This window comes from Micromonospora ferruginea, from assembly GCF_013694245.2.
Lineage (GTDB): Bacteria > Actinomycetota > Actinomycetes > Mycobacteriales > Micromonosporaceae > Micromonospora > Micromonospora robiginosa.
Genome location: NZ_CP059322.2, coordinates 4,007,131 through 4,236,684, shown reverse-complemented (window position 1 = coordinate 4,236,684; position 229,554 = coordinate 4,007,131). Strand labels below are relative to the sequence as shown.

General features: G+C 72.7%; 199 protein-coding genes, 7 tRNA genes and 2 pseudogenes (2 of these 208 cut by a window edge). 114 read left to right on the top strand and 94 right to left on the bottom strand.

What is annotated here, in order from left to right; genetic code table 11:
- A protein-coding gene (locus H1D33_RS18340; RefSeq protein WP_307755210.1) for an expansin EXLX1 family cellulose-binding protein crosses the window boundary here: on the top strand, positions 1-211 show its 3' end. It extends 806 nt beyond the left edge of the window; the window shows 211 of its 1,017 coding nt (coding positions 807-1,017); its start codon lies beyond the left edge, outside the window; the stop codon is at positions 209-211.
- Here the strand turns inward: H1D33_RS18340 and H1D33_RS18335 are convergent.
- The 4 genes from H1D33_RS18335 to bcp form a co-directional block, all read right to left on the bottom strand.
- Complete coding sequence (locus H1D33_RS18335; RefSeq protein WP_181571982.1) at positions 141-707, bottom strand: GNAT family N-acetyltransferase; 567 nt, start codon at positions 705-707, stop codon at positions 141-143. The genes H1D33_RS18340 and H1D33_RS18335 overlap by 71 nt on opposite strands.
- Before the next feature lie 82 nt (positions 708-789).
- Positions 790-862: transfer RNA gene (locus H1D33_RS18330), tRNA-Leu, on the bottom strand.
- Positions 853-1,449, bottom strand: a complete 597-nt coding sequence (locus H1D33_RS18325; RefSeq protein WP_220138750.1) for an HNH endonuclease signature motif containing protein — start codon at positions 1,447-1,449, stop codon at positions 853-855. Before H1D33_RS18325 ends, H1D33_RS18330 begins: the two co-directional genes overlap by 10 nt.
- Positions 1,450-1,480: 31 nt before the next feature.
- Complete coding sequence (gene bcp, locus H1D33_RS18320) at positions 1,481-1,951, bottom strand: thioredoxin-dependent thiol peroxidase (RefSeq protein WP_181571983.1); 471 nt, start codon at positions 1,949-1,951, stop codon at positions 1,481-1,483.
- A gap of 122 nt (positions 1,952-2,073) precedes the next feature.
- Between bcp and H1D33_RS18315 the strand changes: the two genes are divergently transcribed.
- Genes H1D33_RS18315 through H1D33_RS18300 form a run of 4 tightly spaced genes read left to right on the top strand, consistent with a single transcriptional unit; the run spans position 2,074 to position 4,817 of the window.
- Positions 2,074-2,793, top strand: a complete 720-nt coding sequence (locus H1D33_RS18315) for an energy-coupling factor ABC transporter permease (protein ID WP_181571984.1) — start codon at positions 2,074-2,076, stop codon at positions 2,791-2,793.
- Positions 2,790-3,266, top strand: a complete 477-nt coding sequence (locus H1D33_RS18310) for a PDGLE domain-containing protein (protein ID WP_181571985.1) — start codon at positions 2,790-2,792, stop codon at positions 3,264-3,266. The genes H1D33_RS18315 and H1D33_RS18310 overlap by 4 nt, the downstream gene beginning before the upstream one ends.
- Positions 3,267-3,282: 16 nt before the next feature.
- Complete coding sequence (cbiQ, locus tag H1D33_RS18305) at positions 3,283-4,053, top strand: cobalt ECF transporter T component CbiQ (protein WP_181571986.1); 771 nt, start codon at positions 3,283-3,285, stop codon at positions 4,051-4,053.
- Entirely contained in the window at positions 4,050-4,817 is a 768-nt protein-coding gene (locus tag H1D33_RS18300) for an energy-coupling factor ABC transporter ATP-binding protein (RefSeq protein ID WP_307755209.1), read from the top strand. The genes cbiQ and H1D33_RS18300 overlap by 4 nt, the downstream gene beginning before the upstream one ends.
- 266 nt (positions 4,818-5,083) lie before the next feature.
- On the opposite strand, the gene H1D33_RS18295 is transcribed toward H1D33_RS18300, so the two are convergent.
- The 4 genes from H1D33_RS18295 to H1D33_RS18280 are packed head-to-tail and all read right to left on the bottom strand — an operon-like array spanning position 5,084 to position 8,002.
- A complete protein-coding gene (locus H1D33_RS18295; RefSeq protein WP_246412027.1) occupies positions 5,084-6,157 on the bottom strand; it encodes a hypothetical protein in 1,074 nt (357 codons plus the stop codon).
- Positions 6,154-6,870, bottom strand: coding sequence for a DsbA family protein (locus H1D33_RS18290; protein ID WP_181571987.1), 717 nt, complete (start codon positions 6,868-6,870; stop codon positions 6,154-6,156). The genes H1D33_RS18295 and H1D33_RS18290 overlap by 4 nt, the downstream gene beginning before the upstream one ends.
- On the bottom strand, positions 6,863-7,384 hold the full coding sequence (locus H1D33_RS18285) for a MauE/DoxX family redox-associated membrane protein (protein WP_181571988.1): 522 nt from the start codon (positions 7,382-7,384) through the stop codon (positions 6,863-6,865). The genes H1D33_RS18290 and H1D33_RS18285 overlap by 8 nt, the downstream gene beginning before the upstream one ends.
- A 30-nt stretch (positions 7,385-7,414) precedes the next feature.
- Positions 7,415-8,002 (bottom strand): sigma-70 family RNA polymerase sigma factor, encoded by a 588-nt coding sequence (locus H1D33_RS18280; protein WP_181571989.1) that lies wholly within the window; start codon positions 8,000-8,002, stop codon positions 7,415-7,417.
- Positions 8,003-8,203: 201 nt separating this feature from the next.
- On the opposite strand from H1D33_RS18280, the gene H1D33_RS18275 reads away from it, so the two are divergent.
- From H1D33_RS18275 to H1D33_RS18265, 3 genes are all read left to right on the top strand, one after another.
- Entirely contained in the window at positions 8,204-9,871 is a 1,668-nt protein-coding gene (locus tag H1D33_RS18275; RefSeq protein WP_414685424.1) for a copper resistance CopC/CopD family protein, read from the top strand.
- A 16-nt stretch (positions 9,872-9,887) separates the two neighbouring features.
- Positions 9,888-10,613, top strand: coding sequence for a YcnI family copper-binding membrane protein (locus H1D33_RS18270; RefSeq protein ID WP_181571991.1), 726 nt, complete (start codon positions 9,888-9,890; stop codon positions 10,611-10,613).
- Positions 10,614-10,754: 141 nt separating this feature from the next.
- Positions 10,755-11,204: a hypothetical protein gene (locus tag H1D33_RS18265; RefSeq protein WP_181571992.1), complete on the top strand. Its 450-nt coding sequence runs from the start codon at positions 10,755-10,757 to the stop codon at positions 11,202-11,204.
- A gap of 89 nt (positions 11,205-11,293) precedes the next feature.
- On the opposite strand, the gene H1D33_RS18260 is transcribed toward H1D33_RS18265, so the two are convergent.
- Positions 11,294-12,577, bottom strand: coding sequence for a glycosyltransferase 87 family protein (locus H1D33_RS18260; RefSeq protein WP_181571993.1), 1,284 nt, complete (start codon positions 12,575-12,577; stop codon positions 11,294-11,296).
- Between the two features lie 73 nt (positions 12,578-12,650).
- Here H1D33_RS18260 and orn point away from each other — a divergent pair, with 73 nt between their 5' ends.
- Together orn and H1D33_RS18250 are read left to right on the top strand one after the other, a co-directional pair.
- Positions 12,651-13,241: an oligoribonuclease gene (orn, locus tag H1D33_RS18255; protein WP_091063613.1), complete on the top strand. Its 591-nt coding sequence runs from the start codon at positions 12,651-12,653 to the stop codon at positions 13,239-13,241.
- A gap of 91 nt (positions 13,242-13,332) precedes the next feature.
- A tRNA-His gene (locus H1D33_RS18250) sits at positions 13,333-13,408 on the top strand.
- Between the two features lie 48 nt (positions 13,409-13,456).
- Here the strand turns inward: H1D33_RS18250 and H1D33_RS18245 are convergent.
- Complete coding sequence (locus tag H1D33_RS18245) at positions 13,457-14,731, bottom strand: L,D-transpeptidase (RefSeq protein ID WP_181571994.1); 1,275 nt, start codon at positions 14,729-14,731, stop codon at positions 13,457-13,459.
- Between the two features lie 191 nt (positions 14,732-14,922).
- Positions 14,923-16,194 carry a L,D-transpeptidase gene (locus tag H1D33_RS18240; protein ID WP_181571995.1) on the bottom strand — a complete coding sequence of 424 codons (1,272 nt, stop codon included), beginning with the start codon at positions 16,192-16,194 and terminating at the stop codon, positions 14,923-14,925.
- Between the two features lie 187 nt (positions 16,195-16,381).
- On the opposite strand from H1D33_RS18240, the gene H1D33_RS18235 reads away from it, so the two are divergent.
- The 3 genes from H1D33_RS18235 (at position 16,382) to H1D33_RS18225 (ending at position 18,160) form a co-directional block, all read left to right on the top strand.
- Positions 16,382-16,457 (top strand) — tRNA-Lys (locus tag H1D33_RS18235).
- Between the two features lie 141 nt (positions 16,458-16,598).
- Positions 16,599-17,150 (top strand): RNA polymerase sigma factor, encoded by a 552-nt coding sequence (locus H1D33_RS18230; protein WP_181571996.1) that lies wholly within the window; start codon positions 16,599-16,601, stop codon positions 17,148-17,150.
- The gene (locus H1D33_RS18225; RefSeq protein WP_181571997.1) at positions 17,150-18,160 is read left to right on the top strand and encodes a CU044_5270 family protein; all 1,011 of its coding nucleotides are present in this window, start codon (positions 17,150-17,152) and stop codon (positions 18,158-18,160) included. Before H1D33_RS18230 ends, H1D33_RS18225 begins: the two co-directional genes overlap by 1 nt.
- 84 nt (positions 18,161-18,244) lie before the next feature.
- Here the strand turns inward: H1D33_RS18225 and H1D33_RS18220 are convergent, their stop codons facing one another.
- Entirely contained in the window at positions 18,245-18,952 is a 708-nt protein-coding gene (locus H1D33_RS18220; RefSeq protein WP_181571998.1) for a 5-formyltetrahydrofolate cyclo-ligase, read from the bottom strand.
- Between the two features lie 10 nt (positions 18,953-18,962).
- Positions 18,963-20,162 (bottom strand): helix-turn-helix domain-containing protein, encoded by a 1,200-nt coding sequence (locus H1D33_RS18215; RefSeq protein ID WP_181571999.1) that lies wholly within the window; start codon positions 20,160-20,162, stop codon positions 18,963-18,965.
- 151 nt (positions 20,163-20,313) lie between these two features.
- Here H1D33_RS18215 and H1D33_RS18210 point away from each other — a divergent pair, with 151 nt between their 5' ends.
- A complete protein-coding gene (locus H1D33_RS18210) occupies positions 20,314-20,649 on the top strand; it encodes a hypothetical protein (RefSeq protein ID WP_181572000.1) in 336 nt (111 codons plus the stop codon).
- Positions 20,650-20,831: 182 nt separating this feature from the next.
- On the opposite strand, the gene H1D33_RS18205 is transcribed toward H1D33_RS18210, so the two are convergent.
- From H1D33_RS18205 to H1D33_RS18190, 4 genes are all read right to left on the bottom strand, one after another.
- Positions 20,832-22,391, bottom strand: a complete 1,560-nt coding sequence (locus H1D33_RS18205) for a cellulose binding domain-containing protein (protein WP_181572001.1) — start codon at positions 22,389-22,391, stop codon at positions 20,832-20,834.
- 22 nt (positions 22,392-22,413) lie between these two features.
- A complete protein-coding gene (locus tag H1D33_RS18200; RefSeq protein WP_246412029.1) occupies positions 22,414-23,481 on the bottom strand; it encodes a polysaccharide deacetylase family protein in 1,068 nt (355 codons plus the stop codon).
- Positions 23,482-23,688: 207 nt separating this feature from the next.
- The gene (locus H1D33_RS18195; RefSeq protein WP_181572003.1) at positions 23,689-24,159 is read right to left on the bottom strand and encodes a DUF3291 domain-containing protein; all 471 of its coding nucleotides are present in this window, start codon (positions 24,157-24,159) and stop codon (positions 23,689-23,691) included.
- A gap of 21 nt (positions 24,160-24,180) precedes the next feature.
- Positions 24,181-24,798: a helix-turn-helix transcriptional regulator gene (locus H1D33_RS18190; RefSeq protein WP_181572004.1), complete on the bottom strand. Its 618-nt coding sequence runs from the start codon at positions 24,796-24,798 to the stop codon at positions 24,181-24,183.
- Positions 24,799-24,886: 88 nt separating this feature from the next.
- Here H1D33_RS18190 and H1D33_RS18185 point away from each other — a divergent pair, with 88 nt between their 5' ends.
- From H1D33_RS18185 to H1D33_RS18165, 5 genes are all read left to right on the top strand, one after another.
- On the top strand, positions 24,887-27,961 hold the full coding sequence (locus H1D33_RS18185; RefSeq protein WP_181572005.1) for a VWD domain-containing protein: 3,075 nt from the start codon (positions 24,887-24,889) through the stop codon (positions 27,959-27,961).
- Between the two features lie 62 nt (positions 27,962-28,023).
- A tRNA-Lys gene (locus tag H1D33_RS18180) sits at positions 28,024-28,099 on the top strand.
- Positions 28,100-28,513: 414 nt separating this feature from the next.
- Positions 28,514-29,323: a MarR family transcriptional regulator gene (locus H1D33_RS18175; RefSeq protein WP_246412031.1), complete on the top strand. Its 810-nt coding sequence runs from the start codon at positions 28,514-28,516 to the stop codon at positions 29,321-29,323.
- Positions 29,324-29,435: 112 nt separating this feature from the next.
- Positions 29,436-29,912, top strand: coding sequence for a hypothetical protein (locus tag H1D33_RS18170; RefSeq protein WP_181572007.1), 477 nt, complete (start codon positions 29,436-29,438; stop codon positions 29,910-29,912).
- A gap of 110 nt (positions 29,913-30,022) precedes the next feature.
- The gene (locus H1D33_RS18165) at positions 30,023-30,463 is read left to right on the top strand and encodes an NUDIX hydrolase (protein WP_181572008.1); all 441 of its coding nucleotides are present in this window, start codon (positions 30,023-30,025) and stop codon (positions 30,461-30,463) included.
- Here the strand turns inward: H1D33_RS18165 and H1D33_RS30325 are convergent.
- From H1D33_RS30325 to amcA, 8 genes are all read right to left on the bottom strand, one after another.
- The gene (locus H1D33_RS30325; protein WP_414685547.1) at positions 30,426-31,022 is read right to left on the bottom strand and encodes a histidine phosphatase family protein; all 597 of its coding nucleotides are present in this window, start codon (positions 31,020-31,022) and stop codon (positions 30,426-30,428) included. The genes H1D33_RS18165 and H1D33_RS30325 overlap by 38 nt on opposite strands.
- Positions 31,023-31,039: 17 nt before the next feature.
- Positions 31,040-31,786, bottom strand: a complete 747-nt coding sequence (locus H1D33_RS18160) for an SDR family NAD(P)-dependent oxidoreductase (RefSeq protein ID WP_181572010.1) — start codon at positions 31,784-31,786, stop codon at positions 31,040-31,042.
- Entirely contained in the window at positions 31,776-32,912 is a 1,137-nt protein-coding gene (locus H1D33_RS18155; protein WP_181572011.1) for a hypothetical protein, read from the bottom strand. The genes H1D33_RS18160 and H1D33_RS18155 overlap by 11 nt, the downstream gene beginning before the upstream one ends.
- Entirely contained in the window at positions 32,909-33,850 is a 942-nt protein-coding gene (locus H1D33_RS18150) for a glycosyltransferase family 9 protein (RefSeq protein WP_246412033.1), read from the bottom strand. The genes H1D33_RS18155 and H1D33_RS18150 overlap by 4 nt, the downstream gene beginning before the upstream one ends.
- Positions 33,851-33,984: 134 nt before the next feature.
- The gene (locus H1D33_RS18145; protein WP_181572012.1) at positions 33,985-34,539 is read right to left on the bottom strand and encodes a phosphoribosyltransferase; all 555 of its coding nucleotides are present in this window, start codon (positions 34,537-34,539) and stop codon (positions 33,985-33,987) included.
- On the bottom strand, positions 34,536-36,443 hold the full coding sequence (locus H1D33_RS18140) for a nucleotidyltransferase domain-containing protein (RefSeq protein WP_181572013.1): 1,908 nt from the start codon (positions 36,441-36,443) through the stop codon (positions 34,536-34,538). The genes H1D33_RS18145 and H1D33_RS18140 overlap by 4 nt, the downstream gene beginning before the upstream one ends.
- Positions 36,440-37,042, bottom strand: a complete 603-nt coding sequence (locus H1D33_RS18135) for a DUF4254 domain-containing protein (protein ID WP_181572014.1) — start codon at positions 37,040-37,042, stop codon at positions 36,440-36,442. Before H1D33_RS18135 ends, H1D33_RS18140 begins: the two co-directional genes overlap by 4 nt.
- A 368-nt stretch (positions 37,043-37,410) precedes the next feature.
- On the bottom strand, positions 37,411-37,590 hold the full coding sequence (gene amcA / locus H1D33_RS18130; protein ID WP_307755208.1) for a multiple cyclophane-containing RiPP AmcA: 180 nt from the start codon (positions 37,588-37,590) through the stop codon (positions 37,411-37,413).
- A gap of 442 nt (positions 37,591-38,032) precedes the next feature.
- On the opposite strand from amcA, the gene H1D33_RS18125 reads away from it, so the two are divergent.
- On the top strand, positions 38,033-39,364 hold the full coding sequence (locus H1D33_RS18125; protein ID WP_181572015.1) for a helix-turn-helix domain-containing protein: 1,332 nt from the start codon (positions 38,033-38,035) through the stop codon (positions 39,362-39,364).
- Here the strand turns inward: H1D33_RS18125 and H1D33_RS18120 are convergent.
- Complete coding sequence (locus H1D33_RS18120) at positions 39,361-40,017, bottom strand: HAD family hydrolase (protein ID WP_181572016.1); 657 nt, start codon at positions 40,015-40,017, stop codon at positions 39,361-39,363. The genes H1D33_RS18125 and H1D33_RS18120 overlap by 4 nt on opposite strands.
- Before the next feature lie 119 nt (positions 40,018-40,136).
- Positions 40,137-40,655 carry an NUDIX domain-containing protein gene (locus H1D33_RS18115; protein ID WP_220138751.1) on the bottom strand — a complete coding sequence of 173 codons (519 nt, stop codon included), beginning with the start codon at positions 40,653-40,655 and terminating at the stop codon, positions 40,137-40,139.
- A 1,140-nt stretch (positions 40,656-41,795) separates the two neighbouring features.
- Between H1D33_RS18115 and H1D33_RS18110 the strand changes: the two genes are divergently transcribed.
- The 4 genes from H1D33_RS18110 to H1D33_RS18095 all read left to right on the top strand — a co-directional run bounded on the left by H1D33_RS18110 (position 41,796) and on the right by H1D33_RS18095 (position 45,824).
- Positions 41,796-42,686, top strand: a complete 891-nt coding sequence (locus H1D33_RS18110; RefSeq protein ID WP_181572017.1) for a replication-relaxation family protein — start codon at positions 41,796-41,798, stop codon at positions 42,684-42,686.
- Positions 42,687-43,052: 366 nt separating this feature from the next.
- Entirely contained in the window at positions 43,053-43,973 is a 921-nt protein-coding gene (locus H1D33_RS18105; RefSeq protein ID WP_349255169.1) for a DUF2637 domain-containing protein, read from the top strand.
- Positions 43,948-44,355 carry a helix-turn-helix transcriptional regulator gene (locus tag H1D33_RS18100; protein WP_181572019.1) on the top strand — a complete coding sequence of 136 codons (408 nt, stop codon included), beginning with the start codon at positions 43,948-43,950 and terminating at the stop codon, positions 44,353-44,355. Before H1D33_RS18105 ends, H1D33_RS18100 begins: the two co-directional genes overlap by 26 nt.
- Positions 44,352-45,824 (top strand): tyrosine-type recombinase/integrase, encoded by a 1,473-nt coding sequence (locus tag H1D33_RS18095; RefSeq protein ID WP_181572020.1) that lies wholly within the window; start codon positions 44,352-44,354, stop codon positions 45,822-45,824. Before H1D33_RS18100 ends, H1D33_RS18095 begins: the two co-directional genes overlap by 4 nt.
- Positions 45,825-45,922: 98 nt before the next feature.
- On the opposite strand, the gene H1D33_RS18090 is transcribed toward H1D33_RS18095, so the two are convergent.
- The 6 genes from H1D33_RS18090 to pglW are packed head-to-tail and all read right to left on the bottom strand — an operon-like array spanning position 45,923 to position 63,682.
- On the bottom strand, positions 45,923-48,043 hold the full coding sequence (locus H1D33_RS18090) for a DEAD/DEAH box helicase (protein WP_246412035.1): 2,121 nt from the start codon (positions 48,041-48,043) through the stop codon (positions 45,923-45,925).
- Positions 48,040-49,347 (bottom strand): BREX system ATP-binding protein BrxD, encoded by a 1,308-nt coding sequence (gene brxD, locus H1D33_RS18085; protein WP_181572021.1) that lies wholly within the window; start codon positions 49,345-49,347, stop codon positions 48,040-48,042. Before brxD ends, H1D33_RS18090 begins: the two co-directional genes overlap by 4 nt.
- Positions 49,344-52,139: a BREX-2 system phosphatase PglZ gene (pglZ, locus tag H1D33_RS18080; RefSeq protein ID WP_181572022.1), complete on the bottom strand. Its 2,796-nt coding sequence runs from the start codon at positions 52,137-52,139 to the stop codon at positions 49,344-49,346. The genes brxD and pglZ overlap by 4 nt, the downstream gene beginning before the upstream one ends.
- Complete coding sequence (locus H1D33_RS18075; RefSeq protein WP_181572023.1) at positions 52,136-55,885, bottom strand: BREX-2 system ATPase PglY family protein; 3,750 nt, start codon at positions 55,883-55,885, stop codon at positions 52,136-52,138. Before H1D33_RS18075 ends, pglZ begins: the two co-directional genes overlap by 4 nt.
- A 31-nt stretch (positions 55,886-55,916) precedes the next feature.
- A complete protein-coding gene (pglX, locus tag H1D33_RS18070; RefSeq protein ID WP_181572024.1) occupies positions 55,917-59,468 on the bottom strand; it encodes a BREX-2 system adenine-specific DNA-methyltransferase PglX in 3,552 nt (1,183 codons plus the stop codon).
- A gap of 2 nt (positions 59,469-59,470) precedes the next feature.
- Positions 59,471-63,682 carry a BREX system serine/threonine kinase PglW gene (gene pglW / locus H1D33_RS18065; RefSeq protein ID WP_181572025.1) on the bottom strand — a complete coding sequence of 1,404 codons (4,212 nt, stop codon included), beginning with the start codon at positions 63,680-63,682 and terminating at the stop codon, positions 59,471-59,473.
- Positions 63,683-64,620: 938 nt separating this feature from the next.
- On the opposite strand from pglW, the gene H1D33_RS18060 reads away from it, so the two are divergent.
- Complete coding sequence (locus H1D33_RS18060) at positions 64,621-67,035, top strand: UvrD-helicase domain-containing protein (RefSeq protein ID WP_181572026.1); 2,415 nt, start codon at positions 64,621-64,623, stop codon at positions 67,033-67,035.
- A gap of 99 nt (positions 67,036-67,134) precedes the next feature.
- Here H1D33_RS18060 and H1D33_RS18055 read toward each other — a convergent pair whose 3' ends face one another.
- The 3 genes from H1D33_RS18055 to H1D33_RS18045 form a co-directional block, all read right to left on the bottom strand.
- Positions 67,135-67,890: a DUF429 domain-containing protein gene (locus H1D33_RS18055; protein ID WP_181572027.1), complete on the bottom strand. Its 756-nt coding sequence runs from the start codon at positions 67,888-67,890 to the stop codon at positions 67,135-67,137.
- A gap of 91 nt (positions 67,891-67,981) precedes the next feature.
- Complete coding sequence (locus tag H1D33_RS18050; protein WP_181572028.1) at positions 67,982-69,490, bottom strand: PIN-like domain-containing protein; 1,509 nt, start codon at positions 69,488-69,490, stop codon at positions 67,982-67,984.
- Between the two features lie 101 nt (positions 69,491-69,591).
- Positions 69,592-70,491: a hypothetical protein gene (locus H1D33_RS18045; protein WP_181572029.1), complete on the bottom strand. Its 900-nt coding sequence runs from the start codon at positions 70,489-70,491 to the stop codon at positions 69,592-69,594.
- 440 nt (positions 70,492-70,931) lie between these two features.
- Between H1D33_RS18045 and H1D33_RS18040 the strand changes: the two genes are divergently transcribed.
- Complete coding sequence (locus tag H1D33_RS18040; RefSeq protein WP_181572030.1) at positions 70,932-72,224, top strand: protein NO VEIN domain-containing protein; 1,293 nt, start codon at positions 70,932-70,934, stop codon at positions 72,222-72,224.
- Between the two features lie 444 nt (positions 72,225-72,668).
- Here the strand turns inward: H1D33_RS18040 and H1D33_RS18035 are convergent, their stop codons facing one another.
- A complete protein-coding gene (locus H1D33_RS18035; protein WP_181572031.1) occupies positions 72,669-73,031 on the bottom strand; it encodes a VOC family protein in 363 nt (120 codons plus the stop codon).
- Positions 73,032-73,214: 183 nt separating this feature from the next.
- Positions 73,215-74,891: a Na+/H+ antiporter gene (locus H1D33_RS18030; RefSeq protein ID WP_181572032.1), complete on the bottom strand. Its 1,677-nt coding sequence runs from the start codon at positions 74,889-74,891 to the stop codon at positions 73,215-73,217.
- 280 nt (positions 74,892-75,171) lie between these two features.
- Here H1D33_RS18030 and H1D33_RS18025 point away from each other — a divergent pair, with 280 nt between their 5' ends.
- From H1D33_RS18025 to H1D33_RS18015, 3 genes are all read left to right on the top strand, one after another.
- Positions 75,172-76,515 carry a ricin-type beta-trefoil lectin domain protein gene (locus tag H1D33_RS18025; protein ID WP_181572033.1) on the top strand — a complete coding sequence of 448 codons (1,344 nt, stop codon included), beginning with the start codon at positions 75,172-75,174 and terminating at the stop codon, positions 76,513-76,515.
- Positions 76,516-76,596: 81 nt separating this feature from the next.
- Entirely contained in the window at positions 76,597-79,002 is a 2,406-nt protein-coding gene (locus H1D33_RS18020; protein WP_220138752.1) for a ricin-type beta-trefoil lectin domain protein, read from the top strand.
- 149 nt (positions 79,003-79,151) lie between these two features.
- Positions 79,152-79,889, top strand: coding sequence for a Clp protease N-terminal domain-containing protein (locus H1D33_RS18015; protein ID WP_181572034.1), 738 nt, complete (start codon positions 79,152-79,154; stop codon positions 79,887-79,889).
- A 48-nt stretch (positions 79,890-79,937) separates the two neighbouring features.
- On the opposite strand, the gene H1D33_RS18010 is transcribed toward H1D33_RS18015, so the two are convergent.
- From H1D33_RS18010 to H1D33_RS18000, 3 genes are all read right to left on the bottom strand, one after another.
- A complete protein-coding gene (locus H1D33_RS18010; protein WP_181572035.1) occupies positions 79,938-80,456 on the bottom strand; it encodes a hypothetical protein in 519 nt (172 codons plus the stop codon).
- A gap of 360 nt (positions 80,457-80,816) precedes the next feature.
- Positions 80,817-81,839: a sensor histidine kinase gene (locus tag H1D33_RS18005; RefSeq protein WP_181572036.1), complete on the bottom strand. Its 1,023-nt coding sequence runs from the start codon at positions 81,837-81,839 to the stop codon at positions 80,817-80,819.
- Positions 81,832-82,527, bottom strand: coding sequence for a response regulator transcription factor (locus H1D33_RS18000; protein WP_181572037.1), 696 nt, complete (start codon positions 82,525-82,527; stop codon positions 81,832-81,834). Before H1D33_RS18000 ends, H1D33_RS18005 begins: the two co-directional genes overlap by 8 nt.
- 106 nt (positions 82,528-82,633) lie before the next feature.
- Between H1D33_RS18000 and H1D33_RS17995 the strand changes: the two genes are divergently transcribed.
- Entirely contained in the window at positions 82,634-83,296 is a 663-nt protein-coding gene (locus H1D33_RS17995; protein ID WP_181572038.1) for a GNAT family N-acetyltransferase, read from the top strand.
- Between the two features lie 170 nt (positions 83,297-83,466).
- Here the strand turns inward: H1D33_RS17995 and H1D33_RS17990 are convergent, their stop codons facing one another.
- Both H1D33_RS17990 and H1D33_RS17985 read right to left on the bottom strand, forming a co-directional pair.
- Positions 83,467-84,168 carry a TetR/AcrR family transcriptional regulator gene (locus H1D33_RS17990; protein WP_246412037.1) on the bottom strand — a complete coding sequence of 234 codons (702 nt, stop codon included), beginning with the start codon at positions 84,166-84,168 and terminating at the stop codon, positions 83,467-83,469.
- A gap of 88 nt (positions 84,169-84,256) precedes the next feature.
- Positions 84,257-85,711: a glycoside hydrolase family 3 N-terminal domain-containing protein gene (locus tag H1D33_RS17985; protein ID WP_181572039.1), complete on the bottom strand. Its 1,455-nt coding sequence runs from the start codon at positions 85,709-85,711 to the stop codon at positions 84,257-84,259.
- A 123-nt stretch (positions 85,712-85,834) separates the two neighbouring features.
- Between H1D33_RS17985 and H1D33_RS17980 the strand changes: the two genes are divergently transcribed.
- Positions 85,835-87,040, top strand: a complete 1,206-nt coding sequence (locus tag H1D33_RS17980; RefSeq protein ID WP_181572040.1) for an ROK family transcriptional regulator — start codon at positions 85,835-85,837, stop codon at positions 87,038-87,040.
- A 105-nt stretch (positions 87,041-87,145) separates the two neighbouring features.
- Here H1D33_RS17980 and H1D33_RS17975 read toward each other — a convergent pair whose 3' ends face one another.
- Both H1D33_RS17975 and H1D33_RS17970 read right to left on the bottom strand, forming a co-directional pair.
- Positions 87,146-88,156 (bottom strand): ABC transporter permease subunit, encoded by a 1,011-nt coding sequence (locus tag H1D33_RS17975; RefSeq protein WP_181572041.1) that lies wholly within the window; start codon positions 88,154-88,156, stop codon positions 87,146-87,148.
- A complete protein-coding gene (locus H1D33_RS17970; protein ID WP_181572042.1) occupies positions 88,153-89,157 on the bottom strand; it encodes an ABC transporter ATP-binding protein in 1,005 nt (334 codons plus the stop codon). Before H1D33_RS17970 ends, H1D33_RS17975 begins: the two co-directional genes overlap by 4 nt.
- A 131-nt stretch (positions 89,158-89,288) precedes the next feature.
- On the opposite strand from H1D33_RS17970, the gene H1D33_RS17965 reads away from it, so the two are divergent.
- Together H1D33_RS17965 and H1D33_RS17960 are read left to right on the top strand one after the other, a co-directional pair.
- Complete coding sequence (locus H1D33_RS17965; RefSeq protein ID WP_246412039.1) at positions 89,289-90,128, top strand: ABC transporter ATP-binding protein; 840 nt, start codon at positions 89,289-89,291, stop codon at positions 90,126-90,128.
- 7 nt (positions 90,129-90,135) lie between these two features.
- A pseudogene (locus H1D33_RS17960) lies at positions 90,136-91,037 on the top strand (ribokinase).
- A 75-nt stretch (positions 91,038-91,112) separates the two neighbouring features.
- On the opposite strand, the gene H1D33_RS17955 reads toward H1D33_RS17960, so the two are convergent.
- Positions 91,113-91,871 carry a hypothetical protein gene (locus H1D33_RS17955; RefSeq protein ID WP_181572044.1) on the bottom strand — a complete coding sequence of 253 codons (759 nt, stop codon included), beginning with the start codon at positions 91,869-91,871 and terminating at the stop codon, positions 91,113-91,115.
- A gap of 94 nt (positions 91,872-91,965) precedes the next feature.
- Between H1D33_RS17955 and H1D33_RS17950 the strand changes: the two genes are divergently transcribed.
- Positions 91,966-93,456, top strand: a complete 1,491-nt coding sequence (locus H1D33_RS17950; protein ID WP_181572045.1) for an alpha/beta hydrolase — start codon at positions 91,966-91,968, stop codon at positions 93,454-93,456.
- 32 nt (positions 93,457-93,488) lie between these two features.
- On the opposite strand, the gene H1D33_RS17945 is transcribed toward H1D33_RS17950, so the two are convergent.
- The 3 genes from H1D33_RS17945 to H1D33_RS17935 all read right to left on the bottom strand — a co-directional run bounded on the left by H1D33_RS17945 (position 93,489) and on the right by H1D33_RS17935 (position 95,340).
- A complete protein-coding gene (locus tag H1D33_RS17945) occupies positions 93,489-94,400 on the bottom strand; it encodes an alpha/beta hydrolase family protein (protein WP_181572046.1) in 912 nt (303 codons plus the stop codon).
- A gap of 95 nt (positions 94,401-94,495) precedes the next feature.
- On the bottom strand, positions 94,496-94,861 hold the full coding sequence (locus H1D33_RS17940; protein ID WP_181572047.1) for a DoxX family protein: 366 nt from the start codon (positions 94,859-94,861) through the stop codon (positions 94,496-94,498).
- Entirely contained in the window at positions 94,858-95,340 is a 483-nt protein-coding gene (locus H1D33_RS17935; protein WP_181572048.1) for a DUF6232 family protein, read from the bottom strand. Before H1D33_RS17935 ends, H1D33_RS17940 begins: the two co-directional genes overlap by 4 nt.
- Before the next feature lie 56 nt (positions 95,341-95,396).
- On the opposite strand from H1D33_RS17935, the gene H1D33_RS17930 reads away from it, so the two are divergent.
- Positions 95,397-95,807, top strand: coding sequence for a nuclear transport factor 2 family protein (locus H1D33_RS17930; protein ID WP_181572049.1), 411 nt, complete (start codon positions 95,397-95,399; stop codon positions 95,805-95,807).
- Here H1D33_RS17930 and H1D33_RS17925 read toward each other — a convergent pair.
- Positions 95,753-96,274: a DUF6232 family protein gene (locus tag H1D33_RS17925; RefSeq protein ID WP_181572050.1), complete on the bottom strand. Its 522-nt coding sequence runs from the start codon at positions 96,272-96,274 to the stop codon at positions 95,753-95,755. The genes H1D33_RS17930 and H1D33_RS17925 overlap by 55 nt on opposite strands.
- 97 nt (positions 96,275-96,371) lie before the next feature.
- On the opposite strand from H1D33_RS17925, the gene H1D33_RS17920 reads away from it, so the two are divergent.
- Both H1D33_RS17920 and H1D33_RS17915 read left to right on the top strand, forming a co-directional pair.
- Positions 96,372-97,145 carry an enoyl-CoA hydratase-related protein gene (locus H1D33_RS17920; protein ID WP_181572051.1) on the top strand — a complete coding sequence of 258 codons (774 nt, stop codon included), beginning with the start codon at positions 96,372-96,374 and terminating at the stop codon, positions 97,143-97,145.
- Positions 97,146-97,217: 72 nt separating this feature from the next.
- Positions 97,218-98,840, top strand: a complete 1,623-nt coding sequence (locus tag H1D33_RS17915) for an acetolactate synthase (RefSeq protein ID WP_181572052.1) — start codon at positions 97,218-97,220, stop codon at positions 98,838-98,840.
- A gap of 21 nt (positions 98,841-98,861) precedes the next feature.
- Here H1D33_RS17915 and H1D33_RS17910 read toward each other — a convergent pair whose 3' ends face one another.
- The 3 genes from H1D33_RS17910 to H1D33_RS17900 are packed head-to-tail and all read right to left on the bottom strand — an operon-like array spanning position 98,862 to position 99,969.
- The gene (locus tag H1D33_RS17910; protein WP_181572053.1) at positions 98,862-99,260 is read right to left on the bottom strand and encodes a PLD nuclease N-terminal domain-containing protein; all 399 of its coding nucleotides are present in this window, start codon (positions 99,258-99,260) and stop codon (positions 98,862-98,864) included.
- Positions 99,261-99,286: 26 nt separating this feature from the next.
- Positions 99,287-99,586, bottom strand: coding sequence for a DUF202 domain-containing protein (locus H1D33_RS17905; protein ID WP_181572054.1), 300 nt, complete (start codon positions 99,584-99,586; stop codon positions 99,287-99,289).
- Positions 99,583-99,969, bottom strand: coding sequence for a YidH family protein (locus H1D33_RS17900; RefSeq protein WP_181572055.1), 387 nt, complete (start codon positions 99,967-99,969; stop codon positions 99,583-99,585). Before H1D33_RS17900 ends, H1D33_RS17905 begins: the two co-directional genes overlap by 4 nt.
- A gap of 41 nt (positions 99,970-100,010) precedes the next feature.
- Between H1D33_RS17900 and H1D33_RS17895 the strand changes: the two genes are divergently transcribed.
- The 4 genes from H1D33_RS17895 to H1D33_RS17880 all read left to right on the top strand — a co-directional run bounded on the left by H1D33_RS17895 (position 100,011) and on the right by H1D33_RS17880 (position 103,154).
- Positions 100,011-100,808: a GNAT family N-acetyltransferase gene (locus H1D33_RS17895; protein ID WP_181572056.1), complete on the top strand. Its 798-nt coding sequence runs from the start codon at positions 100,011-100,013 to the stop codon at positions 100,806-100,808.
- Positions 100,809-100,810: 2 nt separating this feature from the next.
- Complete coding sequence (locus tag H1D33_RS17890) at positions 100,811-101,215, top strand: hypothetical protein (RefSeq protein ID WP_181572057.1); 405 nt, start codon at positions 100,811-100,813, stop codon at positions 101,213-101,215.
- 188 nt (positions 101,216-101,403) lie between these two features.
- Positions 101,404-102,183 (top strand): electron transfer flavoprotein subunit beta/FixA family protein, encoded by a 780-nt coding sequence (locus H1D33_RS17885; protein ID WP_181572058.1) that lies wholly within the window; start codon positions 101,404-101,406, stop codon positions 102,181-102,183.
- An 11-nt stretch (positions 102,184-102,194) separates the two neighbouring features.
- Positions 102,195-103,154, top strand: a complete 960-nt coding sequence (locus H1D33_RS17880) for an electron transfer flavoprotein subunit alpha/FixB family protein (RefSeq protein ID WP_181572059.1) — start codon at positions 102,195-102,197, stop codon at positions 103,152-103,154.
- Positions 103,155-103,256: 102 nt separating this feature from the next.
- Here H1D33_RS17880 and H1D33_RS17875 read toward each other — a convergent pair whose 3' ends face one another.
- Together H1D33_RS17875 and H1D33_RS17870 are read right to left on the bottom strand one after the other, a co-directional pair.
- Positions 103,257-104,030, bottom strand: a complete 774-nt coding sequence (locus H1D33_RS17875) for an anti-sigma factor (protein ID WP_181572060.1) — start codon at positions 104,028-104,030, stop codon at positions 103,257-103,259.
- Positions 103,984-104,589, bottom strand: coding sequence for an RNA polymerase sigma factor (locus tag H1D33_RS17870; RefSeq protein ID WP_181572061.1), 606 nt, complete (start codon positions 104,587-104,589; stop codon positions 103,984-103,986). The genes H1D33_RS17875 and H1D33_RS17870 overlap by 47 nt, the downstream gene beginning before the upstream one ends.
- Before the next feature lie 240 nt (positions 104,590-104,829).
- Between H1D33_RS17870 and H1D33_RS17865 the strand changes: the two genes are divergently transcribed.
- From H1D33_RS17865 to H1D33_RS17835, 7 genes are all read left to right on the top strand, one after another.
- Positions 104,830-105,660, top strand: a complete 831-nt coding sequence (locus H1D33_RS17865) for a DUF4397 domain-containing protein (protein WP_181572062.1) — start codon at positions 104,830-104,832, stop codon at positions 105,658-105,660.
- Entirely contained in the window at positions 105,657-106,328 is a 672-nt protein-coding gene (locus H1D33_RS17860) for a class F sortase (RefSeq protein ID WP_181572063.1), read from the top strand. The genes H1D33_RS17865 and H1D33_RS17860 overlap by 4 nt, the downstream gene beginning before the upstream one ends.
- 86 nt (positions 106,329-106,414) lie before the next feature.
- Positions 106,415-107,590 carry a cysteine desulfurase family protein gene (locus tag H1D33_RS17855; protein WP_181572064.1) on the top strand — a complete coding sequence of 392 codons (1,176 nt, stop codon included), beginning with the start codon at positions 106,415-106,417 and terminating at the stop codon, positions 107,588-107,590.
- Positions 107,591-107,630: 40 nt separating this feature from the next.
- Positions 107,631-108,704 (top strand): tRNA 2-thiouridine(34) synthase MnmA, encoded by a 1,074-nt coding sequence (gene mnmA / locus H1D33_RS17850; protein ID WP_181572065.1) that lies wholly within the window; start codon positions 107,631-107,633, stop codon positions 108,702-108,704.
- A gap of 301 nt (positions 108,705-109,005) precedes the next feature.
- Positions 109,006-110,010, top strand: a complete 1,005-nt coding sequence (locus H1D33_RS17845) for a methionine synthase (RefSeq protein ID WP_181572066.1) — start codon at positions 109,006-109,008, stop codon at positions 110,008-110,010.
- A gap of 37 nt (positions 110,011-110,047) precedes the next feature.
- The gene (locus H1D33_RS17840; RefSeq protein WP_181572067.1) at positions 110,048-110,416 is read left to right on the top strand and encodes a VOC family protein; all 369 of its coding nucleotides are present in this window, start codon (positions 110,048-110,050) and stop codon (positions 110,414-110,416) included.
- Between the two features lie 29 nt (positions 110,417-110,445).
- Complete coding sequence (locus tag H1D33_RS17835) at positions 110,446-111,456, top strand: ADP-ribosylglycohydrolase family protein (protein WP_181572689.1); 1,011 nt, start codon at positions 110,446-110,448, stop codon at positions 111,454-111,456.
- Between the two features lie 12 nt (positions 111,457-111,468).
- On the opposite strand, the gene H1D33_RS17830 is transcribed toward H1D33_RS17835, so the two are convergent.
- Complete coding sequence (locus H1D33_RS17830; RefSeq protein WP_181572068.1) at positions 111,469-112,032, bottom strand: type II toxin-antitoxin system PemK/MazF family toxin; 564 nt, start codon at positions 112,030-112,032, stop codon at positions 111,469-111,471.
- Positions 112,033-112,240: 208 nt separating this feature from the next.
- Between H1D33_RS17830 and ligA the strand changes: the two genes are divergently transcribed.
- The 4 genes from ligA to gatA all read left to right on the top strand — a co-directional run bounded on the left by ligA (position 112,241) and on the right by gatA (position 119,061).
- Entirely contained in the window at positions 112,241-114,376 is a 2,136-nt protein-coding gene (gene ligA, locus H1D33_RS17825; RefSeq protein WP_181572069.1) for an NAD-dependent DNA ligase LigA, read from the top strand.
- 139 nt (positions 114,377-114,515) lie between these two features.
- The gene (locus H1D33_RS17820) at positions 114,516-117,179 is read left to right on the top strand and encodes a putative bifunctional diguanylate cyclase/phosphodiesterase (protein WP_181572070.1); all 2,664 of its coding nucleotides are present in this window, start codon (positions 114,516-114,518) and stop codon (positions 117,177-117,179) included.
- Positions 117,180-117,283: 104 nt separating this feature from the next.
- Positions 117,284-117,589: an Asp-tRNA(Asn)/Glu-tRNA(Gln) amidotransferase subunit GatC gene (gene gatC / locus H1D33_RS17815; protein WP_091063838.1), complete on the top strand. Its 306-nt coding sequence runs from the start codon at positions 117,284-117,286 to the stop codon at positions 117,587-117,589.
- Positions 117,586-119,061, top strand: a complete 1,476-nt coding sequence (gene gatA / locus H1D33_RS17810; protein WP_181572071.1) for an Asp-tRNA(Asn)/Glu-tRNA(Gln) amidotransferase subunit GatA — start codon at positions 117,586-117,588, stop codon at positions 119,059-119,061. Before gatC ends, gatA begins: the two co-directional genes overlap by 4 nt.
- Here the strand turns inward: gatA and H1D33_RS17805 are convergent.
- Positions 119,042-119,608, bottom strand: a complete 567-nt coding sequence (locus H1D33_RS17805; protein ID WP_181572072.1) for a hypothetical protein — start codon at positions 119,606-119,608, stop codon at positions 119,042-119,044. The genes gatA and H1D33_RS17805 overlap by 20 nt on opposite strands.
- 232 nt (positions 119,609-119,840) lie before the next feature.
- Here H1D33_RS17805 and gatB point away from each other — a divergent pair, with 232 nt between their 5' ends.
- Both gatB and H1D33_RS17795 read left to right on the top strand, forming a co-directional pair.
- Entirely contained in the window at positions 119,841-121,334 is a 1,494-nt protein-coding gene (gene gatB, locus H1D33_RS17800; RefSeq protein WP_181572073.1) for an Asp-tRNA(Asn)/Glu-tRNA(Gln) amidotransferase subunit GatB, read from the top strand.
- A 106-nt stretch (positions 121,335-121,440) separates the two neighbouring features.
- Positions 121,441-123,789: a transketolase-like TK C-terminal-containing protein gene (locus tag H1D33_RS17795; RefSeq protein ID WP_181572074.1), complete on the top strand. Its 2,349-nt coding sequence runs from the start codon at positions 121,441-121,443 to the stop codon at positions 123,787-123,789.
- A gap of 459 nt (positions 123,790-124,248) precedes the next feature.
- On the opposite strand, the gene H1D33_RS17790 is transcribed toward H1D33_RS17795, so the two are convergent.
- From H1D33_RS17790 to H1D33_RS17780, 3 genes are all read right to left on the bottom strand, one after another.
- Entirely contained in the window at positions 124,249-125,868 is a 1,620-nt protein-coding gene (locus H1D33_RS17790; RefSeq protein WP_181572075.1) for a metallophosphoesterase family protein, read from the bottom strand.
- A 53-nt stretch (positions 125,869-125,921) separates the two neighbouring features.
- Positions 125,922-127,097: a PQQ-dependent sugar dehydrogenase gene (locus H1D33_RS17785; RefSeq protein WP_181572076.1), complete on the bottom strand. Its 1,176-nt coding sequence runs from the start codon at positions 127,095-127,097 to the stop codon at positions 125,922-125,924.
- A gap of 99 nt (positions 127,098-127,196) precedes the next feature.
- Positions 127,197-129,005, bottom strand: coding sequence for a SpoIIE family protein phosphatase (locus H1D33_RS17780; protein WP_181572077.1), 1,809 nt, complete (start codon positions 129,003-129,005; stop codon positions 127,197-127,199).
- 140 nt (positions 129,006-129,145) lie between these two features.
- On the opposite strand from H1D33_RS17780, the gene H1D33_RS17775 reads away from it, so the two are divergent.
- Positions 129,146-130,072 (top strand): 2-hydroxyacid dehydrogenase, encoded by a 927-nt coding sequence (locus tag H1D33_RS17775; protein WP_181572078.1) that lies wholly within the window; start codon positions 129,146-129,148, stop codon positions 130,070-130,072.
- Here the strand turns inward: H1D33_RS17775 and H1D33_RS17770 are convergent.
- A complete protein-coding gene (locus H1D33_RS17770) occupies positions 130,066-130,470 on the bottom strand; it encodes a PH domain-containing protein (protein WP_181572079.1) in 405 nt (134 codons plus the stop codon). The genes H1D33_RS17775 and H1D33_RS17770 overlap by 7 nt on opposite strands.
- A gap of 288 nt (positions 130,471-130,758) precedes the next feature.
- Between H1D33_RS17770 and H1D33_RS17765 the strand changes: the two genes are divergently transcribed.
- Positions 130,759-133,215, top strand: coding sequence for a putative bifunctional diguanylate cyclase/phosphodiesterase (locus H1D33_RS17765; protein WP_307755207.1), 2,457 nt, complete (start codon positions 130,759-130,761; stop codon positions 133,213-133,215).
- Between the two features lie 18 nt (positions 133,216-133,233).
- On the opposite strand, the gene H1D33_RS17760 is transcribed toward H1D33_RS17765, so the two are convergent.
- The gene (locus H1D33_RS17760; RefSeq protein WP_181572080.1) at positions 133,234-134,253 is read right to left on the bottom strand and encodes a LacI family DNA-binding transcriptional regulator; all 1,020 of its coding nucleotides are present in this window, start codon (positions 134,251-134,253) and stop codon (positions 133,234-133,236) included.
- Between the two features lie 372 nt (positions 134,254-134,625).
- Here H1D33_RS17760 and H1D33_RS17755 point away from each other — a divergent pair, with 372 nt between their 5' ends.
- From H1D33_RS17755 to H1D33_RS17735, 5 genes are all read left to right on the top strand, one after another.
- Positions 134,626-135,909: an ABC transporter substrate-binding protein gene (locus H1D33_RS17755; RefSeq protein ID WP_181572081.1), complete on the top strand. Its 1,284-nt coding sequence runs from the start codon at positions 134,626-134,628 to the stop codon at positions 135,907-135,909.
- Positions 135,910-135,991: 82 nt separating this feature from the next.
- Positions 135,992-137,005 carry a carbohydrate ABC transporter permease gene (locus H1D33_RS17750; protein WP_181572082.1) on the top strand — a complete coding sequence of 338 codons (1,014 nt, stop codon included), beginning with the start codon at positions 135,992-135,994 and terminating at the stop codon, positions 137,003-137,005.
- Positions 137,006-137,046: 41 nt separating this feature from the next.
- The gene (locus H1D33_RS17745) at positions 137,047-137,889 is read left to right on the top strand and encodes a carbohydrate ABC transporter permease (protein ID WP_220138775.1); all 843 of its coding nucleotides are present in this window, start codon (positions 137,047-137,049) and stop codon (positions 137,887-137,889) included.
- The gene (locus H1D33_RS17740; RefSeq protein WP_181572084.1) at positions 137,886-140,330 is read left to right on the top strand and encodes a glycoside hydrolase family 2 protein; all 2,445 of its coding nucleotides are present in this window, start codon (positions 137,886-137,888) and stop codon (positions 140,328-140,330) included. Before H1D33_RS17745 ends, H1D33_RS17740 begins: the two co-directional genes overlap by 4 nt.
- Positions 140,331-140,420: 90 nt before the next feature.
- Positions 140,421-140,603, top strand: coding sequence for a hypothetical protein (locus tag H1D33_RS17735; protein WP_181572085.1), 183 nt, complete (start codon positions 140,421-140,423; stop codon positions 140,601-140,603).
- A 56-nt stretch (positions 140,604-140,659) separates the two neighbouring features.
- Here the strand turns inward: H1D33_RS17735 and H1D33_RS17730 are convergent, their stop codons facing one another.
- Positions 140,660-142,057, bottom strand: coding sequence for a stress response protein (locus H1D33_RS17730; protein WP_181572086.1), 1,398 nt, complete (start codon positions 142,055-142,057; stop codon positions 140,660-140,662).
- A 270-nt stretch (positions 142,058-142,327) separates the two neighbouring features.
- Between H1D33_RS17730 and H1D33_RS17725 the strand changes: the two genes are divergently transcribed.
- Entirely contained in the window at positions 142,328-142,609 is a 282-nt protein-coding gene (locus H1D33_RS17725; protein ID WP_181572087.1) for a hypothetical protein, read from the top strand.
- Here the strand turns inward: H1D33_RS17725 and H1D33_RS17720 are convergent.
- Positions 142,603-143,139 (bottom strand): DUF397 domain-containing protein, encoded by a 537-nt coding sequence (locus H1D33_RS17720; protein WP_246412042.1) that lies wholly within the window; start codon positions 143,137-143,139, stop codon positions 142,603-142,605. The genes H1D33_RS17725 and H1D33_RS17720 overlap by 7 nt on opposite strands.
- Positions 143,090-143,272 (bottom strand): hypothetical protein, encoded by a 183-nt coding sequence (locus tag H1D33_RS17715; protein ID WP_307755437.1) that lies wholly within the window; start codon positions 143,270-143,272, stop codon positions 143,090-143,092. The genes H1D33_RS17720 and H1D33_RS17715 overlap by 50 nt, the downstream gene beginning before the upstream one ends.
- 355 nt (positions 143,273-143,627) lie before the next feature.
- On the opposite strand from H1D33_RS17715, the gene H1D33_RS17710 reads away from it, so the two are divergent.
- Complete coding sequence (locus H1D33_RS17710; protein WP_181572088.1) at positions 143,628-144,380, top strand: hypothetical protein; 753 nt, start codon at positions 143,628-143,630, stop codon at positions 144,378-144,380.
- Here the strand turns inward: H1D33_RS17710 and H1D33_RS17705 are convergent.
- Positions 144,369-145,079, bottom strand: coding sequence for a hypothetical protein (locus H1D33_RS17705; protein WP_181572089.1), 711 nt, complete (start codon positions 145,077-145,079; stop codon positions 144,369-144,371). The genes H1D33_RS17710 and H1D33_RS17705 overlap by 12 nt on opposite strands.
- A gap of 225 nt (positions 145,080-145,304) precedes the next feature.
- Here H1D33_RS17705 and H1D33_RS17700 point away from each other — a divergent pair, with 225 nt between their 5' ends.
- Entirely contained in the window at positions 145,305-146,885 is a 1,581-nt protein-coding gene (locus tag H1D33_RS17700) for a right-handed parallel beta-helix repeat-containing protein (protein ID WP_181572090.1), read from the top strand.
- Between the two features lie 66 nt (positions 146,886-146,951).
- On the opposite strand, the gene ilvD is transcribed toward H1D33_RS17700, so the two are convergent.
- Complete coding sequence (gene ilvD, locus H1D33_RS17695; RefSeq protein WP_181572091.1) at positions 146,952-148,799, bottom strand: dihydroxy-acid dehydratase; 1,848 nt, start codon at positions 148,797-148,799, stop codon at positions 146,952-146,954.
- Positions 148,800-148,927: 128 nt separating this feature from the next.
- Between ilvD and H1D33_RS17690 the strand changes: the two genes are divergently transcribed.
- The 5 genes from H1D33_RS17690 (at position 148,928) to serA (ending at position 156,859) form a co-directional block, all read left to right on the top strand.
- Positions 148,928-151,345, top strand: coding sequence for a putative bifunctional diguanylate cyclase/phosphodiesterase (locus H1D33_RS17690; RefSeq protein ID WP_414685546.1), 2,418 nt, complete (start codon positions 148,928-148,930; stop codon positions 151,343-151,345).
- A 144-nt stretch (positions 151,346-151,489) separates the two neighbouring features.
- Positions 151,490-153,403 (top strand): acetolactate synthase large subunit, encoded by a 1,914-nt coding sequence (locus H1D33_RS17685; protein WP_181572093.1) that lies wholly within the window; start codon positions 151,490-151,492, stop codon positions 153,401-153,403.
- Positions 153,404-153,919, top strand: coding sequence for an acetolactate synthase small subunit (ilvN, locus tag H1D33_RS17680; protein ID WP_099162192.1), 516 nt, complete (start codon positions 153,404-153,406; stop codon positions 153,917-153,919). It abuts the gene before it with no gap.
- A 58-nt stretch (positions 153,920-153,977) separates the two neighbouring features.
- A complete protein-coding gene (gene ilvC / locus H1D33_RS17675) occupies positions 153,978-154,991 on the top strand; it encodes a ketol-acid reductoisomerase (protein ID WP_181572094.1) in 1,014 nt (337 codons plus the stop codon).
- A gap of 269 nt (positions 154,992-155,260) precedes the next feature.
- Positions 155,261-156,859 carry a phosphoglycerate dehydrogenase gene (serA, locus tag H1D33_RS17670; RefSeq protein ID WP_181572095.1) on the top strand — a complete coding sequence of 533 codons (1,599 nt, stop codon included), beginning with the start codon at positions 155,261-155,263 and terminating at the stop codon, positions 156,857-156,859.
- Between the two features lie 81 nt (positions 156,860-156,940).
- Here serA and H1D33_RS17665 read toward each other — a convergent pair whose 3' ends face one another.
- Both H1D33_RS17665 and H1D33_RS17660 read right to left on the bottom strand, forming a co-directional pair.
- A complete protein-coding gene (locus tag H1D33_RS17665) occupies positions 156,941-157,297 on the bottom strand; it encodes a hypothetical protein (RefSeq protein WP_181572096.1) in 357 nt (118 codons plus the stop codon).
- Positions 157,298-157,631: 334 nt separating this feature from the next.
- Positions 157,632-158,504 (bottom strand): FAD:protein FMN transferase, encoded by an 873-nt coding sequence (locus H1D33_RS17660; RefSeq protein ID WP_181572097.1) that lies wholly within the window; start codon positions 158,502-158,504, stop codon positions 157,632-157,634.
- A 219-nt stretch (positions 158,505-158,723) separates the two neighbouring features.
- Between H1D33_RS17660 and H1D33_RS17655 the strand changes: the two genes are divergently transcribed.
- Both H1D33_RS17655 and H1D33_RS17650 read left to right on the top strand, forming a co-directional pair.
- Entirely contained in the window at positions 158,724-159,755 is a 1,032-nt protein-coding gene (locus tag H1D33_RS17655; protein WP_181572098.1) for a 3-isopropylmalate dehydrogenase, read from the top strand.
- A gap of 173 nt (positions 159,756-159,928) precedes the next feature.
- Positions 159,929-161,026: a branched-chain amino acid aminotransferase gene (locus tag H1D33_RS17650; RefSeq protein ID WP_181572099.1), complete on the top strand. Its 1,098-nt coding sequence runs from the start codon at positions 159,929-159,931 to the stop codon at positions 161,024-161,026.
- Between the two features lie 47 nt (positions 161,027-161,073).
- Here H1D33_RS17650 and H1D33_RS17645 read toward each other — a convergent pair whose 3' ends face one another.
- Positions 161,074-161,805, bottom strand: a complete 732-nt coding sequence (locus tag H1D33_RS17645) for a tyrosine-protein phosphatase (protein ID WP_414685423.1) — start codon at positions 161,803-161,805, stop codon at positions 161,074-161,076.
- A 65-nt stretch (positions 161,806-161,870) separates the two neighbouring features.
- The gene (locus H1D33_RS17640) at positions 161,871-162,335 is read right to left on the bottom strand and encodes a PRC-barrel domain-containing protein (protein ID WP_181572101.1); all 465 of its coding nucleotides are present in this window, start codon (positions 162,333-162,335) and stop codon (positions 161,871-161,873) included.
- 286 nt (positions 162,336-162,621) lie between these two features.
- Here H1D33_RS17640 and cimA point away from each other — a divergent pair, with 286 nt between their 5' ends.
- Positions 162,622-164,220 (top strand): citramalate synthase, encoded by a 1,599-nt coding sequence (gene cimA / locus H1D33_RS17635; protein WP_181572102.1) that lies wholly within the window; start codon positions 162,622-162,624, stop codon positions 164,218-164,220.
- A gap of 50 nt (positions 164,221-164,270) precedes the next feature.
- Here cimA and H1D33_RS17630 read toward each other — a convergent pair whose 3' ends face one another.
- Positions 164,271-165,254 (bottom strand): endonuclease/exonuclease/phosphatase family protein, encoded by a 984-nt coding sequence (locus tag H1D33_RS17630; protein ID WP_246412189.1) that lies wholly within the window; start codon positions 165,252-165,254, stop codon positions 164,271-164,273.
- A 278-nt stretch (positions 165,255-165,532) separates the two neighbouring features.
- On the opposite strand from H1D33_RS17630, the gene H1D33_RS17625 reads away from it, so the two are divergent.
- The 9 genes from H1D33_RS17625 (at position 165,533) to H1D33_RS17585 (ending at position 172,881) form a co-directional block, all read left to right on the top strand.
- Positions 165,533-166,060: a hypothetical protein gene (locus H1D33_RS17625; protein ID WP_181572104.1), complete on the top strand. Its 528-nt coding sequence runs from the start codon at positions 165,533-165,535 to the stop codon at positions 166,058-166,060.
- Positions 166,061-166,252: 192 nt separating this feature from the next.
- Positions 166,253-167,302 (top strand): AAA family ATPase, encoded by a 1,050-nt coding sequence (locus H1D33_RS17620; protein WP_181572105.1) that lies wholly within the window; start codon positions 166,253-166,255, stop codon positions 167,300-167,302.
- Entirely contained in the window at positions 167,299-168,321 is a 1,023-nt protein-coding gene (locus tag H1D33_RS17615; protein WP_181572106.1) for a DUF58 domain-containing protein, read from the top strand. Before H1D33_RS17620 ends, H1D33_RS17615 begins: the two co-directional genes overlap by 4 nt.
- Entirely contained in the window at positions 168,318-169,277 is a 960-nt protein-coding gene (locus H1D33_RS17610) for a VWA domain-containing protein (RefSeq protein WP_181572107.1), read from the top strand. The genes H1D33_RS17615 and H1D33_RS17610 overlap by 4 nt, the downstream gene beginning before the upstream one ends.
- A gap of 45 nt (positions 169,278-169,322) precedes the next feature.
- A complete protein-coding gene (locus H1D33_RS17605; protein ID WP_181572108.1) occupies positions 169,323-170,189 on the top strand; it encodes a S1C family serine protease in 867 nt (288 codons plus the stop codon).
- An 89-nt stretch (positions 170,190-170,278) separates the two neighbouring features.
- A complete protein-coding gene (locus tag H1D33_RS17600) occupies positions 170,279-170,575 on the top strand; it encodes a hypothetical protein (RefSeq protein ID WP_181572109.1) in 297 nt (98 codons plus the stop codon).
- A gap of 9 nt (positions 170,576-170,584) precedes the next feature.
- On the top strand, positions 170,585-171,010 hold the full coding sequence (arfB, locus tag H1D33_RS17595) for an alternative ribosome rescue aminoacyl-tRNA hydrolase ArfB (RefSeq protein WP_181572110.1): 426 nt from the start codon (positions 170,585-170,587) through the stop codon (positions 171,008-171,010).
- A 49-nt stretch (positions 171,011-171,059) separates the two neighbouring features.
- Positions 171,060-171,635 carry a GNAT family N-acetyltransferase gene (locus tag H1D33_RS17590; protein ID WP_246412044.1) on the top strand — a complete coding sequence of 192 codons (576 nt, stop codon included), beginning with the start codon at positions 171,060-171,062 and terminating at the stop codon, positions 171,633-171,635.
- Between the two features lie 85 nt (positions 171,636-171,720).
- Positions 171,721-172,881, top strand: a complete 1,161-nt coding sequence (locus H1D33_RS17585) for a cellulose binding domain-containing protein (protein WP_181572111.1) — start codon at positions 171,721-171,723, stop codon at positions 172,879-172,881.
- 25 nt (positions 172,882-172,906) lie between these two features.
- Here H1D33_RS17585 and H1D33_RS17580 read toward each other — a convergent pair whose 3' ends face one another.
- Both H1D33_RS17580 and H1D33_RS17575 read right to left on the bottom strand, forming a co-directional pair.
- Positions 172,907-173,797 carry a 3-methyladenine DNA glycosylase gene (locus tag H1D33_RS17580; protein ID WP_181572112.1) on the bottom strand — a complete coding sequence of 297 codons (891 nt, stop codon included), beginning with the start codon at positions 173,795-173,797 and terminating at the stop codon, positions 172,907-172,909.
- Between the two features lie 34 nt (positions 173,798-173,831).
- A complete protein-coding gene (locus tag H1D33_RS17575) occupies positions 173,832-175,238 on the bottom strand; it encodes a hypothetical protein (protein WP_181572113.1) in 1,407 nt (468 codons plus the stop codon).
- 171 nt (positions 175,239-175,409) lie between these two features.
- Between H1D33_RS17575 and H1D33_RS17570 the strand changes: the two genes are divergently transcribed.
- The 4 genes from H1D33_RS17570 to H1D33_RS17555 all read left to right on the top strand — a co-directional run bounded on the left by H1D33_RS17570 (position 175,410) and on the right by H1D33_RS17555 (position 176,764).
- Positions 175,410-176,213: a fumarylacetoacetate hydrolase family protein gene (locus H1D33_RS17570; RefSeq protein ID WP_181572114.1), complete on the top strand. Its 804-nt coding sequence runs from the start codon at positions 175,410-175,412 to the stop codon at positions 176,211-176,213.
- A 108-nt stretch (positions 176,214-176,321) separates the two neighbouring features.
- A tRNA-Gln gene (locus H1D33_RS17565) sits at positions 176,322-176,393 on the top strand.
- A 74-nt stretch (positions 176,394-176,467) separates the two neighbouring features.
- A tRNA-Glu gene (locus H1D33_RS17560) sits at positions 176,468-176,540 on the top strand.
- A gap of 151 nt (positions 176,541-176,691) precedes the next feature.
- Positions 176,692-176,764: transfer RNA gene (locus tag H1D33_RS17555), tRNA-Glu, on the top strand.
- 144 nt (positions 176,765-176,908) lie between these two features.
- Here H1D33_RS17555 and H1D33_RS17550 read toward each other — a convergent pair.
- Positions 176,909-177,595 carry an IclR family transcriptional regulator gene (locus H1D33_RS17550; protein WP_091063967.1) on the bottom strand — a complete coding sequence of 229 codons (687 nt, stop codon included), beginning with the start codon at positions 177,593-177,595 and terminating at the stop codon, positions 176,909-176,911.
- Positions 177,596-177,644: 49 nt separating this feature from the next.
- Between H1D33_RS17550 and leuC the strand changes: the two genes are divergently transcribed.
- From leuC to H1D33_RS17530, 4 genes are all read left to right on the top strand, one after another.
- A complete protein-coding gene (gene leuC / locus H1D33_RS17545; protein WP_181572115.1) occupies positions 177,645-179,087 on the top strand; it encodes a 3-isopropylmalate dehydratase large subunit in 1,443 nt (480 codons plus the stop codon).
- Between the two features lie 16 nt (positions 179,088-179,103).
- Positions 179,104-179,691, top strand: a complete 588-nt coding sequence (gene leuD / locus H1D33_RS17540; RefSeq protein ID WP_181572116.1) for a 3-isopropylmalate dehydratase small subunit — start codon at positions 179,104-179,106, stop codon at positions 179,689-179,691.
- Between the two features lie 160 nt (positions 179,692-179,851).
- Positions 179,852-180,478 (top strand): HU family DNA-binding protein, encoded by a 627-nt coding sequence (locus H1D33_RS17535; protein WP_181572117.1) that lies wholly within the window; start codon positions 179,852-179,854, stop codon positions 180,476-180,478.
- A 134-nt stretch (positions 180,479-180,612) separates the two neighbouring features.
- Complete coding sequence (locus tag H1D33_RS17530) at positions 180,613-182,634, top strand: endonuclease/exonuclease/phosphatase family protein (RefSeq protein WP_181572118.1); 2,022 nt, start codon at positions 180,613-180,615, stop codon at positions 182,632-182,634.
- 74 nt (positions 182,635-182,708) lie between these two features.
- On the opposite strand, the gene H1D33_RS17525 is transcribed toward H1D33_RS17530, so the two are convergent.
- From H1D33_RS17525 to cofC, 3 genes and pseudogenes are all read right to left on the bottom strand, one after another.
- The gene (locus H1D33_RS17525) at positions 182,709-183,623 is read right to left on the bottom strand and encodes an NUDIX hydrolase (RefSeq protein ID WP_181572119.1); all 915 of its coding nucleotides are present in this window, start codon (positions 183,621-183,623) and stop codon (positions 182,709-182,711) included.
- A gap of 7 nt (positions 183,624-183,630) precedes the next feature.
- The gene (locus H1D33_RS17520; RefSeq protein ID WP_414685422.1) at positions 183,631-185,937 is read right to left on the bottom strand and encodes an RNA degradosome polyphosphate kinase; all 2,307 of its coding nucleotides are present in this window, start codon (positions 185,935-185,937) and stop codon (positions 183,631-183,633) included.
- Positions 185,938-186,207: 270 nt separating this feature from the next.
- A pseudogene (gene cofC, locus H1D33_RS17510) lies at positions 186,208-186,837 on the bottom strand (2-phospho-L-lactate guanylyltransferase); the annotation flags it as partial.
- Positions 186,838-186,933: 96 nt separating this feature from the next.
- Here cofC and H1D33_RS17505 point away from each other — a divergent pair.
- From H1D33_RS17505 to H1D33_RS17485, 5 genes are all read left to right on the top strand, one after another.
- The gene (locus H1D33_RS17505) at positions 186,934-187,659 is read left to right on the top strand and encodes a lysophospholipid acyltransferase family protein (RefSeq protein ID WP_181572122.1); all 726 of its coding nucleotides are present in this window, start codon (positions 186,934-186,936) and stop codon (positions 187,657-187,659) included.
- Positions 187,656-188,663, top strand: coding sequence for an NAD(P)H-dependent glycerol-3-phosphate dehydrogenase (locus H1D33_RS17500; RefSeq protein WP_181572123.1), 1,008 nt, complete (start codon positions 187,656-187,658; stop codon positions 188,661-188,663). The genes H1D33_RS17505 and H1D33_RS17500 overlap by 4 nt, the downstream gene beginning before the upstream one ends.
- Complete coding sequence (locus H1D33_RS17495; RefSeq protein ID WP_181572124.1) at positions 188,660-189,778, top strand: cystathionine gamma-lyase; 1,119 nt, start codon at positions 188,660-188,662, stop codon at positions 189,776-189,778. Before H1D33_RS17500 ends, H1D33_RS17495 begins: the two co-directional genes overlap by 4 nt.
- Before the next feature lie 172 nt (positions 189,779-189,950).
- Complete coding sequence (locus H1D33_RS17490) at positions 189,951-190,742, top strand: putative protein N(5)-glutamine methyltransferase (protein WP_181572125.1); 792 nt, start codon at positions 189,951-189,953, stop codon at positions 190,740-190,742.
- A 69-nt stretch (positions 190,743-190,811) separates the two neighbouring features.
- Positions 190,812-191,846: an ROK family protein gene (locus H1D33_RS17485; RefSeq protein ID WP_181572126.1), complete on the top strand. Its 1,035-nt coding sequence runs from the start codon at positions 190,812-190,814 to the stop codon at positions 191,844-191,846.
- Positions 191,847-191,889: 43 nt separating this feature from the next.
- Here the strand turns inward: H1D33_RS17485 and H1D33_RS17480 are convergent, their stop codons facing one another.
- Positions 191,890-192,090 carry a DUF397 domain-containing protein gene (locus tag H1D33_RS17480; protein WP_181572127.1) on the bottom strand — a complete coding sequence of 67 codons (201 nt, stop codon included), beginning with the start codon at positions 192,088-192,090 and terminating at the stop codon, positions 191,890-191,892.
- A 4-nt stretch (positions 192,091-192,094) separates the two neighbouring features.
- Positions 192,095-192,940, bottom strand: coding sequence for a helix-turn-helix domain-containing protein (locus H1D33_RS17475; protein WP_181572128.1), 846 nt, complete (start codon positions 192,938-192,940; stop codon positions 192,095-192,097).
- Between the two features lie 276 nt (positions 192,941-193,216).
- Here H1D33_RS17475 and H1D33_RS17470 point away from each other — a divergent pair, with 276 nt between their 5' ends.
- Complete coding sequence (locus tag H1D33_RS17470) at positions 193,217-193,441, top strand: hypothetical protein (RefSeq protein ID WP_181572129.1); 225 nt, start codon at positions 193,217-193,219, stop codon at positions 193,439-193,441.
- Positions 193,442-193,686: 245 nt separating this feature from the next.
- On the top strand, positions 193,687-194,790 hold the full coding sequence (locus H1D33_RS17465; RefSeq protein ID WP_181572130.1) for a D-alanine--D-alanine ligase family protein: 1,104 nt from the start codon (positions 193,687-193,689) through the stop codon (positions 194,788-194,790).
- Between the two features lie 15 nt (positions 194,791-194,805).
- Here H1D33_RS17465 and H1D33_RS17460 read toward each other — a convergent pair whose 3' ends face one another.
- Both H1D33_RS17460 and H1D33_RS17455 read right to left on the bottom strand, forming a co-directional pair.
- Positions 194,806-195,393: a DUF3515 family protein gene (locus H1D33_RS17460; RefSeq protein ID WP_181572131.1), complete on the bottom strand. Its 588-nt coding sequence runs from the start codon at positions 195,391-195,393 to the stop codon at positions 194,806-194,808.
- A complete protein-coding gene (locus tag H1D33_RS17455; RefSeq protein ID WP_013284547.1) occupies positions 195,394-195,627 on the bottom strand; it encodes an Lrp/AsnC ligand binding domain-containing protein in 234 nt (77 codons plus the stop codon).
- 167 nt (positions 195,628-195,794) lie between these two features.
- Here H1D33_RS17455 and H1D33_RS17450 point away from each other — a divergent pair, with 167 nt between their 5' ends.
- Both H1D33_RS17450 and H1D33_RS17445 read left to right on the top strand, forming a co-directional pair.
- Positions 195,795-196,733, top strand: a complete 939-nt coding sequence (locus tag H1D33_RS17450) for a thiamine-phosphate kinase (RefSeq protein ID WP_181572132.1) — start codon at positions 195,795-195,797, stop codon at positions 196,731-196,733.
- Positions 196,734-196,815: 82 nt separating this feature from the next.
- On the top strand, positions 196,816-197,283 hold the full coding sequence (locus tag H1D33_RS17445; RefSeq protein WP_181572133.1) for a GNAT family N-acetyltransferase: 468 nt from the start codon (positions 196,816-196,818) through the stop codon (positions 197,281-197,283).
- Between the two features lie 2 nt (positions 197,284-197,285).
- On the opposite strand, the gene H1D33_RS17440 is transcribed toward H1D33_RS17445, so the two are convergent.
- Together H1D33_RS17440 and rpmB are read right to left on the bottom strand one after the other, a co-directional pair.
- Positions 197,286-198,542: an ATP-grasp domain-containing protein gene (locus tag H1D33_RS17440; RefSeq protein WP_181572134.1), complete on the bottom strand. Its 1,257-nt coding sequence runs from the start codon at positions 198,540-198,542 to the stop codon at positions 197,286-197,288.
- Between the two features lie 183 nt (positions 198,543-198,725).
- Positions 198,726-198,917, bottom strand: coding sequence for a 50S ribosomal protein L28 (gene rpmB / locus H1D33_RS17435; RefSeq protein WP_046569512.1), 192 nt, complete (start codon positions 198,915-198,917; stop codon positions 198,726-198,728).
- A 207-nt stretch (positions 198,918-199,124) separates the two neighbouring features.
- Here rpmB and H1D33_RS17430 point away from each other — a divergent pair, with 207 nt between their 5' ends.
- Genes H1D33_RS17430 through H1D33_RS17420 form a run of 3 tightly spaced genes read left to right on the top strand, consistent with a single transcriptional unit; the run spans position 199,125 to position 203,888 of the window.
- Entirely contained in the window at positions 199,125-200,726 is a 1,602-nt protein-coding gene (locus tag H1D33_RS17430) for a DAK2 domain-containing protein (RefSeq protein WP_181572135.1), read from the top strand.
- On the top strand, positions 200,723-202,924 hold the full coding sequence (gene recG, locus H1D33_RS17425; protein ID WP_181572136.1) for an ATP-dependent DNA helicase RecG: 2,202 nt from the start codon (positions 200,723-200,725) through the stop codon (positions 202,922-202,924). Before H1D33_RS17430 ends, recG begins: the two co-directional genes overlap by 4 nt.
- 25 nt (positions 202,925-202,949) lie before the next feature.
- Positions 202,950-203,888, top strand: a complete 939-nt coding sequence (locus tag H1D33_RS17420) for a serine hydrolase domain-containing protein (RefSeq protein ID WP_181572137.1) — start codon at positions 202,950-202,952, stop codon at positions 203,886-203,888.
- Between the two features lie 60 nt (positions 203,889-203,948).
- On the opposite strand, the gene H1D33_RS17415 is transcribed toward H1D33_RS17420, so the two are convergent.
- Positions 203,949-204,890 (bottom strand): cell wall anchor protein, encoded by a 942-nt coding sequence (locus tag H1D33_RS17415; RefSeq protein WP_181572138.1) that lies wholly within the window; start codon positions 204,888-204,890, stop codon positions 203,949-203,951.
- Positions 204,891-205,136: 246 nt separating this feature from the next.
- Between H1D33_RS17415 and rsmD the strand changes: the two genes are divergently transcribed.
- The 10 genes from rsmD (at position 205,137) to H1D33_RS17365 (ending at position 214,672) form a co-directional block, all read left to right on the top strand.
- Positions 205,137-205,700, top strand: a complete 564-nt coding sequence (gene rsmD / locus H1D33_RS17410) for a 16S rRNA (guanine(966)-N(2))-methyltransferase RsmD (protein WP_181572139.1) — start codon at positions 205,137-205,139, stop codon at positions 205,698-205,700.
- A complete protein-coding gene (coaD, locus tag H1D33_RS17405; RefSeq protein WP_181572140.1) occupies positions 205,697-206,173 on the top strand; it encodes a pantetheine-phosphate adenylyltransferase in 477 nt (158 codons plus the stop codon). The genes rsmD and coaD overlap by 4 nt, the downstream gene beginning before the upstream one ends.
- Positions 206,174-206,429: 256 nt before the next feature.
- Positions 206,430-206,927, top strand: a complete 498-nt coding sequence (locus H1D33_RS17400; protein WP_091064048.1) for an SPFH domain-containing protein — start codon at positions 206,430-206,432, stop codon at positions 206,925-206,927.
- 127 nt (positions 206,928-207,054) lie between these two features.
- Positions 207,055-207,618, top strand: a complete 564-nt coding sequence (locus tag H1D33_RS17395) for a YceD family protein (protein ID WP_181572141.1) — start codon at positions 207,055-207,057, stop codon at positions 207,616-207,618.
- Between the two features lie 5 nt (positions 207,619-207,623).
- The gene (gene rpmF / locus H1D33_RS17390; RefSeq protein WP_089156974.1) at positions 207,624-207,797 is read left to right on the top strand and encodes a 50S ribosomal protein L32; all 174 of its coding nucleotides are present in this window, start codon (positions 207,624-207,626) and stop codon (positions 207,795-207,797) included.
- A gap of 132 nt (positions 207,798-207,929) precedes the next feature.
- Positions 207,930-208,889 carry a phosphate acyltransferase PlsX gene (locus H1D33_RS17385; RefSeq protein WP_246412195.1) on the top strand — a complete coding sequence of 320 codons (960 nt, stop codon included), beginning with the start codon at positions 207,930-207,932 and terminating at the stop codon, positions 208,887-208,889.
- The gene (gene rnc / locus H1D33_RS17380; protein ID WP_181572143.1) at positions 208,886-209,668 is read left to right on the top strand and encodes a ribonuclease III; all 783 of its coding nucleotides are present in this window, start codon (positions 208,886-208,888) and stop codon (positions 209,666-209,668) included. The genes H1D33_RS17385 and rnc overlap by 4 nt, the downstream gene beginning before the upstream one ends.
- Positions 209,661-210,518, top strand: a complete 858-nt coding sequence (mutM, locus tag H1D33_RS17375) for a bifunctional DNA-formamidopyrimidine glycosylase/DNA-(apurinic or apyrimidinic site) lyase (RefSeq protein WP_181572144.1) — start codon at positions 209,661-209,663, stop codon at positions 210,516-210,518. Before rnc ends, mutM begins: the two co-directional genes overlap by 8 nt.
- Before the next feature lie 236 nt (positions 210,519-210,754).
- On the top strand, positions 210,755-212,965 hold the full coding sequence (locus H1D33_RS17370) for an MMPL family transporter (protein WP_181572145.1): 2,211 nt from the start codon (positions 210,755-210,757) through the stop codon (positions 212,963-212,965).
- A gap of 201 nt (positions 212,966-213,166) precedes the next feature.
- Complete coding sequence (locus H1D33_RS17365) at positions 213,167-214,672, top strand: MFS transporter (protein WP_181572146.1); 1,506 nt, start codon at positions 213,167-213,169, stop codon at positions 214,670-214,672.
- A gap of 53 nt (positions 214,673-214,725) precedes the next feature.
- Here H1D33_RS17365 and H1D33_RS17360 read toward each other — a convergent pair whose 3' ends face one another.
- Together H1D33_RS17360 and H1D33_RS17355 are read right to left on the bottom strand one after the other, a co-directional pair.
- Positions 214,726-215,598 carry an endo alpha-1,4 polygalactosaminidase gene (locus tag H1D33_RS17360; protein ID WP_181572147.1) on the bottom strand — a complete coding sequence of 291 codons (873 nt, stop codon included), beginning with the start codon at positions 215,596-215,598 and terminating at the stop codon, positions 214,726-214,728.
- A 79-nt stretch (positions 215,599-215,677) separates the two neighbouring features.
- Positions 215,678-217,009 carry a CAP domain-containing protein gene (locus tag H1D33_RS17355; protein WP_246412046.1) on the bottom strand — a complete coding sequence of 444 codons (1,332 nt, stop codon included), beginning with the start codon at positions 217,007-217,009 and terminating at the stop codon, positions 215,678-215,680.
- Positions 217,010-217,385: 376 nt separating this feature from the next.
- Between H1D33_RS17355 and H1D33_RS17350 the strand changes: the two genes are divergently transcribed.
- The 3 genes from H1D33_RS17350 (at position 217,386) to H1D33_RS17340 (ending at position 222,111) form a co-directional block, all read left to right on the top strand.
- Entirely contained in the window at positions 217,386-217,580 is a 195-nt protein-coding gene (locus tag H1D33_RS17350) for a hypothetical protein (RefSeq protein ID WP_107156252.1), read from the top strand.
- 314 nt (positions 217,581-217,894) lie between these two features.
- The gene (gene smc, locus H1D33_RS17345; protein WP_181572148.1) at positions 217,895-221,494 is read left to right on the top strand and encodes a chromosome segregation protein SMC; all 3,600 of its coding nucleotides are present in this window, start codon (positions 217,895-217,897) and stop codon (positions 221,492-221,494) included.
- On the top strand, positions 221,491-222,111 hold the full coding sequence (locus H1D33_RS17340) for an HAD family hydrolase (RefSeq protein ID WP_181572149.1): 621 nt from the start codon (positions 221,491-221,493) through the stop codon (positions 222,109-222,111). The genes smc and H1D33_RS17340 overlap by 4 nt, the downstream gene beginning before the upstream one ends.
- Positions 222,112-222,120: 9 nt before the next feature.
- Here the strand turns inward: H1D33_RS17340 and H1D33_RS17335 are convergent, their stop codons facing one another.
- The 7 genes from H1D33_RS17335 to H1D33_RS17305 form a co-directional block, all read right to left on the bottom strand.
- On the bottom strand, positions 222,121-223,464 hold the full coding sequence (locus H1D33_RS17335) for an extracellular solute-binding protein (protein WP_181572150.1): 1,344 nt from the start codon (positions 223,462-223,464) through the stop codon (positions 222,121-222,123).
- Positions 223,464-226,058 (bottom strand): caspase, EACC1-associated type, encoded by a 2,595-nt coding sequence (locus tag H1D33_RS17330; protein ID WP_181572151.1) that lies wholly within the window; start codon positions 226,056-226,058, stop codon positions 223,464-223,466. Before H1D33_RS17330 ends, H1D33_RS17335 begins: the two co-directional genes overlap by 1 nt.
- On the bottom strand, positions 226,055-226,438 hold the full coding sequence (locus H1D33_RS17325) for an effector-associated constant component EACC1 (RefSeq protein WP_181572152.1): 384 nt from the start codon (positions 226,436-226,438) through the stop codon (positions 226,055-226,057). Before H1D33_RS17325 ends, H1D33_RS17330 begins: the two co-directional genes overlap by 4 nt.
- Before the next feature lie 64 nt (positions 226,439-226,502).
- Positions 226,503-227,036 carry a DinB family protein gene (locus tag H1D33_RS17320; RefSeq protein ID WP_181572153.1) on the bottom strand — a complete coding sequence of 178 codons (534 nt, stop codon included), beginning with the start codon at positions 227,034-227,036 and terminating at the stop codon, positions 226,503-226,505.
- A 66-nt stretch (positions 227,037-227,102) separates the two neighbouring features.
- Positions 227,103-227,591, bottom strand: a complete 489-nt coding sequence (locus H1D33_RS17315) for a universal stress protein (protein WP_181572154.1) — start codon at positions 227,589-227,591, stop codon at positions 227,103-227,105.
- A 2-nt stretch (positions 227,592-227,593) separates the two neighbouring features.
- Positions 227,594-229,207 carry an MDR family MFS transporter gene (locus H1D33_RS17310; RefSeq protein WP_181572155.1) on the bottom strand — a complete coding sequence of 538 codons (1,614 nt, stop codon included), beginning with the start codon at positions 229,205-229,207 and terminating at the stop codon, positions 227,594-227,596.
- Positions 229,208-229,318: 111 nt separating this feature from the next.
- Positions 229,319-229,554, bottom strand: partial view of a MarR family winged helix-turn-helix transcriptional regulator gene (locus H1D33_RS17305; RefSeq protein ID WP_181572156.1) — the 3' portion only. 190 nt of this gene lie beyond the right edge of the window; 236 of the gene's 426 nt are visible here — the last part of the coding sequence; its start codon lies off the right edge, out of view; its stop codon occupies positions 229,319-229,321.

Below are 229,554 nucleotides of genomic sequence, written 5' to 3'. Positions count from 1 at the left end.
CACCACCCGCCCGGCGAAGCCCACCCGCTCCCCGTCGACCCGCCCGCGCCCCGCCGCCAGCGCGACCCCGCCCACGTCCCCGTCCCCGTCCCCTCCACCGCACCCGTCGATCTTGGGGTTGTGGCGCCTCGGACGTCCGGTCAGTCGCGAATGTGCGGTGCCACAACTCCTTGATCGACGGTCGAGGTGGCGGGGAGGTCGCGCCACATGAGGACCTCGTCGCGGGAGTCGGTGGGGGAGAGGCGCAGGGCGGCGGGGAGGCGGCCGATCTCCCGGTAGCCGAGGCGCCGGTAGAACTGGTCCAGGCCGAGGCCGTCGCGGATGGTCACGTGCAGCGCCTCCACGCCCCACGTCCGGGCCACCCGCTCGGCCTCGCGCATCAGCGCCGCGCCGTGGCCCCGGCCCTGCGTACCCGGGTGCACCATGACGCGCTGGAGCACCCGCCAGTGCGTCTTGAGGTGGAACCGGTTGTCGGCGACGACCAGGACGGCGACGAGCCGATCCCCCTCGTAACCGGCGAGCAGCCGATCCGGCCCGCCGGCCACCTCGGCGAGGGTCGACACGGCGACCGGCCGGACCTCGGCCGCGGTCACCGGGGCGACGAAGCCCACCGCGCCGCCGGCGTTGGTCACGTCCACCCAGAGGTCGACGAGCTGTTCGCGCAGCTCGGGGGTGAGGTCAGGGTCGAGTACGAAGCGCAGGTCCACGCCCGCCATCCTGCGGGCGGCGACCCGCCGACGCCCCGGTTCGTGATCCTTGCCTCAGGCGCGATGCCTCGTGCGGCGTCAGTAGGGCCGGCGGGATTCGAACCCGCACTGGTGCGGACCTAAACCGCATGCCTCTGCCGTTGGGCTACGGCCCCTTCACGGTGAACACCGTCGTCTTCCACGGCCACTCCGGTCGACGCCGCAGGCGCCGGCCGATCGGAAAGCCGGTCGGTGTCACAGCCTCAGGATCGTAGACCACATCCGGTGCCGCCACAGCCGGCCTGCGGCTGCCGGCGTACGTGGCGGTCTGGCTGTGGCAGTTGGGGCAGAGCAGCCGCAGGTTGCACGGGCGGTTGTCGAGGAAGTCACCGTTGATGTGGTCGACGTGCAGCGTGAGAGGCGCGCCCTGCCACCTCGTGCCGGTGCCGCACGCCTCGCACTCCTCGGGCAGGCCGATCGTGCGGAGCGCCCGCCTGAGCCGGTGTCCGGCCACCCGGCGCTCACCGGCCGGGCGTTTCGTGAGCAGCGCCGTCACCGGTAGGCGGGGCCGACGCCCACCTCTGTTGTGCGCCTGCCCGGTGAAGTGGGACGTGTCGATGCCGAAGCGCTTGAGCTGTCGGCTGATGTGCGCGTGCGACCCGCCGCTGACCCGCACCCCGAGCAGCCGCATGACCTCGGTCACGCTGCGCGCCCGCGCGGCGGTGGCGGCCAGCAGCTCGGGCGGGTATTTGTAACGGACCACGTGCCGACGGTAACCGCGCCCCCCGACAGGTTCAGTCGAGGCCGAGGTCGCGGCGCAGCTTGGCGACGTGTCCGGTGGCCTTGACGTTGTAGAAGGCCCGCTCGATCTTGCCGTCGGGGTCGATGACGAACGTCGAGCGGATCACGCCGGTGACGGTGCGGCCGTACGACTGCTTCTCGCCGTACGCGCCGTACGCGGTCAGCACCGCCTTGTCCTCGTCGGCGACCAGCGGGAACGTGATCGCGTCCCGGTCGCGGAACTTGGCCAGCTTCGCGGGCTTGTCCGGCGAGATGCCGACCACCTCGTAGCCGGCGGCCTGGAGCGAGGCGAGCGAGTCGCGGAAGTCGCACGCCTGCTTCGTGCAGCCGGGCGTCATGGCGGCCGGGTACGCGTACAGGATGACCGTGCGGCCGCGCAGGTCGGCCAGGGACAGCGTGCCGCCGTCGTCGGTGGGGAGGGTGAAGTCGGGGGCGGGGTCGCCGGGGTTCAGGCGGTCGGTCATGCGGGAACGATACCGCCGCGCGCGTGTCGGTGGCCGACGGCGACGCGCGGCCCACGGTGATCAACACCATCCCTTGTTGCAAGGGATTGGCAACAACGCCACGGTGGAAATAGGCTCCCGGTGTGGAAACCCTGGCGATGCACATCTCCAACGGGATCATCGACGGTCCCGTTGCCGCGATCTTCGCGGCCTTCGCGCTCGCCGCGCTCACGTTCTGCGTGCTGCGCGGCCGGGCCGACCTCGACGACCGGCTGGCGCCGATGGCCGGCCTGGTGGCCGCGTTCATCTTCGCCGTGCAGATGCTGAACTTCCCGATCTTCACCGCCGGGGTGAGCGGGCACCTGCTCGGCGGCGCGCTCGCCGCGCTGCTGGTGGGCCCCTGGGTGGGCGCGCTCTGCGTGGCCGTGGTGCTGGTCGTGCAGGCACTGGTCTTCGGTGACGGCGGCGTGGCCATGCTCGGCCTGAACATCACCAACATGGCGATCCTCGGCACCGCCGCCGCGTACCTGCTGATCGCGTTGCTGCTGCGGGTGCTGCCCCGTACCCCGGCCGGGCTGGCGGTCACCGCGTTCGTGTCCGCGCTGGTCAGCGTCGTGGTCGCGTCCCAGGGCTTCGTCCTGCAGTACTGGCTGGGCGGCACCACCGACCTCGGCGGCAACCTCGGCGGGCTGGCCGGCACGATGGCCTTCGCCCACCTGCTGATCGGCATCGGCGAGGGCCTGATCACCGCGACCACCGTGGTCACCGTCGCGAAGGTCCGCCCCGACCTGGTGTACGCGCTGCGCGCCCTCAAGCCGGCCGCGCCGGCTCCCGCCGTCCCGGTCGCCGGAGGTGTCCGATGAGCAAGCGTTCCTGGCCGTTCCTCCTCGGTGGCCTGCTGGTCGCCCTGCTGCTGGCCGGTGTGGTCAGCAACTACGCCTCGTCGCACCCGGACGGGTTGGACTCGTCGCTGCTCAAGGGCTGCACGGTGAACGCCGACGACGAGATCACCGGCGGCAGTTGCCCGGCCCAGCAGGCCAGGGACCACGAGCTGTCGGACAGCCCGCTGGCCGACTACGGCGTGCGGGGCGTCGGCAACGACTTCCTCTCCACCGGCCTGTCCGGGGTGCTCGGCGTGCTGCTCACGTTCGCGGTCGGCGGCGGCCTGTTCTGGCTGGCCCGCCGCCGCACCCCGGCTCGCGCCGACAGCGCCGTCCCGGCGGGCGTCGGCGCGACCGGTCCGGCGGTCGCCGACGAGCCCGACCCGGCGAAGGCCGCCACGACGACCGGCCCCACCGGCGGGACGACCGCGTCCCCGTCGGCCGGCGACCGCTGAGCCGGGGAAGCAGACGATGGGCGCCGGGCACGCGCACGTGCTCTACCGCGAGTCCGGCTCGCCGGTGCACCGCCTCCCGCCGGAGGTGAAGATCGCCGCCATGGTGCTGTTCACCGTGGCGGTGGTCGCCACCCCGCGCGAGGCGTACTGGGCGTTCGGCGGCTACGCGCTGCTCGTCGCCGTGGTCGCGGCGCTGGCCCGGGTGGGTCCGCGCTGGCTGCTCGCCCGGGCGTTGATCGAGCTGCCGTTCGTGCTGTTCGCGTTCGCGCTGCCGTTCCTCGGGGCGGGGGAGCGGGTCGACGTGGCCGGGCTGAGCCTCTCCGTCGACGGGTTGCACGGGGCGTTCAACATCCTGGCCAAGGGCACGCTCGGCGTACTCGCGTCGCTCCTGCTGGCGGCGACCACGACGACGCGTGACCTGATCCTCGGCCTGGACCGGCTGCGGTGCCCGCAGGTGCTCACCCAGATCGCCACGTTCATGCTGCGCTACCTGGACGTGCTGGTCGGCGAGGCCCGGCGGATGCGGGTGGCCCGGGTGTCCCGGGGCGACGACCCACGTTTCCTCTGGCAGTTGCGCGGCTTCGCGGCCGGCGTCGGCGCGCTCTTCCTGCGCGCGTTCGAGCGCGGCGAGCGGGTCTATCTGGCGATGGTCTCCCGTGGCTACACCGGCCGGATGCCGGCGGTGTGGCAGGGGGCCGGCGCGGCCACCGCCGGGCAGTGGGCGGTCGCCGCGACGGTCCCGGTGATCGCGGCCTCCATCGCCGCCGCCGCGCTCGTCCTGCAATGATCGGGTACGTGCAGCAGCCGCCCTCCCTGGACGTCCGTGGCGTCCGGTACGCCTACCCGGACGGTCACGTCGCCCTGCACGGGGTGGACCTGACCGTGCCGCGCGGGGACCGGGTGGCGCTGCTCGGGCCGAACGGCGCCGGCAAGACCACGCTGGTGCTGCACCTCAACGGCATCCTCACCCCGACCGAGGGGACGGTCGAGGTGGGCGGGCTGGCCGTCACCCGCGACCGGAACACGCTCGCCGAGGTGCGCCGCCGGGTCGGCATCGTCTTCCAGGACCCGGACGACCAGCTCTTCCTGCCCACGGTGGCGGAGGACGTCGCGTTCGGCCCGGCGAACCTGGGGCTGCGCGGGGCGGAGCTGGCCGCCCGGGTGGACGAGGCGCTCGCCGCCGTCGGGATGGCCGAGCACCGGGGCCGGGCGCCGCACCACCTGTCGTTCGGGCAGCGCCGGCGGGTGGCGGTGGCCACCGTGCTGGCCATGCGCCCGGAGATCCTGGTGCTGGACGAGCCGTCGTCGAATCTGGACCCGGCGGCCCGGCGGGAGCTGGCGGAGATCCTGCGCGCCCTGCCGGTGACCCTGCTCATGGTCACCCACGACCTGCCGTACGCGGCCGAGCTGTGCCCCCGGTCGGTGATCCTGGACGGCGGCCGAATCGTCGCCGACGCCCCCACCCCCGCCCTGCTCACCGACCCCGAAACCCTGGCGCGCCACCGCCTGGAACTCCCCTACGGCTTCGCCCCACCCCTGCCCCACCCCTGACCCCCACCCCACCCCCGGGCCCCCTCGCCGCCCCCGGGCGCCCCTCGCGGCGACCCCCTCGCGGCGTCGATCTTGCAGTTTCGGCCCCATTGATGCGCCTTATGCACTGTTTTGCCCGGGCCGAAAGTGCAAGATCGACGGGCCGGGCCGGGCCGGGGCGGGCGGGCCGGGGCGGGCCGGGGCGGGCCGGGCGGGCGCGGCCGGGCCGGGGCGGGCGCGGCCGGGCCGGGGCGGGGCGGGGCGGGGGTGCGGGTCAGGGGTTTGGGTTAGGTGGGGGCGGGGGTGGTGCGGGCGGTGGTGCGGAGGCGGAGCAGGCCGGCGGCCACCGCGCCGGCACCCGTCGCCAGCGCCACGGTGACCAGGACGCGCACCAGCCCGGCGGGGCCGGCCGCCGGGGGGACCGAGCGGGACAGCGCGGCGAGGTTGGACACCCCGGCGAACAGGGTCAGGCAGGCGCCGGCCAGCGCCAGCGTGAAGTCGGCGGCGGGGCGGCGGGCCAGCGCGTACGCGCCGGCGGCGAGCGCCCCCAGGCCGGTCAGCAGCGTCCACACCTGACCGGTGACCAGCTCGGCCAGCAGCCCGCCGGCGCCGGGGGAGCCGGTGTCGAGCGCCCGGCCGACGGTGAGCGCCACGGTCGCCGCACCGCCCAGGGCGAGCAGCGCGCCCACCGCGCGCAGCGCGCGCACCCCGGCCGCGGTTCCGCCGGGCACCAGCCCGGCCGCGCCGACCACCAGGAAACCGAGCGTCGCGGCCACCCACCACGGGTACGGGTCGGGCGGCGGCACCCAGTCCAGCGTGCCGCGTACCTCGGTCGCGGTGTCACCGGCGCGCAGCGGCACCACCCAGTCGCGGACCCGCTGCTCGCGGCCGGGGTCGGCGGCGACGGCGGCGGGCGGCGCGTCCTCACGCCACAGCGTGCGCTGGTCGTGCCAGCGGTAGGTGGGTCCGTCGGCGATCCGCCGCCAGGCCGGCGCGGCGGCCGGGTCGGCCTCGGCCGGGAGCCGGGTCTCGCCGGCGATCGTGCGGTTCAGCCAGGTGGCGGGGGAGCGGCTGTTCTCGAACACGCCGGCCGGCCCGATCCGCAGGTACGGCTCGCCGGAGTAGCCGAGCACGGTGACGTCGACGCCGCCGCGGTTGGTCAGCTCCAGCCGCGCGCCGGCCTCCACCATCCGGGCGGTCAGCCCGGACCGCTCCGGGCCGATGCCGGTGACCGCGCCCCGGTAGTCGGTGCCGTCGGGCGCGTCCGCGCCGTGCGCGGCGGCCGGCGCGGCGAGCGCCAGCACGGCGGTGGTCGCGACGGCGACCACCAGCGCGGCCCGGCGCAGCGGTACGGGGATCACCTGCCGGCCGCCGCCACGGCCGCCTTGATCCCGTCCGGGCTCTTGTCCTGCACCTCGGTGCCGTTGACCTTGATGGTGGGGGTGCCGGTCACGCCGGACTTGCTCGCCTCCTCGGTCACGTGTTCGGTCCACGACGTGTAGGTGCCGTCGTTCACGCAGGAGGCGAAGTCGTCCCGGTTCAGCCCGACGCCCGCGCCGATGTCGATCAGCTCGTCGTCGCTGAGCCCGGCGCTGCCCTCGGCCGGCTGCCGGGCGAAGAGCTGGTCGGTGAACTCGCGGAACTTGCCGCCCTTGGCCGCGCAGCCGGAGGCGGCCGAGGAGCGGGTGGAGTACTGCGTGGTGGAGAAGCGGTTGAGGAACGCGACCGGGTGGAAGACCAGCTTCGCCTTGCCCTCGCTGACGAGCTGGTTGAGGGTGGCGCCGTTGGTCTGCTGGAACTGCTTGCAGATCGGGCAGAGGTAGTCCTCGTAGAGGTCGACGGTGACCGGGCCGCTGCCGGAGACGATGCCGGTGCCGGCGTCGTTGGCGCCGGGCGGTGCGGTGAAGCCGTCCGACTTCTGCGAGGAGTAGACGGCCCAGCCGATGCCGCCGGCGATGACCAGCACCAGCACCGCGGCGATCGTGGTCCAGAGGGTGCGCTTGCGGCGCTTCTCCCGGGCGATCTGCTCGCGTACCACCCGGGCCGCGTCCCGGCGTCCCTTGCGACTACTCATCGTCGTCCTCCACGGTGTCGCCGGCCAGCCACCCGTCCACCGAGAACGGGGTGCGGGGCCAGATCAGCAGGAACCCGGCCAGCGCCAGGAACCCCAGGTCCCGGAGGATCTCCGGGAGGTAGCTCGGGGACTCGCCGGCGCCGAGCTGGCCGCCGCTGCCGAAGCACCCGCAGTCGATGGCCAGGCCGCGCGCCCAGGCCGAGGCGATGCCGGCGACGAAGACCACCAGCAGCGCGGCGGAGACGCCGGCGCCGACCCGGGTGGCCAGGCCGACGAGCAGGAGCAGGCCCAGGGCCAGCTCCACGAACGGCAGCGCCGCGCCGATCACGGTGGCCAGGTCGTACGGCATCACCTGGTAGGCGTTCACGGCGCGGCCGGACGCGGCCAGGTCGCCGACCTTGGCGCCGCCGGCGATCAGCCAGACGGCGGCGAGCCCGAGGCGGGCCGCGACGCCGAGCCAGTGCCGCAGCGCCGGCCAGCGCCCGGCCGGGGTGGTGGAGGGGGTCACGGTCATTCGTCGTCCGGCGGCCACGGATGGTTCCCGCTATCCGGCCAGCGTGTCGCCGACGGCGTCGACGAGTTCGTCGCGGGCCCGGGCGACCCGGGAGCGGATGGTGCCCACCGGCACCCCCTCCACGTCGGCGGCCTCGGCGTAGGACAGGCCGAGCAACTGGGTGAGCACGAACGCGGACCGCCGCTCGGCGGGCAGCCGCCGGACCAGGTCGACGGCGCCGAACTGGCCGGCCGGGTCGGGGTGGGGCCGGTCGGTGGCGGCCTGGGCGGCGAGCCGCTCGTCGAGCCGGCGGCGCCGCACCACGGTGCGGAGGTGGTCGGCGCAGGTGCGCCGGGCGATGCCGAGCAGCCAGGTGCGGGCCGAGGACCGGCCCTCGAAGCCGGGCAGCGCCCGCAGCGCCCGCAGGTAGGTCTCCTGGGTCAGGTCGTCCGCGCTGTCCGGGCCGACCAGGGCGGCGACGAAGCGCCAGACCTCGGCCTGGGTGGCCCGGACGAAGGCGGCCTGCGCCTCTCGGTCACCCTGCCGCGCGGCGAGCGCCCAGCCGGTGGCCGCCTCCCGGGCAGCCTGGGCGCCCGCCCGGAGGCGGTCGGCGGCGGTGTCGCGCGGGGCGGGGATCACGTCAGACGAGGTTACGCGGCGTACCTGTGCGGGACAGGGTCCTTCGGCCCATTCCGTGGTCCCGCACACGCCGGGAACTTTTCCCATCCACCCACCGACTACCCGATCATGGCCTTCGAGCGGGTGCGGCGTGGCGTGCGCCCGCGCGCCCGCGGGAGGTCGGCTCGCCGGGCGCCGCGCGGTTCGGGAACCATGGCGGTCATGACTGCTGCCGTACGCCGCCCGCCCGGGGCCCTCGCCGCCCGCTCCGGGACCGTCGCCGGGCTGCTACTCCTCCTGGTCTCGCTGCTGCTCGCCCCGGCCACCCCGGCCAGCGCCCACGCGGTGCTGGTGAGCAGCAGTCCCGCCGCGTCCGCCGTGGTGCCCGAGGCGCCCGCCCAGGTGGTGATCACCTTCAGCGAGAGCGTCCGCAAGGTGCCCGGCAAGGTGCGGGTGATCGCCCCCGACGGCTCCCGGGCCGACCGGGGCGAGCCGACGTTCCGGGGCGGTGAGGTCACCATCGGGGTGGACCCGTCCGCCGGGCGCGGCACCTACCTGGTGAGCTACCGGGTCATCTCGGCGGACAGCCACCCGGTCTCCGGCACCTTCACCTACTCGGTGGGCGCGCCGTCCGAGCCGCCGTCCGACTCCGGCTCGGACAACCGGGCCAACCCGGTGACCGAGAACGCGGTGAAGGTGACGAAGTACGCCGGCTACGTCGGGTTGCTGCTGCTGGTCGGCCCGGCGCTGGTGCTGGCCGCGCTCTGGCCGCGCCGGCTGTCCCGCCGCGGCCCGGGGCGGCTGGTCTGGGCCGGGCTGGGCGTGCTGGTGGTCGCCACGCTCGCCGAGCTGTGGCTCCAGGTGCCCTACACCAACGGCGGTGGCCTGTTCGACGTCACCGGGTCGGGCCTGGGCGACGTGCTGGGCAGCGCGTACGGCACCACCCACCTGGTCCGGCTGGGCCTGATCGCGGCGGCGGCGTTCCTGCTCCGCCCGCTGCTCGCCGGGCCGATCGGCCGCACCGACGGGATCATCCTGGCGGTCCTGGGCGGGGCGACGCTGTTCACCTGGCCGCTGGCCGGCCACCCGGCCGCGTCCCCGGCCCCGGCGGTCTCCGTGGTGGTGGACGCCGTCCACCTCGGCGGCATGGCGGTCTGGCTGGGCGGCCTGGTGATGCTGGCGGCGTTCCTGCTGCCCCGGGCGGACGAGCGGGAGTTGGACGCGATCCTGCCGATCTGGTCCCGTTGGGCCGCGCTGGCGGTGGCCGCGCTGCTGCTCGCCGGCACCGTGCAGGGCCTGATCGAGGTGGCCAGCCCGAAGGCGCTCGTCGACACCACGTACGGGCGGCTGCTGCTCGCCAAGATCGTGCTGTTCGCGCTGGTGATCGGCGTGGCCGCGTACTCCCGGGCGCTGGTGCGGCGGCGGGTCGCGGCCGGCCGGCCGGGCGCGATGCGGCGGGCGGTGGTGGCCGAGCTGGCGATCACCGCGGTGGTGCTGGGCCTGTCCGCGACGCTGGTGCAGACCACCCCGGCGCGCACCGCCGCCGCCGACGTGGCGGGCGCGCCGAGCGGCTACTTCTCCACCACGCTGAGCAGCCCGATCTACTCGCTCCAGGTGGAGCTGGACCCGGCCGAGACCGGCAACAACTCGCTGCACCTCTACGCCTACACCAAGGACAACCGGCCGCAGGCGGTGCAGGAGTGGAAGGTGACCGCCGCGCTGCCGTCGGCCGGGATCGAACCGATCAATGTGCCGCTGCTGCCGCTGAGCGACAACCACGCCACCGGCGAGGTCAGCCTGCCGGCCCGGGGTGACTGGCAGCTCCGCTTCACCGTCCGTACGTCCGACATCGACCAGGCCACGGTGACCGCCACCGTGCCGATCAAGTAATGGAAGGTCCCATCTGATGATCCGTCTCCGGCGTCCCGCGACCGCCGCCGCACTGACTCTCGCCGCCGCCGCGGCCGTGCTCGGCCTGGCCGGGCCGGCCTCGGCGCACGTCACGGTCAACCCGCAGGAGGGTACGCAGGGCGGCTACGGCCGGTTCGCGTTCCGGGTGCCGAACGAGAGCGACACGGCGTCGACCGTCAAGGTCGAGGTGAACCTGCCGGAGAACGCGCCGGTCGGCTCGGTCTCCACCATGCCGGTGCCGGGTTGGACGGTGGCCGTGGAGAAGCGCAAGGTCGACCCGCCGGTCGAGGTGCACGGCAGCCAGCTCACCGAGGCGGTCTCCAAGCTCACCTTCACCGCGGCCCCCAACGGCGGCGTGAAGCCGGGCGAGTTCCAGGAGTTCCCGGTCTCCATGGGCCCGCTGCCGCAGGTCGACACCATGGTGTTCAAGGTGCTGCAGACCTACTCCGACGGCAACGTCTCCCGCTGGATCGAGGAGCCCACGGCGGGCGCGGAGGAGCCGGAGAACCCGGCGCCGGTGCTGAAGCTGGCGGCGAAGGCCGCGTCGCCGGGCGCCAGCGCGCCGGCCGTCGCCGCGGCCGACGACGACGATGACGACGACGCCGACTCCGGCGCGGCCACCGCGTTCGGGGTGGCCGGTCTGGTCGCCGGCCTGGCCGGCCTGGTGCTGGGCGGGCTGGCGTTCGCGCGTACCCGGCGGGAGCCGGCCGCGAAGTCCTGAGCGGCGACTCGGCACCGGCCCGGCGGATCGTCCGCCGGGCCGGTGTGCGTTCCGCGGCCGGGTGAGGCGGATATCCGGCGATCGGCCGACCGGCGTCGGTAAGGTCAGCCGGGTACTCGGCTACCGGGAGGGACGAATCGAATGCGTTTCGTGCGCACGATCACCGGCATGCTGCTGCTGGCGGTGGGATGTCCGGCGCTGCTGGCGGGCGCCGGTCTCTGGTTCGCCGCCCGGCACACCGATCCGGCCGGCGGCTTCGCCGCCCGCGTCGGTGGGCTGGACCTGACGCTGCGGGGCGGTTGGTTCCCTGGCCTGGCCGGGGCGCTGCTGGCCGGCGGGACGCTGCTGGTGCTGCTCGCCGTCGTGCTGCTGCTCCGCCCGCACCGGCCGCGCGAGGTGGTCTTCGTGGTCGAGCCGGACCAGGTTCCGGTGCTGGCCGGGCGGCTCGGGATCAGCTCGCTGAGCGGGCTGGGGCGGCAGCCGGGCCCGGCGTCCCGGCGGGAACGGCAACTGGTCGCCGTCGGCCCGTCGCCCGCCGGGCGGACCCGCGCCGCGATCTCGCCGGCACCGCCGAGCGACCGACGACGCTGACGGCCCTCCGCGCTGCCGACGCGGAGGGCCGTCATCACCGGGGGTTATTCGGTGCTACCTGGGAGAAAACTGAGGTAGTTGAGACCAGATTACCGCCGAACGGCATCGTTCGCGAGATCTGTCCGTTTAACGAACACCGCGGACCGGTGGCGGACCGGCAGCACGGCCAGCAACAGCAGGCTGAGCAGCACGTAGGCGTTGCGGACCACGAAGTCCACCGGATCGTCGGTGTGCACCGTCCCGGTGCCCCAGTCCTGGAACGTCACCACCCCGTACACGATCACCACGCCCGTGGCGGCGGCCAGCGCGAGCAGGCCACGGCGCCGCCGGACGCCGGCGGTGGTCGTCCGGTCGGCGTCCAGCGCCGCGTCCACCAGCACCACCACCGCCGGGATGAACCAGTAGAGGTGGTGCGTCCAGGTGATCGGCGAGATCAGGCCGCCCACCAGGCCGGTCAGCGTGAGGCCGACCAGCGCGTCCCCGGCCCGCGCCGCGCGCGCCGCCCGCCACAGCCCGAACCCGGCGATCAGCAGCGCCAGCAGCAGCCACACCGACCGGCCCGGCTCGGCCGGCGCGGTCATCCGGCTGAGCAGGCCGAACAACGACTGGTTGCCGGTGTAGTCGGTGCGCCCCACCCGGTCGGTCGTCCACAGCTCGTGGGTCCAGAACCGCCACGAGTCGTCCGGCGCGACCGCCGCCGCCAGCAGCGTGGCCGCCGTCGCGGTCGCCGCCGCGACCGCCGCCGCCCGCCACCGCCGGGCGGCCAGCAGGTAGATCACGAAGATGCCCGGGAAGAGCTTGAGCGCCGCCGCCAACCCCACGCCCACGCCGGCCCAGCGCCGCCCCTGGGGTACGGCGAACAGCAGGTCGGCGAGGATCAGCACCACCAGCAGCATGTTGATCTGACCGAGTGTGATCGTCTCGCGGGTGCTCTCCACCGCCAGCACCAGCAGCACGGCGACCGTCAGCCCGAACCCGCGCGGCAGGTGGTGTCGCCGCAGCACCGGCAGCACCAGCCAGCGGGTGGTCACCACCACGCCGGCCAGCGTCAGCACCACGAAGGCGGCGATGGCGACCCCGAGCGGCAGCAGCGCGAACGGCCGCAGCAGCAGCGCCGCGAACGGGGGATAGGTGAAGTAGAGCGCACCCTGCACCCGGTCCGGCTGGACGTAGTCGTAGAGCGGGTGACCGGCCGCCCACCAGTCCATCGCCCGCATGTAGATCTTCAGGTCGTAGTAGTCGTGCCGCAGCGCGGGCAGGTAGAGCGCGGGCAGCAGGGCGGCCAGCGCCAGCACCGTGACCACCCGCCGAGCCGTACGCCCGCCCCTGTCGTCCGGGGCGACGGCGGGTGGGGCGACGGGTTCGGCTGGCACGGGGAAACCCTAGCGGTCCACCTGGCCGACCGTGCCGAGGCGCGGGCGCGTCGCCGGCGCGTAGTCTGTTCCGGTGGCTGATCTTCTCGTCTGGATCGATTGTGAGATGACCGGGCTCGACCTGCGTCGGGACGCCCTCATCGAGGTCGCCGCGCTCGTCACCGACCCCGACCTGAACGTGCTCGGGGACGGTGTGGACGTGGTGATCCACGCCGACGACGCGGCGCTGGACGGCATGCCGGAGATCGTGCGCACCATGCACGCCAAGTCCGGCCTGACCGAGGAGGTACGCCGCTCCACGGTCACCCTGGCCGAGGCCGAGGACATGGTGCTCGACTACGTCACCAGCCACGTGAAGGATCCGCGCACCGCGCCGCTGTGCGGCAACTCGATCGCCACCGACCGGGGCTTCCTGGCCCGGGACATGACCCGGCTCGACGCCCACCTGCACTACCGGATGATCGACGTCTCCTCGATCAAGGAGCTGTGCCGGCGCTGGTACCCGCGGGTGTACTTCGGCCAGCCGCAGAAGGGCCTGGCCCACCGGGCGCTGGCCGACATCCGGGAGAGCATCCGGGAGTTGGAGTACTACCGGCGGACCCTGTTCGTGCCGCTGCCCGGGCCGGACGTGGAGACCGCGAAGGGGATCGCCGCGCAGCTCTGAGGCGCGGGCCGGAACCCGGTGGACGGGGTCGGGCGGGGTGTGGCTATTATTGGTCCGCGCACCGCCCGGGTCGACCGGAGCGGCGAGCATGGTGGCTGTAGCTCAGTTGGCAGAGCACCGGGTTGTGGTCCCGGTTGTCGTGGGTTCAATTCCCATCAGTCACCCCAACGACGAAGCCCCCTCCTCCGGGAGGGGGCTTCGTCGTGTACCGGGTGTCAGGCGGTCGGCTCCGGGCTGGGCGTCACGTCGCCCGTCGGCTCGTACGGCAGGGCGCTGCCCTTGACGTACTCGTCCCAGCTCATGTTCCAGTCGGTCCAGCCGTTGCCGTTCTGCAGCTTCCGCTCGGTGCCCTTGACCGTGATCGGGTCGCCCATCCGGGTGTTGGTGAACAGCCAGTTGCCGTCCTTCATCGAGACGTTGACGCAGCCGTGCGAGACGTTCGTCTTGCCCTGCACCCCCTCTGACCAGGGCGCGGCGTGGATGAACTCGCCGCCCCAGGTGAGTCGCTGGGCGTAGTCGATCTCGGTGCGGTAGCCCTCCTCCGGGCCCAGCTCCTCCATGGTGTCGAAGACGGTGTGCCGGAGCTTCTCGATCACCACCATGGTGCCGCTGGAGGACGGGGTGCTCTTCTTGCCCAGGCTCACCAGGATCGTCTTGATCGCCTTGCCGTCCTTGGTGACGGTCATCCGCTTGGTGCGGTTGTCCACCGTCATCACGAACGACGGGCCGATCTTGACGTCGACGGTCAGGTCGGAGCGGCCGTACCAGCCGTCGCCGAGCGGCAGCCCGGCCGCCTGCACCTTGTACGAGACGGTGCTGTTGGCCTTCCAGAACGTCTTCGGCCGGTAGTGGACCTCGGTCGGGCTGATCCAGCGCCAGATGCCCTCCTGGGCCGGCGTCGCGGTCACCGTCATCCGGCGCTGCATGTCGTCGCGGTAGTCCGGCGGGATGGCCCGGCCGAACTTCACGATCAGCGGCATGGCCACGCCGACGACCTGGTTGTCGCCGAGGAAGCTGGTCACCCGCACCTGCTTGGCCGGCTTCGCCATGGTGGTGAACGTGCTGGTGGCGGTGGCCGGCTTGCCGTCGTCGCCGGTGGCGGTCACGGTCGCCGTGTAGGTCTCGGCGTAGGCCAGCGCGGCGGCCGGCTGCCAGCTCTTCCCGTCCGCGGCGAGCGTGCCCTCGACGACCTTGCCGGCGCCGTCCTTCAGCTCGACGGCGGTCTGCTGCGCCTCCGTGGTGGAGAAGGTGATGGCGGTGGTCGCCGGCACGTCCTTGGCGTCGGCGGCCGGCTCGCTGATGGTGGCCGCCGCCTTCGGGGCCTTCTCGCCGCCGTCCCCGCCGCCCTGCCAACTCGACGGCTTGTCGCCGCCGCCGGTGCAGGCGGACGTCAGGGCCATGGCGGCGGCGAGCACCGCGGCGGCGAGAGCGCGTCGCCCGCCGCGGCGGGTCCTCCCGCCCCGGATCGGTACGTCCTGGCCAGCTCGCATGATTACCTCACAAGTGTGGTGCCCGGTCCCCATCGTTCTCTGGTGAGACGCGCTGAACCGATGACCAGTTGCCGGGAGTGAACCGGAACACCCCGGTGATGATGTAACGATTCGGTTGTCGTGCGGCGCTTCGTCGGGGGGACGACTCCCGGCGGCTGCCGGGAGAAGCGCGTCCGACCACGTTACGCCGATCAGAACGGTGAGTCCTGGCCGCCCTTCGGCACCGGCAGGGCGCTGCCGGCGACGAACTGCGACCAGCTCATGCTCCACGCCGTCCAGCCGTTGCCCGGCACCAGCCGCCGTTCCGTGCCCTTCACCGTGATCGGGTCCCCGACCAGCGTCTTGCCGAACAGCCACCGGCCCTCGGCCATCGAGACGTTGACGCAGCCGTGCGAGACGTTGCGGCGGCCCTGCACCCCCTCGGACCAGGGCGCCGCGTGGATGTACTCGCCGCCCCAGGTGATCCGCTGGGCAAAGTCGATCTTCGTCACGTACTGGTTGTTCGGGTCCGGCTCGTCGCGGGTGTCGAAGACCGTGGACTCCTTCTTCTCCATCACCACCATGGTGCCGCTGGAGGAGGGGGTGCTCTTCTTGCCCAGGCTCACCGGCAGGGTGCGGACCACCGCGCCGTTCTCGGTGACGGTCATCCGCTTGGTCGCGTTGTCCACCGTCATCTCGAACGCCCGGCCGATCTTCGCGGTGGCGCTCCGGTCGAGGTTGCCGTAGCGGCCGTTGCTCAGCGGGATCCCGGCCAGTGCCAGCCGGACCGTGATCGTGGTGCCGGTCTTCCAGTATTCCGGGGCGCGGTAGTAGGCCTGCGTGCCGTTGTCGAGCCAGTGCCACGCGCCGGGCTGCGGCGGGTCGGTCTGCACGAACATCCGCTTCTGCACCGCGGCCCGGTCCTTCTTCGGGATGCCCGGGGAGAACTCGGCGACCACCGGCATGGCCACGCCGTAGGTCTTGCCGCTGAACAGGTAGAGCCCGGAGCCGACCATCGACTTCGGCTTGGCCATCGTGGTGAACGTGCTGGTGCCCTGGTGGCTCGCGCCGTCCTTGCCGGTCCCGGTGACCGTGGCGGTGTACTTCGTGCCGTACTTCAGCGGGGCCGACGGCACCCAACTGGTGCCGTCGCGCCGCATCCGTCCGCTGACCGCGGCGCCGGCGGCGGTGGTCAGCACCACCTTCGACACCGTGCCGCCGCCGGGGATCCGCGCGCTGATCTCGGTGCTCGCCGGCCGGCCGGTCGCGCCGTCGGCCGGGGTCACCGCCAGCGGCGGCGCGGCGGAGGCGGCGTCGCTCGGCGCGGCGCTCGGGTCCGGCGCGGTGGACGAGACGCCACCGACCTCCTGCTGGCCGGGCACGAAGGCCGGCTTCTCCTCGTCGCCGCCGCACCCGGTCAGTGCCAGCGACGCCGTGAGGACCAGGACGCCCACCATCGCCCCGGCCCGCGCGAACCTGCCCATGCCCACCCCTGTCGTAGCGTGCCTGGCGGACATCGTGCCCCATCGACGCCATGCCGCCCCGCCCCGGATCGACGCGACCGGGGTTTTTAGGTGCTTTTGCCGGTTAAGCTCGTCCGAAGGGTGGAGCCCGGTATCGGATTGGAACGCCCCACAGCGGGCATGCTAAGGTTCTTCCCGTTGTCAGCGAGCGCCGCTAGCTCAACTGGCAGAGCAGCGGACTCTTAATCCGCGGGTTCGGGGTTCGAGTCCCTGGCGGCGCACCAACGAGCAAGGCCCTGATCCGGCACCTCCGTGCCGATCGGGGCCTTTTTCGCGTATGCGGGCGGTGGTCACAGCTCGCCGGTAATCGTCGGGCCTCTCGCGACACAAGCCAGGGTGAGGTCGCCGAGGCAGTGGGGGTTCGGGTGGGTCCACCGAAAAACAGGGACGCGGGCTGGTTCACTGGCCTCTACGCCGCCGAGTACGCGAACGTTGTGAGGTACGGGCTGCGCCGGCTCGGAGACTCCGACGCGTCGGCTGAACTCGCCCAAGAGGTCTTCGTCGTCGCCTGGCGCCGTCGCGACGAGGTGCCGGACCGCAGCCTGCCCTGGCTTTACGGGGTGGCCCGGCGGATCCTGGCGAACCACTGGCGGTCTCGGCGCGGCGCGCCCGACGTCCTGCCCATCGCCTGCGCCGATCTGACCCGGGTCGCCGGCTCGTCGGGTGCCGACACCACGGTAGGGATCGCCGATGTGCGGGCCGCGCTGGCCGTCCTCAGCGAACTCGATCAGGAAATTCTCCGGCTGATCGGCTGGGAGGAGTTGACAGTGTCCGAAGCGGCTCAGGTTCTCGCCTGCACTCGCGCGACCGCCGCGGTGCGCCTGCATCGCGCCCGCCGCCGCCTCGCCGAGGCGATGTCAGACCGGTCCGCGCAGTCCCGACGTCCCGTGTTGGCGACCGCGCGAGAGGAACTGTGATGTTCGGAGTAGAACGCACCCGTGGTCTCCTCGGTACGGTCGACCCGGCCCGGGCCGTCGCCGTAGCGCCGCCGCCGGTCTCGGCGGACGAACTGATCAACCGCGCCGACGCCACCGGCAGGGTCACCCTGCGTCGTCACGTACGCCCGACTCGCCGGCTGGTGCTGACGGCGGGGACGCTGGCGGTCGCAGTCGGTGCCGTTGGAGTTCTCCAGCCGCTCGACAGGTCCTCCCCGGACGGCCCGGGTGGGCCCGGTAGCGCAGCGGGAACGGTGCTCGTGCCGGTCTCGTACCAGTTCGACGCGAACCCGCCGGAGGCTGGCCCGCAACTGCGCGCGCTGGCCGGCACGATCAAGGACGCGAAGTACGACCACCTCGGCGGGCGCTTCATGTACCACCACACGAAGGTGTGGGGCGATCCGGTGATGACCTCCGCCGACGGCCGTCACCATGTGGCCTTCGCTGGCGAGACGAAGGTCTGGCAGGCCGCGGACGGGACCGGTAGCCAGCTCAACAAGCAGTTGGAGCCGGAGTACCCCGATCAGGGGTCCCGCGACTACTGGCAGCGCAAGCTGGACGCGCGTCCGGCGATCGACGCCTCGGCGGTTCCGGCCGTGATTCCGCTGCCGCCCATGGAACTCACGCCGCCGTCGGCCGACCCGTCGCGGCTACGCGAACTGCTCAAGGCCGAGTACGGGCCGGGCGCCGCGAGCAAGGAGGTCAGCGGTGTCTACGCGCAGTTCGTCGTACCGCGCGCGGTGCGGGCGGAGATCCTGCGGGTCCTCGCCGACGTGCCAGGCTTCCGCTGGCGGGGGCAGGTGACGGATCGGGCTGGTCGGAGTGGGGTTGCCGTCACCTTCGACGACCGTGAGAACGATGCGCAATCTCTCCTGATCTTCGACCCGACGACGGGCGAGCTGATCGCCGACGAGCGACTCACGCTGTCGCCCGTGCGGATCAGCGCGTACCAGGTGATCCTCGACGCTGCCTGGACCGATCGAGTGGGCTGAACGTCGCACATCCGGGCCGCTCACTCCCGGGAGCGGCCCGGCCTCGGGTCTCGACGCCGTGGCCGGCCGAGCCGCGCGCGTCGATCAGCGGAGGGCCGGGATGTCGTGGAGCTGATCGGGGCGAAGTCTCTCCCGCATGACGCCCGGTGGCCGTTCCCGGCCGGACAGGCACGTGACGACCTCCTCGGGCGTGATCGCGAGATCGACGCTGAAGTCATGATCTGCGTAGGGCAGCGCCTCGTCGAGGAGTTGGCTGCCGTGGATCGTGGTGGCGACGGCGGTGTCCCCGCTCACGAGACCGGCCTCGATCAGGAGTGCGATCTCCAGGTCGGAGTAACCGGCTCCCTTGCCGACTCGTACGCCGTCCCGGCGGCTGATCGCGACGCTGCCACACACGATCAGGTCCACCGGTCGCATGTCCTCCACACCGACAGTCGGGGCGACCTCGGCTGCGCCGGCGCTCGTGGCGGCGGTCTCGAATGGAACGGTCAGCACCGCCGGGTCGAGCAGGTAGAAGGGTTTGGGCGTGGCGAGCCGAGGGACCGCCATGTAGAGCAGCTTGCCCTCGCGTAGAGCGCGTACCCGGACGGGTAGCTGGGCCCGGTCCGGATTGCACTTGACGACGCGTGCCCGCTGCCAGGCCGCCTGATCCGCGAGCCGGGCGGCAGCCTCCTCCTTGCCGGTGAAGTTCGGAATGTGACCGTGCACCCCCGGTGGCGCCGCACCCTCGCGTTCGAGAACCTCCCAGACGCGTTGCCGAACGGACTGCTTGGCCTGGTCGATGCTTAACACGCTGTCGCTCCTACGGGGTCATGAGGCAGTGAAGTCGATCCTTCGCGTCCTGGACCGCGGATCGGTCCCGCCACGGACGCAGTTGGCGGGCTGCGGTGAAGGCGAGATTGAGGCCACCTCCGGCCCGGGTTTGCTCGATGACGTCGATGGCCTGATGCAGGTAGTAGATGGCCATGTCGAGGTCGCGGTGCCGGATGCAGGCGAGGGCGAGATTGCCGAGGACGACGGCCGTCGACTTGCGGCGCTCGGCGATGAGCTGGTGGGCGGTCCTCAACGACGCGATCGCGTCGGCCGGCCTGTCCAATGACAGCCAGCAGGAGCCCGCGAGCCGCGCCTGGTGGCTGGGGCAGTACAGAGCGGAGGCCGGATCCTGCGTATCCATGGTGGCGAACTGCTCCTCGGCGCTGCCCAGAGCCTCGGAACAGTCTCGTGCCTGGCCGAGCATCGCATGTGCCTCGGCGCGGTGCAGATGGGCGAGGCCGGTGAGCACGTGGCTGTCGCTCACCGAGGCGGCTTGCGCGGTCAACACGATGGCAGCGGTTGGTCGTTTCACGCCGTAGAGCGCGAGGTAGCTCTTGCGGAGCAGCGCGTTGGCCTGAGCGACCGGGTCGCCGGCTTCCTTCGCGGCGTCGATCGCCTGGTCGAAGTACGCGGCACTGGCGGCGTGGTCGTGTCGCTGGGTGGCGTCCCAGACGAGTTGGCCCAGGAGCGTGGCTGACTCGGCGAGCGTCGCAGCCAGGTCGCGCCGGACCGGACCGGCGGCGTGTTGGCGAAGGACGCCCACCTGGCCGTGCACCTGCGAGGCCTCGGCGAGGAGGAGCGCGGAAGGCGTCCGGTCGTACCGCTCATCGAGCTGCCGCACCTGCTCCCGCAGGTGACCGACGGTGATCAGGTCCACGTGGCCCGGCCGGCGAAGCGCGTGGTCGAGACGCTCGTCGGGCGACGGGGGCGGCTGGGCAGCATCGGCCAACAGATCCGCCAGTTCCTCGACGGACACCCTGAGGGCAGTGGCCAGATGGGGACGGTGCCAGGGCTGGGGATCGGTCTCGGCCCGCTCCCACCGGACGACGGTGGAGCGATCCACGCCGAGGATCTCGGCCAGGTGCTCCTGACTGAGGCCGACCGCTTTGCGGCGCTGCGCCAGTCGATACCGGCGCCGACCGGTTCCGCGCCGGCTGCCTCCGCCGTGGTGCGTCACCACCCCATTCATCCAGCTTCCGTGACTCAGCGCAATGGCGATGCATCAGTTCTGCGTCATCGTCGCCATGGGATTCGCGGCGGATCGGAGCTTGAGTTGAGTGAGGGAAGCCGCCCGTGCCCCGGCGAGCCGACCACCGGTCGTATCGAAGAAGGGTGCCGGCATGGTGAGAGAACAATCGGTGCCGGGCAGGGTGGAGCATCTGCCGATGCGTCCGCTCTGGCTGTGCCGCAGGTGCGGGCAGCCGTGGCCGTGCGGGGCGGCGAAGGTGACGCTCGTGGCCGACTACCGGGACAGCCCGGTCAACCTGTTTCTCTACCTGGCCGGTCACCTGCACGAGGCGATAGACGACCTGCACCGGCTGAATCCGAGCCTGACCGGCAGTGCCGCCGACATGTTCGACCGGTTTCTCGGCTGGCCCGCCCGCCGCGTCCACGCCTATCGGATCCCGCGTCCGGGGTCGGCCGTCGGTGGCGGAGAGAGCCAGGATTGTGGGTGACCGCTCGTGCTGCTGGTCGCCGGACCAGGCCCGTGAGGACCGGCGGCGCGTCCCCGTCGCGATCCTCACGGCGATGGTCGTCGTCGGCGTGCCGACACGACGGACCGCAGAGTCGCCGGTGAAGGCCCCACAGCCGTCGAGGCGGGCCCGGTGCGGCCGGACCCGCCTCGACAGGGCTCAGGTCACCAGGTCAGCGGGAGGGTGCCGATGAACCGGGTGAGCGCGCCGGCGAGCAGTTGGTCGTCCCGCCGGGACGGGTGCCAGTCGCAGCCGAGCTTGTCCAGGCCCAGGGCGTTGTCGTCGTAGTAGAGCGAGCGGATGCGGGTGTCACCCGCGTCGGCGCGGGTCCGGACGACCTGCTGGACCGAGGCGGCCAGCGGGGTGTTGCCGAGGTCCGGGTAGGTGAGCACGATGAACGTGTTCGGGCCGTACCGGGCGCGCAGCTTGTCGAGGAAGCCCAGATAGGCGCTCCGGAAGTCGGCGGCGAGTTGCTCGGGCGTGCTCCACCGCTCGCCGGCGTTGAGCGCGGTGGAGAAGTCGTTGATGCCCAGGCCGACGACGACCACCTGCGGCTTCCAGGTGCCCGGGTTCTGCCACACCGTGCTGTTCCACAGTGCCTGGAGATCGGTCTCGTAGTAGGTGCGGAAGTTGTCCGTGCCTCCGCCGTTGTAGTTGCGCACCATGCCCAGGCCGGACCAGGCGATGAGCTGGTGGTCGGCGTTCAGGCTCTGCGCGGTCAGGGCGCCGAAGGTGACGTCGGCGTTGGAGTTGCGGGTGACGCCGCCGTTGCCGGAGCAGTCGCGGGTCGTCGACATGTTGCCGTAGCCGGCCGTCCAGGAGTCGCCGATGAACTCGATCTGCCGGCTGCGGGCGGCCGGCTTGGCCAGGATCGCGCCGCCGGGGGCGGCGACGAGCCCGCCGAACTCGCCCGCCGCCCACGGGCTCTCGGTGCGTTTGACCAGCCGTACGGTGTGGTCGGCGTCGGAAAGGTTGCGGACCCAGTAGGTGGTCTGGCCGGGGGTGACCAGGGTGGCGACCGTCGTGCCGTCGACCTGCACGGCGTAGTCGTTCTGGCTGTCGTTGAGGACGATCCCGACGCCGGTCCCGCGGAACCGGCCCTCGAAGTAGGTGCCGGGCCAGGTGTACTGGACGCTGTTGCCCGCCGGCCGCACCCGCCCCACGGTGTGCGTCTGCGCCAGCACGTCGGAGGCCGGCGGCGGGGTGGTCGGCGGCGGCCCGCCGGTCGGTGGCGGGCTGGTCGATGGCGGGCTGGTGGGCGGTGCGCTGGTCGGTGGTGGCGCGGTCGTGGTGGGGGCCGGGCGGCCGGTGCACGGCACGCCGTTGAGCGCGAAGTCGATGGGCGCCGGGTTCGACGTGTTGTTCCACGAGCCGCTGAACCCGAACTGGGCGGTGGCGCCGGTGCCGAGGCCGCCGTTCCAGCTCGCGTTGGTGACGGTGACCCGGCCGGCGGACTGGGTCGCCGTGCCGTTCCACGCCTGCCCGACCACCTGCCCGGCGGTGAACGACCAGGTCAACCGCCAGCCGTTCAGCGGGTCGCCGAGGTTGCTGACGTCGACGTTCGCGCCGAAGCCGCCGGGCCACTGGCTGGTCACCGTGTAGGTGACCCGGCAGCCGGCGGCGGCCTGCGCGGAGACGGCGGAGGTGAGTGCGGCGGCCACGGCGACGGCGGCGGCGGTGAGCACCGCCGCCGCCGACCGGAGCCGGGTACGCGTGAGTCGCATCTGTGCTCCTGGGGAGGACGTGTTACGAGCCGGCGCAGGTGATCCCGCTCGGGGCCGGTGAGCTGCTGCCGTTGGCGAGGAAGCCGAAGGTCGTCGACCCGCCGGCGTTGAGGGTGCCGTTGTAGGCGGCGTTGCGGATGCTGACCGCGCCGGTGCTGCCGGTGGCCACCCCGTTCCACACGTTGCTGATGCTCTGCCCGCCGGCCAGGGTCATCCGGACCGTCCAGCCGCTGACGGCCCGCGTGCTGCTCACGGTCACCTCACCCTGGAAACCGCCGGTCCAACTGCTGACCAGCCGGTAGGTGGCGGTGCACGTCCCGGAAGGATCCGGCGGAGGCGTGCTCGGCGGCGGGGTGGTGGGCGGCGGCGTGCTCGGCGGTGCGGTGGTGGGCGGTGCGGTGGTGGGCGGCGGAGTCGTGGGCTGGCCGCCGTCCGGGGCGACCGCCCGACCGGTGGCCGGGGAGATCATGCCGGCGCAGAGACCACGGCTCGACAGGTTGCTGACGATCCGGGGGATGGCGGCGACGGTGTTCGCCGGCCAGTCGTGCATCAGGATGGACTGCCCGGCCTGGAGCCGGCTCGCGTTCTGCACGATCTGGTCGGTGCTGGCGTTGTTCCAGTCCTGGGAGTCCACGTCGGCGTTGATCTCGGTCAGCCCGAACTGGGCCTCGACCGCGCGCAGCGTCGCGTTGGACTCGAGGTAGGGCGGCCGGAACAGCTTGGGCGCCTCGCCGGTGGCCTGCTGGATCGCCTGCTGGGTCTGGGAGATCTCCGAGGTCATCTGCGCCTGGCTGAGCTGGGTCATGTGCGGGTGCGTCCAACTGTGGTTGCCGACCCACATGCCGGCGTCCCGCTGGGCCTTGGCGAGCGCCGGGTTGGCCTGCACGTTCTGGCCGACGTTGAAGAACGTCGCCCGTACGCCGGCGGCTTTGAGGGTGTTGATCAGCGTGGTGGTGTTGCCGGCGGTGGGCCCGTCGTCGAAGGTCAGCGCCACGTAGCCGGTGCAGGCGGCGGCCATCGAGGGCGCGGCCGTGACGGCCAGTCCGGAGGTCACCGCCGTCAGCAGTGCGGCGGCGGCCGCCACCGCCATCGGGCGACGTGAGGGTCGGGTCGGGGCAGCCGTCGGTCCGGCTGGGAAGGGTGTCATCGAGGTTCTCCCGCTGGCGTTCGAGGTGCTGCTCGTCGCCCTGCGGATCACGTCGCCCGGAGTCGGTCCGCATCGCCTCGGCGTGGCGCTGGCAGCGATGTCCTGTCGGTGGCCACGGTTCGACCCGAGGCCAGCCCGGCTCCGGTGCGATTATGTCGTCTCACTTCGACGATCGTCAATCGATGCGGGGAACGGTTCGCGCAGCGTGAACGCCTCGGCCGACGGCCCGCTGCGCCGCAACGCCGCCAGCTTGCCGGCCGCCTCCTCGATGGACGGCAGCGTGCCGGCGGGGATCCACCACAGCACCAGGTGCTCGGCGTCGAGCGGGACGAACCACTCCCGCCGTCGGCGCATCGGCTCCAGGTGCGCGGTCCGGTAGACGAAGGCGCGCAACGACTCGACCGACTCCCAGACGGTCAGGTTCACGATGACGTCCGGCTCGAACGGCCGGAACGCGGTCGCGTCGCCGGAGTCGTCCTGGAGGCGCCAGACGTAGCCGGGGGAGCGTTCGGCGAGGTCGTGGATCTCGGGCAGGCGGGCGACGAAGTCGGCGAGGTCGGGGCTGTCGATCGGGGCGCGCAGCCGGGCGATGTTCAGTTGCGCGAGGTGATGGTCGCTCATGGAGCCAGACTACCGTCTATGTCAACGATGATTGTTTTTAGAATGGATCGCCACGCAGCAACCGGTCGGACCCGGGTCGAGACGCACCACGTGGCCGCCGTCGCCCACCACCGCCTCGAGCATCGCCAGGTTCAGCCCGCAGACCAGCCCGGGGTGCGAGTGCGCCAGCGCGTCGAACGGGCAGTTGCGCAGCCGGACCGTCCGGTCGCCGTCCTGGTACGGCTCGTAGCCCAGCTCCGCCAGCCGCGCGACCGCGTCCCCGCCGGCGAGCTTCGCGCCCTGCGCGGCGGCGGCGGCGTACGCCGCCGGCTCCGCGCCGACCCGCTCCACCGCGCTCGCCAGCACCCCGGCCAGCAGCCGGTAGTCGCGCGGCGGCACCGACACCGTGTGCTCCGCCGCCGACCGGCGGTACACCTTCGCCGGCCGCCCCGCCCCGGGCCCACCGGCGCGTGGCGCGTTGGCCGCCTCCAGCAACCCCGCGTCGGTCAGCTTGTCCAGGTGGAAGGCGGCCAGGGTGCGGCCGATGCCGACCGCCTCGGCCACCTCGTTGCGGGTCACCGGCTCGGCCCGCGCGGCGACGTACTCGTAGACCGTCCGGCGCACCGGCTCCCGCAACGCGGCGATGGCCTCCAGCGACATGCCCCCGACGCTACCCGCCGGCCCGTCCGACCGACCGGTCCCCGACAGTGCGCGGGAATCCCGGCCCGGCGCCCCTACAGTCCCCACCATGACGTGGACGCTGCGCTCGGTGACCGGGCTGGCCGTACTGCTGACGGCCCTGGCGGCGTCGGCGGCGAGCGCCGTCGCGGCGCCCGCCGACGACGGCCTCGGCCTGGCGCTGCGCCCCGGGCAGGCGGACTACCGCACCGGCGACCAGGTCCGCCTGGACCTCACGGTCACCAACTCCACCGGCTCGGCGTGCGCGCTGGCCACGGGCGCCGTCGGCACCGCCCAGATCACCGGGGTACGCCGGGACGGGCGCGACCTCACGCCGGTGCTCGCCCGCAGCTTCCACGACGACGGGATCACCGCCGCGTCCGGTGCCGGCCTGACCACCGTCGAACCCGGCGCGACCGCGACCGTGGCACTGACCGGCATCCGGCTGCACGACGGCGACGGCCCCGGTGAACTGGTGCTCCGCTCGGTGGCCGCGACACCGGACGGCGGCGGTCTGGACACGCTCTGGCCGGTCGGCACCCCCGGCCGGTACGAGGTCACCGCCGGCTACGTGACACTGCCGGTCACCGGCGCGACGAACCTGTGCCTGGGCGCGACGGCGCTGCGGACCACCACGTTCACGGTCGGCGACGGCGGCGCGCCCGCCCGCCGCTGGCTGTGGGCGGCCGCCGGAGGGGCACTGCTGCTGGTGCTGCTCCTGGCCGCGCTGGTGGTCCTGCTGCGGTCGCGCCGCCGGCCGACCGCCGCCGCGGTGGCCCTGCTGCTGGTGGCCGCCGGCGCGCTGGTCGGCGGTGCCCGGCCGGCCCGGGCGGACTACTCGGTCGACCCGACCGGGGGCGTGCCGGTCAGCGGCGTCGACTTCCAGGCCGCGGTCGACGGCTGTCTCAAGGGGTTCGCCGAGGCGGGCGGCGACCCGTCCGGCCTGCTGCCCCGGCTCAGGGACAAGAATTCCCCGAAGGTGCGGATCGTGCCCACCCCGGGCGGCTCGGGCGCGTTCGAGACGCCGGAGAGCGCCGACGGCAAAGGCTCGTCCACGGTCACCTGGAACCCCACCTCCACCGACGCGTACGAGGACGGGGTGGCCCGCGATCCGTGCGCCGCGCTCTACCACGAGCTGAACCACGCCGACGACATCTCCCGCGACAAGGTCCCGCCGGGACAGTGCGGGAGCACCGGCATCCCCACCGCCGAGGTGAAGGCGACGCTCGCGGAGAACCGCTACCGGGCCGCGAAGGGCCTGCCACCGCGCACCCAGTACAAGGGAAACCCGCTGCCGAAGAGCCTCGACGAGTGCAAGAAGCCGCCGAAGAAGACGCCCCCGCCGAAGGGGCCGGTGAAACTCTGCGAGAACGGCGCCGACTGCGGCGGCAGCAACGGCGACCCGCATCTGGTCACGTTCGACCGGGTCGCCTACGACTTCCAGGCCGTCGGCGAGTTCACGCTCGTCGCCGCCACCGGCGGCGACCCGCTGGAGGTGCAGGTCCGGCAGGCCCCGATGGCCGGCACCCGCACCGCCTCGGTCAACTCGGCGGTCGCGTTCCGCGTCGGCGCCCACCGCGTCGCGCTCACCCTCACCGGTGGCGCCACCTGGGTGCACGTCGACGGCGCGCCGCTCGCCGCGCCGCCGGAACGCACCGACCTGGCCGGCGGCGGCACCCTCACCCGCCGCCCCTCCGACACCGGCGCGACCGACGGGTACGACGTGACGTGGCCGGACGGCTCCGCCGCCGCGGTCGACCAGATCGGCCGCTACGGCTACCGGGTGCTCGTCCGGCTCGCCGACGCCCGGGCCGGCAAGGTGCGCGGCCTGCTCGGCGACTTCGACGGCGACCCGGGTGACGACATCGCGCCCCCCACCGGCCCCGCCCTGGCCCAGCCGGCGCCCTTCGCCACGCTCTACCCGGCGTACGCGGACAGTTGGCGGATCACCGCGGACCGCTCGCTGCTGCACTACGACGACGGGGAGGACACCGGCACCTTCACCGACCGGAGCTTCCCCGAGCGGGAGGTGACCGCCGGCGACCTCGACCCGGCCCGGCGTGCCGCCGCCGAACAGATCTGCCGGTGGGCCGGCATCACCGCGCCCGGGCCGCTCGCCGAGTGCGTCTTCGACGTCGCCGTCAGCGGCCGTCCCGAGTTCGCCGTCGCCGGCGCGACCACCGAACGGATCGCCCCGCCCACCGGCGCGCCGATCACCGCCGTGCCGGTCGCCACCGCCAGCCTCACCCCGGGCGGCGAGCCGCTGACGTTCCCCGGCCGCGCCGGTGACGCCGTCTTCGTCGACGTCACCGCGCCCGGCATCGCCGACCGCTGCTCGCCGTACCAGCTCGCCGACCCGGACGGGCGGGAGATCGCCGGCGGCTGCAACATCAACGGCGCCGGCTACGTCGACCGCGTCGACCTCACCACCACCGGCACGTACACGCTGCGCGTCGCCGCCGCGCCCGGCGACACCGGCCGCGCCGCCGTGCGCGTCTACGCCGCCAAGGACAGCGGCGGCACCCTGGAACCGAACGGCGCGACCGTGACCGCGTCGATCGCGCAACCCGGCGCCCGGGCGCGCTACCGGTTCACCGGCCGCAAGGGCGAACGGGTCTTCGTCGACGTGCCGCAGAGCACGCTGACCGACCAGTGCTCCCCGCTGGAGCTGCGCGACGCCGAGGAGAAGGTGCTGGGCAGCGGCTGCGTGATCAACGGCGTCGGCGAGGTCGACGGCACGGTCCTGCCCGCCGACGGGACGTACACCGTGGTGGTCGACCCGGTGGAACGCGGCACCGGCACGGCCGCGCTGCGGCTGGTCACCAGCCGGGACCGCGACGCGACGATCACCGTCGGCGGCCCGCCGGTGGTCGCGGACGTCGACCGGCCCGGCGCGGTCACCGGCTACCGGTTCACCGCCGCCGCCGGCACGTCGGTGACCGTGACCGCGACCGCCGCGACGCTGCCCGACCAGTGCGGCGTGCTGGCGCTGCGCGCGCCGGACGGCAGCACGCTCACCACCGGCTGCGTGATCAACGGGAGCGGCGGGATCACCGCGACCACGCTGCCGGCGGCCGGCGTCTACACGCTGCTGGTCGACCCGTCGGGGACGGCGACCGGGCAGGTCACGCTGGCCGTGCGATGAGGTGACCCCTGCGTGCACGGGCCGGCGCGGGGGCTGCTAACGTTCCGTCCCGTTGTCGGTGAGCGCCGCTAGCTCAACTGGCAGAGCAGCGGACTCTTAATCCGCGGGTTCGGGGTTCGAGTCCCTGGCGGCGCACCAACGATCAAGGCCTTGACCTGGTGGTTCTCACTGGGCCGGGGCCTTTTTCGCGTCTCCGTCCGGGTGTCGGTCGCTCGATGGGTGCTCGGGAGCCGATGGACCGGCGTGGCGTCAGTTGGACGCTGCCGGGGTGCTTCGGGACACCGGTCGGTGGCTGCCGGTGTGGCCGGCCGGGTAGCCGGGGTGGGGCTGTCGGTGGTGCTCGGATCGGCTTCGTGTCCGAAGGGTGGGCTGCCCTCGGGGGGAGTGCGTTTGCCGGTTCTGAGTCTTTAGTCATTGGCGCTTCGGTTGATTTGTTGAACAGTGATCATGGAAAACGTCTCACAAACCCCGTTTTGAGGGTGCGGGAGTTCCCGCCGCACCACCGGGGGCGCCGGGATGGCGTGGCATCAATGGGTTGGAGACCATCGATGGGTGGCTGGTGATGGTGAGCTGACTCCTCGGCGGTGGCGGATCCTGTCGTTTCTGGCATTGCACGGCTCCGCTACTACGAGCGATATCGCGGTGGTGGCGGGGGTGCCGCGGTTGACGGCGCACCGGGACCTCACCTGGCTGCACATTGCTGGGCTGGTGGGCCGGGAGCGTTCGGCGGAGGACCGGGCGCATGCCTGGTGGTATCGGATCACGGGGGAGGGCACCGAGCTGCTTGGCCGTGACCTCATCTCGTCGGGACGGCCGGTGCCGTTGCATCTGGGCCAGCGGCATTGGCGTGGGGCGCACTACCTGCTGTTTCTACCGCTGTTGGAGGCATCACGACAAGACCCGGGCCGGTGTGGGTTGTTCCAGTGGCTGACGACATTGGACACGTCGGTGTGGCTGCGTGAGCGGGGCCTGGCGCATCTACGCGCTGACGGATACGGCGTGTGGCTGGAGGACGGCCGCTGTGTGCGGTTCCTGGTACACGTCGACGCCGGGCCGGTCGGTGGTGCCATTGCCGAACGCGAGCGGGCGACTGCCGGTCTCGACGCTGTTCTGGCCGGCTACCGGCGTAGCGACCCGGTCGTGCCGGTAGGTGTGGTGCTGGTCATTGCCCGGGACGAGGCCCGGGAGGTCAACCTGCTGGATGATCTGGTGAGCCGGCCGCTGCGGGCGCCAATCGCGGTCACTACCGTCGAACTGCTGCAACGGTGTTGGCCGCACGAGCAGGTGTGGAGGATGCCGGCGGTTGGTACCGACCGTCACCGGTTGATCGACCTTCCACTTCCGCCGGGGCTATCCCGATGACGCTGGCTGAGCCGCTACCGGTTGGAGCGGGCATGGCTGGGCTAAGCTCTGCGCCGCGACAGATCCTTCTTCGAAGTGGGGCGGGTCAACGGACAACGCAGGTGCAGAGGACGTGGAGACGGCGCTGTCAGGCATCGACAGCCGGGGTAACCTCATCAGAGATCACGTCCTGCAGGGGTTCGCCATTATGCCCGACTTGGACAAGGACGTCCGGCTGGCAGTGCTCAAGAAGCTTCCCGAGCTTCAGAAGATCCTTGGCAGTGCCGTGACCACTGTGCGGAAGATGCACGAGGTCACCCTCGCGTCCAACGACAAGAGCCAGGAGAGCGACTACCAGGGGCGGCGGGAGGCTAGGGCGTCGATCATCGGTCAGCTCGAGCGTGACGACCTGGACGCGCAGACCCGCATGCATTTGAACGACCGGCTTGTACAGCTTAGCGACAAGGACGCGGAGAAAGACTCCGAGAACAAGCGTTACCTCGACCGGTGGATGACCAAGGCGACGATCGGTGTGACCGCCGCCGTGGTGCTTACTGGTGTAGCCATTGGCGGCAAAGTAGGATTTCAAGGCGGTCCGCCCCGTATTTGATACTTTTCGGGGGCTGGGCCTCGGATCGGTGACTCATCGTACGTTCACGCTCCGACTCGGTACTTCACACTGTCGTCTGTAGGCCGTGCGGGAGCGGATAGGGGCAAGCGGTGCGTGAGATCGTGCGCAGGTCGGTGCGGGCCATCCTTCTTGACGAAGAAGGTCGTTTGGTGCTGATCAAGCGGGTCAAGCCCGGCCAGGCGCCGTACTGGACGACGCCGGGGGGTGGCCTGGAGTCGACGGATGTCTCCCTGGAGGCCGCACTCCGCCGCGAGTTGCACGAGGAGCTCGGCGCTGAGGCGGATCAGTTTGCCCAGGTGTTCCTGTTCACCGCTCCCGCCGGCGAGGGCGTGTCCGTCCAGCACTTCTTCGCCTGCCGGCTGCTCCAGATGCAGGAGGACGCCCGCACCGGGCCCGAGTTCGCTGATCCCTCGCGTGGCGATTACCAGCTCGACAGGGTGACGATCGACAAGCTGCCTGCCGTGGATCTCAAGCCTGATGCACTGAAGGAGTTCATCGCGGCCAACGAGGAGGCGCTGCTCTCGCTGTAGAGCAAGCTGGCCACAGCATCGCTGGGGCGAGTTCGAAGTCCCGAGCTGATCGGAAGATTTCTTGCGGGCTTCGGGCGCCGTCCAGGGTGGCGGCCACGGCGCCGATGAAGACTCGGTGCGACACGATCAGCACTTCGCCCTCCTGGGCGGCTTCGTGGGCGCGCGATACGGCTTCCGTCGCTCGCTGCCGTAACGCGGTCAGGCTCTCCCCACCGGTCAGAGCCGAATCTGGATCACGAAGGCGCTCGCTCTGCCACTCCCGGTACTCGCTCGGATAATCGTCGGGACTCAGGCCGAGCACGCAGTGGGGGGCGCGCCATTCGGCGTAGAGCTGATCTGGCGGTGCGATCGGTGCGCCAAGGATCTCGGCCAGGATGCGAGCACTTGTCGTTGCCCGTGGGAGCGGGCTGGTGAGGATCACGTGCGGCTTGGAGTCTCCCCGGAGCAGTCGACGGGCTGTGCTGACGACTTCGGCGATCCCCCGCGTTGTCAGCGGCGTTTCCGGTCGGGCGTGGGCATGGGGGCGGCAGAGCCCGTCGAGGCAGGTGCCGTGGCGCATCCAGAGAACGCCGTCGCTCACGACAGGTGCCAGCCGCCGTCGACGTTGAGCGCCTGGCCAGTAATGAACCCGGTGGCGGGGGAGAGCAGGAACGCGACGGCGGCGGCCACATCGGTGGGTTGGCCGCGACGCTTGATGCACTGCCGGTCGAGTTGGCGTCGCACCATGGCGGCGTGGTCGTTGACGACGGCGTGCTCGGCGGGGACTTCGATCGAGCCTGGGCGCACCGTGTTGATGGTGATGTTGTACGGGCCGAGTTCGCGGGCCAGCGCGCGGACGAGGCCTTCGAGCCCGTTCTTCGCTGCGATGTAGCCGGTCAACTCGACGCGGCCGAGTTGGGTCAAGACCGAGGAGACGGCCACGATCCGGCCGCTGCCGTTCGCGATCATGGTGGGCGTGACGGCGCGGATGCATGCGGCGTGGGTGACCAGGTTGAGTTCGAGTTGACTGCGGAATGCGTTCAGGTCCAGCTCGTGCCAGGGGATTCGGGGATAGGCGCCGGCATTGCTCACCAGGGCAACGAGTCTGTCGGCGGTGGTGTCTACCGCTGATTGGAACGCCTCCTGAGTGGCGGGCAGGGTCAGATCGCCGAGGACGGTGCTGGCGTGCGCCCCGCGCTGCCGGACTACCTCGATCACCTCCCCAAGGGCCTCATCTTCCCCGAGGTGTGTGAGGACGAGGTCGAAATCAAGGGCGAGACGAGCGGCGATCGCGGCCCCGATGCCGCTACCAGCCCCGGTCACGATCGCTACCTCACGATTCATGCATCGTCTCCTCTGGTGTGGCGACGAGTCCCAGCAGTTGGGTCAAGTCAGCTTCAGGTGCGTACAGGTCGGCGAGTAGGCCGATCGACAGAGCGGCGTCCGCCGACTCCATCTGCTGCAGCGGATAGACGGCCAGCAGGCGCATGGCGAGGTACGGCCGAAGCCACGCCAGTAGGTCCGCGCCAATGCTGCTGGCGAGTGGTTGGGCGAGCTCAGCGAGGTAGCGGGTGATGGTGTGTTGGCGCGGCGCCGACGGCCGGTGCTGGTAGTCGATTGTGATCGTCCGGCTCGTCGGTCTGGCCAGCCGTAGCTGGGGTTTGACCGCATCGGCGAGTGCCCGCTGGTGGTCGGTGAAGGCTCCGGGGTTGTAGCGCGGCACGAGCCATGCGGCGTGTAGCCGCTGGCACCAGAGGAAGCAGGCGATCTCCCCGGCGAGGGCGTTGAGGCCGGCGGTGTCGTAGTCGAACCAGACGGCTCGGTTCTCGCCGTCAAGACCGATGTTGAAGTCGGTGGGGTCGCCCTGGGTCATCGCCGCCCATACCTGCTGGTCCGGGTGCAGGGCGGTACGAAGATCGGTGACCAGCGCGTCGAAGTCGAGTCGTCGTGGCTGTCCGTTGATGACGAGGGTCGCCTCGCGAAGGTCCCCGCATCGGATGCCGGACCCGGCAGGCATCGTCAGCAGCGTCGGGTTGTGGGCGTAGTACCGGTCGAGCCGACCGCCAGGCTGGGCGCGGTCGCGATACAGCTTGCCGATGGTCTGGGAGGCGGGCAGCTGACGCATCGTCGCGCTGATGACGTGCCGGTAGTGGCCGATGATGGCGTCGAGACCGCGGTCGAGATGGGTGCGGGCGCCGATGCCGTCGGCCGTGATGGCATCGAGTAGCAGGCCGGTGTCGGACTGGTCGGGCTGGTGGCGGTCGTACACGGTCACAGACCAGCGGCCGATGCGGCGATGCACATGTAGGGCGGGGACCGGGTAAAGGCTGCGTATTCGCTCGTACCCGACGATCTCGGCGGCAGACTCGGAGCGGTTAGGGTTGATCTTGACGAACAGTCGGCGTGAGCCGATGTCGAGATGGAGGGTGTGGTTCGCGGTGAACCGCCGGTGGCGGGCGATGCGGATCATGAGTCCCACCAGCCAGCGCACTCTCCGGCGAACCGGGCGATGAGCTCGGCCGGCACGGCTCGCAGGTCACTGGCACTGGACCAGATGGTGTCGTCGTAGCCGTCCCGAACCGGGCAGGCGTCGGCGATCGACATGAGCTGCGAGAACGGCGTGGCTACCGCGTGGTGACGGGTCGAGCCGGTGATCCACTTGGTATGAGCGTGCCGCCCGTACAGGCCGACGACGGTTGGCCCGGTGCCGTCCGGTCTTGTGGTGAGGGCGGCGAGGTGGGTCAGGCCGGTGTCGTTGCCGACGACCAGTTCGGCGGTAGCGAACAGGTCGAGGCATTCCACGGCCGTTGGGCCATGGAGTACCTCGATCTGCGCGACGGGCGGCGGCGCCACTCGATCCGGCGCGGTGATCAGGCTGAAGCGCCACGGTGCGTCAGGCCGTTGAGCAGTGAGACATCGTGCGATTGCCTCGAAGTTCTCGATGCCGTAGTCCTTGCGCTCTGGCCGGCTGGTGGTGGACACGAAGACCACGTGGTAGGGCGTATGGGTGGGCACGATGGTGCGGAACCGCGGGCACGGGTCGCTGGCAGCATTCAGCCGTACCCCGAGGGTTTGCTCGACGTCGAGGTAGTAGCGCATCGGTAGCGCGGCGTGGACCTGAAGGACGTTGGCGTCGACAATGTCGAGCCTCGTCGGCGGGACCTCCGGAACGGCGGCGAAGGTGCGGGGTGTCGAGCTCACGGTACCGATCGAGTGATGGCCGCTCGCAGAGGTGATGCTGAGCGGCAGGGCGCATCGGGCGAGTAGATCCGCCCGGGGCCCGACGTAGGCCGGCTGGGGGAACTGGTTGCGGGTGGCCTCGTGAAGCCCTTGGGCCATGGCAAGACCCAGCAGCACGTCGCCAAGCCCGCGTGTTCCGAGGTCGAGGTGCCAGCCGCTTTCGCGCACCAAACGGAGCGCTGCCTGCGGTGGTGGCGGTGCACCCGCTGCGCGTCGGTATGGCAGGAGCTGGCCAAGCGGTGCCCGCTCACGCCGGACGATCGTCGGCCCTCCCCGCCAACAGATCGGGCTGTCGGCGGTTCTCAGAGCGCGGTTAGGACGCACAGCGGGACCTCGTGTTGTTCGAGAAGCTTCCGTCCGCCTCCGGTCGTGTCCTCGACCAGGCAGAGCACGCCTGTGACGTCCGCTCCAGCGTCGCGGAGCGCGGTGACGAGGTTGGTGAGGGTGAGGCCAGTCGTGATCTCGTCGTCCACGATGAGAACGCGCTGACCCTTGAAGCGGCCGTAGGCGAAAACCTCAAGTCGGCGCGCGTGGGGCTCGTGGAAGACGAGCTTCTCCGGCAGGTCGAGGTTGACCTTCCAGGCGATGCGGTAATGACTGCCGCTCGCCCAGGCGACCGCGAGCGTGGGGATGATGCCGCCAGCGTCCAGGCCGAGCAGTACGTCGTGCGGCCGGTAGGCGGGATGCTGGCGCCAGCGACGCCAGAGGTGGTCGCCGGCGGCCATCACCTGCTCGGGCGCGGTATCACTGCGCACGCCGTCGAGTTCGTGAACGATCCTGATCGGGCGGGTCGTGTCTCCGACGCCGAGGCGGGTTACTCGCCCGGCGGTGAGTACCTCACGTGCGGTGGCCGTCATTGTCGTCCGTCGTCCTTCCAGAGCCGGGTTTGTGTGGGGGTGGCGCGGCCGAGCGCCTCGTCGTAGGCCAGCAGGTCACTGGCGGCGCAGCGGATTCGTTCGGTGAGTTGGTCGTCCGATCGCCAGCCGGCGCGGCTTGCCTCAGCGACCGATGGCAGGTCGACGTGGGCGGCAGGATGTCGGCCGGCGAAGACCTGACGGACATCGTCGCTGTCGTCCAGGTCGATGCCGTCCGCTCGGAGCATGATCTTCATGGTGAGAACGACGTGCTTGTAGAGCGCTCTGACGTCGGCATCGGGTCGGGCCGCCAGCCGCCGCAGCGTCATGACGACGAGCGGCAGGTCACCGCGAGCAGCGCGCTCGTCGGCATCCCGATCGAGGACGTGAAGTACGAGACCGGGCCGGTGATACAGCAGTCCCCGGCCGTCGTGCGCGATCTGCCGCAGTGCGTAGAGCAACCGTGGCGGCAGCCTGCCGGTGCGTGTCTCGTCGGTGGTAAAAGCCGACAGCGCTACCTTCGCTCCGTCCGGGCCGGTTCGAGGGAGCGATCGACTGGCGAGCCAACGCACCGGGAGGGTGTCCCGGACGACGAGGACATCCACGTCGCTCCAGCCAGGCTGCCAGTCCCCGTACGCCAGGCTTCCGGTGACCGCCACCAGTGCCGTCTCATCGTCGACCAGTTCGGCCGTGTAGGCGGCGAGGAAGTTTTGCAGTGCGGATGGCACTGGGGTCTCACGTCGGGGCGGGTGTCGGTCGCCGGAGGCGCGGTGAACCAGCTCAGCGACCGCTCGTTTCAGGCCAAGGAGGCTGCCCGTGTTGTCGATGACCGTGTCGGCGATCGTGGCGATGCGTTCGGCACCCCGGCTTCGCTTCGTCAGGTCCCGTGACGCCATCGAATCGGGTGATTCGTCGGTGCGGCCCAGGCGCACGGCTGGCGATGCGTCGAGGTAAACGATCTCGCAGCGATCTCCCCAGATCTGCCTTACGTGCCTGGTTGCCTCGAAGCGATGCGCGCTTTCGATGCTGATCCGTTGGGAGCCGGCATTGAGCGCGGCGAAGCGGAGGATCTCCTCGGACAGCATCCGTGCCTCGGTCAGCTCATCCCATGCCTGGTAGGGGTCGGTCACGCCGACCCGATCGGCCGCGAGGCGGAGCAGGTACCCGATCTTCAGCCGTGTGACGGCGTGGTCGGTACGGAGTAACTCCCCGACGGTGCTCTTACCGCTCTCGGACATTCCGGCGAGGACCCAGAGCCGGTGCACGCGGTCGGGGGGCAGGAGGGTGATGGGCGCGCCGAGTTCGGCGACGGCCTCGCGGACCTCACGCTGCACCGCGAGCAGCGGCCGATCCCCACGCACGATCACCCTGTGGTAATCCCCCCTCTGCAGCTGGAGCTCGATGGCTTCGGCCAGGTGGCGCTGGTAGGCGGCGTACCGGCCGGATGCGGGAGCCCCGTCCCGGGCCAGTGACTGCTGAGCCTCTACAGAAGGGTCAAGATCGTGCCGTATCAGTATGTGCAGTTCTCGCCTGTCAATGGGGAAGTAGCGGCGCGCTCGGTCTTCTACCTTGGCGAGCGCCTCACCGATCGGCGTTCCGTCCTTCACCGCCGCCGTTGCCGCGCAGGTGGCGACGAGCATCGGGCGACCCCTGTCCTCGAGCGCGAACCGGCCGCCTCCCTGGCATCGAGCGGCGTAGGACCGGAAAACAAGATCGACGTGCTCGTCGGTGGTGCTGTCGACGAACCACCATCGGCTGAAGTCGTCCCGCGACACCTCTGCCCATCGCGGGTCCCACCGATCGATGGTTCCGGTCACCGTGGCCCCCGGCATGGCTGACGCCAGCCAATGTGCGTTCGTGGACTTGCCGACGTTGTCCGCGCCGTTGAGAGTCACCGCGAGGTTCATCGGCGCTCGCCGTAGTTCTTGAGGGCGCGCCAGCGAGGGATCCGTCGGCGGCCCTCACGCACGTCCTGAACGAGATCGTCGTACGCGCGCGCCAGCTCCTGGAACTGCCGGGCAGCCGAGCCGGCCGGGGTGTCGCCCGAATCTCCCCGCTCGTGGTCGGTGAGGTGTTGGCAACGCACCCAGGCAATGGCCAGCCGGTCGACCACCGAGCCGATCGTCTCGGTGTGGAGCGGGCCGGTGCCGAGATCACGCAGAACGCGGTCGACCCACGTGTCTATTTCCGTTACCAGGTCCACCCGGACGCGGTTCAGTAGGTCAATGGACCGCTTCGCGGCGGCGACGACATGATCATCCGCGCGCGGGTCGCGAGAGATCAGCTCGGCGGACCATTGATCGTCGTGGTGCGCGGCCAATCGTCTGGACGCTCGTAGGGGAACCTGCCAGACGGACATCAAGGATGCGGAGCTGTCTTGGAATGAGTCGACGATCAACCCAGCGGTCGGCAGAAGATCCGGCCCGCCGACCTGGCGTTGAGGGTTGGTCGGGTGTGGCGCAGCATCAAGGGGCACGATGAAGCCTCCAAACAGCTTGTCCGACATGCTGTGCAGTGCTCGGGCATAGCGGCGTTGTCGTCACGCCGACCACCACGAGCCCGGCACTTCGATCCGCCGAGCACCGCACAGCTCAGGGCGGGATGCGCCGGGCGTACGTCGGGGCAGCCGCAGCGACAGGTAGAAAGCGTTCGCAGCGCGCTCGTGCTCGGGACACGGACCCGGTATGTCGCACGCGAGGCATCTCCCGTCGGCACAGGACACGACATGGTGTGCCAGAACGACCTGCGCCTCCTCGATCTGCTCGCCGCCGAGATACGTAGCCATGAGTCACCACCCGCATCCGTCTGGCCAGAAGCGCGTAGACGACATGGGCACCGACGAAGCCGACCTCGCGGGTGCCAGCATCTGCGCCATCACCGACGGCCGTCGATGCGAGCCGGCTGTGGCAGCACGCACTGCCACACGAAGGTCAGCAGAGGAGAGTCGCCTTGGAAGACCCTCTGCCGGCCGGTGGCCGGCATGCCGGGCTGGGCCGCCCGACTGAATGCACCCGTTGCCCCGGCGGAGGCGTGCAGAGAGAAATACACGGTCATGACGTCACCGTCTGACGGGTTGCGTCCGACTCCCGCGGATGGGGCCTGTCATGGCGGGCCCGCCGAGGTGCCGGCGGGCCCGCCGTGGTGAGGCGGCGGCTGGGAGCACCCCGCCGGTCACCCGCCCGCGCAGCCCCGATGGCGGTACGCGGGCGAGGAATCAACCTCACGACTGCACCTCTGGCCGCCGCCACAACAAGCGGCGCCTGCTTGTTGATCGTCTTGTCCGATTTCTTCACCGTGAATCCCCTGGCGTCGATGACATTGGGTTGGTGAGCTGGAGCCGCCCAGCAGCGTCCGTCGATGCTCGTCAACAGCGAACCGCCCAGCGAGCCCGGTCGGTACCGTCCACGACCCGTCCGCTCGCAACCAGGTAGTGACGGCCCGTAGCGGAGATGGCTAACGTGACCGTCGTCGACAGAGGACGTACGGAGGTGCTGGCATGGCCGGACGGCGCTACCCCGCCAATCGGCGGCTAGCGTGGGACAGGCTCCAGCGGGGCTGGTCCTACGAGGAGGTCGCCGAGCGCATCCGCACCGAGATGAGCCAGGCCGGCGAGACCGATACCGGGCTGAACGCCAACACGGTGCGGCGGTGGGAAACCGGTGAGCGGTGGCCTGATCCGCGCTACCGCAAGCACCTCGTGGCCATCTTCGACAAGCCGGCGAGCCAGCTCGGTCTTCTCACCCCGGACGAGCTGGCGATGCGTCCGCAGGCGGAAACACTGCACGAGTTCAGGAGGTTGTGGGAAATGATCACCGGAGGCGACGAAACCGGCTGGGACCGGGCAACCGTTCTGCGAGCGTTGTTCGGCGCCAGCATGCTTCCCCTGGTGGCGCCCCTGCTGTCCCTCGATCCGCAGGTTGCGCATGCCCAGACCAAGGCCATAGATCCAGACGCGTACGCCGAGATCGTGCGGTGCCAGCGCACGCTGTACTGGACCAGCCCCGCCCGGCCGCTCTACGAGGCCGCGTACGCCCACACCCAGCTCGGCAGCGGACTCGTCCGCGCGGCAACCGGCGCCAGCCGGGCGACCCTCGCCGGCGCCCTCGCCGAATCGGCACTGCTCACCGCACGACTGGCGTTCTTCGATCTCAACCAGCCCGCCGTCGCGCAACGCTGCTACGACGTCGCCCTCGCCGCCACCCGGGAGGCCGGGGACCATGCCCTGGCCGCCGCGGTCCTCGGCCACATGGCCTTTATCCCGGCCTTCGGACATGATTCGGCCGCAGCCCGGTCGCTGATCGACGCGGCGCTTCAACACACCTGGCACGGCGTCAGCCCCGCCGTTCGCTCCTGGCTGCACTGCGTGGCCTCGGAAGTCGAGGCCCGCGCGGGTGGGGGAGCGGCGAGTCGGCACCAGATCGACCTCGCTGCCGCCGCGCTCGAAGCGCGTCCTGAAGCGCCCGCTTGGTTCGACTACTACGACACCGGCCGGCTGCACTCCTTTGCTGGCTATGCGGTTCTCGCCGCTGGCGACCATGCCGAGGCCGCCCGTCACCTGGCCGAGTCCCTGGCTGGCTTGACCGCGACCGGCGCCAAGCAGCGCAGCGTCGTCCTCGCCGACCTGGCCTCGGCGCACAGCAGCGACGGCGACCACGCCGCCGACTACCTCAACCAGGCCCTGGACGCCCTGAACACCGACTGGTACGGCACCGGGCTGGAGCGGGTCAGAGCGGTCCGGCAGGTACTCGGTGACAGCCGGGCAGGCCACCAGCTCGACGACCGCATCGCCGCCCTCGCGACCAGCCGGGCCGCTCTTCCGGGGAGCTAAGCCGCCGGCTCGTTGTGCCGGCGTACCAGCTCGGGCAGCTCCGCCAGCGAGTCGAGGTGGAAGAGGCAGTGGTCGCTGACGGTCTTGTCGTCGAGGATGTATCCCCATGGCCCGCGTCGTACCAGGGCCGTCGCGAGTCCGGCGGCCTGAGCGGGGCGGATGTCGTTGTCCAGGCGGTCCCCGACGTACAGGACCTGGTCGGCGGGGCAGCCGGCCTCCGCGACGACGCGGTCGAAGAACGCGGCCGACGGTTTCTCGACGTTCCAGCCGTCGGAGGTGCCGATCACATCGACGGGCAGGTCCAGGGCGCGCAGGATGGTCTCGGCTCGGGCGGTCTGGTTGCCGGCCAGGCCGACCTGCACACCCAACTCCCGTAGGGCCGCCAGGCAGGGCCGGGCGTCCGGGTAGAGGTTCTCCTCGGAGAAGTGTTCCGGCTGCCCGGCGTCGGTCCGGCGTTGCCGCTCCTCGGCCAGGTCGAACCCGGGCCGGAACACCTGGAACGTCTCGCGGTAGTCCAGGCCGCGGGCGATGACGGCACCGAAGACAGCCGAGAAGGTGTGCCGGGGGACGCCGAGCCAATCGGCCCAGGTGCCGTACTCCCGGGACTCGTCGACGATCGTCTCGCCCACGTCGAAGAACACGCTCGAGATCATCCTGGGATTGTGCCTCTCGGGCCCAAACGGATCAACGTGGCGCCGCAGGCGGGGCCGTCGTGGGTTGTGGTGCCGCAGCGGTGGCAGAGAACCACCGCCGCTGAGCATGCCGTCCCCGGTCAACGAGTCAATCCGGCTCGCTCTCTGGTGGAAGGCGCGGTTCCGTTTTCGAGGTAGACACCGCCCCGCCCGACCGCGGTGACCGCCGCGGCAACTCGCCGAGCCAGCCGGGGGATCAACACGTCGCCCAGGCGCTCTGGCTCGATGAAGTCGAACTGGTCGAGCTCGTCCGGGCACAGCCGCATCGTCGCGACCTGGTTCGGCGTCAGTACGCCGTCGTCGAAGACGAACATGAGGCCGCCGTCCCATGGTGGGCTGGGCGGCACCCAGTCGACGCAGAGCAGCGCTCCTGTCGGCATCGACAGGCCCAGCTCCTCTCGGATCTCGCGGGCGCAGGCGTCTGCCGGGGACTCGCCCGCCTCCACCATCCCGCCGGGAATCTCCCACACGTCCTTGTAGGTCGGGTGGACCACCAACACCCGACCGGCCTGGTCACGGAGGATCACTCCGGCTGCCGCGCGGACCCGCGTCACGTTGGCGATGTAGGAGAGATCGGGTTCGGTCGGCGTCTCGTCCACGTGACCGACCCTACGGGCTCGTCGCCGGCACGTAGCTCAACAGCGACCGAAACCTGCCGCGCCGGTCGACCGGCCGTCCGCTCTTGGAGCCGCTAACGAGCAGCCGTGGCCGGAAGAGCCGGCGCTCGGCTCTGCCCGACCTCTTGGCGAGACCGTAGTCTCACCTAGTGAGAAGCTCGCGTGTGCTGGCCAAAATTCTTTGCCCAGTTCGGGCGGGGAATCCGTGTGAATTCAGGTCAGTGCAGCACAGCGGTTGTCAACGCGTCCAACTGGGTCCGGAAACTTCATGATCGACTTGCGGTGATGCCGGTTGACAGGGTGCTGACGGCGGAGGCGTACTGGTACGCGCGTAACTGCGTGGTGGTCCGCCGCCGGGCTTGATCGGCCCGTCTGGGTGGCGCTCCTTCGGGAGCGCCGCCGGTCGTTCGAGGGGCTCGGGAGTGGGCGGGTCGTCGATGGGTCTGAGTGACAGGGGGTTCGCGATGAAGGAACTTTCTCCGGCGGGTTGAGCCGACGCCCTACCCGGGTCGTCGTGATGTCGACGACGGACCTGGTGCTCCTGTCCCGGGTTGAGGCGAAGCCTGCTCGCGGTGCGGCGTCGTGCCGCCTGTCCACTGCAACTGCCACCGCTGTTCCCCGCTGTGCGCGGCTGCCTTCTGGCGGTCGTGTCAATCGCTGCTGCCCCGATTTGCCTCCGGGCTGGCCGTTACGCCGGTCGGCGTGTTCGTTGACAACTCCACAGTGCGAACCCTCCGCAGCTCGTCGTACCCGCCGCGCCCTGCTCGGCGGCTGGGGTAGGGCATCCGCGACTTCGCCACGGCGTCGTGACGGTCGACGCCTTCCTCATCTTCTTCGATCAAGGAGTTGCTGTGTTCTCCGTACATCTCGTCTTTCTGTGCCCCGGGTTTCGGCCGGGGCCGGGGGCGGTGACAGATCCCGTCTCGATCCCCGTTTCGGGGTCCGGGTTGGCGTCCGGGTTGAGGTCAGTCTTCACCCGGACGCCGGAACGGACCCCCGGTTCCGTCTCACATCGCAGGTCTGGCCGGCTGTCGGTGTCGTCGGCTGTCCTGCGACAGACCCTGCCCTCTCGGGTCTCTCCCCTGGGGCTGCCATTCCGTACCGGAAAGGAGGCGGTAGCTGGTGGATGATCCTGTCCTTCGGGTTCAGTCGCAGCTGACCGGTCGTGACCGGGTGCTGTTGGGCTGGTTGTACGACCACGGCGTGTTGACGTCGTTCCAGATCGCGACCGCCCTGTTCCCGTCCCTCGACTTCTGTCAGCGGCGGCTGCGGACCCTGTACCGGCTGCGCCTGGTGGCTAGGTTTCGGCCGCAGCGGGCCGACGGCGGCTCATACCCGTACCACTACGTCATCGACCAGCTCGGCGCCGAGGTCGTCGCCGCAGCTCGGGACGAGCGGCCGCCGCGGCGGGATCGCGCCCGGGTGGAGCGGCGGCGGTGGACCTCGACCCGCACCCTGGCCCACCGCCTGGGGGTGAACGGCTTCTTTACCGACCTGGCCGGGCACGCCCGCACCCACCCCGGCGCGGTACTGGCCGAGTGGCTGCCGGAGGTGGCGTGCCAGCGCGCCGGAACGTTCATTCTGCCGCAGGATCCGGCGCTGTTGCGGGCGTATCAGCCGCGGGTGCGTCCGGACGGCTGCGGCCGGTGGGTCGACGGCGGGGTCGAAGTGCCGTTCTTCCTGGAGTACGACACCGGCGGCGAGCAGCTGTCGATCCTAGCAGGGAAGGTGACCGGCTACCGGGAGCTGTTCGGCACGATCGGGCGGGCATGGCCGGTGCTGTTCTGGCTGCACTCCGCCGTCCGGGAACGCAACTTCCGCCGGGTCATCGGAGAGGTGCCGCTGCCGGTGCCAGTCGTCACCGGCTGTCGCGACCACGCCACGACGACGGGCCTGAGCCCGGCGGAGGCGGTGTGGGCGATAGCCGCTGGTGGGGCAGGGCAGCGGCTGTGCCTGGCCGACCTGGCCGGCTACGTCGTGGACGCCTCCGGCCGGGCCGGTGAGGCCGCGTGATCGAAGACCGCGCCACAGCGACAGACGAGACGTCCGTGCCCGATCGGACAGCAGCTGTCAGCGTCTGTCACGGATCTGTCGTGAGCAGTTCGGCCGGTGCTGACAGATCCGTGAGAGCAGCGGACGTCCGCTCCCCTAGCGGCCGGACCGCGTGGGAGTCGCGCGCCCGCTGCGGGCGGTCCGCAGCCGGCGTCCAGTACGCGTCCCGACGGATGTCCGACGCCAGGTCGGTCCCGCCCCCTGCGACTGACGGACGGACCGGAACTCCGGTCCGGGTCGAGGAGGTGATGGGCTACGACAGCACCGGTCCCTGACCCGAACGCCAGTCCGCACGGCAGCCGCGCCGAGGGTGGCATCCAGGTCGTCATCATGCTGGCCATCGGCGGCGCGGCCGGGGCGGCCAGCTTCACCCACGTGCACAACGTGGCCGCCGCGCACGGCCAATCCGGCTGGCTGGCCTGGGCCGACGCGATCGTCCTAGAGCTGATGTCCATCGCCTCCGGCCTGGAACTGCGCCGCCGCAAACGCGCCCACACCTCCACCGCGTTTCCAGCCACCGTGCTGGCGTGGGCGGTCACCCTGTCCCTGGCGGCACAGGTCGTCGAGGCCGAGCCTTCGGTCATTGGGTGGGTCGCCGCCGCCGTCCCTGCGCTCGGGTTCCTCGTCATGGTCAAGATCGCTCTCGGGCGGACCAGCACCCCCACGCCCGCCAACACCGAGACCGTCGGGGACCGCCGACTGGATGAGGCCGGGCGGACCGTTCCGGACAGCGGACCGGACGAGGCGATCCGGTCCGCTGTCACGGCGGGGGAGCGGCGGTCCCGGACCTGGACCGTCCGCTCACCGGGTGCTCGTCGCCGACGTGGCGGACGGGATCGGCAGCGAGCGGACCGGGGACCGTCCGCGCAGCCGTCCGGCGACGTTGGCGAGCTGCTGCCGGCGGCGCGCAAGGTCCGGGACCGGCTCGCCGCGGACGGGCAGGCACTGACCCGGGCGGCACTCGCCGAAGCCCTCCGCGCAGCCGGTCACACCGTGTCCAACACCCGGGTATCCGAACTCCTCAAGATCCTCAAGGTCGAATCGTCGGCACCACCTGAGCTGATCGTGAGCCCGGCCGTGCCGACCAACCCGACGCCACCGCCTCTGTCACCGGAGCGGCGCAACGGTGGCGGAGCAGCCACCCCTGCGCCGGTCGACCCCGACGGGGCTACCCCGCTCCTACCGCACAGCCATCCATCGCATAACCAGGAGAAGCCTGATCATGAACAGCCCCACGAATCACGCTGACCAGACCACCCGCACCACGACCGACAGCACTACCACCGCGCCCGACGTCGGGGAGGTGTGGACGATCGAGCGCATCTGTGCCCTCGGCGTGACCACCACTCTTGCCACCACCGCATCGGTGCTCGGGATCAGCCGATCCCAGGCGTACCGGCTCGCCGCTGCCGACCAGTTCCCCGTACCGCTGATCCGGGCCGGCAGCCGCATCATCGTCCCGGTCGCCGCCCTGCTCCACCTCCTCCAACCCGACCCCGCCGCAACCGGCGGCGGTGGGCGACTTGATGCCGACGCGAAGGTGAGCGTGGATGCGATGCCCCCGCCACCAGCGGATTCCACCCGGCACCGCTGGCGGCACCATCCGGAGCATCCAGGAGACGATGAGTGAAGGGATCCACCTTCAAACGCTGCAGCTGCCGCGACAGCGTCACGGGCCGGCGACTGGGACGCTCCTGTCCCCAGCTTCGCCGGCCCGGCGGCGGCTGGTCCCGCACCCACGGCCACTGGCACTGGCAGATCGAAATCCCCGCCCGCGCCGACGGCACCCGCCGCCCACTGCGCCACGGCCCGTACACCACCCAGGCCGACGCGGACGCTCTCCTGGACCGCATTCGGGCTGCGCTCGCCGTCCCTGATCCCACCGACCCGCACACCAGCGTGAAGACCGGCGACCTGATCGAAACCGCTGTCAAGACCGGCGCGCCCGTCCCCACCCCGGAGCAGGTGCGGCGGGCGCTGCACCTGGACATCACGCCCACCGAACTCCCGACCATGGAGGTGTACCTGACCGACTGGCTCGCCGGACGCCGGAACATCAAGTCCGGCACCCTGCGCTCCTACGAAGGGCACATCCGGCTGTACCTCATCCCGCACCTCGGCCACCTGCGCATCGACCGGCTCCGCCCCGGCCACATCGACGCCATGTACGACGCCATCGCCGAACGCAACACCACCATCGCCACCCTCCGCGCCAGCCGCGACCCCGCCAAACGCGACCAAGTCAAGAACCAGCGGATCGTCGGCCCCAGAACCCTGCACGTCATCCACGCCACCCTGCGCAAAGCCCTCAACGACGCCATGCGCCGCCACCGCTACCTCGACATCAACCCCGCCCTGCTGATCGAGCTACCCCGCGCCCGGGCACCCAAGCCCACCATCTGGACCGACCAACGCATACGCACCTGGCGCGACACCGGCAAGACCCCCAGCCCCGTCATGATCTGGACCCCCGAACACGCCGGACGATTCCTCGACCACACCCACGACGCCGGCGACCGGCTCTACGCCCTCTACCACCTCATCACCTTCACCGGCCTGCGCCGAGGCGAAGCCTGCGGCCTGCACTGGGACGACCTGGACCTCGACGCCGCCACCCTCACGGTCCGCTGGCAACTTGTCCAACAAGGCTGGGCCACCGCCATCGACACCCCGAAGACCACCGACAGCGAAGCCACCGTTGCCCTCGACACCGATACCGTCGTCGTCCTGCGCGCCCACCGCGCCCGCCACCACCGCGAACGCCTCGCCGCCGGCACCACCTGGACCAGGACCGGACTGGTGTTCACCACCCCGACCGGCGGGCGGCTCCACCCCGCCGACGTGACCGACCATTTCCACCACCTCGCCACCCAAGCCGGCCTACCACCCATCCGCCTCCACGACCTCCGCCACGGCGCCGCCACCATGGGACTCGCCGCCGGGGTCCAGATGAAGATCATCTCCAACCGGCTCCGCCATTCCAGTCCACACTTCACCGCCAAGTTCTACGGAGACGTCCTACCCGAGCTATCCCACGCCGCCGCGGAAGCCACTGCATCGGTCGTGCCGCGCCAGCGTGGCTCGATAAGGCCGGCGTAGACCCGGAGGCGCTAACCGTCGTCGGCAGTGGCGGCCAGCCGGTACCTCGCTGTGCTGGCCGCCGCTGCGTTGGTGATCGGAGCTAATCCACGGCCCAGCTATGTCTGAACGAACCGCGTCGGTTCCTGCAGGACCGCGGTTGCGCCACCGAGGTCGGCGAGGCGAGACGCCAAAGTCGCCAGCGCGAGCCGCTCCGGCAACGCTTCGCTGAACTTGAGTCCGACGAGCGCCTTCCTGTTGACTTCGGGCAGGCACAGACGCTGATCAGCGTCGGCGATGAGTGTCCGCCATTCTTCCCGAGAGAGATTCGCCCGTAAGCGGACCTGGCAGTCATCGAAGCGTTGCACCGGGTCGACAACCTCCGTCAACGTGGCCGCCAAGGTGGCGTTCGCGCGGAAACCGGCCCAGGTCCACCACCGCAGGTCATCGCCGTGCCGATCACGAAGGATCACGCTGCCACCCGGATGCACCACCGCGGATCGCTCTTCCCGCTCCTGGGCGAGGCGCTTGGCTGCTCGGTGAGTGAGCTTTACCGGGGGGTCGGCGCCGAGAAGTACCTCGCGCATGGCGCGGGTCAGCTCAAAGCCGAGGCCTGCCCAACCCCCGGTCGTCCAGCGAGCCTTTCCGCCGCTCTCGGCGGGTTCGACGAAGCAGCGCCGGCGCCGCCAGTCGATGTAGGTGACCCGCCAACTTCGCCCGTTGAGGAGCAATCGGCGGTCGCCCTGCACCTCCTCGGTGAGCAGGGCCGGGTCGACGCGACCCAGTTCATCGCGGCCCACTAGGACGGTGAACTCGGGTGCTCCGGTGAATACCGCGGTCATGCCCATGAAGTGTCGATGCCCGAAGCGCCGTTCGGACTCCGGGCCGATGTAAAGCATGTCGCTGTCGCTATTGAGGTAGCCCTGATCGATTAAGTGGCGAATGATCGGGATGGCGGCGCGTCCGAAGGGGTCGAGACCGTTCCACCACCGCGACCAGTTCCGATCTCCCACTCGGTGCTCCTGCAGGCAGAGTGCGAGCATCTGCTGGGCGACGATGTGCCGTGGTTCGGGTGGGGCGACGACTGGTTCGACCCATCCGCGGCCCCAGAGCACGAGCAGGGCCGCCGCCTCCAGCAGGGCGTCGCCGCTGCGGGTGAGGAAGAGGCAGTTGCGGATGTTGCCTGGCCGCCGACCCGTGCGCCCGAGTCGTTGCAGGAATGACGCAACGGTCGAGGGGGCGTCGATTTGGACGACGCGGTCGAGGTCGCCGACGTCGATGCCCAGCTCGAGTGTGCTGGTCGAGACGATGACGCAGTCGCGTGCCTCGGCGAAGGCCTCTTCCGAGCGTCTTCTTTCGTCAGCGGACAGCGAGGCGTGCGACAGGAACGTAGTGATGCCGCGCTCCCGTAGGAGACTGCCGAGCTGTTCTACGGCCTGCCGGGATTCGCAGAAGACCAGCCGTTTTTCACCGGCGTGCAGCCCTGAGAGCACAGTGGCGGCGTTTTGCAGGGAGCCGACGAAGTCGAGTTCGATTTCGCCCGGCGGTGCTGTCGCCGCGGTCGCCGTAGCGGCGACCGGCAGGTCGGGAGCGATGACGCGGCCAGCCCGGGCGCCAGCCCTGGATCCCTGCAGCCACGTCAGCAGGCGATCCGGATTGCCGACGGTTGCTGAGAGCCCGATCCGCTGAACGGGATGACCGATCAGGTGGGTCAAGCGTTCAAGGACGGCGAGGAGGTGCCAGCCGCGATCGTCGCCGGCGAAGGCGTGCACCTCGTCGACGACCACGGCGCGCAGTCCGGCGAAGAACGCCCGATGGTCGACGTTGCGGCTGACCAGCATCGACTCTAGCGATTCCGGCGTGGTCAGCAGCACGTCCGGGCGGGCGGCCAGGATGGCCCGCCGCCGCGGCGCGGTGACGTCACCGTGCCAGAGCGCAGCTCGCCGTCCCAGCCAGTCGGCGTAGCGTTCCCAGCGCGGCAGCAAGTTGTTGAGCAGGGCCTTGAGCGGGCAAAGGTAGAGCACCGACGTTCCGGACCAGCTCTCGGCGGACATCCGAGACAACAGCGGAAAGGCTGCGGCTTCGGTCTTGCCTCCGGCGGTCGGAGCGAGAAGCAGGGCGTCCTCACCGGCCAGTAGTGGCTCCACAGCGGCTTCCTGCAGCGGACGCAGGCCCGGCCATTGCAAGGAGTTGACGATGTGGTGCAGCAGCACGGGATGCAGCAGGCCGGCGGTGGTCACAGGTCCAGTGCGATGTCGTCGGCGCTCGCGGCGTTGCGTTCCACGTCGGTCATCTCCGCTGCCGACATTGTCGCCGCGTAGTGCCGCCTGGGATCGAAGTCGGGGAACTGGTCGACCCGGTCGAGGACATCGCCCACCAGCTTCTTCAGGTACAGGCGTGGCACGATGCCGACTTTTCCGCCCAAGCCACCGGCAACGGCGCGGGCCAGTTGGTCAAGGTACGTGTCGTCGACCAGGGTCCGTATCCGGCCGGGTGCGGATGACCCGTTGGAGTAGAGGTCCCGGACGCGGCCGCCCAGCTCCACCAGGGATTCGATGGTGAAGCCGGGCAGGCGGATCTGCACGGCTCTAGGGTTGTCGAATCTCGGATCCGTGCCGAAGTCGACGGCGAGCCGTTGTGCCAGCGGGGCGAGGCGCTGCACACCCTGCTGCCCGTCGTAGAAGGCAGGCGTGCCGGTGATGACGAGATACAGCCCGGGGAAGCGGCCGGAGTGCACCTCGTCGATCAGTTGCCGCAGCGCGTTGAGTGCTTTGTCCCGGACATCGCCGCGGACCCGTTGCAGCGTCTCGACCTCGTCGAGGACGAGAACCAGTCCCGGATGGCCGGCGTCCCGTAGGACAGTGAGCAGCCCCTGGAGGAAGGCCATGGCGCCGAAATGGTCGAGCTCGCCCCGAATACCGGCGGCTCGTTTCGCCGCCACCGCGACCTGCGGTTGTCCGGCCATCCACGCGGCCAGCCCGTCGGCGATGACGGTGTCGCCGGCGCTCAACGCCGCCCGGTAGCCGCGTAACGCCAGTGCAAAGAGGGGGGAGTGCTTGCTGACCTGGGCGAGGCGCTGTTCGAGGAGCCGATCCACGGCCGCGCCCACGTCCGCCTCGGCGGCGGGATCAGCTTGGAGCGCATCGGCTTCCAGCGTGAACAGCCACGAGTCGAGAACGGCGCGGAACGCACTAGGTGATATTGACGCCGTCCGCATGGACTCGGTGATGCGCCGGTACACGGTCTCCAGCCGGTGCAATGGCGTCTGAGTCTCGGAGATTTGCACCTCGGCTGCGGCGAAGCCGTGCCGAATAGCCCGCTCGGCCAGGTGTCGTGTGAAAAAGGTCTTGCCGGCGCCGTACTCGCCCCGTACCGCCTTGAACACGGCGCCACCGGAGCTGACCGTGTCGAGCTCACCGTCGAGGGCGGCAGAAAATCGGTCGAGACCGACCGCGAGCAGGTCGAGACCGCTCTCCGGGACGGTTCCACGGCGAAGCGCGTCGATCACTTCGCGCCGGCGTCGCTGGGAGACGTCCGGCGTCACGAGGGCACCTCGAACTGCTCGGTCAGGAGTTTAACGTCGAGCATGACTGTGCCGGTCGCCGGTTCGGCGGCCAGGACGGCGTACCCCTCGACGTTGAGTAGTTGCTGGACCTGCGTCAGCGCACCCCGCAGCCGCGTCTGGGCAACGCCGAGGGCTTGGGCGGCGGGGATGGGCGGCAGCCGGTTGGCTGTCGCGCCGGCCAGCGAGTCGATGATTCCGGCGATCTGATCGTCGGTGACAATGAGGCGGCCGGCGATCTTCCGCTGTGCCCTGTAGACGGGGCTGGCCACGACGGCACGGCCAAGCGTCGTCGTAGGTTGCTTGGTGACCTCCGGAGCCTGGCCGAACAGGTTCTGCTCAAACGGCGCCTGATCGAACAGGGTCGGGCCGGTCTGGCGCCACCCTTGGTTCTTGGTGGTCGCGGCCTTCGGCGCGGGTGAGACGGTGGGTGTCCGCGAAACGGCCGGGGAGGTGAGCCACCACGTGGGCTCCTGCGGCGGAAGCAACTCCAGACCGGCCTTGTTTCGGGATTCATCTGGTACGAGGACGGCGACCGGCACGACCATCTCTGCCGCGCTCGCTCCCCCGTGGTAGCCAGCCTTCAGCGGTCCGTACCGGAGTGTCTCGTCGACGGCGAGGACGGCTCGGTGGCCGTCTGTCAGCACGCGAGGGCCGCTGACCTCGATCTCGTCTTCCTGGACGGGAGCGGTGGCCGGGCGAGAACGAGCACTGGAAATCTGGGGGTGCGATCGCTGGGTGCCTTGACGGCGTTCGACGATGTGACCGTGATCGGCGGTCACGACGACGGTCCGCCCTGCGGCGGCCGCCCGAGCGAGCAGCGGTTCGAGGTGTTTGACGGCATCGGCGGTCCAGACCGTGCCCGCGGGGTCACTGCGGTCGAGCGCGTCGTCGATCGTATTGAGGACGACGGTCACCAGCGGCAGCTCGATGTCGTCGATGGCGCCGCCCACATCCGGGCTGACCGACCAGCCTGCTGCCGTGGTGTCCACCGCCTTTTTGTGGAAGAGCCGCGCGAGGATCTTCCCGCCCTTGAAGGTCACCTCGGCGTAGCCGTGCTGTTCTTCGGATTGCTGCCCGCGGGTGAGGCGGCCGGAGAGCAGGGATGCGCGACTCACCTCGGTTATCGACGGCAACACCGCGAGCGCCGCCGTCCTTCGCAGCGAACCGGCACCAGGTAGGGCGGCCTCAAGCCAGCCGAGCCGCCCAGTCGCGTCGGACAGGATCTCGGTGGCGACGGCCGCGCTCATGCCGTCGAGGACCAGCAGTAGTACGGGTGCCTTGCGGGCGAGCGGAATGACGCAGCCCGGCAGCAACTGTTCTAGGTACCAGACGGTTCCCGAGCCGGCTGGCAAACCGCGGCCGGCAGGGGTGGGCGCCGAGGCGAGCGCCCGGGCGAAGTGGCGTTCCTGTGCGCGACGTCGCTGCTGCGCGGCCGTGACGACGGCGTGCAGCGCACCGGACAGGCTCGGATCGTCCACCCCGCCGAACGCGTCGTTGATCGCCGCGTCGGCCCATGCCGCGCTGTCCAGATATCGGCGGGCGAGGTGGCCAAGCTCGGGAGTGTCCGCGGGGGTACCGGGCGCGGAATCGACCTCGGTAAGCCACCGGACCAGCCGCACCGCAGCCTCGAAGGGTCCCCGGAACGGCGTGGTCGCGGCGAGCCGGTGGGCCCGCACCGCTGCCCAGGCTTTCTCGACGGTGTCCGGGTCACCGGCGTGGCCAAACGCCGTGACAGCCCCGCGCAGGCCGTCGGCAAGCGCGACGAAGCGCGCCCGCAATCCGCCGGCGAGAAGTTCAGAGTGGCGGGCCAGCGGCTCGGCCTGGATCTGGGTGAGGATCGCGTCGGCCCGGTCCAGGCAGCGAGCGACGTCGTCGTCGGCGCGCCGGTCGTGAATCAGGTCGGACAGCAGCGCGTCCGCGGCTTGCCCGAGGGCGGCCAATGCGGCCGGCGCAGGGCTGTATTCGCCCCACCGCGGTTCTAGCCGGACCAGAGCCAGTTGAGCCTGATGCATCGTTGGAGGGTCGTACCGGTCGTTGGTCAGCAGCCGCAGAACCAAGCCGAGCGGTACCACGTCGGCGAGTTCACCGCGGGACAGCAGCGCCCGTATCGGGCCTGCCGCCGAGCCCGCACGCTGGGCGATCCAGTCGAGTGTGGTGTCGGCTAGTAGGTCCCCGACGCTACGACGCAGAGCGCCGAGGGAGGCGACACTCCGCGCGGCGATCGACCAGCGGAGGACGCCGAGGACATCGGCGGTATCCGTGTCGAAGTCGAGGTGGATGGCGGCAACTGCACCAAGCGCATGGGTACGGGTGAGAACGCCGGCCGGCGCGGCCGGCCAGCCCGCGGCCGGAGTGGCGGCCACCAACGCCGTGGCCAGGTCCCGGTTGTCCGGGCGGCTGGTCAACGCGGGGTCGATCCCGGTGGCCGCGAACCGGGCCCGGACGGCCTCCCACGGATCCGGTCTGCGCAGCCGCTGCCAGACGAAATGAGCCAGGATACCGGGACCGAGATCGTCGTCATCACGGTCGGTAACGATCACCAGCCAGTCGCCGTCGCGGTGCTCGCCGAGCATCTCTCGTACCGCCAGTGCGGACTCGGCCACCCGGACCCGTACGGTCTGGCCCTGGTGTTGCAGGTCGACGGAGGTGGCCCGATCAGGGACGCCGCGGAGGCCGATGACGCCGTTACGGTAGTTCTTGGCCAGGGCTTCGTCGACGATCGCGAGCACCATCGATGCGCTCACCCGCGTCGTGGCCACGGCGACGGTCACGGCAGCACTCGCCACGTCACCTCGACAGTGACGTCGGGGTTGGCGTCCAGAAACTTCCGCACCTGGTTCATGATCTCGCTGTTGCCTGCTCCGCCCGCACGACTGGAACTCCCGGCCGGGGGACCCGACACATCGGATGGCTTGGGCTTGGGCTTCGGCTCAGGATCCGCCGAGGGCGCAGCTTTCGCCAGCCAGCTGAAGATCCCGTCCTCGCAAACTGCGAGCGCACGTCCGATCGGCACCGGCAGCTCGTCCTGCTCCAGCGCTGACCGAAGGCCGTTGACGACAGCGGCGGCCTGCGCAGCGCGGCTGTCCTCGCCCTTCATCGCCTCATGCAGCGGGTCCAGCCGGTGCCAGGGAAATCCCGTGAGTGCCTTTCCGACCGTCTCCGCCGACGCCAGCGACTTGCCTGCCGCGACCGGTGTGGCATCGCCGAGGTTCGCCTTCGCCAGCACCTGAACGAGCTTGACGCCGTCGAGGTGACGCAATTGCTGCACCAGCGCAGACCCAGCTCGAGCGGTCCTCAGTCGGTTACCGTCCGCAATCTCCAGGCGCCGGTACGCCGCCTCAATCGCTCCCACCAACCCGGGCGCCGTCTCCGACAGTTCCGCCGCCTTGACGGCGACCTGCCCGACGAAATCGGCCACAGCCGGCGCGGTGAGATACGCCCCGGCCACAACGCCCAGCATCGCGCCGGCCACGGTTCGCGCCGACTCCCAATCGCCGGCCGACGGCAGCTCCTGAGTGCGCAGCTCCATCACCGGGGTGAGCGAGCCCGGCTCCGGTACGACCGGCAGAGCCGTCTCCTGCTGGAACCAGGCACGCTGCCGCAGCGCCGCCCACGCGATGATGACCAGGTCGGCGACCTCGTCCCTAAGCCCGTGGGCGGGCGAGACGTCCCGGATCCAGCGCCGCAGCTCCGCGACGGTCACCGGCCCGTCGGCCGGCTTACCCTGTTCCTGCCCCCGCCGGCCGAGTGCTCGCTCGATCTCCTGCCCCCATGGGGTGAACCGATCGTCGCCGAAGAGGTAGTGCATCTCCGTGGCCTTGCCGACGCCGAGCGGCTCCGCGATCCGTCGTACCACGGCGGCGTCGGCCTGAAGCTCGACGCGTTTCTCGCTGTCCGCCGCGGTCTGTGCGACGTACCGAGCAACGGCTTTGAGGTCGCGGACTTTGACCTCGACGTCGCCTGGCTCGAACAGCGGATGCGCGGGGTAGAGAGCCTTGAACGCCTGATCAAGCAGGTTGTTGAAGGCCTGACCCAGCGTGGCGCCGACCGGATTGACAGGGGCGAAACGACGCTCGAAGGAGAATAGCGTCCGCTCGTGTGACGCGTCCTCCATGAGGACGCCCGGGCGCGGGGACGCGGCGCCGTACGCCTGCTGCACTGCGTCCTCAAGGCTGCGCCGCAGCGTGTTGCGTTGGGACTCCAGGATCGACCGGGCCAGAGCACGGTCAGCCTCGTTGAGGTGGTCGGCGTGCCCCTGCCAGCGCTCGGTGCTGCCGTCGAGCAGCCAGTTGAGGATGACCAGGCGCCGCAGCTCGCGGATTTTGTCATCAGACAGGAACCGGGGCAGCCACACCACGGTTCGCTCTTGCACGCCCCGCGCCACCATCTCGTCCAGTCGCTGAAGGTCCTCGACTGTGGAGTGGCCCGGGTCGTCGAACGGGTGGTCGATGACGATGCGCCAGGTGTCTGGCGCGGCGCGGAAGTGGTCGTCGGACAGCCAGCTGCGGTCGCGGACGTTGCCGAAGAGCACATCGACCTTGCGCTTCGAGCCACGCCAGATGAAGTCGTACGGGTAGGCGCCTTGCAGGTCCTGGGACGCCAGCGTAATGCCCAGGCTTTCGCTGACGAGGTCCTTCAACAGTTCACGGCGCCGGCCCTCGTTGTCCTCGGCCTTAGCCCGCTCCACAATCGACTCGTAGTCGACGTCGGACAACTGCACCCTGATCGTCGGGTTGCGGTCGTCGCCGTCGAGATGGATCTCGGGAATGTCCCGGGCCCAGGTGCGCACCTTGGACAGCACGACAGCAGCCTCACCGCCTGGCAGCGGCGACACGATGGAACCGTGGTTGAGCGACGCGAGCCGGGCCGCGGTCAGCGCCATCAGGGCCGGAACCTTCGGGGCGACGGCCGACAACAGGAGGGTCTTGGCCAGCCGATCGTCGGTGCGGAAACCCGGCCGGACCTTCTCGGGCTCCTCGCGCAGGGTCCGCTCGTCGATGCCGTGGATGCCGAGCAGCAAGGGCCGCAGCTTGTCCGCGTAGAGCTTGTTGGCCGATCGGAAGAGCGCGGCCGCCTCGACGTCCAGCGCCTGTCCGGTCTGCCCCTGGACCACGAGGTCGAAGGAGTCGCCGACCGGGATGATCTGATCGATGGTCAGCGTTTCGCGCCGGTCGACGAGCATCTGCTGCATGACCTTGAGCGCGGTCCGCTCGCGCTGCATGACACTGGCCAGGCTGCGCAAGGTCGACACCAGGGCCGGAGAGAACGGGTAGGTGAGGCGAAACGCCTTCTCATCGGAGCCTCGATGCCGTTCATCAGTGTTCACGCCGTCGAGCAGCACGTCCCACACCGCTGGCCGGCGGTCGATTGCACCGAACGCGCCCTCGAGCACGGCAGCAGCCTCGGCGTCCTTGGGCCGCAGGAGTCGGCGATTGGCCACGTACGGCAGGTTGTCGTCACCGAGCGGGATGACACCGAAGCGGCCTTCCTGGTGGCGGAACGCGCGGTCCAGCGCGTCCTGCTCCGCGCCGCTGGCGCCCGAGTCGGCGAACCAGCGCCGCAGGTCCATCTGCCGGGCCACAAAGGAGATGAGCGGGATAGGACGACCACCGATGGACGACTCGACCAGCTTGGTGAGCTTCTGCGATTCGCGGCGGAAGAACTCCCGGTCCTGCACTGAGAACGCCAGCCACAGGACCAGCTCGTCCAGGAACAGGACCACGGCGTCGTAGTTAAGGCCCTTGGCGTGCACCGAGATCGCTGCCAGCCCGGTGTCCAGGTCGACGTACTCCGCCTGCTGCGTATATGAGCGGAAGTACGTGTCGACCAGGGCCGACACCAGCTTCTGCCGGCTAGGGCTCGCCGCCGAGGCGGCACGCGCCTCGGCGTAGCGGACCGCATCCCACTCCCCCGCACCCAGCACAGCGGCCCAGGGATCGGCCGCGCCGCCGCCCTCGCCGCCTACGTCGCCGTTGAGGCCGGCGAAGAACTGCTGGTCGCCGAGCTGGGCCCGGTAACGCTCAGCGTCTTCGAGAAGAGCGTCAGACTTGTGTACGGCGGGCAGCGGCGCCCCCGGGTGGCGCTCGCCGATCTGGCGGATGTAGCCCTGGAACAGGGCCTCCTCCATCGTCCGCGCCCCGAGCATGTGGAAGGCGAGCGGCAGGATCTTCCGGTCGGCCAGGACGGGATCGTGGCGCGCCACCACGGGCTGAAGCTCAGCCTTGGAGCGGGCGGCCGGCTCGTGTTCGAGGAGGGCATGCAGCACGGCCATGAAGTGCGACTTACCCGAACCGAACGAGCCGGTGAGGAACGAGCCGCGGCTTGTGCCGGAGGTAATTCCCTCGGCCACCAGGCCCATAGCCGCGTCGAACGCCTCGACAAGTGCATCGGTGACGACATACTCGTCAACCGTGCGTTGGACCGCGTTGTGCCCGACCGAGTCGGTCAGACGCAGGACGTAGTCCTCCGCGCCGGCACGCTCGGGAATGGTGATGACGTCGCGGAGCGGGGTACTCACGCCTTCTCCTCAAGCTGCATCGTCATGGCTGTCACGACCTCGGTCGGCGTCCTCGGCTGGCGGCCGGCGGCCTCCAGGCACCGAGCTGCTCGACCGTCATGCCCACCTGGTGAGCGCGACCGCGCAGCTGCTCTTCGAGGTAGTCCGCCAGGTTGAGCTGGTAGGTGGGGTCGGTCTTGTCGTGCCACTGCCGCACCCAGGGTTGGAGCTCCGCGAGGCCGGCGACCAAGGGGACAAGCCTATCGTCAGACCAGCCTTCGGCCTCCCGCTCGGCGATAACCGCGTTCAGGGCCAGGGCCTGCTGAGCGTGGTCCCAGCCGGCCCAGCCGAGCAACTGGGTGGGGTCGGTTTCGCGGCCGGCGTCCGGGTAGAGGATGAACCGCTCCTTGGGCACGTCGAGCTTGCCCCGGTGCTGCCACCACGACTGCTTCCGGAAGTCTGCGGTTGCGTACTTTGGCGGTACCGGAATCTCACCGACCTTCTCGCCCTTGTCCTCGCGGCGCTGCAGCTCCCAGGTGTGCTCCCAGGCTTCACGCTTGCGCAGCCCAGAATCCTTGAGCCGGTACGCGGCCAGGAAGGGCGCACTCTCGCCCATAAGCAGTTCTTCCAGCTGTCGGATAAGTGAGCCACCCCTTCGTCTTGACCACAGGTCGATCACCGAGACTGCGTTCCCGTCTCGACTGACCAGATCGGCGATCTGGGTGACGGATCTGGCCACTGGCCGACCGGCTGCATCAAACCAGTATTCTCTTCCCTCCAGCTTGCCGAGGAGCCATGCGTGAAGCGCCGAAGCGACTCGCTCATCCCAGGAGGGAATTGCCCATTGCCTCTTAAACTCCGGTCGCTCTAAAAGCCGAACTAAAGGATTGCGGTCGATCTCGGATAAACGATCATTCACAAGCTCTTGATAATGAACGGGCAGCCGTGCCGGAACATCCCGCTGGGCAGGAATGCCCTGGCGCGTGAACCATGCCTTGTCCGGACCTGAGAGGTTGTCACCCTGTCGAGCCAGCGCCACCTCAAATGCGCGATCTCCCAGGTTAATCGCCGGCGGCTCACCATGGCAGCTTAGGGCAGCACCAGTCGTCAGTCCGAAGGATCTGTAGACGTCCCAGTCCAACTCCTCCTGATTGCTGATGAGCTCTCCAAGAGTTCGGACATACGCCTCGCGCAATTCATTTATGCGCTCCTGTGTGGGAGTCTCGCCGCGCGAAAGGAAAGCGACCTCGGGGGTGACCTCGTTCAAACGCGTGGCCAAGGCGTCCAATTTCTGTGCTCGAGCTGTCGGTAGAATTTTGGGAACCGGGAACTGTGCGAGCATGGTGGAGGTCATCTGATACGTGCGAAGCCACGTAATATCGGCAGCACCCCCCTTCGGTTTACATTTACGCTTGAGCCAGAATGAAGCTGCGGAGGAGTTGAGTAATGCAACCAGCGACACGAAGTCTTCCTCCGTTGCCGAGGCCGCGAGCTTAACTATTGGCGCCGTTCTGTTAAATACCCTCTCTAGTCTGTCGAGGCAGAAGTTATTCTGAGCTGCGACTTCAGCAAAGGCGATTTTCCACGGATGTGCATTGCGATCCAGCGGGAGTTGGTGCCATGCGAGCCAGTCTCGACCCTCCGAGCGATAGTCTCCGGACCCGAACGCACGCGCCCACAACTCCGTGCGCAATGGCCAATAGTGGCGGGAAGCTTGGGCAAGGCCAGCCTCTATGTTGGGCCGACCAGGGAGAGTCTTCGGCAGCAGCGCGGATTCTAGATACGAAACGTTCCAGTCGCGTACTCCATCTCCACGGGCCGCGTCCTCAATAAGCTCAGAGGGTACCCGCCACCGGCCAGCGGTGTGCTTCGGGAGAAAAAAAGCTTCATCTGCATGGGAATCACCGTAGAAGCCGATTCGATAGGTAAGTTCCTTGAGATTCTGGAACCTGTCCATCAGTCGTAGCAAGTCCTCGGATCCGTCTCCGGCAAGCACCCACGGATGCCGCGTTAGTGATGACCTAGGGATGTCAATCACCTTGATGAACGGGTCCTCGTAACCCACGTCTCCACAGTATCTAGATAGAGCAGTCCAGTAGGGTCCTTCGCCATCATCTCCAACTGAACGCGACTCCCGCCTTCCTTTACTGAGCACGAGGCGTACCGTGCTCGAAGAGGGAGGCCCAGGCTTGCCGATCATAATCACCGTCGGCGTACCGTCCGAGTTGTGGCCAGGAATCCATGCGCCTTCACTATTCAAGACCATCTTCAGGTCCTGCGTTGGGAGGAAATTTTCTACCAAGTAACGGCCGAAGCCGCGCTGCATAAAGGAATTGGATGTGATCTGTCCTACCCAGCCAGCGGGGTGTCCATTACGATTCAGCCGAGCAAGCTGAAAGAACCTCTCCATGAAAGGTATCGACAACACCCACAATCCGGTGCATGTCGGGTAGCGGCCTTTGATGGCGGCCTTTAGCCTGGGGTCGCGGACCGTGATGTAAGGCGGATTGCCGACGACCACATCATACTGACGTGGCTCAAGAATTGAACGAAGGATCGCGAGATCTTCGGTCTTGTAGGTGAAGCCACTTAGCGATGAATCGGTATCGATCATGTCGGGTGCTTCGAATTCCATCTGACTCCGGCCGTGCAACAAGGAGTCGCCGGACGCGAGGTGAAACCGGAATGCTGGGGCGGATTCCAACGACGTGAGCCCGCTCGCCCGCAATGATGCGACCACGAGTCGAAATCGCGCTACAGCGACGGCAAACGGGTTCAGGTCAACGCCATGAATTGCATCGAGCGCGTTTTGTACACGTGTCTGCACCTCCAGGCCTGGGGCGTGAGTAGCCCATCGGTCGTTCAGCCGGGCGAAGGCGCCCAGCAGAAAGTGACCAGAGCCGCAGGTTGGGTCGATGAGCCTGAAGCCTTCGAGCGGTCGCTCGGCGAGCGCAGGCTCCATCGTCTGATCGAGTATGAACTCCTCAACGAACTCCGGGGTCTGCAGCAGCGCAAAGGTCTTCTTGGCGTAGTCGGAGAGGTCCTGATAGAGGTCGCCAAGAAAGCGGGTCGACAGGCCGGTGTCGGCGAAATCCCATACAAGGTTGCCATCGGCGGTGCGTTCGCGCCAGAAGGCGATGAGCCGCTTGGCGGCCTGGCCGGAGGGGGAGACTGTCCACAACGGCGAGTGTGACTCGACCAGGTCCTGGGTGGCCTTCGTGATTCGCAGGTGTTCGACGGATTGGAGCACCCACTCGCGGTCGGTGTCTTCGGGGTGGGCGCGGAAGTAGGCGAGTTCCGCGTCCAGCGCCTCCTGCCGGCGGTCGGCGGGGCCGGCGATCCAGACCGGCTTGAGTAGGCGGTTGTCCTCGCAGAATCGTACGAAGACCGTGGTTAGCACCCACGCGACCGCGGCCTGTGTTACCCGGTCGTCGCGCCATTCCTGCCACGACATGGCCGTCCGCTCGCGGCTTTTCGCGGCCTCGTGCTCCTGCTTCCACGTTGCCAGGACGTCGGGCTGCGAGGCGACACGGTCGCGAAGGTCGTCCTCCAGATCGAGGACCACCTTCTTGAGCGCTGCCGTCAACCCCGTTGAGACCCCCATTGCTACTGCTCCTTCTGGGTGGCTGCGGTCAGGGCAGCCGTGCTGTCGATCCACTCGTTGTCGAGGTTGACGAACTGGTTGGGTGCGGCGAGCGGAACCGGCCGGCCGTCAATCAGAGGACCATGGTTGCCATTGAGCTGCGGCACGAGCAGCCAGACCGCACGGCGGCGCGGGGCGGCCAGGTCCGTCCAGCGGGTGAGCAGCGCCATGTTGCCGTAACGGGCGAGCGGCGACGCGTCCGTGAGCAGCACGGGCGAGTCGTCACGTCCCGCAGACAGTGCCCGCTCGACGGTGGCCTCGACCTCGGGCCAGGATCGGCGGATCAGCTCATCCAGACCGCGACGGGGACGGCTCGACTCCCGTTCGGCGTCGGCGGCGCGTACCAGATCCCAGGGCATGTTGGCGGCCGCGGACACCGCACGCAGCGCGTCCAGCAACGCGCCGGTCAGGTCCACCGTCGTCGCTCGGTATCGCGCCTGGACGGCGTCGATCAGACGGCCCAGGCGATCGGCGCGGGTGCCGAGCGCGAGGAAGGACCGGCTGCCGATCGAGGTCTCCAACCGGGCACCCAGCGCACCCGTGGCACCCACCGGGGAGGTGGCCACGGCGAGGCTCGTCACCGACCGGGAATCCAGCCCGGTTGTCGCGGAACCGGTGTCCAGGGCCCGGTAGACGCGAAGCCGGTCGTCGAAGATCAGGCCGAGACCAGCCTCCGTGATCAGGCTGTCGAGCGTCGGCCGCCGCGGCAGCTCCGGCGCGGCGGGGAACCGAACCCGTACGCGTTCGCGGATCTCGTCCGGGGTGAGTTGCTGCCCGCCGAAGTCCGCGAACGTCTGGGCCAGGGCCGCGGCCGCGGTAAAGCCGCGATGGTGCAGATCTCCGGCACCTGAGGCAGCCGCGTGAGTCGATGCGGCGGCAGCCAGAGTCACCCGGCGCAGCGGGTCGGCGAGGGCCGCCGGCCATCCGCTCTCGGCCGGGACAGCCGCTTCGAGGCGGGCCTGCGCGCGTTGCGCCGGGATGACCGCGTTCGCGGCGTCGCCGGCCGCGTTGACCAGGCGGTCCGCCTCCGCGGCAAGCGACTCGGCGACATCGCACAGCGCCTGGTCCTCGGCCAGCAACGTGACCACTCCCGCGCGCCGGCGTACCCAGACGGGTTGCTGCGAGCCGTCGGCCTTGTTCATCGCCTTGCGGCGTTCCAGCGCGAAACGCAGCAGACCACGAGCCAGTCGCTCGTCGGGATGTGCCTCAGGCGCGAGCGCTTCTGTCACCGTACGGGTCAACTCGGCGACCGTCGCGACCGAGCCGAGTTCAGTGAGACGGGCCGAGACCGCCTCGGCCAACCGGTCGAGAAGCGCTCGGGCGTCGTGATCCCCGGCCCACCGCTCTTGAAGAGCTCCGAGCAGCGTCGTGATGCGCGACTGCTGGACTGGCTCGTCGAGGTTCGCTCCGAGCTGAGCATGCGTCGCAAAGGCGTCGAGCGTCGTGTCGAACAGGATCAGACGGACGACTCCACCACGGGACGGTGAGCGTGGCGTGGCTACAGCGCGGAGCAACAGATCTGCGGCGTCGGTGGGAGTCAGCTCCGGACCATTGCGTTCGGTCGTGCGGATCTCAGCCCCGAACCGGGCTCGCCATTCCTTGATGCGCGAGGTGAGCTGCAGGCGGGTCGCGTTCTTGACGCCCTGAAGGCGGGACAGCTGCACCGGGTCGACCGTCAGCAGCTCGCCGACCGTCTGAACGGCATAGGGTTCTAGAGCCGACAGGGCCCGGGCGGTCAGCCCGGAGTCGCGCAGTGGCGTGGTCAGGGTCGCCCGAGCTGCCAGCTCGTTGTACGACTCGTCGGGCTCGGTCGTGGCGTCCTTCGCGAAGATGCTCAGCCATGCGGCCCGCATCGCCTCAGCGGTGTGATGCCGGGCGCCGGCATCGCGGGCTAGCGCCTTACGGAAGAAGCCGGCCAAGTCGTCGGCGAGCGTGGCGTCGAACATCTCCGGCCTGATGGTCGCCTCGTCCGGGATGCTTCCCGGGTCGCCGTCGCCGTCCCCGTAAACCGGCGTGCTGCCGGTCGCCATCTCGAAGAGAACGACCGCGGCGGCATATCGTTCCGCTGCCGAGTCGTACCGGTCCCGCGCGCCGATGAGGAAAGGGTCGAGGTACGGCGGGGTGCCGGCCTGCGTAGCGGAGGCCGCAGCGCGGGTTAGGGAGAAGTCGAAAAGGATCAGGTGCTTGGTGCGGTCACTGCGGCTCTCCCGCACGCCCAGGTTGGACGGCTTGATGTCCCGGTGGTCGATCCCGGCTTTGTCCAGCGCGACGAGGCAGTCCAGCAGGTCCGTCCCGTACCGTTCCAACAGGTCGAATGAGAGGCGGGTGCGCGTCCGCAGCGCGGTGGTGAGAGTCTCCGGCCCGGCACTTTCGAGCAGGAGGGCTCGCCGCCCGCCGACGACGACCGGTCCCTCGAGAACCTTCACGATCCGCGGGACGTTGAGGCGCCGCAGTGCCTCCGCCTCATCGTCGAGGCGGGTCGCGGCGGTGTCGTCGAGAGCCACTTTAAGGACGCACTCGCCGTTTCCCTCGACGTGCAGATCCTGCACGAGCAGGCCCACCGCGGTCGAGCCCTGCCCCAGGCGCCGAACTAGCCGGAACCTTCCGTCGAGGACCGCGCCGGGTGCCGCTTCGAGTGGATCGGTCTCCTCACTCGTCGCGGCGTCGCGCTCGGCTGCGGCGAGCTGCGACAGGAACGCCGCGACGTCGCCCGTCCGTCGACTGGGTGCGGGATCGGTTGCCTTGAGGACGAGTGACCGCAGCGTCGACGGGACCTGAGGCAGCTCGATCGCCAGGTCGAGTCCGTGCTGGTCGCGCAGGCGCTGCCTGAGAGCACTCCGGTTGGGCGCCGGTGGTCTCCCGGTGATCAGGTAGAAGGCGAGTGTGCCCAACCCGAACACATCGAGTCGGACACGGTCAGCGTCGGCGCTCCACACCCCCTCTGGGGCACCGAACACCTCGACCATTCCTGATCCGTGGTCGGCGGAGGCGGCATCGACCAGGGACGTCACCCCGTGGACCGAAGAATGGGTGGCTGTGGCGCCTTGGACGCTGCCGGCGCCCTGCCAATCACCCACCCGCACCTTGACGTCGCTCTGGGTGCCGGGAACCGGACGCACCCAGACCGCCTGCGGGACCAGCCCGCGGTGCACGACCCGGTTGTTGTGGGCGTACTGCAGCGCCTCGCCGATCTGGCGGATCATCGACAACTGCGTCGCCAGCGGCACGCCCTGATCCTGGCCGGCCAGCCACAGGTCAAGGCGCTGCCATTGCTGGTCGTAGGGGTAGACCAGCCCGATGCCGAGCTCGGACTCGACCAGGTCACGCGGGCGCAGCAGCCCGTCGTGCTGCAGCCGCGACATGACCCGGAACTCGTGCTCCGCGATCCGTCGGGCCGACGCTCGCTCTTGCTGGCCCGCCGTGGGCGGCAGGACCCGGAACCGGATTCGGGCGCGGTCCTGCTGGACCACCCGATGGTAGGCGAGCCAGTCCTGCCAGCCCTCGTCCGAGTCGATGGCCTGGTCCTCGATGACCCAGGACCCTGCTTCACGCTCCCGGCGTTGCACGAGGCCAATGCGTTCGAGCAGGTTTACCAGGATGTGTTCCTGGTTAGGTCCGATCGCGCGCCTCCCCGCGGATTCGAGCACCAGTTCAGAGATCTCGGTGAGGTTGCTCTGGGTGCTATGGCCATCCAGGCCGTAAAGGTTGATCGCGCTGGACGTGCCAAGAGCGCAACGCAAATCGGGATGGTGCAGGAATACTGCCTCCTGCACGAACGGGATGACGTCTCGCTCGTCGGGGATCTGAACGTTCTGCTCCTGCGCCCATAAGCGCAGCTCGTCCTTCAGCTTGCTCGCAAAAAACTGCGCCTTGCGCCGCGCCAGCTTGAGCGGGGAATCCTCCGGCCGCCGGCCATCGCGGGCCCAACGCTGGTCATCGCCGCGGAGGGTGCCCGAGTAGTACTTCAGCTCGATGAGGTGGAGTTGTCTACGGCCGAGCAGGAGCAGGTCTACCTCGTGCCATCGACCCCGCGAGTCGCGGAACTCAAAGTTCGACCAGGCCCGAAACGGCGTCTCACCGGGCATGATCGCCCGGACCAGTGCCAGCCCTTCAGCCTCGTGCGGGAACTGTGAGGGCGAGACCTCGATCCACCGGTCTTGCCCGGCCTCTGCCACTGTTCACCCTCCGCGCCGCGCCTAGCTGTCCCCGAACCTACTGCCCCCGGGCCGGAGGAGCATATCCGGTCGGTAGCTGATGACCATCGTCTCCGCTCAGCAAGTTGCCGCCCAACGAGGAGATGTACATCCGGGGGTTCGTGTCGGCTGATCGGCTGGAGCAGTGAAGACGGGTGGCGGCGAAAAGGGGTGTTGACGGCCGTGCTGACCAGCCGAAGCCGCTCCTTCGACGACGCAGGAACCGCGCAGCAGGTAGCTGGTGCTCCGAGTCGAGTGGTGGTGTGCCGTATGGGCGATTTCCCTGATGTTCTCCGCAGGTGACGTTTCTGTCCCGGCCCACTCGGCGTTGTCGTCTTCGCGACACATCACTGGGGCGGGCGGGTGGACCACGTCGTCGTGAGCCGACCACCCGATCGACCACGACAGCGTGTGACGAGCAGAGTGTCCGAATCCCTGCCCCCTCCGTCGCGATGCGCCTTCGCGACCGGCGCGCTTTCCTGTGGGTGTGCCAGGCTCACGACCTTCGGCCGGGCGACGAGCCGCACGACTACTCCGTCGCAATGGCCGAGGCGGCCGTGCGATACCGCCTCGAGCGGACCCGCTCAACACACATCGCCTCGTACTACTGGGAGGCGGTGTTGCTGGAGGGCGGGGCGAGCCCACTACTGCCGACGCTCAAGATCGCGGCGCAGACAGCCGTGCCGGAAGCACGGCAGACTGTAATGTCGCCTTGCCATGGCCATCGAGATTCTTGACTCTTCGGCTGTCTGGCGAGTGGGCGGACCCTTCGGCGTCCGGTAGCGGTGTGATCACGCGTGCGCGCTTTTGAAGTAGGCTCCACTGGCTCCACGAGCACCCTTCGGGCTGCGGCGGAGCAGTTCGACGGTCTCCAGGGGATCGGGACGGGTGAGAGCAGAGAGTGGTCCTGGAAGGGGCGGATGGGCGTCAAGCCGACCGAGGAACAGGTGGCCGCCCGGGACATGTTCCTGGCGGGCGGGGAATTGGCGCTGGTGGCCGGGGCTGGTACTGGGAAGACCTCCACGCTGGTGTTGATGGCTGGGGCTACCAGGAAGCGCGGCCTCTACGTGGCGTTCAACAAGGCGATCGCCGATGAGGCCAGGCAGCGCTTCGGGGCGAATGTCGACTGCCGTACCGCGCACTCGTTGGCGCACCGCGCCGTAGGGCGGAACTACCAGGAACGCCTGAGCCGGTCAGCCCGCTTACCCTCGAGGGAGGCCGCGCGGCTGCTGGGCATCCACCGAGATCTTTGGGTCAGCTCCCGTCCGATCAGCTGCGGGCATCAGGCGCGCCTGGTGATGGGCATGATCCGCCGGTTCTGCTACAGCACCGACCGCCAGCTGATGGCCCGGCATCTGGAACGGGTCAACGGGCTGGACCTGGCGGCCCAGGACCAGGTCGCCCGCGTGCTCCTGCCGTACGCGTGCCGGGCCTGGGACGACATCTGCTCACCGGACGGCAAACTACGCTTCGAGCACGATCACTACTTGAAGATGTGGGCGCTGACCGAGCCCACACTCGCGGCGGACTTCGTCCTGCTCGATGAGGCGCAGGACACCAACCCGGTCCTGGAGGAGGTTTTCCTCGCCCAGAGCGCGCAGCGGGTGTGCGTCGGCGACCCGGCCCAGCAGATTTACGGGTGGCGCAACGCCAGGGACGTGATGACCGGCTTCCCGGCGGATCACTTGTACCTGACGAAGTCGTTCCGTTTCGGCCCGCGTATCGCCCGGACAGCGAACCGGTGGCTGCGGCACGCCGAGTCGGCCCTGCAACTGACCGGGAACAGCGCCACCGACTCCCGCGTCGGTTCGGCGGTAGAGGTCGATGCTGTGCTGTGCCGGGGTAACGCCGACGCGATGCAGGAGGTGCTCGGTTTCCTGGAGCGGGGGGTACCGGTGGCGCTCACGGGCGGCGGTGGCGCGCTGCGGAACATCGCGCAGGCCGCCGAGGCGCTGAAGGCCGGTCGGCGTACCACTCATCCGGAGCTGTTCCTGTTCACCTCCTGGGCCGATGTGCAGGAGTACGCCGAGAACGACACTGCTGGCCAGGACCTCAAGGCGATCGTGACGCTGGTCGACACCTACGGGCCGGACGTAATTATGGACGCGGTCGACCGCCTCACGGGCGAGCGCGCCGCGAAGGTCACCGTGTCCACGGCGCACAAGGCCAAGGGCCGGGAGTGGTCGCGGGTACGGATCGGCGACGGCTTCGCGGCACCGTCGGTCGACGACGACGGGAATCCGCGCCCGCTGCGGGCTAGTGAGGCCCGCCTGATCTATGTGGCGGTCACCCGAGCCCGCCACCACCTCGACCCGACGGGGATCACCTGGATCGACGACTACGAGAAGGCCACCGAGGCGACCGGTGACGGTACGGTGGCCGGGCGACCGATGATCGAGTTCAGTCTGACCCGCCAGCTGAAACACCCGAGCTCCCCGATGTCACAGTTCTTGGCCCAGCACCTGCCGAACAGCGCGGCCGTCGTGCAGGACTACCTTCGGTGGATCGGCGACTTGCCACGCCCGGTGCAGCCACTCGAGGTGAAGTACCCCGACTGGTCGGCGCTCGGCCACGCCATCGATTTCCGCCTCAGGCTCAGCTTGGGCAGCCCGTTCGGTGAGCCGGTCAACATCGGTGTCGGCACCCTGGGCAGTGACGTGCCTTTCCGAGGCGCACCGGCGCCACCCGTACGGGACGCTCTCTACCGAGCTGGAAGCGACCTGCTCTCCGTGGTCGACTCGTACCTGAACGGCGACGACGGCCTCCAGGGGGAGATCCTGGCCCGCCTGTGCTTCGTGGCCGCCTACTACGAGGACATCTACCGAACCGGCGAGATCCGGCGGTACAGCATGTTGGCTGACGCCACCCCGGCCACGACTCTCGATAGCCTTCTGACGGCGGTCCCCGACTACGCCATCGAAGACATCAACCGGCAGTTGGCGATCGCCGAGGAGCCGTTCGGTCCGTTTCGCGAGCTGCCCGCCACCGCCCGGATTTGCGGTCCGGCGTTCCTCGGCAGCCAGGACATCGGCGGAGCGGACGCGGACTTCATCCTCGACGGCCTACTGCTGGACTGCAAGGCGGCGATTCAACCCCGCGGGTTGGGGCGCGACGAGATCTACCAACTTGCTGGCTACCTGCTGCTGGACTACGACGACCGGTACGGCATCGACCGGGTCGGCCTCTATCTGTCCCGGCAGGGCGGCCTCGTCACCTGGAGTGTGCCGGACTTCCTGCGCCGCCTCGGTGCAACCGGACCGGTCGGTGACCTGCGCCGGCGGCTGCGGGAACACCTTCACCACCGGCGCGGTGACCGCCGGGCCATCAGCCCGTAGTCCGGTGGTGCCACCCGGTCCACCCAGCTCTGGAGCAAGATCTGACGCCACGATCTATCGGCGTCTCGCACCTCGTGGTTGCTCTGCGGCGACCTCCGCTCACCCGTCTGCACGATCGATGAGATCGCGGAGCGGTCCGGTCGGCAGCGCGATCCAGCCCTCCACCCGTGCGATCGGCCGCTGCTCGTCACTCGGCCGGACCGCCTTGCCGATTGCCGCAGCGCGCGCGTTCAGGGCCGCGATCACCGAGTCGAACGCGTCGTGGCTGCGTCGACACAGCCCCTCGAACGCCCCCAGGTCCAGCCAGGGCGCCGCGTCGTGAAGCGCGGTCAGCAGGTCGGCGTGCTGTACCTGCTGGCCTCGGCCCTTGTAACCGCGATGTGCCAATCCCCAGCGGTATAGGGCCGCCGCCGGATACACCTCTACGACCATGCCGCCGCCACCACGGTCCACGTCGTGTCCAGCGGCGGCGAGCATCGCCAACAGCCTGGCGCAGCGGAAGGCGGCATGTGCGATGCGGTCCGCGGACACGCTCAGCGGGATGATTTCGGTCTCCTCGCGGACCACCTCGTCCGTCAGCCGGTACGCAAGGCGACGCCGCCACTGGGCGCCCTCGCCATCGGCGACGGTGACGTGACTAGCTCGGTGGGCCTGCACGAGCGCGACGAAAGGCTCCGGCCAGCCGAGGGGACAGTCCAACCCCATCTTGTCCACGTGCTCGCCGGCCCCGACGATGCGGGCGTCACTGACGTCGAGGACCAGGTCCCGCACGACCGCGCGGCCGGGCAGCCATTCGACCGTGGCCATCGCCGTACGAGTGTCCGCCGCTGCAAGGTCGACGCCGAGGGTCGGCATTGCACCACTCTAGGTGCCGACGGCGACATGACTGTCCTGGTGGTATTCGTGATGCCGGGCAGAGCAATGACTCCCTGACGGGATGACCTGGTCAGGAGTGGCGGACGAACTCCACGACCTCGGAGTCCGTGCGCACGCCGCGAGCCTTGAAGCCTGCTGCCGCTACCGCCCTGCAGAGTGAGTTCTGCGACGAGTACCAGTAGGGGAGGTGCTTGCGGGCCGAGGGGGCGAGGGTGTCGCCGAGGATGTCTTCGATCTCACCGAAGGTCATGGACGTCGCCTCGATATCCAGCGCCGCCAGGTAGTCCGCGAGTGGCTGGTACTTGCCGCTCGTTTCTGCGTCCGGCGCTGTCGTGGGCGGTGTGGTGCCGGGGCCAAGAATATCCACGACCTCTGACGGGATGCGGATCGCGCTCAGGGGGCCGGCGTCGATGTACACCGGGGCCATCATCGGTGTGACGGAGGGCGGCAGGACTTTGGCGGCCTGCAGGTCGGCGGTGATGCGCGCGGTGGGTCGGGTGATGCCGCGCAGCATGCGGTCCTCGTGGTAACCGCAGAGGGTGTAGATGTTTTCCCGACTGATGGTGCCTCCGGCGGATGCGGCAGCAGTGATCACATCAGCGAGGTCACGTCGGCCTTCGCCGCGCAGCTGCTGGAGCAGCATGTCCACCGCTTCTGCCGTCCACATGCCAGGATCGTGGAGATCGGGACGGTTGACGTCGGCGTCTCGGGCGGACTCCGGGTTCACCTCGACGTCGAGAGCCTGGGATCGGTTGAGCAGGTCGCTGGCTCGCATCAGGAACAACTGGTGGCCCGTGCTGTCGAAGAACTCCTTCGTCATCTCCTGTCGCGGGCCGATCATGTCCGGCCCGCGGCGCCACCACCAGTCCTCTTTCTCGTCGTTCGTGACGATGATGAGGTCCATGTCCCGGGTTTTCGCCTCGTGGCATGCCTGCTGGTAGACGAGGTAGTCGCCGGCGGCCCCCTCTGGGTGCTGGTCGGCCTTGTCGGCGTCCAGGTAGCCGGGAGGTATGGATGCGTCGACGCGCTTGTTGCCCTCGGTGATCAGGCCGTTCCAGACCTTGTCCTCGGGGCGTCCGAGTACCTTGCCGGTCAGAAGCGTGGAGAGTCTGCTGAGTACGGGGTCTGCGTCGGCTGGTGTGGAGGGGTGAACACGGTCAGGTGTGGCGCTGGCGATGGCATCCCGTAGACGTTGGAACACCTCGTCGACGTCGGCGTGTAGCCGCTGCAGTTCGGCATCGTCGATGGCCAGTTGCTTGGACCAGGTCTCGAGAGCCCGCACCGCCGCTGCCCGGCTTTTCTCCAAGGCGGCGCGGGCTTCACCTGTCGCGTGCTCGGGATTGCCGATGGCGCTGAGCCGGTTGCGGTGGAACTCGCGCATCGCCTGGTAGGGAACGACGAGGCGATCTTCGAGCTTCTCGAAGATCGCCAATAGGTCCGCCGTCGTCCGCGCGTTGTAGCGGTAGAGGTTGAGAAGCACGTTGGCGTCCACCGCGACCAGCGCTGTGGTCAATGCCTGACGTGACTCGGCCTCGCTCGCCACGCGATAGCCCTCGAACCCGTCGAACAGCCCAGCCATCGATGACCTCCCCCAAGACGGGCTCCATTGTTGTCGACCCCAGCGTGCGGGTCCTATGGGCCGAGCGGCCCATTGCGGCTCTTCTGAACGGCGTCGGGTAGTCAGGCCGCCAGCCCGTACCGGGGCTGGTTCCTGATGAGGGCGGCCAGCTCGGCTGCCGTCGCCGTGAGGTCGATGGGATTGCCGGCGAGTTGGTGGGTCAGCTCGTCGAGGCGGTATCGCAGCAGCCGCTGGTATCGAGTCGCGTAGACCGCGACGTGGGTCACGGGGTGACCGTCGTGATGCGCGAGCAGTGCGTAGGTCAGGATCTGACGGATCAGCTCGTCGAGGTAGCGGTCTTCGTCGAGCCGGCCGCTTTTCACCTCGAGCACGGTGCGGCCGAGGAGGAGATCGGCGTGGCGGTGTCCGTCGAGCAGGGACAGCTGCGCGGTCGCGGGTCCGTATGAGCGCAGCGCGTCGTGGAAGCCGCTGTGGTAACTGGACCACGCGATACGGAAGGCGCGCCTAGTCTGGTACGTCTCTCGGGGGGCGCCGTGGAGGAGGTGCGGGTACTGCTCGAGGACATGACGGGTGTTGGCCACAGCGTCAGCGTCGGAGTGGTGGCGGTCGAATGTGTTGAGCAGGATGCGGACGTGAGCGAGCCGGCCGGCGGCGGTGAAGAGCTGCGCCGGGTGCACCGCGGAATCGCGACGGCGCCCGGCGGCGTAGCCTGCGGCATCGGCAACCGGTTGATGGCCGGCCATGCCGAGTAACCGGGTCGCGAGGCCGTGGTCGAGACAGCGGAACAGACGTGGGTACGGGTCCTGGTCGCACAGGGCCAAGCCCATGGCGAGTTCGACGACATGGCCGAAGTACGACTTGTCCGGCGGCTCGGTCAGCAGGAGCGGACAGCGGCTGAGGTCCGCCGCGATCTCGGCGCGCAGCACATCCTGGTGCGGAAAGGTCTCCGCGAACCAGTCGCCGACTGGGTCCTGCTGGAGGTGGCGGAAGCGGACGTACATGGTGGTACCCCTCTCACGGCGGAATCGACGCTGACCACGGACGCAGCAGCGGAACCCAGCGAGCTGGAACTCACGAGACGGCAGATAGGCGAAACGCCTCTACCAGTGAGGCGGGTAGGGCCGCAAGCGGTTCTGTAGCCCTCGGCACTCAGGCCGCAAGGTGGGCTCCGCGAGAGGAAGCGGCAGTCAGGGGAGACGGATCAACCGACGTCCCGGCCTCTGCACCGTACGACGCACCCGCGCGACGCACAAGGGCCACTTCGCTGCACAGCGATCGCCTGGCTAGCCGGGTACGGAGCGGTTGGCTGTCTACCCCGGTCGATGCTCCCGGTAGTGCCTACAACAGACACCGCACTGGACGGCGACCGTTGCACGCGCGCTGATTGCGCCTGTCCGTCTGTCTCTGGCGTCTGGCCGACGAGCCCCGGCAAGATGCGGGGATGGCTGTGAACCTTGTGCTGACCGAGGCGCGTGATGTGCCGTCCGGTGACCCGCTCGGGCGCACCTGGGTCGGGTGGGAAGCGACCGCGACCGACGACGAACTGTGGGAGGTCAACCGCGGCCTCTGGACCTTCAGAAGTCGGGTCGACGGCGAGCGAATCGCCACCCTGTCGTTCGACGGCCGTGTCCAGGTTGTCGCGGAGATTGACGGCCGAACCCGGCACGATGTTGACGGCGCGACGAAGTGGGCGCTGGTCGGGCGGGTGCTGCGCCCGGGAGACCCCGTGCACGACGCGTTGAAGGGCGCGCCGGCGCCTCGACACCGCAATCCGGTGAGCTACTTCGATACTGCCAGGCTGGACGTGCTCTCCGCGGCTGACCGGGCGGGCATCGATGAGCGCGAGCGGGTCACCATGGTGGTGACGTGGAATCCCGAGCGGTGGAACCCGGACGACTGGGCGGAGACCGCCTACCCCCAGGACGTGCAGGTAGTCGCGTCGGGCCGGCTCCTGCGTGACCGGTGGTCCACGGGGAGCCGCAAGGGCGGCATCGAGCCGGGCGACCGCATCTTCTTCCTACGACAGGGACCAGAACCGCGTGGCATCGTCGGCAGCGGCACCGCCGCAAGCCGAATCTTCCCTGATGAGCAGTGGGACGACGAACGCGCGGGCCAGCACGCCAACTACGTACAGATCGACTGGGACACGCTCCTGCTGCCCGAGGACGGGCTGCCGCACGCGCTCCTGGTCAACCACATTCCCGAAGCCGGCGCGTGGCGGCCGCAAGTTAGCGGATGGGTCCTGCCACCGTACGTCGCGGCGAAGCTCGAAGAGCTCTGGGCGGCCCACCTGGGTCATCCGGCTCCGCTACCGAGTCGCGGCTCACCTCGACAGGGCTGGCAGCTGGACCCCCTACGGCGCCGCAAAGTCGAAGACGCCGCCCAGGACCGGTTGATGGCGCATTTCCGGGACCGCGGCTGGACCGTGCAAGATGTCCGGTTCGGCAATCCCTACGACGCTGTCGCCAGCAGGAACGATCGGACGTTATGGCTTGAGGCCAAGGGTACCGAGACCGAGGGCGCGACTGTGATCGTCTCGCGCAACGAGGTGCAGTGGGCGCGGGAGCACGTCGGTGACTGCGTGCTCGGCATCCTGTCCGATGTCGTCTTCACACCAGACGGTGAAGTGGACCCGGCAAGCGGGACGTTCCGGGTCTTCACCTGGAACCCGGACGGCGGTTCGCTCTCAGCCCGTGACTACGACTTCACGCCGGGCGAAGACGACCGACGGTAATGAGACGGAGGGGACTTACCCCGACCGGGTTCGCTCGGGCCCGCAGCCGACAGAACGTCATGATCGTGCTGGAACCGCACCCGGTCCGGTGTCCGCGACAGCCCATGTGGTGCTCCGTGGGTGCTCCGGCGAAATTGGATGACTAAGCATCCGGTGGACTGAGCGGTACAGCTTTCCGGCGAAGTTGCGGCCTGACCGGGAGCAGTTGGGCCCATGGGACTCGGTTAGACGACATGAGTCGAAAGGCGTCTATCTCTTAATCCGCGGGTTCGGGGTTCGAGTCCCTGGCGGCGCACCAACGAGCAAGGCCCCGACCGGCCCCCCGGTCCGGGGCCTTCTCCATCCCTCCTCCCTCCCCTCCCCGCGCCGATCTTGCAGTTGCGGCCCCGACGAAACGGTGCAGGAGCCGCAATTCGGGGGCCGAAAGTGCAAGATCGGCGAGGGCTAGGGGGTGGGGGTGTAGGACACGAGGCAGAATTTGTGGCCCTCGGGGTCGGTCATGACCACGACGGTTCCCTCGGCGTGGTCGTGTTGCTCGCCGGTGAACTCGCCGCCCAGGCGGGTGACCGTGGACATCGCCTCGGGCAGGTCGTCGACGGTGATGTCGAGGTGGATCCGCACCTTTTCGGTACGGGGTTCGGCGACCGGTTGGAACACCAGCCGGGGCTGGGCGTCGCCGCGCTCGCCGAGATAGACCCAGCCCTCCGGGGACGGGCCGGGTTCGCGGCCGAGCAGGGCGCTCCAGAACCGGGCGACCCGTTCCGGGTCGACGCAGTCGATGGTGACACCGGACCAGACGTTCGCCATCCGTCGATCCTGGCAGACGGCCGCCGTCCCTGGAGGACGTCGCACTCGTTGCCCTCCGGGTCGGCCATCGTCACGTAGCCCAGCGCGAGGCACCAGAACGCCGCCAGCTCGCGCGGGCGGGCGCAGTCGACGGTCGACGACCAGCGTGCGGACATCGCCCCACCCTGGGCGGCCGGCGCCGGCTCAGGTGGACCGCTTCGGGAGCAGCAGTTCCTCGTGGTCGAGTTCGCGCTCCAGCACGCGCAGCTCCTCGTCCGGCAGGCGGCCGGCGTCGCGCCAGCGCACCAACTCCTCGCGCTGCGCGTCGATGGTGGCGCGGCGGATCCGCAGCGCGGTCTCGTACTCCGGTGAGGTGGGCCGCTCGGACGACCTGCTCTGCTGGATCAGGTCGAGCCGCCCCCGGTAGCGCGCCAGCCGGGTCAGCAGTTGGCTCCGGGTGGTGTCGACCGCCTCCGCGCTGTCCGGCTCCTCCGCGGCGACGGCGTCGAGGCGGGCCAGGGCGGCCTCCACCGCGGCCGAGCGGGCCTCGTTGCGTACCCGGGCCTGGTCGGCCTCGTCGGCGCGCAGGCCGAGCCGGCGCACCAGCGGCGCGAACGTCAGGCCCTGCCCGACCAGGGTGACCAGGACGACCACGAAGGTGCAGAACAGCAGCAGGTCGCGGTCGGGGAAGGGTGCGCCGCTGTCGGTGGTCAGCGGCAGCGTGAAGATGGCGGCCAGGCTGATCACGCCGCGGGTCCCGGACCAGCTCAGCGCCGCCACCTCGCGGGTGGTCAACCGGTCGGCGTTGCGGTCGGCGCGCGCGGCCCGCCGGGCGCTGCCCGGCTCGTCGGCGTCGTCCGGCTCGGCGACGCCGCCCAGCCGGGTGTGCAGCGAGCGGGGGAGTGACTGGGTCAGGATCAGCCAGGCGGGGCGCAGGAGCAGCACCACCCCGACGGAGATCGCGACGGCGGTGACGATGGTCGAGGTGTCGTACTCGCGCAGGTTCTTGACCACCTCGGGAAGCTGCTGGCCGATCAGCAGGAAGACGAAGCCTTCGAGGAGGAAGTCAACCAGCCGCCAGACCGCGTTGGTCTGCAACCGGGCCGCCCCGGAGCCGAACTGGGGCGTCTGGTGGCCGACGATCAGCCCGGCGACGACCACCGCGAGCACGCCGGAGACGCCCAGTTCCTCGCCGAGCAGATAGGCCACGAACGGCGTCGCGAGCGAGATGGCGTTGGACATCAGCGGGTCCGCGGTGAGCGGCCGGGCCAGCCGCTTCGCCCAGGCGACGGCCGCGCCCACGGCGACTCCGCCGACCGCCGCGATCACGAACTGCCCGACCGCGGCGGGGAACGAGAACTGGCCGCCGACGGCGGCGGCCACCGCGACGCTGAGCATGGTCAGCGCGGTGGCGTCGTTCAGCAGTCCCTCGCCCTGGATGATCGTGACCATCTTCGGGGGCAGGTTGACCCGGCGGCCCACGGCCAGCGCGGCCACCGGGTCGGGCGGGGCGACGGCGGCGCCGACCGCGATGCCGGCGGCCAGGGTCGCCCCGGCGACGAAGAGGTGGAAGCCGAGGCCGACGACCAGGCCGGTGAGGAGCACCAGCACCACCGACAGGCTGACCACGATGCGCAGGTTGCGGCGCAGGTCCAGCAGCGAGGAGTCGAGCGCGGCGCTGTAGAGCAGCGGCGGCAGCACGATCATGAGGACGAGGTCGGGATCGAGGCCGATGTTGGGGCCGGGCAGCAGCGCGTACGCGATGCCGATGAGCGGCAGCAGCGCGGCCGCCGGCAGGCCGGTGCGGCCGGCGACCCAGCGCACGGCGACGATCACCGCGACGGCGGCGAGCACGAACAACAACGTCGAGTGGATGCTCACCTCGACCGACCCTACCCAGGCCGGCGAGCGTCATGCCGGCCGGGAGTGGTCCGCGCCCTCACAGTATTGACATCTTTCACTGTCTTGCCTAGGGTCGGCTCGAATCGATTCGACGCCGTGCTGTGGCGTTCCAGCGACGGCGTCGGACGGTTCGAGTCCGGGCATCCGAGTCGACCATGCCGCGCGTCCGTCGTGCCCGTCCTCCGCCGCCGGCCGGTGGCATGGTGCAGCGCCCCGTACCCCGAATCGGTGTCACACCGAATGGCGAAGGAGCCGCATCATGGCAAGACGCAGAACTCTCCTCGGGCCCCTCGCGGCCGCCGCGATCCTGGTCGCGGCGGCGGTCGGGGTCACCGTGGCCGGCGGCGTGGGTGGCGTCGCGCCGGCCGCCGCCGCGGCGACCGCCGGGTGCGGCAAGGCGCCCACGTTGACCAGCGGTTCACGGACCATCCAGAGCGGCGGCCAGAACCGCAGCTTCATCCTGCGGATCCCGGACAACTACGACCGGAACCACGGCTACCGACTGATCTTCGGGTTCCACTGGAACGGCGGCACCGCGGGCGACGTCGACTCTGGCGGCTCGGACCGCGAGGCCTGGTCCTACTACGGGCTGCGGCAGCAGGCCAACAACAGCGCCATCTTCGTCGCGCCGCAGGGCAACGGCAACGGCTGGGCCAACCCGGGCGGCCAGGACGTCACCTTCGTCGACGACATGATCAGACTGATCGAGGCGGACCTGTGCGTGGACACGACGCAGCGGTTCGCCCTCGGCTTCAGCTACGGCGGCGGCATGAGCTACGCCCTGGCCTGTGCCCGCGCGACCGTCTTCCGGGCCGTCGCGGTCTATTCCGGCGGCCAGCTCAGCGGTTGCGGCGGCGGTACGCAACCCATCGCCTACCTGGGCATCCACGGCATCGGCGACCCGGTGCTGAACATCTCCGCGGGACGGTCGCTGCGGGACACCTTCGTGCGCACCAACGGGTGCACCCCGCAGAGCCCGCCCGAGCCGAGGGCGGGCAGCCTGACGCACGTCACCACCGCGTACGCCGGCTGCCGGGCCGGCTATCCGGTCGTCTGGGCCGCGTTCGACGGCGGCCACACCCCCGGGCCGGTGGACGGCGGTGGGGACAGCGGCGTGCGGACCTGGACGAAGACCGAGGTGTGGCGGTTCTTCACGCAGTTCGACGGTGCCGGCCCGACGCCGACCCCGACGGCCAGCCCGACCACCCCGCCGCCGGGCGGCACCTCGCCCCTGCGCAACGTCGCCGCCGGCCGTTGTCTGGACGTCAACGGCGGCGCGCAGACCAACGGCGCCGCGACGATCATCTGGGACTGCCACGGTCAGGCCAACCAGTCGTGGACCGCGACCGCCGCGCAGGAGCTGCGGGTCTTCGGCGGCAAGTGCCTGGACGTCAACGGCGCCGCGACCGCCAACGGCAGCTCGGTGATCATCTGGGACTGCAACGGCCAGTCCAACCAGCGGTGGCGGCTCAACGCCGACGGCACCGTCACCGGCGTCGGCTCGGGCCGGTGCCTGGACGTGGTCGGCGGCGGCACGGCCAACGGCACGCGGACCCAGATCCAGGACTGCACCGGGGCGGCGAGCCAGCGGTGGACTCGTTGACGTTCGTGTTGTGTGAACGTTAACATGTGATGTCTTAAGATAGACAAACGTCAATTCAAGTACGCGTGGGAGGCGGATCGCATGGCCAGCACAGTGAGTCGTCCACGACGGTCGTGGCGGGCGGTGATGTCCGCGGCGGCGGCCTCGGTCCTGGCGGCGGCGGCCGTACTGACCGCGTCCGCCTCCCCGGCGCAGGCCGCCACCGCCATCACCGTCAACGGCGCGTCCGGCGGGCGCACGCTCGACGGCGTCGGGGCGGTCAGCGGCGGTGGCGGAAACAGCAGACTGCTGATCGACTACCCGGAGCCGCAGCGCAGCGACCTCCTCGACTACCTGTTCAAGCCGGGCTACGGCGCGGCGATGCAACTGCTCAAGGCGGAGATCGGCGGCGACACCAACTCCACCTCCGGCGCGGAGCCCAGCCACGAGCACACCCGGGGCAGCGTGAACTGCAACCGGGGCTACGAGTGGTGGCTGATGGAGCAGGCCCGGCTGCGCAACCCCAACATCGCCCTGGTCGGCCTGGCCTGGGGCGCGCCCGGCTGGATCGGCAACGGCACCTTCTGGTCCACCGACTCGATCAACTACCTGGTGGGCTGGCTGGACTGCGCCGCCACCCACGGGCTGACCATCAACTACCTCGGCGGGTGGAACGAGAAGGGCTACAACACCACCTGGTACAAGAACCTGCGGTCCACCCTCAACTCCCGCGGCTACGGCAACGTCAAGATCGTCGCCTCGGACGACTTCGGGTGGGGCGCCGCCGACGACTCGCTGCGCGACCCGGCCTTCGCCAACGCCGTGCAGGTCTTCGGCAGCCACTACGTGTGCGGCTACCGCAGCGCCCAGACGAGTTGCCCCAGCTCCGCCAACGCGGTGTCCACCGGCAAGCAGCTCTGGGCCAGCGAGAACGGCTCCGACGACTACAACGCCGGCGCGCCGGCGCTCGCCCGGGGCATCAACCGCGGCTACCTCGACGGCAAGATGACCGGCTACATCAACTGGCCGGCCATCGCCGCCATCACCCCGAACATCCCCTGGGCGACCACCGGCGTGGCGGTGGCCCAGCAGCCGTGGTCCGGCGCGTACTCGATCGGCAAGAGCACCTGGGTGATGGCGCACACCACCCAGTTCACCGCGCCGGGCTGGCGTTACCTCGACGCGTCGAGCGGCTATGTCGGCGGCAACCGCAACAACGGCAGCTACGTCTCGCTGAAGTCCACCAACAACACCGACTGGAGCACGGTCATCGAGACGCAGGACGCCGGCTCGGCCCAGCAGCTCGACTTCACCGTCACCGGCGGGCTGTCCACCGGCGCCGTACGGGTCTGGGCGACGAACGTCAGGTCCAACAACAGCGCCGACCACTTCGTACGGGGCGCCGACATCACGCCGAACGGCGGGCGCTTCTCGCTCACCGTCCAGCCCGGCTACGTCTACAGCATCACCACCACCAGCGGGCAGGGCAAGGGGACGGCGGTCAGCCCCGCGCAGGGCAACCTCAAGCTGCCGTACGCCGACACGTTCGACAGCTACGCCACCGGCCGCGAGGCCAGGTACCTGATGGACCAGCAGGGCTCGTTCGAGATCGCCGGGTGCGCCGCCGGCCGGGCCGGGCAGTGCGTCCGGCAGATGTCCGAGCAGGCGCCGATCTACTGGACGTCCGGCCAGGCCGAGCCGTACACCCTGCTCGGCGACCTGAGCTGGCGCAACTACACCGTCTCGTCCGACGTGCTGCTGGAGAAGTCCGGCTACGTCCAGCTCATCGGGCGCGGCAACACCTACAACCACCAGGGGCCGCAGAACCTGAACGGCTACTACTTCCGGGTCACCGACGGCGGCGCCTGGTCCATCCGGAGCAACAACACCAGCGGCAACTGGCGCACCCTGGCCAGCGGCAACACCGCGGCGCTGGGCACCGGACGCTGGCACAACCTGTCGTTGAAGCTCAACGGCAGCACGCTCACCGCGGCGATCGACGGCACCACCGTCGGCACGGTGTCCGACTCCACCTGGGTCGCCGGGCAGATCGGCTACGGCACCGGCCAGGGCGTCACCGCCCAGTTCGACAACCTCTCGATCACGCCGGGCGACGGGTCCGGCAGCCCGACCGGTGAGCTGCGCAGCGCGAGCGCCAACCGCTGCCTGGACGTCAACGGCGCCAGCCAGGCCGACGGCGCGGTGGTGCAGATCTGGGACTGCAACGGCGGGGCCAACCAGCAGTGGACGGCGGGCACGAACAACCAGCTCACCGTCTACGGCAACAAGTGCCTCGACGTGCCGGGCACCGCGTCCGGCAGCCGGGCGCGGATCATGACCTGCAACGGCGGCGCCAACCAGCAGTGGCGGATCAACGCCGACGGCACCGTCGTCGGCGTCGGCTCGGGCCTGTGCCTCGACGTCAACGGCCAGGGCACGACCAACGGCACCGCCGTCCAGATCTGGACCTGCAACGGCGGCGCGAACCAGCAGTGGGTACGCGGCTGACCCACCCCGCCCACCCCGTCGATCATGAGGTTGGCGGCGGATCGGATCTCCGATCCTGCCGTCAACTTCATGATCGACGCAGGGCGCGAGGGGCGAGGGGCGTCAACCGGGGGTTGACGGTGGAGGGAGCGTCAACCTATGGTTGACGGATGACCGAGCCAGAACCGCTCAAGATGAGCCAACCGGTGCGCCTCGACGACCTGATCGCCGGCATCAAGAAGGCGCGCCCCGACGCACTCGACCAACTCGCCGACGCGGTCCTCCTCGCCGACCACCTGGGCGACGTCGCCGACCACCTGATCGGCCACTTCGTCGACCAGGCGCGCCGCTCCGGCGCCTCGTGGACGGAGATCGGCCGCAGCATGGGGGTGAGCAAGCAGGCCGCCCAGAAGCGCTCCGCGGCCAAGGCGGAGACCGCCGCCGCGCTCGACCCCAACGCCGGGTTCGGCCGGTTCACCCCGCGCGCCCGCAACGTGGTGCTGGCCTCGCAGGAGGAGGCGCGGACGGCCGGCAACGCCGAGATCACCCCGGGGCACGTCGCGCTGGGACTGCTCGCCGAGCCGGAAGGGCTGGCCGCCGCGCTGGTCGTGGCCCGGGGCGTACCCCTGGAGACGCTGCGGGAGGCCGTCACCGCGACCCTGCCGGCGAAGGCCGAGCAGGTCCCGGACCTGATCCCCTACGACGCGCGGGCCAAGAAGGTCCTGGAGCTGACGTTCCGGGAGGCGCTGCGGATGGGCCACAACTACATCGGTACGGAACACATCCTGCTCGCCCTACTGGAGGAGGAGGGCGGCGACGGCGTGCTCGGCGGGCTCGGCCTGACCAAGGAGTCGCTGGAGACCGCGGTGGAGGGCGCGCTTGCCGAACTCACGCGCAAGCGGGCCTGACCCGCGTCGGGCACGCGTCACGGGGGCGCGTGCCCGACGTCCGGGCGGTCAGTCGGCGGTGGGGAAGCCGTAGCGGGCGGCGTGCTCCGGGTCGGCGGGGTCGACCTGCCGGACACCGGCGTCGGCGAGGCGCTTGTTCACCTCGTCGAGGCGGTCCCGGACCAGTCGGGCCTCCTCCTCGGTGACCCGGCCGCGGTGCGGCCGGCCGGCGTGCTCGATCGTGCCGTAGTCGATCTTCTCGGCGGTCCGCCGGGCCTTGGGCGGCTTCACCCGCTCGGCGGTACGCAACAACTGCGCCATCGGCACGTCGGTCGCCATCGCGTCGAACTCGCTGGCGGTCAGCACCACCCGGCGCGGCTCGCCGCCGCCGTGGCGGTCGTGGACCTCCACCACCGCCACGTCCAGCGCCGCGTCGTCGATGCTCTCCACGTCGACCGGGGTGGCGTCCAGTCGCACGGGCCCGGCGACCAGGTCCGGGTGCTCCAGCACGACGACCCTGACCACCTCGTCGTCGGGGGACAGCACCTGGCCGGTGAAGTCGGAGACGTGGATCGTCTTCTTGCCCATGCGCGGAGCTTCTCCTGTCGTAGGCCGGAAATCGGACCACAAGACGCTACCGCACAGGCGTACGAAGCGCGGTGCGCCCGCCGGCCGGTGTGTCGCCGCCCGCCCTATCCGGTCGTCAGGCCGCGCCCGGCGGGTTGCGCGTTCAGTTCGGCCCAGCGGACCCCCCGGTGGCGGGCCTCGCGGTACTCCGGCTGGGCAGGGAAGCGCCCGGCGGAGTCGGCGGCCCGCCAGCTCCGCGCCGCGTCCTGCTGGAATCGGTCATTCGGGTTCTGAGGCATGACCACTACCGTCCCAGAGAAACTTGTCCATGTATGGAAATGAATATGACGCAGGATCGATGCGTTCGGTTCCCCCGACGCGTCAGATTCCAACGGCCGGCAGGCGGACCACGAATCGGCATCCGTCGCTGACGTTCTGGACCTCTACCCGCCCGCCGTGCGCCTCAACCAACCCGCGCACGATCGCCAGTCCGAGCCCGCCGGAGCCGCCCGGCTCGGCCGCCGCCGGGGTGCGGGCCGGCTCGCCCCGGAACGCCACGTCGAAGACCCGGGGCAGGTCGTCCTCCGGAATGCCGCCGCAGGTGTCCGCGACGGCCAGCCAGGCGGTGTCGACGTCCCGCCCGGCGTCCACCCACACCGTGCCGTCGGCCGGGGTGTAGCGGATCGCGTTCAGCAGCAGGTTGCCCACCACCCGCGCCAGCTCCCGTTCGCTGGCGGTCACCGTCGGCCAGCCGGCCTCCGCCGCGACCAGCCGGATCCGGCGGGCGGCGGCCAGCGGCGCGGCGCCGGCCAGCGCGTCGGAGACCACGTCGCCGAGCGCCACCGTGGACAGCGACAGCCGCAGCGCGCCGGCGTTGATCCGGGACAGCTCAAACAGGTCGTCGACCAGCCGGGTCATCCGGTCGGTCTCCACCCGGATCCGGCGGTGGTACTCGGCCACCGTCGCCGGGTCGTCGACCACCCCGTCCTCCAGCGCCTCGGCCATCGCCCGCAGGCCGGCCAGCGGCGTCCGCAGGTCGTGCGAGACCCAGGCGACCAGGTCGCGGCGGCCCTTCTCGATCCGCCGCTCCCGGGCCCGCGCCTGGTCCGCCCAGACCGCGGCGGCGGCCAGCCGGCGGGCGAACAGCCAGCCCACCGCCAGGCTCACCACGGCGGCGGCGGAGACCGTGATCAGCACCACCTGGAGGTCGTGCGGGGACAGGAACATCGCCTGGGCGACCCCGACCACGCCGGCGGCCACCGCGGCCACGGTCATCGCCAGCAGCACCGAGATGTGCACGGTGATCGACCGGCCGCGCAGCGACCGCAGCGCGACCGCGCCGACCAGCCCCACCGCGAGCGCGGCGGCCAGCGCCACCCCGAAGATCAGCGCGAGGTCACGCATCGGCCGGCTCGTAGCGGTAGCCGACGCCCCACACGGTGACGATGCGGCGGGGTCGGGCCGGGTCGGCCTCGACCTTCTCCCGCAGCCGCCGCACGTGCACGGTCACCGTCGACTGGTCGCCGAAGCTCCACCCCCACACCCGTTCCAGCAGCTCGGTGCGGCGGAACGCCCGCGCCGGATGCCGCATCAGGTGCGCCAGCAGGTCGAACTCGCGCAGCGTCAGGGTCAGCTCACGCCCGTGCAGGCGGGCCACCCGGGGGCCGGTCTCCACCTCCAGGCCGTCGTCGGCGAGCCGCACCGGCGGCGAGGCGGCCGGCTCGCCGCCGGCCCGCCGCAGCACCGAGCGGACCCGCAGCACCAGTTCGCGCGGGGAGAACGGCTTGCTCAGGTAGTCGTCCGCGCCCAGTTGCAGGCCGAGGATCCGGTCGGCCTCGTCGCCGCGCGCGGTGAGCATGACGATGGGTACGCCGTCCGGCCGCTCCCGCAGCCGCCGGCACACCTCCAGCCCGTCGAGCACGGGGAGCATCAGGTCCAGCACCACCAGGTGCGGCGGCCGGCGGGACACGGCGTCCAGGGCCGCCGCCCCGTCGCCGACGTGCTCGACCTCGTAGCCGGCGTGCGCCAGGTAGCGGCAGACCACGTCGGCGACCGTCCGGTCGTCGTCGACCACCAGCACCCGTTGCGCCACCCCGCACCTCCCGCGTACCGAGGGGCCAGCGTAGCCACGGGCGGACGGGCGATCCATTGCCAGGTTCTTACGGCGCGGGCGGGCCGGTGCGGCGTACCATGATCATGTGCTTGACCGGCGGCTCTTCCTGCACCTGGCGACCTGGTTGGGGCAGTGGCCGGCGGGTCCCGGGCTGCACGTGGTCCGGTCCTGGCGCCGTGCCCGCCCGGCCTGGGACGGGCGACCCCGCCCGGCGGTCGCGGTCTCGGTGGGCGGCAGCACGGTGCTCTCCGTGCCGCCCCGGCGGGTCGAGGAGGTGCGGGCCCTGGTCCGGGGCCGGCCGCTCGACGCGTGGCTGACCGCGTTGCCGGCGGCGGTCGGCGCGCCGGAACTCACCACCAACCGCGGCGTCTTCCGCTGGTGCACCGACCCGGCGCCGCTGCCCGACGTGGGGGAGTGGCTGCCCCCGGCGATGCCCGGCGCCCCGCCGTGGCTCGGCCTCTTCCCCGAGGTGCTGGTGGTCCGGGACGCCGACGGCGCGTACCTGGCCGGGGTGGGGATCAAGCGGCACGACGCGTACGGGCACGAGTTGGCGGTGGGCACGTCCCCGGCGGCCCAGGGACGCGGCCTGGCCCGGCGGTTGGTCGCGCAGGCGGCCCGGCGGGTGCTGGCCGAGGGGGCGATCCCCACCTACGTGCACCATCCGGGCAACCACGCGTCCGCCCGGGTGGCCGAGGCGGCCGGGTTCCCCGACCGGGGCTGGACCTCGTTCGGCGTCTTCCCGCACTGACCGGCGGCGTGGGCGCGGACCGTGGATCCCGGGCCGGATCCACGGTCCGCGGCCTCTCCCCAGGTCCCGATGCCGTAACGCTAGGTGAACGCATGCCGACCGGACAAGAGCCAGTTCTTGTCCGGTTGCGGACTTGACCTGGTGAATCGTCGTGGCGGCCGATCTCCGGGTCAGTGACGCAACGTGTGGATCAGAGTGAGCGCCTGCCGGGTGACCGGGCGCAGCACCCGCAGCCGGGACAGTCCCACGAGCCGGTCGACCAGCGGCACCACGCCGTCGACGAGCTGCCGGGTCCGCGCCTGCCCCGGCGAGCGGTCGTGCACCCAGTAGAGCACCACGCCCAGGTAGCCGAGCCAGAGCAGCTCCGGCAGCGCCTCCCGCAGCTCGTCGTCGAGCTTCGCGGTCGAGCCCTCCAGCGCCTCGCGGAACAGCGACACCGACGCGTCCCGGGCCGGCGACGACTCGGCGGAGAACGGGCTCAGCGGCGAGGTCGGCTCCGCCGCCGTCTTGAAGAACGTCCCGGCGAACGAGTGGTACGGGCCCAGCACGTCCACGCCCGCGTGCAGCACGCCGGCCAGCCGCGCCGCGAAGTCCCGCTCCCGGGCGAGCACCGGCGCGGCGGCCGTCCGGTGCTCGCGCTGGGTGTCCGCGTAGAACTCCTGGACCAGGTGTTCCTTCGAGTCGAAGTAGTAGTAGGCGTTGCCCACCGCCACGCCGGCCTCCTGGGCCACGGCGCGCATGGTGGTGCGTGCGTAGCCCCGCTCCCGGAACAGCCGCATGGCGGTGTCCAGGATCAGCCGGCGGGTCTGCTCGCCGCGGGCGGTCGCCCCGGCGGCCGGGCCGCCGGTCCCCGGCGCGCTCTGCTCGGTCATCGCCCGTCACCGTATCCCGGCCCCGGGAGACGGTCGCGGACCACGGACGCCGGCGGCCCGCCGCCGGGCGGCGGCGGGCCGCCGGACGTCAGTCGGTCAGGCCGAGCACCCGCGCCGCCGCGCGACCGTTGGCGTGGCTGGCCCCGTAGGTGGCGACGAAGGCGCGCGCCCCGGCCGGCCGCCAGGCGCCCGGCCAACCCATCTCCACCACGGTCACCGGGTGCGTGGCGGCCAGCGCCTCGACCAGCTCCCGCGCCCCGGGCAGCCGGTGCAGGTGCCGCCCGACCAGCACCACCGGCCGTTCCCCGGCGAGCCGGCGCAGCTCGGCCGGGTCGGTCTCGCCGGCCACCGCGCGGGCCTGCGCGACCCGCGGGGCCAGGTGCGGGCCCAGCCCCCACGGCACCCGCCCCTCGGCGACGGTGGAGGTGGCGTGCACCTGCACCACCAGCGTGGGGGTCGCGCCCGGCAGGTCGCCCTCGACGTGCACCGCCCGCAGCGCGGCGTCGTAGCCGAGGGAGTCGGCGGCCGGGGCCGGGGCGTCGGCCGGGCCGGTCCAGCCGGCCAGCTCGGCGGTCCGGCCGGCGGCCTCCTCCACCCGGGCGCGTGCCAGCCGGCCGTCGCCGAGCGCGGTGACGATCTCCGCGGCGACCAGCTCCACCAGGTCGGCGTCGACCTGGGCGCCGATGCAGAGCAGGTCGGCGCCGGCGGCCAGCGCGCGGACCGCGGCCGGACCCACCCCGCCGGCGGCGAGCGCGGCGCCCTTCATCTCCAGCGCGTCGGTGATCACCGTGCCGGTGAAGCCGTACTCGACGCGCAGCAGGTCGTGCAGGACCGCCCGGCTGAACGTCGCCGGACCGTCGCCGGTCAACGCCGGCACCCGGATGTGCGCGGTCATCACCGCGCGGACGCCGGCGTCGACCACCGCGGCGAACGGCGGCAGGTCCCGCTCGCGCAGCACGGCCGCCGGCACGTCGACCGTGGGCAGCTCGTGGTGCGAGTCGGCGACCGTGGCGCCGTGGCCGGGGAAGTGCTTGGCGCAGGCGGCCACGCCGGCCGACTGGAGGCCGGCGACCGCGGCGGCGGAGTGGACCGCCACCCGCTTCGGGTCGGCGCCGAACGAGCGGGTGCCGATCACCGGATTCTCGTCGGCGGTGTTCACGTCGACCGTGGGCGCCAGGTCGAGGGTGAGGCCGAGCGCGGCCAGTTCGCCGCCGATCGCGGCGTAGACCGCGCGGGTGAGGTCCGGGTCGTCGACCGCGCCGAGCGCGGCGTTGCCCGGGTACGGGCTACCGGTGGCGTGGGCCAGCCGGGTGACGTCGCCGCCCTCCTCGTCGATCGCCAGGATCACGTCCGGGCGGCCGGCGCGCAGCGCCGCGGTGGACGCCGCCAGTTGCGCCAGGTCGTGCACGTTGGTGCCGAACAGGGTGTGCCCGGCGAGCCCGTCGGCGAGCAGGTCGACCGCCCAGTCCGGCGGCACCGGGCCGGCGTACGCGGCCAGCAGCGTGCCCAACGCGAGTCGGCGGAGTCCTGGATCCAGCCCCACTTGTGCCCCTTTCCCTGCCGGATCGTCCGACCTCTCTCGGATCGGGGTGGCCGATACGCTGACGGCACCCTTCGGCAGGCGTTTTATGGTTAGAAACCTTACTGAAAAATCGAGGACCTTGGCATGAGTGCGACCCGGCTGCCCGGCACCCCCCGACTCCTGCGGGCGCTCAACGACCGCGCGGCGCTGGAACTGCTGCTCGAACGCGGACCGCTGACCCGGGCCCGGATCGGCGAGCTGACCGGGCTGTCCAAGGTGACGGCGTCCCAACTCGTCGAGCGGTTGGAGGAACGCGGCCTGGTCGCCCGGGTCGGCGAGCAGGCCGGTGGGCGGGGCCCGAACGCCCAGCTCTACGCGGTGCGTCCGGGCAGCGCGTACGTGGTCGGCGTGGACGTCGGCGCGGAGCGGGTGGTGGCCGCCTGCGCGGACATCACCGGCGCGGTCCTCGGCCGGGTCGAGCAGTCCACCAGGGACACCGACGACCCGGTGGGCGTGGTGCACAACGCCGTGGTCCGGGCCGCCAGCAGCGCCGGGGCGGAGCTGTCCGGGGTCCGGCGCGTGGTGCTGGGCACGCCCGGCCTGGTCGACCCGCAGACCGGGGACATCACGTTCGCGTTCAACCTGCCGCGCTGGCACAGCGGCCTGCTCGCCGCGCTCCGCGAGGACCTGGACACCCCGGTCGTGTTCGAGAACGACGTGAACCTGGCGGCGGTGGCCGAGGCACAGTCCGGCGCGGCCCGGGACACCGCCGACTTCGTGCTGGTCTGGGTGGACGCGGGCGTCGGTCTGGCGATCATGCTGGGCGGGCGGTTGCACCACGGCAGCACCGGCGCGGCCGGCGAGATCGGCTACCTGCCGGTGCCCGGGGTGCCCATCCCGCGCGACGTGTCCCGGCGGGCCAAGCCGGCGTTCCAGCAGCTCGCCGGTGCCGACGCGGTCCGCGCGGTGGCCGCCGAGCACGGCTTCGCCACCCCGGACGCCGCCGAGCAGGGCGTGGCGGCGGCCCGGGCGGCCGAGGCGGTCGGCGCGGCCATCGCCGCGGGCGACGCGGGCGCCCCGGTGCTCGACGAGTTGGCCCGCCGGCTGGCGCTCGGCGTGGCGAGCACCTGCGTGGTGCTCGACCCGCCGCTGGTGGTGCTCGCCGGCGCGGTCGGCCGGGCCGGCGGGGCCGCGCTGGCCGAGCGGGTGCAGCGCGAGGTCGCGGCGATCACGCTGGTGCGTCCCCGGGTGGTGAGCACCGGGCTGACCGAGGAGCCGATCCTGCGCGGCGCGCTGCGCACCGCGCTCGACGCGGTCCGCGACGAGGTGTTCGGCTCGACGGTCGGCTGAGCACCCCACCCACCCGGTCGCCATGTGAAGGAATTCTTCACCTTGTCGACCAGGACTGCAAGGAGTTGCCGGCGCGGCCCGCTCGTCCGGGCCGCGCCGGCCGGCTCAGACCAGGTCGCGCCGGCGGAACACCGCGAACGCGGCGGCCACCAGCGCGCCGGTCAACCCGAGCAGGATCACCAGCCCGGCCGGCCAACCCACCGTGTAGGAGCCGTCGCAGAACCCGGAGATCCCGGTGCTGCAGGCGCTGCCGTCCCAGAACCGCACCTCACCCGCGAGCCAGGCGCCCAGATAGCTGGAGAGCATGAACCGGTCCGGGCGGGCGACCTGCAGGATCTGGAACACCAGCCGGGCACCCAGCTCCCACACCACCACGTACGCCGCCACCGTGCCCAGCGCCGCCGACGTGTGCCGGCCCAGCGTGGCCACGGCGAAGCCGAGCGCCGCGGCGAGCAGCACCAGCACCAGCCCGCGCACCCAGGCCGCGCCGAGCGACGCCCAGAACTCGCCGCCCGTCCGGCCGGTCAACCCGGACGCCTGACCGATCAGCCAGAACGCGCCCAGGTAGGCCACCGACGCCAGCACGGAGAGACCGAGCACGCCGCCCAGCAGCGTGCCGAGTTTCGCGGCGAACACGGCCGGCCGGCGCGGGCGCCACAGCAGCAGGTTCACCACCCCGCCCGAGTTCAGGTCCGCGCCGATGTACGAGGCGCCGACCAGGAACCCGAACAGCGCCAGGAACGCGATCAGGAAGTAGAGCAGCGGCCGGGCCTCCTTGGCGAAGACGAAGACGCCGCTGAGGTAGTCGGACGCGGTCGGCAACTGCTCCGACTGGCCCGGATCGATCTGGGCGCAGTCGCGCGGCAGGTAGTCGTTCTCGTCCGGGGTGAGCGTGCCCGCCTTGATCCGCAGGCACCGGTCGTGCGCCAGCTCCAGCCGCTGGACCTCCTGCGCGGCCTGCGACTGGGCCCGGCTCAACTCGTCCCCGGTCGGCCGGTGCGAACCGCCCATCGTGGTCAGCACCGTCATGGCGAACGCGACCGCCAGCAACACCACCATGAGCTGCACGAAACGCCGCGCGGCCAGCCGCTCCAACTCGGCACGGACCAGGTTCACGCGTCCACCTCCCGGCCACCCCGGACGTCCAGGTCGATCACTCCGTCGTGCGTCGGCGCGCCGTCCACCTGGCGCGGCACCGCCACCGGCTCGTGACCACCGGTCAGCTCCAGGAAGACGCTCTCCAGATCGGGCCGCAGCGGCACCAGCTCACGCACCCACAGCCCCTCCTCGCCCAGCGTCCGGCTGATCACCTCGGGATCCTCCACCCCGGTCACCACCAGGTGGTCGGCTTCCCCGGCCACCGACAGGCCGGCCCGGCCCAGCACCTGCGCGGCCCGCTCGGGCTCGGCCACCCGGACCCGCCACTGGTGCTGGTCGAAGCCGGCCAGCACCTCGTCCACCGGCCCGTACGCGACCCGCCGGCCGCGACTGACGATCGTCACGTGGTCGCAGATCAACTGGATCTCGGCGAGGATGTGGCTGGACAGCAGCACCGTCACGCCGGCCGCGGCGAGCGACCGGGTGAGGTCGCGCATCTCCCGGATGCCGGCCGGGTCCAGCCCGTTCGCCGGCTCGTCGAGGATCAGCAGCTCCGGACTCTTCAGCAGGGCCGAGGCCACCGCCAGTCGTTGCTTCATGCCCAACGAGTAACCCTTGACCCGCTCCGCGCCCCGCTCCCGCAGGCCGACCTGCTCCAGCACCTCGTCCACCCGGCCGGTCGGCACGCCGCCGGCCACGGCCAGCAGGCGCAGCGTCCGGTGCGCGGTGAAGTTGCCGAAGAACTGCGGGCTCTCCACGATCGCGCCGACCCGCCCGGCCACCTCGGGCAGCCGCTCCGGGGAATCGACGCCCAGCACACTCATCCGGCCGGCGTCCGGGCGCACCAGCCCGAGCAGCGCCCGCAGCGTGGTCGTCTTCCCGGAACCGTTCGGCCCCAGGAAGCCGTGCACCTGACCCGACTCGACCAGCATGTCGAAACCGTCGACGGCGACCCGGCGCCCCTGGCGCAGGGTGTGGAACGACTTGCGGAGACCGGCGATCTCGATGACCGCGCTCATCCGCCCGCCTGAAGGCAGCGGTCGGGCATGGGGCGTCCCTCCGGAACGGTGACCAACGACACGGCGCCCCACCCTATGGCCGCGACGCCGCCCGTGGGGGGCGACGGGCCGGTGCGTGGTTGGATGGGGCGGTGACTGGTGACCTGATCCCCGGCGCCGCCGGCGCCCCCGCCCCCTCGACCGTGGACGCGGATCTGGTGGTCAGCCTCGACGGGGTCGGCGTCACGCGTTCCGGCACCGCGCTGGTGCGCGACGTCGACTGGCGGGTCGAGCTGGACGAACGGTGGGTGCTGCTCGGCCCGAACGGCGCCGGCAAGACCACCCTGCTCAACCTGGCCGCCGGCCGGCTGCACCCGACCCACGGCGTCGCGCACGTGCTCGGCGAACGCATCGGCCGCACCGACGTCAACGAGCTGCGTACCCGGATCGGCCTCTCCACCGCCACCCTCGCCGAGCGGATCCCCGCCGAGGAGCGCGTCACCGACGTGGTGGTGACCGCCGCCTGGTCGGTGGTCGGCCGCTGGCGGGAGAGCTACGACCGCACCGACGAGAACCGGGCCACCGCGCTGCTCGGCCAGCTCGGCGTCGGCCACCTCGCCGACCGGGTGTACGGCACGCTCTCCGAGGGCGAACGCAAGCGGGTGCAGATCGCCCGCGCCCTGATGACCGACCCGGAGCTGCTGCTGCTGGACGAACCCGCCGCCGGGCTCGACCTGGGTGGCCGGGAGGACCTGGTCGCCCGGCTCGCCGAGCTGGCGTACGACCCGGACGCGCCGGCCATGGTGCTGGTCACCCACCACGTCGAGGAGATCCCGCCCGGCTTCACCCACGCGCTGCTGCTGCGCGAGGGCGGCGTGGTCGCGCAGGGCCTGCTGGCCGAGGTGCTCACCGCCGACAACCTGTCCAAGACCTTCGGCCTGCCGCTGCTCGTCTCGCGCGCCGGCGACCGCTGGACCGCGCGCGCCGCCTGAGCCTGTCATGCCGCAGACCCGCGTCGCCGTCGTCGGTAGCGCCAACATGGACCTGGTCGGCACCGCCACCGCGCTGCCGAGGCCGGGTGAGACGGTGCTCGGCACCGACTTCGTCATGCTCCCCGGCGGCAAGGGCGCCAACCAGGCCGTCGCCGCGGTACGCGCCGGCGCCTCCTGCGTCTTCCTCGGCGCGATCGGCTCCGACGCGTTCGGCGTCACCCTGCGGGCCCGGATCACCGCGGCCGGCGTCGACACCGGTCACCTGCGGGTGGCGTACGGCCCGTCCGGTGTCGCCCTGGTCATGGTCGGCGGCGCGGGGGAGAACGCCATCCTGGTCACCCCGGGCGCCAACGAGGCGTTCGTCGCGCCGACCGAGGCGGAGCTGACCGCCGTACGCGAGGCGGACGTGCTGGTCGCGCAGCTCGAGGTGCCGGTCGAGACGGTGACCGAGGCGGCGCTGGCGGCCCGGTCGGCCGGCACCCGGGTGGTGCTCAACGCGGCGCCGGCCCGATCGCTGCCGGCCGAACTGCTGGCCGCCACCGACCTGCTGGTGGTCAACGAGCCGGAGGCGCAGGCGCTGACCGGCCGGGGCCGGGACGAGCCGGCGGCGTTGCTCGACCTGGTGCCCCGGGCGGTGCTCACGCTCGGCGGCGACGGCGCCTGGTACGTCGACCGGGACCGGCCGGCGACGCACGTTCCGGCGGTGCCGGTGGACGTGGTCGACTCCACCGCCGCCGGGGACGCGTTCACCGCCGCGCTCGCGGTGGCCTGGGGTGAGGGGCGGGACCTGGCCGAGGCGGTGCGCTGGGGGCGGCGGCCGGGGCGGCCTGCGTCCGCAAGCTCGGCGCGTCGGTGGCCCTGCCTCACCGGTCGGAGATCGACGCGCTGTTCGCTTCGCTCGGGCGTTAGGCGGGGGCCCCGCTTAACGCCGCTGGTTAGGCGGGGGCCCCGCCTCTACCGAATGCGTTAAGCGGGGGCCCCGCCTTACCCCTCCGCGCGCTCGCCGCGGCGGCGCAGCATCGCCAGGCCGGGGATGCCGGCCACCGCGAGCTTGAGGTCGCGGGTGACGTCCAGCAGGTCGTGCAGGTCCGGGCCGACCCGGTCCAGGGTGGCCAGGATCGGCAGCACGTCCGAGGTGAGGTGCTCCTTCAGCTTCGGCAGCTCGTCGACCAGCCGGATCGCGGCGGTCACCTCCTCCGGGCTGAGCTGCTCCACGAAGCGGGCCGCCATCGGCGCGGCCCGGCGCAGCGTCGCCTCGTACGCCCCCAGCAGCTCGGTCGCGGTGCCGGCCGCCGCCTCGGCGGTGGCCACCGTGCCGGCGGCCCGGGCCGCCACGGTGTCCGCCTCGGCGACCACGCCGGCCGCCGCCCGGGCCACCCGGTCGGCCTCGCCGACCACCGTGCCGGCGGCGGCGGAGACCCGCTCCGCCTCGCCGACCACCACCGCGGCCGCGGCGGCCACCTCGGTCGCGGTGTCGATCGCGGTGGTGGCGGCGGCGCTGATCACGGCCACCTCGCGCACCGCGCCCTCCGCGTCGGTGAGCACCCGGTCGGTGCGGTCGAGCGTGCCCTCGATCCGGTCGACCACCCCGTTGATCCGCCGGACCAGCGCCTCCACGTCGTCGAGCACGGCGAAGGCGCGGGCGGGCACGGACGCGACCGCGGCGGCCGAACCGAACGCCTGGTCCAGCGCGGAACGGGTGAGGCCGACGACGGCGCCGGGCCGGGGAAGTGGGATCGCCATGGTGACCAGTGTGCGTCGGGCGGGCCACCGGTGCCCGGCGACGCGTGTCACGCCGGCCCTCCCGGGGGCGGGCCGCGCCGCGTAGGGTGCCGGCATGCCCGCCCCCGGCCCGGCCCCACGGCGACTCCTCGCGTCCGGTGCGGTCGCCCTGGTCGCCGCCGTGCTCGGCACCCTCCTGCTGGTCCACGCGGACGCCGGCCTGAGCACCGAGCGGGCGACCGTCGCCGGCGTGCCGCTCACCGAGGTACGCCGGCCCGGAACGGGCGACGACCGCCGGCCCGGGGTGGTGATCGCGCACGGCTTCGCCGGCTCGGCCCGGCTGATGCGGCCGCTCGCCGACTCGGTGGCCCGGCACGGCGCGGTGGCGGTGCTGCTCGACTTCGCCGGGCACGGCGCCAATCCGTCCCGGCTGCCCGGGGCCGGTCGGGACGACGAGCGGGCCCGCTCGCTCCTCTCGCACGACCTGGACGTGGCGCTGGCCTGGCTGCGCAGCCGCCCCGGCGTCGACCCGGACCGGATCGTGCTGGTCGGGCACTCGATGGGTGCCGGCGCGGTCACCCGCTACGCGGTGGCCCACCCGGAGATCGCCCGGACCGTGGCGATCTCGCTGCCCGACGCCGGCGACGTGCCGGCCGGCTGGCCGGGGCGCCTGACGCTGGTGGTGGGCGGGCTGGAGTTCCCCGACTTCCGGCGCGCCGCCGAGGAGGCGGCACGCGGTGCGCCACCGGGCGCCCGGGAGCGGGTGGTGGCGCCCGGCACCGAGCACATCTCGGTGCTCTTCGCGCCGCGTACCCACGACGCGGTGGTGGCCGCGTTCCCGGGCCGCCCCGGCGGTCCGGCGCCCGCCCCGCTGACCCGCCCGGCCGCCGCCGCGCTGCTCCTGCTCGGCCTGGGGCTCGGCTTCGTACCGCTGGCCGGGCTGCTGCTCCGCCACCGGCCGGCGGCCCCGGAGGCGCCGACCGGCGGGGCCGGATGGTGGTGGCTCGCGGTGGCGGTGGCGGCGACCGGGCTCGGCGTGGCGCTGGCCGCCCCGCTGCCGACCGCCCGGCTGCCGCTCGCGGTCGGCGGGCACGTCGCCGTGTTCCTGCTGCTCACCGGCGTGCTGCTGGTGGTGGCGCACCGGTGGTTCCGGCGCGACCGGCCGCCGGCCGGGGCCACCGTCGGGCCGTCGCGCGCCGTCGTGCCGGCGGTGGTGCTCCTCGGGTACGCGGCGCTCGCCGTCGCGCTGCCGCTGCACCTCGGGTTCACCTCGGCCGCGCCGGTCGGGGCGCGCTGGTGGCTGCTGCCCCTGGTGGCGTTCTGCTGCCTGGTCTTCCTGCTCGGCGCCGAACTGGTCGCCGAGGGCCGGGGCGGCCGGTACGCGGCGGTCGGCGGGATCGCCGTGGTGGTGCTGGCCGGCGCGGCGGTGACCGGTCTGGCGCCCGGGTTCGTGCTGTTGGTGGTGCCGCTGTTCGCGGCGCTGGTGGCCTGGCAGGCGGCCTGGGCCGGGGTGCTGCGCCGGCGGGGCGCGTCCCGGTGGCTGCCGGCGGCGGTCGGCGCGGTGCTGCTCGCCTGGCCGATCGCCACCACGCTGCCGCTGGCCTGAGCCGGGGCGGGCCCGCCGCCCCGGCCGGTGGCTCAGCGCACGCCCTCGAAGACCACCTGCGGGTCGGTGCGGGCCGGGTCGCCCCAGACCGCGTCGTCGTAGCCGGTGTCGCCGGCCAGGTGCCGCAGGAACCACTCGGTGAGCAGCCGCCGGGTGAGCTGGAGCTGGACCGTGCGGCTGATCGAGCCGCTGTCGCAGAAGAGCGAGCCGCTGTCCATGAAGCCGCAGTGCGAGCCGCCCTTGATGGTCCGGAGCTGCTTGGCCGGCGGCTTGGCGGCGTAGATCGGGCGCTGGTGGTCGGCCGGCGGGGCGATGCCGTCCCGGTCGCCGGAGACGAGCTGCACCGGGATCGTGAGGGTGGCCGCGGCCGAGACGGCGGACGGGTTGGTCTCGGCGGCGGCCAGGTTCGCCACCGTCACCACGCGCGGGTTGCGGGCCGCGGCCAGGATGCTCGCCCCGCCGCCCATGGAGTGCCCGGACAGGCCCAACCGGGCGGTGTCCACGTGCCCGGCGAACCGGGATCCGCTCGTGGTGTCCTGCGCCACGGTCCAGGTCAACGCCGCGTTGAGGTCGTCGGCGAAGGCGCTGTGGTTGGGCGACAAGCCGCCCTGCGACGTCGGGGCGACGACGATGAAGCCCCAGGTCGCCAGGTGCGACAGCGTCGAGGAGTACTTCGACACGGACTGCAGGAAGCCGTGGCCGAACGCGATCGCCGGGAACCGTCCGGCGGCGACCGGCTGGCCGTTGCCGGCGGCGGTGGCCGGGTAGGTGATCCGGGCCGAGAAGGAGCGCCCGGCGGCGCTGACGGTGGCGTCGACGTAGCCGGCCGCGTACCGGCCGGGGGCGGACGGGTCGGCCGGCGCGCTGGCGCCGGCCGGGGTGCCGGTCGCCGGCAGTGCCAGGCTGAGCGCCGCCGCGACCGCGACGGTGAGTCTCCGCAACATGTCACCCTCCTGCTGATCGATGGACATGAACGTCCACTCAGGAGAGCAGGGATGGTCGCCGGGGGTAACAACCCGGTTGGTCCATCGCGGGGGCGTTATGACCGGGCGACCCGCAGCGCCCACCAGATCAGCGGCGCCTGCATCGGCACCCGGCCGTAGGCGATCGCCCGCTTCGCCGGCCGGCGCCGGCGCCAGTCCCAGGCCATCTGCGCGTTCGCCGGCAGGACCGCGGTGAACAGCGCCGCCGCGGCCAGGCCACCGCGCCGGCGGGTCGCCGGGTGCGCCACCGCCGCCGCCACGGCCAACTCCGCGACCCCGGAGGCGTACGTCCAGAAGCGGGCCGGCCCGGGCAGGACGCGCGGCACGATCGGGTCGTAGAAGCCGGGGCGGACGAGATGGGTGACGCCCGCGGCGGCGAGCAGCCCGGCGAGCGCGACGGCCTCGCCGCGACGGTGGGTCATCGTCGGTCCCCCTGTTGTTCGACGGCGCGTTGCACGGCCCGGTAGATCTGCCCGAACCGTAGCGCGTCGGGCGTGCGGACCAGCATCGTCTCCCGCCCGTGGACCTGCACCCACAGCTCGTGCACCCGGTTGCCGCGCTCGTAGGAGCGGTCCAGCCAGCCGAGCGGCACCTCCAGGAACGGGGTGAGCGCCAGGCCGACCACCACGAACGCGGCCACGATGACCAGGGCCAGTTTCCAGTCGCCCCGGTCCTGCGCCGTCCAGGCCAGCGAGAGCACGCAGACCAGCGCCACCAGCGGCGGCAGCGACAGCAGCAGGACCAGCACGCCCCGACCCAGCACCCGACCCCGGACCGCCGCCGTGGTCCGTCCCCGCGCGTGCCAGACGAAGGTGACGTCGGCCAGCGGTACGACCTGTCCACCGGCGTGGATGGCCCGGGAGGTGACCTGTACCGCGTCGTCCCGGTAATAGAGGGTCATAAATCAGCGTACCCACTCGGCGTGCGCGCGCGGAACCTGTCGGTAACGTGGCCGGCATGACCGGCGGGGACGAGCAGGCGCGCAACGTGGAGGTGGTCCGGCGCTACCTGCGGACCTTCGTCACGAAGGACCTGGCCGAGTTGGCCGAGGTGGTCGACGAGGACGTGGAGATCTACGGCTCCGGCACGGCGGTACGCGGCCGGCGCTATCCGGAGGCGGCCGTCTCCTCGCCCGGGTTGACCGTGCTCGACCAGGAGATCCGGGAGATCTTCGCGGCCGGCGACCGGGTGGTGGTGTCGATGGCGCAGACCTACCGGCGGGACGCGACCGGGGCGACCACGGTGCAGAGCGCGTGCAAGATGTACCGGCTGGCCGGCGGCCGGATCGTGCAGTTCTGGGGCGAGCAGGACACCTACGGCCTGCTGCGCGGGCTGGGCCTGCTGCCCGACGAGCCGATCACGTTCTGAGCCGGCGCGGCGGCGGGCGCGTGCTCGATGGCCCGCTGCACCGCCCGGTAGATCTGGCCGAAGCGCAGCGCGTCGCCGGTGCTGAGCAGCCGCACCGGGCGGCCCCGCCAGGTCGCCCACATCTCCAGCTCCCGGCTGCCCCGCACGTAGGAGCGGTCCAGGTGCTCGAAGAGCACGTCGGCGAGCGGCCCGACGGCGAGGCCGACCAGCACGGAGGCGCCGACGATGGCGATGGTGACGGTCAGCGAGCGGTGCAGCCAGACCGCGAGCGCGACGCCCAGCAGCGCGGCCACCAGCGGCCCGGCGAGCGCGGCGCCGATCGCGCCCCGGCCGGCGAGCACCCGCCAGGAGCGGCTGCCCCGCCGGTGCCACACCATGGTCAGCTCGGCCAGCGGATAGCTGCGGTCGTCGACCCGCAGGGCGGCGGAGGTGACCCGGACCGACCGGTCGTCGTAGTAGGTGGTCATGGCCTCACTCCCGGTGTCCGGCGTCTACCGCACTGTCTACCCCAACGAGGCGGGTCGTAAGGTTGGCACGCGACTTCGACGAGGAAGTGAGGGCAGCGTGGGCGAGTTCGTCAGGCTGGAAGTGAAGGACGGCGTCGGCACCATCCGGTTGGAGCGGCCGCCGATGAACGCGCTGAACACGCAGGTCCAGGAGGAGTTGCGCGCCGCCGCGACGGCGGCCACCGCCGACGGCGAGGTCCGCGCGGTCGTCGTGTACGGCGGCGAGAAGGTCTTCGCGGCCGGCGCGGACATCAAGGAGATGGCCGACATGTCCTACGTGGACATGGCGGAGCGGGCCGCCGACCTGTCCAGCGCGCTGGGCGCGATCGCCCGGATCCCCAAGCCGGTGGTCGCGGCGATCACCGGCTACGCGCTCGGCGGCGGCTGCGAGCTGGCGCTGGCCTGCGACTGGCGGATCGTGGCCGACGACGCCAAGCTCGGCCAGCCGGAGATCAAGCTGGGCATCATCCCGGGTGCGGGCGGCACCCAGCGGCTGGCCCGGCTGGTCGGTCCGGCGCGCGCCAAGGACCTGATCATGACCGGCCGGATGGTCGACGCCGAGGAGGCGCTGCGCATCGGCCTGGCCGACCGGGTGGTCCCGGCCGCCGAGGTCTACGACGCCGCGCTGGCGTACGTGAAGCCGTTCCTGACCGGGCCGGTGCAGGCGTTGCGGGCGGCGAAGGCGGCGGTCGACGGCGGCCTGGACATGGACCTCACCTCCGGCCTGGCGTGGGAGAGTCAGCTCTTCGCGGCGCTGTTCGCCACCGACGACCGGCGCGAGGGCATGGCCGCGTTCGTGGAGAAGCGCAAGCCCGGCTTCACCGGCCGCTGACGCGAGAGCTGTTCACATCTCGTCTACCGGCCAGTAGCGTGTGACTCCGGTCGCGCGACGAAGGGGAGTGGCATGACGGAACACGTCGAGGGGCACGGCGGCGAGCTGGCGCTGGCGGCGCTGCGCGCGCACGGCGTACGGGAGATGTTCACCCTGTCCGGCGGGCACGTCTTCCCGCTCTACGACGCGGCGCACAAGGCCGGCTTCCCGCTCTACGACGTCCGGCACGAGCAGTCCGCCGTGTTCGCCGCCGAGGCGGTGGCCAAGCTCCAGCGCCGCCCCGGCCTGGCCGTGCTCACCGCCGGCCCCGGCGTCACCAACGGCGTCTCCGGGCTGACCAGCGCGTTCTTCAACGCCTCGCCGGTGCTGGTGATGGGCGGCCGGGCCCCGCAGTTCCGCTGGGGCTCCGGCAGCCTCCAGGAGATGGACCACCTTCCGCTGGTCGCGCCGGTGACCAAGCACGCCGAGACGGTGTTCAGCGCCGACGACATCCCGCGGGCCGTCTCCGCGGCGCTGACCACCGCGCTCACCCCGCACCGCGGTCCGGTCTTCCTGGACTTCCCGCTGGAGGCGGTCTTCTCGGTCGGCGACGCCGACCTGCCGGCGGTCACCCCGCCCGCCCCGATCGAACCCGACCCGGACGAGGTGGCGAAGGCGGCCCGCCTGATCGCCGGCGCGTCCCGGCCGGTGGTCATCGCCGGCTCCGACGTGTACGCCGGGGACGCCGTCGACGCCCTGCGCGCCGCCGCCGAGTCCCTCCAGGTGCCGGTGTTCACCAACGGGATGGGCCGGGGCGCGCTGCCGCCGACGCACCCGCTCGCGTTCGCCAAGGCCCGCCGCGTCGCGCTCAAGGGCGCCGACGTGGTGGTGGTGATCGGCACGCCGCTGGACTTCCGGCTCTCCTTCGGCGACTTCGGCGACGCCAAGGTCGTGCACGTGGTGGACGCGCCCAGCCAGCGCGCCGGGCACGTGCAGCCGGCCGCCGCGCCCGCCGGCGACCTGCGGCTGATCCTCGGCGGGTTCGCCGAGCACGCCGGCGACCGGGCCGACCACGCCGGCTGGATCGCCGAGCTGCGCACCGCCGAGGACGCGGCGAAGGCCCGCGACGCCGAGGAGATGGGCGCGGAGACCGACCCGATCCGGCCCGCCCGGGTCTACGGCGAGCTGCGCAAGGTGCTCGCCCCGGACGCCATCACCATCGGCGACGGCGGCGACTTCGTCTCGTACGCCGGTAAGTACCTGGAACCCGCCCAGCCCGGCACCTGGCTCGACCCCGGCCCGTACGGCTGCCTCGGCACCGGCATGGGCTACGCGATGGGCGCCCGGGTCAGCCACCCGGACCGGCAGATCTGCGTGCTGATGGGCGACGGCGCGGCCGGCTTCTCGCTGATGGACGTGGAGTCGCTGGCCCGGCAGAAGCTGCCGGTGGTGATCGTGGTCGGCAACAACGGCATCTGGGGGCTGGAGAAGCACCCGATGCGCGCCATGTACGGCTACGACGTGGCCGCCGACCTCCAGCCCGGCCTGCGCTACGACCGGGTGGTCGAGGCGCTCGGCGGCGCGGGCGAGACGGTGGAGAAGGCCGCCGACCTCGGCCCGGCGCTCGGCCGCGCGTTCGACGCCGGCGTGCCGTACCTGGTCAACGTGCTGACCGACCCGACCGACGCGTACCCCCGGTCGTCGAACCTGGCCTGACCGCGACGCCGCACGGCCCGTTCAGACCTCCGGGCGGTCCCGGTCGTCGGGCCGGTCGCGCAGCTCCTCCTCGCGGCGGCGCAGGTCGTCCTCCCAGCGTTGCAGGCGCTCGCGGTCCTCGTCGCGGGAGCGCTTGTCGAGCGAGGCGAGGAAGTCCGGGTCGTCGTCCGGGGCGACCGGGCGGCGGGCCGGGGCGGCGGAGCCGGTCGCTCCGGTGGCGCCGAGCACCCCGTCCGGGCGCTCCCGGCCGGCCACGAACCAGGCGATCGAGCCGACCAGCGGGAAGAACAGGATGACCAGCACCCAGGCCAGCCGGGGTAGCACCTTGACCTGCTCGTCCTCGGCGGAGAGGCAGCTGATCAGCGCGCAGACGGCGAGCACGACCTGGATCAGGAACAGCAGTACGTAGAGGCGGGCCATGCCCCATGATGGCGCACCGGGTGCGGTCAGTGCACCCTGCCGAGCACGTGCGCCACGCCGAGCAGCGCCAGGGCGGCGGCGCCGAGCGCGGTCAGCGGCATCGCGACCCGCCCGAGCCGGCGCGGGGGGGACCCGGTGGCGCGTCGCCAGGCGACGGCGAGCACGACCAGCCAGACCAGGATCGCGACCCCGGCCAGCGCCGCGTCCACGACCCGTCCGGTGAACGCCGGGCGGAGCTGGAGCAGCAGCACCACGGTCAGGGTGAGCAGGGTGCGTCGCCAGGCCAGCCGGGTGCGTTCGGCGGGCAGCCCGGGGTCACCGGTCACGGGGTCCCCCGCAGGAGCACGGCGGCGACCAGGACCAGCGCGCCGAGCGCGACGATCAGCGCCAGCACGGCCGGGAACCGGGACGCCGGCAGCTCCTCGCCCAGCCGGATCGCGCGTTCGGTGCGGGCCCAGTGGTCCACCGCCCGGATCGACACGGTGGCGCCGAGCAGCAGCAGCCCGACGGCGAGCCCTTCGCGCAAGTGGGCCAGCGGGAGCGGGGGCAGGAACTGGGCGGCGGCCAGCCCGCCCGCGACCAGTGCCAGCCCGGTCCGCAGCCAGGCCAGGAACGTCCGCTCGTTGGCCAGCGAGAAACGGTAGTCCGGCGGGGTGCCGACCGAGCGCAGCTCCCGCGGGTCGAACCAGCGCCTGATCGACTCCCACACGGCACCGATTATCCGCTTGGCCTCCCGCCTAGCCTGAGGGGATGACCGATCTTGACGCGCGCGCCCTGCGCGAGGCCTACGACAGCCAGATCCGCCCGGAGCTGCCGAACCCGGTGCCGGCCGGGGTGACCATCGAGCGGGACGGCCCGCTGTTCCGCGTGCTCGGCCTGGACCAGCGCGGATTCCTCACCTACCGGACGCTGGACGGCCTGGCCGGCGCCGAGCTGGACGCGCTGATCGCCCGGCAGGTCGAGGTCTTCCGGGCCCGGGGCGAGGCGGTCGAGTGGAAGCTCGCCGGGCACGACGAGCCGGCCGACCTGGCCGACCGGCTGCGCGCCGCCGGCTTCGTCCCGGAGGACCAGGAGACCGTCGTGGTCGGCCCGGTGGCGCCGCTCGCCGCCGCCGTCCCGGTGCTCCCCGAGGGGGTACGCCTGCGTGAGGTCTCCGGCCGCGCCGACCTGGAGCGGATCGCCGCCATGGAGGAGGAGGTCTGGCACGACGACCGGAGCCACCTGGTGACCGGGCTGGCCCGCGAGATCGAGGCGGATCCCCAGTCCATCGCGATCGTGGTGGCCGAGGCCGGTGAGACGGTGGTCAGCGCCGGCTGGGTCCGCTTCGAGGGCGACAGCGGTTTCGTCAGCCTCTGGGGCGGGTCGACGCTGCCGCAGTGGCGGAAGAAGGGGATCTACCGGGCGCTGGTGGGCCACCGGGCGCGGCTGGCGCAGCAACGCGGCAAGACGCTGGTGCAGGTCGACTGCTCGCCGGACAGCCGGCCCATCCTGGAGCGGCTCGGTCTCGTTGCGGTCACCACCACCACGCCCTACGTCTACACTCCGTGATCATGGACCGGTTGACGGCGGACGAGCAGCTCACCCTGAAGACCGGCGCGTTCGGGGCGGTCTTCCTGGTCTCCAACGCCGTACCGGGGGTGCTGGCCATGGTGCGGGAGAGCATCGCCGCCTCCGGGGCGCTGGCCGACGCCGGCGGCGTGGTCAAGGAGGCGCTCACCACCGGCCCGCTGCCGCAGTTGCCCCGTGACTCCGCGCTGGAGATCGAGTCGGTGGTGCTGCCGGCGCTGGGCCGGGCGGTGGAGATCCTGCGGGCCAAGTCGCCGGGGGACGTCGAGGCGTACCGGTCGGTGGTGCTGGCGGCGGCGGACCGGGTGGCGCAGGCGCACCGGGGGATGGAGCCGGCCGAGGCGGCGGCGATCGACAAGATCCGGGTGGCCCTGGCCGAGGCGGCCTGAGCGCCGCCGGGCTACGGTGAGTTGCGTCACTCCGGGCCCACGGGGAGTCGAAGCTACTTGCGGGTAACATTGGCCCGTGGGCAACTGCACAGCGTCCCGCAGTTGACCGAGCGTTAAGTCACGCGGGAGGCTGCGCCCGTGACCGGGCGAGTGATCGCTACACCAAACAGGAGGGTCGTCGAAGCGCGATGAACATCGTCGTACTCGTCAAGCAGGTGCCCGATTCGGGCGCGGACCGCAACCTGCGATCTGACGACAACACCGTCGACCGCGGCTCGGCGAACAACGTCATCAACGAGATGGACGAGTACGCCATCGAAGAGGCGTTGAAGATCAAGGAGGCGCACGGCGGCGAGGTCACCATCCTGACCATGGGTCCGGACCGGGCGACCGAGTCGATCCGCAAGGCGCTCTCCATGGGGCCGGACAAGGCCGTCCACGTCGTCGACGACGCGCTGCACGGCTCCTGCGCCGTGGCCACCTCGAAGGTGCTCGCGGCCGCCCTCGGGCAGCTCAACGCCGACCTCGTCATCTGCGGCGCCGAGTCCACCGACGGTCGGGTGCAGGTCATGCCGCACATGATCGCCGAGCGGCTGGGCGTGGCCGCGCTGACCGGCGCGCGCAAGCTCACCGTCGACGGCGCCACCCTCACCGCCGAGCGGCAGACCGAGGAGGGCTACGAGGTGGTCACCGCCTCGACCCCGGCCGTGGTCTCCGTCTGGGACACCATCAACGAGCCGCGCTACCCCTCCTTCAAGGGCATCATGGCCGCGAAGAAGAAGCCGGTGCAGACGCTCTCCCTGGGCGACCTGGGCGTGGCGCCGACCGAGGTGGGCGTCGACGGCGCCACCAGCGCGGTGCTGGAGCACACCAAGCGCCCGCCGCGCTCCGGCGGCGAGAAGATCACCGACGAGGGCGAGGGCGGCGTCAAGCTGGTCGAGTTCCTCGCCACCGAAAAGTTCGTGTGAGAGGTCTGGACATGGCTGAGGTTCTCGTCGTCGTCGAAGCCACCAAGGAATTCGGCGTCAAGAAGGTCACGTGTGAGATGCTCACCCTCGCCCGCGAGCTGGGCACCCCGAGCGCGGTCGTGCTCGGCGGTGCCGGCGCCGCCGACGCGCTGAGCGCCAAGCTGGGCGAGTACGGCGCGGAGAAGATCTACGCCGCCGAGGGCGAGGAGATCGACGGCTTCCTGGTGGCGCCCAAGGCCACCGTGGTCGCCGAGCTGGTCAAGCGGGTGCAGCCGGCCGCCGTGCTGCTCGCCTCCTCGCAGGAGGGCAAGGAGATCGCCGCCCGGCTGGCCGTCAAGCTGGACAACGGCATCCTGACCGACGTGGTCGGCCTGGACGCCGACGGCACCGCCACCCAGGTCGCGTTCGCCGGCTCCACCATCGTCAAGTCCAAGGTCACCAAGGGCCTGCCGCTGGTCACCGTCCGGCCGAACTCGCTCAACCCGACCCCGGCCGCGGCCAGCCCGGCCGTCGAGCAGCTCACCGTGTCGGTCACCGACGCGGACAAGCTGGCCAAGGTCGTCGAGCGGGTCGCCGAGCAGAAGGGCTCCCGCCCCGAGCTGACCGAGGCCTCGATCGTCGTCTCCGGCGGTCGCGGTGTCGGCAACGCCGACAACTTCAAGCTGGTCGAGGAGATGGCCGACCTGCTCGGCGGCGCGGTCGGCGCGTCCCGTGCCGCGGTCGACTCCGGCTACTACCCGCACCAGTTCCAGGTCGGCCAGACCGGCAAGACCGTCTCCCCGCAGCTCTACGTCGCGCTCGGCATCTCCGGCGCGATCCAGCACCGGGCCGGCATGCAGACCTCGAAGACCATCGTCGCGGTGAACAAGGACGCCGAGGCGCCGATCTTCGAGCTGGCCGACTACGGCGTGGTCGGCGACCTGTTCAAGATCGTCCCGCAGGCCGCCGAGGAGATCCGCAAGCGTAAGTGACCCCCGGTCACGAAGAAGGCCGCCGCCCGGAACCTCGGGCGGCGGCCTTCTTCTTCGGTGTGGAGCTGATCGGCGGGCCGGGGAGCTGAGCCGGCCCGCCGATCAGCCCGTCAGGGTGCCCCTCAGCAGGCTGTCGCCGGAGTGGCGGGTGTTGTTGTCGTACTGCTCGGCGCTGATGTCGACGACGGTGAAGGTGCTCAGGTCCACGTTGTGGGGGATCGGCAGCAACGCGTCCCCCGATCCGTTGCTCAACGTGCCCACCGAGAACATCTCCATCGTCTTCGGGTCGATCAGCCAGACCTCGTAGTACCCCGGAACGCTCGGGAGATTCGCCACATGCAGATGCAGTTGGTTGTCACCGAGCACCCGGGCGTCGCCGGACGCGTCCTTCGGGGTCGAGCCGAACGCCGCCAGTGGCGCGCTGGCCAGCACCGTCGGCTGCGGCGCGGGCTCGTCCCCGCCGGCGCCGAGCACCACCGCGGTGCCCGCCACGCCGATCACCGCAGCGGCGGTGGCGGTGACCGCGGTGCTCGCCCAGCGGGGCCACCGGCGGCCACGACGCGACCGGGTCGCGACAACCGGCCGGCCGGCCGGGTCACCGACCGCGTCGCCGTCGAGCGGCGGGCGGCGACCGTTCAACGTGGGCAGTTCCTCGGCGGCCCGGATCTCGGCCATGATGCCCTGCCAGACGTGCTCCGGCGGGTCGGGCAGCTCGGTCAGGCCCTGGGTGCCGGCGCCGAGACCGGCCACGTGCTGAAGCGTCTCCAGCTCGCCGCGGCAGTGCGCGCAGGTGGCGAGGTGGGTGGATTCTCCGTCGGCCGCCTCGCTCTCACCGAGCGCCAGAAAGACCAGCCGGTCGTGGTCCAGGTGCTGCACCGTCCACCTCCCATCTGCGTTTCAGGCTCTGCATGCCGCGCCGGATGTGACTCTTGACCGTGCCGAGCGGCACCCCGGTCACGGCCGAGATCTGCTGGTGTGTCAGGTCGTCGTAGAACGCCAACTCCAGCATCCGACGTTGCTCGTCGGGAAGCCGGGCCAGCTCGTCGGCGACCACCAGCCGGTCGACCACCGTGTCGGGGTCGGGGCCGGTGTCCACCGGCTCGGGCAGTTGCTTGACCGTCTCGACCACCCGGGTCTCCCGGGCCGAGGCCCGGATCCGGTCGACCACCTTGCGCCGCCCGATCCCGAGCAGCCAGCCGATCAGTGATCCCTTCGTCGGGTCGAACGTCTCCCGACCGAGCCAGGCGGCGACGAACGTCGCCTGGGTCACGTCCTCGGCGTCGCTCCGGTTCACCAGCGTCGAGGCGGCCAGGTGCAGCACCGCGCGGCCGAACCGGTCGTACGCCTCCCGCAGGGCGGCCTCGTCGCCGTCGCGGAACCGCATCGCCAGATCGTCGTCTTTCGGCGGCTCGGGTCCCTGCCTCGCCGCCGTCACCGGGCGGCTCGCCATCCGTGGGGCATGCCGAACTGTAACTCCCACCGCCCCCGCCCCACTCTCCCGGTGTTGTTCGTGCAATGCCCGTCACCTCCTCTTCGTCGCCAGGGCCCCCGCCGGATGCGTCCGCGGCCGGAAAAAGAAAACAGATTCGGGGCGCATCCGGCGACGTCCGGGCCGGCGTAACCCGTTCTGCAAGCCAGGCCTGACGAATCAGCACCAACCACCAGGAGGCAGACAATGCAGTTCGCCATGTTCCGTCGGGTCGCCGCGGGCGGCGCGGTGGCCGCCCTGACCTTCGCCGGCGTCGGCGCCGCGACCATGAGCCCGGCCTACGCCGCCTCGTCGAAGGTCTCCGTCGTCCACGGCATCCCGGACACCCCGGTCGACGTCTACGTCAACGGCAAGAAGACCTTGAACAACTTCAAGCCCGGCGACGTGGCCGGCCCGCTCACCCTCCCCGAGGGCGAGTACGACATCGCGCTGACCAAGCCCGGCGAGGCGATCGACAAGGCGATCCTCAAGGTCGACGACGCCGAGGTGCCGGGTGGGGCGAACATCAGCCTCGCCGCCCACCTGAGCGCCGACGGCAAGCCGCAGATCACCCCGTTCGTCAACGACGTGTCCAAGGTGGGCGCCGGCAAGGCCCGGCTGATCGTCCGGCACACCGCCGCCGCGCCGGCCGTCGATGTGCGGGCCGGTGGCAAGCCGGTCTTCGAGGGCCTGACCAACCCCAAGGAGGCCAAGGCCGACGTGGCCGCCGGCACCGTGAAGGCGGACGTGGTGCTCGCCGGCACCGACACCGTCGCGATCGGCCCGGCCGACCTGAACCTCAAGGAGGGCACCGCCACCATCGTCTACGCGATCGGCTCCGCCGACGCCAAGAACCTGGACCTGGTCGCGCAGACCATCAGCGGCCTGCACTCCGCGCCGGGCGGCGTGCCGAGCGGCACCGGCGGCCAGGCCGGCACCGGCGTGGACACCTGGTGGTACGTGCTGGCCGGCGCCGGCGTGCTGCTCCTGGTCGGCGGCGGGGCGCGGGTGGCCACCACCCGGGCCGCTCGCCGGTGACGGTGCGCAACCGCGGGGCGCTGGCGGCGATGGCCGCCGGCGCCGCCGCGCTCACCGTGGCGTCGCTCGTCGCGTGCGGGTCCCAGCCCGCCGAGGACGTCGGCGCCGACGAGGCGGCGGCGCTGGCCAGCACCACCCCCGCGGCGACGCCGAGCGCGGCGTCGACCGGGGACCCGTCGGTGCCGGTGAACGCGGGCACGCTGCCGGCGGACGGGAAGACCGTGCCACCGGTACGGCTGAGCATCCCGCCGATCAAGGTCACCGCCTCGGTCGACCCGGTCGGCATCAACGACCGCACCAACGAGTTCGAGGTGCCGCCGAGCGTGAACCAGGTCGGCTGGTACCGCTACGGGCCGGGCCTGGAGGCCGGGGCCGGCTCGGTGGTGATCGCCGGGCACGTGGACAGCGCCGAGCAGGGCAAGGGCGCGTTCTTCCGGCTGCGGGAACTGGACCGGGGGGACACCCTCACCGCCACCGGCTCGGACGGGAAGGAACGGAGCTACCGGGTGGTGGCCCGCGAGGAGTACACCAAGACCAAGATCCCGCTGGAGCGGTACTTCGCCCGCGACGGCAAGCCGCGCCTGACCTTGATCACCTGCGGCGGGCCGTTCGACCCGAAGACCCGGCACTACCGCGACAACATCGTGGTCACCGCGGTTCCCTCGTGAGGCACGTGACCGCCCGTCCCGCCCGCGTGCGGGACGGGCGGTCCGGCCAGCGGTGGACCGCCCACCGGCCGTTAGGCTGAACGGTGATGGCATACCTGGATCACGCGGCGACGACCCCGATGCTCGACGAGGCACTCGAGGCGTACGTCGCCACCGCCCGCGAGGTGGGCAACGCGTCGTCGCTGCACGCGGCGGGCCGTCGTGCCCGGCGGCGGGTGGAGGAGTCCCGCGAGCGGGTGGCCGCCGCGCTCGGCGCCCGCCCGTCCGAGGTGATCTTCACCGGCGGCGGCACGGAGAGCGACAACCTCGCCGTGAAGGGCATCTTCTGGGCCCGCCGCGACGCCCGGGCCGAGCGGGTCCGGGTGGTCTCCAGCGCGGTCGAGCACCACGCCGTGCTGGACGCGGTGGACTGGCTGGTGGAGCACGAGGGCGCGGAGGTCGGCCGGTTGCCGGTGGACGCCACCGGCCGGCTCGACCCGGAGCGGCTCCGCGCCGAACTGGCCGGGCACGGCGACTCGGTGGCGGTGGTCACCGCGATGTGGGCCAACAACGAGGTCGGCACCGTGCAGCCGGTGGCCGAGCTGGCCGCCGTGGCGGCCGAGCACGGGGTGCCGTTCCACACCGACGCGATCCAGGCGGTCGGCCAGGTGCCCGTCGACTTCGCCGCGAGCGGGGTGTCCGCGCTCACCGTGACCGGGCACAAGCTCGGCGGCCCGACCGGCGTCGGCGCGCTGCTGCTGGCCCGCGACGTCGCCGCGACGCCGCTGCTGCACGGCGGCGGCCAGGAGCGCGACGTCCGCTCCGGGACGCTGGACACCGCCGGCATCGTCGCGTTCGCGGTCGCCGTCGAGGCCGCGGTGAAGGGCCAGCAGGAGTACGCGGCCCGCGTCGCCGCGCTCCGCGACGAGCTGGTCGGGCGCGTCCGGCGGGCGGTGCCCGAGGTGGTCTTCAACGGTGACCCGACCGACCGGCTCCCGGGCAACGCGCACTTCTCCTTCCCGGGCTGCGAGGGGGACGCGCTGCTGCTGCTCCTGGACGCCCAGGGCATCGCCTGCTCGACCGGGTCGGCCTGCTCGGCGGGCGTGGCCCAGCCCTCGCACGTGCTGATGGCGATGGGCGCCGACGACGACCGGGCCCGCTCCTCGCTGCGCTTCACCCTCGGGCACACCAGCACCGGCGCGGACGTCGACGCGCTCATCGCCGCGCTGCCGGCCGCCGTGGAGCGGGCCCGGCGCGCGGCCGCCCTCCGCACGCCCCGCTGAGCCGGATACCCTCGGTGCTGAGGACGAGGGGAGTCGGCTGGTGAGGGTTCTGGCGGCGATGTCGGGCGGGGTGGACTCCGCCGTCGCGGCGGCGCGGGCGGTGGAGGCCGGGCACGACGTGACCGGGGTGCACCTGGCGCTGGCCCGCAACCCGCAGACCTACCGCACCGGCGCCCGGGGCTGCTGCACCCTGGAGGACTCCCGGGACGCGCGGCGCGCCGCGGACGTGCTGGGCATCCCGTTCTACGTGTGGGACATGGCGGACCGGTTCCACGACGACGTGGTCGACGACTTCGTCGCCGAGTACGCCGCCGGCCGTACCCCGAACCCGTGCCTGCGCTGCAACGAGAAGATCAAGTTCGCCGCGGTGCTGGACCGCGCGGTGGCCCTGGGCTTCGACGCGGTGGTGACCGGCCACCACGCCCGGCTCGGCCCGGACGGCTTGCTGCGGCGCAGCGTCGATGCGGCCAAGGACCAGTCGTACGTGCTGGCGGTGCTGACCCGCGCGCAGCTCGACCGGTCGATCTTCCCGCTCGGCGACTCCACCAAGGCCGACGTGCGCGCGGAGGCCGCCCGGCGCGGCCTGGCCGTGGCCGACAAGCCGGACTCGCACGACATCTGCTTCATCGCCGACGGCGACACCCGTGGCTTCCTGGCCGAGCGGCTCGGCGAGGCGCCGGGCCAGGTGGTGGACGCGCTCACCGGCGCGGTCGTGGGCAACCACAGCGGCGCCTACCAGTACACCGTGGGGCAGCGGCGCGGGCTGCACCTGGACCGTCCCGCGCCGGACGGCCGACCCCGCTACGTGCTCTCCATCACGCCGAAGACCAACACCGTCACGGTCGGCCCGGCCGAGGCGCTGGAGGTCTCCACGGTGCGGGCCACCCGACCGGTCTGGATCGGCGGCCCCCGTCCCGACGCGCCGATCGAGTGCGAGGTGCAGTTGCGCGCACACGGCGACGTGGTGCCGGCCGTCGTCACGGTGGACACCGACGGGCTGCACGCCGCGCTGCGCCGCCCGCTGCGCGGCGTCGCCGCCGGCCAGGCGATCGTCGCCTACCGGCCGGACCCGGACGGTGACGTGGTCCTCGGTTCCGCCACCATCGCCTCCTGACCGGCCGCCGGCCGCTCGGCGACTCTCCTCCCGACCGCGTCCGTTCGGCGCCGCTCCGGCGCGGACAATGGTGCCCTGGCTGCCTTTCGAGCTGATGTCACGAACGACTCACCCGCCGGCGCCTCTCGCCGGGACGGGGGTCACGTCGGCTGAGTCGTTTCTGACATCAGCTCGAAAGGCGTCTCGAACCATTTATCGGCTGCGGGCCGGCGCTGCCAGTGTCACGTGACGGTGCGGCCACCGGCCCGCGTGCCCACCGCGTGCCCGCTCGCCTGCGCGGGGCAGCCGATAGGCTGCGGCGGTGACTGACCAGCAGTGGCCCTGGCCGGCCGGTGCGGCGACCGGAATCGGCTCGCTGCCCGGCACCGACATCGCCGAGGCACAGCGAATCGTGCTCGGTGAGCTGCCCACGCTGCCGCACCTCCCGGAGCTGCCCGCCCGGGGACCGGGCGCGGACCTCGTCGGTCGCACCGCCGGCCTGCTCGTCGAACTGCCGGTCGAGCTGTACGCGGCGCGCTGGCGGGTCGCCGCACGTCCCGGGCGGGACCTGCGCCGCGCCCGCGACCTCATGGAACGCGATCTCGACCAGCTCGCCGAGCAGGCCGAGGAGTACGCCGGCCCGGTCAAGGTCCAGGCTGCCGGCCCGTTCACCCTGGCCGCCACGCTGGAACTGCCACTCGGTGGCCGGATTCTGCGCGACCCGGGGGCGGTGCGCGACCTCGCCGGCTCGCTCGGCGAAGGGCTGCGGGGGCACGTGGCGGCGGTGGCCCGGCGGCTGCCCCGCGCCTCGGTGCTGCTCCAGCTCGACGAGCCGTCGCTGCCGGCGGTGCTGGCCGGCCGGGTGCCCACCGAGAGCGGCTTCGGCACCCACCGGGCGGTGGAGACCGAGGTGGCGCGGGCGCTGCTGCGTGACGTGTTCGACGCGGCCGGGGTCCCCACCCTGGTGCACTGCTGCGCGCCGGACGTGCCGCTGGAGCTGATCCGCTCCGCCGGCGCCACCGGCGTCGCCCTCGACCTGTCGCTGGTCACCGACCTGGATCCGCTCGGCGAGGCGATCGACGCGGGGTTCGGCCTGCTGGCCGGCGCCGCGCCGACCCGGCCGCCGGCGTCCGGTCGGGCGCCGACGTCGGCCGAGGTCGCCGACCGGGTCCGCCGGGTCTGGGACCAGCTCGGGTTCCCGCGCCGCCGGCTGGCCGAGCAGGTGGTGGTGACGCCCGCGTGCGGCCTGGCCGGCGCCACTCCGGCGTACGCCCGGGCGGTGCTGGCCGCCTGCCGCGACGCCGGCCGGCGGCTCGTCGAGGAGTGACGTTTTCCTGTCGTACGGCGAGGGCAGGATGGGCCACATGATCGGACAACTGCGTTCCACCGTGATCGACTGCCCCGATCCCCGCGCGCTGGCCGGCTTCTACGCCGAACTGCTCGGCCTGCCGCTGATCGAGGACAACTCCGACGGCGACGAGTGGGTGGTGCTCGGCGGCCCACCCGGTCACCTGCCCCGGCTGGCCTTCCAGAAGGCGCTCGACTTGCGCGCCCCCGCCTGGCCGGACCCGGAGCGACCGCAGCAGTTCCACCTGGACGTGACGGTGGACGACATCGAGGCGGCGGAGAAGGCGGCGCTGGCCCTCGGCGCCCGGCGACTGCCCGGTGAGGGCGAGGGCTTCCGGGTCTACGCCGATCCGGCCGGCCACCCGTTCTGTCTCTGCTGGGACTGACCGGGCGGGGCTTGCGTGGCCGGTGCATGATCGCCATCGTGACCGTCTCCACCGCCCGTCGCGCCGCCGGCTCGCTCTTCGGCCTGGCCTACGGCGACGCCCTGGGCAAGCCGACCGAGTTCCTCACCGTCGGCGAGATCGTCCGGCGCTACGGCCCGGCCGGTCCGCGCGAGCTGGAGGGTGACCCGGCGCAGGTCACCGACGACACCCAGATGGCGCTGGCGGTGGCGTGGGCGCTGCACGACGCGCCCGCGCTCACGGCGGAGGCGGTCGAGCCGCTGTTGCGGCAGCGCTTCGTCGACTGGTCGGTCAGCCCGGAGAACAACCGCGCCCCGGGCATGACCTGCCTGCGCGCCTGCGCCGAGCTGGGCCGGGGGACCCGGTGGCAGGAGGCCACGGTGGCCGGGTCGAAGGGGTGCGGCGCGAACATGCGGGTCACCCCGGTCGGGCTGCTCGACGTCGACCTCGACACGCTGGCCGGGTTGGCGCAGCTCCAGGCCGGCCTCACCCACGGCCACCCGACCGGGCTGGCGGCGAGCGAGCTGACCGCGTACGCGATCCGGCTCCTGCGCGACGGCGCGGCGCTGCCGGAGCTGCCCGGCCTGCTCACCGCGCGGGCCCACGAGCAGCGCACGGTCTACCGGGGCGACTGGCTCGGCGACCTGTGGCAGCGGCCCGGTGCCACCACCGCAGCCGAGTTCGTCGCCCGGGGCTGGGACGACTGCCTGCGGGTGCTCGGCCGGCTCGACGCGGCGCTGGCCCGCCCGGACGACGGCGGCGACCCGTGCCGGCTGACCGGCGAGGGGTGGATCGCCGAGGAGGCGCTCGCCACCGCGCTGCTGTGCGCGCTGCGGCACCCGGACGACCCGGTCGGCGCGCTGACCCGGGGCGCCACCACCGCCGGCGACTCCGACTCCATCGCCGCGCTGGCCGGCGCGTTCGTCGGCGCCGCGTACGGCATGGACGCCTGGCCGGCGGCCTGGTCCTCCCGGATCGAATACGCCGACCAGCTCACCGCCCTGGCCGACGCGTTCGGCTGAGCGCCCGCACCGCTACGCGGTGAGGTGGGGCAGGCGGCGGACGCCCCGCCAGACGCCGGCGTCGCAGTCGCCGGCCTTGTCCGCGAACGCGGTCAACGGCACCGGGATCGGCGCGCTGACGTCCAGCCAGCTGTCGTGTTCGGCGTCGGCGTCCCAGCCCCGGGTGGGGATGGACACGTGGTCGTCCCGGTCCGACTTGTCCTGGCTGGTGATCTTCAGGACCTCGGCGTCGGCGCCGTCGACCCGCAGCACCAGACAGGGGCGCACCTTCGAACCGGTGCCGTCGGCGTAGGGCACGTCGGCCCACCAGATCTCCCCGGGCCGCGGGCGGTCCCGGTCCGGCCGCCCGGCCTCGCGTGGCCGGGGAGGCGCGCCGGTCCGGCCACCACTCGGCCGGCCGCCACGGGGCCCGCGCCCGGGCCGGTCGCCGCCGCCCGGTCGCCGACGGTCCCCGGAACGCGCGGGCCGGCCCGTCCCGGCCGACCGGTCGGCGGACCGGCGGCGCCACTCGCTCCACAGCCATCCCGCCGCCACGCAGGCCACGATCACCAGCGCCCAGATCAACCCGTCGCGCATCCGTGCCCCGCCTTCCGTCCGTTCCGGCCCACTGCCGCCGCCGCGATCGTCGCACGGTCGCGGCCCGCCCGCCCGGGTGGCGCGGTGCGCGCCGCTCCGACGCCGGGTTGCCTGCTCAGCCCGGGTGGCCGGACGGGTGTCACAGCTGACCGCTACGGTTCGGGGGTAGCACGAGCACGGGAGGTCGACAGCGGTGTCCGAAGGCGGCGTGTCCGAAGAAGCGGTTCCCCAGACGGTCGACGCCGCCCAGGAGGCGGCGGCCGGCGCCGAGCCGACCCCGGCGGCCCGCGAGCGGCACGCCACGCTGAGCCAGGAGCTCACCGAGCACCAATACCGCTACTACGTGCTGGACGCGCCGACCATCACCGACGCGGAGTTCGACAGGCAGTTGCGCGAGCTGGAGGCGCTGGAGGCGGAATATCCGGCGCTGCGCACCCCCGACTCGCCCACCCAGCGGGTCGGTGGCACGTTCTCCACCGACTTCACCCCGGTCACCCACGCCGAGCGGATGCTCTCGCTCGACAACGCGTTCGCCGACGAGGAGCTGGCCGCCTGGGCCGAGCGGGTCGAGCGCGACGCCGGCGGCCCGGTGCCCTACCTGTGCGAGCTGAAGGTCGACGGGCTGGCCATCAACCTGACCTACGAGAAGGGTCGGCTGGTGCGGGCGGCCACCCGCGGCGACGGCCGCACCGGCGAGGACGTCACCGCCAACGTGCGCAGCATCCGGGGCGTGCCGGCGCGGCTCACCCCGGCCGACGACTTCCCCGACGTGCCGGAGCTGCTCGAGGTGCGCGGCGAGATCTACTTCCCGGTGGCCGGCTTCGCCGACCTCAACGCGAGCCTGGTCGAGCAGGGCAAGGCGCCGTTCGCCAACCCGCGCAACGCCGCCGCCGGCAGCCTCCGGCAGAAGGACCCGAGGATCACCGCGTCCCGGCCGCTGCGTCTGGTCGTGCACGGCATCGGCGCCCGCAAGGGCTACCGGCCGGACGCCCAGTCCGCCGCCTACGCCGCGCTCAAGGCGTGGGGGCTGCCCACCAGCGACCGCTGGAAGGTGGTCGACGACCTGGCCGGGGTGGCGGAATACATCGCCTGGTACGGCACGCACCGCCACGACGTCGAGCACGAGATCGACGGCGTGGTGGTCAAGGTCGACCCGGTCTCCATCCAGGGCCGGCTCGGCTCGACCAGCCGCGCGCCCCGCTGGGCGATCGCCTTCAAATACCCGCCGGAGGAGGTCAACACCAGGCTGCTCGACATCGACGTCAACGTCGGGCGCACCGGCCGGGTCACCCCGTTCGCGGTCCTGGAGCCGGTCCGGGTGGCCGGTTCGACGGTCGCGCTCGCCACCCTGCACAACGCCCGTGAGGTGGAGCGCAAGGGCGTGCTGATCGGCGACACGGTGGTGCTGCGCAAGGCCGGCGACGTCATCCCCGAGGTGCTCGGCCCGGTGGTCGAGCTGCGCCCGCCCGACGCCCGGGCGTTCGTCATGCCGACCACCTGCCCGGCCTGCGGCACCCCGCTCGCGCCGGCCAAGGAGAGCGACGTCGACATCCGCTGCCCCAACTCCCGCAGTTGCCCGGCGCAACTGCGGGAACGGGTCTTCCACCTGGCCGGCCGCGGCGCCTTCGACATCGAGGTGCTCGGCTACAAGGGCGCCGCCGCGCTGCTCGACGCCGGCGTCATCACCGACGAGGGCGACCTGTTCGGCCTCGACGCCGAGCAGCTCGGCCGCTCGCCGTTCTTCGTCAACAAGGACGGCACGCTCGGCACCAACGCCGCCAAGCTGCTCGACAACCTGGCCGTGGCCAAGGAGCGCGACCTGTGGCGGGTGCTGGTGGCGCTCTCCATCCGGCACGTCGGCCCGACCGCCGCCCAGGCGCTCGCCCGGCACTTCCGGTCGATCACCGCGATCGAGGCGGCGGCCGAGGAGGAGCTGTCTTCCGTGGACGGCGTCGGCCCGACCATCGCCGCGAGCCTGAAGGAGTGGTTCGCCGTCGACTGGCACCGCGACGTGGTGCGCAAGTGGGCCGAGGCGGGCGTCCGGATGGTCGAGGAGGCCGGCGACGAGGGACCCCGGCCGCTCGACGGGATCACCGTCGTGGTCACCGGCACCCTGGCCGGGTTCAGCCGCGACCAGGCCGCCGAGGAGATCCAGAACCGGGGCGGGAAGGTCACCGGTTCGGTCTCCAAGAAGACCGGCTTCGTGGTGGTCGGCGACAACCCCGGCTCCAAGGCCGACAAGGCGGCGACGCTCAAGCTGCCGATCCTCGACGAGGACGGGTTCCGGGTGCTGCTGGACGCCGGCCCGGAGGCGGCCCGGGCGGTGGCCCGGGTGGAGGGCTGAGGGCCGCACGCGGCGTATACCAACTTAATTACGACTACGACCGATTCGTGGCTGTCGTGTCGGGGAAAGTGGCCGGGAGGGCGTTTCATTGGCGTACGGCGTGTGACGGCGCGCGCCGCGACCGCTCCCGGGAGGTGCGATGGCGACGGGCGACCCGCGCAACTCCGTCCCGCCCGGGCGGGCCCGGCCGTTCTTCGGCTTCGTCGGCGCGGTCGGCGCGGTCGCCGTACTCGTCTCGGCCGGACCCCTCGCCGCGCTCCCGGCCCGGCTGACCGAGCTGCCGGTCGCGTTCTGGACCATGGCGGCGCTCGCCGTCGCCTGCGACGCGCGACCGTTCGTCCCGCCGGGGCGGCGGCAGACCTCGGCGCTGTTCCCGTCGACCTGCTTCACCTTCGCCATCCTGCTCGGCTGGGGGCTCGGCCCGGCGGTGGCGGTGCAGGCGGTCGCGGTGGCCGTGTCCGGCTGGCGGCTCGGCTACGCCGCCTGGCGCACCGGCTTCAACGCGGCGCAGTACGCGTGCGCGCTCGCCGCCGCGTACGCGGTCAGCCACCTCGGCCTGGGTGAGCTGTTCGACGGCGGCCGGCTGCACTGGACCGACGTGGCGGCGCTCGGCGGCGCCACGGTGGCCTGGTTCGTGGTCAACTACGGCCTGGTCAACTCCGCCATCCGGCTGCGCTTCGGTGACCGGTGGTGGCCCAGCGTCCGGCTCGGGCTGGCCTACGAGCTGCTCTCCACCGGTTCGCTGCTGCTGCTCGCGCCGGTGCTGGTGGCCACGGCCCGGGCCAGCGCGGCGCTGATCCCGCTGGTGCTGGTGCCGCTCTTCGCGGTCTACCGGATGGCCCGGCTCTCCGCCGAACGGGAACAGCTCGCCGACGTCGACCCGCTCACCGGGCTACCCAACCGCAAGGCGCTGCTCACCGAGGTCGCCGAGCAGGTGCACGTGCACGCCGAGCGGGCCGCCCGGGGCGAGCCGGACGCCCACCTGGCCCTGCTGCTGCTCGACCTCGACCGGTTCAAGCACGTCAACGACGCGCTCGGGCACGCGGTGGGCGACCGGCTGCTGGTCGAGGTGAGCGCCCGGCTGATCGACGTCGCCGACGAGGGGGAGCTGGTGGCGCGGCTCGGCGGCGACGAGTTCGCCATCGTCGTACCCCGGTTGGCCGGGGTCGACGAGGCCCGCGAGCGGGCCGACCGGGTGGTCGCCGCGCTCGCCGAGCCGGTGCCGCTGGACGGGCTGCCGCTGGACGTCGGCGGTTCCATCGGCGTCGCGCTCTTCCCCGACCACGGCGAGGACTTCGCCACCCTGATGCGGCACGCCGACGTCGCCATGTACGACGCCAAGCACCGCAACGACACCGTCGCGGTCTACGCGCCGGAGTCCGACCACAACTCGGCCGAGCGGTTGAGCCTCCTGGCCGACCTGCGCCGGGTGCTGGAGTCCCCGGTCTCCGCACCGCCCGAGGAGCCGGTGGGCGTACGCGGCGGTGACGGCGCGGCGCTGGCACCGAGCCTGCCCGCCGCCCGACCGGCGCGCGACGAGCGGCGCTCCCGCGACGAGCGGCCGGCCCACGACGAGCGGCGGTCCCACGACGACGGCCCCGGCGGGGCGCGACCCGGCGCCGGGCCGGCCCGCTGGCGGCTGCGGCGTCGCCGGGAACCCGTCGAGGCGCGGTCCGACGACGAGCTGATCGAGCGGATCCTCACCGGCGCCGACCCGATCCGTCGTCGGGCCGTGGCGAGCACCGCGCCGGGCGCCCACGCGGCATCGACCGCGTCGGCTGGCCCGACCGCGTCGGCTGGCCCGACCGCGTCGGCGGTGTCCGCCGAGGCCACGCCGGTCACGTCGGCCGTCGACGTGGGGACGGCCGACACTCAGGTCGCCGAGGTCACGGAGGTCGCCGAGGTCGCGGAGGCGGTTGGGCGGCCCGACGGCGAGCCGGCCGGGCCCGGCGACGTCGCGGCCGTGGCCGGCGGCCGGGCCGACCCGGACGATCCGGCCGGCGACCCGGGCGAGATCACGATGTACTACCAGCCGCAGATCGCCATCGCGACCGGCGAGGTGGTCGGCGTGGAGGCGCTGCTGCGCTGGCGGCACCCGCGCCGGGGCATGGTCGACCCGGGGGAGCTGATCCAGGTCGCCGAGCAGAGCGCGGTGATGCGGCTGCTCACCCGCCGGGTGGTGGACGACGTGGTGGAGCAGCTCGCCAAGTGGTCGGCCGCCGGGCTGACGTTGCGCGCCGCGCTCAACGTCAGCGTCCGGGACCTGCACACCGGCGAGATCGCCGACCAGATCGCCGACCGGCTGACCCGCTACGGCGTCCCGCCGGAACGGCTCCAGGTGGAGATCACCGAGGGCGCGCTGATGGCCGACCCCCGGCGGGTGCTGGCCAGCATCACCCAGTTGCACCGGATCGGGGTGGGCATCGCGCTGGACGACTTCGGCACCGGCTACTCCTCCCTGCAACACCTGCGCCGGCTGCCGCTGTCCGAGGTGAAGGTGGACCGGTCGTTCGTGCTGGGCATGGCGGACGACCCGGACGACGCGGCGATCGTCCGCTCGATGATCGAGCTGGCCGGCGCGCTCGGGCTGCGGGTGGTGGCCGAGGGCGTGGAGGACGAGCGCACCTGGCGGCTGCTGCACGCCGCCGGCTGCGACGTGGCGCAGGGCTGGTTCCACGCCCGGCCGATGCCGGCGGAGGAGCTGATCACCTGGCTGTCGCGGTACCGCCCGGTGCGGCCGGCGCCGGTGGAGGCCGACGGCCGGGGCGGGCCGGCGGAGGGGGAGTCGAAGGCGTCGTCGTGACGGCGGGACAATAGACTCGCTCCGGTCACCGCGCGTCATCGTTCACCGTCGCGCGCGGCCGGCACACCGAAGACGTCTCAGGACAGCCACGAAGGGGGCACCCGATGGCCGCCATCTCCCGCGAGGAGGTCGCGCACCTCGCGCGACTGTCGCGGCTCGCCGTCACCGAGGAGGAGTTGGACACCTTCGCCGGTCAGCTGGACGTGATCCTCCAGTCGGTCGCGCAGGTCGGCGAGGTCGCCGCGGCGGACATCCCGCCGACGTCCCACTCGGTGCCGTTGACCAACGTGCTCCGCGAGGACGTGGTGACGCCGAGCCTGACCCCGCAGGAGGCGCTGTCGGGTGCGCCCGACGCCGAGGAGCAGCGGTTCCGCGTCCCGCGGATCCTGGACGAGGATGTGGCATCGTGACCGACCTGACCAAGCTCAGCGCCGTCGAGATCGCCGGGCTCGTCGCCAACGGTGACGCCTCCGCCGTCGAGGTCACCCGCGCCCACCTGGACCGGATCGGCGCCGTCGACGACCGGGTGCACGCGTTCCTGCACGTCGACACCGACGGGGCGCTGGCCGCCGCGAAGGCGGTGGACGAGCGTCGGGCCGCCGGCGAGGAACTGGGCCCGCTGGCCGGCGTGCCGGTCGCGGTCAAGGACGTGCTCACCACGAAGGGCGTGCCGACCACCGTCGGGTCGAAGATCCTGGAGGGCTGGCGCCCGCCGTACGACTCGACAATCGTGGAGCGGCTGCGCGCCGCCGGCACGGTGATGCTCGGCAAGACGAACATGGACGAGTTCGCGATGGGCTCCTCCACCGAATACTCGGCGTACGGGCCGACCCGCAACCCGTGGGACACCGGGCGCATCCCCGGCGGCTCCGGTGGTGGCAGCGCCGCGGCGCTGGCCGCGTACGAGGCGCCGCTGTCGATCGGCTCGGACACCGGCGGCTCGATCCGCCAGCCCGGCGCGGTCACCGGCACCGTCGGCGCGAAGCCCACCTACGGCGGCACCTCCCGGTACGGCCTGGTGGCGTTCTCGTCGTCGCTGGACACGCCCGGCCCGTGCGCGCGTACCGTGCTGGACGCCGCGCTGCTGCACGAGGTGATCGGCGGCCACGACCCGCGCGACTCCACCTCGATCCCGGCCCCGGTGCCGGACGTGGTGGGCGCGGCGAAGCTCGGCGCGAGCGGTGACCTGACCGGCGTGAAGCTCGGTGTGGTCACCGAGTTCACCGGCGAGGGCGCGGAGCCGGGCGTGATGGCCGCGTTCCGCGAGTCGGTCGAGGCGCTGGCCAAGCTGGGCGCGGAGATCGTCGAGATCTCCTGCCCGCACTTCAAGTACGCGCTGCCGGCCTACTACCTGATCGCGCCGAGCGAGTGCTCCTCCAACCTGGCCCGGTTCGACGGCGTCCGGTTCGGCCTGCGGGTCGGCGACGACGGCAACCGGTCGCTGGAGGAGGTCATGTCGCTGACCCGCGAGGCCGGTTTCGGCCCCGAGGTGAAGCGCCGCATCATGATCGGCACGTACGCGCTCTCCTCGGGCTACTACGACGCCTACTACGGCCAGGCGCAGAAGGTCCGCACGCTGATCACCCGCGACTTCACCAGCGCGTTCGAGCAGGTGGACGCGCTGATCTCGCCGACCACGCCGTTCGTGGCGTTCCCGATCGGCGCGCGCACCTCGGATCCCTACCAGATGTACCTGGCGGACCTGTTCACCATCCCGACGAACCTCTACGGCGGGCCGGCCATCTCGGTGCCGTGCGGGCTGTCCGAGGGGCTGCCGGTCGGCCTGCAGATCATGGCCCCGACCATGGCCGACGACCGGATGTACCGGGTCGCCGCCGCGCTGGAGTCCTCGGTCGGCACGTTCACCCCGCCGGCTCTCTGAGTCCACCACCGATCGGCGTCGACGGTCCTCCGTCGGCGCCGATCGGCGTCTGCGGGTGCTCCGGCGCCGCGTCGAGGTAGCGGCGGGCCTCCCGGATGCCCCGCCCGCGCCACCACGCCGTGCCCGACCAGCCGACCACGAGCGTGGCGGCGACCAGCCGGGTGGACCACCGGGTGGCGCCGACGAGCACCACCGCCTGCAGCGCCGCCAGCACCAGCACGAACCACACGTACCACCGCTGGCCGAGCCGGCGGCGGGCCTCCCGGCGGGCGGCGGCGTCGACGGTCGGGTCGGTGGCCCGGCCCGCGCGCAACGCGTCCCGCGCCGCCGCGGCCGGGCCCGGATCGGCGGTACGCATCCGCGGCACCAGCCACCTGCCGAGCAGCAGCGCCGCCCCGGCGCCGACGACGGCCGGCATCGCCGTGATGGCGACCAGGGCGACCACGCCCTGGAAGTCGTACTCGCCGTCGGCCACCCAGATCCCGGTCAGCAGCGCGGGCAGGCCGAGCGCCACCGCACCGGCCACCAGCACCGCGCCGGTCGTCACCGGAGCCGTCTTCCGCGGGGCCTCCCGTCCCCGGTCCGCCCCGGTCACCGTCGCCCGCGCCGTGGTGTCGAGACGTCCCCCGTATTCGTCATCCTCGACACGTACCCCCGGGTCGTTCCGCGCATGCCGGCGCGGCGGGGCCCCGCGCGGCGATCTCGAAGCCCGGCAGCGGGGTGGCCGGGCCAGCCGATTAGGCTGGAACGGTTCTGTCCGGATCGCGCCTGGAGCTCAGATGACGACGACACTGCCCGCGTACGACGAGGTCGTCGCGCGCTACGAACCGGTGATCGGCCTGGAGACCCACGTCGAGCTGGGCACGAACACCAAGATGTGGTGCGGCTGCCCGACCGACTTCGGTGGCGAGCCGAACACCCGGGTCTGCCCGGTCTGCCTGGGACTGCCCGGTTCGCTGCCGGTGGCCAACAAGGCGGCCATCGAGGCGACGATCCGGATCGGCCTGGCGCTGAACTGCTCGATCGCCGAGTGGTGCCGGTTCGCCCGGAAGAACTACTTCTATCCGGACATGCCGAAGAACTTCCAGATCAGCCAGTACGACGAGCCGCTCTGCTTCGACGGCTACCTCGACGTCGAGGTCAACGGCGAGCTGGTGCGGATCGGCATCGAGCGGGTGCACCTGGAGGAGGACACCGGCAAGACGCTGCACGTCGGCGGCGCCACCGGTCGCATCCAGGGCGCCACCGAGTCGCTCGTCGACTACAACCGGGCCGGCATCCCGCTGGTGGAGATCGTCACCAAGCCGATCCCCGGCACCGGCGCGCTCGCCCCGGAGATCGCCCGGGCGTACGTCGCCGAGCTGCGTGACGTGATCCGCTCGCTGGGCGTCTCGGACGTCCGGATGGAGGAGGGCTCGCTGCGCTGCGACGTCAACACGTCGCTGAACCTGCCCGGCGCGGAGTGGGGCACGCGCACCGAGACCAAGAACGTCAACTCGCTGCGCTCGGTCGAGCGGGCGGTCCGCTCGGAGATGCTGCGCCAGGCGTCGGTGCTGGACGCCGGCGGCCGGATCGTGCAGGAGACCCGGCACTTTCACGAGGACACCGGCGACACCACGTCGGGCCGGTCCAAGGAGACCGCCACCGACTACCGCTACTTCCCCGAGCCGGACCTGGTCCCGCTCGCGCCGGACACCGCCTGGGTGGCCGAGCTGAAGGCCGCCCTGCCGGAGCTGCCGCGGCTGCGCCGCAAGCGGATCCAGCAGGACTGGGGCCTGTCCGACCTGGACATGCAGTCGGTGGTCAACGCCGGCGCGGTCGAGTTGATCGAGGCGACCGTGGCCGCCGGGGCCACCCCGGCCGCGGCCCGCAAGTGGTGGCTGGGCGAGCTGTCCCGCCGGGCCAACGAGACCGGCGTGGAGCTGGCCGACGTGGGCGCCACCCCGGCGCAGGTCGCCGAGCTGCAGGGCCTGGTCGACGCGGGCAAGCTCAACGACAAGCTGGCCCGCACCGTGCTGGAGGGCGTGGTGGCCGGCGAGGGCTCGCCGACCGAGATCATGACCAACCGCAACCTGGAGGTCGTCTCCGACACCGGCGCGCTGACCGCCGCGGTGGACGAGGCGATCGCCGCCAACCCGGACATCGCCGACAAGATCCGCAGTGGCAAGGTCGCGGCGGCCGGCGCGTTGGTCGGCGCGGTCATGAAGACCACCCGCGGCCAGGCGGACGCGAAGACCGTCCGCGACCTGATCCTGGAACGCCTCTCCGCCTGACACGTGTGAGGAGGGGCCCCCGCCTATGCAGAATGCGTTAAGCGGGGGCCCCGCCTTGCCACCCCCACACCGTGGGCGTCAACGGCGACGCCCGGATGGAGACACCGTGAACGATGACGTCCTCGACGAGATCCAGCGCCGGGTGCTCTGGCTCGCCACCCGCATCGTCGACGCGGCCAACCACGACCGGGACACCGGCGACGGGGTGAAGGTCGGCGGCCACCAGGCGTCCAGCGCGTCGCTGGTCACCGCGATGACCGCGCTCTGGTTCCAGCACCTCGACGCCGAGGACCGCGTCGCGGTGAAGCCGCACGCCTCCCCGGTGTTCCACGCCATCCAGTACCTGCTCGGCAACCTGGACCGCTCCTACCTGCCGAAGCTGCGGGCCCGCGGCGGCCTCCAGTCGTACCCGTCGCGCACCAAGGACCCGGACGAGGTGGACTTCTCCACCGGCTCGGTCGGCCTGGGCGCCGCCGCGCCGCTGTTCGCCGCCGTCACCCGCCGCTACGTCGACGCGCACTTCGGCGAGCGGCCGCACTCCCGGTTCGTCGCGCTGATCGGCGACGCCGAGCTGGACGAGGGCAACATCTGGGAGGCGGTCGCCGACCCGGCCACCACCGGACTGGGCAACGTGATGTGGCTGGTCGACTTCAACCGGCAGTCGCTGGACCGGGTCGTCCCCGGCATCCGGATCAACCAGTGGCGCGGCCAGTTCGAGGCCGCCGGCTGGCACGTCGTGGAGGTCAAGTACGGCCGCAAGCTCGCCGAGGCGTACGCCCGGCCGGGCGGGTCGGCGCTGCGCGACTGGATCGACCGGATGCCGAACGAGCAGTACCAGTCGCTGTTCGGGCTGGCCGGGCCGGCCCTGCGCAAGCAGTTCCTGGACGGCGCGCCGGCCGAGGTGGCCGCGTTCGTCGCCGACATCGCCGACGACGAACTGGGTCCGCTCGTCACCGACCTGGGCGGGCACGACGCGCAGGCGATGCTCGACGCGTACGCCCAGTGCGACGCGGTCACCGACCGGCCCAGCGTGGTGTTCGCCTACACGGTCAAGGGTTGGGGCCTGCCGATCGCCGGCAACCCGCGCAACCACTCGGCGTTGCTGAGCACCGAGCAGGTGGACGCGCTGCGGACCGCGAACGGCCTGACCCCGGAGACCGAGTGGGACCGCCTCGACCCGGCGACCCCGGCGGGCATCCGGGCCGGCGAGCGCCGGGAGGCGCTGTCCCGCCCGCCGCGCGAGCGGGCGCTGGGCGTCACCGTCCCGGAAACCACGAGGGTACGCGCCAACAAGCCGGTCTCCACCCAGGAGGTCTTCGGTCGGGTGCTGGTCGACCTGGCCCGCGATCCGCAGGTGGCGCCCTACCTGGTGACCACCGCGCCGGACGTGGCCACCTCGACCAACCTGGCCGGGTTCATCAACAAGACCGGCGTGTTCGCCCCCACCGAGCAGCGCTCCTGGACCGAGGACCGGATGCTGCGCTGGACGGAGAGCCCCGCCGGGCAGCACATCGAGCTGGGCATCTCCGAGATGAACCTGTTCCTGCTGCTGGGCCAGCTCGGCCTCTCGTGGGACCTGTCCGGCCAGCCGCTGCTGCCGGTCGGCACGGTCTACGACCCGTTCGTGCTGCGCGGGCTGGACGCGTTCCTCTACGGCACCTACTCGGGTTCCCGGTTCGTGGTGGCCGGCACCCCGTCCGGCATCACGCTGGCCCCCGAGGGCGGCGCGCACCAGTCCACCATCACCGCGTCGGTCGGCCTGGAGCTGCCGGGCGTGACGTTCCTGGAGCCCGCGTACGCCGGCAGCCTCGACTGGCTGCTCTGCGACGCGCTCGGGCAGATCGCCGGCGGCGGCGCGCCGGCCGCCACCGCCGCGCCGGCCGAGGACGGGGCGTACTACTTCCGCCTCAGCACCCGGCCGATCGACCAGGCGCCGTTCGAGGCGGCCCGGGCCCGGCTGGGTGACGCGGTGCTGCGCCGGCAGGTGGTCGCCGGCGCGTACCGGCTGGTGGACGCGCACCAGGCGTACCCCGATCTGGCGGACGCCCCGGTGGTGCAGCTCGCCGCGTCCGGCGCGGTGCTGCCGGAGGTCCTGGCCGCCGCCGCGGAGCTGGCGGAGGAGGGCGTCGCCGCGCACGTGGTCGACGTGACCAGCCTGGACCGGCTCTACCGGGCGTGGCAGCGGACGCTGCGCCAGGGCGTGCGCACCGCGACCGTGCCGAGCGTGCCCGGCGCGCTGCGGTCGGCGTTCGCCGACCGGGTGCCGGTGGTCACCGTGCATGATGCGGCCTCGCACGCGATGGCCTGGTTGGGTTCGGCGGTCGGTGCGCCGGCGGTGCCGCTCGGGGTGGACGAGTTCGGCCAGTCCGGCACCGTCAAGGAGCTGTACGAGCTGCACGACCTCCTCCCCGGCAGCATCGTCAACGCCGCGCTGGCCGCGCTCGCCCTGCGCTGATCGGAGGGCCCGACATGACCGATCGGCGGAGTCACGGAAAGTGACATGCCGCCGATTGCTCTGAGTGACGGAGGGCTGCGGGCGGCGGGATGCCCTCCCGCTGCCTTTGCTCTGCAGCCATATCCGCACCAGCATCCCGAACTGGGCCTAGGGACGAGGCCACCGCGCGGGCCGTCGGCCTGGACGGTGACTCTCGGTGCCTGCTGCGGTGATGGCTGCAGAGCAAAGGCAGCGACAGCCCCCAAGGTCGCCGACCCTAGGTGTTGCGCTCCGTCACCGGCCGGTGATGCCGGCCGGCCGGCATCGGGACGGCCGATGCGGCGGCGACTGGCGGCACGGCGGTGACGGCGCAACGGTGACGGCGCGACGGTGACGGCACGGCGGTGACGGCGCGACGGCGACGGCGCGACGGCGACGGCGCGGTGGCGGATGGGGCGTGGCCGGCGGCGGGAGGACCGCTCAGCCGGTGGTGGTCGGGCTCGGCGAGGTGGCGTTCGAGGACGGCGCGGGGGACTCCGACGGGCCACGGGTGGGCGTCGGGGTGACCGGCACCTCGTCGCCCTTGGCCGGGTCCCGGATGACGTGCCGCTCCAGGTTGACCTGCGACTGGCCGGTGCCGCCCACGGTGATCTCGTCGTATGCCTGGAGCAGCTTCTGCTGGTCGAAGTAGAGCACCGTCATGGTCAGCGGGGTGGGCTTCTCGCCCTCCAGGCCGCGCAGCCCGGCCCCGCCGGTCGAGCCCTCCACCATCAGCGTGGTCGGCTGCTTGTCAGGTGCCTGCGGCAGCTTCGACACCTGCCGGGCGTGGGTGTGCCCGGACAGCACCAGCGGGCAGGTGCCGGAGAGCGGCCCGGCCGACGCCGGGTCGTGGACCAGCGCGACGTCCACCTTGCGCGGCGACTTCTGGACCGTGCTGGCGAGCTGCTCACCGGCGCCGATCACCTGGTCGGCGACGGCCGAGGTGAGGCCGCTGCCGGCCGGTGACGTCTCCTTGTCCGGCGTGAACCGGGGGTCCCCGATGCCGGCGATGGTCAACCCGGCCACGGTCGTGGTCGAGTTGTTCAACACGATCGCGTTCGGCTGCTGGGCCACCGCCGCGGCGGTGCGCGGCGAGTCGTGGTTGCCCCGGATGAACACGTACGGCTTCTTGAGCAGGCCGACCGAGCCGACGAAGGACGCCTCCGGCTCGCTGCCCCAGTCCGTCATGTCGCCGGTGTCGATCACCACGTCGATGCCGAACTGCTCGACCACGGTGCGGATCAACTGCCACCCGGTCGGGTTGAGGTGCATGTCGGAGACGTGCAGCACCCGGGTGGTGCCGGGCGAGGGCTGCACCACCGGCAGCGCGGAGACCGTGGTGTAGAGCTTGCTGACGTTGCCGACCAGCCGCTGCAACTGCTCGGCGTACTTGGTGTAGTCGTTGGCGATCCGCCGCGCGTCACCCACGATCGCGGGCGCGTTGACCAGCAGGCCCTCGTACCTCGGTTCCTCGATCGCCTGCGGGCGCACGGTGGCGGCGGCCACGCCGAGGCTGCCGGCGGTGATGGCCAGCGCCAGCCCGCCCGCCCACGCGGTGCGCCGGACGTCGCGGAAGACGAGCCCGGCCAGGAGCAGGGTGGCCAGCACCGCCGAGGCCAGCGTCTTCAGGCCGAGCCGCATCACGCCGTCGCGGACGTCCTGCACCGCCGACTGGCTGGCCCGGCTGATGCTCGCCGGGTCGTCGATCAGCGCCTCGGTGCGCCCCTGGTCCAGCGAGCCCACCTCGACCGTCAGGTACGCCGGCCCGTCGTGGCTGTTCAGCAGCAGCGCACCCAGCGGCGGGATGTCGACGGTCGTGCCGCCGTCAAGCGACGGGCTGAGTTTGAGTTCCGCCCGGAACGGCCCGATGTCGGTGCCGACGTGGCCGCCGGCGTACGTGCCGACCACGATGCCGCCCAGCGCGACCGCGAGCAGGGCCAGCGCCACGCCCAGGCGGCGCAGCCGGTGACCCGGCCGCCAGGCGGCGAGGCGGCGGGCGCGACCGGTCCCCGGGGACGTCCGGTCCCCGGCGCGCTGCTCTTCGTTCTCCTGGCCGTCCATGCTGAGATTCTGTCCTGCCCCATGTGTGATCTTGGCAAACCGCCGGAAGTGGATCAGCTCCGGCCGGCGCCGCCGTCCGCGAAGACCAACCGCAGGATCCGGTCGTCCTCGGCGGCCGGCTTGCCCCGGCCGTCCCGGTTCGACGTGCTCACCCAGATCGAGCCGTCCGGCGCCACCGCGGCGGCGCGCAGCCGGCCGTACCGGCCGGTGAGCAGCTCGCGCGGCTGGCCGAGGACGGTCCCGTTGCCGGCCAGCTCGACCAGCCACAGCCGCTGCCCGCGCAGGCAGGCGGTGACCAGCAGCCGCTCCACCGCCGCCAGGCCGGAGCAGGACGCGTCGGCGGTACGCCACTGCACGATCGGGTTCACGTAGCGCTTGTCGTCGACGCGCCCCTCGACCTGCGGCCAACCGTAGTTGCCGCCCTGGTTGATCTGGTTGATCTCGTCCCAGGTGTTCTGGCCGAACTCCACGGCGTACATCCGCTTGTCGGGCATCCAGGCGACGCCCTGCACGTTGCGGTGCCCCGACGACCACACCGGTGAACCGGCGGTCGGGTTGCCCGGCGCCGGCTTGCCGTCCGGCGTGATCCGCAGGATCTTGCCGCCGAGGCTCTTCGGGTCCTGGGCGTTCGCGGTGCGCCCGGCGTCGCCGGTGCTCACGTAGAGGAAGCCGTCCGGGCCGAAGCCCAGCCCACCGCCGTCGTGGTTGCCGGCCTTGGGGATGCCGGTGAGGATCGGCGTGGGCGTCTGGCCGAGCCGCAGCTTCGCCACCCGGTTGTCGTCCTGGGCGGTGTAGTAGACGAAGACCGTGCGGTCACGCGCGTAGCCCGGGGACACGGCGATGCCGAGCAGACCGCCCTCACCGCCGGGCACCACGCCCGGCACGGTCTGCACCGGCCGCACCGCGAGCCCGTCCGGACCGGACTCCGGGCCGACCTGGAGGATCCGCGCGTTGTCGCGCTCGGTGACCAGCGCCGCGCCGTCGGGCAGGAAGGCGATGGCCCACGGCACCTCCAGGCCCTTGGCCAGCACGGTGGCCACCACCTGCTGGCCGGCCCCGCCGGGGCTGGCGGTGGTCGACGGCGTCGGCAGGTTGGGCGGCTCGCCGGCCGGATCCGGCTCCGGCTCGCCGAGGGCGCAGCCGGCGGTGCCCAGCAGCAGCGCCGCGCAGGACGCCGCCAGCGCCGTCCGGAGGCGGCGGACGCGGGGGTACGACAGACGCGGGCTCACCCGGCCCAGCCTAGCCGGACGAAACGGCGAACCGGGCGGCTCGGCGGTGCCGGCGGCCGACCCGCCGCCGGATCGGCCACGACGTTCGCGCCGGCGTGCTCAGCCGGCGCGCAGGGCCAGCACGGCGACGTCGTCCTCGCGGCGGTCGGCGGCGCTGAGCAGGCGGTCGCAGAGGTCCTCCAGCGGCACGGCGGGACCGTCGGCGGCGAGCCGCTCGCGCAGCTCCGCCTGCCCCTCGTCGATCGACCGGTCGCGGCGCTCGATCAGCCCGTCGGTGTGCAGCAGCAGCGTGTCGCCCGGGGCGAGGACAAGCGCCCGGCCGGTGCGCCGGGGCGGGCGGCTGAGGCCGAGCAACGGGCCCCGTCCCTCCGCCACCGACACCGTGCCGTCGGCGCGGATCAGCAGCGGCGGCGGATGCCCGGCGTTGCACCAGCGGACCCGCAGCCCGCCGTCCGCCGGCCGGACCCGGGCCAGCACCGCGGTGGCGACGGTGGGCACCGGCAGCCCGACGATGGCGCGGTCGAGGCTGGCCAGCAACTCCTCGACCGGATCGTGCCGCCCGTACGCGTTGCCCCGGACCAGGTTCCGCAACTGGCCCATGGTGGCCGCGGCCTCGATGTCGTGACCGGCGACGTCACCGATCGCGGCGATCAGTTCGCCGTCGGGCTGGACGAACGCGTCGTACCAGTCGCCGCCGACCTCGACCCGGTCCGCGGCCGGCAGGTAGCGGGCGGCCAGCTCGATCCCGGGCACCGTCGGCAGCACCGGCAGCATGCTGTGCTGGAGCACCTCAGCGACGTGCCGCTGCTCGCCGTAGAGCCGGCTGTTGCCGACCGCCTGGCCGGCCCGTACCCCGATGTCCTGCGCGGTCCGCAGGTCGCTCGCGTCGAAGCCGCGCCGGCCCGGGCGGTTGACCAGCGTGACCGCGCCGATCACCCGGTCGCCGACGGCGGCGGTGACCGGCACGGTGAGATGGGAGCCGATGCCGAGCCGGTCGGCCAGCGGCACCAGCTCCGGCCGGGTGGTGCCGCGCGCCACGTCCTCGATGCCGGCGGCGCCGCGCATCATCGGCCGGCCGGTGCGCAGCACCGACCGGATCAGCGACTCCGGGCCGAGCCCGGTGACCAGCAGCTCGGCGAAGCGGGCCAGGTCGGCGCTCCGCTCGGGGTCCCGGTGCGCGCCGGTGACGCCGCGCGGCCGGCCCGCCGGGTCGACCAGTGTGATCAGGCACCAGTCGGCGAGCAGCGGCACCATGGCGTGGGCGAGGCGGTCGACCGCGGTGGCCACATCCAGCGTGCCGCCGAGCATCTCGCTCATCCCGGCCAGCATGGCGAGCCGGTCGTGCGCCTCCTCGGCGCGTCGGCGGGCCTGCTCGGCGCCGCGCACCGCGATCCGCAGCCGCAGCTCCGACGAGCAGGCGGCGGCCAGGTCGGCGAGGGTACGCAGTTGTTCCTTCGTCCAGGCCCGGGGTTTGCTGTCGATCGCGCAGAGCGAGCCGAGCACCCGCCCGTCCAGGTCGGTCAGCGGCATCCCGGCGTACGCCACCACGCCCAGGTCCTCGATGGCGAGGTTCAGCCGCACCCGGGGGTAGAGCCGGGCGTCGGGCAGCACCATCGGCGCCTCGGTGTCCACGACGTGCTGGCAGAACGAGTGGCTGAGCGGGGTCTCCCGGCGGGCCGACCAGGGCTGCGGCAGCCCGGTCTCGCCGGGGAAGAACTGGCGGTTCGCGTCGACCAGGGAGACCAGCGCGACCGGCACGTCGAGCAGGTCGCCGACCAGGCGGGCGAACCGGTCGAACGCCTCGTCCGGCACCGCGTCGAGGCGGGTCTCGTCGAGGGACCGCAGCCGGTCGGGGTCGGTCAGCGCCGCGAGCGGCGCCACCTTCCGTTCCCGCCCGTCCTCGCTCATCGCCACCTGTCCTCCGCACGGGCCGCCGGCCGGCGCCCCGCCCCCGATTAAACCCTGTCGCACGTGTGTCCGACCCGCGGCGGGGCGTTCGTCACGGCCAACGCCGCGTCGACCTGCGGGTACGGATATCGTCGGCGGTCGTGAAGGCATGGATCCCGCACCCCGCCGGCCGCCGGCTGCTCGGCGAGCTGCCCCCCGACGTCACCGTGGAGCTGCTGGAGGACCCGGCCCGGCTCCCGTCCTCCCCGGCCGGGGTGCGGTTCTGGGTGCCCCCGTTCCTGTCCGGCCCGGACGCCGGCGGGCTCCTGACCGAGCTGCCGGACGTCGAGGTGGTGCAGCTCCTCTCCGCCGGCGCGGACGCGTGGGTGGGGCGGGTGCCGGCGGGTGTGACGCTCTGCGACGCGCGGGGCGTGCACGACTCGGCCACCGCGGAGTGGGTGGTCGCCGCGATCCTGTCCGCGGTGCGCGGCTTCGCGCCGCTGGCCCGCGCCCAGGCCCGCCGCGAGTGGGCCTACGACGAGGTGGCGCCGACCGACGAGCTGGCCGGCAAGCGGGTGCTGATCGTCGGTGCCGGCTCGATCGGCGCGGCGGTACGCGCCCGGCTCGCCCCGTTCGAGGTGAGCTTCACCCTGGTCGCCCGCACCCCGCGCCCGGACGAGGGCGTGCACGGTGTGGCGGAGCTGCCGGCGCTGCTGCCCGACGCCGACGTGGTGGTGCTGCTGGTGCCGCTGACCGAGCAGACCCGGGGGCTGGTCGACGAGCGTTTCCTCGCCGCGATGCCGGACGGGTCGCTGCTGGTGAACGCCGCACGGGGTCCGGTCGCCCGCACCGAGGCGCTGGTCGCCGAGTTGGCGTCCGGGCGGCTGCGCGCCGCGCTGGACGTCACCGACCCGGAGCCGCTGCCGGCCGACCATCCCCTGTGGGAGCTGCCGAACGTGCTGCTCACCCCGCACGTCGCCGGCTCGGTGCGTGGCCTGCTGCCGCGCGCGTACCGGCTGGTGGCCGAGCAGCTACGCCGCTTCGTGGCCGGCGAGGAACTGGCGAACCGGGTGACGGACGGCTACTGACCGTTGTCGGACCGACCCGGCGTGGTCGCCTCCTCGGGCAGTTCCTGCCCGGTGGCGGAGACCAGCCGGGGCAGGTCGGTGGCGCGTACCGCCGGCAGCACCAGCACCTGACCGTCGTCCAGTCGGGCGACCGCCCGGCCGCGCGGGTCGCCGGCCAGCTCGACCACCCGCGCCCAGGGCACCCGCCGCTGCCCGACGAGGGCCCGCAGCCGCAGCTCCCGGGGGTCGGCGTCGGTGCCGGCCCGCCACGCCCACAGCCCGATCGCGAGCGGGACCAGCAGCACCCAGAGAAGCCACCAGCGGGCGGTGGCCAGCGGCAGGGCGCCGATGAAGGCGACGATCGCGGCGGCCAGGATGGCCTGGTTGTGGCGGAAACGGACGGTGTCGGCACGGCTCACCCTCGAATGATCGCATCCGACCAGCTCACCCTCCCCTCCGGGCGACCGTGCCGGTTCCGCGCCGACGGCCGAAAGTGTTAGGCGGGGGCCCTTCCTCTACCGAACGCGTTAACAAGGGCCCCCTCCTTCTGGGCTGTGACGCACGTCACTAGTCGTGTCGCGTAACCGGTTGCTTCCGGGATCGTTCTTGGGCATGGCCGCAGCGATCCCCGCCGATGCGGCCGTGACGCCCCGTCGACCTTGCGCCGCAACCGCACCGCCCCGTGCCCCCTCACGAAGGCGACCGCCGTGCCCGTCACCCCTCCCGCCGGTCCCCGCCGGTGGCTCGCACCGCCCGACCTCGCCGTCACGCTCGTCGGCGCGCTCTTCCTGCTGACCGGCGTCGCCGGCATCGTGCCCGGCCCCGCCGCCGCGGCACTCGCCGTCGCCGGAGGCTGCGCCCTCGCCTGCGTCCGGCTCGCCTGGCTGGCCGGCGTCCCACCCGCGCCGTCCCCGACCCCGCCCGCCACGCCGACGCCGGAGCGCCCCGCGCCGTCCCCCACGACGCGCGTCGCCCCGGCTCCGGAGCGCACGATGCCGCACCCGCCGTCGAGACGCCCGAAACCCCACGCGCCTCCGGCTCCGGAGAGCCACGCGTTGGACGGCCGTGCCCCGCAGAACCGCGCCCCGGAAAGCCCTGCGGCGGAGAGCCGTCCCCCGGAGAGTCGCACCACCGGCCGGCAGGCTCGCCGGGTCGCGCTGTCCCGCCGGGTCGCCGCGATCCTCGACGCCGCCGTCCTGGTCGCCGGGCTCACCGTCGCGGTGCTGCCGCTGAGCGATCCGGCGCACCGGCTGCCGATCGCGCTGGCCGGGCTCGGCCTGGCCGCGTCACTGCACGTCGCGGCCCTGCTCCGGCTGCCCGGTCGGTCCCGGCTGCCCGGTCGGGAGCGGCTGCGCCGTACCGTCGACGTGCTCGCCCTCGGTGTCAGCCTGGTCTTCGCCGGCTGGATGCTGCTGCCGGTCGGTCCGTTGCCGCCGGCCGCGTTGGCCGCCACCGTGGGCGGGGCGGCGACGCTGGCCGTGCTCACGATGGCGGCGCTCGCCGAGCGTCACCGCCGGCCGGGCGCCGCGCGCTGTCACGCCGGGGCCGGCCTCACGCTGGCCGGGTTGGCGTTGCTCGTGGTGCTGCTGGCGTACCACGCGCCGGACCGGGCGCTGTCGGCCGTCGCGCCGCCGGTGTTCGCGGGCGCGCTGCTCACCGCGGCCGGTGCGCGACGCGTGTCGGCCGGGGAGCGACCGCACCGCGGCGCCGCGCCGGCCGCCTGGCCGCGCCTCACCGCGCCCGCCGGTATCGCCGCCGTGGCCGCCGGCGTGCATCTGGGTGCGGCGGGGGAGTTCACCCCCGCGGCGATGGCGCTCGGGTTGTCCGTCATCCCGCCGATCATGGTGGGTGAGCTGCTCGCCGCCGCCGACCAGCGTCGCCGGGTCGAGCGGCTGGTCGCCCGTGAGGCGTCGCTGCGGCGTCTCGTCGGCGGTGGCCCCGCCGGTGAGCCGGCGCCGCTGACCCGGGCCGAGCTGGTCCGGGCCCTGCCGACGCGCAAAGGCGGCGCGCTGCTCGTGGTGGACCTGCACGGCGACGACGCGGCGGCGCCGGACGGGCCGGTGCTCACCGAGGTCGGCCGGCGGCTGCGCGCCGGGTGCGGTCCGCACGACCTGGTCGCCCGGATCGGCGACACCGGGTACGCCGTGCTCACCGACCTCGGTCCGGTGCCCGCGTACGCGCTGGGCATCCGGCTGCTGTCGGCGCTCGCCGAGCCGTATCCCCGGCCGGTCGGCGTGGCCCGGGTCCGGGCGAGCATCGGGCTGGCCGAGACCACCGGCGGGGACCCGGAGGACGTGTTGCGCCAGGCCGACCTGGCCCGGCGGCGGGCGGTGCAGCTCGGCCGGGACCGGGTCGAGTGGTACGACGCCTACCTGGAGGAGCAACTGGTCCGCCGGCTCGACCTGGAGCGGGAGCTGCCCGGCGCGGTGGCCCGGGGCGAGCTGGACCTGGTCTACCAGCCGGTGGTGGCGTTGGCCGACCGGATGCCGGCGGGCACCGAGGCGCTGTTGCGCTGGCGCAGCCCGGTGCTGGGCACGGTGCTGCCGGCGGAGCTGTTGCCGGTGGCGACCGACCTCGACCTGCTGGGCGAGGTGGGGTGGTGGGTGGTGGACCGGGCGTGTCGGCAGCTCGCCGCCTGGTCGGAGGGGGGTCGGGAGTTGTGGATGGCGGTCAACGTCACCCCGCGCGAGCTGGCCGCGAAGGACTTCGTGGCGCGGACCGCGACCGCGCTGGCGGCGTACGACGTGCCGCCGGAGCGGCTGGTGGTGGAGGTGGCGGAGCCGGCGGTGGGGGCGGAGTTGTCCACCGTGGTGGCCCGGCTCGCCGGGCTGCGGTCGCTCGGCGTCCGCACCGCGCTGGACGACTTCCGGGCCGAGCACGCGTCGCTGGCCCAGCTCCGCCGGTTGCCGATCGACCTGCTCAAGGTCGGCCCGCACCTGGTCGCGCCGGGTGCCGACGGGCAGCGCCCGCTGATCGACGTGGTGGCGAACCTGGGTGACCGGCTGGGCGTCGAGGTGGTGGTGGAGGGGCTGGAGTCGGACGGTCAGGTGGCCGGGGCGCGGCGGGCCGGCTGCCGGTACGGGCAGGGCTTCGCGTTGGCCCGGCCGGCGACCGCGGAGCGGGTCGAGGCGTGGTTCGAGGAGTTTCCCTCGGCGTCCCGGTGAGCGGGCTGCTTAACCGGTTCAGTTGACGCGGGGCGGTGCGGTGCTGCCGCGCGGCGTGAGGTGGGCGGTCTCGTCCTGCACGCCGGTCACCGCCTCGCCGGCTATCACGGCGAGGAGCTGGCGGGCGGCGTGCGCGCCGTACGCCGGGATGTCCCGGCCCAGCGCGGTCAGCGGCGGGTGCACGAGCTGGCAGAGCGGCGAGTCGTCCCAGGCCACGATGGACAGGTCGCCGGGCACGGCGAGCCCCATCTCCTGGGCCACGGAAAGGCCGGCGATCGCCATCACGTCGTTGTCGTAGATCACCGCGGTGGGGCGCTTCGCGGAGCTGAGCAGCCGGCGGGTGGCGCGCGCCCCCTCCTCGCCGGTGTAGTCGGACCAGACCGTGCTCGCCTCGTCCAGCCCGAGCCGCCGGCACACGTCGGTGAACGCGTCGGTGCGGATCTCGGTGTGCAGCAGCGAGGGCAGGCCGCCGACCCGGGCGATCCGCCGGTGCCCGAGCGCGACCAGGTACTCCACCGTCTCGACCAGGGCCGCCGCGTCGTCGGACCAGACGCTGGCCAGGGCGCCGGTGTGCCCGGGGCCGCCGATGACCACCGCCGGCAGTTGGAGTTCCTCCAGCGCGGGCACCCGCCGGTCGTCGGTGCGCAGGTCGCAGACGAAGACGCCGTCCACCCGCCGCTCGGCCCACCACCGGCGGTAGACCGCGATCTCCGCCTCCTGGTCGGTGACCACCTGGAGGGTCAGCGCGTACGAGCGGGCGGACAGCTCCGACTCGACGCCGCTGATCAGCTCCATGAAGAACGGCTCGATGCCGAGTATCCGGGCGGGCCGGCACAGCGCGAGCCCGACCGCCTTGGCGGTGGCGCCGGAGAGCGCCCGGGCGGCGCTGCTCGGACTGAACCCGATCTCGGCGGCGATCGCCAGGATGCGTTGGCGGGTCGCCTCGGAGACGCCGGGTTGCCCGTTCAGCGCGTAGGACACCGCGCCCTTGGAGACTCCGGCGCGCCGGGCGACGTCGGCGATGGTCGGCCGCTTCACCGAAGCGTTCCTCCCCTGTGTCCGGCCCTCGCGGGCGCTTCTCGACGGGCGGGAGTGACGCTACTGCACCCGCCCCCGCTCCCGGTGGGCGCGGCGGGGCGGGCGGAACTGAACCGCACAGTTCGCCACTTGTGCGGTTCAGCGTACGGCTCGTGCGGCTCCTGTCCAGCACCCGGCCGCTCTCAATTCTGCTCCGGAAAGCGCTCCACCACGCATGGTCGCGCTCCCAGAGAGGTTCGAAGGTTACGGGACGGCCTCGCTGTTAACCGGCCGTTGACAGTGCTGGGGGCGGACCGTACGGTGGCCTCACTTATCCGGTTCAGTCAACGTCTCTCGATCTCGGGAGCGTTCCCATTCGGCGCGGAGGATGACATGAAACGGTCCTGGACGCACTGGGCGCGCACGGCCGCCGTCGGTGCTGTCAGCCTGGCCATGGTCGCCGCCTGTAGCGGCAGGAGCACCACCGACGACGCGGACGCGGCCGGCGGTCAGGTCACGTTGAAGATCAATTTCTGGGGCGACTTCGGTCTGCAGGACCTCAAGACCAAGTACGAGGCCGAGCACCCCAACGTCAAGATCCAGCTCAACTCGGGCGAGTACAACGCCCAGCACGAGGACCTGCAGAAGAAGCTCGTCGCCGGCAACGGCGCGCCGGACATCGCGGCGATCGACGAGGGCTTCATGGTCCAGTTCCGCAGCCAGTCCGACAAGTTCGTCAACCTGCTCGACAAGGGCGCCGGCTCCTACGAGAGCAAGTACCTGCCCTGGAAGTGGAAGCAGTCGCTGTCGGCCGACGGCAAGACGCAGATCGGCCTCGGCACCGACGTCGGTGGCCTGGCCATGTGCTACCGCACCGACCTGTTCAAGGCCGCCGGCCTGCCCACCGAGCGCGACCAGGTCTCCGCGCTCTGGCCCACCTGGGACAAGTTCCTGGAGGTCGGCCAGCAGTACACCGGCAAGACCAAGAAGAAGTTCCTCGACGCCGGCACCAACCTGTTCAACCCGATCCTCGGCCAGCAGCAGGTCGGCTTCTACAACGACCAGGAGCAGCTCCAGATGGAGCAGGGCCCCAAGGTCGCGTTCGACTACACCGTCAAGGCCGTCCAGTCCGGGCTCTCCGCCAACCTGGTCAGCTTCCAGGCCGACTGGGACAAGGGCTTCACCAGCGGCGCGTTCGCGGTGCTCGCCTGCCCGGCCTGGATGCTCGGCCACATCAAGGACACCGCGCCCGGCACCCAGGGCAAGTGGGACATCGCCGCGGTGCCCGGCGGCGGCGGCAACTGGGGCGGCTCGTTCCTGACCATCCCCAAGCAGGGCAAGAACGTCGACGAGGCGTACAAGCTGCTGGAGTGGCTGGTCGCGCCGGAGCAGCAGATCGAGATCTTCAAGAAGGTCGGCAACCTGCCGTCACAGCCGGCGCTCTACGCCGACCCGGCCATCGCCGACTTCAAGAACCCGTTCTTCAACAACGCCCCGGTCGGCCAGATCTTCCCGAAGATGGCGCAGGGCCTCACCCCGCAGTACCTGGGCAAGAAGAACGGCCCGACCCGGGTCGCGGTGGAGAACGTGATCCGGCGGGTCGAGAACAAGTCGCTGAAGCCGGACGCTGCCTGGAACGAGGCGGTCAAGGAGGCCGACAAGGCCGCCAAGTCCTGACGCACCACAGGTGCCGGAGCGGGACCCGACCCGCTCCGGCGCCGCCGTACCCGTCCACCCTCCTCGGCCCTGGAGAGAACCGATGTCCAGCACCCGTGCCGCGCCCGCGCCGCCGAGCCGCCGACCCGCGCCGGAGCGCGGCCGTCGGAGGGCCGACGACCGGAGGCTGACCTGGCGCAACCGGCTGTACCGCTTCGACATGCGCTACATGCCGTACCTCATGATCGCGCCGTTCTTCCTGCTCTTCCTCGTGTTCGGGCTCTTCCCGCTGCTGTTCAACGCGGTGGTCTCGCTGCGCAACTACCGGCTGGACGACCCGACGCTGCCCTACTGGGCGGGGTTCGAGAACTTCAGCCGGCTCGTCGCCGACGAGGACTTCTGGAACGCGCTCTACAACACATTCGGCATCTTCCTGCTCTCCACCGTGCCGCAACTGCTGCTCGCGCTGCTGGTCGCGTCGCTGCTCAACCGGCGGCTGCGGGCGCAGACCTGGTGGCGGGTCGGCGTGCTGCTGCCGTACGTGACGCCGATCGTCGCCTCCACGATGGTGTTCAGCGTCTTCTTCTCCCGCGACTTCGGCATGGCCAACTGGGTGCTCGGGCTGCTCGGCATCGGCGGCGCCGACGACCCGATCGACTGGCGGGCCGACAAGATGCACGCCTGGATCGCCATCGCCACCATGGTTAACTGGAAGTGGATCGGCTACAACGCGCTGCTCTACCTGGCCGCCATGCAGTCCATCCCGCGCGACGTCTACGAGGCCGCCGCGATCGACGGCGCCGGCCAGTGGAAGCAGCTCTGGCGGATCACCGTGCCGATGATCCAGCCGGTGGTCGTGTTCACCGTCATCCTCTCCACCATCGGCGGGTTGCAGCTCTTCACCGAGCCGATGCTCTTCGACCCGAACGCCCAGGCCGCCACCGGCGGGCCGAACGGCGAGTGGCAGACCATCGCCCAGCTCATCTACAAGGTCGGCTGGAAGGACCTCAACCTCGGCTACGCCGCCGCGATGTCCTGGGCGCTCTTCCTGATCATCCTGGTCGTCGCCGGGGTCAACTACCTGCTGACGAACCGACTCTCCGGAGGACGCAAATGACCGCCCTGGCATCGCCGCCGGCGCGGCGCAAGCGGCGCGACATGGCCCGGGCGCCGCAGGACACCCCGGCCGGGCTCTGGACCTACCTGCTGCTCGCGGTCAGCATGCTGTTCGCCGCGTTCCCGCTCTACTGGATGTTCGTCATCGCCACCAGCAACGACGAGGCGCTGGCGAAGCTGCCCCCGGCGATCATCCCCGGCGACCGGTTCCTCACCAACGTCGACGAGGTCTTCTCCCTCCAGGACGTCTACTTCGCCGCCTCGCTGGTCAACAGCGTCATCGTCTCGACGGTGGTGACCGCCTCGGTGCTGTTCTTCTGCTCGCTGGCCGGGTTCGCGTTCGCCAAGCTGCGCTTCAAGGGCAGCAACGCGCTGATGCTCTTCGTGGTGCTCACGCTGACCGTGCCCAACCAGCTCGGCATCGTCGCGCTCTACATCGTGATGGGCAAGCTCGGCTGGAACGGCACCCTGCTCGCGGTCATCGCGCCCGGCCTGGTCACCGCGTTCGGCGTGTTCTACATGCGGCAGTTCATCGTGAACACCGTCCCGGACGAGCTGATCGAGTCGGCCCGGGTCGACGGCGCCACGACCATGCGGGTGTACGCCACCATCGTGCTCCCCGCGATCCGCCCGGCCCTCGCGGTGCTCGGCCTGCTCACGTTCGTGGCCACCTGGAACGACTTCCAGTGGCCGCTGATCACGCTGAGCGGTACCGACTTCCCGACCTCCATGGTCGCGATCTCCGACCTGGCCAGCGGCAACTACGTGATCTACCGGCGGGTGCTGGCCGGCGCGTTCATCGCCACCATCCCCCTGCTGCTCATGCTGTTCATCGGTGGACGCCAGATCGTCCGCGGAATCATGGAAGGCGCGGTGAAGTCGTGAGCCGTTCCACGCTGCTGCACGAGGGTTGGACGCTGCGGGCCGAGTCGGGCCCGCAGGTGCCGCCGGAGATCGCCGGGACGGCGGTGCCGGCGACCGTCCCCGGGTGCGTGCACACCGACCTGCTCGCCGCCGGCCTCATCCCCGACCCCTACCTCGACGACAACGAGAACCGGCTGCACTGGATCGGTCGCACCGACTGGGTCTACGAGACCACGTTCGACCGGCGGCCGGGCGACGAGGCCGACCGGGTCGACCTGGTCTGCGCCGGCCTGGACACGGTCGCCACCGTCACGCTCAACGGCGTCGAGGTGGGCCGCACCGAGAACCAGCACCGCGGCTACCGCTTCGACGTCCGGTCGCTGCTGCGCTCCGGCGACAACACGCTCGCCGTCCGCTTCGACTCGCCGTACCGCTACGCCGAGGCGCACCGGGACCGGCTCGGCGACCGGCCCAACGCGTACCCGGAGCCGTTCAACTTCATCCGCAAGACCGCCTGCAACTTCGGCTGGGACTGGGGACCCACGGTGGTCACCGCCGGCATCTGGCAGCGGATCGGCCTGCACGCCTGGTCCACCGCCCGGCTCGCCGGCGTCCGGCCGCTGGTCACCGTGGCCGACGGCGCCGGCCGGGTGGAGCTGCACGTCGACGTGGAACGGGCCGGCGACGAGCCGCTGACCGTACGCGCCACCGTCGCCGGCGTCGCCGCCGACGTCACCGTGCCGGCGGGGGAGCGGGCCGCCGTACTCACCCTCACCGTGCCCGACCCGGCGCTGTGGTGGCCGGTCGGGTACGGCGACCAGCCGCTGCACGACCTCGACGTGACCCTGCACGCCGCCGACGGGCGGGAACTGGACGGCACGTCCCGCCGGATCGGGTTCCGCTCGGTCCGGCTGGACACCACGCCCGACGCCCACGGCACCCCGTTCACGCTGCACGTCAACGACGTGCCGATCTTCGTCAAGGGCGTCAACTGGATCCCCGACGACGCGTTTGCCAACCGGGTCACCCGGGCCCGCCTCGCCGAGCGGTTCGGCCAGGCGGTCGAGGCGAACATCAACCTGCTGCGGATCTGGGGCGGCGGCCGGTACGAGTCGGACGACTTCTACGAGCTGGCCGACGAGCTGGGACTGCTCGTGCAGCAGGACTTCCTGTTCGCCTGCGCGGCCTACCCGGAGGAGGAGCCGTTCCGCACCGAGGTCGAGGCGGAGGCGCGGGAACAGGTCGCCCGCCTCGCCGGCCACCCGTCGCTGGTGCTGTGGACCGGCAACAACGAGAACATCTGGGGCTGGCACGACTGGGACTGGCAGGAGCCGCTCGCCGGCCGCACCTGGGGACGCGGCTACTACCTGGACCTGCTGCCCGCGGTCGTCGGCGAACTCGACCCGACCGTCCCGTACTGGCCGGGCAGCCCGTGGTCCGGCCGCGAGGACATCCACCCCAACGACCCGGCGCACGGCACCATGCACATCTGGGACGTGTGGAACGACGACGACTACACCAAGTACCGCGAGTACGTGCCCCGGTTCGTCGCCGAGTTCGGCTACCAGGCGCCGCCCGCGTACGCGACGCTGCGCCGGTCCCTCTCCGACGAGCCGTTGGCCCACGACTCGCCGGGCATGGCCCACCACCAGAAGGCCGCCGACGGGGACCGCAAACTCCAGCGCGGGCTCGACGCTCACCTGCCGCCGCCCGCCGACTTCGACGACTGGCACTACTACACCCAGCTCAACCAGGCCCGCGCCATCCAGCTCGGCGTCGAGCACTTCCGCTCGCACCGGCCGGTCTGCACGGGCACCATCGTCTGGCAGCTCAACGACTGCTGGCCGGTCACCTCCTGGGCCGCCGTCGACGGCGACGGCCGGCGCAAACCCCTGTGGTACGCGCTGCGCCGCGCCTACGCCGACCGGCTGCTCACCGTGCAACCGCGCGACGGCGGGCTGGCGTTGGTCGCGGTCAACGAGACCGCCGAGGCGTGGACCGCGCCGGCCACGGTCACCCGGCTCACCCTCGCCGGGGAGCCGAGGGCGAAGACCTCGGTCGACCTCGACGTCCCGGCGTACTCCTCGGTGGTGCTGGCGCTGCCGGCGGAGCTGGCGCGGCCGGACGAGGCCCGTCGGGAGCTGCTGGTCGCGGAGGCCGGCGACACCGCGGAGCGGGCGCTGTGGTTCTTCGCCGAGGACCGCGACGTCGAGTGGCCGGCGGCGGAGTGGGACGCCACGGTCGAGCCAACGGACGGCGGCCAGCGGGTGCGGGTGACCGCCCGGACGGTGCTGCGGGACCTGACGCTGTTCCCCGACCGGCTGGACCCGTCCGCGCAGGTCGACGCGGCGTTGGTGACGTTGCTGCCGGGCGAGAGCACCGTCTTCACGGTGCACGCCCCGGCTGCGCTCGACGCCGCGGCGCTGACGCGCCGCCCCGTGCTCCGCTGCGTGAACATGTAAGGCGGGGCCCCCGCTTAACGCATTCTGCATAGGCGGGGGCCCTTGTTAACGCTCCGGTTCGGGTGGGGCGTGGCGGGTATCCGGTACGGCATGACTGATCCGGTGGAGATCTCCGAGGACCATGCCGGGGGCGCCGACCCCGAGCACGCGGCACCCGAGGACCCGTGTGCCGACCGGAACGCCCCGCAGGCGTGGCCCCGGGAGGCCGGTCTGCCCGAGGACGGCACGGACCCGGCCGACGACAAGCGGACCGTAGACCCGAACCGGCCCTGATCCGGACGCGCACCTCGCCCTCCTCCCACCGGCGTCATAGGGAGGAGGGCACTGGGTCACTCCTGTGGGAGGGCGTGAGTCCCATGGCTACCGGACGGCTCCGAAGGGGTGTCGAACTCCGGGCTGTCCTGGGAGGAAATTGCGGTCGAGACGAGGCTTGAGGCGACCGGTTGCACGGGCGTGACGTCTTCGGGCGTCCGCAGGCGCGGCGGCGCGGGCATCCACGGCTTCAGGTTCTGGATGATCTGTTCGTAGAAGTCGTCGATCGCGTGCAACACCGAGTCGATGAAAGCGCCCCGTCCGGTTCCCCGCTTGGTTCCCGCGGCCATGCTTCGAGCAATCCGGAACGCCCGCAGCTCGCGTGTGGGATCGACGATCAGCGTCGTCGGCTCGGCACGGACCTGCCGCAGAAGATCCGTTGCGCCGCCGCCGCGCGCGTGCATGGCGAAGGCCTCGATTCGAACGGTTTCCGGTGCGTCCTTCAATTGGCGAATCAGCCAGTTCACCCTTGTGGTCGGGCGGCCGGTACGAGGGGCATCGACGTCGACATGACAGGCGACCTGCCCGGCCCGTAGGTCAGCGGTGACGTGCAGGCTGCCGACCGCACCCGGAATTCTGATGCTGCCGGTCAAGGTTCCGGTCGTAACGAGTTGGCTGACCAGCGACTGGGTACGCGTGGACGGGTCGGCGAGGTCGCGGCGGCTCAACGCGGGAGTCACGTCGGTGCCCAGCCGCCGGCCGAGACGCAGGCAGGCGTAGCGGATCAACGCGTCGAAACGGCCGGCTACCTCAGCCGCGCCGCTGTCGCCGGCGCGCAACGTTCCGGCAGACACCCCGTCGCGTACCTGCACCCATGCCGATCCCATGTCGCTGAACTCCAGAGCGCCCGAGCGCGGGTGCTCGAGGTATCGGATCAACTCGCCCAGGATCCACGCCTGGTCCGGGTCGGCGACACCGCGGTACTCCTTCTGAATCACCGCCTGAGTGAGGATCTCCGTCCAGGGCAGGTGGTAGAGCGCAACCTTGCGTAGCTTTCGGCGATCGATAGCAGTCGGATGCTGGCCCGGGACGGGGGCGATCTCGTTGGAGATCGTGACGAGAGCGTCGAAGCCCTGCTCCCGGGCGATGTCCAGGTATGCCTCCAACTGCTCGGACTTCAGCGCGTTGCTGCCGGTCTTCACCTCGACCAGCGCGGTCCACTGCCGCTGACCCCGCGTGACGCGGACGAGGCCGTCCGGGAAGAGTTGCTGGTTGCCGAGCTTGAAGGGGACCTCGATGAAGGTCTGCACCGTCCCGGCCGGCGCGCCGAGCGACTGGGTGAGGACCCGCCCGAATTCCCGAACCGCGCTCATCACTGCCAGGAGGGCGGAGGTCGCCCGGCGTTCCTGCTCCTCCGCGCCGTTGATGCCGGACGTGGGGATGAGGCGGGCGGCGAGCCAGGTCTCCTCAGACATGCGGTGACTCCTCGTGAAGGCGGTGGTACGAGAAGTTACCTGCGGTTCGGGCCGGAAAGCGGCGTGACCATGGGCGCACACGCACGGAAAGAGTTGCCCGGTCGGATGTCGGGCGAATCGCCCGGCCCGATTCGACTGTCGGACGGGGAGGTCCGCGTCGTCGTTTCGGCCGTGACCGCCTCTTCTGTCCGGTAGCTGACTGCGGGTTGGTCGACTCAGAGCGGCCAGCCTGGACTACCTCAAGGGACTGTTCGCCTCGCCCGGGACACCGTGGCTGCGGAGAAGGCCGCCGCGCAGATCCCCCGCGAGGACCGGGGCAAGGCGGCGCTCACTGAGTTGTTCCAGTCGCTCAAGGGCAACGGAACGCCGATCATCGCCGAGAAGATCGTCGAGGAGGGCGTGCGAGCGGTGCGCTTCGAGGGCTGGCAGGGCACCCGCGACGGCGACCGCGTGGTCCAGCAGTCCCTGCGCAAGACGCTCTACATCAAGTTCAAGATCCGCGACAACGACGTGTACGAGCGCGCCCTCGGCTACATCCGCGAGTACTACTGAGCGACCGTGGCCCGGGTGCGCCTGGTCTGGACGGTGAAGGTGGTCCAGGCGGCGGGGGTGAAGGTGAGGACCGGCCCTTCAGGCGTGGCCCGATTTCCGGGCGGAAATTCCAGCATGACGAACGTTCCTGCCTCGACGCCCCGATGCAGGCCCGCAGAGAGCGGCAGAACCCTGATGCGGACGTTGGGTCGTTCGCCAACCGTCAGCAGGTGACGGAGCTGTTCAGCCATCGTCTCCCGGTCGCCGACCACGCGGAGCAGCGCAGCCTCGGAAACCACGACGTCCATCTTTGGTGCGGGCGGTAGCCGCCTGGTGAGGAGGGCCTGTCGTTGCAAGCGGACCTCTACGAGCCGTTCCCGCTCTTCCTCTGTCACCTCGCTGCGGTGCTGGTATACGGAAAAGGCGTAGGCGCGAGTCTGCAACAGGCTCGGACAAGCGCCTCGTCGTACCGTCGTATCCGGCTGGCTGATTGCTCCAGGCTCACGTACAGCTCGAACCAGTCCGGGATGGCGTCGCCGTAGGCGTGCCACCACCCCTTCGCTTCGTCTCGCTCACCAGCGCGGCCAGCGCGCCGGTCAGCTCCGCGTTCGCGTCGTAGAGCTGGCACATCGCCCGCACGTCCACGCCGCGCGCCGATCCGAGGACGCTCTCGATCCGCCACACCTTCTGCCGGCTGCACTCCAGCGCCTCACCGGGCGAGGGCTGATCACGCCGGCCCGGCTGCTCGACGGCGCCCCCCGCGCTGCGGCACGACGCAGGGGCCGCCGGTTCCGGCGCGGGTCGAGTCGGTCGGCCGGATCGAGCGACGCGTCCTCGCCGACCTGGCCGGCGGTGCCGAGCGGCCGGGCGCCCAGGCGGTGTGGCGCGACGGCGGCTGGTGGCACACCGGCCTGCGGGACGCCGTCGACGGACCACCCGGCCGGTCGGCGGTTCGGGGACGGCCGTCGCTGCGTCGGGTCGCCGAGCCACCTGACCCGTCCCGGCTCGGCGCACCGGCTCCCGGTCGGACCACGCGGCGGTGCTGGTCACCGTCACCGACCTGCGGCACCGGGTGGTGCACCTGACCTGGCGAGGCGGTACCCCGGAGGCCACCCGCACGGTGGCCACCACGCCGGACGGCCGGCCGGTGGTGCAGCTCCCCGAGCGCTACCGGCTCGGCGCGTGGGCGCGTGTCTTCGGCGTACGCCCGGAGGACCTGGCGGAGGCGGACGGCGGCCACATGATTGCCCGCGACCTGCGCGACGGATACGTCAGCCTGCCCTGGGTGGGGGCCGACCCGGTGGGGGAGTACGTGCGTCAGGTCGGGGTGGGTCGGCTCCTCGTCGCCGCCGCCCGCCCGGAGGTGCCGCCGCTGCCCGAGCCGGTCCGGCTCGTGCTCGGCCTGGACCTGGCGTTGCACGTCGGCGTGCTCGACCTGCGGCGGCGCGCCGGCTATCCGCTCCGGCCGGACGGCCGGTGGTGGTCGGTGGCGGTGCGGCCACGCGACGCCCCGGTGCACCCGGACGACCTGCCCACCCGGCCCAGCCTGGCGTCGGCGCTCGACGACTGCCTCACCCACCTGGCCGACGACGTGGCCGAACTGGTCCACACCGACCCGGACGAGCCGCTTCCGGTGCCCGGCTCACCGGCGTGCGAGCCGGGCACCGACCCGGTGCCGGCGCTGGTCCGGCTCGCCGCCCAGCACGCCGGTCGGGCGGTGACCCTGCGCGTCACCCGCGCCGGCCACACCGTCCACCGCCACGACGACGGCGGCGTACGCCTAATTGGGTAGGGCGGCGAGCCCGGCGAGCAGTTCCCAGCGCTCGGCCTCGGTGAGTGCCGCGTAAGCCGGTTCGTCGCGGCGGTCGGTGTCGGCCTCGATCGCGGCGCGCTCCGGCCCCTCCGGCAGTTCGCGGATCCCGTCGGCGGTCAGCCCGGCGGCCCGCCACGCGGCCCGGTGCGCGTCCGCGCGGTGGTGCCGCAGCGAGCCCAGCCGGGTGACCAGCAGCAGCGCGGGCGACGCGTCGTCCGGCTCGTATGGCGGGGACATGGCATGGAACGCCGGCCCCCCGCTGGCCTGCCCGTGCGCCAGCACCCGGCTGACCAGCTCCGCCAACCGGGGCACGATGGTCAGGCCGGGCAGCAATCCGGGCAGCATCGCCCACTTCTCCTCGGCGGCCTCGCCGGTGGCCCGCTGCGCGAAACTCGCCAACTCCCGGCCCAGTTCGGTCAGGTGCCAGGCGCCCGCGTCGTCCCGGACGACGACGCCCTGCTTCAGCTCCGCGTCCATGCTTCCGGACGTGTAGACCAGGCCGTCGGCGAGTGCGTCGGCCGGGATCGGGCGGGCCAGTACGCCGGAGAAGAAGCTGTTCTCCGCGCCGAGGTCGCAGCCGCGTTCGGCGTAGAACGCCTCCATCCGGGGCCGGGCCGCCCAGCGGGCGCCCACGTAGACCCGGTCGATCGCCGGTCGGACCACTCGTGCGTAACTCACCGTCGTCTCCACGTCGCCGGACCTTACCGGCGCAACGGCGCGTGGTGGGGACGGCGGGTCCGGCCGCCGCCGCAACGCATTGACCGCAGTCGAGGGGTGAATTAGTATCCAGCGCTGAATGGAAGCGCTTTCTCGCGATCCGGGCACTGTGACGTCCCGCGCGGCCCCTGGGCAGGGCGGCGCCGCCGGCAACCCTGTCGAACCCATCCACCCTGGAGAAGCGTGATGAAGTTGACGTTGCTCGCCGCCGGGTCCCTGCTCGCGGCCGCCGTCGTCGCGGTGTCGGCCGCCGCGCCGGCGACGGCCGCCCCCACCCGGTACGAGGCCGAGAACAGCTCGGCGAGATGCACCGGCACCATCGATGCCAACTGGTCCGGCTACTCCGGCACCGGTTTCTGCAACGGCACCAACGCCGTGGGGGCCTACGCCGAGTTCACCGTGCCGGTCACGACGGCGGGGACGGCCGCGCTGTCCTTCCGGTTCGCCAACGGCACGACGAGCTCACGTCCGGCCGACCTGATCGTCAACGGAACCACCCTGCAGAACGTCTCGTTCGAGGGCACCGGCGCGTTCGACACCTGGGTGACCAAGTCCCTGTCGGTGAACCTGAACTCCGGCAGCAACACCATCAGGCTCCAGCCGACCTCCTCCGGCGGCCTGCCCAACCTCGACTACCTCGATGTCGAGTCGGGTTCCTCGCCGCCGCCGCCGTCCGACGCGGTCTACGTCGCCACCAACGGCAACGACGGCAACCCCGGCACCCTGAGCGCTCCGCTGGCGAGCATCCAGCGGGCCGTCGACCTCGCCCAGCCCGGCTGGACCATCTTCCTGCGCAGCGGCACGTACGCGCCCGCCACGAACATCCAGCTCCTCAAGAACGGCACGTCGAGCAAGCCGATCACGATGCGCGGCTACGGCACCGAACGCGCCGTCATCGACGGGGAGAACATGCCCCACACGCCCGACCCGGTGGGCGGGAGCATTCCCCGCTCCGAGCGGGGCGCGATCCACATCGAGGGCGACTGGTGGCGGCTGATCGGCCTGGAGATCATCCACGGTCCGTACGCGGTGTACGGCCAGGACGTCAACAACGGCGTCTTCGAGCGCCTGGTGACCAGGGACAACTACGAGGCGGGCTTCCACGTGGTCGGGTCGTCGAGCAATAACCAGATCATCAACCTGGACTCGTACGGCAACCGTGACCCCCGTAAGAACGGGGAGAGCGCCGACGGCCTGGCCATCAAGGAGGGCTCCGGCAGCGGCAACGTGGTGCGCGGCGTCCGGCTCTGGAACAACTCCGACGACGGGCTCGACTTCTGGATGTTCTCCTCGCCCATCCTCCTCGAAAACAGTCTGGCCTGGGGCAACGGTTTCAACCGGTGGAATCTGCCGGACTTCACCGGGGACGGCAACGGCTTCAAGTTGGGCGGGAACGGCGTCTCCGCCGGCCACACCGTGCGCAACAGCATGGCCTGGGGCAACGCGGTCGGCGGCTTCGTCGACAACAACAACCCGGGAAGTCACCGGATCGAGCGCAGCACCGCGTGGAACAACCCGGGCGCCGGATTCAACGTCAGCCGGTCCGCCAGCACCCTGACCGGGAACCTCGCGGTGGCCAACGGCACCAACGTGTCGTTGGGCGCCCACTCCGGCGGCAGCGGCAACTCCTGGAACATCGGCGGCACCTGGTCGCTGGTCAGCACCAACCCGGGCACGCTGACCGGCCCGCGCAACGGGGACGGCTCGATCCCGTCCTCGGACTTCCTCCGCCCCTCCAACGGCGCCGCCGTGGGGGCCCGGTTCTAGCCGGGACGTCTGCGGTGTTAAGCGGGGCCCCCGCCTATGCAGAATGCGTTAAGCGGGGGCCCCGCCTTACTCCGGGACGCGGCGGTAGGCGCCGTCGCTGGCGGAGGTCGCCATCGAGGCGTACGCGCGCAGCGCCGCGGAGACCGGGCGCTGGCGGTCGGTGGGGGTGTAGGGGCGGTCGCGCTTCTCCTCGGCGACCCGGCGGGCGGTCAGCTCGTCGGCGGGCACGTTCAGCTCGATGGAGCGGCCCGGGATGTCGATGACGATCTCGTCGCCGTCGCGCACCAGGGCGATCAGCCCGCCGGAGGCCGCCTCGGGGGAGACGTGCCCGATGGAGAGGCCGGAGGTGCCGCCGGAGAACCGGCCGTCGGTGAGCAGCGCGCAGGCGCGGCCCAGCCCCCGGCCCTTGAGGAACGAGGTGGGGTAGAGCATCTCCTGCATGCCGGGGCCGCCCTTCGGGCCCTCGTAGCGGATCACCACGACGTCGCCGGCGACGATCTGCTTGGCGAGGATGGCGGTCACCGCGTCGTCCTGCGACTCGAAGACCTTGGCCGGGCCGCGGAACGTCAGGCACTCGTCGGGCACCCCGGCGGTCTTCACCACGCAGCCGTCCGGGGCCAGGTTGCCGTGCAGGATGGCCAGGCCGCCGTCGGCGCTGTAGGCGTGCTCGTGGTCGCGGATGCAGCCGCCGGCCGCGTCGGTGTCCAGCGTCGACCAGCGGTTGGTGGTGGAGAACGGCTCGGTGGTGCGCACCCCGCCGGGCGCGGCGTGGAACAGCTCGACCGCCTCTCGCGTGGCCGAGCCGCCCCGGACGTCCCAGTCGGCGAGCCACCGGTCCAGGCTGGGGGAGTGCACGGCGCGCACGTCGCGGTGGAGCAGGCCGGCGCGGTCCAGCTCGCCGAGGATGGCCGGGATGCCACCGGCCCGGTGCACGTCCTCCATGTGGTAGTTCGGCGAGTTCGGCGCGACCTTGGCCAGGCACGGCACCCGCCGGGAGACGGCGTCGATGTCGGCGACGTCGAAGTCCAGCTCGGCCTCGCGGGCGGCGGCGAGCAGGTGCAGGATCGTGTTGGTCGAGCCGCCCATGGCGACGTCGAGGGCGACCGCGTTCTCGAACGCGGCCCGGCCGGCGATGGCGCGGGGCAGCACCGAGGCGTCGTCCTCGTCGTACCAGCGCTTGGCGATCTCCACGGCGGTGCGGCCGGCTTCGACGAAGAGCGATCGGCGCGCGGCGTGGGTGGCGAGCGTCGACCCGTTGCCGGGCAGCGCCAGGCCGATCGCCTCGGTCAGGCAGTTCATCGAGTTGGCGGTGAACATGCCGGAGCAGGAGCCGCAGGTGGGGCAGGCGGAGCGTTCGATCTCGCCGAGCTGGTCGTCGGTGACCGCCTCGTTCGAGGAGGCGATCATGGCGTCGATCAGGTCGATCTTGGAGTGGACGACGCCCTCGATCGCCACCGTCTTGCCGGCCTCCATCGGGCCGCCGGAGACGAAGACGGTCGGGATGTTCAGCCGCAGCGCGGCGAGCAGCATGCCCGGGGTGATCTTGTCGCAGTTGGAGATGCAGACCAGGGCGTCCGCGCAGTGCGCGTTGACCATGTATTCCACCGCGTCGGCGATCAGCTCCCGGCTGGGCAGGGAGTAGAGCATGCCGCCGTGGCCCATGGCGATGCCGTCGTCCACGGCGATGGTGTTGAACTCCCGACCGACGCCGCCGGCCTCGGCCACCGCGTCGGCGACCAGGCCGCCGAGGTCCTTCAGGTGGACATGACCGGGTACGAACTGGGTGAAACTGTTCGCGATGGCGACGATCGGCTTGCCGAAGTCGTCGTCGGTCATCCCGGTGGCCCGCCAGAGGGCCCGGGCGCCGGCCATCGTCCGACCGTGGGTGGATGTCCTCGACCGCAGCTCAGGCATGCGTACCAGTCTGACACCGCCCGGCCGGCGGCCCCCGGCCGTACACCCTGTGTCCCAACAGTTGCACACCCGGTGCCCCACGGAGGTCCCGGATCCGGCAGAGTTGACGCGTGCAGTCGTCCCCGGGGATGGTCGCCGTCGCGACGCTGAGCGGTCTCGCCGCGACCGCTGCCGCCGTGCTGCTCGTCCGGTCGGCCGGTCGGGGCGACTGCCGCCGGCGGCAGGCCCACGTGCTGCTGGCCGTCGCCGCCGGGGCCGCCCTGCTCGGCCTGCTCCTCGGGCTCGTCGGGCTGCTGGCCGCCGGGGACCACTGGGCGCACCGGCAGGGTCAGCGCACCGGCTGGGCCACGCTGGTCACGGCGTCCTTCACGGTGGCCGGGCTGGGCCTCGGCGCCGCGCTGCTGCGGCTGCCCGGCGCGGCCGCGACCCGCGCCGCCACCGCCCGGCTGCTGCTCGACGGCGTCATCATGGCCACCGCGCTCTGGTTCGTCGGCTGGGTGGCGTTCAGCGCGCCGACCCGGCTGCTCGGCGCGGCGACTCCGGTGGGCTGCCTGCCCATCCTGCTGGCCACCGTCGTCGCGGCGCTGACCGCCGGGCTGACCCTGATCCTGGTGCTCCGGGCCGCTCCGCCGCGCGGCTGGCTGGCCCTGCTGGGCGCCGGGGCGATCGGGGTGCCGGTCGGCGGGTTGGGTGTGTCCGCCGGGCTGTGCCAGGGCGGGCCGGGCATGCTCGCGACCAGCGCGGTGGTGACCGCCGCCGGGCTGCTGGCCGTCGCCGTCGCCGGGCGCCGGGCGGACGCGACGCGCTTCGACGTCGACCTCATCCGCCGCGACGGCGAGTACGCCTTCGTGCCGATGTTCGCCATCGCCGCCTCCGCGATGTACCACCTGATCCAGGGCGGCCGGTTCGACGGCTACGGCATCGTGGCCGGAAGCGTCGAGGGGTTCGCGCTGGTGGCGCGGCAATATCTGGCGCTCAACGACGTCCGTGGCTATGCCGTCAGGCTGGCCGAGCGGGAGGCGCACTTCCGCGAGCTGGCGCACACCGACCCGCTCACCGGCCTGGCCAACCGGCGCGGCCTGCTGCGCGCGCTGCAACGGTGTGCCGAGACCGGCATCCCCTGCGTGCTGCTCGGGCTGGACCTGGACGGCTTCAAGAACGTCAACGACATGCGCGGGCACGACGTCGGCGACGCGGTGCTGGCCGAGGTGGGCCGGCGGCTGCGCGGCAACCTGCGCCCGGGTGATCTCGCCGCCCGGCTGGGCGGCGACGAGTTCGCGGTGCTGATGCACTCCTCGGCCGAGCCCGGCCCGGTCGCCGACCGGCTGCTCGGGGTGCTCGGCCGGCCGTACGAGGAGGCGGACGGCCCGGTCTTCCTCTCGGTCAGCATCGGGGTGGCCGGCAGCCACGGCAACCACGACGTCGAGCTGCTGCTGCGCAACGCCGACCTGGCGCTGCGCTACGCCAAGCAGCGCGGCAAGAACCGGATCGAGCGTTACGACGCCACGTACGACCAGTTGCTGAGCCGGCGGACCCGGCTGGAGCACGAGTTGCGCGGCGCGATCGAGCGGGACGAGCTGCGGCTGGTCTTCCAGCCGGTGGCCTCGCTGCCCTCGGTCCGGCCGGTCGGCGCCGAGGCGCTGCTGCGCTGGCACCATCCGGAGCTGGGCAACGTCCGGCCGGACGAGTTCATCCCGCTCGCCGAGGAGTGCGGGATGATCGCCAAGCTCGGTGCGTGGGTGCTGCACCAGGCCTGCTACCAGCTCTCCCGGTGGCTGGCCGACGGGCACGACGTCTGGGTGTCGGTGAACGTCTCGCCGCGCGAGCTGCACGCCCCGGAATACGTGGTCCAGGTCGCCGACGCGCTGCGCGCGCACCACGTGCCGCCGCAGCGGCTGGTGCTGGAGGTGACCGAGCACGCCGTCGCCACCGACCTGGACGAGCTGATCCGGCGGCTGACCGCGCTGCGGCTGACCGGGGTGCGGATCGCGCTGGACGACTTCGGCGCCGGCTACTCCTCGCTCGGGCAGTTGCGCCGGCTGCCGATCGACATTCTCAAGATCGACCATGGCCTGGTCGCCGAGCACGAGCCGGTGCGGCCGGTGGGCCGGGAGGGTCCGGCGTTCGCGCCGATGGTCGACATCGTCATGCGCCTCGGCCACCAGTTCGGGCTGGAGGTGATCGCCGAGGGGGTCACGAACCCCACCGAGTTGGCCGCCGTGGTGGCCGCCGGTTGCCGCTTCGGCCAGGGCGCGCTGTTCGGCTGGGGGGTGCCGGCCGAGCACCTGGAGGCGATGCTGGAGGCCGCCACCGCGCCCGGCAACCGGCCGGCGCCGCTCCCGCCCGCGCCGCCGCCCCCGCCGGTGCGCGCCCCGTCGCCGCTGCTGCCCCGGCTGCGCAACAACCCGCCCGCGCCGCGGCCCCCGCTCGACGCGTCGCCGCAGCTCGCGCCGGGTGCGGAAGGGGTGCCGCCGGCCGACACGCCCACCTCCGTGAACCAGAATGTGGGATCAGTTGACTCATCGCGTGAGATGCGTCAGGCTTAGCCGCATGTCGTCGAACCGGTCGCTGCGAGTACTTACCTGAGCGCACTCTCCCCCTGAGAGTGCGCTGGCCCCGTGCATCCTGCACGTGGGCTTTTTTGTTGCCGTCGCCCGCGTCACCACTCACAGCCGAAGGCCTGAACCGCCATGACGAGACCCACGCCAGAGACCCTCGCCCACTCCGCCCGGCGAGCCCGTCCGGGTGCCGGCGCGACCGGTGACCCCGACCAGACCGCGGCCCGCGCCGGCGCCGCCGCCGGTCGCAGCGCCCCGACCACCGCGGAGCCCACCGTCGCCCCCGTCCGGCAGCCCGCCCCCGCGCAGGTCTCCGGCGCCGGTTCGCTGGTGCGGTCGCTGGAGGCGCTCGGCGTCGACGTGGTCTTCGGCATCCCGGGTGGCGCGATCCTGCCCGCCTACGACCCGCTCTACGACTCCACGGTCCGGCACATCCTGGTCCGCCACGAGCAGGGCGCGGGGCACGCGGCCACCGGTTACGCCCAGGCCACCGGCCGGGTCGGCGTCTGCATCGCCACCTCCGGCCCGGGCGCGACCAACCTGGTCACCCCGATCGCCGACGCCTACATGGACTCGGTGCCGATCGTGGCGATCACCGGTCAGGTGGCCCGGCCGTCGATCGGCACGGACGCCTTCCAGGAGGCCGACATCCAGGGCATCACGCTGCCGATCACCAAGCACAACTTCCTGGTGCAGACCGCCGACGAGATCCCCCGGGTGCTGGCCGAGGCGTTCCACCTGGCCTCGACCGGCCGGCCCGGCCCGGTGCTCGTCGACATCCCCAAGGACGTCCTGCAGGCGCCGGCCACCTTCGCCTGGCCGCCCACGCTGGACCTGCCCGGCTACCGACCGACCCTGCACCCGCACGGCAAGCAGATCCGCGAGGCGGCCCGGCTGATGACCGCGGCCCGCCGGCCGGTGCTCTACGTCGGCGGCGGCGTGCTCAAGGCCGGCGCCACCGAGGGGCTGCGCCGGCTGGCCGAGCAGACCGGGATCCCGGTGGTCACCACGCTGATGGCGCTCGGGGCGTTTCCCGACTCGCACCGCCAGCACCTGGGCATGCCCGGCATGCACGGCACCGTCGCCGCGGTCTACGGCCTGCAGAAGGCCGACCTGATCGTGGCGCTCGGCGCCCGCTTCGACGACCGGGTGACCGGCAAGCTGGACTCGTTCGCGCCGGACGCCGCGGTGGTGCACGCCGACATCGACCCGGCGGAGATCGGCAAGAACCGGCACGCCGACGTCCCGATCGTGGGCGACGCGCGGCACGTGATCGACGAGCTGATCGCGGCGGTCACCGCCGAGCAGGCCGCCCACCCGGCCGTCGACCTGGCCGACTGGTGGACCCAGCTCGACGACCTGCGTGAGCGGTATCCGCTCGGCTTCGAGGAGCCGGCCGACGGCACGCTCTCCCCGCAGCACGTGATCAAGCGGCTGGGCGAGATCGCCGGGCCGGACGCGATCTACGTGGCCGGCGTCGGCCAGCACCAGATGTGGGCCAGCCAGTTCATCTCGTACGAGAAGCCGAACACCTGGCTCAACTCCGGCGGCCTGGGCACCATGGGCTACGCCGTGCCGGCCGCGATGGGCGCGAAGGTCGGCAAGCCGGGCACCACGGTGTGGGCGGTGGACGGCGACGGCTGCTTCCAGATGACCAACCAGGAGCTGGCCACCTGCGCGTTGGAAGGCATCCCGATCAAGGTCGCCGTCATCAACAACGGCAACCTGGGCATGGTCCGGCAGTGGCAGACCCTGTTCTACGGGGAGCGCTACTCCAACACCGAGCTGGGCACCCACAAGCACCGCATCCCCGACTTCGTGAAGCTGGCCGAGGCGCTCGGCTGCGTCGGGCTGCGCTGCGAGAACGCCGCCGACGTGGACAAGACGATCGAGGCGGCGATGGCGATCACCGACGCCCCGGTGGTCATCGACTTCGTGGTCGGCAAGGACGCGATGGTCTGGCCGATGGTCGCCGCCGGCACCAGCAACGACGAGATCATGTTCGCCCGGGGTGTGCGCCCGGCCTTCGACGAGGATGAGTTGTAAATGACGATGCACACGCTGTCCGTGCTGGTGGAGAACAAGCCGGGCGTGCTGGCCCGGGTCTCCGGGCTGTTCTCCCGGCGCGGGTTCAACATCGACAGTCTCGCCGTGGGCGAGACCGAGAACCCCGACGTCTCCCGGATCACCATCGTGGTCAACGCCGAGTCCTCGCCGCTGGAGCAGGTGACCAAGCAGCTCAACAAGCTGGTCAACGTACTCAAGATCGTGGAGCTGGACCCGCAGGTCTCGGTGGCCCGGGAGCTGCTGCTGGTCAAGGTGCGCGCGGACCGCAGCGCCCGCGCGCAGGTGCTGGAGACGGTCGGCCTGTTCCGGGCCCGGGTGGTCGACGTCGCGCCGGACACCCTGACCATCGAGGCCACCGGCACCCCGGACAAGCTCGACGCGCTGCTGCGTGACCTGGAGCCGTTCGGCATCAAGGAGATGGTCCAGTCCGGCACCGTGGCGATCGGGCGCGGCTCCCGCGCCATCACCGCCGGCCCGGCGCTGCGCGCCGCCTGATCCGTACCCACCAGTTTTTCGACGGGCCGACGGGCACCGCCGTAGGAAAGGGAAGTCAATGAGCGTTGAGGTTTTCTACGACGACGACGCCGACCTGGGCCTGATCCAGGGACGCAGGGTCGCCGTGATCGGTTACGGCAGCCAGGGTCACGCGCACGCGCTGTCGCTGCGCGACTCCGGCGTCGACGTGGTCATCGGCCTGCCCGCCGGCTCGAAGAGCCGGCCCAAGGCCGAGGAGCAGGGCCTGCGGGTGCTCACCCCGGCGGAGGCGGCGGCCGAGGCCGACGTGATCATGATCCTGGCGCCGGACACCGCCCAGCGGGCGCTCTACACCGACGCCATCGCGCCGAACCTGGCGCCGGGCAAGGCGCTCTTCTTCGGCCACGGCTTCAACATCCGGTACGGCCTGATCAAGCCGCCGGCCGAGGTGGACGTGGCGATGGTCGCCCCGAAGGGCCCCGGTCACCTGGTCCGCCGGCAGTACGTCGACGGCAAGGGCGTGCCCTGCCTGGTCGCCGTCGAGCAGGACGCCAGCGGCAGCGCGTTCGGCCTCGCCCTGGCGTACGCGAAGGCGATCGGCGGCACCCGGGCCGGCGCCATCAGGACGACGTTCACCGAGGAGACCGAGACCGACCTCTTCGGCGAGCAGGCGGTGCTCTGCGGCGGCGCGGCGGCGCTGGTGCAGACCGGCTTCGAGGTGCTCACCGAGGCCGGCTACGCCCCCGAGGTGGCCTACTTCGAGTGCCTGCACGAGCTGAAGCTGATCGTCGACCTGATGTACGAGGGCGGCATCGCCCGGATGCGCTACAGCATCTCCGACACCGCCGAGTACGGTGACCTGTCCCGCGGCCCGCGCGTCGTGGACAGCCGGGTCAAGGACGAGATGCGCAAGATCCTCGGCGAGATCCAGTCCGGCGAGTTCGCCCGCGAGTGGGTGGCCGAGGACGAGGCCGGCCGGCCCAACTTCGCCAAGTGGCGGGCCGAGGGCGCGGCGCACCCGATCGAGGAGACCGGGCAGAAGCTGCGCGCCATGATGAGCTGGGTCGACCGCCCGATCACCGAGACCGCCTGACCCGGCGTACCGCACGGCCCGCGACCCGACGCTCTCCCCGGCGTCGGGCCGCGGGCCGTCGCGCGCCCGTGAACGGCCGATGACGGGCGGGTGACGGGCCTGTGTGAGGGCCCTCACCCCGCGGTCCGGGACCGGGAGAGCGGACCGCCACCTACCATCCTTGGTGTGGTGCCCCGGCGCACCCGACGGCCATGGCACGGCTCGGCGCAGGGCGCAGCGCGGCGCCCCGACGCCCCAGGCCAACCGATACCGAGCGTCTACGAGGACCGATGAATCCTGTCGTACTGATCGCCGAAGAACTCGCCCCCGCCGCCATCGAGGTGCTCGCGCACGACTTCGACGTGCGCCACGTGGACGGCACCGACCGACCGGCCCTGCTCTCCGCCCTCTCCGAGGCCGACGCGGTGATCGTACGCAGCGCCACCCAGATCGACGCCGAGGCGATCGCCGCGGCGCCCCGGCTGAAGGTGGTCGCCCGGGCCGGCGTCGGTCTGGACAACGTCGAGGTGCCCGCCGCCACCGCCCGGGGCGTCATGGTGGTCAACGCTCCCACCTCCAACATCGTCTCCGCCGCCGAGCAGGCCGTCGCGCTGCTGCTCGCGGTGGCCCGCAACACCGCCAGCGCCAGCGCCGCGCTCAAGGCCGGCGAGTGGAAGCGGTCCAAGTACACCGGCGTCGAGTTGCAGGGCAAGACCGTCGGCGTGGTCGGCCTCGGCCGCATCGGCGTGCTGTTCGCGCAGCGCATCGCCGCGTTCGGCACCCGGCTGATCGCGTACGACCCGTACATCCAGCCGGCCCGCGCCGCGCAGCTCGGCGTGCGCCTGGTCGGCCTGGAGGAGCTGCTGCGGGAGGCCGACTTCATCTCCATCCACCTGCCGAAGACGCCGGAGACGGTGGGCCTGATCGGCGAGAAGGAGCTGGCGGTGGTCAAGCCGGGCGTCCGGATCGTCAACGCCGCCCGGGGTGGCCTGGTCGACGAGCAGGCGCTCGCGGACGCGATCGCCGAGGGCCGGGTCGCCGGCGCCGGCATCGACGTCTACGCGAAGGAGCCGTGCACCTCGTCGCCGCTGTTCGCGTTCGACAACGTGGTGGCCACCCCGCACCTGGGCGCCTCGACGAACGAGGCGCAGGACAAGGCCGGTCTCGCGGTGGCGAAGAGCGTCAAGCTGGCGCTCCAGGGCGAGTTCGTGCCGGACGCGGTCAACGTGCAGGCCGGCGGCGTGGTCGCCGAGGACGTGCGGCCGCTGCTGCCGCTGGCCGAGAAGCTGGGTCGGGCGTTCACCGCCCTGGCTGGCGGGGTGGCCGCCAGCGTCACGGTCGAGGTGCGCGGCGAGATCGCCACCCACGACGTGTCGGTGCTGAAGCTCGCCGCCACCAAGGGCCTGTTCAGCTCCGTGGTGGAGGAGCAGGTCACCTACGTCAACGCGCCGCACCTGGCCGCCGAGCGGGGCGTCGAGGTCACGCTGGCCACGCCGGCCGAGACCGTCGACCACCCGAACCTGGTGACCGTGCGTGGCGCGCTGCCGGACGGGCGTACCGTCCGGGTCTCCGGCACGGTGGCCCACGCCGGCGCCCGCGACGTGCTCAAGCTGACCGAGGTGGACGGCTTCGACGTGGAGATCGGCGCGGAGGGCATCCTGGTCTTCTTGCGCTACGTCGACCGGCCCGGCGTGGTCGGCACGGTCGGCACCCTGCTCGGCGAGGCCGGCGTCAACATCGCCGCCATGCAGGTGGCCCGGCGGGAGGCCGGCGGTGAGACGCTGATGACGCTCACCGTCGACCAGGCGCTCGGCGCCGACCTGCTCACCTCGGCGGCCGACTCGATCGGCGCGGTCGCGGCCAGCGCGGCGGACCTGCGCGACGAGTAGTCCGGACCGGACGGACGGGGGCCCGGCCGGTTCGGCCGGGCCCTTCGTCGTCGTACGGCGCCGGTTCCGCGCCCGCGCCGGTCAGGACGGGACGCGCGCCGGTGGCGGGTAGACCGACCCGTCCTGCGCGTCGAAGAGCATCAGGTCGTGCTCGCCGGCCAGCCGCTCGATGTCCAGGAGCACCTGGTCGGGGCAGGTCGGATGCAGGTTCATCTCGACGTGGTCGGCGGCCGCGTGCAGCGGCGCCACCTCCCACGGCGTGCCCGGCCGGGCCGGCCGGTCGGGGTAGCTCGCCGTGATCGCCCGGTAGAAGCCGACCACCCGCGGGTCGGGGTGCTGCTCGCCGTGCCACCCCTCGCGGCACTGCCGTACCGCCGCCCGCACCTGCTCCGGTGTCGCCCCGTTCGGCAGGGCCCACACGCTCAGATCGAAACTCACGGCGGACAGCGTGCCATCCGAGGCGGCGTGCGTCACTTCTGCCCCACCCCGGGGACCCACCTGCTGATTGTTGACACCGCACCAATGGGTCCGCTGTGGAGACTCTTGCGTCGAGTTGCGTCGATTCGCTAGCGTACCGGTGCGGTGCACGGCTGAGTCGATTCCCGGCCCGTCTTCGGGTGGCGTGGTCGGGCGTTCGGCCTGTCGGCCCCGCACCCCTCGATTGCGCGAGCCACGCGCACTCGTCGCTGACCGGCCCCCACGGTCGTTGCCGAGACCGCGGGGGCCGATCGCGGCCCACACCCCGGATGCGAGAGCGGGGCGCGGCCGCGCGTCAGCGGCGGTGGTGCGCGAAGAGCGCGCGATAGTCCGAACCGTCGCGGAACCAGGTCAGGCCGGCCGGGCCGGCGGCGTACAGCGCGGTGGCGTAGGCGTCGGCGATCGCCAGGTCCGGGCCGACCACGGTGGCGGCCACCAGCCGGTCGGTCGGCTCGCCGGTGTGCGGGTCGACGACGTGCCCGCGTCGGCCGGTGACGCCGGAGGTGCCGACCGCGCCCGCGGTCATCTCCAGCACCAGCGGTGCCCGGCGCGCCTCGGTCGGGTGGTGCACCGCCACCCGCCACGGGCCGCCGTGCGCGGCGTGTCCGCGTACCGTCAGGTCGGCGCCGCTGAGCACGGCGTAGTCGTGGATGCCGGCGGCGCGCAACCGGGCCGCGGCCCGCTCCACCGCCCAGCCGCCGAGCAGGCCGCCCGGGTCGAAGCCGCCCGGCACCGCCCACGCGTCGAACCATCCGTCGGTCGCCGCCCGCATCGCGGCGCAGCGGTCGACCAGGTCGGCGAGCGGCGGGTACGAGTCGGGGCTGATCTCGTCGCGGCGCAGTCGCGACACCAGGCTGTCCGGCTGGTTGGGGCCGTAGGTGAGGTCGACGGCGCGCAGCTCGGCGACGGCGTCGCGGAGCGCCTCGCCGACGCCCCGGTGGCCGAACCAGTCGGGCGCGTTGAGCAGCAGGGTGTACTCGGCGGTGGTGGTGCTCACCGTGTGCCGGACGCTGATCCGGTCTCCGGCGGCGGTGCCGTCCCGCTCCACCCGGTGGCTACGGGCGCCGAGGCGCAGGTCGGGGCGGGGCTGGCGGAACGCGGACTGGTCGACCCAGCGGGTCCGGGGTTGCTCGTCCGCCCAGTGCGCCCGCCGCTGGTCGATCCGCATGACACCCGCCCCCTCGCTGGCCGCCGCCGCGTCGCGGCGATGCCGGTCCCGGACCCCCGTCGACCCGGTCGTCCTGACCATAGGCAGTGGAGATGACCGCACCATGAATGCCGGCTGGGAGCCTCCTGTGCATCGCCCGTCCCGGATCGTGGAAGACTCGTACCGGGGGGCGGGACGGCGACGTACCGTTGCGCAGAACGACGAGGTGAGGAGCGCCAGGTGGCACGCATCGCGGTGGTGGCCGGCGACGGCATCGGTCCCGAGGTGGTCGGGCAGGCCCGCAAGGTCCTCGACGCGGTGCTGCCCGGGATCGAGGCCACCGAGTACGACCTGGGCGCCGCGCGCTGGCACCGCACCGGCGAGGTGCTGCCCGACTCCGTCCTCGACGAGCTGGCCGGCCACGACGCCATCCTGCTCGGCGCGGTCGGCGACCCGACCGTCCCGCCGGGCGTGCTGGAGCGCGGCCTGCTGCTCAAGCTCCGGTTCGCCTTCGACCAGTACGTCAACCTCCGCCCGTCGCGGCTCTGGCCCGGCGTGACCAGCCCGCTGGCCGCCGTCAAGCCCGGCGAGGTGGACCTCGTGGTGGTCCGGGAGGGCACCGAGGGGCTGTACGCGGGCGCCGGCGGCAGCCTGCACCGGGGCACCCCGGCCGAGGTGGCCACCGAGGAGAGCCTGAACACCCGGCACGGCGTGGAGCGGGTGATCCGCGACGCGTTCGCCCGGGCCGGTCGCCGGGAGCGACGCAAGGTGACGCTGGTGCACAAGACCAACGTGCTCACCCACGCCGGCTCGCTCTGGTCCCGCGCGTTCGCCGAGGTGGCCGCCGAGCACCCGGACGTGACCACGGAATACCAGCACGTCGACGCCGCCGCGATGTTCCTGGTGACCAACCCGTCCCGCTACGACGTGGTGGTCACCGACAACCTCTTCGGCGACATTCTCACCGACATCGCCGCCGCGGTGACCGGTGGCATCGGGTTGGCCGCCAGCGGCTGCATCAACCCGGAGGGGCGCTACCCGTCGATGTTCGAGCCGGTGCACGGCTCCGCGCCGGACATCGCCGGCAAGGGCGTCGCCGACCCGGTGGCCGCCGTGCTCTCCGCCGCGCTGCTGCTCGACCAGCTCGGCCACGCCGAGGCCGCCGCCCGGGTGGGCGCCGCCGTCGCCGCCGAGCTGGCCGGCCGTACGCCCGGTGCGCCGGTGCGCACCGAGGAGGTCGGCGACCGGCTCGCCGCGCACGCCGTAGCCTGACCCGGGCCGGCTTCCCTGGCCCGGTCACGGGCCGCCAGACCCGTCCCGGGCCCGCCTCGCCGCCGGCGCGGGGGCGGAGCTATCCGCTGAACGACCGTTCGGGGTAAGTTTCTGGCACCAGTGACGTCGGCGTGCGATCCCGCATGCCGTGGGACCGCAGGGAGGTCAGCGCGATGAGCGGTGGTGACAAGCTCGATTTCGAGATCCGTCCGAATCCCGCGCCGGTATCCGCCGCCGACCGGGCCGCCCTGCTGGCGAACCCGGGCTTCGGCCGGGTGTTCACCGACCACATGGTCACCGTCCGCTACGCCGAGGGCAAGGGCTGGTACGACGCCCGGGTCGAGGCGCGCGCGCCGATCCCGATGGACCCGGCCGCGGCGGTGCTGCACTACGCGCAGGAGATCTTCGAGGGCCTGAAGGCGTACCGCACCGGGGACGGGTCGGTCACCATGTTCCGGCCGGAGGCCAACGCGGCCCGGTTCGTCGCGTCCGCACAGCGGCTGGCCATGCCGGAGCTGCCGCCGGAGACGTTCGTGGAGTCGCTGCGCAAGCTGGTCGAGATCGATCGGGAGTGGATCCCGGAGCACGAGGACGCCAGCCTCTACCTGCGTCCGTTCATGTTCGCCAGCGAGGTCTTCCTCGGCGTGCGTCCGGCCAACGAATACCTCTACTGCGTCATCGCGTCGCCGGCCGGCGCCTACTTCGCCGGCGGGGTGAAGCCGGTGACGGTCTGGGTCTCCCCGGACTACACCCGGGCGGCGCCCGGCGGCACCGGCGCGGCCAAGTGCGGCGGCAACTACGCCGCCTCGCTGGCCGCCCAGGCCGAGGCGATCGAGGCCGGCTGCGACCAGGTGGTCTTCCTGGACGCTGTGGAGCGGCGCTACGTCGACGAGCTGGGCGGCATGAACGTCTTCTTCGTCTACGACGACGGCACGCTCGTCACGCCGCCGCTGGGCGGCACGATCCTGCCGGGCATCACCCGCGACGCGGTGCTGACGCTGGCCGCCGAGGCCGGGCACGAGGTGCGGGAGCAGCCGGTCAGCTTCGCCGACTGGCAGGCGGACGCGGCCAGCGGGCGGCTGCGGGAGGTCTTCGCCTGCGGCACCGCCGCCGTGGTCACCCCGATCGGCGGCGTGAAGTTCCCGGACGGCGAGTTCCTCATCGGCGGCGGTGAGCCGGGCCGGGCCACGATGGCCCTGCGGCAGCGGCTGGTCGACATCCAGCGCGGCCGTGCCGAGGACCGCCACGGCTGGGTCACCCAGGTTCTCTGATCGGCGCGGCCGGCCCGCTCCTCGGCGGAGCGGGCCGGCCGCGTCGCTCATTCGAGCAGGTGGGCGCGGAGCGCGTCGAGCTGCTCGGCGGTGACGCCGGCGTCGGTCAGGTAGCCCTCGACCGAGCCGTGGCCGGCGCGCAGCTCGGCGAGGAACAGCTCCATCGCCTCGGCCGGGGAGGCCAGGAACGGCGGTGGCGGCTCCTCGGCGTCCGGCAGCGTGGCCCGGACCCAGGCGCTGAACCGCTCGGAGGCGGCGGTGCTCAGCGCGTAGTCGGCGACGATGTCGTCGTCGGGCACCCCGAGCACGGCCAGCGTGAGCGCGCAGACGATGCCGGTGCGGTCCTTGCCGGCGACGCAGTGCACCACCACCGGGGCGTTGGCGCTGTCGGCGATCAGGCCGACCGCCTCGGCCAGGCCGGCGGTGCCGGTGCGGGCCAGGTCCGCGTAGCGGTCGGCGAGGTAGCGGGCCAGGCTGACCCCGGAGGACTCGTACTGCCGGGCGGCCCAGTCCTCGTGCTCGGGGTGGATGTGCCGGTAGGCCAGGCCGTCGTAGTCGGGCACCCGGCCGTCGCGTTCCACCTCGGTGGGGCGGCGCAGGTCGATCACCGTGCGGATGCCGAGCGCGGTGAACGCCGCCCGGTCGGTCTCGTCGATGCGGTGCAGCGAGTCGGAGCGGTAGAGCCGGCGGCGTCGGACGGTGCGCCCGTCACGGGCGCGATAGCCGCCGACGTCGCGGAAGTTGAACAACGCGGGGAAGGGTGTCTCCGGTGCGTCCACCCCTGACACGGTAACGGCCGGCGGTGGCATCGGTGTGCCCCCGCCGGCCGTGGCCGGTGCGAGTGTCAGATCCGGGTCGGGCCGTCCGGCGGCAGCGCGGAGTGGTTCTCGCCGTAGTAGCCGCCGAGGCTGTCCCGGTAGGCGGGGTCGGCGTGGTTGGTCTCGTCGTACTCCGGGGCGGCCTTGATCTGGTCCTTGTCCCGGTCGACGAAGACCTTGCGCTCGTCGTGGTCGACGTGGTTCACGGTGCCGGCCGGCAGCATGACCTTCTTGCCGAAGATCCACGGGCCGGTGTCGACGACCAGGTAGCTGTCGTCGACCTCGTGGCTGGCCTTGTCGATCTTGCCGATGCCGCCGTCGGTGGCCTCGACCTTGTAGCCGGTGAGGTCCGCGCTGGCCACGCCGGCCTCGTCGCGGTAACGCCACGGGTCGAACGCGCCGGCCGGCGCGCCGCCGGCGTGGGCGCCCTGGCCGCCGTCGGCGACCGGGTCGGTGGTGCCGTGCGTGGTGTGCGGGTCGAGCCTGTCCATAGGGGTGACTCCTGTCCCGGCCGGTGGGCCGTCGTGGGGAGCGAATGTGTCGTTGCTGCACCGGTTGGTACCCGTTGGCCGACTTTTCAACCCTCGCCCGGTGTCCCGGAATGTGGATTACGGCTCCCAACCAGCGGCGGAGGTGGCAGAGTACCGGTCGTGACCAGCTTCGTCCTGATCATTAGCAGCTAGCGCGCCGGCCCTTCCCCCTCGCCGAGCGCGCAGACCTCCCGCATCCGCGGGGGGTCTTTTTGTTGCTCTCCCCAGGCACGAGAAGAGGACTCCGATGACCTTCCAGGTGTACGACACGACGCTGCGCGACGGCGCCCAGCGTGAAGGGCTCAGCTACTCGGTGGTCGACAAGCTGGCGGTGGCCCGCCTGCTCGACGACCTCGGGGTCGGCTTCATCGAGGGCGGCTGGCCGGGCGCGGTGCCCAAGGACACCGAGTTCTTCCGCCGCGCCCACGACGAGCTGAAGCTGCGGCACGCGGTCCTGGTCGCGTTCGGCGCCACCCGCAAGGCCGGTCGGGCGGTCGAGGACGACCCGCAGGTGCGCGGGCTGCTGGACGCGCGGACCCCGGCCGTGGCGCTGGTCGCCAAGGCGGACCTGCGGCACGTTGAGCGGGCGCTGCGCACCACCGCCGGGGAGAACCTGGCGATGGTCACCGACACCGTGGCCCACCTGGTGGCGCAGGGGCGGCGGGTCTTCGTCGACGGCGAGCACACCTTCGACGGCTTCCGCCACGACCCCGGCTACACCGCCGCCGTGGTGGAGGCCGCGCTGGCCGCCGGCGCCGAGCGGTTCGTGCTGTGCGACACCAACGGCGGCATGCTTCCCTCCCAGGTCACCGCCGCGATCGAGGACCTGGTCGCGCGCACCGGCGTGGCACCGGAGCGGCTCGGCATGCACGCCCAGAACGACACCGCCTGCGCGGTGGCGAACACGATCGCCGCGGTCGAGGCCGGCGTCCGGCACGTGCAGGGCACCGCCAACGGGTACGGCGAGCGCCCCGGCAACGCGGACCTGTTCGCGATCGTCGCCAACCTCCAGCTCAAGCTCGGCATGCCCGTCCTACCGGAGGGCTGCCTGGAACAGATGGTGCGGGTCTCGCACGCCATCGCCGAGATCGCCAACATCGCCCCCGACACCCACCAGGCCTACGTCGGGGCCGCCTCCTTCGCCCACAAGGCGGGGCTGCACGCGAGCGCGATCAAGGTCGACCCGTTGCTCTACAACCACGTGGACCCCGCCGTGGTGGGCAACGACATGCGGATCCTGGTGACCGAGATGGCCGGCCGGGCCAGCATCGAGCTGAAGAGCCGCGAGCTGGGTCTGGACCTGGCCGGCCATCCGGACGCGCTGTCCCGGGTCACCGGCCGGGTCAAGGAGCTGGAGGCCGGCGGCTGGTCGTTCGAGGCCGCCGACGCGTCGTTCGAGCTGCTGGTCCGCTCCGAGCTGCCGGACGCGGCGCCGGCCCGGCCGTTCGCGCTGGAGTCGTACCGGGTGCTGGTCGAGCACCGCGAGGACGGCGCGGTGGTCTCCGAGGCGACCGTCAAGATCCGGGTACGGGGCGAGCGGGTGATCGCCACCGCCGAGGGCAACGGTCCGGTCAACGCGCTGGACGAGGCGCTGCGGGTGGGGCTGGCCCGGCACTACCCGGAGCTGCGCGAGTTCGAGCTGGCCGACTACAAGGTCCGCATCCTGGAGGGCAGCCACGGCACCGGCGCGGTGACCCGGGTGCTGGTGGAGACCGCCGGCGCCGGCCGGGACTGGACCACGGTCGGCGTGCACCCCAACGTGGTGGAGGCGAGCTGGCACGCGCTCGTCGACGCGCTGACCTACGGCCTCGACCGGGCCCGGGTGTATGGCGGGGCCCCCGCTTAACGCCTGCGGTAGAGGAAGGGGCCCCGCTTAACACTCGCGTCGGGCGGGGCTCACGCCGCCGGCAGGCGCAGCTCGGCCAGCAGGGCCCGGTGGTCGCTGCCGGGCACCGGCCGGACGTCGACGTCGCGGACCGCGATGCGCCGGTCCACCAGCACGTGGTCGATGGTGACCGGCGGGATCGGGTCGCCGTCGTACGGGCCCCAGGTGCCGCGCAGTCCCGCCCCGGCCGCGTCGGCGGCGTCGGTGTAGCCGGTCGCGATCAGGCGACGCATCGTGGCGTGGTCCAGGGTGGCGTTGAAGTCGCCGGCCAGCACGCTGAGCCCGCCGGCGGGTGTGGCCGGCGGCTGGGCCCGCTGGTCGGTCCACCACTGCGGCACCGCGTCGATGGTGTACGGCGCGCCCGGGTGCGCCGACTCCACCCGCAGCGGCGGTGCTCCCGGCACCAGCACGGTCCCGTACGCCTGGGTGAGGAAGTATCGGCGATGGCGGCGGTGGCCGGGGTCGCGCAGCGGGTGGCGGGCGTAGAGGCCGGAGCCGGTGGCGCCCGCCTCGGGGCTCAGCGACCGGTGCGGCAGCAGCGTGGCCAGGCCGAGCCGGTCCAGGTCGGCGGCGAGCTGCGGGGTGAGTTCCTGCACGGTGAGCACGTCCACCCGCTGTGTCCGGACCAGCGCCACCAGCGCCGCCGGGTCGGCCGAGCCGAGCCGCAGGTTGGCGGTGAGCAGCCGCAGCACCGGGCCGTCCACGCCCGGCCGGCCGTCGGCGAGCGCGCGGGGCGCCACCGCGCCGACCAGTGCCAGTGCGGCCAGCGCCGCGACCGCCGCGGGCGCGCGGCGGCGCAGCGCGAGCGCCAGCACCGCGACGGCCGGCGCCACCGCGGCGACGTACGGCGTGAAGGCCGCCGTCAGCACCAGCGGCCCCCGTTCCAGCCCGGCCAGGCGCAGCAGTGCCCAGGCGGCGACCGGCGCGACGGCCAGCCAGCACACCCCGGTCGTCCACCGGCCGCCCCGGGCGCGGGCGCGCGGGGGAGTGTCCACCGTGATCACGCGGTCAGCGTACCGGCGTCGCCGCGAAGCATTTTCGTGAATGGTCGAGCGCTTCCTTCTCACAATTTTGGGCGCGTTGACAAATGGTCGCGGACACGCGATGAGCGCTATTGACCGCCCCATTGTCCGGTGTTACGTTCCACCTGGTTGAAGCATTCAACTCTCCGTAGTAAGACCAGCTCAGCGGCGGTGCGCCCGGCTCGGATCCCCGATGATCCGCAATTGTTCGCGCCCGCCGTATCACCACGGTCAAAAGAGGGAGATCTGTCATGGCTACATTCTTCAAGCGAAAGGCGACGGTGGTGGCGCTCGCCGCGCTGTCCCTCACCGTGGCCGGTGGTGGGATCGCGGTCGCCGCCCAGCCCGAGTCGAAGGTGGGCCAGCCGGCTGCTGCCCGGGGGACCGGCCAGCAGCCGCCGGTCAGCGCGGCCGAGCAGCGGGCCGCCCGGACCGCCATGCGCGCCACCCTGGCGCCGCCGGCCGCCGGCCAGGTCGCCTGGGCGGTGGTGTCGTCCACCGGCGTGCTGCTCCAGCACTCCGGCAACGTGGTGTCCGCGTTCCGGTTCGCGCCCGGGGTGGGCGTGTCCCCGGGGCAGTTCCAGGTGCTGCTCGACTACAACGTGAGCCAGAAGGCGTACGTGGCGACCGTCGGCACCAACGACCCGAACAACGTGCCGCCCAGCGGCCAGGTGTCCGTCGCGCCGCGCTACCTCACCCCGAACGCGGTCTTCGTGCAGACCCGCACCTCGGACGGCATCTTCTCGCCCCGGCCGTTCCACCTCGTGGTCGCCAACTGACCCGCCCCGCCGCGCACCGGCCCCCGCCTCGGCGGGGGCCGGTGTCGTGTTCCGTCCCGGTCCGGTGCGTCGCACGCCGGTTCGCGCGGTTGCCGCCCGATCGGGGAGGTCCTCCCGGTCCGGGCCGCCCCGGGCCCGGATGCGGCCGATAATCCGACGTTTGTCGCGGCTCCGGCATGGGAAGCAAGCACCGTGACGGACATCTCGGACACCCTGGCCAGCGTGCCCACCCCGGTCGATGCGGACGCGAGCGGCGTCGAGCTGGACCAGACCCTCTTCGAGGTCAAACGCGTGATCGTCGGGCAGGACCGGCTCGTCGACCGCCTGCTCACCGCATTGGTCGCCGACGGCCACTGCCTGCTGGAGGGCGTGCCGGGGGTGGCCAAGACGCTCGCCGCGCAGACGCTCGCCACCGTGGTCGGCGGCACCTTCTCCCGGATCCAGTTCACGCCCGACCTGGTCCCGTCGGACATCGTGGGCACCCGGATCTACCGGGCGTCTACCGAGGCGTTCGACGTGGAGCTGGGACCGATCATGGCGAACCTGGTGCTCGCCGACGAGATCAACCGGGCTCCGGCCAAGGTGCAGTCGGCGCTGTTGGAGGCGATGGCCGAGCGGCAGGTCTCCATCGCCGGGCGGAGCTGGCCGGTGCCCGACCCGTTCCTGGTGCTGGCCACCCAGAACCCGATCGAGTCGGAGGGCGTCTACCAGCTCCCCGAGGCGCAGCGGGACCGGTTCCTGATGAAGGTCGTGGTCGACTACCCGAGCGACGCCGACGAACTGGCCATCCTCTACCGGATGAGCACCGAGCGACCCACCGCCCGCCCGGTGCTCGACCCGGTGCGGCTGCGGGAGCTGCAACGCCGCGCGGCCGACGTCTTCGTCCACCACGCGCTGGCCGAATACGTGGTCCGGCTCATCCTCGCCACCCGGGACCCGGGCCGCTTCGGCCTGCCCGAGATCGCGCCGCTGCTGGCGTACGGGGCCAGTCCGCGCGCCACGCTCGGCCTGGTGGCCGCCGCCCGCGCCCACGCGCTGATCCACGGCCGGGACTACGTGCTCCCCGAGGACGTGCGCGAGCTGGCGGTGGACGTGCTGGCGCACCGGCTGGTGCTCTCCTTCGACGCGGTGGCCGACGGGGTGTCCGGCGAGGACGTGGTGCGTCGCCTGGTCGACGCGGTGCCGCCGCCCCGGCTGGTGACCGGACCCGCGCCGGCGGCGCCGGACCTGGCGGCGGCGTGAGCCGCGGGCCGGGCGTCGCCGATCCGCAGATCGCCGACCTCGCCCCGGACCAGCGGCTGCGACGGTTGGAGCTGACCGTGACCCGGCGCCTCGACGGGCTGCTGCACGGGCGCTACCGGGGCCTGCTGCCCGGGCCGGGCAGCGAGGCGGCCGGCAGCCGGGAGTACCGCCCCGGCGAGGACGAGGTGCGCCGGATGGACTGGGCGGTGACCGCGCGGACCACCGTGCCGCACGTGCGCGAGGTCGACGCCGACCGGGAGCTGACCACCTGGCTGCTCGTCGACGCCAGCGCCAGCATGGAGTACGGGACGTCCACACTGGACAAACGGGAACTCGCGGTGGCGGCGGTGGCCTGCGTCGGCTTCCTCACCGCCGGGGTGGGCAACCGCCTCGGCGCCCAGGTGCTCACCCGGGACGGGTTGCGCCGGTTCCCGGCCCGCAGCGGGCGGATCCACCTGCTCGGGCTGCTGCGCGCGCTGCTCGGCGCCCCGCGTACCGACGATCCGCCGGACCCGCGCGCGGCGGCCCGGGCCGACGGGCGCGGCGTGGCGCCGGAGCCGGGCCTCGCCGACGGCCTGGCCGGCCTCCAGCGGGTGGCCACCCGACGAGGGCTGGCGGTGGTGGTCTCCGACTTCCTCGACGAGCTGCCCGACGACCCGGACGAGCCGCCGCCCTGGGCCGCCGCGCTGCGCCGGCTGGCGGTCCGGCACCAGGTGCTCGCGGTGGAGGTGACCGACCCGCGCGAGTTGGAGCTGCCGGACGTCGGGCTGGTCACCCTGGTCGACCCGGAGAGCGGCCGGCACCGCGAGGTGTGGACCGGTGACCCGGCGCTGCGCGAGCGGTACGCCCGGGCCGCCGCCGCCCAACGTGAGCAGGTGCGTCGGGCCCTGCACCGGGCCGGCGCGACCCACCTGACGCTGCGCACCGACCGGGACTGGTGCGCGGACGTGGTCCGGCACGTGCACGAGCAACGCCGGCTGGCCACCGCGCCGGCCGTGGCCCGGGGAGGTGCCGCATGAGCTGGCAGTCGCCCGCCCGCCTCTGGTTGCTGCTCGCGGTCGCCGCGCTGGTCGCCGGCTACCTGGTGTTGCAGCGCCGGCAGAGCCGGTACGCGGTCCGCTTCACCAACCTGCGCCTGCTGGACCGGGTCGCGCCGCGTCGACCGGCCTGGCGGCGGCACGTGCCGGCGGGACTCTTCCTCGGCATGCTGGCGCTGCTGGTGGTCGGGTTCGCCCGGCCCGAGGCCGAGGTGCGGGTGCCCCGGGAGCGGGCCACCGTGATGGTCGCGGTGGACGTGTCCACCTCGATGCTCGCCGGTGACGTGGACCCGGACCGGCTGACCGCGGCCAAGGAGGCCGGCCGGAAGTTCGTCGACGGGCTGCCGGACGAGTTCAACGTGGGCCTGGTGGCGTTCGCCGGCAGCGCGGCGGTGCTGGTGCCGCCGAGCACCGACCGGGAGGCGCTGCACGAGGGGATCGAGCGGCTCGCCGAGGGCATCACCGGGGTGCAGGGCACCGCGATCGGCGAGGCGATCAGCACCTCGCTCGGCGCGGTGAAGAGCCTGGACGCCACCGCCGCGAAGGACCCGCCGCCGGCCCGGATCATCATCCTCTCCGACGGCGCGAACACCGCCGGGATGGACCCGATGGAGGCGGCCGACCAGGCGGTCGCGGCCAAGGTGCCGGTGCACACCATCTCCTTCGGCACGCCCGGCGGCTCGGTCGACCGGGGAGGCCGGGCGATCCAGGTGCCGGTGGACGGGCAGACGCTCAAGGCGGTCGCCGAGGAGACCGGCGGCGGCTTCCACGAGGCGTCGACCAGTCGCGAGCTGAAGGACGTCTACGAGGACATCGGCACCTCGGTCGGCTACCGCACGCAACAGCAGGACATCTCGGCCCGCTTCATCGGCTTCGGGCTGGTCCTGGCCATGGGCGCCGCCGCCGGCTCGCTGCGGTGGTTCTCCCGACTGCCCTGACCGCACTTCCGAGGCGGACGACGCACGACACGTGAGGAGCCAGGCATGGCAGTGCAGACCGGACTCGGCGAGCCGCGCGGCCCGTGGTTCGTCTCGCCCGAGCTGGACCCGGACGGGCGCGGCTGGTCCGACGTATCCGGGTCGGCCGGGCCGGGTGCGTCGGGGCGGCGGAGCTGGCGGGGCCGGTTGCTGAGCGCGGCGGCGGTGGTGGCGCTCTCCACCGTCTCCGGCGCGGCGGCCGGCACCTGGGCGGCCGGCCGGGACGCGCCGGGCCCGTCGGCGGCCTCCGCCGCGCCGGTGCCGGCCGAACTGGTCACCGCCGCCGGCAAGACGGTGCCGGGGGTGGTCTCGGTGATGGTCGGCGGCCGGTCCGGCACGGGCGCGTCCGGCTCCGGCTTCGCCATCGACAACGAGCAGCACATCGTCACCAACGACCACATCCTGGCCCGGGGCGGCTCCGGTCCGGTGACGGTGGAGACGTCGGACGGGCGGCGCCTCGTCGCGGAGGTGGTGGGCCGGGCGCCGGACAGCGACCTGGCCGTGCTGAAGGTGCCGGCCTCGGCCGGATTGCCGCCGCTGCCGCTGGCCAAGCCGAACGCGACCCGGGTGGGGGAGCCGGTGCTCGCGGTCGGCTCCCCGCTCGGGCTCGCCGGCACGGTCACCGCCGGTATCGTCAGCGCGCTCAACCGGCAGGTCCGGATCGGCAACGGCCGGCACACCGCGGTGCAGACCGACGCCTCCATCAACCCGGGCAACTCGGGCGGCCCGCTGGTGAACGCGCGCGGCGAGGTGGTCGGGGTGAACACCGCCATCGCCACCATCGACGGGAACGGCTCGATCGGCATCGGCTTCGCCATTCCGATCGACCAGGTGCAGCAGACCGCCGACACGATCATCGGTAAGGGCGGCTGACCTGCGCAGACGGCCCGGAAACTGTCGGATATCCGGCGTGGGAGCATCGGAGGATGGAAATATTACGCTGAGTATGGATACTGGCGGAGGTGGAGCAAGCTGTCATCGCGGCCCTCCTGCTGGTGGGCCTGGTCATCGGCGCCGGCGTCGGCGCGTCGTACGCCCGTGCCAAGCGGGGCTGGAAGGACTATCAGACGGTCCGGACCAGCGTCCCGGGCGCGCGGCGCAGCGCGTGGTCGGCGATCCGGGCCGTGGCCGTCAAGGCCGCCGTCATCGCCCTGCTGCTGGTCGGCGCCGCCGCCTACGCGGCGTCCGGCTCGGACCAGGAACGGGCCGGACCCGCACCGACGGTGACCCCGAGCCCGAGCCACCGCCCGGGGCGCTAGCCTCGGGGCGTGGACGACGGACTGCGGGTGACCGACCGGCTCGTGGTGCCGGCCGCCGAGCTGCGGGAGCGGTTCTCCCGGTCGTCCGGGCCGGGCGGTCAGGGCGTCAACACCACCGACTCCCGGGTGGAGCTGAGCTTCGACCTGGCCGGCTCGCCGAGCGTGCCGGAGACGCTGCGGGAACGGGCCCTGGGCCGGCTCGCCGGCCGGCTGGTCGACGGGGTGCTCACCGTGGCGGCCAGCGAGCACCGCGCGCAACTGGCCAACCGGGAGGCGGCCCGGGAACGGATGGCGGCGCTGCTGCGCGAGGCGGTCGCCCCGCCGCCCAAGGCGCGCCGGCCGACCCGCCCGTCACGCGGTGCGAAGGAACGCCGGCTGGCCGACAAGAAACGGCAGTCCCAGCGCAAACGCGACCGCCGGGTGGACGGCGACTGACCCGAAATCCGGTTGAGCCGCCGGCCGCGCGGCCCGGAGAATCCGGCACGTGCCGACCGATTTCTCCGTCAAGCCCACGCTCACCGGCGAGCGGGTGCTGCTGCGGCCGTTCGCCGACGACGACCTGCCGGCGCTCGCGGAGATCCTGGCCGACCCGGAGGTCGCCCGGCTCACCGGCAGCCCGCCCGGCGAGGGCTTCGAGCCGGCCCGGTTGCGCGCCTGGTACGGCACCCGCAACAGCCAGCCCGACCGGCTCGACCTGGCCGTGGTCGACCGGGCCACCGGCTCGTGCGTCGGCGAGGTGGTCCTCAACGAGTGGGACCGGGCCAATGCGAGCTGCAACTTCCGCACCCTGATCGGCCCCGGCGGGCGCGATCGCGGCCTCGGCACCGAGGCGGTCCGGCTGGTCGTCGGGTACGGCTTCGCGCACCTCGGCCTGCACCGCGTCGGGTTGGAGGTGTTCGCGTTCAACCCGCGGGCCCGCCGCGCCTACGAGAAGGTCGGCTTCGTGGCCGAGGGCACGCTGCGGCAGGTGCTGCGCGACGGCGACGACTGGGTGGACGCCACCGTCATGTCGATCCTCGCGCCGGAGTGGGCTAGGCACCGGGGCCGTCCGGAGGGTTGAGTCCGAGGCTTCGAAGCGCTTCAATGCTTACGGGAGCGTCAGGGCCGTCACCGACCGACCGTCACGTGACAGGAGTCCCTCCCGCATGTCCCGAAACCGCCTGCGCGTCGTGCTGACCGCGCTCGCCGCGCTGCTGCCCGCCCTGGCCCTCGGCCTCGCCCTCGTCTCCACCCCGCCGGCCGCCGCGGCCGCCGCCCCGATCCGCGTCATGCCGCTCGGCGACTCCATCACCGGGTCGCCCGGCTGCTGGCGTGCCGTGCTCTGGAACCGCCTCCAGTCCACCGGCCACACCGACGTCGACTTCGTCGGCACGCTCGGCCCGCAGGGCTGCGGCGTGACCTACGACGGCGACAACGAGGGGCACGGCGGCTATCTGGCGACGAACATCGCCAACCAGAACCTGCTCCCCGGCTGGCTCGCCGCCACCCACCCCGACGTGGTGCTCATGCACCTCGGCACCAACGACGTGTGGAGCAACATCCCGCCGGCCACCATCCTCGCCGCGTACTCGAAGCTGGTGGACCAGATGCGGGCCGCCAACCCGGCCACCACCGTGCTGGTCGCGAAGATCATCCCGATGAATCCGTCCAGTTGCCCGGAGTGCGGGCAGCGGACCGTCGCGCTCAACGCGGCCGTCGACGGCTGGGCGGCCGGAAAGACCACCGCCGCGTCACCGATCGTGGTGGTCGACCAGTGGACCGGCTTCAACACCGCCACCGACACCTACGACGGGGTGCACCCCAACGCCGCCGGCGACCAGAAGATGTCCGACCGGTGGTACCCGGCGCTGGCCGCCGTCCTGGACCGCACCACGCCGACCCCGACACCGAGGCCCACCGCGACGCCGACCCCGACCCCGACGTCCAGCCCGTCGCCGTCACCCACCGGGTCGACGACCGGAGCCCCGCACCCCACCGACAGCCCGTCACCGACGCCCACGGTCGGCGCCTGCGCCGCCACCTGGCGGACCGCCGGGCAGTGGCCGGGCGGCTTCCAGGCCGAGATCACGGTCCGCAACACCGGGGCCGCGCCGATCCCGTACTGGGTGGTCCGGTTCGCGCTCACCGGCGGGCAGCGGATCACCCAGTCGTGGAGTGCCCAGGTGGCGCAGGGCGGGACCGCGGTGACCGCCCGGAGCGCGACCTGGAACGGCGCGCTGGCCCCGGGCGCGCAGGCCACCTTCGGCTTCCTGGCCGACGGCGCGGTCCCGGACCCGGTGCCGCTGCCGGCGTGCGCCCTCGGCTGACCGGGACGCCGCCGGCTGACGGGTCTCAGGCCCCGTCGGCCGGCGCGGCCCGGTCCAGCTCGGCCAGCAGCCGGGCCCGCAGGCCGGCGGCACGCTCGGCGAACCCGCGCTGGGCGGTGGCGTACTCCGCCCGGCCCTCCGGGGTCTCCACCCGCACCGGCGGACGGCCCAGCTCGGCCAGGTCGTACGGGCTGGCCCGCATGTCCAGCTCGCGGATCTCCCGGGCCAGCGCGAACGCGTCCGCCACCAGCTCCGACGGCACCAGCGGGGACAGCTTGTAGGACCACTTGTAGAGATCCATGTTGGCGTGCAGGCAACCCGGCTGCTCCAGCGCGTGCTGGCTCTCCCGGCTCGGCCGGAGCACGTTGAGCGGCCGGGCCGGCGCGGTGAAGAACCGGAACGCGTCGAAGTGGCTGCACCGCACGCCGCGCTCCTCGACCACCGCCGCGGTCGCCGCCGGGCTGAGCCGCAGCGGCCAGGCGTTGTGCCGCACCTGCTCCTGGGTCTGCCGGTAGACCATCGCCCACTCGTGCATGCCGAAGCAGCCGAGGTGCGCCGGGCGGCCGGCGGTGGACGCCAGCAGCGTCCGGATCCAGGCGACCGACTCGGCGCGGCGCGCCCGGACCCGCCCGGTGTCGAGGGTGAGACCGGCGGCGACGGCGGTGTAGTCCGGGCCGAACGCGGCCGGGTCGGCGTCGCGCAGCACCACCCCCGCGCCCGGGTGCCAGCGGCGCAGTTGCGCGGGGCGGTGCGAGTAGTAGGTGAAGAGGAAGTCCTCCACCGGATGCTTCGCCCCGGTGCGGCGGCGGGCCAGGTGCGGCGCCAGCCAGGCGTCGACCCGCTCCTCGTGGTCGCGCCGGCGGGCCTGCCAGTCGGCCGCGTCGAGCACGGCGTCGGGGGCGAGGGCGGCGGTCACGAACCCAGGGTACGCACCGCCGCCCGGCCCGCCGTCAGTCCACGTCCACCCGCACGCCGGCGGAGAACACGCCGCTGCGCAGCTCCAACTGCTTCGGCGGCTGGGCCCCGTGCACGGTGAACACCAGCGGCAGCAGGACCCGCCGCCCGGCGGCCACCGGTTGGGCGAACACGTCCCGGCCCAGGTTCGCCACCCGGGTGGCGTCCTCGTCGGCGGACACCCAGTTGCCGCTGGGCAGGTACGCGCGCTGCAACTGCCCGTGCCAGGTCTGCTGCTCCCCGGTAACGTTGCGCACGCCGACCGTGGCCAGGCAGGGCCGCCCGCCGCCCGGGGGCGCCGGCACCACACCCGCGCCGCAGCTCATCCGGTAGACGGTGAACTCGAACGCGGTCTCCCGCAGCGGCACCCCCAGCCCGCCGTTGACGGTGCTGCCCACCCACGCGCCGCTGGTCGGCTGCTTGGTGGTGTCCATCGCGGCGACCCGCTGCGTGGCGGTCCACGCCGCCGCGCCCACCACCCCGGCCAGCACCGCCGCCGCCACGCCGACCGTCAGCCAGACCGGTGGCCGGCGACGCCGGGAGGCGGGTGTCGGCAACGCCGGACGCGGATAGACCGTGCCCTGGTCGGCCGGGCCGCCCGTCGACATGCCGCCGGACGCCGCACCGCCGCCGGGCCCGGCGCCGCCGCTCGGGCCGGTGCCGTGGCCAGGCAGGGCGCCAGCGTGGGCCGGTGCCGCGCGCCGGCGGCGACGTACCGCCCACCAGAGCACCGCGCCGGCGACCACCAGCACCGCGACGAGCGCGGCCAGCAGCACCGCCGGGCGGCGCCAGGCCGGGCCCGCGGCCGCCTGCGCGGCGGGAGCGGTGGCCGAGCCCACCCAGGTCGCCGTGGCGCAGTCGTACGGCCGGGTGCCGTCGGTGCCGTAGACGCAGGTGGGGGCCGTCACCGGGTGGTCCGGCCCGGTCACCGCGAGGGCGGTGTGCAACGCGGTCGTGCTCCGCGCCGGCAGGCGCAGCCGCCAGGTGACCTCCCCGGCGGTCGCGCCGACCGGACCGGTGGCCTGCCCGCCGCCGGTCACCGTGGTGGCCCGGGACCCGCTCGGCAGCTCCTGGCGGACCATCGTCTCGACCGGTGTCGTGCCGGCGTTGCGGACCTCGATCCGGTAGCCCGGGGCCGGGGTGCCGGCCGCGCCCACGGCCACGCTCACCGGTGGCGTCGTCGGCCGGACCGGCGCCGGCCCGGTGGACGGCACCGCCGGGGGCGCCGCCGGCACGCCGGTCGGGATCGGGGTGGCCGCCGCGGCGACCACGGCCGGGGCGGGTCGGGCGGGTGCGGCCGCCGCCCGGGGCGCCGCCGGGGGCAGCGCCGGCACGGCGGCGATGACGCCGAGGCAGTTCACGAGCACTGCCAGGGTCCTGTGGTGTCGTCTCGATGCAGGCATACCAACGAACCTCCGGAACCGAAGCTATGGGCCGGGGGCCGCCGGGCGGGTACGAAGCCGGCATTCCCGCCCCGGCCGGCGCGATCCGGCGTACCCTGGCGCGCCCGGTCGAGGCCGGCGTCACCTGCCGTGTCCGGCGGCCGACCCGGCCGGCCGGGATAGATTGGCCGGGTGCGTATCGCTCGTTTCGCTCATGCCAAGGGAATGTCGTTCGGGGTCGTCGAGGGCGAGCCGGAGGCCGGGCCGCAGGGCCTGACCATCGCCGAGATCGACGGCCACCCGTTCGGGCAGATCCAGTTCTCCGGCGCCCGCTGGGCGCTCTCCGACGTGCGGCTGCTGTCGCCGATCCTGCCGAGCAAGGTGGTGTGCGTCGGCCGCAACTACGCCGAGCACGCCGCCGAGCACGGCAGCGAGGTGCCGAAGGAGCCGCTGCTCTTCCTCAAGCCGTCCACCTCGGTGATCGGCCCGCGCGACGCCATCCGCCTGCCGATCTTCTCCAAGCAGGTCGAGCACGAGGCGGAACTCGCCGTGGTGATCGGCGCGCCCGGCGCGCGACGGGCCGACCGGGCCGCCGCCGAGCGGGCCATCTTCGGCTACACCTGCGCCAACGACGTCACCGCGCGGGACCTCCAGCGGTCCGACGGGCAGTGGACCCGGGCCAAGGGCTTCGACTCGTTCTGCCCGATCGGGCCGTGGATCACCACCGGGTTGGACGTCCGCGACCTGGAGATCCGCTGCGAGGTGGGCCGTGATCCGGAGGAGATGGAGGTGCGCCAGCTCGGCCGGACCAAGGACATGGTGTTCGACGTGCCCGGCCTGGTGTCGTACATCTCGCACGTGATGACGCTGCTGCCCGGTGACGTGGTGCTGACCGGCACTCCGGCGGGGGTTAGCCCGCTCACCGAGGGGGATACGGTCACCGTGCGGATCGAGGGGATCGGGGAGCTGAGCAACCCGGTGGTCCCGGTCGCCTGATCCGGCTTCGATGCCTCGTTTCCGCAGGTCACGTGCGGTTCGGGGGGTTGGATTTGGCCTGCCGGCACGGGGAGGGTAAAGTTCATTCCCGGCGCCGCAAGGGGCCAATGGGGTATGGGGTAATTGGCAGCCCGACTGATTCTGGTTCAGTTAGTCTAGGTTCGAGTCCTGGTACCCCAGCGCAGCCGGTGGTTCGTGAGAATCCCGGTCGCTGGATTCTGGCAGTTGCCGCTGCCGGAGTGCACGAAGGTTCTGGCCCCGTCGTCTAGCGGCCCAGGACGCCGCCCTCTCAAGGCGGTAGCGCCGGTTCGAATCCGGTCGGGGCTACAGCACCGTCAGCCCGTCCCGTTACTCGGGGCGGGCTGTTCTGCTGTTCGGCCCCCGACCAGGGGGCGACCCCCCTCGGCGGTGCCGGAGACGGTGCCGCTAGACTACTGCCACACCGCCCGCGAGGGTCGGTGAAGCAGGAAATGTGCCTGGCCCCGTCGTCTAGCGGCCCAGGACGCCGCCCTCTCAAGGCGGTAGCGCCGGTTCGAATCCGGTCGGGGCTACGTTCACGGACGGCCCGTCTCGCTCCGCGAGGCGGGCCGTTCCGCATTCCCCGGTTCCCTGCTGCGTCGATCATGAAGTTGGCGGCGGTCTGGAAGATCAAAAACGCCGCCAACTTCATGATCGACGCGGAGTCGGCTCGGGGGTCAGAGGCCGGAGAGGCGTTGGCCGGCGCGGACGACGGCCATGGCGTGGCGCTCGCCGGGGCGGCGACCGAGGCGCTCGATCGGGCCGGAGATGCTCACCGCGGCGATCACCCGGCCGGTGCGGTCCCGGATCGGGGCCGAGACGCTCGCCACACCGGCCTCCCGCTCGGCCACGCTCTGCGCCCAGCCGCGCCGGCGCACCTCGGCGAGCGTGCGGCCGGTGAACTTGGCGCGCGGCAGCAGCGGCATGACCGCCTCCGGCGGCTCCCAGGCGAGCAGGATCTGCGCCGCCGAGCCGGCGGTCATCGGCAGCACCGAGCCGACCGGGACGGTGTCCCGCAGGCCGCTGGCGCGCTCGGCGGCGGCCACGCAGATCCGCTCGTCGGCGCGGCGCAGGTAGAGCTGGGCGCTCTCCCCGGTGGCGTCGCGCAGCGCGGCCAGCAGCGGCTCGGCTGCGGTGAGCAGCACGTCGGGGGCCGCGTTGGCCAGCTCGCCCAGGCGTGGACCCGGGCGCCATCGGCCCTGGGTGTCCCGGACCAGCATCCGGTGGATCTCCAGCGCCTGTGCCAGCCGGTGCGCGGTGGCCCGGGGCAGCTTGGTGCGTTCAACGAGTTCGGCCAGGCTGGCGCCGTCGACACAGGCGGCCAGGATGACCACCGCCTTGTCGAGAACGCCGACACCGCTCATACTGTGTCCCACAAGCCGAAATTTACCTCCCAGAATTTAGGATGTCCAGATGGTGGGAGTCACTCGACCGAGGACCCTGGCCGAGAAGGTCTGGGACGCGCACGTGGTCCGCTCCGCCGACGGTGAGCCGGACCTGCTCTTCATCGACCTGCACCTGCTGCACGAGGTGACCAGCCCGCAGGCGTTCGACGGGCTCCGCCTGGCCGGGCGCGGGGTCCGTCGCACCGACCTGACGATCGCGACCGAGGACCACAACACCCCGACCGGGTACGACGACCCGGCGTTCCGCGCCCGGCGCGGCGACCTGCTCACCATCGCGGACCCCACCTCCCGCACCCAGATCGAGACGCTGCGCCGCAACTGCGCCGAGTTCGGCGTACGGCTGCACCCGCTGGGCGACGAGAACCAGGGCATCGTGCACGTGATCGGCCCGCAGCTCGGGCTCACCCAGCCGGGCATGACGATCGTCTGCGGCGACTCGCACACCGCCACCCACGGCGCGTTCGGCGCGCTCGCCTTCGGCATCGGCACCAGCGAGGTCGAGCACGTGCTCGCCACCCAGACGCTGCCGCAGGCCCGGCCGCGCACCATGGCGGTCGAGGTGGTCGGCGAGCTGGCGCCCGGCGTCACCGCCAAGGACCTGGTGCTCGCGCTGATCGCCCAGGTGGGCACCGGCGGCGGGCGCGGTCACATCGTGGAGTACCGGGGCGAGGCCATCCGCGAGCTCTCCATGGAGGGCCGGATGACGATCGCGAACATGTCCATCGAGTGGGGCGCCAAGGCCGGCATGATCGCGCCGGACGAGACCACGTTCGCGTACCTGAAGGGGCGGCCCAACGCCCCGCAGGGGGCCGACTGGGACGCGGCGCTGGAGCACTGGCGGACGCTGCCCACCGACGAGGGCGCGACGTTCGACACCGAGGTGACGCTGGACGCGAGCCGGATCACCCCGTTCGTCACCTGGGGCACCAACCCCGGTCAGGGCGTGCCGCTCGGCGCGACCGTGCCGGACCCGGAGGCGTTCGGCAGCGAGCCGGAGCGGGTCGCGGCCCGCCGCGCGCTGGAATACATGGACCTCACCCCCGGCACGCCGCTGCGCGACCTCGCCGTGGACGTGGTCTTCGTCGGCTCGTGCACCAACGGGCGGCTGGAGGACCTGCGGGCCGCCGCCGACGTGCTGCGCGGGCGGCGGGTCGCCGACGGCGTACGCATGCTCGTGGTCCCCGGCTCCGCGGCGGTGCGGGAGGCGGCCGAGATCGAGGGGCTCGACCAGGTCTTCACCGACGCGGGCGCCGAGTGGCGGTTCGCCGGCTGCTCGATGTGCCTGGGCATGAACCCCGACACGCTCAAGCCGGGGGAGCGTTCCGCCTCCACCTCCAACCGCAACTTCGAGGGCCGGCAGGGCCGGGGCGGGCGTACCCATCTGGTGTCCCCGCCGGTCGCCGCCGCCACCGCCGTGGTCGGCCGGCTCGCCGCCCCCGCCGACCTGTAGGAAGGGCAGCCCAGAGATGGACAAGTTCACCGCACACACCGGCACCGCCGTGCCGCTGCGCCGGTCCAACGTGGACACCGACCAGATCATCCCCGCCGTGTACCTCAAGCGGGTGACCCGGACCGGCTTCGCCGACGGCCTGTTCAACGCCTGGCGGGAGGACCCGTCATTCATTCTCAACGATCCCACCTATTCGGGGGCGTCGATTCTTGTGGCGGGCCCGGAGTTCGGCACCGGCTCCTCCCGGGAGCACGCCGTCTGGGCCCTGCGGGACTGGGGGTTCCGGGCCGTCGTCTCGCCGCGCTTCGGTGACATCTTCCGTGGCAACGCGTTGAAGGAAGGTCTCCTTCCGGTCGAGCTGGAATTGGGCGCCGTGGAGCGACTCTGGGCCCTCTCCGAATCCGACCCGACCACCCCGGTCACCGTCGACCTGGCCGCCCGAGAGGTCCGCGCCGGCGACGCCACCTGGGCCTTCCCGCTCGACGACCACAGCCGCTGGCGGCTGATGGAGGGCTTGGACGACATTGGACTCACCCTCCGGCACGAGGCCGAGATCGGCGCGTACGAGGCCTCCCGGCCGGCGTTCCTGCCCTCGATCGCCTGAGCGCGGGCCCCTTTTCGCCCCCACCGGCCCGACCGGTGGGGGCGAATCCGTTGCGACACAAGGGCTTTTTTCCACCGAATGTTTGTGTCCAGGCAGCACAGGGCATACGGTGCGCGCAGAATGGCTCGCGTCGAGTCAGTTGCACAATCGGGAGGAAGTCGTGAACAAGGCCGAGCTCATCGAGGCGCTCGCCGTTCGCCTGGGGGACCGGAAGACGGCGACGGCCGCGCTCGACGCGGTTCTCGCTGAGGTCCAGGCGGCGGTCACCAAGGGCGACAAGGTGGCGATCACCGGATTCGGAGCGTTCGAGAAGCGCGTCCGTGGAGCCCGAACAGCCCGCAACCCGCGGACCGGCGAGGCGGTGAAGGTCAAGAAGACCTCCGTCCCGACCTTCCGGGCGGGTGCGGGCTTCAAGGAGATGGTGGCCAGCGGCAAAGTGCCGAAGGAGACCACCGCTGCGAAGAAGACCGCCGGGGCCGCCAAGACCACGGCGGCGAAGAAGACCACGGCGGCGAAGACCACCGGAGCCGCCAAGAAGACCACGGCGGCGAAGGCCACCAAGACCACCGCGGCGAGCAAGAAGGCCGCGCCGGCCAAGAAGGCCGCCGCGACCAAGACCACGGCGGCGAAGAAGACGACCGCGGCGAAGTCCACCGCGGCCAAGAAGACCACCACCGCGGCCAAGAAGACGACCGCGGCGAAGTCCGCCACGGCCAAGAAGACCACGGCGGCGAAGAAGGCGCCCGCGAAGAAGGCGCCGGCCAAGAAGGCCGCCAGTCGGCGCTGACCGGACAGCCCCACCGAGGGCGCCCACCGTTCGCGGTGGGCGCCCTCGTCCGTGGGTACGCGTTGACCGCCCACCGCGCCGCCGCGCAGAATCGCCGTGCCGAAAACCCCCGTCGGTCACGAGAAGAGGCGCCCGTGCGGCACCGTCACCTCTCCACCCTCACGCTCGCCCTGGGCGTCGCGGTCCTGCTGGACGTGTTGCGGGTCTGGCTCCCGTCGGTCATCACCCTCTTCGGCCGGGCCGCCGAGACGCCCGCCGAGCTGCTCGGCGCGTTCGCACTCGGCTGGTTCGTGCTGGGGCTGGGCGCGCCCACCCTGGTACGCCGGCTCGGCGCCCGCCCGGTCGGCCTGGTCGCGGCCGGCGTGCTCGCCGCCGTCCGGCTGGCGTTGACCGCCGGACCCGGTGGCGTCGTCCAGCTCTGGCTCGCCTGTGCCGGGCTGCTCGCCGGCCTGGTCTGGCTCGCGGCCACCGCGGCGTCGGTCGACCGACCCGTTCCCGGGCTGGCGCTCGGCCTGGCCGGCAGCGCGGTCGGGCACGCGCTGCTGGGCACCGAGGACCTCGTCTGGCGCGGCGGCGCGCTCGGCTGGACGTTGAGCGCGGCGCTGGTCGCGGCGTTCCTGAGCGCGAGCGTCACGGTCGCGGCGCAACGGCCCGGGAAAGTGTGGGCGGCGGCCCCGGCGGGACCGCCCGGCACGACGGCGGCCCTCCCGGCATCGGCCGGCGTCATCAGGTCCGCCGGGGCGGCCGTGTCGGCCGGGGTGGTCGCGTCGGCCGGATCGGAGCCGGTGGCGCCGGCGGTGGCCGGGCGTCGGGCGTGGTTGCTCTGCGGGCCGGCGCTGTTGCTGGCCAACCAGATCGCGCTCGCGCCGGCGGTGTGGGCCGCCGCCTCCGGCGCCGACGCGTCCGGGTTCCCCGGCCTGTCCCGCCCGGCGGGTGGCGCGTCACCGCTGGGCGCGCTCGCGGTCCTGCTGTTCCTGGCCGCCGCGCTGCACCGGCCACCGGTCCGGCTGGCCCGGGTGGTCTGGCCGGTCGCGTTGTTCGCCGGGGCGGTGCTGTTCGCCGCCGGGCAGCTCGTGCCGGCGTACCTGCTCACCGCCGCCGGCCTCGGCGGCTGCCTCGCCCTGGCCGACGCGGGCGAACCGGACCGCGCCGACGCGGGCGGCCGGGCGGCGGCCCGGCGTGGCCGGGCGGCGGCGGTTGGGATGGTGGTCTTCGCGGTGGCCACGATCGTCTACTACGCCGCCTACGACCTGGGGTACCCCAACGGGTGGGTGCCGGTCGTCACGGCCGTCCTCGTCGTTCTGGTGGCGTTGGCCGGGCCGTCCTGGTCCGCGCCGGCGCTGGGCGCGCCGGCCCGGCGGTGGAGCCTGCTCGGGTTGGTGGCGCTGACCGCGTTCGCGCCCGGGCTCCATCGCCCGCCGGCGCCGGCCGCGCGGCCCACCGCCACGACCGCGGCGGTGCGGGTGGCCGCGTACAACATCCGGATGGGCTTCGGCCTGGACGGCCGGCTGGACCTCGACGCGGTGGCGCGGGCCGTACGCGGGGCGGACGTGGTGCTGCTCAGCGAGGTCGACCGGGGTTGGTGGCTCAACGGCGGGCACGACACGTTGGCGCTGCTGGCCGGGCGGCTGCGGATGCCGTACGTCTTCGCGCCCGCCGCGGACCCGGTCTGGGGCGACGCAGTGCTCAGCCGGTTCCCGGTGCGGTCCGGCCGGACCCGGCCGCTGGCCGCGCACGGCGCCCCGACCGGCGCGCAGGCCCTCGGCGTCACGCTCGACCTCGGCGGGCGTGACCTCGCCGTGGTCGCCACCCACCTGCAACCGCCGCCGGGGCGGGACCCGGTCGAGCAGGCCCGCGAGGTGGCCGCGTTCGCCGCCGGGTACGCGGCCGGCCGTCCGCTGGTGCTCGGCGGTGACCTGAACACCGAGCCGGACGACCCGGCGTTCGCCGAGTTCCTCCGCGTCGGCCTGGTGGACGCGCTGGCCTCGGCCCGGCCGTTGCCGACCAGCCCGGCCGACGACCCGCGCACCCAGATCGACCACGTCTTCGTCTCGCCGGGCCTGACCGCCGCCGAGGTACGTGCCCCGCGCACCGAGGCCAGCGACCACCTCCCGGTGCGGCTCACGGTGGCCCTGCCCGACCCGCCTGCGCGTTAGGCGGGGGCCCCGCTTAACGCGCCGGTTAGGCGGGGCCCCCGCCTATACCGAAAACGTTAAGCGGGGCCCCCGCCTTACAGCCGGTCGGGGGTGAGGAGGTGGTCGCCGGCGAAGGGGAGCAGCCAGCCGCCGCCCTTGGCGGTGGTGAAGTCGCCGGGGCCCCCGGTGAGCCGTTCCAGCGCGCCCGGGATCACCTTGCCCTGGCTGCACACTGCGACCGGCTCGCCGGCCGCGGCCAGCGCGGCCAGCCGGGCCGCGGTGGCCAGCACGCACTCGTCGGCGAGCTGGCCCGGCTTCGGCTCGTCCAGGTCGCCGCAGACCTCGATCGGCAGGTCCAGCCGGGCCGCCGCCGGGTCCAACGTCTGCACGCACCGGCGGGCCGACGCGGAGAGCAGGCGCGTCGGGCGGGCCAGCGACACCAGCGGGACCAGCGCCCGCGCCTGCGCCCGGCCCTCGGCGTCCAGCGGGCGGGCGGTGTCCGGGCCGGTCCAGGTGCCCCGCCTACCGGCGTGCGCGTGCCGCACCAGCAGCACCGTCGCGGTGACCGGCGGCAGCGCCGCGAACGCGCCGATCACCTCGGCGTCGTGCGGGTAGCTGACCTGGCGGGCCGCCGCGTCGACCGGGAACCAGGCCACCTCGTCCACCTCGGTGCCGGGCTGGAAGCCGCCGCTGCCGACGGCCCGCATCGACCACCAGTCGACCGCCTTGGCGCGGCCCTCACTGCGGTAGCGGACCGTGGGCAGGCGCACCTGCGGCACCGCGCGCACGTCGGTCTCCTCGGCGACCTCGCGGACGGCGGCGACCAGCGGGTGCTCGCCGGCGTCCAGCTTGCCCTTGGGCAGCGACCAGTCGCCGTAGCGGGGGCGGTGCACCAGGCAGACCTCGACACCGTCCGGGGTCGGACGCCAGACGACACCGCCCGCCGCGCGGATCCGTACCGGTTCCTCGTCACTCACCGGATCACCGTATGCCCGCCCTCGGCGCGTCACGGCCCGCTCAGTCCGCCCGGCCGCCGACCCGGCGCAGCAGCAGGTCCTGCAGATGGGTCAGCGGCGCGTCGCCGTCGCCGGTCCGCCGGTGCCAGGTGCCGTCGGCGGCCAGCTCGAATGCGTCCACCTCGGGGTCGAACGCGGAGCTGAGCACGTGGTCCAGCTCGGCCCGGGCCACCGGGTCGCTCACCTGCACCAGCGCCTCCACCCGGCGGTCCAGGTTGCGGTGCATCAGGTCGGCCGAGCCCATCCAGAACTCGGCGTCGCCGTTGTTGCCGAACCGGAAGATCCGGGAGTGCTCCAGGAACCGGCCGAGGATGGACCGGACCCGGATGTTCTCCGACAGCCCCGGAACGCCGGGGCGCAGCATGCACATGCCCCGGATCAGCAGGTCGACGTGCACCCCGGCCCGGGAGGCCCGGTAGAGCGCGTCGGTGATCTCCTCGTCGACGAGCGCGTTCACCTTGAACTGCACCAGCCCCGGCATGCCCAGCCGGACGTGCTCGATCTCCCGGTCGATCCGCTCGATCAGGCCGCTGCGGATGCCCTGCGGCGCGACCAGCAGCCGCCGGAAGGCGGTCTGCCGGCTGTAGCCGGTGAGGACGTTGAACAGGTCGGTCAGGTCCGCGCCGATCTCCGGGTCGGCGGTGAGCATGCCGAAGTCCTCGTAGAGCCGGGCGGTCTTCGGGTGGTAGTTGCCGGTGCCGATGTGGCAGTAGCGCCGGATCTGGTTGCCCTCCTGCCGCACCACCAGCGCGGTCTTGCAGTGCGTCTTGAGACCCACCAGGCCGTAGACCACGTGGCAGCCGGCCCGTTCCAGGGTGCGCGCCCAACCGATGTTGGCCACCTCGTCGAAGCGCGCCTTCAGCTCGACCAGCACCACCACCTGCTTGCCGGCGGCGGCCGCGTCGACCAGCGCGTCGACGATCGGGGAGTCGCCGCTGGTGCGGTAGAGCGTCTGCTTGATGGCGAGCACGTTCGGGTCGGCGGCGGCCTGCTCGACGAAGCGCTGCACGCTCGTCGCGAACGAGTGGTAGGGGTGGTGCACCAGCACGTCGCCGTCGCGCAGGGTGGCGAACACGCTGCGCGGCACCTCGCCCTCGGCCAGGCGCGGGTGGGTGGCCGGCACGAACGGGCGGTCCTTCAGGTCGGGGCGGTCGGCCTCGCCGTAGACCTGCCAGAGCGCGGAGAGGTCGACCAGACCGCGGACCCGCAGCACGTCGTGGTCGTCCATGTCCAGCTCGCGGACGAGCAGCTCCAGCATGTGGTCGGAGATGGAGGCGGCCACCTCCAGCCGCACCGGGGGACCGAACCGGCGCCGGGCCAGCTCCCGCTCCAGCGCCTGGAGCAGGTCCTCGTCGCGGTCCTCGTCGACCTCGACCTCGGCGTTGCGGGTGACCCGGAACAGGTGGCACTCGACCACCTGCATGCCGGAGAAGAGCTGGCCGAGGTGGACGGAGATGAGGTCCTCCACCGGCAGGAACCGCACGCCGGGGCGGTCGCGGGCGACCCGGACGAACCGGGGGACGTTGTTCGGCACCTTGACCCGGGCGAACAGCTCGGAGCCGCCGTCCGGGTCGCGCACCGAGACGGCCAGGTTCAACGACCGGCCGGAGATGTAGGGGAACGGGTGCGCCGGGTCGACCGCGAGCGGGGTGAGCACCGGGAAGATGTGCTCCCGGAACCAGGTGCGCAGCCGTTCCCGCTCGGCGTCGTCCAGCTCGCTCCAGCGCAGGATGCGCACGTCGGACTCGGCGAGCCGGGGGAGTACGTCGTCGACGAAGCAGGCGGCGTGCCGGGCGACCAGGTCGGCGGCCTTCTCGGTGATGAGTTCGAGCTGGGTGCGCAGCGGCAGCCGGTCGCCGCCGCGCACCGGCAGTCCGGCGGAGAGCCGGCGCTTCAGGCCGGCCACCCGCACCATGTAGAACTCGTCCAGGTTGCCGGCGAAGATGGCCAGGAACTTCGCCCGCTCCAGCAGCGGCGTGCGGGGGTCTTCGGCGAGCGCCAGCACCCGGGCGTTGAAGTCGAGCCAGGACAGCTCCCGGTTGAGAAAACGGTCCTCCGGCAGCGGCTCGCTGGCCGGCGCCTCGTCGTCCGGGTCGGTCGCGGCGACCGGACCGGGCCCCTCGACCGGGTCGAGCGGCTCGTCCAGCCCGGTGGCGCCGGCCGCGTCCGGGTCGGCGCCGAGGCGTTCCTCGGGCGGCCGGGGCTGGCGGAACCGCCCGTCCGGGCCACGGGTCGGACGGCCGTTGCGGAGGGTGCCCGGGTCGGTGAGGGGCGGTGGACCGTCGGCGTGCTCGCGAGGGGTGCTCACCACCCCATGATTCCCTGACGAGGGTGAACGGAAAATGAACTCCGGCCAGGTTGCTCAGGCCATCGTCGGCAAGGTCACCCGAACGACCTCGCCGGCGGCGTCCCGCTCGACGCGCACCCGCTGCCCGAGGCGCAGCAGCCGCAGCCCGGACGCGTCGAACGCGCGGGCCGGGAACGCCAGCTCGGTGCCGTCGTCGAGCAGCAGCATTCCGCTGCGGGTCGACGCGTCGTAGGTCGCCACCGTGCCCTGCATGCCAGCACCGTACCGGAGCGGGACGCCGGCCGCGGCCAGCAGCGCACCGGTGCGCGGGCCCACCCCCAGCCGGGCGGCGGCGGCCAGGTCGTCACCGGTGTCCACGTCCCGCCGTAGGCTGGGCCAGTCGCCGGCCAGCGGCAGCGCGCCGCTCGCCGCGTGCGCGCCGGCCGAGCCGGGCCCGAAGCGGGGCGCCAGCGGCACCCCGGCGGGCGCGGCGAGCAGCACCGTGCCGGCGCCGGGGGCGTCGGAGACGAACCCGCGTACCCCCTCGGCCGCGCGCAGCGCCGCGGCCAGCTCGGCCGGGCGCAGCGCGGGCAGGTCCGCGGTGACGCCGGCCACCGCGGCGCGCGGCCCGGCCGCCGCCGCGCCGTGCCGGAAGGCCGCGTTGAGCCCGGCGCCCGGGTCGGCGGCCACCCCGGCGCCCGCCGCGGTCACGGTCGCGCTCACCCGGGGGTCGTCGGTGACCACCAGCAGCCGGCCCACCGCCGGGCAGGACAGCGCCGCGCGGACCGTGTCGGCCGCCAGGGCCAGCGCCAGCTCCTCGTGGGGTACGCCGGTGAGCGCGCCGCGCAGGCGGCTCTTCGCCACCCCGAGGCGCTTCACCGGCATCACCACGGTCCAGCTCGGCTCAGGCACGCCGACCATCCTGCCAGCGACCGCGGCGGTACCCTCACTGGCCGGACCGGGGGCGAGCAGGCATGATTCTTCCCCGGGGCGCGTGGGGCGGAACGAGGAGGCAGGGTGGCACCGCGGAGGCTGGGATTCTGGCAACGGTTCGCCGTGGTGCTGGTGAAGCCGGTGTTGACCGTCTGGACCCGGCGCACCTGGCGGGGCATGGAGCACCTGCGGCGCGACGGCGGGATCATCATCGTGCCCAACCACATCTCGCACGCGGACCCGCTGGTCTCCGCGCACTTCATCTACGACGCCGGCCGCTGGCCGCAGTTCCTCGGCAAGGCCAGCGTGTTCCGGGTGCCGGTGATCGGCTGGATCCTGCACCGGTGCAAGCAGATCCCGGTCGAGCGGGGCAGCGTCGAAGCGGTCAAGTCGCTGGACAAGCTGATCGGCGCACTGGACGGGGGCGGCGCGGTGGTGATCTACCCGGAGGGCACCACCACCCGCGAGCCGGAGCTGTGGCCGATGAAGGGCAAGACCGGCGCGGCCCGGCTGGCGCTGGCCACCGGCGCCCCGGTGATCCCGGTCGCGATGATCGGCCCGGAGCGGATGTTCGACCCGCGGACCGCCCGGATCGGGCTGCGTCCGCGTACCCCGGTGACGGTGGTCGCCGGGCCGCCGGTCGACCTGGGCCGGTGGGCCGGCGCCACGCCGACCCGGGCGATCCTGGAGGAGATGACGGACACCATCATGCTGCGGATCCGGGACCTGGTCGCGGAGATCCGCGGCGGCACGCCACCGCCGCTCTGGCAGCGGCCGGCCCGCACCGGCACCCCGGAGGTCACCGAATGAGCGGGCACGTGGCGGTGCTGGGCGCGGGCTCGTGGGGCACCGCGTTCGCCAAGATCCTCGCCGACGCCGGCCGGGACGTGACCGTGCTGGCCCGCCGGCGTGCGGTGGCCGAGGCGATCCGCGACGGGCGGCACAACCCGGAGTACCTGCCGGACGTGCGCCTGCCCGAGCGGGTCACCGCCACCGGCGACGCCGCCGAGGCGATCGAGGGCGCCGAGGTGGTGGTGCTCTCGGTGCCGTCGCAGACGTTGCGCGGCAACCTCGCCGAGTGGACCCCGTACCTGGCCCCCGACGCCACGCTGGTGTCCCTGATGAAGGGCATCGAGCTGGGCACCACCAAGCGGATGAGCCAGGTGATCATGGAGACCGCCGGGGTGCCGGCCGACCGGGTGGTCGTCGTCTCCGGGCCCAACCTGGCCCCGGAGATCGCCGCCGAGCAGCCGGCCGCGACCGTGGTCGCCGGCACCGACAGCCGGCGTACCGCGCTGGTGCAGGCGTCGATCCGGACGCCCTACTTCCGCCCGTACACCAACGACGACGTGATCGGCTGCGAGCTGGGCGGGGCGGTCAAGAACGTGATCGCGTTGTCCTACGGCATCGCCACCGCGATGGGCTTCGGCGACAACACCCGGGCCATGCTGATGACCCGTGGCCTGGCCGAGACCGCCCGCCTGGGCGTGGCGCTCGGCGCCGACCCGATCACCTTCGCCGGGCTGGCCGGCATGGGCGACCTGGTCGCCTCGTGCTCCTCGCCGCTGGCCCGCAACCGCACCTTCGGCGAGCACCTGGGCCGGGGGGAGACGCTGGAGCAGGCCCAGGCGGCCACCCGGCAGACCGCCGAGGGCGTGAAGAGCTGCCTGGCCATCCGGGACCTGGCCCGGGCGCACGGGGTGGAGATGCCGATCACCGAGCAGATCGAACGGATCTGCCACGAGGGGATGGACCCCCGGCTGGCCGTGGACGCGTTGATGAGCCGCACCGCCAAGCCGGAGTCGTACGAGTGAGCGGTGACTGGGGGGACGGCACCCGCAGCGTGCGTGCCGGGCTGCCGGACGCCGTACCCGGGCAGCCGTTCCTGCCCGGCCCGGTCTTCGCCGCGCCGTACCACCTCGACCCGTGGCGCGGGCCGGCGGCGGCGCCGGACGGCTACGGGCGACCGGACAACCCCACCCGCCGGCTCCTGGAGGCGGCGATCGGCGAGCTGGAGGGCGGCGACTGCCGGGTCTTCGCCACCGGCCAGGCGGCCATCACCGGCCTGCTGCTGACCGTGCTGCGACCCGGCGACACCGTGCTGCTGCCCGCCGACGGCTACTTCCCGGTGCGCGCCTTCGCCACCGACACGCTGGAGCGGATCGGGGTCCGCACCGGCCTCGTGCCGACCGCCGGGCCGTACCCGTCGTTCGAGGGCGTGCGGCTGGTGCTGCTGGAGACGCCGGCGAACCCCGGCCTCGACGTCGCCGACGTGTCGGCGCTGGCCGGGGCGGCGCACGCCGCCGGTGCGCTGCTGGCGGTGGACAACACCACCGCGACGCCGCTCGGGCAGCGCCCGCTGGACCTCGGCGCGGACGTGGTGGTGGCCTCCGGCACCAAGGCGCTGACCGGCCACTCGGACCTGCTGCTCGGCTACGTGGCGACGCGCGACGACGCGCTGCGCGACGCGGTGACCGGCTGGCGGACCACCACCGGCGGGATACCGGGCGCGTTCGACTGCTGGCTGGCGCACCGCTCGCTGGCCACGGTCGACCTGCGGCTGGCCCGGCAGAGCGCCAACGCCGAGGCGCTGGCCGGGCTGCTCGCCGGCCGGCCCGACGTCGCGGGCCTGCGCTGGCCCGGGCGGCCGGCGGACCCGGCGTACCCGGTGGCGTCGGCGCAGATGCGCCGGATCCCCGGCGTGCTCTCCTTCGACCTGGGCGACGCCGACCGGGTGGCCCGGTTCCTCGACGCGTCCCGCCTGGTGGCCGCCGCCACCTCGTTCGGCGGCCTGCACACCACGGCGGACCGGCGGGCCCAGTGGGGCGACGACACCGCACCCGGCTTCGTCCGGCTCTCGTGCGGCATCGAGGACGCCGCCGACCTGCTGGCCGACGTGGCCGCGGCGCTGGACGCGTCGGCGGGCTGACGGCCGGCCGGGCGCTGGGCTATCGTGACGGGCAGCCACGGCCCGTGCGGCCCCGACCCGAGGAGGTGAGTCCGATCCACCAGCAGAGGACCGGCGCTCCCTCCGAGTCCGTGTCGCCCCGGGGCTGAGGCGACGCCGGGGGCGCCGACGAGCGTTCCCCGAAAGGCTTGCCATGGCACCCACCGTCTTCACTCCCGACCGTTCCGCCCTCGTCCGCCGGCTGCGCGCCGCCGGCTGTGTCTTCGCCGAGGACGAGGCGGACCTGCTGATCGCCGCTGCCGACTCGGCGCGGGCGCTGACCCGGCTGGCCGACCGTCGCGTCGCCGGCCTCCCGCTGGAGCACCTGCTCGGCTGGGCCGAGTTCTGCGGGCGACGGGTCGTCGTCCACCCCGGCGTCTTCGTGCCCCGGGGGCGCACCGCGCTGCTGGTCGACGCCGCCGTGGCGGTCGCCGGGCCGGCCCCGGCGGTGCTCGACCTGTGCTGCGGCTCCGGCGCCGCCGCGCTGGTGCTGCACGAGCGGGCGGCGCCGCGCTGGTTGGCCGCCGCCGACATCGACCCGGTGGCGGTGGCCTGCGCCCGGCGCAATCTCGACCCGCTGGGCGTGCCGGTCTACCAGGGCGACCTGTTCGACCCGGTGCCGGCCCGCTGGCGCGGCCGGCTGGACCTGGTGGTGGCGAACGCGCCGTACGTGCCGAGCGAGGCGGTGGCGACGCTTCCGGGCGAGGCGCGGTTGCACGAGGCGCCGGTGGCGCTGGACGGCGGCGCGGACGGGCTGGCGGTGCTGCGCCGGGTCGCCGCCGGCGCGGCCGAGTGGCTGGCCCCGGGCGGGCACCTCGCGGTCGAGGTGAGCGCCGAGCAGGCCCCGGCGCTGTGCGCGGCGTTCACCGCTGCCGGCCTCGACCCGACCGTGGTCCGCGACGAGGAGTGGGAGGCCACCGCCGTGACCGGCCGCCGGCCCGGCTGACGTCGCCGTGGCGGGGGCGACCGCCGAGAACTAACCTCAGGTCAGGCTCGACGGGGAGGCGGTGGCGCGGTGGGCGGCGCAGGGGTGCCGGTGGTGGTGGGGTTGGACAACGGCGGCACGAGCAACAACGCCACCGTGCTGACCGTCGACGGCCGTTTCCTGGTGGACGGGCTGCTGGAGATCCCCAGCGAGGTCGGCGCCGGGCCGGAGGCGGCGATCGAGGCGCTCGCGCGCGCCCTGGACGGCGTGCTGGCGCACACCCGGGTGCCCCGCGAGCTGGTGCGCGCGGTCGGGCTGGACACGCCCGGCCCGGCCAGCGCCACCGGGGTGATCTCCTCGCGCGGCTCGACCAACTTCGCCCAGCCGGCGTGGCGCGGCTTCGACGTGCGGAGCGCGCTGGAGCGACGGCTCGGCCTGCCGGTGGTGTACGCCAACGACGGCAACGCCGCCGCCCTCTACGCCCACCACGTGCACTTCGGCGCGGACGCGGCGGCCCGCTCGTCGGTGTCCGCGATCGTCGGCACCGGCCTGGGCGGGGGCGTGGTGGAGAGCGGTCGGGTGGTCGGTGGCGCGGCCGGCATGGCCGGCGAGTTCGGGCACGTGCACATCCCGCTGGACGGGCTGCTGGAGCCGGGCCAGCCGGTGCCGGTCTGCGCCTGCGGCTTCGCCGGGGACGCGGAGAGCGTCGCCTCGCTCACCGCGATCCGGCGCAACCTGCTGCCGTTCTGGCTGGCCCGGCATCCGGAGCACCCGCTGGCGGCGGAGGAGCCGGCCCGGGCCGCGAAGCTGCTCCGCGACCACGGCGAGCGGGGTGACCCGCTGGCCCGTCAGGTGTTCGGCCAGCAGGCCCGGGCGTTGGGGCGGCTGTTCACCATCGCGGCCAACTTCACCGATCCGCACGCGTACTTCGTCGGCGGCGGCGTGGTGGAGGCCGCGCCGGAGTTCCGGGACTGGTTCCTCGCCACGGTGGCCGCGCACACCGTGCTCCGCGACGAGCAGCGCGCCGTGGCGACGTTCGCCCTGGTGCCCGACCGCGACATGGCCGGCGCCCGGGGCGTCGCCATCGCCGCCCTGGAGGCGGTGAAAGGAGGGGCCCCCGCTTAACGCCTTCGGTAGAGCAGGGGCCCCCGCTTAACACGCGCCCGCGTCAGGCGCGCGGGGGAGCGGCGGTGAAGGCGGCCCAGGCGGCCGGCGGGAAGACCAGCACCGGGCCGGCCAGGTCCTTGGAGTCGCGTACCGCGACCGAGTCCGGCAGCGGCGCCATCTCCACGCACGCGCCCTCGTCGCCGCTGTGGCTGCTCTTGCGCCAGCCGGTCGGTCTCGGGTGGGGCCGGTTCGTGCCGTTCATACGGTCACCTCTCATTCAGCAGACGGAGGAGCTGGTCCCGACTGGCCGCCGGGCTCAACGCCACGGTCCGCAGGTGCTCCATGATCTTCGTGCAGGTACGGAGGTCGCCCGGCCGGTCCAGGACCATCTGACCGGCGACGGTCTCCACCGAGGCGATGATCGGGTCCTCGGGGTCGGCGAACTCCAGGATGTGCAGGGACCCCCGGGTGCCCCGGTGGTAGCCGGCGGCCAGCGGGATCACCTGCACGGTGATGTTCGGCAGCTCGGTCATCTTCAGCAGGTGGTGGAGTTGGTCGGCCATCACCGTGGGGCCGCCGACCGGTCGCAGCAACGCGCCCTCGTCGATGATGGCGTCGAGGATCGGCGGGTCCTCGCCGGAGATGCGTTGCTGACGGTCCAGCCGGAGCTGGACGCGCTGCTCCACCTGCTCGTCGCTGAGCGTGTGTGGACCGCCGCGCATCACCCCGCGGATGTAGTCGGCGGTCTGGAGCAGGCCGGGCACCACCGACGGCTCGAAGTTGGCGATGCCGGTGGCCTCGGCCTCCAGCGCGATGAAGTCGATGGTGCGGCGGTCCAGCAGGTACGAGTAGGACACCCACCAGCCGGGCTTGCGGGCGTCCTTGGCCAGTTGCACCGCCGCTTCGATCTCGTCGGGTCCCACCCGGTAGGTGGTGAGCAGCGCGCGTACGGCGGCCGGACTGACCAGCGTCTGGGCGTTCTCGTAGCGGGACAGGGTGCTGCGGGTGCTGTTGATCTCGTCGGCCGCGGCCTCGAGGGTGAGACCGAGGGCCTCCCGGTGGGTCCGCAGCAGGATGCCGAGCCGTCGGGCCCGGGCGGTCTTCGGCGCCATGCATCGATGGTCGCACATCCGGTGGGAAAATGGGCGTGAGAGAAAGTCGATGAGAGTTGCATTCACGCCTGTCCACCTGTCAATCTGTGACAGCGTCCTCACCACCGGTTGTCGTGGCGACGGTGGTGGTGAGTGACCGGAGGGGATGGGGCGCGCGGCGATCGGGTTTTACTCCCCCACGACCCGATCGTCGCGTGCCCGTACCGGTCCACCAGACGGGGAGGATTTCGCGATGACGGTGACGGCCTGCCGCTCCGGCGACGGAGGTGGCCGGACATGACCCGGTTCCTCGTGGTCCTCACCGACGTCCGGCCGACCGACGGGCACGAGCGTGACGAACGCACCACCCCCGAGCGCCGCCGGCAGGTCGTCGGCGCGAGCAGCCGGGAGGCGGCCGACCGGATCGCCGGCGCCTTCATGGCGCTGGGCATGGTCCGCGCCGGCCGCCAGCGGGTCAAGGTCATCGCGGTCGGCCGCCGCCCCCGCCACCCGGCCCTGTAAGAGCCACACCGGGCCCGACCCCGTGGTACGCGGCGACCGGGGTCGGGGAGCCGGGCGGCCGGTGGCAGGTCCCGCCGCCGGCCGCCCGCGCCGTTACTCCCCGTATAAGTTGCCTTGACCGGTTGCCACGCGGCACCGCTTCTCCCCGGGTATCGGCCACCGCCCCCGACGACGCACAGTAAGGTCAACCGGGTGAGCGCCACCGGCGAGCACGGCCAGCCGCAGCCGCGACCGATGAGGTGACCATGACCACCCCAGGCAAGACCCGTGTGGCGATCGTCTTCGGCGGCCGCAGCCCCGAACACGGCATCTCCTGCGTCAGCGCCGGCAGCGTGCTGGCCGCCCTCGACCCCGACGAGTTCGAGGTCGTCCCGGTCGGCATCACCCGCCAGGGCCAGTGGGTGCTGGCCAGCGGCGACCCGGCGCGGCTCGCCATCGCCGACCGCAAGCTCCCCGAGATCACCGCCGGCTCCGGCGCCGAACTGGTGCTGCGCGCCGACCCGGCCGCCGGCGGCCTGATGGTGCTCGACCCGGCCCAGGGCCCGGTGGCGCTGGCCGACGTCGACGTGGTCTTCCCGGTGCTGCACGGCGCGTACGGCGAGGACGGCACCATCCAGGGCATGCTGGAGATGGCGGACATCCCCTACGTCGGGGCGAACGTGTTCGCGTCCGCCGCCGCCATGGACAAGGAGTTCACCAAGAAGCTCTGCGCGGCCGAGGGCATCCCGGTCGGCCCGTACGCGGTGCTGCGCGCCGGCATGTCGCTCTCCGACGAGGACAAGGAGCGCCTCGGGCTGCCCGTCTTCGTCAAGCCGTCCCGGGCCGGCTCCTCGTTCGGCATCACCAAGGTCGACGACTGGGCGCAGCTCGACGCCGCCCTGGCCACGGCGCGGGAGATCGACAGCAAGGTGCTGGTCGAAGGCGCCGTGGTGGGCCGCGAGATCGAGTGCGGCGTGCTGGAGGGCGAGGCCGGCGGCGCGCCCGAGGCGTCGGTGCTCGCCGAGGTGCGGATGATCGGCGACCGCGACTGGTACGACTTCGAAGCCAAGTACATCTTCGCCGACGAGGTCTGCGAGTACGACGTCCCGGCCGGCCTGGCCGACGCGGTCACCCGGCAGGTGCGCGAGTACGCCACCCGTGCCTTCACCGCGCTGGACTGCTCCGGCCTGGCCCGGGTCGACTTCTTTGTCACCCCGGAGCTGGACGTCTACCTCAACGAGATCAACACGATGCCGGGCTTCACCCCGACGTCGATGTTCCCGCGCATGTGGGCGGCCAGCGGGCTGGAATACCCGAAGCTGGTCAACCGCCTGATCCGGACCGCCCTGCACCGCCGCACCGGCCGCTGACCGGCCGGGGCGGGGTCAGCCGGAGCAGCCGGAGGGCGCGGTCTTCGCCGAGGGCAGCGCGCTGACCACCGCGTCGGAGATCTGCACCACCCACTGCAACGCGGGCTGGTAGGCGGTTGGCGCGCGGACCCGGACGGGCACCTCGCGGTCGACGGTGGTCAGCACCGTGGCGTCGGCCTCCTGCACCGGATGCCAGCACACGCCGTTGACCCGGAAGACCTCGTCGGTGGGCGGCACCAGCGGCGCGCTCCCGCCGCAGGCCACGGTGAGCGCCGGGTCGCCGTAGGCGGCGTTCTGCTCCGGGCCCGCGGTGACCGGGCGCTGCCGCAGGTCACGCACGCTGTCGGGCAGTTGCGACACCAGCGCGCGGCAGAGGACCGCGGGGCGCTCGGCCAGCGCCGGGGCGGGCAGCTCGACCGGCGCGCTCGACTGCGCCCGAGGGCTGGCCGAGGCGCTCGGCGTCGCGTCCGGCGACTCCGGAGCCAGCTTGGCGAGGGTGAAGGCGGCCACCGCCACGGTCACCGGCACCGCCACCACTGTCGCCCAGAGCGCGGCCCGGCGGTTGCCGCGGTCCCGGCGCGGGGTGTCTTCCGTCTCTTCCACTTACAGCCGCACCACCGAACACGTGAGGGTGCGGGTGATGCCGGGCACCATCTGCACCTTGCTGACGATGAGTTTGCCCAGCTCGTCGACCGTGTTCGCCTCGGTGAGCACGACCACGTCGTAGGGCCCGGTGACGGCGTCGACCCGAACCACGCCGGCAAGGTCCGCGATCAGACCGGCCACGTCACGCGCCCGACCGACCTCGGTCTGGATGAGGATGTACGCCTGTACCACGACTCGACCTCCGTCCGTCGCCGCCTGGGGCGGCCCGAAGGGTGAAACTACCGCACCGGGCGGGGGTGATCCCTATCGGTCGCCGGGTGGACGCGGTGAGCGAGCACACGCCGGTACGGGGACAGGGGTGGGACGTGCGGGACGACGGAACGGAACGAGGGGACGGCATGACGGTCGCGGGTGTCGGCGAGTTCGGACTGATCGACCGGGTGACCGCCCGGCTGTCGTACGGGGAGAGCTGCCTGCTCGGCCCCGGCGACGACGGCGCGGTGGTGGCGGCGCCGGACCGGCGGGTGGTCGCCTCCACCGACGTGCTGGTCGAGGGGCGGCACTTCCGGCGGGACTGGTCGTCGGCACGGGACGTGGGACACCGGGCGGCGGCGGCCAACCTCGCCGACGTCGCCGCCATGGGCGCCACCCCGACCGCGCTGCTGGTCGCGCTCTGCATGCCGGCCGAGCTGGACCCGGCCTGGGCGGAGGAGCTGGCCGACGGGCTGGGGGCGGAGGCGGCCGGGGTGGGCGCGAGCGTGGTCGGTGGCGACATGTCGGCCAGCCCGACGCTGACCGTCGCGGTGACCGCGCTCGGCGACCTGGCCGGCCGGCCGCCGGTGGTGCGCTCCGGAGCCCGGCCGGGCGACGTGGTGGCGCTGGCCGGGCGGACCGGCTGGGCGGCGGCCGGTTACACCGTGCTGTCCCGTGGCTTCCGCACGCCCCGCCTGCTGGTCGAGGCGTTCCGCCGGCCGGAGGTGCCCTACCCGGCCGGACCGGCGGCGGCGGGCGCCGGGGCCACCTCGATGATCGACGTGTCGGACGGGCTGCTCGCCGACCTCGGGCACGTGGCGGCGGCCAGCGGGGTGGCGATCGACCTGAGCCGGGACGCGTTCGAGGTGCCCCGGCAGATGCGCGACGCGGCGCAGGCGCTCGGCGTCGACCCGTACTCCTGGATCCTGGCCGGTGGCGACGACCACGCCCTGGCCGCGACGTTCCCGCCGGACGCGGCGCTGCCGGACGGCTGGCGGCGGGTCGGCCGGGTGAGCGAGGGCGCCGGGGTCACCGTCGACGGCGCCGGCTACGACGGGCCGCCCGGCTGGGACCATTTCCGGTAGCCCGCCGTACCCCGCAGTGATCTGCGTCCGACCTCGGCGGCGGGGGCGAGCCGGGCGTCCGGGCCGGTCGTAACCTGACACGGTGAGCGAGATCGAGATCCTCCCGCGGCGCTTCGACGCGCCGGAGTCGCAGGCGTTGATCCGGGCGGCGCTGGCCGACCTGGGCGCGCGGTACGGCGGCAGCGGCGACGAGACGCCGGTCGACGCCGACGAGTTCGTCCCGCCGGCCGGCGCGTTCCTGATCGCCTATCTGGACGGGCGGCCGGTCGGTTGTGGCGGCTGGCGCAGCCACGGCGAGGACGACGACGAGGCCGAGCTGAAGCGGATGTACACCGCGCCGGACGCCCGGGGTCGCGGGGTGGCCCGGTCGGTGCTCGCCGCGATCGAGCGGTCCGCGCGCGACGCCGGCCGCAAGCGGATCGTGCTGGAGTGCGGCGACAAGCAGCCCGAGGCGATCGCCATGTACACCTCGTCCGGCTACGAGCGGATCCCGAACTTCGGCTACTACAAGGACGCGCCGGGCTGCCTGTCGTTCGGCCGTACCCTCTGACGTCAGCCGACGGTGATGCGGATCTCCCCGGCGGCGCGGCGGGCCGCGACCGCCGCCTCGTCCGGCGTCGCGCCCCAGGCCATCAGGTGCCCGCTGCGGTGCGCCGAGGAGAGCAGCTCGGGCACGGTCTGCCCGACCTTCGTCTCGACCTGCACGTCGAGCACGCCCGGCACCCGCAGCGCGGCCCGCCGGCCGTCCACCGCGGTGACCCGGCCCGGCGGGGCGACCAGGAACTCGATCGCCGCCGCGCCGGTCGGCCGCTGCGGCAGCGCTGGCCGTTCGCCGCGCAGCACCCGCAGGTACGCCTCGATGACGTCCCGCTCGTAGGCGATCGAGATCAGCGCGGTGATCATGTCGCCGGGCATCCGGGCGGCGCACTCGACGAGCGTCGGCACGCCGTCGACCAGGATCCACTCGCTGTGCAGCATGCCGCTGCGGAAGCCGGCCGCCTCGGCGAGCCGCACCGCGGCCGACCGCAACGCGTCGTGCTCGGCCGTGGGCAGCGCGGACGGCACGGTGTGCCCGGTCTCCACCGGGTACCGGCCGCCGGCGACCCGCTTGTCGGTGACGTTGGCGAACAGCACCTCGCCGTCGGCGACCAGCAGCTCCACGCTGTGCTCGGAGCCGACCAGCAACTCCTCGACCAGCACGCCGGTGGGCAGGCCGCGCTCGGTCGCCTCGGCCGGCTCCGGCGGGGTGGCGCTGGCCGCCCACCGGCCCGGCAGCTCGGCCGGGTCGGTGATCAGTTGCACACCGAGGCTGCCCGAGCGGCGGGTGGGCTTGAGCACGCACCGGTCGCCGTGCGCCCGGGCGAACGCGACCGCCCGGTCCGGGTCGTCGACCAGCTCGTAGGCGGGGTTGGCCAGGCCGATCTCGTCGGCGAGCAGGCGCATCCGGTGCTTGTCGGAGAAGACGTCCGCGGCCCTTGCCCCGGCGCCGGGCAGGCCGAGCCGGTCGGCCAGCCGGGCGGTGGCGCCGACCGCGTACTCCAGGCCGGGCAGGACCAGCCGCGCGCCGGCCAGGCCGGGCTCCCGGGCGAGCAGGTCGTCGACGTCGAGGCCGGTCTGGTATTCCGCCGCGACCAGCCGGCCGATCAGCGGCAGCTCCTCGGCGAACCGGGCCAGGCCGCGACGGTGGATCACGTCCGGCTCCTCGACGAGCACCACGCTGCCGGCCGGCAGCTCCTGGTCGAACCAGCGCAGCGAGCCGAACGACCCGCCGACCACCACCACGTGCTCGCGACCCAGATCGAGGTCCACCGGTCGTTCCTCCCCACGGCTCGCGCCGGAACCGGACGGCCGGCGCAGCAGCACCCTAACCGGCGGATGCCAGCGGGTCGCCGTACGGTCGGTCAGCCGTCGCCACGGGACGGTGGATACGACAGAAGCCGGCGACCCCGAGGGGGCCGCCGGCGACCGACGATGTCCGGTGGTGCTGCCGCGTCAGGCGCGGGTGACCTTGCCGGCCTTGATGCACGAGGTGCAGACCTGAAGCTTCTTGGTGGTGCCGCCACCGGCCGGGGTCCGCACCGACTGGATGTTCGGGTTCCAGCGGCGGTTGGTCTTCTTCTTGGACCAGGGCACGTTGTGGCCGAAGCCCGGCCCCTTGCCACAGACGTCGCACACGCTAGCCACGGGATACTCCTGGGATTGATACGTTCATGAGGTCGCCGCCAGGCGCAGCCCGGGCAACCTGGTCAGGTTACCCGATGCCGATCCGTACGCCCAACCGGCCCTTCGCCGAGCCCGACCAGCGTACCGGCCGGCCGGCCGGACCGCCCCGCCGGTCGGACACGCCGGACGACCCGGCGCGTGTCGGTGCGCGCCAGTAGGCTTCCCGACGTGCTGGACACCCTCGACGCGGCCGCGGTGCGCCGCTGGTGCACGAGCGGGCTGGCCGCCCTCCAGCGGCACCAGGGCGAGATCGACGACCTCAACGTCTATCCGGTGCCGGACGGCGACACCGGCACCAACCTGGTGCTCACGCTCACCTCCGCGCAGCAGGCCCTGGCGATGGACCTGGGCACCCTGCCCGACGACGGGCACACCCCGCACGGGCACGCGCTGCGGCTGATGGCGCAGGGCGCGCTGCTCGGCGCGCGGGGCAACTCCGGCGTGATCCTCTCGCAGATCCTGCGCGGCCTGGCCGACACGCTCGGCGCCGCGCCGGCGGTCCGGGGCCGGCAGCTCGCCGGCGCGCTGGCCGCCGCCACCGCCGCCGCCTACGCCGCGGTCGCCCGGCCGGTCGAGGGCACCCTGCTCAGCGTGGTCGCCGCGGCGGCCGGCGCGGCCCAGCGGGCGGACAGCGACGACCTGCGCGCGGTGGCCCGGGCCGCGGCCGAGGCGGCTGCCGTGGCGCTGGCCCGGACACCGGAGCAACTGCCCGAGCTGGCCCGCGCCGGTGTGGTCGACGCCGGTGGGCGCGGGCTGTGCCTGCTGCTCGACGCGCTGGTCGAGGTGGTCACGGGGGAGAGCCCCGGGCAGCCGGCGCCCGCGCCGCCCGCGCTGCGCCGGCCCGCCACCGCGGTCCGGGAGGCCGGCTCCGAGGCGTACGCCTACGAGGTGCAATACCTGCTCGACGCCACCGACGAGGCGGTGGCCCGGCTGCGCGACGAGTTGGCGGCGCTCGGCGACTCGCTGGCGGTGGTCGGTGACGGCGCCGGCACCTGGAACGTGCACGTGCACGTCAACGACGTCGGCGCGGCCGTCGAGGCGGGCGTGGTCGCCGGCCGTCCGCACCGGATCGCGGTGACCCGCTTCGCCGACCAGAGCGCTCCGGCGGCGGCGCGACCGGACGGCCGGGCCGCCGTGGTGGTGGCGACCGGCGCCGGCATCGCCGAGCTGTTCGCCGCCGAGGGCGCCGTGGTGGTCCCGGCCAACCCGTCCACCGGCGAGCTGCTCGACGCGATCCGGGCCACCGGCGCGGCCCGGGTGGTGGTGCTGCCCAACGACCCGAACACGCAGTCGGTGGCGAGCGCGGCGGCGAAGGAGGCGCACGGCCTCGGCGTGAAGGTGAGCGTGGTGCCGACGCGCTCCCCGGTGCAGGCGCTCGCCGCGCTGGCCGTGCGCGACCCGAAGCGACGCTTCGAGGACGACGTGATCGCGATGGCCGAGGCGGCCGGCGCCTGCCGCTACGCCGAGGTCTGCCACGCCGGCCGTGAGGCGCTCACCGTCGCCGGCCCGTGCCGCCCGGGTGACGTGCTGGCCCTGGTGGAGGGCGAGGTGCACCTGATCGGGCAGGACCTGACCGACACCTGCACGGCCGTGGTCGACCGGATGCTCGGCGGCGGCGGCGAGCTGGTCACGCTGCTCTGCGGGGCGGACGCCCCCGCCGGGCTGGCCGACCGGGTCCGCGACCACGTCGAGCGGTCCTGGCCGTTCGTCGAGGTGCAGGCCTACGAGGGCGGCCAGCCGCACTATCCGCTCCTGCTGGGGGTCGAATGACGAGCGAACCGTCGACGGTGGACACCCCGCTGAAGAAGCTGGTGGGGGAGAAGACCGCCAAGGCGCTGGCCGGCCACCTCGACCTGCACACCGCCGGTGACCTGGTCTACCACTTCCCGCGCCGCTACGACGAGCGCGGCGAGCACACCGACATCCGCTCGCTGGACGTGGGGGAGCAGGTCACCGTGCTGGCCCAGGTGCAGCGCACCGCGGTCCGCCCGATGCGGCAGCGGCGCGGCAACCTGCTGGAGGTCACCGTCGGCGACGGCTCCGGCGGCGTGCTCACCTGCACCTTCTTCGGCAACCAGGCGTGGCGGGAGCGGGAGCTGCGCCCGGGCCGGTGGGGGTTGTTCGCCGGCAAGGTGACCGAGTTCCGGGGCAAGCGGCAGCTCAACGGCCCGGAATACGTCCTGCTCGGCGAGGGCGGCGACGGTGAGGCGGCGGCCAACGAGGAGGTCGAGGAGTTCGCCGGCGCGCTGATCCCGGTCTACCCGGCCGCCGCCGCGGTGCCGACCTGGGTGATCGCCCGCTGCGTCCGGGTGGTGCTGGACACGTTCACCCCGCCTGACGATCCGCTGCCTGCCACGGTGCGGGCCACCCGCAACCTCGTCGGCATCGACGCCGCGCTGCGCGAGATCCACCGGCCGACCAGCAAGGAGGCGCTCTACCGGGCCCGTCGCCGGCTCAAGTGGGACGAGGCGTTCGCCGTGCAGCTCACGTTGGTGCAGCGCAAGCACCGGGCGGCGGCGTGGCCGGCGCGGGCCCGGCCGGCGAGGGCGGGCGGGCTGCTGGACGCGTTCGACGCCAGGCTGCCCTACGAGCTGACCTCCGGCCAGCAGACGGTCGGGCGGGAGGTCGCCGCCGACCTGGCCACCCCGCATCCGATGCACCGGCTGCTGCAGGGCGAGGTGGGTTCCGGCAAGACCGTGGTGGCGTTGCGCGCGATGCTCCAGGTGGTGGACGCCGGCGGTCAGGCCGCGCTGCTCGCCCCGACCGAGGTGCTCGCCGCCCAGCACCACCGCGGCATCCTCGACCTGCTCGGCCCGCTCGGCCGCGCCGGTGAGCTGGGCGCCGCCGACGACGCGACGAGGGTCGAGCTGGTCACCGGGTCGCTGGGTGCGGCGGCCCGGCGGCGTGCGCTGGCCGAGGTGGCCGAGGGTCGCGCGGGCATCGTGCTCGGCACGCACGCCCTGCTCTACGAGGGCGTCGACTTCGCCGACCTGGGCCTGGTGGTGGTGGACGAGCAGCACCGCTTCGGCGTGGAGCAGCGCGACGCGTTGCGCGCCAAGGCCGACCAGCCGCCGCACGTGCTGGTGATGACCGCCACCCCGATCCCGCGCACGGTCGCCATGACCGTCTACGGCGACCTGGAGACCTCCACCCTGTCCCAGTTGCCGCAGGGCCGCTCGCCGATCGCCTCGCACGTGGTGCCGGCCGCCGAGAAGCCGGCCTTCCTCGACCGGGCCTGGCGCCGGCTGCGCGAGGAGGTCGGCAAGGGCCACCAGGCGTACGTGGTCTGCCCGCGGATCGGCGAGGGGCCGCAGAGCGACGAGGAGCCGCCCCGGGAGGACGACAACGGCCGCCGGCCGCCGCTCGCGGTCACCGAGGTGGCCCCGCTGCTCGCCGAGGGGCCGCTGCACGGGCTGCGGATCGGGGTGCTGCACGGGCGGCTGCCGGCCGACGAGAAGGACGCGGTGATGCGCGCCTACGCGGCCGGCGACCTGGACGTGCTGGTCGCGACCACGGTGGTCGAGGTGGGCGTCAACGTGCCCAACGCCACCGTGATGATCGTGCTGGACGCCGACCGGTTCGGCGTCTCCCAGCTCCACCAGTTGCGCGGCCGGGTGGGCCGGGGCTCGGCCGCCGGCCTCTGCCTGCTGGTCACCGAGGCGGCCGAGGGGTCGTCCGCCCGCGAGCGGCTGGACGCGGTGGCCTCCACCACCGACGGGTTCAAGCTGGCCGAGCTCGACCTGGAGCAGCGTCGGGAGGGCGACGTGCTCGGCGCGACCCAGTCCGGCCGGCGGTCGCACCTGCGGCTGCTGTCGCTGCTGCGCGACACCGACCTGATCCGGGACGCCCGGGCCGAGGCGATCACCCTGGTCGAGGAGGACCCGGAGCTGGCCCGGCATCCGGCGCTCGCGGCGTCGGTCGCCGCGCTCGTCGACGAGGAGCGGGCGGAATACCTGGAGAAGGGCTGAGTCGTGCCGGGCTAGGCTCCGGCAGATGTCGATCTTTTCGCACGATCGCGGTGTGCTGCTCCTGGCCCGGGGCGACGAGCTCCTGGTGGACCGGGTCGCCGGCGTGGCCGACGAGGTCACCGGCGCGCCCTGCACCTCCGCGACCCGGTTCCAGATCGCCTCGATCAGCAAGCAGATGGCGGCCGTCGCGGTGCTGCTGCTCGCCGAGCGCGGCACGCTCCGCCTGACCGACCCGGTCGTACGGTGGCTGCCCGACCCGCCGCCCGCGTGGTCCGGCATCACGCTGCACCACCTGCTCACCCACACCTCGGGGCTGGGCCACTGGGAGGAGCACCCGGCCGTCGACCTCGTCGCCCCGGCCGAGCCGGACGAGCTGCTCGCCGCGTTCGCGGCCGTGCCGCCGCTGTTCCGGCCCGGCGCGGCGTGGCACTACAGCAGCCCCGGCTACGTGCTGCTGGCCCGGACCGTCGAGCGGGTGACCGGCCGGCCGTACGCCGAGTTCCTCGCCGAGGAGGTCTTCGCGCCGCTCGGCATGACCGACAGCTTCGCCGGGTCCGGTGCCGGGCGACCGGACGTGGCGGTCGGGCACGAGGGCGGGCGGCCGGTGCCGTCGTGGGACCTGGCGACCGTGAGCATGGGCGCCGGCGACGTCTGGTGCACCGGGGCGGACCTGCTCACCTGGCTCGACGTGCCGCGCCGGGGCCGGTTGCTCGGCCCGTCGTCGGTGGCCGCGATGATCGCGCCGCACGCACCGACCGGCCGGCCCGGCGAGGCGTACGGCTACGGGTTCTTCGTCGGCCCGCTGGCCGGCCGGCGGGCGGTCCACCACTCCGGGGACAACGGCGGCTACAAGGCGTTCGCCGCCTGGCTGCCCGAGGAGGACCAGCGGCTCGTGCTGCTGTCCAACCAGGCGGAGGTCAACCCGATGGCGGTCACGTCGGTCCTGGACCGGGCCACCGCCTGACCACGAGACGGCGAGGGCGCGCCGACCCGGGTGGTCGACGCGCCCTCGTGGCGGTTCGGGTCAGGCGGTGAAGCTGATCCGGCGGCGGCGGGCCACCACGTAGAGCACCGCGCCGGCGGCCAGCAGCAGCACCGCGCCACCGGCGATGGCGCCGGCGGCGGGGCCGGTCACCGGCAGGCCGCCGCCCTGGCCGGAGCAGTCCTCCGGCTGGGTGTACGGGATGGTCTCGGAGTCGGCGACCACGTCGTACTTGACGGTCACCTTGAGGCCCCGGTAGGCGTCGAACTCGACCGAGGTGGTCTTGCCCGGCTCGGAGACGAGCTTCTTGGTGACGCCCTTCTCGGTGGTCAGCGTGGCGGTGAAGGGGACGCCCTTCGCCGGGTTCTCCACGGTGAAGGTCATCGAGTCGCAGTCCTGGTCGAGCTTGAAGATCGGCTCGGCCGGCGCGGACGGCGTGGCCGACGGGCTCGGCGGGGTGGACGCGGACGGCGTCGGGGTGGGCTCCGGCGACTCGGTCGGCTCCGGGGTGACGCTCGGCGACGGGGACGGCGACGAGGGCGACGGCGAGGGGCTCTCCGGGACGTCGCAGTCGAGGCTCGGCTGGGCGACCACGGTGCGCTCGCCGTCGTGCGACTCGCGGCCGCGGTCCCAGTGCGCCCCGACGGTCAGCTTCAGCTCGGGGATCGCGCCGGTGAACGTGTGGGTCTGGGTGCCGGTCAGCGGCCCGTCGCTCTGCTTCTTGAGCTCCGCGCCCACGGCCAGGCCGCCGGTGACGTCGCCGGGCACGGTGGACTCGAGCTTGGTGATGCGCCCGGAGATGTCTCGCTCGCTGCTGATCACCGACCAGGTGACGGTGACCGTGCCGTCCTTGGCGGCGCAGTAGCTGCCGGACGGCTCGGGGTGGTGGGCGGAGGCCGGGGCGGCGACGGTGGCCACGCCCGCGAGGCCGATCAGCGCGCCGGCGGTGAGGACGGCGGCACGCCGGAGGTGGAGACGGTTCACGTCTTCTCCTGAGGAGGGGGAGGATGGGAGGGGGCGGCGGACGGCCCGAAATCACGCGTCCGCGCGGCAACCGGGCAGACCCTAGCGAGATCGACAGTGCGGGCGTTACCGCGATCTACGGGTCGTAAAGGGTCCGTTATGAATCCGAGATCATTGATGCACGAGGGGTCACGGTTCGTCGCTCCGGGTGGTCCTCGGGTCCGTTTCCGGCGTCGCGTAGCGTCGGGGCATGCGCAGGGGACGACGGTGACCCGGATCGTGGCCGGCACGCTCGGTGGACGGCGGATCGCCGCGCCGCCCGGCGCCGGCACCCGACCGACCTCGGACCGGGTGCGGGAGGCGCTGTTCAGCGCCGTGCAGGCCGACCTCGACCTGACCGGGGCGCGGTTCGCCGACCTCTACGCCGGCTCCGGCGCGGTCGGCCTGGAGGCGCTGTCCCGGGGCGCGGCCCATGTGCTGCTGGTCGAGTCGGACCCCCGGGCCGCCCGGGTGATCCGGGAGAACATCGCCGCGCTGCGGGCCGCCCCGGCCGCCCGCCTGGTCACCGGCAGGGTCGGCGGCGTGCTCGCGTCCGGGCCGGAGGGCGGGCCGTACGACGTGGTCTTCGCCGATCCGCCCTACGCGGTGCCGGACGCGGAGCTCACCGCGATGCTGGCCGCGCTGGTCGACGGCGGCTGGCTCGCCCCGGACGCCCTGGTGGTGGTGGAGCGGGCCAGCCGCAGCGGCCCGCCCGGCTGGGTGGAGGGCGTCACCGGGGAGCGCAGTCGCCGCTACGGCGAGACCACCCTTTGGTACGGTCGCCGATCATGAGACGTGCGGTCTGCCCGGGCTCGTTCGACCCGGTCACCAATGGTCACCTGGACATCATCGGCCGGGCGAGCCGGCTCTTCGACGAGGTGATCGTCGGAGTGCTGATCAACCAGTCGAAACAGGGGTTGTTCAGCGTCGAGGAGCGGATCAAGATGCTCCGCGAGGTGACCGCCTCGTACGACAACGTGCGGGTGGAGTCGTTCCGCGGCCTGCTCGTCGACTTCTGCCGGGACCAGCAGGCGAGCGTGCTGATCAAGGGCCTGCGCGCGGTCAGCGACTTCGACTACGAGTTGCAGATGGCCCAGATGAACGTCGGCCTGGCCGGCGTGGAGACGCTCTTCATGCCGACCAACCCGCTCTACTCCTTCCTCTCCTCCAGCCTGGTCAAGGACGTGGCCAAGTGGGGCGGCGACATCTCCGCCCACGTCCCCGACCTGGTCCGCGAACAGCTGATAACCCGCCTACGCCCCTAACCCCCTCACTCTCACCACCCCTCCCCGTCGATCTTGCAGTTTCGGCCCGTCGTTCGCCCTGTTCCGGGCGGAATGTCGGGGCAGAAAGTGCAAGATCGACGAGGTGGGGCGGGGACGGGGGCGGGGTGGGGGCGACGCGCCGGGTGGGGGCGGGTAGGGCGCGAGTGGTCGGGGCGCGACATGATGGGGGCAGCGCCGAAACCGGGCGCAGGCCGCATGATGGAGGGCGGCCGACGAAGACGGGAGTGAGGCGCCGGTGGACCCGCTCGATCGCATCGACGAACTGATCGCCATGGTGGAGCAGGCCCGCTCCGTTCCGATGTCGCGCAACAACTGCATGGTCGACCGCGGCGAGATGATCGCGGCGCTCGACGAGATGCGCGCCGAGCTCCCCGCCGACCTGCGCCGCGCCGCCGCGCTGCTGGAGGAGCGGGACAAGATCATGGAGGCCGGCAAGCGCGAGGCCGACCGGATCATCAGCGAGGGTGAGGCGGAACACGCCCGGCTCGTCTCGGTGAACGAGATCACCGTCTCGGCCGAGCACGAGGGCGCCCGGATCATCGCCGAGGCGCGCGCCGAGGCGCAGCGCCTCCGCGAGGAGGTGGACGACTACGTCGACACCGCGCTGGCCAACTTCGAGCAGTTCCTGACCCGGGCGCTGGCCTCGATAGAGCGTGGCCGGGACAAGATGCACGCGCTGCGCGAGATCGGCACCTTCGCGGGGGACGAGGCGGAGCGCCCGCTACCCTTCTGAGCGGCGCACGGGCCGGTCGCCGACAGCCGGCTGCCGTCGCGCCGGGGCGGGGTCCGCCCCCGGTTCGACGGTCCGCCCCCCTGCCAGGTAACCTTTTTTGTCGGCCTCTCACGGCCGGAGTCTGACTATGCCCAAACATTCGCCTCGCCAACTCGACCCCAGGGCGCCGCTGGTCCTCGACACGAGGGACCTGCCGCGTCGCCCTGGAGCGTTGCGTGAGCTCCGGCGGGTCGTGGCGGCACCGGCGGACCTCGGCGTGGAGTTGATCGGCGTGCCGGAGGGCGCGGACCTCGACCTCGACCTGAGGTTGCAGTCGGTGTCCGAGGGTGTGCTCGTCTCCGGAACCGTCACCGGTTCCGCCAGGGGTGAGTGCGGCCGTTGCCTGCGCGAGATCGACGACTCGGTGGTCGTCAACGTCCAGGAGCTGTACGCGTACGAGGACAGCACCACGGACGAGACGACCGACGAGGACGAGGTGGGCCGGATGCAGGGCGATCTGATCGACCTGGAGCCGGCGTTGCGGGACGCGGTGGTGCTCGCGCTGCCGACCAACCCGCTCTGCCGGGAGGACTGCCCAGGCCTGTGCCCCGAGTGTGGGGTGCACTGGGACGATCTGCCGGCCGACCACAGTCACCAGCAGATCGACCCGCGTTGGGCGGGCCTGTCGCAACTGAACCGTACAGAGGAGTAGGAACCGTGGCCGTCCCCAAGCGCAAGATGTCGCGCAGCAACACCCGCGCCCGCCGGGCGAACTGGAAGGCCTCGGTGGTGGCGACCGTTGCCTGCCCGCAGTGCAAGTCGCCGAAGCTGCCGCACGCCGCCTGCTCCGTCTGCGGCACGTACAACGGCCGCCAGGTCCTCGAGGTCTGACCTGGACGCCGAGTGACGCCCCCGACCAGATCTCGGGTGGCGCGCGCACCACGGCCGACGCCCGGTGCCCCGGCTCCCTCCGCCGCCGACCGTTCCCCGGCCGGCGGGCCGACGGAGCCGGGCACCGCGCGGATCGCCGTCGACCTCCTCGGCGGGGACGATGCTCCCGCCGTCGTGGTTGACGGCGCTCTGCGGGCGGTGCGCACCGACCCCGACCTGCGCCTGCTGCTCGTCGGTCCGACCGAGGTCGCCGACGGGCTGATCGGTGCGCTCGATCCGGCGCAGCGCGCCCGGGTCACGGTCCGCCCGGTGCGGACCGCCGTCGGCATGGCCGACCATCCGACCGCCGCCCGCGGCGAGAGTTCCGTCCGCTCGGCCGTGCAGGCCGTCCACGACGGCCTCGCCGACGCCGTGGTCTCCGCCGGCTCGACCGGCGCCACCGTCACCGCCGCCGCGCTCGGCCTGGGCCGCTGGCCCGGGGTACGCCGACCCGCGCTGGTCGCCACGCTGCCCGCGGTCGACGGGCCGGTGGTGCTGCTGGACGTCGGCGGCACGCTCGAACCCGGCCCGGCCACGCTGGCCCGGCACGCCGTCCTCGGCGCCGCCTACGCGGCCGTGGCCCACGCCGTCGCCGCGCCCCGGGTGGGGCTGCTCTCCGTCGGCCACGAGGCGGGCAAGGGCGACCGGTTGCGCCGGGCCGCCGACCCGGCCCTCGCCGCCGTGCCGCTGCCCTGCGGCGCCCGCTACGTCGGCCTGGTCGAGGGGTACGACATCTCCCTCGGCGCCCGCGTCGACGTGGTGGTGACCGACGGCTTCACCGGCAACGTCCTGCTGAAGGCCATCGAGGGCGCGTACGCCATGGCCGGCGGGCCGCCGGCGAACGGCGGCGCGCCCCGCGCGGCGGCCCTGCTCGGGGTGGGCGGCACCGTGGTGGTGTGCCACGGCGCCGCCGGCCCGGACGACGTCGCCTCGGGCATCGCCCTGGCCGCCCACCTCTGGCGTCGCGACGCCACCGGGACGGTCCGTGCCCTGCTCGCCGAGATCCCGCACGATCCCGCACCTGACCGCAACGACACCGAGGTAGCACCATGACCAACGAGAAGCGGCGGCGTGCTCCCGTCAGCCACCTGGAGGCGGCCTTCGGCGTGTCGCTCGACCCGGAGCTGCTGGAGCGCGCGCTGACCCACCGCTCGTACGCGTACGAGAACGGCGGCCTGCCCACCAACGAGCGGCTGGAGTTCCTGGGCGACTCGGTGCTCGGCGTGGTGATCACCACCGCGCTCTTCCACAACCACCCGGACCTGCCCGAGGGGCAGCTCGCGAAGCTGCGGGCCAGTGTGGTCAACATGCGCGCGCTGGCCGACGTGGCGCGCGGTCTCGGCCCGGACGGGCTCGGCGCCTACCTGCTGCTGGGCAAGGGCGAGGAGGCCACCGGCGGCCGGGACAAGGCGAGCATCCTCGCCGACACGTTGGAGGCGCTGCTCGGCGCCATCTACCTCCAGTACGGCCTGGACACCGCCGCCATCGTGATCCACCGGCTGTTCGACCCGCTGATGGCCGAGTCGGCCGGCCGGGGCGCGGCGCTGGACTGGAAGACCAGCCTCCAGGAGCTGACCGCCGCGCTCGGGCTGGGCGTCCCGGAATACCGGATCGAGGGCACCGGCCCGGACCACCTGAAGACGTTCACCGCCTGGGTGGTGGTGGCCGGCAACCGGTACGGCGGCGCGGAGGGGCGCAGCAAGAAGGAGGCCGAGCAGCGGGCCGCCGAGTCGGCCTGGCGGATGCTGACCGAGCAGGCGGAGGCCGAGGCGGCGGCCCGGGTGGCGGCGGCCGACCCGGAGGACGCCGAGGCGGGCGCCGGCCGTGCCTGAACTGCCCGAGGTGGAGACGGTCCGGCAGGGCCTGGCCCAGTGGGTCGTCGGCCGGCGGATCACCACCGTCGAGGTGCGCCACCCCCGGGCGGTACGCCGGCACGCGCCGGGCGGCGCGCACTTCGCCGACGTGCTGGCCGACCGGACGATCACCGACGTCCGCCGCCGGGGCAAGTACCTGTGGCTGCCGCTGGACAGCGGGGACGCGGTGATCGGCCACCTGGGCATGTCCGGCCAGTTGCTGCTGCAGCCGCCCGGCGCGGCCGACGAGCTGCACCTGCGGGTCCGGTTCCGGTTCGCCGACGACGGGCCGGAGTTGCGCTTCGTCGACCAGCGCACGTTCGGCGGGCTGTCGGTCTCCGCCGGCGGGGCGGAGCTGCCCGCCGAGATCGCGCACATCGCCCGCGACCCGATGGACCCGGAGTTCTCCGACGAGGGGTTCGTGGCGGCGCTGCGCCGCCGGCGTACCGAGATCAAGCGGGCGTTGCTCGACCAGACGCTGATCTCCGGGGTGGGCAACATCTACGCCGACGAGGCGCTGTGGCGGGCGAGGCTGCACGGCGCCCGGCCGACCGACGCGCTGACCCGCCCGGCCGCGCTGCGGCTGCTCGGCCACGTGCGCGACGTGCTCGGCGAGGCGATCAAGCAAGGCGGCACCAGCTTCGACGAGCTGTACGTCAACGTCAACGGCGAGAGCGGCTACTTCGACCGGTCGCTGAACGCGTACGGCCGGGAGGGCGAGCCCTGTCCGCGCTGCGGCGCGCCGATCCGGCGCGAGGCGTTCATGAACCGGTCCTCCTACAGTTGCCCGCGCTGCCAGCCGCGCCCCCGGGGCACCCTCCGGGGATGACCCCGAGCCGGTTCGGGGTTGCGCGGGTGTGCCGCACCGGACCGGACCCGGGGGCCCGCCGCAACGTACCCTGAAATGCCCTTTTTGGCGCGACCGGCGCGGCCGGTTCCGGCCGCCCGGTAGGGCCTGCCCCATCGGGGAGGAGCCGGGGCCGTTCCCCGATGTCCGGGCCGCCTCGGCTGCCTAACGTCTCCAGAGGTCGGCACGGGGCCGACGTCTGGAGGGGGAACCCGGATATGGGCAGGCGACCGGTGACCGTGCGGCTGGCGCGGTGGAGTGCGGAGCATCCCTGGCGGGCCATCGCGCTGTGGGTGGTGTTCGTCGCGGTGTGCTTCGTCGGCGGCAACGCCGCCGGACTGAACGAGGCCACCGACGCGGATCAGGCGATCGGCGAGTTCGGCCGGGCCGAGCTGATCGTCGACGGTGGCGGGTTCCACGACCCGGCCACCGAGAACGTGCTGATCACCGCGCGGTCGGGCACGCTGGACCCGGCCGCCGCGAAGGCCGTCGCGCAGGACGCCGCGGACCGGTTGCGGCAGGTCGAGGGCGTGGCGTCGGTGGGTACGCCGATGTCGTCGCGGGACGGGACGGCGCTGCTGCTGCCGATCACGATGGCCGGCGACCCGGAGAGCGCGGGGGACCGGGTGCAGCCGCTGCGCGACACCACCGCCCAGGTGCAGCAGGCGTACCCCGAGCTGCGGGTGGAGCAGGTCGGCGGCCCGTCGATCGACAAGGCGCTCGACGACACCCTGGGCAAGGACTTCAAGCGGGCCGAGCTGCTCAGCCTGCCGGTGACGCTGGCGATCCTGATCATCGCGTTCGGTGCGCTGATCGCGGCCGGCGTGCCGGTGCTGCTGGCGCTCTCCTCGGTGGCCGCCGCGATGGGCCTCTCCACGCTCGCCTCGCACCTGGTGCCGGCGACCGACACCACGGCCAGCGTCATCCTGCTGATCGGCATGGCGGTGGGCGTGGACTACTCGCTGTTCTACGTGCGGCGGGAGCGCGAGGAGCGGGCCAAGGGCCGGTCCGGCCTCGACGCGGTGGAGATCGCGGCGGAGACCTCCGGACACGCCGTGGTGGTCTCCGGCACCGCCGTCATCATCTCGATGGGCGGCCTGCTGCTCGCCCAGGACGCGATCTTCTCGTCGCTGGCGGTCGGCTCGATCCTGGTGGTCGCGGTGGCGGTGATCGGCTCGCTGACCGTGCTGCCGGCGCTGCTGGCGAAGCTGGGCCGCTGGGTCGACCGGCCCCGGGTGCCGCTGCTGTGGCGGCTCACCGCGCCGCGTGGTCACCAGGCACGTCCCCGGTTCTGGCCGGCCGTGCTGCGCCCCGCACTGCGCGCGCCGGTGGCCACGCTGCTGGTCTCGGTCGGGTTGCTGCTCGCCCTGGCCGCGCCCGCGCTCGGCATGAAGCTCAAGTTCCCCGGCGCCGAGGACGTGCCGCGCACCACCCCGGCCATGCAGGCGTACGACCGGCTCACCGCGGCGTTCCCGAGCAACGGCACCAGTCACACGGTGGCCGTGCGGGCGCCCGCCGACCAGGCCGACCGGGTGCGGGCCGCGCTCACCGGCCTGGCCGGCCGGGCCGCCACCGACCCGCTCTTCGCGCCGGCCGAGGGGGACGGCCCGGAGATCAAGGTGTCGGCCGACCGGCGGGTGTCGGTGCTGGAGGTGGCCACGCCGTACGCCAGCCGCTCCGACGAGGCGGCCCGGTCCCTGCACGAGTTGCGCCGTGACCTGGTGCCGGCCGCGCTGGACGGCATCCCCGGCATCGAGTACGCGGTCGGCGGCGGGGTGGCCGCCAGCGAGGACTACGCCGACCACATCTGGGCGAAGCTGCCGGTGGTCGCGGCGTTCGTGCTGGCGTTGACGTTCCTGGTGATGGCCTGGACGTTCCGGTCGGTGGTGGTGGCGCTCACCTCCATCCTGCTGAACCTGCTCTCCGCCGGCGCCGCGTACGGCCTGCTGGTGCTGGTCTTCCAGAGCCACTGGGCGGAGGGGCTGCTCGGCTTCACCTCGATGGACGCGATCGTCACCTGGCTGCCGCTGTTCCTGTTCGTGGTGCTGTTCGGGCTCTCCATGGACTACCACGTGTTCGTGGTCAGCCGGATCCGCGAGGCGGTCGACCGCGGCATGCCCAACCGGGAGGCGGTGGCGCACGGGATCACCTCGTCGGCCGGCGTGGTGACCAGCGCGGCGATCGTGATGGTCGGGGTCTTCTCGATCTTCGCCACGCTCAGCACGATCGACTTCAAGCAGCTCGGTATCGGGCTGGCGGCGGCGATCCTGCTGGACGCCACGATCATCCGGGCGGTGGTGCTGCCGTCGGTGATGACCCTGCTGGGCGACGCGAACTGGTGGGCGCCGCGCTTCCTGCGCCGCCGGGCGGCCACCCCGCCGGCCGAGCCGCCGCCGGCCCCGGCGCCGGAGCTGGTCGGCGCCCGCTGACCGACGGGGGCCGGATCGTCCGGATCCGGCCCCCGTCCGCCCCTCAGCCGCCTCTCACCCGGCATCCAGCCGGCACCCAGCCGGATGCCCCGAGCAGGATTAACGCGCCTGGCGGCGGGGCATCTGGGCCGCCATGGATGAAGAGCTCTCGCCGGAGGCGCTTACGAGTGCTCCGGCCTTCCCGACAGGTCGGAGCGCGTCATGAGCGCCGACGTGCAGACCGGCACCGTACGGACCAACGTCCCGGCCCGCCTCGACCGGCTCCCGTGGTCCCGCTGGCACTGGATGATCGTGATCGGTCTCGGCACGGTCTGGATCCTCGACGGCCTCGAGGTGACCATCGTCGGCAACCTGTCCGGCAAGCTGGCCGAGCCGGGCAGCGGCCTGGACATCACCCAGAGCCAGGTCACCGGCCTGGCCGCCGCCCTCTACGTGGCCGGCGCCTGCACCGGCGCGCTCTTCTTCGGGTGGCTCACCGACCGGTTCGGCCGCAAGAAGCTGTTCCTGCTGACCCTCGGCCTCTACCTGGTCGCCACCGCGCTGACCGCGCTCTCGTTCGACACCTGGTGGTTCTTCCTGTTCCGGTTCCTCACCGGCATGGGCATCGGCGGCGAGTACGCGGCCATCAACTCGGCGATCGACGAGCTGATCCCGGCCCGCCACCGGGGCCGCATCGACATCATCATCAACGGCACGTTCTGGCTCGGCGCGGCGCTCGGCGCGCTGCTGACCGTACCGCTGCTCAACGGCCTGCCGACCAACCTCGGCTGGCGGGTGGCGTTCGGTCTGGGCGCGGTCCTCGGCGTGGTGATCCTGCTGGTCCGCCGGCACGTGCCGGAGAGTCCACGCTGGTTGTTCATCCACGGGCGGGCCGACGAGGCGAACCGTCTCGTCGACTCGGTCGAGGCCGAGGTCGAGCGGGAGACCGGCAAGGACCTCACCGAGGCCGACAGCTACATCGAGATCCGGCAGCGGAAGAGCACGAACTTCCTGGAGATCGCGAAGACGCTGTTCCGCCGCTACCCGAAGCGCGCGACGCTCGGCTTCTCGCTCTTCATCGGTCAGGCGTTCCTCTACAACGCGATCACGTTCGGCTTCGCCCAGATCCTGCAGACCTTCTTCGACGTGCCGCCGGGCAACAGCGGCTACTACTTCGCGGTCATCGCGGTCGGCAACCTGCTCGGCCCGCTGCTGCTGGGCAAGCTCTTCGACACGGTCGGCCGGGTGCCGATGATCGCCGGCTCCTACATCGGCTCGGGCGTGCTGCTGCTCGGCACCGCCTGGCTGTTCCACTCCGGCGTGCTCAACGCGGTGACCATGACCGCGTGCTGGTGCGTGGTCCTCTTCTTCGCCTCGGCCGGCGCCAGCGCGGCGTACCTGACGGTCAGCGAGATCTTCCCGATGGAGACCCGGGCCATGGCGATCGCGTTCTTCTACGCGATCGGCACCGCCGCGGGCGGCATCACCGGTCCGCTGCTCTTCGCCAAGCTGGTCGGCAGCGGCCAGGTGGGGGACACCGTGCTGGCCTTCGCCATCGGCGCCGGCATCATGATCATCGGCGGTCTGGTGGAGCTGGCGCTCGGCGTGAAGGCGGAGGGGAAGTCCCTGGAGGACCTGGCCACCCCGCTCAGCGCCGAACAGGCCGGCGTGCCGGCGCAGCGCGGCCCCGACAGCTCGACCTCGACCACCGGCGCCACCGCCGGCTGACCCCTCGACCGCGACGCCCCCGACCCCGGTCCCGGGGCGGGGGCGTCGCCGTGTCAGGGCAGCGGGCAGGGCTCCCGCCAGGCGTCCAGCGCCCGGTCCTTGCGGATCGAGGCGAAGCCGTAGCCGGTCGCGGTGACGCAGGAGGCGGCCGGGTCGCCGGTGTACTCCACGTGGAAGACCGGCTTGGCGGCGTCGGCGAACGGCAGCAGCTTCGCGCACTCCCGCCGGCGTACGCACTCCTGGTTGACCGCGAAGTCGAAGTCCGGGGCCAGCGCCGCCACCTGCGCGATGTCGTCCACCAGCCCGGGGGAGAGGTCGAGCCGCCGGGCCAGCGCGGCCAGCCGGCGGTTGAACAGCAACTGCTCGTCGAAGTCGAGCGGGAAACCGGAGCGGCGCCGGTAGCCGTCCGCGTCGTCCAGCGCCACCGCGCCGAAACCCTTGCCCCGGCACAGCCGGAACCGGTCGGCCAGCACCGGCGACAGCGCCTCCCAACGCCGGACGTCGAGGAACCGGGCGCCCGGACGGCCGGGCACCGCCGCGCCGCGCACGGCGACCGGGAAGCGGCCGGCGTCCGGATCGCCGGCCGCGTACGTGCCGACCCGGACGTGGCAGACCAGCCGGCGGCTGCGGGCGCGCAGCGCGGCGGTCTCGGCGGAGGTGGTCCGGACCGGGTCGAGGAGGAAGACCGCCGCGTCCACGGAGACGTCCACCGGGCCGGTGAGCTGCCACTGCCACGTCCAGCGGCGGGCCAGCGCGGCCGGCCAGGAGGTGGGCGCGCCGGGTGGGACGGTGACCCGCTCCCGGCAGGCCGGGACCGGGGCGAGCAGCAGCGCGGTCAACGCCAGCGCCACGCCCCGGCGCGGCCCTCGTCGGCGGACGCGGGCCGGCCGGGAGCGCGGCACGGCACACGCCGGCCGGATCCGCATCGACAGCTCCCCGGACGCGGGCGGCCCGACGCCGCCCCCGCCCGGTCAACGAGCGCCGGCCCGGTCACGACGCGCCGGATCAGCGCGGGGTGCCGAAGTCCTGCGTCCAGTACGGACCGTTGCTGCGCGCCACGCCCACCCCGATTTCGGTGTAGGAGCAGTTCAGGATGTTGTTCCGGTGCCCCTCGGAGTTCATCCAGCCCTTCATCACCGCATCCGCGCTCTCGTAGCCCCACGCCACGTTCTCGGCGCCGCTGCGGAAGGCGTAGCCGACGCGGTTGTACCGGTCGGTGAACTTGCTGCCGTCGCTGCCGTCATGCGACATCTTCTTGTGGTCGGCCTGGTCCTGGCTGTGCCGCTGGGCGGCGAGCGTCAGCTTGGAGTTGACGGTCAGCGCCTTGCAGCCGGCCTTCGCTCGCTCCTGGTTCACCAGGGTGACGACCTGCTGGAGTTCGGAGCTGAGGCCGCCGGAGGAGGTGGTCCGGGCGGTGGTGCCGCTCGGCGCGCTGCTGCGTTCGAGCTGCCGCGACGGGGCCTTGGTCCGGCTGGGCCGGGGCGTGGCCTTCTTCGTCGGGCTGGGCTTGACGGTGGTCGGCGTGGCCGACGGGCTCGCCGATCCCGGGACCAGGGCGTCGGCGGGCGGTGCGCTGTCGGTCTGCTCCGGTCCGTCCGGGGCGACGAGCGCCGGCGCGTCGGCGGCGGTGCGCTCGGCCGGGCCGTCCCCACCGGGCAGCAGCACGGCGCCCACCCCCAGGCTCACCACGAGCGTCGCGACCGCGGCGGCCCCGCCGATCACCAGCGGTCGGGAGAACCGCCGCTTCTGGCGGTGCCGGCTGTCGTCGGGCGGGGTGTCGGTCACCGGCTGCCAGGCCGCCGTGGGCTGCGCCCAGGCGCCGGCCGGCTGCTCCTCACCGTTCCACCGGTCGCGCTGCTCCTCACCGTTCCACCGGTCCCGGTCGGTCGGGTGGGGACCGGCCGCCGCGAACGGCGCGTGCGGGTAGGGGCCGGCCGGCGCGAACGGCGCATGCGGGTCGTATCCGGTCTCGGCGGCACCGTGGCCGTGGTCCGGCGCGGCGGCGTATCCCGGCTGCGCGGCGAGGTGTCCGGTCCGCTCGGCGGCGTATCCCGGCTGCTCGGTGGCGTACCCGGGCTGCTCGGCGGGGTATCCGGGCTGTGGCATGGCGGGGCCGTACCCGGCCGGGCCGGGTCCGGGGCCGTCGACGTCGCCGTAGCGGCCGGCGTCGAGGGTGGGCGGCAGGTGCCCGGCGGGCGGCTGCGCCGGCTCGTCCCCGAAGAGGTACGAGGACCGCGGCTCGGGCCGGTCGGTGAGCCACGCCGGACCCTGGTCGGTCGGCTGCTCCGGGCGCCGGGAGGCGTCATCCGGGTCGATCGGGTCGGTCCAGCGGTACACGCCTGTCCCCTCCACGGGTCGGTTGCGGGCCGGGGTGACGCTACGGCGCGGCCCGAGCTGCGGCAACGTGGCTAAGAAAGAGTTAAGGCGAACCAGACGGCAAGGGTGAGGCGTTCACACATTCTCGGGGCGTACAGTAAAGGCGTCCGGACAGAGCGTGTCCGCGCCTTGTGGCAGCCCCCCGGCGAGTGGCCCGGCCGACGTGGAGATGATCTACGGCCTGCGTCAACTTGACGAAGGAGGGGGTTTCGGCTCAATATATAGGTGTCGCCAGTCGCGCCCAGCCATGCCCCGATACACCGGGGTAATGACAGCCGCGAACATCATGGGCGCGCGTTGGCCGGCCTTTCCGGCAGCGCATATCGAGGAGTTCAGCATGGCGAAGGCCCTCTACGGCCACGTAGGTGCAGCGTCCGACCGGCGTCTGCTCGACGAGGTCACCCGACTGCGTGCCAGGGTTCAGGCACTGGAGTTCGAGATCACGCGTCTGCGTGCCGAGAACGATCGGCTCGCGGCGGCAGCGGCGGAGGCCGATGACCTCCTCCGTCTCGCCGAGCCCGCGCTGACCTGAGTTCCGGTCGTCGGAAAACTGAATCGCACCTCACCGAAAAGCGCGCCGACACCGCAGTGCCGGCGCGCAGCCATGTGCGTACCCTTTTCGCCGTTGTCCGCAATTCTCGATCTTGCGGGCGGTTCCGGAAATTGCGTCCGGTAATTGTGATCTTGCGGTTTTCGCCCGACCGGGCCGGTGGGTGCGGAAAGCGGACGGCGCCCCCACCGGGTGGGTCGCGTGCCGGTGCCGCCCCCGGCGCGGGTTAGTCTGCGGGTTCACCAGGTCCGCGCAGCCGGCGACGGTACGGCGACCACCGGACGAGGATCGAGAAGGTGCATCTCAAGAGCCTGACGGTGAAGGGCTTCAAGTCCTTCGCCTCCGCCACGACGCTGAAGCTGGAGCCCGGGATCACCTGTGTGGTGGGCCCGAACGGCTCCGGCAAGTCCAACGTCGTCGACGCCATCGCCTGGGTGCTCGGCGAGCAGGGCGCCAAGGCGCTGCGCGGCGGCAAGATGGAGGACGTCATCTTCGCCGGCACCGCCGGCCGGGCGCCGCTGGGTCGGGCCGAGGTCACGCTCACCATCGACAACACCGACGGCGCGCTGCCGATCGAGTACACCGAGGTCTCCATCACCCGCCGGATGTTCCGCTCCGGCGAGAGCGAGTACGAGATCAACGGCGACTCCTGCCGCCTGCTCGACATCCAGGAGCTGCTCTCCGACTCGGGCATCGGCCGGGAGATGCACATCATCGTCGGGCAGGGCCGGCTCGACGGCATGCTGCACGCCAAGCCGGAGGACCGCCGCTCCTTCATCGAGGAGGCGGCTGGCGTCCTCAAGCACCGCAAGCGCAAGGAGAAGGCGCTGCGGAAGCTCGACGCGATGCAGGTCAACCTCAACCGCCTGACCGACCTCACCGCCGAGCTGCGCCGCCAGCTCAAGCCGCTGGGCCGGCAGGCCGAGGTGGCCCGGCGCGCCGCGGCCATCCAGGCCAACCTGCGCGACGCCCGGCTCCGGCTGCTCGCCGACGACCTGCACACGCTGCGGACCACGCTGGACAAGGAGATCGCCGACGAGACCGCGGTGCGCGAGCGGCGCGAGCAGATCGAGGGCGAGCACGGCGAGGTGCAGGGCCGGCTCGGCGAGCTGGAGGCGGCCCTGGCCGAGGACGCCCCGTTGCTCGCGGCGGCCCAGGACACCTGGTACCGCCTCTCCGCGCTGCAGGAGCGGTTCCGGTCCATCGAGCAGCTCGCCCGGGAACGGCTGCGCCACCTGAGCGCCACCGGCGACGACGAGCGCCCCGGACGCGACCCCGAGCAGTTGGAGGCGGAGTCGCGGCGGGTCCGCGAGCAGGAGGAGGAACTGCGCGCCGCGCTCACCGAGGACCAGATCCGGCTCGCCGAGGCGGTCGAGCACCGGCAGGAGCTGGAACGGCAGCTCGCCGCCGCCGAACGGGAACTGGTGACCGCCGCGAAGGCCATCGCCGACCGGCGGGAGGGGCTGGCCCGGCTGACCGGTCAGGTCAACTCCGCCCGGGCGCGCACCACCAGCGCCGGTGAGGAGATCGAACGGCTCGCCGCCGCGCACACCGACGCGCTCGGCCGGGCCGACAAGGCGCAGGCCGACCTGGACGCGGTCGCCGAGCAGTCCACCGAGGCCGACCGGGACAACGCCGACCTGGACGCCCGGCACGCCGAGGCGGTGGCCGTGCACGAGCAGGCCCAGGCGGCGGTGCGCAGCCTCACCGACGGCGAACGCGCCGCCGAGAAGGACGCCGCGACCTGGAAGGCCCGCGAGGAGGCGCTCGCGCTCGGCCTGCGCCGCAAGGACGGCGCCGGGGCGCTGCTGGCCCGCGCCGACCAGGTGCCCGGACTGCTCGGCAGCCTCGCCGGGCTGCTCACCGTCGCCCCCGGCGACGAGGCGGCGCTCGCCGCCGCGTTGGGCGGGCTCGCCGACGCGGTCGCGGTCAGCGGGGTGGACGAGGCCGTCGAGGCGATGCGGCTGCTCAAGATCTCCGACGCCGGCCGGGCCGGCCTGCTGGTCGGCAGCCCCGCCGGTCCCGGCATGGACGGCCCCGCGGACGCGCTGCGCCCGAAGCTGCCCGACGGCGCCCGCTGGGCACCCGACCTGGTGGAGTGCGCCGCCGGGATCCGCCCGGCCGTGCACCGGGCGCTGCGGGACGTGGCGCTCGTCGACGACCTCGCCGCCGCGGCCGAGCTGGTCGCGGCGAACCCCGAGCTGCGCGCGGTCACCCCGGACGGCGACGTGGTCGGGGCGTACGCGGCGGCCGGCGGGTCGGCCAAGGCGCCCAGCTTCATCGAGGTGCAGGCCGCCGTGGAGGAGGCCCGGGCCAACCGGGCCACCGCCGAGGGCGCCGCCGCCGAGCTGCGTGAGCAACTGACCGAGGCGCGCGCCGAGGTGACCGCCGCCAAGGAGGCGGTGCAGCACGCCGCCGCCGCCAAGCGGGAGGCGGAGAGCCACCGCAACGCCGCCGCCCGCCGGCTCGCCGAGCTGGGCGCGGCGGCCCGCTCGGCCAAGGCCGAAACCGACCGGCTCGGCGAGTCGCGGGCCCGCGCCGAGGCGGCCCGGGAACGCGACCTGACGGCGCTCGCCGAGCTGGCGGAGCGGCTGCGGCTGGCCGAGGCCACCCCGCTCGACGCCGAACCGTCCACCGAGGAGCGCGACCAGCTCGCCGCCATGGTGCCGCAGGCCCGGCAGAACGAGATGGAGGTCCGGCTCGCGGTGCGTACCGCGGAGGAACGGGTCGCATCGATCGCCGGCCGGGCCGACTCGCTGGCCCGGCAGGCCACCGCCGAACGCGCGGCGCGGGAGCGCGCCGCCGCCCGCCGCGCCGCCCGCACCCGCGGCGCGGAGATCGCGCGGGCCGTGGTCGGCGGCGCCCGCGAGGCGCTCACCCGGCTCACCGTCTCGCTCGCCCGGGCCGAGGAGCACCGCGACGCCGTCGCCCGCGAACGCGCCGCCCGCGAGGCCGAGCTGTCCGAGGTACGCGGCGCGGCCAGGCGGCTCGCCGCCGAGCTGGAGCGGCTCACCAGCCAGGTGCACCGGGACGAGGTGGCCCGCGCCGAGCAGCGACTGCGCATCGAGCAGTTGGAGGCGAAGGCCGCCGAGGACTTCGGCCTGGACGTGCCCACGCTCGTCGCCGAGTACGGGCCGGAGCAGCCGGTCCCGCCCACCGACGCCGACGTCGCGCTCGCCGAGTCCGACGGCCGGCCGGTGCCCGAGCCGGTCCGCTACGAGCGGCCGGTGCAGGAGAAGCGGGCCGCCAAGGCGGAGCGGGAGCTGGCCCTGCTCGGCAAGGTGAACCCGCTCGCGCTGGAGGAGTTCGCCGCGCTGGAGGAACGCTTCAAGTTCCTCTCCGAGCAGTTGGAGGACCTGAAGGCCACCCGGCGTGACCTGCTCACCGTGGTCAAGGACGTCGACGAGCGGATCCTTGAGGTCTTCGCCAGCGCGTTCGAGGACACGGCGCGGGAGTTCGAGCAGGTCTTCACCGTGCTCTTCCCCGGTGGCGAGGGCCGGCTCATCCTCACCGACCCGGAGGACCTGCTCACCACCGGCGTCGAGGTGGAGGCCCGGCCGCCGGGCAAGAAGATCAAGCGGCTGTCGCTGCTCTCCGGCGGCGAGCGGTCGCTGACCGCGGTGGCCATGCTGGTGGCGATCTTCCGCGCCCGGCCCAGCCCGTTCTACATCATGGACGAGGTGGAGGCGGCGCTCGACGACGTCAACCTGGGCCGACTGATCACGCTGCTGGCACAGTTGCGGGAGAAGAGCCAGTTGATCGTGATCACGCACCAGAAGCGGACCATGGAGATCGCCGACGCGCTCTACGGCGTGACCATGCGCAGCGGCGTGACCCAGGTGATCAGCCAGCGGCTCAACCGGGCCGAGGACGACGGGCAGGAGACGAACGAGTGAGTCGGGAACGCGCCACGGCGCTCCTGGTGGACTTCGACGGCGTGCTGCGCCGCTGGGACCCGGCGGTGGCCGCCGGCGTCGAGCGGGAGTACGGGCTCACCGAGGGCGTCCTCGGCGAGATCGCGATGTCCTGGGGGCTGCTCCAGCCGGTGCTCACCGGACAGGTCAGCCACGCCGGGTGGATGGCGAGCGTGGCCGACGCGCTGACCCCCTCGGTCGGCGACCCGGCACGGGCCCGCGCGGCGGTCGACGAGTGGCAGCGCTACCGGGGCGAGGTCGACCCCGACGTGCTGGCGTTCGTCCGCGAGGTGCGGGCGGCCGGCATCCGGGTCGGGCTGGGCACCAACGCCACCGACCTGCTCGACGCCGACCTGGCCGCGCTGGGGCTCACCGACGAGCTGGACGTGGTGGTCAACTCCTCGGTGGTGGGCGTGCACAAGCCGGCGAAGGAATACTTCCAGGCCGCCTGCGCGGCGCTGGACACCCCGCCGGCCCGGGTGCTCTTCGTCGACGACCAGGACCGCGCGGTCGCCGGCGCCCGGGTCGCCGGGCTCTCCGCGCACCGCTGGAGCGGTCCGGCCGACCTGCGCTACCTGCGCGCCGCGCTGGCCTGCTGAGCGGGGCGGCTAGTCCGGGGCCGGGCCGGTCGGGGTGACGCCGCGCAGCGCCTCGGTGAGCCGTGCCTCCAGGTCGGCCGGGAGCGTGCGGCCCTCGATCACCTCCCGGACGTAGCCGCGCAGCACCCGGCTGAAGTTCACGTAGTGCGGCGACACCGGCCGGAGCCGGGCGCGGTCGACCGCGCCCTGCAACAGCGGCAGGTAGGGGTAGTTCTCCTTGATCACCGCGTCGGTGTAGACGACGGCGCGGGTCGCGGCGAAACCGCCCTTCTCGAAGAGGGTCCGCTGGCTCTCCTCGCCGGTGAGGTACTCGATCAGCGCTTGGGCGGCCCGGGGCTGCCTGCTCTGCCGGGCCACCGCCAGGTTCTGCCCGCCCAGCACGCTCGGCCCGGGCAGGGCGGTGACACCGACCCGGGCCGCCGCCGGCGACGGCGCGGACGCGTCGCCGCCGGTCAACTTGCGGTACGCGACCGGCCAGTTCCGCATGAACGCGACCTCACCGGCCGCGAACGCCTCCCGGCTCTGGTCCTCGTTCTGGTTGAGCGCGCCGGGCGACACCACGGAGGCCCCGCCGGTCGACGGCGTCAGCGACCGGAGCGCGTCGGCCAGCCGCTTCGCGTCGACCGAGACCGTGCCCCGGTCGTCGACGCGCAGGTCGCCGCCGTGCGCCCAGAGCGCCTCCAGGGCGTTGACGGTCAACCCCTCGTAGTTGTCGAGCTGGCTGGTGAAGCCGGCCCTGAGCCCGGCGGTGCGCTCCCGGAGCAGCCGGGCGGACTCGACCTCGATCTTCGGCCAGTCGAACGGAGGCGCCAGCCCGAGGTCCCGGCGGTAGTAGAGCAGCCCGGCGTCGGTGTTGAACGGCAGTGCCCACAGCCGGCCCTGGTAGCGGCAGGTGCGCAGCGGTTTCGCCAGGAACGTCTCGTCCGGGCGCTCGGCGAGCCGGGGCTCGTCGATCGGGCGCAGCAGGTCCTTCTCCGCGAACGCCGCGGTCCAGGTGACATCGAGGTTGAACACGTCGATGTCTTCCTCTTTCTCGTGCTCGCCGCGATTGATCATCTCCGCGTACTGGGCGTCCGCCGCCTCGTTCAGGCTGATCATCCTGGCCTGGTTGTGCGGGTTCGCCGCGTTCCAGAGCTTGAGCAGCGCCTGCCGCTGCTGGCCCTCGCTGTCGTCCCGGCCGGTGAGGATCACCAGGTCACCCGGTTCGAGGCCCTTCGGCCCGGCGACCTTCCACAGCAGGAGGGCGCCCAGCGTCGCCACCAACACGCCGCTCAGCAGGCCGACCCCGAACGCCCGCCACCAGTTCCGGCGGTCCGCGCCCGGCGTCGACCTGCCCCTGCGAGTCGGTGGCATCAGTCCGCTCCCTTCCACAGCGCGGCGAACAGCCGGTCCAGCGTTCCGTCGAGGCGGTCGGCCCGGGTGTCGTAGCAGTCGCCCCCGGTGCCCTGCGCGAGGCGGTCCAGGGGCGAGCCGGCGCAGGCCGCGTCGCCGACCGCGAGCACGTAGAGGCGTACCCCGGTCAGCTCCGCCGCGGTGGGCGGCGGCTGCCGGGAGGTGTCCTGGCCGTCGGTGACCACCACGAGCGCGCGCAGCGGGTCGCCGCTGCCGCCCCGGAGCTGGGCCGCCCCCTGCCGCACGGTCTGGTGGAGCGGCGTGTCGCCGGACGGCCGGATCCGCTGCACGGCGGCGCGCAGGCCGCCGGCGACCGCCGGGCCCGGCGGACCGATCGGCACGATCTGGCCGGCGTTCGCGGCCACCGTGGAGAACGTGCGGAGGCCGAACTCGTCCCGCCGGCCCAACCGTTCCAGGGACCGCCCGACCCCGTCCACCGCCACCTCGAACCGGCTCCGGCGCCGGTCCTCGCTCGGGTCGCGCATCGAGCCGGACGCGTCCAACGCGACCAGGACCCGACCCGGCCGGTGCGCCCGGCGGTAGACCTCGCGTACCCGGTCCTGCTCGCCGGCGACCAGCTCGCGCAGCGGGCGGACCCGGCCGAACGGCCAGTCGAACAACGCGCCGTTGGCGCGGTCCACCGGGGCGGTGGCGGTCACCCCCGGCGGCCGCAGGCCGACCCGGACCAGCGCCTGCTGGCCCGCCTCCTCGTCGATCAGCCAGCGGACGAAGCTCGACGCCCCGGCCCGCACGGCGGGGCTCTGCACCGCCTCCGGCCAGAAGAGGCGGGCGACCGTGAGGAAGAGCAGCGGGGAGTCGGACGGGTAGAACGCCTGCAACCGTTCGGCCGCCGGGGGCGGCTGCCGGGCCGGGCAGCCGGCGCCCAGCGGCCGGCCCTGGTTGTAGCGCACCAGCGCCTGTTCGGTGAGGACCACGGCGGGGGTGTGCACACCCGCCGTGGCGGCCGGGGCGGTCCGGGTCCGCTGCCGGCAGAGCACGGCGAGGTCGTCGCCGATCGGGTACGCACCCGAGTCCAGCGCCCGGTCCACCCGACCCTCGACGTCCTGCCGGGCAGTCGACGCGGACACCAGCCCCCGCTCGCCGCCGTAGAGCGCGTAGGTGGCGAGGCGGGCGGGCGCGGACACGGTCGGGTCGGCGCGCACCACGCCCCGGCCGCCGGCGACCGGCGGGCCGGCGGACGCGCCGGTGGCGTCACGGAACAGCTCCCGCCAGGTCCGGCCCATCCGCCGCGCCGCGTCCACGGCGCCGCCGGCGGCGACCTGCGCCTGCGGCACGCCGAGCACCACCGGCGACGCGGCGATCTCGTCGACCCGGCCGAGCACGCCCGCGCCGGCCGGGCCCACCCGCGTCACGTCGGCCGCCGACTCGGGCAGCCACAGGTCCGGGTGCGGCCCGACGTCCTGCAGGTAGCGGCGACCCGGCTCGCCGGACGAGTCCCAGCGGGCGCCGATGCCGGCCCGGACGTCGTCGGCGGCGGCGGGATAGAGGTAGACCCGGGCCAGCGGGCAGCCCCGGTGCTGGCGCGCGGACCACCGTTCGAACGCGTCCGCCACCTCGCGGTAGGGCGCCAGCCCGGCGGCCGAGGTGGCCACCCGCACCTGCGGCGGCTGGAAGCAGCCGGCCCCGACCGCGCGGACCGGGCCGGCGTAGCCGACCGAGGCGCACAGCAGCGCCCAGACCGCGAGGATCGGCACGGCCACCCGGCGCGGCAGCGCGCCCCTGGTGACGCGCCCCGGAGCCGTCGCGGCGAGCAGGCGCCGCCACCGGCCGGGCGGGTCGTCCCCGGGAGGCGGTGGTGGCGGTGTCTCCCGGCCCGCCCAGGCCACCCGGATCACGCCCTCCTTGCGGTGTACGGAGAGGGTGGGACGCTGCCGGCTGCTCACCTCACGGACCCGGTCGGCGACGTACTCGTGCAGCTCGTCGGTGTCGATGATCCCGTCGCCGTTGCGGTCGGCCCGCCCGCTGCGCAGCCCGTCGACCACGGCGCGGGTGAAGACGCCCTGACCGTCCCGCTCGAAGCTCAGCTCGGTGCCGGCGCAGGAGGTGATCACGACGTGCCCGCGCCCGCGGAACGGGCCGGTCAGGTCGGCGTCGCGCGCGCCCCGGGCCCGCTCGTCGCGGGCGAACGCGCCGCTGTAGCAGCAGTCGAGCAGCACCACGATCTGCTTGGCCCGGCTGTCGGCCATCTCGTGCCGGATGTCGGCGGCGGACAACGCGGTCGCCCGGATCAGGTGGCTGTCGTGCTCGGAGTCGGCGGCGGCGAAGAACAGGTCCCCGGCCGCGTCCTTCAGCCCGTGCGCCGAGATGTGCAGGAGCAGCAGGTCGTCCGGCTCGGTGTTGTGGAAAAAGATGGCGACCGCGCGACCGATGTCGTGGACGGTGCGGTTGCGTAACACGCGGACGTCGTCGAAGGCGCCGATCGCCGGGTTCTCCAGCACCTCGCGGAGGGAGTCCGCGTCCGCCACGGCGCCGGGGAGGGAGACGAACTGAGGATCCGTGTAGGCCTCGTTCGCGATGATCAGCGCTCGTCTCATCGTTCCGGTGGTAACACCCGGTCGACGAAGACCTCGATCAGCCGGCGCTGCTCGTCGGCGGTGGCGCTGTCGAGGACCAGCTCGTCGTCGCCGATGCGCACCTCCACCCGGCCCCGCCCGCGCCGCCGCTGCCAGTCCCCGACGGCGCGGAGCACCCCGACGACGAGGCCCGCGTGGGCGGCCAGGGCGGCGAGCAGCGTGCCCAGCTCGGCGAGTTCGCCGGCCCGGGCGCCGTCGGGCGCGACGGTGACGGACTCCGCCGGCCGGACCGACCGGACGCCGTCGAGCTGCTGCAGTTCGCGGCGCAGGCGGTGGGTGGCCTCCTCGGCCGCGTCGTCGTCGTCATCGAGGGTGACGAGTCGAAGCACCACGGTGTCCATTGATCGAACGTTATCAGCTCTCCGCCAACCGGCCGGTAACATTCCGTACACAGTGGTGGGTGGATCAGGCTCCGGTGACGCCGTCGATGCGCTCGCGGATGAGGTCGGCGTGGCCGTTGTGCCGGGCGTACTCCTCGATCATGTGCACGTACACCCAGCGGAGGCTGATCTCGTCGCTACCGGCGCCGTCGCGGCGCGCGCGGCGGAACGTGTGCGCCAACGGCAGGTCGGCCACCGCCCGGTCGGCCGCCGCGATCTCGGCGGTCAGGGTGGCGAGCGCCTCGGCCGGGTCGGCGTCGGCGATGTCGTTGAGGTCGGCGTCCGGGTCGGGGTTGTCGTCGTAGAGGCCGGGCACGTCCTCGGCGGTGGCGCGGATCCGGAACCACCAGCGCTCCACGTCGGCCATGTGCCGCACCAGCCCGAGCAGGGTCAGCCCGGAGGGCTCGACGCTGGGGGTGCGCAGTTGCTCGGCGGTCAGCCCGGCGCACTTGAGGCGCAGGGTGTCGCGGTGGGTGTCGAGCCAGCCTTGCAGCATGGCGCGCTCGTCGGCGACGTAGGGCTCGTGGCGGCGGTCGACCTCGGGTGCTCTCCAAGTCATGATCGAGATGTTAAGCGGGGCCCCCGCCACCTCGCGAGGCGTTAAGCGGGGGCCCCTCCTTACACCTCAGGGGACGACGACGACCGGCCAGCGGCCGGTGCGCACCAGGCGGGTCGCGACCGAGCCGACCAGCTTGTGCCCGGCCTGCTCGGAGGAGCCGACCACGACCAGGTCGGCCCGGTGCTCGTCGGCGGCCCGGCCCAGCTCGGTGTACGCGTCACCGCGCCGGCACAGGAACGTCACCGGCAGGTCCAGCTCCTCGGCCCCGCGCCGGCACTCCGCGCGCAGCTCGTCGGCCAACTCGTCGTGGGTCTGCTGCACCGCGCCGGCCACCACCCCGGACATGATCCCGCTGTACGGCGCCGGCGAGCTGACGAAGACCACCACCAGCCCGGCGCCCTGCCGGCGGGCCAGCCCGGCCGCGTAGGCGGCGGCCCGCAGCGAGGTGCGGCTGCCGTCCACGCCGACCAGCACCACCCGGGGGCCGTCGGTGCCCCGCTCGAAGGGCAGCAGCCGGGCCTGCGGGCCGTACCGCTCACGCTCCGGTGCGTCCACGGTCAGCGCTCCCGGCCCGTGCCGACCACCGCGTCGGCGTCCACCGTCGCCTCCCGCTGCTCCACCGCGGTCGGGACCGGGTCGGTGTTGGCGCGGCGCAGCGGCACCTCCCGGATCAGCACCACCGCGAGCAGCGCGAGCAGCCCGAACGGCGCGGCGGCCAGGAAGATGTCGCCGGCGCCGTGCCCGTACGCGGACTCCACCACGGCCCGGATCGGGGCGGGCAGGGCGTGCACGTCCGGCAGCGCGCCGCCGCCACCGGAGGCGGGGGCCGGGACGCCGAGGCGGCCCAGCCCGTCGGCGAGGTAGCCGGTGACCCGGTGGCCGAGCAGCGCGCCGAGCGCGCTCACGCCGACCGCGCCGCCGAGGCTGCGGAAGAACGCCACCACCGAGCTGGCCGCGCCGAGCTCGTGCGTGCCGACCGTGTTCTGCACGGCCAGCACCAGGTTCTGCATGGTCATGCCGAGGCCCAGGCCGATCAGCGCCATGAAGATCGCGAGCCGCCAGTACGGGGTGTCCACCCGCATGCTGCCCATCAGCGCGAAGCCGGCGGTGAGCAGCGTCGAGCCGGCGACCAGCCAGCGCTTCCACCGGCCGGTGCTGGTGATGATCCGGCCGACCACGGTCGAGGCGACCAGCAGGCCGCCGATCATCGGCAGCGTCATCAGGCCGGCCATGGTCGGGCTCTCGCCGCGGCTGATCTGGAAGTACTGGCCGAGGAAGACCGAGGCGCCGAACATGCCGACGCCGACCGCGACGCTGGCCACCACGGCGAGCGTGATGGTGCGGTTGCGGAACAGCCGCGGCGGGATCATCGGCTCGGCGGCCCGCTGCTCGACCCGGACGGCGAGCGCCCCGAGCAGCACCGCGCCGGCCACCATGACCGCGCTGGTCCAGGAGATCCAGTCGTACCGGTCGCCGGCCAGGGTGATCCAGACCAGCAGCAGCGAGACGGCGGCGGTGATCAGGGTGGCGCCCCACCAGTCGATGGTGACCTTGCGCTTGACCACGGGCAGGTGCAGCGTCTTCTGGAGCACGACCAGGGCGAGCACGGCGAACGGCACGCCGACGTAGAAGCACCAGCGCCAGCCGAGCCAGTCGGTGTCCACGATCACGCCGCCGATCAGCGGGCCGCCGATGGTGCCGACCGCCATCACCGCGCCGAGGTAGCCGCTGTAGCGGCCGCGCTCGCGCGGGGCGATCATCGTCGCCATGATCACCTGGGCCAGGGCGGTGAGGCCGCCCGCGCCGACGCCCTGCACCACCCGGCAGGCGATCAGCTCGCCGGTGGACTGGGCCTGCCCGGCCAGGACCGAGCCCAGCACGAAGACCGCCAGCGCGAGCTGGACCAGGATCTTCTTGCTGGTCAGGTCCGCGAGCTTGCCCCAGATCGGGGTGGTGGCGGTGGTCGCCAGCAGGGTGGAGGTGACCACCCAGGTGTACGCGGACTGCGTGCCGTGCAGGTCGGTGATGATCCGCGGCAGCGCGTTCGAGACGACCGTGGAGGAGAGGATCGCGACGAACATGCCCAACAGCAGGCCGGAGAGCGCCTCCAGGATCTGCCGGTGGGACATGTCGACGGCGGTCGCCCGGGTGGGCGCTGTCGCCTGGGTCATCGTGGAGTGCCTCCGGAAAGGGAAGATTGGGGTTGCCTCGGGCAACCTTATGGCTTGGTTGCCCCAAGCAACAACCGCGAGTGGTGCGGCTCCTATTCCCCGCGGGGCGGGTCAGAACGTCTCGTTGAACCGGTGCATGAGCCGGGCGAAGTCCGCCACGTCCTCTTTCGGCCAGTCCTCCAGCGAACGCCGGATCTGTCCGAGTCGGGCCGCACGGGCCGCGTCGAACCGGCGGGTGCCCTCCTCGGTGAGGCTGAGCTGCGCGGCCCGCCGGTCGGACGGGTCCGGGTCGCGCTGCACCAGGCCCAGCGCCTCCAGGCCACCGATCTGCCGGCTCAACGTGCCCT

Bases quoted from the DNA above. Each gene is read 5' to 3' on its own strand.
- H1D33_RS18200 (WP_246412029.1), bottom strand. From the start codon at position 23,481: ATGGCGGTGGCGGCCGCCGCCGCACTGCTGACGGCGGTGACCTCCGGA.
- H1D33_RS18290 (WP_181571987.1), bottom strand. From the start codon at position 6,870: ATGAGTAGTCGCAAGGGACGCCGGGACGCGGCCCGGGTGGTACGCGAG.
- H1D33_RS17310 (WP_181572155.1), bottom strand. From the start codon at position 229,207: ATGACCCAGGCGACAGCGCCCACCCGGGCGACCGCCGTCGACATGTCC.
- H1D33_RS18140 (WP_181572013.1), bottom strand. From the start codon at position 36,443: ATGAACCTCGCGGTGACTCTCAACGGCGCGGACAACGTCGGCAAGTCC.
- H1D33_RS18005 (WP_181572036.1), bottom strand. From the start codon at position 81,839: ATGCGTGACCTCGCGCTGATCTTCGGGGTGGCGCTGGCCGCCGCGCTC.
- H1D33_RS17640 (WP_181572101.1), bottom strand. From the start codon at position 162,335: ATGGACAGGCTCGACCCGCACACCACGCACGGCACCACCGACCCGGTC.
- H1D33_RS18160 (WP_181572010.1), bottom strand. From the start codon at position 31,786: ATGAATCGTGAGGTAGCGATCGTGACCGGGGCTGGTAGCGGCATCGGG.
- H1D33_RS17610 (WP_181572107.1), top strand. From the start codon at position 168,318: ATGAGCTGGCAGTCGCCCGCCCGCCTCTGGTTGCTGCTCGCGGTCGCC.
- H1D33_RS17420 (WP_181572137.1), top strand. From the start codon at position 202,950: ATGTCGATCTTTTCGCACGATCGCGGTGTGCTGCTCCTGGCCCGGGGC.
- leuC (WP_181572115.1), top strand. From the start codon at position 177,645: ATGGTGGGAGTCACTCGACCGAGGACCCTGGCCGAGAAGGTCTGGGAC.
- H1D33_RS17780 (WP_181572077.1), bottom strand. From the start codon at position 129,005: ATGAGCGAGGACGGGCGGGAACGGAAGGTGGCGCCGCTCGCGGCGCTG.
- H1D33_RS17950 (WP_181572045.1), top strand. From the start codon at position 91,966: ATGCCCGCCCCCGGCCCGGCCCCACGGCGACTCCTCGCGTCCGGTGCG.
- H1D33_RS17650 (WP_181572099.1), top strand. From the start codon at position 159,929: ATGAGCGGTGGTGACAAGCTCGATTTCGAGATCCGTCCGAATCCCGCG.
- H1D33_RS17865 (WP_181572062.1), top strand. From the start codon at position 104,830: ATGCAGTTCGCCATGTTCCGTCGGGTCGCCGCGGGCGGCGCGGTGGCC.
- H1D33_RS18125 (WP_181572015.1), top strand. From the start codon at position 38,033: ATGGCCGGACGGCGCTACCCCGCCAATCGGCGGCTAGCGTGGGACAGG.
- cbiQ (WP_181571986.1), top strand. From the start codon at position 3,283: ATGGGCGCCGGGCACGCGCACGTGCTCTACCGCGAGTCCGGCTCGCCG.
- H1D33_RS18300 (WP_307755209.1), top strand. From the start codon at position 4,050: ATGATCGGGTACGTGCAGCAGCCGCCCTCCCTGGACGTCCGTGGCGTC.
- H1D33_RS17625 (WP_181572104.1), top strand. From the start codon at position 165,533: ATGGCTACATTCTTCAAGCGAAAGGCGACGGTGGTGGCGCTCGCCGCG.
- H1D33_RS17750 (WP_181572082.1), top strand. From the start codon at position 135,992: ATGTCCAGCACCCGTGCCGCGCCCGCGCCGCCGAGCCGCCGACCCGCG.
- H1D33_RS18240 (WP_181571995.1), bottom strand. From the start codon at position 16,194: ATGGGCAGGTTCGCGCGGGCCGGGGCGATGGTGGGCGTCCTGGTCCTC.
- H1D33_RS17910 (WP_181572053.1), bottom strand. From the start codon at position 99,260: ATGGCCCGCCTCTACGTACTGCTGTTCCTGATCCAGGTCGTGCTCGCC.
- H1D33_RS17330 (WP_181572151.1), bottom strand. From the start codon at position 226,058: ATGAGACGAGCGCTGATCATCGCGAACGAGGCCTACACGGATCCTCAG.
- H1D33_RS18205 (WP_181572001.1), bottom strand. From the start codon at position 22,391: ATGCGACTCACGCGTACCCGGCTCCGGTCGGCGGCGGCGGTGCTCACC.
- H1D33_RS18265 (WP_181571992.1), top strand. From the start codon at position 10,755: ATGCGTTTCGTGCGCACGATCACCGGCATGCTGCTGCTGGCGGTGGGA.
- H1D33_RS17855 (WP_181572064.1), top strand. From the start codon at position 106,415: ATGGCATACCTGGATCACGCGGCGACGACCCCGATGCTCGACGAGGCA.
- H1D33_RS17755 (WP_181572081.1), top strand. From the start codon at position 134,626: ATGAAACGGTCCTGGACGCACTGGGCGCGCACGGCCGCCGTCGGTGCT.
- rnc (WP_181572143.1), top strand. From the start codon at position 208,886: ATGACCAACGAGAAGCGGCGGCGTGCTCCCGTCAGCCACCTGGAGGCG.
- H1D33_RS17470 (WP_181572129.1), top strand. From the start codon at position 193,217: ATGACCCGGTTCCTCGTGGTCCTCACCGACGTCCGGCCGACCGACGGG.
- H1D33_RS17790 (WP_181572075.1), bottom strand. From the start codon at position 125,868: ATGGACGGCCAGGAGAACGAAGAGCAGCGCGCCGGGGACCGGACGTCC.
- H1D33_RS17925 (WP_181572050.1), bottom strand. From the start codon at position 96,274: ATGACCACCTACTACGACGACCGGTCGGTCCGGGTCACCTCCGCCGCC.
- coaD (WP_181572140.1), top strand. From the start codon at position 205,697: ATGAGACGTGCGGTCTGCCCGGGCTCGTTCGACCCGGTCACCAATGGT.
- H1D33_RS17840 (WP_181572067.1), top strand. From the start codon at position 110,048: ATGATCGGACAACTGCGTTCCACCGTGATCGACTGCCCCGATCCCCGC.
- H1D33_RS17940 (WP_181572047.1), bottom strand. From the start codon at position 94,861: ATGACCCACCGTCGCGGCGAGGCCGTCGCGCTCGCCGGGCTGCTCGCC.
- H1D33_RS18155 (WP_181572011.1), bottom strand. From the start codon at position 32,912: ATGATCCGCATCGCCCGCCACCGGCGGTTCACCGCGAACCACACCCTC.
- gatC (WP_091063838.1), top strand. From the start codon at position 117,284: ATGGCCGCCATCTCCCGCGAGGAGGTCGCGCACCTCGCGCGACTGTCG.
- gatB (WP_181572073.1), top strand. From the start codon at position 119,841: ATGACGACGACACTGCCCGCGTACGACGAGGTCGTCGCGCGCTACGAA.
- ilvC (WP_181572094.1), top strand. From the start codon at position 153,978: ATGAGCGTTGAGGTTTTCTACGACGACGACGCCGACCTGGGCCTGATC.
- H1D33_RS18120 (WP_181572016.1), bottom strand. From the start codon at position 40,017: ATGATCTCGAGCGTGTTCTTCGACGTGGGCGAGACGATCGTCGACGAG.
- H1D33_RS17325 (WP_181572152.1), bottom strand. From the start codon at position 226,438: ATGGACACCGTGGTGCTTCGACTCGTCACCCTCGATGACGACGACGAC.
- H1D33_RS18225 (WP_181571997.1), top strand. From the start codon at position 17,150: ATGTTCGGAGTAGAACGCACCCGTGGTCTCCTCGGTACGGTCGACCCG.
- H1D33_RS18015 (WP_181572034.1), top strand. From the start codon at position 79,152: ATGACCGAGCCAGAACCGCTCAAGATGAGCCAACCGGTGCGCCTCGAC.
- H1D33_RS18145 (WP_181572012.1), bottom strand. From the start codon at position 34,539: ATGACGGCCACCGCACGTGAGGTACTCACCGCCGGGCGAGTAACCCGC.
- H1D33_RS18245 (WP_181571994.1), bottom strand. From the start codon at position 14,731: ATGCGAGCTGGCCAGGACGTACCGATCCGGGGCGGGAGGACCCGCCGC.
- H1D33_RS18215 (WP_181571999.1), bottom strand. From the start codon at position 20,162: ATGAATGGGGTGGTGACGCACCACGGCGGAGGCAGCCGGCGCGGAACC.
- H1D33_RS18190 (WP_181572004.1), bottom strand. From the start codon at position 24,798: ATGTCGCTGGAGGCCATCGCCGCGTTGCGGGAGCCGGTGCGCCGGACG.
- H1D33_RS18040 (WP_181572030.1), top strand. From the start codon at position 70,932: ATGGCTGTGAACCTTGTGCTGACCGAGGCGCGTGATGTGCCGTCCGGT.
- H1D33_RS17685 (WP_181572093.1), top strand. From the start codon at position 151,490: ATGACGAGACCCACGCCAGAGACCCTCGCCCACTCCGCCCGGCGAGCC.
- H1D33_RS18135 (WP_181572014.1), bottom strand. From the start codon at position 37,042: ATGTCGGACAAGCTGTTTGGAGGCTTCATCGTGCCCCTTGATGCTGCG.
- H1D33_RS17730 (WP_181572086.1), bottom strand. From the start codon at position 142,057: ATGTCTGAGGAGACCTGGCTCGCCGCCCGCCTCATCCCCACGTCCGGC.
- H1D33_RS17745 (WP_220138775.1), top strand. From the start codon at position 137,047: ATGGCCCGGGCGCCGCAGGACACCCCGGCCGGGCTCTGGACCTACCTG.
- H1D33_RS17350 (WP_107156252.1), top strand. From the start codon at position 217,386: ATGGCGAAGGCCCTCTACGGCCACGTAGGTGCAGCGTCCGACCGGCGT.
- recG (WP_181572136.1), top strand. From the start codon at position 200,723: ATGACGAGCGAACCGTCGACGGTGGACACCCCGCTGAAGAAGCTGGTG.
- H1D33_RS18210 (WP_181572000.1), top strand. From the start codon at position 20,314: ATGGTGAGAGAACAATCGGTGCCGGGCAGGGTGGAGCATCTGCCGATG.
- H1D33_RS18195 (WP_181572003.1), bottom strand. From the start codon at position 24,159: ATGAGCGACCATCACCTCGCGCAACTGAACATCGCCCGGCTGCGCGCC.
- H1D33_RS17830 (WP_181572068.1), bottom strand. From the start codon at position 112,032: ATGCGCGACGGGTTGATCTGGGCGCTGGTGATCGTGGCCTGCGTGGCG.
- H1D33_RS17945 (WP_181572046.1), bottom strand. From the start codon at position 94,400: ATGTTGCGGAGACTCACCGTCGCGGTCGCGGCGGCGCTCAGCCTGGCA.
- H1D33_RS17955 (WP_181572044.1), bottom strand. From the start codon at position 91,871: ATGGCGATCCCACTTCCCCGGCCCGGCGCCGTCGTCGGCCTCACCCGT.
- H1D33_RS17480 (WP_181572127.1), bottom strand. From the start codon at position 192,090: ATGAACGGCACGAACCGGCCCCACCCGAGACCGACCGGCTGGCGCAAG.
- H1D33_RS17690 (WP_414685546.1), top strand. From the start codon at position 148,928: ATGGTCGCCGTCGCGACGCTGAGCGGTCTCGCCGCGACCGCTGCCGCC.
- H1D33_RS18310 (WP_181571985.1), top strand. From the start codon at position 2,790: ATGAGCAAGCGTTCCTGGCCGTTCCTCCTCGGTGGCCTGCTGGTCGCC.
- H1D33_RS18060 (WP_181572026.1), top strand. From the start codon at position 64,621: ATGGGCGTCAAGCCGACCGAGGAACAGGTGGCCGCCCGGGACATGTTC.
- H1D33_RS17475 (WP_181572128.1), bottom strand. From the start codon at position 192,940: ATGGCGCCGAAGACCGCCCGGGCCCGACGGCTCGGCATCCTGCTGCGG.
- H1D33_RS17450 (WP_181572132.1), top strand. From the start codon at position 195,795: ATGACGGTCGCGGGTGTCGGCGAGTTCGGACTGATCGACCGGGTGACC.
- H1D33_RS17320 (WP_181572153.1), bottom strand. From the start codon at position 227,036: ATGACTTGGAGAGCACCCGAGGTCGACCGCCGCCACGAGCCCTACGTC.
- H1D33_RS18035 (WP_181572031.1), bottom strand. From the start codon at position 73,031: ATGGCGAACGTCTGGTCCGGTGTCACCATCGACTGCGTCGACCCGGAA.
- H1D33_RS18185 (WP_181572005.1), top strand. From the start codon at position 24,887: ATGACGTGGACGCTGCGCTCGGTGACCGGGCTGGCCGTACTGCTGACG.
- H1D33_RS17880 (WP_181572059.1), top strand. From the start codon at position 102,195: ATGGCTGAGGTTCTCGTCGTCGTCGAAGCCACCAAGGAATTCGGCGTC.
- H1D33_RS18025 (WP_181572033.1), top strand. From the start codon at position 75,172: ATGGCAAGACGCAGAACTCTCCTCGGGCCCCTCGCGGCCGCCGCGATC.
- H1D33_RS18050 (WP_181572028.1), bottom strand. From the start codon at position 69,490: ATGGCTGGGCTGTTCGACGGGTTCGAGGGCTATCGCGTGGCGAGCGAG.
- H1D33_RS18285 (WP_181571988.1), bottom strand. From the start codon at position 7,384: ATGACCGTGACCCCCTCCACCACCCCGGCCGGGCGCTGGCCGGCGCTG.
- H1D33_RS17660 (WP_181572097.1), bottom strand. From the start codon at position 158,504: ATGCGGATCGACCAGCGGCGGGCGCACTGGGCGGACGAGCAACCCCGG.
- H1D33_RS17735 (WP_181572085.1), top strand. From the start codon at position 140,421: ATGACTGATCCGGTGGAGATCTCCGAGGACCATGCCGGGGGCGCCGAC.
- leuD (WP_181572116.1), top strand. From the start codon at position 179,104: ATGGACAAGTTCACCGCACACACCGGCACCGCCGTGCCGCTGCGCCGG.
- H1D33_RS17365 (WP_181572146.1), top strand. From the start codon at position 213,167: ATGAGCGCCGACGTGCAGACCGGCACCGTACGGACCAACGTCCCGGCC.
- H1D33_RS18010 (WP_181572035.1), bottom strand. From the start codon at position 80,456: ATGGGCAAGAAGACGATCCACGTCTCCGACTTCACCGGCCAGGTGCTG.
- amcA (WP_307755208.1), bottom strand. From the start codon at position 37,590: ATGACCGTGTATTTCTCTCTGCACGCCTCCGCCGGGGCAACGGGTGCA.
- H1D33_RS17820 (WP_181572070.1), top strand. From the start codon at position 114,516: ATGGCGACGGGCGACCCGCGCAACTCCGTCCCGCCCGGGCGGGCCCGG.
- serA (WP_181572095.1), top strand. From the start codon at position 155,261: ATGAATCCTGTCGTACTGATCGCCGAAGAACTCGCCCCCGCCGCCATC.
- H1D33_RS17335 (WP_181572150.1), bottom strand. From the start codon at position 223,464: ATGCCACCGACTCGCAGGGGCAGGTCGACGCCGGGCGCGGACCGCCGG.
- ilvN (WP_099162192.1), top strand. From the start codon at position 153,404: ATGACGATGCACACGCTGTCCGTGCTGGTGGAGAACAAGCCGGGCGTG.
- H1D33_RS17360 (WP_181572147.1), bottom strand. From the start codon at position 215,598: ATGCGGATCCGGCCGGCGTGTGCCGTGCCGCGCTCCCGGCCGGCCCGC.
- H1D33_RS17395 (WP_181572141.1), top strand. From the start codon at position 207,055: ATGCCCAAACATTCGCCTCGCCAACTCGACCCCAGGGCGCCGCTGGTC.
- H1D33_RS17890 (WP_181572057.1), top strand. From the start codon at position 100,811: ATGGACCGGTTGACGGCGGACGAGCAGCTCACCCTGAAGACCGGCGCG.
- H1D33_RS17550 (WP_091063967.1), bottom strand. From the start codon at position 177,595: ATGAGCGGTGTCGGCGTTCTCGACAAGGCGGTGGTCATCCTGGCCGCC.
- H1D33_RS17990 (WP_246412037.1), bottom strand. From the start codon at position 84,168: ATGACCGAGCAGAGCGCGCCGGGGACCGGCGGCCCGGCCGCCGGGGCG.
- H1D33_RS17930 (WP_181572049.1), top strand. From the start codon at position 95,397: ATGACCGGCGGGGACGAGCAGGCGCGCAACGTGGAGGTGGTCCGGCGC.
- H1D33_RS18055 (WP_181572027.1), bottom strand. From the start codon at position 67,890: ATGCCGACCCTCGGCGTCGACCTTGCAGCGGCGGACACTCGTACGGCG.
- H1D33_RS17370 (WP_181572145.1), top strand. From the start codon at position 210,755: ATGGGCAGGCGACCGGTGACCGTGCGGCTGGCGCGGTGGAGTGCGGAG.
- H1D33_RS17490 (WP_181572125.1), top strand. From the start codon at position 189,951: ATGGCACCCACCGTCTTCACTCCCGACCGTTCCGCCCTCGTCCGCCGG.
- H1D33_RS17980 (WP_181572040.1), top strand. From the start codon at position 85,835: ATGAGTGCGACCCGGCTGCCCGGCACCCCCCGACTCCTGCGGGCGCTC.
- ilvD (WP_181572091.1), bottom strand. From the start codon at position 148,799: ATGCCTGAGCTGCGGTCGAGGACATCCACCCACGGTCGGACGATGGCC.
- H1D33_RS18275 (WP_414685424.1), top strand. From the start codon at position 8,204: ATGACTGCTGCCGTACGCCGCCCGCCCGGGGCCCTCGCCGCCCGCTCC.
- bcp (WP_181571983.1), bottom strand. From the start codon at position 1,951: ATGACCGACCGCCTGAACCCCGGCGACCCCGCCCCCGACTTCACCCTC.
- H1D33_RS17500 (WP_181572123.1), top strand. From the start codon at position 187,656: ATGAGCGGGCACGTGGCGGTGCTGGGCGCGGGCTCGTGGGGCACCGCG.
- H1D33_RS18020 (WP_220138752.1), top strand. From the start codon at position 76,597: ATGGCCAGCACAGTGAGTCGTCCACGACGGTCGTGGCGGGCGGTGATG.
- H1D33_RS17700 (WP_181572090.1), top strand. From the start codon at position 145,305: ATGAAGTTGACGTTGCTCGCCGCCGGGTCCCTGCTCGCGGCCGCCGTC.
- H1D33_RS17970 (WP_181572042.1), bottom strand. From the start codon at position 89,157: ATGAGCGCGGTCATCGAGATCGCCGGTCTCCGCAAGTCGTTCCACACC.
- H1D33_RS17585 (WP_181572111.1), top strand. From the start codon at position 171,721: ATGTCCCGAAACCGCCTGCGCGTCGTGCTGACCGCGCTCGCCGCGCTG.
- cimA (WP_181572102.1), top strand. From the start codon at position 162,622: ATGACCTTCCAGGTGTACGACACGACGCTGCGCGACGGCGCCCAGCGT.
- H1D33_RS18270 (WP_181571991.1), top strand. From the start codon at position 9,888: ATGATCCGTCTCCGGCGTCCCGCGACCGCCGCCGCACTGACTCTCGCC.
- pglX (WP_181572024.1), bottom strand. From the start codon at position 59,468: ATGGGGGTCTCAACGGGGTTGACGGCAGCGCTCAAGAAGGTGGTCCTC.
- H1D33_RS18045 (WP_181572029.1), bottom strand. From the start codon at position 70,491: ATGTACGTCCGCTTCCGCCACCTCCAGCAGGACCCAGTCGGCGACTGG.
- H1D33_RS17885 (WP_181572058.1), top strand. From the start codon at position 101,404: ATGAACATCGTCGTACTCGTCAAGCAGGTGCCCGATTCGGGCGCGGAC.
- H1D33_RS18100 (WP_181572019.1), top strand. From the start codon at position 43,948: ATGAACAGCCCCACGAATCACGCTGACCAGACCACCCGCACCACGACC.
- H1D33_RS30325 (WP_414685547.1), bottom strand. From the start codon at position 31,022: ATGCGCCACGGCACCTGCCTCGACGGGCTCTGCCGCCCCCATGCCCAC.
- H1D33_RS17465 (WP_181572130.1), top strand. From the start codon at position 193,687: ATGACCACCCCAGGCAAGACCCGTGTGGCGATCGTCTTCGGCGGCCGC.
- H1D33_RS17895 (WP_181572056.1), top strand. From the start codon at position 100,011: ATGACCGATCTTGACGCGCGCGCCCTGCGCGAGGCCTACGACAGCCAG.
- H1D33_RS17575 (WP_181572113.1), bottom strand. From the start codon at position 175,238: ATGCCTGCATCGAGACGACACCACAGGACCCTGGCAGTGCTCGTGAAC.
- H1D33_RS17915 (WP_181572052.1), top strand. From the start codon at position 97,218: ATGACGGAACACGTCGAGGGGCACGGCGGCGAGCTGGCGCTGGCGGCG.
- H1D33_RS17935 (WP_181572048.1), bottom strand. From the start codon at position 95,340: ATGACCCTCTATTACCGGGACGACGCGGTACAGGTCACCTCCCGGGCC.
- H1D33_RS17605 (WP_181572108.1), top strand. From the start codon at position 169,323: ATGGCAGTGCAGACCGGACTCGGCGAGCCGCGCGGCCCGTGGTTCGTC.